This window comes from Mesorhizobium sp. URHB0026 (assembly GCF_054059755.1).
Window position 1 is genome coordinate 278259 of the sequence record NZ_JBSSCN010000001.1, and the last position, 228431, is coordinate 506689.

Consider the following 228431-nt stretch of genomic DNA (forward strand, 5'->3'; position numbering starts at 1 on the left):
TTGCTCCGCCATGGCAGGAGACGAAACGCTGCTCACGGCGCGCAGGCGGATTGTGGCATTGGCTCCAGCCGATAGACCTTGTCGTCGGACGTCGTCTTGCCGTCGGCGGCCTTCGAGCACAGGTCGAAGATCGCCAGGCTGCTGTTGGGGTTCGCAAGCGTGATGGCGCCGTTGGCACCACGCTTGAGGAAGATCTCCTTTTGCGCGATGTCGCAGGAATAATTGCTCGTCTTTGAACTCGCGGCACAACGCCACTGGTCGGCCTCGCCCTGGCACGAATAAGTCTGCGTGACCTTGGCCCCCTTCTGCCGCGTCGTGACCGAGACCGCGATGTCGGCGCCGTCGGGCCAGTTCGCGTCGTCGCCTGCCGAGGCGAAGGACGCCAGTTCCACCGGTCCTCGAAACACCCGGATCGACTGCGTCAGTTGGTCGGGATGCGAACTCATATGCGCTGCGTCATAGTCGCGCCCGTAGCAGAAGGCCTGGTCAGGCTTCAGCCGCTCGCGCAGCGGCGGCCCGAGCGCCGGGTCGATCGGATCGATGTGCGCGAATTCCGCCTCGCAGGTCGCCGCCGGCATCGGATCGAGGCGGAAATTGTCGTCTTCCTTGCCAAGCGCCTGCCTGTCGTATTCAGCCGCGCCGAGTTCTTCTTCCGAACCGGCGTCGAGGTAGATATCGGACGACAGGTCCGACAGGATCAACCGGCCCTTGCCGTCGACCTTCAGCGACGCCAGGGTACGGTCGCAGTCCATGCCGCAACGGATCGGGCCCGATTTGCCATCCTCGGACTCGTGATTGCACCAGCCTCCGGCCCATTCCGGCGCCTTGGCGCCACGCACCGTGGTGGTGAGGAATCCATTGTAGGAAGTATCGGAATTCGCGTTCGGTTCCTCATTCGGGCGGCTGACCGGATCATGGCCGTAGTAGAAGAAAATCCGCGTCACCTTCTGCTTCGGATGTGCCTTGAGGTGCGCCGCGTCATAGACCCGGCCGAAACAGGCGTCCGCCCCGTTAGGGCTGAGTTCGGTGAGTTTGAGCATATTGTCGGCAAAAGCAGAACCCATAAGTCCGACAATCAGTGCGGCGCCGAATCCGGCGCTGGCAAACGTCTTCCATTCCCTGGACGCCATGTGCCCCCCTCCGCATCGACAAGACGTAACGTCAATTTATGCTAGTATTGCGGTCGCGGCCACGCAAATCGCGCTGAGCCGGCAAGCCAGGGAGGCACGCCATGCGCCGACGTGACATGTTCCACGCGGCTCTCGCCGGAGCCGGGACGCTTCTCGGCCTGCGGGCGGTGCAGGCGGCAACCGCCGAGCCTGCCAGGCTGAAGGTCGCCTATCACCTCAGCGACCTCGACAAGGCCAATTTCGTGCTCGGCAACATCAAGAACCACTATGAGGGCACCGGCGGCAACGTCGATATCGCGCTGGTCGTGCATGGTCCGGCACTTGCCGGCTTCAAGTCGAAGGGCATATCGGCGGCGATTTCGGGGCGCTTTGCCGGTCTTGTCCAGCAAGGGCTCGAACCGCACGCCTGCGGCAACACCATGCACGGCATGGATATCACGCTCGCCGATTTGCTCGGCGGCTTCCATGCCGCCGACAGGGGCGGCGTCGTCAAGCTCGCCGAACTGCAAAGCCAGGGCCATGTCTATCTCAGGCCTTGAAGCGGCACTGACTTGAATGCAAGGGTGGCAACACCCGCCAAGAATCTCGGAAATTCCCCGGAGGAACAGCAGTGTCAGAGACAGCCCTTGGTCTTGTCATCCCCGATCTCGCCGGCAAGGCGGTGCTGGTCACCGGCGCCTCGACCGGCATCGGCGCGGCGCTCGCGCTCGCTTATGCCGAGCAGAAATGCAAGGTGGCGCTGCACTATAATTCCAGCCGCGACGCCGCCGAGAAACTCGGCCAGACCATTCGCGGCGGCGGCGGCGAGGTCTTCCTCGTCCAAGGCGACTTTTCTCTCCCCGCCGATGTCGAACGCGTCGTCGAGGACAGCGCGCGGCAGTTCGGCCGGCTCGACGGGCTGGTCAACAATGCCGGCGGCATGCTTGGCCGCGTGCCCTATGCCGAGCAGACCGAGGCGCACTACGACGCGGTGATGGACCTCAACGCACGCTCGGTGCTGACCGCCTCGCGCAAGGCGATCCCGTGGCTGAAGAAACAGGGCGGCTTCATCGTCAACACCTCGTCGATCGCCGCGCGCAACGGGGCGGGCGGCGGCGCCGGCCTTTACGGCTCGGCCAAGGCCTTCGTCTCCAACGTGACGCGCGGCATGGCCAAGGAACTGATCGGCTTCGGCATCCGTGTCAACGCCGTGGCGCCGGGCACCATCCTCACACCATTCCACGAACGCTATTCGACCGACGAGCAGATGAAGGGCATGGTCGCCACCATTCCGCAGGGCCGCGCCGGCACGGCGCAAGATTGCGTTGGTGCCTATCTGTTCCTCTCATCGGATCTGTTGAGCGGCTACGTCACCGGCCAGGTGATCGAGGTCAATGGCGGCCAGTTGATGCCTTGACCGGCGACCGGCATACTGGACACACTCCTTTCGCGCCAACCAAGGGGGAGACGAGGACATGTATGGACTGATCGGCAAGATGCGGGCGGCGCGTGGCCAACGCGACGCTGTCATGACCGTGCTGCGTGAGAGCACTGGCGCCCTGCCCGGCTGCCTGAGCTATATCATCGCCACCGACCCGGCCGACGCCGACGCGATCTGGGTGACCGAGGTGTGGACCGATCAGGCAAGCCACAAGGCCTCGCTGCAGCTTCCCGAAGTCCAGGCGGCGATCGCCAAGGCACGCCCCTTCATCGGCGGCTTCGAATTCCAGGTGGAAACGCATCCGGTGGGCGGCTTCGGCTTGGCTGAAGCCAAAACGGGCTAAGGCAGGCGCCCGAGGCGGAAACATGCTTTTCAGGCGCACTTGCGTTCGCGTTTTTCGCGTCTGGGGTTAAGACCAGAACATGGATTCCGAGGCCGAGCAGCCATCTTCCGACCACCCCGCCATCGAGCGCATGAAGCGGCTGAGCAAGCCTTGGCAGTGGCTCTTCCTGCTGGTCATCTCCGCGCTCTTCGCCGGCGCGCTGGAACTCGCCGCTTTGCCGGCGGCGCTGCTGATCGGACCGATGCTAGCGGCCATCGTCGCGGGCACCAACGGCGCCACGGTGCGTGTGCCGCGGCTTCTGTTCGGCGCCGCCCAGGCTGTCGTCGGCTGCCTCGTCGCGGCTTCGATCTCGGCCGATATCTTTCCGGTCTTCTACAAGGAATGGCCGCTGTTCCTCGGCGTGGTGATCGCCACCGTCGCGGCCTCAAGCCTGCTTGGCTGGCTGATCAGCCGCTGGCGCATCCTGCCGGGCACCACCGCCGTTTGGGGCTCTTCGCCGGGGGCCGCCACCGCCATGGTGCTGATGGCCGGCGCCTTCGGCGCCGATCAGCGCCTTGTCGCCTTCATGCAGTATCTGCGCGTCATCCTCGTCTCGATGACGGCAGCCCTCGTCGCCAAGATGTGGGTCGACACCTCGGGCATCGAGGTCCCGCCCGTCGTCTGGTTCCCAGAGATCGATCCGCAACCCTTCGCCGCCACCATCGGCATGGCGCTCGTCGGCGGCCTCGCGGGCAGGCTTTGCCGGCTGCCTTCGCCCTTCTTCCTCGGCAGCTTCATCTTCGGCACAGTCATCCATCTCGGCCTCGGGGTGCCGATGCAATTGCCGCAATGGCTGCTGGCGGCCAGTTACGCGATGGTCGGCTGGGCGATCGGCCTGAACTTCACCAGGCCGATCTTGCGCCACGCGGCACGCGCTTTGCCGCAGATCATCGCTTCGATCGTCGCGCTGATCGCGTTTTGCGGCGGCCTTGCCTTCCTCATCAGCCGGCTCGCCGGCGTCGACCCGCTGACCGCCTACCTGGCGACCAGCCCTGGCGGCATGGACAGCGTCGCCATCATCGCCGCCGCCGCGCGGAACGTAGACATCTCCTTTGTCATGGCACTGCAGTCGGCGCGCTTCCTGATCGTGCTGCTTGTCGGCCCGAGCATTGCCCGGCTGGTAGCCAGAAGCATCAGGGAATGATGAGGGCTGCCACCAGGGCACCGCTATCGCTCGGCTGCAAGGCGTTAGGGAAGAAAGTCGACGAAGACGCGCACCTTTGGCGACAGATGGCGATTGGAGGGCCATAGCATCCGGAACTGGCCGCGGCCGTCGACATGATCGTCAAGCACGGTGCGCAACCGGTCCTCGCGCAGCGCATCCCGCACCAGGAAATCGGGCATGCAGGCGATGCCGAGTCCGGCGATCGTGGCGCCTTTCAAAGCTTCCATGTTGTTGCAGGTCAGCATCGAACGGATCAGCGGTTGGGCGCTCCCGGTAATGAACGGCCAGTCCAGCAGCCTGCCGCTGTTGAGATAGCGGAAGTTTATGCCGAAATGCCTGATGAGATCCGCCGGCACGCTGGGAGTGCCATGGCGCTCGATATAGGAGGGTGCCGCGCACAGCAGCATGCGGAAGGGCGCAATAGGTCTTGACACCAATCGTGAATCGGGCAGCTCGCCGCTGCGGATGGCGACATCGATGCCTTCCTCGATGACGTCGACGATCCGGTCGTTGAAATCGATATCGAGCTCGATCTCGGGATAGCGGGCCATGAACTCCGACAGCACCGGCAGCAAAAGATGGTAGGTGACGATCGGGGTCGAGACGCGCAACCGTCCACGCGGCGTCTCCCTTGTCCGCGACAGCATCGCCTCGGCATCGTCGATGTCGTCGAGGATGCGCCGCACGCGCTCGTTGAACAGCTTGCCCTCCTCCGTCAGTCCGATCCGCCGCGTGGAGCGCTGCAGCAGCCGAACGCCGAGTTCCTGTTCGAGCCGCGCGACGCTTTTGCCGACGGCCGAAGCAGAGATGCCGAGCGCCCGGCCGGCGGCGACGAAGCTGCCGAACTCGGCGGTGCGGGCGAAAGCCAGAAGGCCGCTGAGGCCATCCACCATGCTGCTCCATTCGAGCGTTTCAGTCCGTTATATCAGGATATTTAATAGGATTATTCCTGATCTGTCTCTGACCTATCTTGGTCCGCATGATCGGCGCCGCGGTTTCGCGCATGCCGGCGCGGACCGCTCAGATGGGAAAACCCATGACCTTGAAGACCATAACCGGCCCGGCCGATAGATGGCTCGTGCTCTTGTCGGTATGCCTTGCCGCTATGACGATGCCTCTGACCTTCACCGGCCCGGCCGTCGCGCTCTCCCGGATCGCGGCCGATCTCGGCGGCAGCCCGATCGCGCTCAACTGGGTGACCAACGCCTTTATGCTGACCTTCGCCGCCAGCCTGATGGCAGCCGGAGCGCTCGCCGATAATCATGGCCGCAAGCGAATCTTCCTCGTCGGTCTCGCCCTCTACATTCTCGCCTCGCTCGGCGCGATGCTGGCGTCCGACATCGCCTGGTTCGACATCTTCAGGGCCGCGCAAGGGCTCGGCAGTGCCTTGGCCTTCGCCGGCGGCGCCTCCGCGCTTGCCCAGGAATTCGAGGGACCATCGCGGCTGCGCGCCTTCTCCTTTCTCGGCACCAGTTTCGGCATCGGGCTGGCCTTCGGCCCGATCGCCTCCGGCCTGCTCATCTCCGCCTTCGGCTGGCGGTCGATCTTTGTTCTGGTCATGGCACTTGCGGCTGCCTCGGCAACCCTCGGCCTGCGCACCATCAGGGAATCGCGTGATCCGGATGCGACCGGCCTCGACTGGGCGGGCGCCGCCACGTTCACCTTCGCGCTGGCCTCGCTGACCTATGGCGTGCTCCAGGCGCCCCAGAGCCGCTGGGCCGATCCGCTGGTGGCAACGCTTCTCGTCGTCGCCGTCCTTTGCTTTGTGCTGTTTGTCGTCGCCGAGAGGCGCGCGCGCCGGCCGATGCTCGATCTCACCCTGTTTCGCTTTCCTCGCTTTGTCGGCGTCCAGTTTCTTGCGGCCGCGCCCGCCTATGGCTTCGTCGTCCTGCTCGTACTTTTACCAATCCGCTTCATCGGCATCGAGGGGATGAGCGAGATCAAGGCCGGGCAATTGATGATCTGCCTCTCCGGGCCGTTGCTGTTCCTGCCCTTGCTCGCCGGCCAGCTGGCGCGCTGGATCGCTCCGGCCACGATCTGCGGCGTCGGCTTGCTCGTCGCGGCGGCCGGCCTTGTCTGGCTGAGCCTGACGCCACCGGTTGACGTTGCGCTGGTCGCGCCGCTGACCCTGATCGGCGTCGGCATCGCCTTGCCTTGGGGGTTGATGGACGGGCTCGCCGTCAGCGTCGTGCCGACGGAGCGGGCCGGGATGGCGGTCGGCATCTTCAACACCACCCGTGTCGCTTGCGAAGGTGTGGCGCTGGCCATCGTCATGGCGACGCTGTCAGGCTTCACCGCCGCGCAACTCACCGGTCGAGGCGCTGCGTCTTCCAGCGACGCGGGCGGCGCGGCGCAATTGCTGGTGACCGGCAATGTCGGTGGAGCCGCGCACCATTTGCCGGCGGCCGGCTCCGTCGTGCTGGTCGAGGCCTACGAAACCGCGTTCGACAGGCTGCTGGTCGTGCTGGCGGCAATCACCATCGTCACCGCCCTCGTCGTCTTTCTCGGCCTGCGCCGCGGATCGGCGGCGGAGCACGACACCGAACCGCTGCCGGCCTGCCAGGAAGGGTAGGCGTCAGCCATTCTCAGGCCAGCTGAATATCAATGCACCTTAGTCCAGCCTGTGCATCAGATCGTCATCCAGCCAGCGGCCGAAGAAATAAGCCAGCTGCTTGTGCCACCACGGCCAGTCATGGCTGACGTCGCCGCCCCAATAGTCGACCCAGGCCGGAATGGATTTGTCGCGCAGGATCTGTTCCAGCTGGCGCGTCTCGACCAGCATGCGCTCCTCCCATGCGCCCTGCCCGCAGCAGAAGATCAGCCTGAGCGCCTTCAGCCGTGCCAGCAGTTTCGGGTCGACGATCCCTGGCAGATAATCCAGCGGCGAGTTGTAGAAGATGTCCCCGTCGAGCGCCTTGCCGAAAAAATCGCGGGCCGAATAGACCCCCGACAGCGAGATGACGCCGCTGGCGAGCTCGGGAAAACGGAAGACGAAGTTCGAGGAATGGTAGCCGCCCATCGAACAGCCCGAGAAGAGCGGTTTCAGCCGCCGTCCGCCATTGGCTTGCGCGGCGGTTTCCAGAAATTCCGGCAGCGCCTCCTCGCGCAGATAGCGGAAATAGGCCTCGTGCCGGTCGATGCGATGCACGGCATCGACATCCCTGGCGAAGAAGGATTCTGTATCGATGCCGTCGACGGTGAACAGCTGGATGCGGCCGGTATCGACGAACTCGGCGAGCGCCCCCACTCCGCCGGAATCCTCGAACTGGTAGAAGCGGCCCTGAGAGGTCGGGAACACCACGACCGGCCGGCCGGCATGCCCGTAGCGCTTGTACTCCATGTCGCGGCCGAGATTACGGGCGAAAACCTTGTGATAGGAAATGTCCATGCCTCAAGCCTTTTCGGCGTGGATATAGGCCACCGCTTCGCGCAGATCAGCCTGATCCTTCGAGCGCATCTGGTAGGCGTAATTTCCCATGGCCCGGCTGAAAACCTCTTCTATCGGCTGATGATGGACGATCTTGTCGCGGTGGGCGGCTAGCACGTCCCCATGGCTGTGCAAATAGTCGATGTGGCGCTTGCGGCTGGCATAGGCGGTGAAATACTTGCCCTCATAAGGGCCGCCGGCAGCATCCTTGACCACCATGTCTGCCCATGCCGCGTAGACATCGATGTCGAAGGTGTAGTTGATCGCGTCGGTCATCCAGGCGCCGGGCGGCCGCATGTTGACCTCCAGCGCGATGATGCGGTCGTCCCTGGTCTCGAACAGTTCGATATGGAAAAAGCGTTCGCGCACGTCGAACGCCTTCAGGATCTTGCGGCCCGCCTCCTCGACGACGGGCCTGATCCGGGGAAAGCAGGTGTAGCTCATGTGGCGGTCCTTGTTGACCACGTCCATGACACTCTGGTCGTAGCGATGGCTGGCCGCCAGTACCACTTCGCCGTCGCGGTTGATCAACCCGTCATAGGTCACCACCAGCCCTTCGATGAACTGCTCCATGACGAAGGTCACGTCCTCCGGCTTGTCCCGGAAGAACTGGTCGAGCTCCTTCGCATTGGAGATCTTGAACGTGTTCGACGCGCCGGAGCCCGAATCCGGCTTCACCACCACGGGGTAGCCGACGCGGCGGATGAAGGTCATGGCGCCGGCCCGGTCGGAGCATTTGCGCTGCGCGATCGTCTCGACCCCGCTCTTGCGGAAGAAGGCGCGCATGCGGCTCTTGCGCTTCAGATTCTTCACGAAATCGAGCTTGGTGCCGTAGATGTTGAAGTCGGTGCGGATGTTGGCTTCCAGTTCCAGCCAGTGCTCGTTGAGCGATTCGAACCGATCGATGCGGCCCCATTTTTGGATGAAATGGCCTATCGCCCGGAACACCGGCTCGTAATCCTCCATGTCGGCAACGCGGTAGTATTCCGAAAGCGCCTGCTTCAGCTTGCCGTCGAGCGCATCATAGGGCGCATCGCCAATGCCGAGCACGGTCGCGCCGGCCTTCTTCAGCCGGTCGCAGAAATCGGCGCCATTGGCGGGAAAATGCGGCGAGAAGAACACGAAATTCATGAACGCCCCCTGCCGACGACACCCGCCGGTTCGCAAGTCTGGCCCATTTGCGGCGCGCGGGGAAGAGCATCCGCGCCAGGGATGATGTTCGACAGGGTCGGCACCGCTTGCCTCCCAAGGGCCGCTCCTGTATGAGAGCGGCCATGAACATGCGCGCCACCACCGCTTCCCGTCAGACCGGCTTTGCCGGCGAGACCGTGCGCGCGCTTGCCTCGACCCTGCTTCTTCTCGGCCTTATCGGCGATCGCCGGGTTCGCTGAAGGAGCGCCCGGCGGTCGAACCGCCGCGCAAGCGCATGCTCCTTGGCAGATCATATCAAGCGAACGAAATTCTGGTAAAGGCGCCGCTTGGCTCCACATCCGCCTGAAAGGTGGACCCGCCAGCCGCCGGGAGAAACGACGATGAACGCACGAGAAGACATCCGCGCCAGCGAGGCCGCGACCGGCAAGCAAATTGGCCGGGGCATGCCGGACGCAGCCCGAAAATATCAGCCCTACCCGACCGTCGGCCTCACCGACCGGACCTGGCCCTCGAAGGTGATCGACAAGGCGCCGATCTGGTGCTCGGTGGATTTGCGCGACGGCAACCAGGCGCTGATCGATCCTATGGGCCACGAGCGCAAGGCGCGCATGTTCGGCCTGCTGCTCGACATGGGCTTCAAGGAAATCGAGATCGGCTTCCCGTCCGCCTCGCAGACCGATTTCGACTTCGCGCGCTGGTGCATCGAGCAAGGCAATGTGCCGGCCGATGTGTCGTTGCAGGTGCTGGTGCAGTGCCGGCCCGAACTGATCAGCCGCACCTTCGAGGCGCTGAAGGGCGCCACCAACCCGATCGTGCATTTCTACAACTCGACCAGCGAGTTGCAGCGTCGCGTCGTCTTCGAGAAAGATGTCGGCGGCATCAAGCGCATCGCGACCGACGCGGCCAAGATGATCACCGACATGGCTGCCAGGGCTGGCGGCGGCTATCGCTTCGAATATTCGCCGGAGAGCTTCACCGGCACCGAACTCGAGGTCGCTCTGGAGATCTGCAACGCCGTCACCGAAATCGTCAGGCCGACGCCCGACAACAAGCTGATCATCAACCTGCCGTCGACGGTCGAGATGTCGACGCCCAACATCTATGCCGACCGCATCGAGTGGATGTGCCGCAATCTCGACAACCGCGAAAACCTGATCATCTCGCTGCATCCGCACAATGATCGTGGCACCGGCATCGCCACCACCGAACTCGGCCTGATGGCTGGTGCCGACCGGGTCGAGGGCACTCTGTTCGGCAATGGCGAGCGCACCGGCAATGTCGACATCGTCACCTTGGCGCTCAACATGTACACGCAAGGCGTCGATCCGGGCATCGACTGCTCCGACATCAACCGGATGAAGGATGTCTACGAGTATTCGAACCAGCTGAAGATTCCCGAGCGTCACCCCTACGTCGGCGAACTCGTCTACACTGCTTTTTCCGGCTCGCACCAGGACGCCATCAACAAGGGCATGAAGGCCTTGAAGAAGGCCAACACGCCGCACTGGGAAGTGCCATACCTGCCAATCGATCCGGCCGATGTCGGCCGCAGCTATGAGGCCATCATCCGCATCAACTCGCAGTCGGGCAAGGGCGGTATTGCCTATGTGTTGCAGGCCGATTACGGCCTCAATTTGCCGCGCAACCTGCAGATCGAATTCAGCCAGGCTATCCAGGCGATCACCGACGCCGAAGGCAAGGAAGTGCCGGCAAAGCGTATTCATGACCGCTTCCTCGAAACCTATGTCGACCAGCCTGGCGCCCGCCTGAAATTCCTCGATCATCACACTTATCCGGCCACCGAGGTGAAGGGCCGGCGCGTGGTCGAGGCGGTCATCCTCGACCACGGCAAGGAAGTGACGATATCAGGCACCGGCACCGGCCCGATCGACGGCTTCGTCGATGCGCTGTCACGCCATGTCGGCGTCGAGATGTCGGTGCTCGATTATTCCGAGCATTCGATGCAGCGGGGCTCGAATGCGTCGGCCATCTCCTATGTCGAGATGGAATATCCCGGCGGCAAGCTGTTCGGCGCCGGCATCAACACCAACATCGTCGCCGCCTCTCTGGAAGCGGTAACGTCAGCGGCCAATCGTATCGTCGGCCGCAACGCGCGATAGTTCGCCGTCGGCGCGAGAGCCGGGATTGCTCTCGCGCCGCCATTCTTCGGCCTGAACAAGGTCTTGGCATCCATGGGATTCGATAAGGACTGCTCCGGCTTCCTGGCCATCCTGTCGCGCGCTGCTCATTAACCACCGGCAAAATATCCGGTGGGGTAGGCGATCGCATAATGGGTGTATACTTGTATGGCGGTGCGGGCATTATATGATCAGCGCCTTAACCTGTGCCGACTTCGAGAGGATCGACACTTGCAGCATGCCACGCCTGCCGCCCCCGCAGTGCGCGAAACATTGGAGCGACTGCTTGCCAGCGAAACGTTCGGAAGATCCGAGCGGGCACGCAAGCTGTTGCGCTATCTTGTCGAGCGCGAACAGGCGGGCGAAGCCGACAGGCTCAAGGGCTTTTCCATCGCCATGGATGTCTTCGGCAAGGACGGCGATTTCGATCCTTCGACTGATGCGGTGGTGCGGGTTCAGGCCGGCCGGCTGCGTGACTTGCTGCAGCAATATTTCGCCAATGAAGGTGTTGCGGAGCCTGTCCGCATAGCCATTCCGCGCGGCGGCTACGTCCCGGCCTACGAGCTCAACGCGATCCGCTTGCCGGAGACGGCCGAACTCGCCACCCAGACGGGAGCGGCGGCGGCTCCATCGGCGCAACGCGGCACTGCCGAGAGCACCACTCCGGCCCCTGCCTTATTGGCGCCGATTGTCGCGCCCGCGCCGTCGGTGGCACGTCACCTCCGATTCTTCTGGATGGCGATCGCTGTCGTCATCGCCATGCTTGGTGTTTTGATCCTGCGTCAGGGCGGCGGTGCGCTGCTGGCAGGCGGCGACTTTGCGGCCACGCTCGAGACCGCGGGCCTGGCCAGCGGCGTCGCGCCGTCTCCCGCCAGCGAGGCCTTGCCAATCGTCTACATCGCCGACAAGGCCAGTGGCACGGATGCCAGCCGTGTCGCCGCATCGCTGCGCGCCGGCCTGAGCGGTTTCGATACGATCGATTTCATCGGTCGCGACGCGGTCGCCACAACCGATCCGGCCACCAATGCCACGAGCTTCATCTTCGATATTCTGCCTGGGCCGGATACGGGCGAAATCACGATTGAACTGCAGAGCGTGGCGACCGGACGGGTGCTTTTGTCGCGCAACCTGACCGCCGCCGACAGCGCACCGGCCGCCGTCGAGAACCGTATAGCCGGCATCTTGACGTCCACTCTTCCCGCTTCCGGCACAATCTACAGCTATCTCGAACAGAGCGGCATTCAGACCGTCCTCACGCAATGCCTGACGCTCAACGACAAATATTATCTCGACCAGAACGCCAGGACCCACGAAGCCGCCTATCGCTGCCTCGAAACCCTCGCCGAACGCGGCGCCAAGTCACCACTGGTCTATTCGGAACTCGCCTCGCTGCACCTGGAGGCCGTGAACGACCACTACGCCTATCCGCCGGATGCCACGATCGAGAAGGCGATGACATTTGCCCATCGCGCCGTACAAATGGGACCGACCAGTCCTTATGCGCATCGCTCCTACGGCTACATCAATTCGCGTCTTGGCAACGCTGACGAGGCCCTGCGCTGGATGCGCAAGGCCTATGACCTCAATCCCTACGATCTCGCCATGGCCGCCGCTTACGGCTATGGGCTGATTTTCGCCGGCCGGTATGCCGAGGGGACGCCGATCCTGGCCCAGGCGGTGGACGCCTCCAGCGGTCATCCGACATGGTGGGATTTCGGACTTTTCGCCGGCGAACTCATGCTTGGCGACACGAACAAGGCCGCCATCGCCAGTTCCTCTTTGAGAACAACCGCAACCAAGTCGCACTATCTTGCCGCCCGGCTGATCGGCGCCAAGATCGCCGGCCGGGACAATCTGGCGCGCAAGCTGCTCGACGAGCTGACCGCCAAATTTCCGAAATTCGCCGCCGATCCGCGCGCGACCTTCGTCGAACGAAAATATCCGCCCGATCTGACCGAGCGGCTGGTTGGGGCCCTGCGCGCGGCGGGCCTCGGCAACGCGAGCTGACGTCCCACCAACGGGTTGTTTGGACCAACCGAATTGTTGGCCGCCGAAAGCAGGTGGCAAACCCCGATTCGACTGATTTGCCGCCTTTGTCAGACGACTTCGCGAGGTCGAGAGCTCGCAACCGCCAGCCGTCGCGAAAATTTTACTGGCCATCGTGCTGGACAAGGAGCAATCCAGCCGCATTCCCATCTTGCCGTCCCGTCATAAGCTTTCACATTTCATGATCGCATCGCTTCACGCCACCGAACAGGGTACTGGCTCGAAGGCCATCGCCTTGCTGCATGGTTTTGGCGGCTGCCATGGTGTCTGGCACGAAGTGATCCCGTCGCTGTCGCCTGCGGTGCGCACACTCGCTTATGATTTGCCGGGGCACGGGCTGTCGCTCGATCTGCCCGGCGCCGGCCCGGCCAAGGGGGCGGCAAGGGCCGTCCTGGCCGATCTCACCGCGCGATCGGTGAAGCGCGTTCATCTGGTGGGCCACTCGATGGGCGGCGCGGTGGCGACGCTGATGGCACTGGCGGAACCCGAGAGGGTGGCCTCGCTAACACTTCTGGCGCCGGGCGGCTTCGGCCCCGAGATCAACGGCCCGGTTGCGCCGCTTTGCCGCCGCAAGGGATTCCTCCGACATCCGGGCGTGCCTAAGCGCGATGTCGGGACCGCTGACGCGCCCTGTCGATGACACCGTGGACGCCCTCCGCGACATGCGCGGGCGACCCGGCCAGGTGGAGAAACTGATCGAGATTGCTGCCGCCATGACCAGCGACGACCGGCAGGGCGTCATCCCGCGCGACCGGTTGGACACACTGACCATGCCGGTGACGGTGGTATGGGGGAGCGATGACCCGATGCTACCCGTTACCCAAATGGATAGTCTGCCCGCGCGATTTCACGTGCACCACGTGCTGGAGGCTGGCCATATGCTGATCGAGGAGGCGCCCGATCTGGTCGCCATGATCATACAGCGGAACATGAACCGCCGCGCCAGGCCCTTGCGCCCGAAACTCGCCGCCACCGGGTGAGACGTCCCGCGCGGCACCGAGCGGGCGCCCTGCCATTTTGATCTCGCCAGTGCATTTTGGCTTCGGCTGTGTTAACTGCCTGTTAACCAAACCCGTGAGGCCACGCCGATGAAGGACGCAGGCGAGAAGATCGATCCGTCAAAGAAACTGTCCGATGCCATCCGTGATGTGAAGAATGCCTTCGCTGACCGCGACGATGTCGTTGTCGACATGCGCGAGGCGCACCGCATGCGCCTGGACCTGCTGGCCGCGGACCTCGCGCCCATCTTTGCCGACGTTCCAGCCGACATGGACAATTTCGACTTTGTCGTCTCCTCGGGGCTGCAGCCGCGCCTGTGGATCGATGCCGTCAGCCATGTCGCGATGGGACGCGACCGTCGCACCTACCGTTTCCTCAAGGATACACGCATTGGCCGGGTCGTGCTTGCCGAGTCGACCGAGATGAAGCCGGTCGCCGATTCCGTGACGCGTTATGTGGCCGAGCGCATCGTCGAGCGCCAGAGGATGATGGAAGGTGGCGTCGAGCCGGCGGTCGCCGGTTTGAAACGCGCCGAGGTCGCGGAAGCCGAGCCACCGCTGCGAGCATCGACGCAAGGCAAGGGCTGGTGGGCCTTCCTGTCCGGGCTTGGGCTGGTCGCCGCCGGCGCGCTGGTTGGTCTGGCGTTGTCGGCCGCGCTGCTGTGGGACCGCATCTCGGCCATGGTTCTCAACTGGCGACCATAGCCTCGCCGGGCTCGACCCCGAGTTCCAGGCTCTGCAGATCGGAAGGCGGTATCGACGGTCCGGTCAGACCGCGTCGCGTCAGGTGGATACGCCAGTTACCCTTTTCGCCGTCGATGTCGAACAGATTGTACTGTGCTGCCGGGTGATTGCCGCCCGGCGCCTGGCCGGCGGCGGCGACCCCGACGACCGGGATCTTTGCACCGCGAAGCCCAATCTGGAACAACGACGGCAGATGCGAATGGCCGTGCAACACAAGCTCCGCGCCATGGCGACGGACGATTTTGTGGAAGCGGGCGATGCCGAACAGCCGCTTGTGCTGGGAGACGGCGCCCCGTAATGGCGGATGATGGATCATGATCGCGCGGAAAAGCCCTTGCTTCGCCGTGCTCTCGAGGATCTTGCCGAGCCGAGCCGCCTGTCCCTCCATGAAGAAACCATTGGCCATGAAGGGCGCCGTGGCGCGCGCCGTCGAGACCCCGATCAGCGCGATGTTGCCGCGCACGCGCAGATATGGGAAGGCATTGCGGTCGACCGGCGTGTTGACACCGTCGCCGCTCATCCACGCCGCCCACGACCGGCAGACCTTGTCGAAGGCGCCGGGCACATAGGCATCATGGTTTCCCGGCACGACCGAAACGTCATGCGGTGGCCCCAGCGTCTCGAGCCAGTGTTTGGCCATCTCGATCTCACCGTCGAGGGCGAGGTTGACGAGGTCGCCGGTGATGGCGAGATGGTCGGGGTTTTGCGCCTTGATATCGGCGACGATGGCGTCGATGACGGCATCGTGCATGTGGCGGCGGCGGTTGCGCTGCCAGTTGACGTAGCCGAGCACGCGCTTGGAGGCGAGATCGCGATAGGATACATCGGGCAGCGGCCCCAGATGGACATCGGAAATATGCGCGAGCCTGAACATCCCTCCTTCATAGGCGACGTGCGCGCCCCTTTCCACCCACGGTTTCGCTACTGATGGCGAGCGACGAGGAGGCTCCTTTCCGCCAGACCGGCTGGGCGGGTTTGAGGGCCTGGCTGTTCCATCTCTATTTCGTGCTGCGGCGGCCGATGACGCTCGGTGTGCGCGGCCTGATCCACGATGCCGGCACCAATTCCGTCTTCCTCATCCGCCATACCTATGTGCCCGGTTGGCAGCTTCCCGGCGGCGGCGTCGAGGTTGGCGAGACGATGGCCGAGGCGCTGGCGCGCGAACTTTACGAGGAAGGCAACATCCAGATCACGGACGCGCCGGTTCTCAAATCGATGCATTTCAACCGCCGTGCCAGCCGGCGCGACCATGTCGGCTTCTATCTCGTCGAACAGTTCAGCCAGACCGCACCGAAACTGCCCGACCATGAAATCGCCGAGGCCGGCTTTTTCCCGCTCGATCGCCTGCCGGAGGGCACGACGCCGGCAACGCTGCGGCGGATCGCCGAAATTTTCGCAAACGTGCCGGCATCGCCCTATTGGTAGTCAGGCGGCAGCCCTTCCAAAACGCGCCCGATCATGCGGCGCGCCATAGTCGAGCGCCGGCCCGACCGGCACGATCCGGGTCGGGTTGATGGTCTCGTGGCTGCCGTAATAATGCGCCTTGATGTGGCGCAGGTTCACGGTCCCGGCGACGCCAGGCACGCTATAGAGGTCGCGCAGATAGTTCGAGAGGTTCGGATGATCGGCGATGCGGCGCAGGTTGCACTTGAAGTGACCGACATAGACCGGATCGAAGCGCACCAGGGTGGTGAACAGCCGCCAGTCGGCCTCGGTGATGCGATCACCCACCAGGTAGCGTTGCCTGGAAAGGCGATGTTCCAGAGTATCGAGCGCCGAAAACAGCGCGCCGAACGCCTCCTCATAGGCCGCTTGCGTGGTGGCAAAACCGGCACGATAGACGCCATTGTTGACGGCGGGATAGACCAGCGCGTTGATCGCGTCGATCTCGCCGCGCAGGGCCTCGGGGTAGAAGTCGAAGCTGGCGTTGCCCCATTCGTCGAAGGCCGAATTGAGCATCCGGATGATCTCGGAGGATTCGTTGGAGACGATCGTCTGTTCCTTCTTGTCCCACAGCACCGGCACCGTCACCCGGCCTGAATAGGCAGGATCGGCCTCGGTGTAAATCTGGTGCAGAAAGTCGAGACCATAGAGCGTGTCGCCGGTGGCGCCGTCCTCGGCGAGAAACGTCCAACCGTTCGCACCCATGAAATGGTGAACCACCGAGACGGAAATGATGCCTTCCAGCCTCTTCAGTGCGCGAAAAATTAGCGTCCGGTGCGCCCAGGGACAGGCGAGTGAGACGTAAAGGTGATAGCGGCCGGGCTCCGCCTTGAAGCCGCGGCTGCGGCCTTCGGCGGGTTTGCCGTCGTGCGTGATCCAGTCGCGCCATTGCGACTGCGCCCGCACGAACTTGCCGCCACTGTTCTTCGTGTCGTACCAGCGGTCCTGCCATTTGCCATCGACGAGCAATCCCATGAATTGTCCTTTCGCGTTTCCCGTCATGTAGGGCGCGCTACGGTAAGGCGGAAATCATCCAGGGCTGAACAGATCGTCAATCGGTAGTGCCGGCGAACGGGTCGATTGCGGCGGCGCAAAATTGATGCTAGCGGACACTCCGCATGTTCGACTTTGCCTTGATCCGGTTTGACCGACGACGAAAGGGCGCCCGCGCTTGATGAAGCGCTGACTGGCGAATGCTGCCGTTTGCAGCAATCTTTCCTCCTCTACCGGAACGCAAAGACCATGAGCCTTGCCGACGTGAAATACCTGCCGGAAACCCCGGCGCATGACCCTCAAATCGAAGCCATTAACGACGAGGCCTTCGGCCCCGGCCGTTTCGTGCTGGCCGCCTACAAGATCCGCGAGGCCGGCGGCCACGAGCGCGCCCTGTCCTTTGTCGCGGTCGACGGCGACCTCGTCGTCGCCTCTGTGCGCATGACGCGCATAGCGGCCGGGGCCGGCCGGGCGCTGATGCTTGGGCCACTCGCGGTACGGCCCGCCTTCAAGAACCTCGGCATCGGCCGCCGGCTGGTAGCGATCGCGCTGGAGGCGGCCGGCAAGGCTGGCGCGCCGGCCGTCATCCTGGTTGGCGACGAACCTTACTACGGGCCGCTCGGCTTCAAGCGCATCCCCCGTGGTCAGATTTCGATGCCAAGGCCTGTCGACCTCGACCGCCTTTTGTCGCACGAGATCACGCCGGGCGCGGTTGCCAGGCTTTCCGGCGAGGTTGGTCACGCCAGCCAGGCCAGGGCCGCCGAGCACATCTAGGCGATGGCTTGACCTGGCCCGTCGATCCGGGCCTGATCCGTCCTATTTGATAGCAAGCCCATTCTCGCGGGAAGGATGACGCCATGAACCCCAGCGGCCAGATAGCAATCGTGACCGGCGGCGGCTCCGGCCTTGGCGAGGCAACTGCTCGTGCGCTCGCCGCCAAGGGAGCCCGCGTCGCCATCTTCGACATTGGCATCGAGCGCGCGGCTAAGGTCGCGGCCGAGAGCGGCGGCATCGCCGTCCAGTGCGACGTCGCGAGTGCCGACAGTGGCGTCGCCGCCCTGGCCGAGGTTGCCGCCAAGCTGGGCGAGCCGCGCATCCTGGTCAATTGCGCCGGCATCGCCATCGGCGTGAAGACCATCGGCAAGGATGGACCGCATCCGCTCGACCAGTACCGCAGGGTGATCGAGGTCAATCTGATCGGCACGTTCAACATGATCCGCCTAGTCGCCGACCGCGCCGCGAAACTCGAGCCGCTGCGGGGCGGCGAGCGCGGCGTCATCGTCAACACCGCTTCGGTCGCCGCCTATGACGGCCAGATCGGCCAGGCGGCCTATTCGGCTTCGAAGGGCGGCGTCGTCGGCATGACGCTGCCGGTGGCGCGCGATCTCGCCCGTTCCGGCATTCGGGTCTGCACCATCGCGCCCGGCATCTTCAAGACGCCGATGATGGCCGGCATGCCGCAGGACGTGCAGGATTCGCTGGGCGCCGCCGTGCCTTTCCCGTCACGGCTCGGCGAACCATCCGAATATGCCGCGCTTGCTTTGCACATCATCGAGAACCAGATGCTGAACGGCGAGACCATCCGCCTCGACGGCGCCATCCGCATGGCGCCGAGGTAAGGCGTGTCGCCCCAAGCTGCGAAGCGGTTTGCGCGGGTGCCTCCCCTTGCCAAGTCCGGCATCATCGGCTGACAAGCGGAATAGGAAATCAACTTGGCAGGGCGAGAACTTGGACGATGGAAAGAAGGATGTCATCCGCGAGACCGACGCCGAGGCGGTCCGCTTGGCGAAAACGCTTCTGCGCAGTGCCCGTTTCGGCGCCCTGGCGGTGCTGGAACCGGGGACCGGGGCGCCGCTGGTGAGCCGGGTCGGCGCCGCCACCGACATTGACGGCGCACCGCTCATCCTGGTGTCGATGCTCGCGGCGCACACGCCAGCCCTGCTTGCCGATCGGCGCTGTTCCCTTCTGCTCGGGGAGCCCGGCAAAGGCGATCCGCTGGCGCATCCGCGGCTGACGCTGGTCTGCCAGGCATCGCGGCTGGAGCGCGGCTCGCAGGCGCATGCCCGCGCCGAGCGCCGCTATCTCAACCGCAATCCCGAGGCGAGCCTCTATGCCGGGCTCGGCGACTTTTCGATCTTCCGCCTCGACCCGCAGCGCGCCAGCCTCAACGGCGGCTTCGGCAGGGCTTATCTGCTCGACCGGTCCGATCTGGTCACCGCCGGGCCGATTGTCGAAGAGCTCGCGGCGAGCGAACAGTCGGCTGTCGAGCACATGAATGCGGACCATCTCGACGCGATCGCCAACTACGCCCATCACTTTGCCAAGGCGCCAGGTGATGGCTGGACCATCGCCGGGTTGGATGCCGATGGCATGGACCTGGTGTCTGGGAACGATGTTTGCCGAGTGTTCTTCCCGCAACCACTGGTGGACGCGAATGAATTGCGTCCCGCTCTGGTTGAAATGGCGATGGCCGCCAGGGCGGCATCCTAGGCGCAAAGGGAGATTTAAATTGCATTTGATCAAAAGCAACGCTTGAGATTTGAAAGAAATGTTCTAGGCTTTAGGTGTGGTGCTGACTCGTTAGCATCTTCACAGTGAATTTATGGATTCAGGCACCATCGCCCCCATGGCGCCTCGATGAGCAAAAAGCATGGGGCATCAATGGTCTCGACAAAGCTAATCGCCAAAGCCGAATCAGCTGCCCGAATTTCTGATGCTGATGGGCAACGAAAAACGGTTGTTGATCATGAGCTATCTGATCGACGGCGAAATGTCGGTCGGCGCCATCGCCGAAAAGGTGATGCTCAGCCAATCCGCCCTCTCGCAGCACTTGGCCAAGTTGCGGGCGCTCGACCTCGTGGATACCCGCCGCGATCGCCAGATGATCTACTATTCCTGCAAATCCGATGCTGTACGCGAACTGCTTGCCATGCTGGAAGGCATTTTCGGTGGCGGTAAGGAGGATCTGTCCCAAATGGCGCAGAGGTTGCGCCGCGCCGGGACCTGACCGGGGGCTGCCGCGGCCATTTACCTCGCTGACGATTTCCGGAGCGTGGTTGGTGTGTCTTTCCCGGCGCACCAACCACGCTTTCGATTGTTGAGCGGGACATGGACCCAATTCGCATCGACGATCCACGCGATCCGCGTGTCGCAGCCTATCTCGATATCCGCGAGCGCGATCTGGCGGGCCGGCAAGGCCGCTTCGTCGCCGAAGGCAAAGTGGTGCTCGACCTGCTTTTGTCGTCGAGCCGCTTCAGCGCGGAATCCGTCCTGATCTTGGAAAACAGGCTTGGCGGCCTGGAAGTGGTTCTGCGCAAGGCACAAGCGGACCTACCGGTCTACGTCGTCGCCAGTGGGGTGATGGACGCGATTGCCGGATTCCACATGCATCGCGGCGTCCTGGCCATCGGCCGCAAGGAGACGCCGCATCCGGCCGGGTCATTGCTGGATGCCTTGCCCGCTCAAGCCCTGATCGTCGTGCCTGTCGGCATCGCCAACCACGACAATATGGGTTCGATCTTCCGCAACGCCGCCGCTTTCGGGGCCGATGCGGTGCTGATGGACGGGACATGCTGCGATCCGCTGTACCGCAAGGCGATCCGAGTTTCGGTCGGCGCCGCGCTCAAGATCCCTTTTGCGTCCTTCACGGACACCGCGGGCTTCACCGCGGAGCTCGACCGCCGGGGTTATCACCAGTTCGCATTGTCACCGCGCGGCCGGATCGACATACGCGATGCACGGCGCGGCGAGCGGCTGGCACTCTATCTCGGCGCCGAAGGCGAAGGCCTGCCCGAAAGCCTGCTTGCCCGCTTGCAAACGGTGCGGATCACCATGTCGAAAGGCTTCGACAGCTTGAACGTCGCTGCTGCCTCAGCCATTGCCCTGCATCATTTCTCGCGCTGACGATCATGTGAGCCAGGCCATGGCGAACGCGTCAGCCTGCACCGCGTCAGTTGACTTCTGCTTTCTGCAAGGCGCGCACGCGATCGGCGAGGCTGCGGTCGTGGCCGGTGGAGCGGTTGTCCTGAGGTGCGGCGAGCACCTTGGCGATTGGTGAATCGGGCCCCTCGAGCTTGGCCGTCAGGTGGACCACCTCCGCCGCCAGCTCATTCATCTGCTCACGGAGCGCGGCACCATTGCCGTTCGTCAAACCCGACGATGCCGCGGCGCCGAGATCCGCCTTGAGGCGCTTGTTCTCGCGCGCCAGTGCCGTCAGCCTGGCCTCCAGCCGTTCGCGGTCGCCGTCAAGCTTGGCAATCGCCCGGTCCACGGCGTCGCGCCTGCCGGCCTCCTCGTGCCGGCCCGGCTCATCGGGCTTGCCGACCAGCCGCAGGGCCGGTGCGCCGTCCTCGGTTTTCGATTTTTCCCGCAACCGCGCCAATTCCTTTTCTCGCCGATCAAGCTTGTCCTCACGGTCAGCGAGCGCTGCCAGCAGCCGCTCGACCTTCTTGTCGCGTTCGGCGGCCCTTTTCTTCTCGGCCTTCAAGGCATCGCGCGCGGCCTTGCTTTCGGCCGCGATCTCCTGGCTGCGCCGATCCGCTTCCTTACGCTGGCCGCGCAGCAGCGAGATGTCGCTGGCAAGCTTCTGCAATTCGGATTCGCGGGCCACGAGTTCGATCTGGCGGCTGCTAGAGGCAAAACTGGCGTCGTCATACATGTGCTCCAGCTTCTCGAGATCGAGCGCCCGCCTTTCCAGCTTTCGTTCGGTTTCCTTGAGCCGCTCCGAAAGCTCATGCAGTTCCTCTTCGCGCTGTCGAAGAGCTTCGTTCTTGGCGCCGAGTTCGGCGAGCGCGTGGTTCTTGTCCGTGCGCTCCACCGCCAGCGCCTTCAGCGCCTCGCGGCCGCGATTGATCTCGACGAGTTGTTCGGCCGCCTTCTCGCGCAAAGTCTTGACGTTGATTTCGAGGCGCCGGGTCGTCATGGCGTATTCGGCCCGGATCCGGTCCTTGTCGGCCTGAATCTCGGCTTGCGTCAGTGGAATGGAGGCTTCGATGCGCCTGCGGGTCAGGGCGACAGCACGCCGCCAGACGGCGGGAGCCACCATCAGCGCCAGAAAGCCGGCACAGAGAAAGCCGAGGGCAAAGAACAGGACCGACTGAACCAAAGGACTACCCGTTATCGACGACAACTTGGAAGGCTGGACCGTGCCATCTTGGCATGGCGGAAATCCGGCACCGCGGCAAGGGCTTGCCGCGGCCGATTCGGGTCGTAGGTTGAGGAATCCGATCGAACCGTCCGTGGCTCGCTCATGTCGGCCGGATCAGAACGGGTTCCAGGTCGCCCGCTCGGTCAGTTTCAGGTAGCCCAGATTGACGCCGAGCCGGGCGCCGACGCCGGTACGGATCGGCACCAGCAGCACATTGTTGTTCTTCAGCACGTTGAAGCCGACGCCCGCCACCACATAGGCCGATCCGGCGACGCCGCCATAGCGATTATAAAGGTTACCGACATCGTCGAGATTGTAGACCAGCATCATCACGCGTGACCCCTCGCCGCCGAAATCCCAGCCCAGCGACGGGCCTTGCCAGAACACTTTGTGATCGCCGGCATTCTTGGTGTAGAGCGTACCTTCCCCATAGGTCAGGCCGCCGATCAGCGCACCGGATCCCTCCTCCCCAAGCAGGTAGCCATTGGGCAGACCGTAGGAGGCGAAAATCTTCTCCACGACGGTGGCCAACCCGCCCGACGTCGCGCCGAAGAACTTGTGGCCGGAATCGACAATCTCCTGAGCGGTGTACTCCTGCGCCCGCAGGGGCGATGTCGAGAAGACGAGAACGCCCATGAGCGCGATCGCCATTGAGAGGACACGGAAAAAACTCCGGTCATAGATTCGGGAAAACATGCTTCCAATCTCCGTCATGAAGCACTTTCGCCGACGCCTCGCATCCGTGCGGCTCTTTTTAGGCGGCCGTTAAGGATGACTGTTAGGGGCAAATTATGCCGTAATCCTTTTTCAACCATTAAATTCCCACATGAAGATGGCGGTTCGAAGGCTCCTGGCCGCTCGAGGGACACGCAGCCTGCGTGAACGCGCCATATGCCATGACGACAATTTTGGATTTGTTGCTGCACGCGCGGGCGCTGTGTATTCAGAAAGCCTTGGGTTGAAGCGTGATTCGTGTGGGCAGGCGCGAAGATCGACCGCTCGGCCGTCAACTTGAAGATTTTGCAGGGATTTCGCCGATGGCCGATCTGTTCACCCTTACCGCTCCCGACCTGGCGGCGCTTTTGTGCAGTCGGGTCTGCCACGACATCATCTCGCCGGTCGGCGCGATCAACAACGGGCTTGAACTGCTCGACGAGGGCGGTGCCGACGAAGACGCCATGCGGCTCATCCGTCAGAGTGCAAAAAACGCTTCGGCCCGTTTGCAATTTGCCCGAATCGCCTTCGGTGCGGCCGGCTCTGCGGGCATGATGATCGACACCGGAGATGCCGAGGCCGTCGCCATTGCCTTCCTCAAGAACGAAAAGCCGGAATTGGTCTGGAAGGGAACCCGCGCGCTGCTGCCCAAGAACAAGGTCAAGCTGCTGCTCAACCTGCTGCTGGTCGCCAATGCCGCCATTCCGCGCGGCGGCAAACTGGTCGTGACGCTTGAGAATCTCGAAACCGAGCCGCGTTTTTCGCTTTCCGCAAGCGGTCCGATGCTGCGTGTTCCGCCGAAATTCCTCGAACTGCATTCCGGCCACAAGCCGGAAGAGCCGATCGACGCGCATTCGGTGCAACCTTATTACACGCTGCTGTTGGCCCGCGAGGCCAACATGACGATTTCGATCCACGCTACGCCTGAAGAAATCGTCCTCTCAGTGGCCTGAAAATCGGAGCCGGCAGCGCGACCGAATAAAGTATTTCAGTCTGAAATACTCATTGACGACGCAATCGCGGCGCGGTGACCTTTGCCCGCTCGTCAACACCGAAACATCCGCAAGGAAAAACCCGCCGAACGGCATCTTTGCAAAAATTTTACCTAACGGCTTTTCGGCTTCTTTACCAGATCGGTCTAGGCTGCGCCGTAGATGCCCCGCACGACCGGATCGCCCAACGGCAAAGAGGACGCGGAAATGAAGCGCTGCATGTTTGTCGACGATTCAAGCGTCATCAGGAAGGTTGCAAAACGCATCCTGGGCGGTTCCGACATGACTGTCATCGAGGCGGCCAGCGGGCTTGACGCACTGGAGATGTGCGCCGCCGACATGCCCGACATCATCGTCATCGACGGCGCCTTGCCGGACGTGCAGGCGGTCGACCTCATCCGGCGCGTGCGCGCCATGGAGAGCCCGATCAGGCCACAGATCCTGATCTCGCTGGTCGAACTCGATATCGCGTCGATCATGCGAGCCAAGCGCGCCGGCGCCCAGGGCTATCTGTTGAAGCCCTTCAATCGCCCGCAGCTGCTCGAACGTTTTCGCGCCTTGAAAATCGCTGCCTGAACGGAAGCCGTTCCAGGCAAACCGCGCGGAGGTCTGTCGTCGGCACGCAAGAACAAATAATGGTCCGCCTACAAAAAACCCGGCCAAGCCGGGTTTTTTAGAAGTGCGCTGCCGACTGCGCTCAGGCGCTGACGCGGATATCTTCCGGTTCGCGCAGCACATAGCCGCGACCCCAGACAGTCTCGATGTAGTTCTGGCCCCCGGACGCGGCGTCGAGCTTCTTGCGCAGCTTGCAGATGAAAACGTCGATGATCTTCAATTCCGGCTCATCCATGCCGCCATAGAGGTGGTTGAGGAACATCTCCTTGGTGAGCGTGGTGCCCTTGCGCAGCGAGAGCAGCTCCAGCATCTGGTATTCCTTGCCGGTGAGGTGCACGCGCTGGCCGCCGACTTCGACGGTCTTGGCATCGAGGTTGACCACCAGGTCGCCCGTGGTGATCACCGACTGGGCGTGTCCCTTCGAGCGGCGCACGATGGCGTGGATGCGCGCGACCAGCTCGTCCTTGTGGAACGGCTTGGTCATGTAGTCGTCAGCGCCGAAGCCTAGGCCGCGTACCTTGTCCTCGATGCCGGCCATGCCGGAGAGGATGAGGATGGGCGTCTTTACCTTGGAGAGGCGAAGCGTTCTCAGGACCTCGTAGCCGGACATGTCGGGCAGGTTGAGATCGAGAAGGATGATGTCGTAGTCGTACAGCTTGCCTAGATCGACACCCTCTTCGCCGAGGTCTGTCGTATAGACGTTGAAACTTTCCGATTTCAGCATCAGCTCGATGCTTTGTGCGGTTGCACTGTCATCTTCTATCAGCAGAACACGCATTTAATTCCCCTTTTCTGCCGCCGGACCATTTCACGACCCGTCCTGTCCCGGAGCAGTGGTTGCCTTGTGCAGAGGCTGCCATCGAATGGTTAACAAAACCTAATTTCCCGTCCAATACGGTATCAGATTTTTTAACCCCTTTCTACACCCTCTTGAATCCAATAACGAATCACAGACCAAATTCCTAATGCAGCACATTAATTACCTGGACTAAGTGACTCCAGGGACTCATCGACGCGGCTTCGCTTCGGCGGCCGGAATTTTTACCCGGCCTTAAGCCCTGACCCGTATGATTAACAATGCCCGTAAACGAATGGTTACCGTCGGCAAAAAACTTTAGGGTTTTGTTTCCCATAGTGCGGGGAAAGCCGGTGGATACGGGCAGCGCTTGGACCTTTCCAGGTGGTTTGGACGATATGTGCGGATGTGCGTTTCCGGGAGTACCGAATCATGAAGTCACGTGAAAACCTCGTTCGGCTGAAGCAATTTCAGGTGAATGAGAAGCGGCGCCAGCTGTTGCAGCTCGACATGATGATCGCCGAGTTCGAGCGCATGGCCGTCGAATTGGAGCTTCAGATCACCGCCGAGGAAAAGAAAGCCGGCATCACGGATATCAATCATTTCGCCTATCCGACCTTCGCCAAGGCGGCGCGCCTGCGCCGCGACAATCTCAGGAACTCGCAAGGCGACCTCGCCCAGCAGCGAAGCGCCGCCGAATCATTACTCGGCGAAGCTGAAGCGGAGCTTTCCAAGGCTGAGATGCTGGAATCACGCGATACCAAGGTCCGCGAGGCCGAAACAGGCGGCCGCAGCGCCATGATCGGCTGAGTCGGCCGACATCGGCGCTATCTGGCGCACAAGCGAGCCCTGTCGGGCGACAGCCTGAACCGGCAACAGCAAGCCGCCGCGAAAGCGTTGCTGGCACGCAAGACCTAGGCCGCCCAATCCTCCTCATTTCTGGCGCTCGCCCTTGCCCGGGCATCCCTGATACCAGGCGCATGCTGCTCCGCCCATGATCTGATCTGGGTAAGCAGTCCGGCCAGGTTATGGCCGAGTTCGGTCAGTTCATATTGGACGCGTGGCGGAATGACCGGATAGATTTCGCGCCGCCACGCGCGCCGAGGCCAGCTCGCGTAATATCAGGGTCGAACGCATGTGGGCGGTGCCCGACCGCGAGGGCCTGCTGGCGCTCGCCCGTTTGATCGAGGCGCAAAAGCTTGTCGTCCATGTGGCCAGGACCTTTCCGCTCGACCAGGCGGGAGCCGCCCACGCCTTTCTCGCCACCAAGCCGATCGGCAAGGTAGCGCTGACGGTCTGAGCGGCGACACTGACAGCAAAGGGCGCGGCATGCCGCGCCCTTTGCTTGTGGTGAGACCGGGCTAGTGCCGGTATTGCTGGATACGCGTCGTGCGCAGCCCGGCAAGGCCATATTCGTCGATCGACGCCTGCCAGGACAGGAATTCCTCCGTGGTCAGCTTGTAGCGCTGGCATGCCTCTTCAAGGCTCAAAAGCCCGCCGCGCACCGCTGCAACCACCTCCGCCTTGCGCCGGATAACCCAGCGACGCGTGTTCGTCGGCGGCAGATCGGCAATCGTGAGAGGGCTGCCGTCAGGCCCGATAACATATTTGACTCTAGGTCTAACCAGATCGGTCATCGTACTCTCTACAAAAAACTCAAAGACCCAATCCCCGCCACGTTACCGCCACAGCTTTAAAAATTGCCTAAGCAGACCCTAATGACTAGGTAAGGATCGTGAACGCCGCGTTAGTCTTTTAGCGGGCATTTGAAATATACGGCCGGAAGCCCTGTTTTAGCCGGGAGAAATGTGTCCCTCACAGCGTCCGCCACGCCGGTGTCGTCCTGCAAGCTGGCGCCGCATGAAAGCTTGACCTATATTCTCGACATTGGCATTTGAGCTGCCGCGAAATGAAAGCACCATGAACAGTCTCGACCTTCCCAGACGTCCCGAAGAGACCCGCGTCGTCGTCGCCATGTCGGGCGGCGTCGATTCATCGGTGGTCGCCGGCTTGTTGAAGCGCGAGGGCTACGATGTCGTCGGCGTCACCTTGCAGCTCTACGACCATGGTGCGGCAACGCATCGGGCCGGCTCATGCTGCGCCGGCCAGGACATCGACGATGCCCGCCGCGTTTCCGAGACGCTGGGTATTCCCCATTATGTGCTCGATTACGAGGAGCGGTTCCGCAAGGCGGTCATCGATCCCTTCGCCGAGAGCTATGTCGCCGGCGAAACCCCCATTCCTTGCGTTTCCTGCAACCAGACGGTCAAGTTCGCCGATCTCCTGGCCACAGCCAAGGATCTCGGCGCCGACGCGCTGGCCACTGGCCACTACACCCGCTCCGGCGCCAATGGCGCCCACCGGGCGCTTTACCGGCCGGTCGATGCCGACCGCGACCAGAGCTACTTCCTGTTCGCCACCACGCAGGCGCAGATCGACTATCTGCGCTTTCCGCTCGGCGGCTTGTCGAAGCCCCAGGTTCGCGCCATCGCCGAGGAGATGGGGCTGACGGTCGCCGCCAAGCAGGACAGCCAGGACATCTGCTTCGTGCCGCAGGGCAAATATTCCGACATCATCGCCAGGCTGAAACCGGCCGCAGCTAACCCGGGCGACATCGTTCATATCGACGGCCGCGTGCTCGGTCGCCACGAGGGCATTTTGCGCTACACGATCGGCCAGCGCCGTGGCATCGGCATCGCGTCCGGCGAACCGCTCTATGTCGTCCATCTCGACGCCGAGCGCGCCCGTGTCGTGGTCGGCCCGCGCGAAGCGCTGGAGACGCACAAGATCTATCTGCGCAACATGAACTGGCTGGGAGACGGAGGCCTCGCCGATGTGCCCGCCAGCGGTATCGAGCTGTTCGCCAAGGTGCGCTCGACCAGGCCGCCACGGCCGGCCGTGCTGCGTCACGAGGCAGGTGTGGCCTCGGTCGAATTGGCCGACGGTGAATCCGGCATCGCGCCTGGACAGGCCTGCGTGCTCTATTCGGACGACGGCAACGAGGCCCGTGTCTTCGGCGGCGGCTTCATCGTGCGCTCCGAGCGCGGCGCCGAAGCCGAAGCGATGCTGAGCCGGCTGGCCGCGAAGCCGGCGCAAGTTCCCGCCGAGTAGCTCTCCCCGGCCCGCCGTGCCAGGAGTGCGACGTACCAGGAGTACGACCTAGCCTTCCCTCAGGCCGTGGATTTGGTGTGGGTGACGGTGCCGGCCGTCAGGATGCGCAGCACCCTGATCGCTTCCTCGCCGCTGGTGCGCGGTTCGGCACGCGTTTCGATACAGTGGATGAAGTGCTCCAGCTCGCGCGTCAGCGGCATGCCCTGGGCAACCGCGACATAGGACGGCTCATTGGTGGTGAATGCCCACTGGCCGCTGTCCTGCCACACGGCGTGGCGGTAGACCGCAAGCTTGCGCTCCCATGGCTCGACATCGTCGAACACCGCCATCGCCTTGGTGCCGACCACGGTCAGCCGCCGCTCGCGATAGGGGTTGAGCCGCGACGTGAAAAGATGGCTGCGCAGTCCGTTGGGAAAGCGCATGTGCAGATGCGCGAAATCGCTGAGATTGTCGAGGAGTGCCGCTCCCTCGCCGCGCACCTCGATCGGCTCGGTGCCAGTGATGGCCAGGATCATCGACAGATCGTGCGGCGCCAGGTCCCATAGCGCATCGTTCTCGGTATGGAACTTGCCGAGCCCCAGCCGGTGCGAATGGATGTAGCGGACCTCGCCGAGCTCGCCCTTGTCGATCAGCCCTTTCAACGTCTCGAAGGCAGGATGGAAACGCAGGACATGGCCGACCATGAACACGCGCCTATTGTCCTTGGCCGCCTGAACCGAACGCTCGGCATCGGCCACCGTCAGCGCGATCGGCTTTTCCACCAGCACGTCCTTGCCGTTCTCGACGGCGCGCACGGCAAGATCGGCATGGAACTGCGGCGGCAAGGCCATGATGATGGCGTCGATGTCATCGCGAACGAACAGTTGGTCCGGCTCGATCGCCAGGCAGTCCTGTTCGCTGGCGAAGCCTTCGGCGCGAGCCCGATTGGTGTCGGAAACCGCGAGCAATGCGCCGAGCGCCTTGAGGGTGCGGATGTGGTTGGAGCCCCAGTATCCGCAACCGAGGACTGCAATGCGCGGCTTCATCTGTTTCAAACTCTAAAAACTCGTGGCCGAGACATAGCGACGTGCCCCGTCGAACTCAACCCCGGCGGCGCCAACCAGCTGTTCGTGCGGCAAAGCTTTTCCCCATCGAGAATAGCCCCGATGTCGAATGCATCGAAGCTTGACAGGCTCGCCCTCCCAACCTTATATCCGCGCGACCTTGGCGAACGCCTCGAAATGCCTTTCGATTTAAGGCGGATTTTCGGGTCTGTCGCCGCCCTGGCGGGGTAGCTCAGTTGGTTAGAGCACGGGAATCATAATCCTGGGGTCGGGGGTTCAAGTCCCTCTCCCGCTACCAGTCCTCAACACGAACAATTCTCTGTCGCGAATACCGCCTCGCTGGAGCCCAGCGTTGGCGCGGGTTGCAGCTGAAAGCTAGGGATTGCCGCTCCCTGACGAAGTGCGAATTGTTCTCCGAATTGGCCAACAATCTCCAAAGCTGGGGAGTCTTCCGTTGTAACCCCAGCTTGCGATGTCAGCAATTTCAACAACATGGCACCGTGCGGATGGCGGGCAGTTTGTGTGTCGCTTGGTAAGTGAGTTGCGAGCGCAATAATTCCGTGCTTGCGGATTTTGGACGGCGGCAATGGCGCCGAGAACAGACTGTCGGCTTTCGGGAAGCTGGGTCGAGAAGCGGACCAAACCGTCCAGCCTCGCGCCTGCCGATCATCGCATCCATCGCTCAGGCATCACCAGCCTGCGCGGCCTGGCCATTAGACCCAACAATCTAGGCGTTCGAAAGACCTGAGGCGGACAGGTGGGAGGTTTCGAATGTGGGGAATTTCGTGCGCCGCCGGGCCCGTGGCTCGCGACTTCGACTCGCGCACACCTGGAACCCTATGGCTCCGCTGCGCCAAATGTATTAGACTGATCTCATACAAGTCCATCCGCGGGCGGGCGCGCCCAGAGGGTTAGACGATGACGGTCTACAGGCGATTGTTGCTGCCGAGGGCCTTCCCGATCCGGGTCAGGCTTTTCGAAACCGGTTGGCTTCTGCTTGTCAGTGGGGCTCTGGTCGTTGCTTTCATTTCTTGGTTTGCCGTCGGTGCAGTGACGGCCGGGCCGCTCAACGACGCTGCTCGGGAGGGCGACGCCGCAAAGGTTGCCGAGCTCCTGGCACAAGGCGCCAATGTGAACGATCGCGACGAGAGCCGTCAGACCCCGCTGATCGATGCGGCGCTTGCCGGCAAGACCGAGGTCGCCATTTCGTTGATCGGGGCCAAGGCGGACATCGAAGCCCGCAACGATCGCGGCTTTACCGCGCTACATGCGGCAGCCTACTCAGGAAGCCTGGACATCGCAAAATTGCTGCTCGACCACGGGGCCGAGGTCGACGCGTTGAGCACGCACAAGATCACGCCGCTGCATGTGGCAGCAGAGGAGAACCAGACGGCCATTGCGGAACTGTTGCTCGCGCACGGCGCACAGCTAGAGGCAATCCAGGAATACGGGTACACGCCTCTCAGCCGCGCGACATTTTTTCAGAGCGCCGACGTGATGGTCTTGCTCAAGAAGCACGGCGCAAAATGCCAACCTAGGGAGACGATGGGGTCGTCGTATAAGGTGTGCATCGCGCTCGGCAACTGACATCGAGAAGAGTTTACGGGAGAAGAACATGACAGAGAACCGTTCCAAGACGTTCGACAGCATGCTTTGCGCGGGACTGGCCGCCGCGTCCCTCCTGATCTTCGGCACTGGCGTATCCTACGCTGGCGACGAAGTGAACACCGGATACTTCGGCAACGTCGCCATACTTGGCTACGATCCGGTGGCATATTTCACAGATGGTCGCGCGACGATGGGTTCGCCCAAGATCTCGAAGAAGTGGCTCGGAGCGACCTGGTATTTCGCCAGCGCCCAACATCGTGATGCCTTCATTTCCGAGCCGGTGCGCTACGCTCCTCAGTTCGGCGGCTTCTGCACGGGCGGAATGTCCGCGAAGGAGGCATCTGCGAACCTTGACCCAGAAGCCTTCCGCATCGTCGATGGCAAGCTCTTCCTTTTCTCTGGGAAGGAGGGCCTGGAGGAGGATTTCGATGCCAACCCGGCCACTGTCATTGCGAAGGCGGAAGCCGAATGGCCGGCGGTGGAGGCGAATGAATTCAAGGCCCGAGAGGCAGCCAACTAGCTCAGGCGCGAGGTTGCGAGCCCGCGAGTTGTATGGAGCCCGTCACCGAGACGAGAAATACCAGACGGAAACGGAGTCCGGCCAAACATACTCGTCCTGCGTCTCGCTGCTCCCTTGGGGATTGCGATAGACCGGGGCGCAGAACTTGCGGCCGAGCAAGGTTGCGGTGGATTGCGTGCAGAAAAGGTTGCCATCCACGCTGACCGCGCCGCTGATGATGCTGCTTTGCGAGCTCAGGGCGAAATCTCCATCTGCACTCAGCTCCATGACGAACGTCGCACCATTGTGTTGACGTCCGACCCATGTCCGATCACCTGTTAGGGCTCGTATCGCGGAGGCATCCAGACGGTCCTCCGCCCGCCCGCGAAAATCGAAACTTCGCTCGGGAATCCCGGCGGCGCGAAGGGCGTCCAGCCGATGATCGAGATCCTCTTCGCGCCGATGGTGGGCGTAAACGACACGATAAGCAGCGAGGTTCTGCTCGGGTACCTTGTTCAGGATTGCTGCTGCCGCATCGTGCGCCTCGGCCATGCGTCCAAGCCGTGCATTTGCCATGGCAAGCGTCTCGAGGCCGATATCGCTACGCTCCTCCGACGGAACTTCGCTCAGCGCCTGCAGTGCCTTCTCGTATTGATGGTTCATGTAGAGCACGAAGCCGTAATAGTCGAAGACCTGGGCGCGTGGCTTTGGGTCGAGCTGCAACACACGTCCCATCGCCGCCAGCGCCTCGGGGTTCTGTCCCGCGTAGGTCAGCACGATCGCCAGGTTGAGCTCCGCCTGCGCTCCGTTCGGGTCGAGCCCGACGGCTTTCTTGACGGACGCGAGCGCCTGGTCGATTTCGCCATCCAGCATCTGCAGGATGCCGAGAACTGCATAGGCGCGCGAGGACTGCGGATTGAGCTCCAGTGCCCGCCCCGCTGCTTCATAGGCGCGCTGGCGGGCGACGGCGCTGAGCATGACCGTCTGAAAATCGAAGCCGAGCACGTCCACGGTGGCCCGAGCATAGCCAGAATAGGCGTCCGCGAACACAGGATCGAGCTTGATGGCCTTTTTATAGAGGGACAGAGCCTCACCGAGAGACGTGAAGTCGACCGCGTATGCTTTCTGCTCGGCGCGGGTGTAGAAATCATACGCTTCGAGATTTCGCGTCGGCAGGCGGTTGATCTGGTCCTTTTCGCCTTCCGTCAGGCGCACCGAGAGAGCTTCGACGATGCGCCCGATCACTTCGTCCTGAAGGGCAAATATCTTGGAGTAATCGCGGTCATAGCGCTCGGCCCAGATGTTGCTCCCCGTTTTGGCATCGATGAGCTGAACATTGATCCGGACTGCGTCGCCCTCCCGGCGGACACTGCCCTCGACCACGTAGCGGACGTTCAACTGTTCCGCGATCTTGCCGATATCGAGGGATCGATCGTTGAAGGAGAACGCGGAGTTGCGTGCGATGACGAGGAGCCCCGAGATCTTCGAGAGATCGGTGATGAGATCGTCTGCGAGCCCTTCCGCAAAATAATCCTGGCCTGCCTTCTCGCTAAGATCGGTAAACGGTAGCACGGCGATGGAGGGCTTGCCGAGCGACGAACCGACCGGGGGGGAACCGTGACCGGGCAGCAGGGCAATCGCTTGCGGCCAGAGCATCACCGCAATCCCCGCTATCAGAGTCAGAACGAGCACCGTGGCGCCGATCACAGGCCATCGCCGAGAGCGCGATTTATTGGCTCCTGCGGTCTGTTCCAGCAGAACCCGATAGGCGCGGACCCGCTCTGGAATGTTCTTGAGACGCCGTTCGCCGAGCGACTTGAAGGTCAGGCCGAGCTTGTTGTGAGCCTGATCGTAGGCCGTTCCCGAGATGATGATGCCGCCAGGATCGCTCAGTCCTTCCAGCCGGGCCGCGATGTTGACGCCGTCGCCGTAGAAATCGTCCTTGTCGATGATGACGTCACCAAGGTTGATCCCGATACGGAACACTAGCTGAATATCTTCGGGAAGGCCGAGGTTCTGCTGCGCGGTAACCCGTTGGATTTCGACGGCGCAGGCTACCGCATCGACGACGCTCTCGAACGCGACCAGAGCACCGTCGCCCATCAGCTTTACGATGCGGCCATGGTACCCTTCGATCGACGGTTCGATGAGTTCGCGCCGGAGCGCCTTGAGCCGCGAGAGGGTGCCCGTCTCGTCCAGCCCCATCAGCCGGCTGTACCCCACCACGTCGGCGGCGAGGATAGCGACTAGCTTCCGTTCAAGATGTTGGGCCTGCTCCACAGCGCATGACTATAGGGAAAGCTCCATTGCAAGACCATATGCGCGGTCAAGGAGCCGGAACCTGGCATGCGGCACGTCGAGCATTAAGGATCGAAACGTCGAGTCATGCACGATCAATGAGGCGCTTCGCCTACTTTCGGCGTCCTCTTCTGGCCGGAACCCGTCGGTCCGCTATCGGGGCGAGCTCGGCGGATAGCCGCCATTCGGCAGACGACCTCTGAGCGGACGGTGAGGCGGGTTGCATGCATACGGATGACCCGGGGCTGCAGGGCAGAGATGCCCTGCACGAAGTCCTTGTCGAACCGTGGCAGTGCAGGTCCGCGATCTCGAGCATCCGCTAGGCCAGATGCTGCTCCAGTGCCCCATGCGGGTAAGCTCTGCCTCGCTACTGAGCCCCAGAGTGACGGCCGGATTCGCGCGCGCAATGGACGCGTGCGAGACGCTGTTCGATGCTGGCTCTTATGGCGCTGAGTAGGCTGCAACGTGGCGAGCGGATGCTTGCCACTTATTGCGATGCGCTCCGGCAGGCACATGATGCCATGATCGGCACCTCTGCATGCGCCAGAGCCTGATTCAACTGCTGTCGGACCTCGATGATTTCTACCGCGTCACCACGTCGGCTAAGGCATTCAAGCAGGCCGTGTAGGCTCCAGACGTTGCGTGGGTGTTGGCAAGGACGCGGCAACGTCGCATCAAGCCCAAGGTCGGCGCGATAGACAGCCTCAGCTTCGCCATATAGTCCGGCATCCATCAGCAATGCGCCAAGCGCGTGTCTCGTCGGCTGCATCCAACCCCATGGCTCATCATAGAGCAAATTGTCGTCGAGATCGACCGCACGCCGCAGGAAGTCCAGGCCTTCATGGACGCGACCGGACTTGTAGTGCAACTCCCCCAGCATCATCGCTTCGGCAACCTCGAGGATATCGGCGCATGGGTTGTTGAACAGCATGCGCTCGGGTTGCACTGCATCGCGCGCGGCCGCGAAAAGGCTAGCGCTTTCCTCTGCCTGGGGGATTTTACCGAGATTGGCCAGAGCTACGGTGCGGGCATAATGCAACAGGACGGTGCTGAACGAGTAGAGCTCAGCATCGTCAGGGAAGGCCTCTTCCAGGATGCAGGACCAGCGGCCAAAGCGGATAAGTACGTGCAACTTCATCGGCGCGAAGGCTTCAAACATCTCTGGCATGTAACGCACCACCGGCTCCGGCAGGTTTTCCGCCAGTGCCCTCGCGGCCTCGAAGGCATCCGAAGGGCGACCAAGAAACATGGCCCCGTAGATTTGAAAGTGAAGGTTGTGGATGCGGTAGACAGTGTAAAAGTTCTCACCGCCTGCATGAGCGAAATATGAACGATCCACCTGAGCCGCCTGCCGATTGCGCACCACGACTTTGTGGTAGTCGCCGCAAAGCACGTCAATATGCGTCGCCATATGCACAAGATGCCCAGAGTCTGGCACTAGGCGCACCAGCCGATCTGCATGCGGCAAGGCTTTTTCCGGCGTCGACGACATCTCCATCAGATGAATGTAGAAATGCAACAACCCCGGATGTCCCCAGGCTGCTGACTGGGTCGTGAAGGCGCGGTCCAAGGCCGCGCGCGCTTCCACCGTCGAGGTGCCAGCCGCAGGCTGCCCGGTCCGAGTATCCCACAGCGCCCAAGGCGTGCGGTTGATCAGTGCCTCGACAAAGATCGCGGTCACATCCAGATCGTCAGGGAACCTCTCGTACACTGTGCGCATTGCTGCAGCGAAATCGTCATTCCAAGGGCCATAATCCGCAATCTCTGGATCAGTAGGGAACCGCGACGTCAGCGCATCAAGCAATGCGCGCTCGACTTCGATTGCAGACAGATCGCACGCCTCCGTCAGCAATACATGCGCCCGCGTCAAAGCGACAATACGCTCTTCAGGCCCGAAGGAGGTCCATAGCTTGTTGTAGTTTGGACCCAGACAGTGGGCAATTCCCCACCGCGCCATGACGTTCGAAGGCGTCACTTCGAGCACTCGCTCGTAACAGGCAATGGCCTCTTCGTGGTTAAACCCGTATTGCCAGACCAGCCCCCGGTCGAACCACATCTGCGCCTCGGAAGGCGTGTTGTCCAGCCGGCGGGAGAAGGTGCCTAGATCGAAGTACGTCATCGTATCCAACTCCATGGCTGTCGGCGACCAGCCGCCCAAACTACATCAAACCCCCGAAGGAAGGGAGTTCGACTTCAGGATGCCGCCCGATGTCACCGTGCGATCTTCATTAAGAGCCGCGATATCGTGCGCCTATCCCAGCCCCGACGCCGTTTTCGGACCGGACCGACAACGATTTCCCCTCAACGAGGAGCGATGTGGATGGACATCTCTGCATTGGCTTTGGGCGATAAGGCGGACTGAGACAGTTTACCCGATCAGCCTCAAGGGCTGACGCTTATCAATAGACGATGTGAAACACCCTTGGGCGAGCCTTTCAGCGACGGCGCGCGAGACGAGGATTGTGGCCCCCCGCTCGCTCGTCATCGACTCGATCCGGCTCGCAGTGTTCACGTCGTCGCCGATAACCGTTAACCTGCGGAGCGTTGGATGGCCGACATCGGTCGCTCTCGGTCACCGCGACCAAGATGACCCGGCTGCGCGGAAAGCGGAACGACATCGAGCTTCTAGCCGTCGACGGCTTCGCCGACCCCAGCCCGCTCACACTGGCGCAACGCTCGGTCGGCCGGCTCCTCGATGACCATTCTACGTTTACCGCGCAATTCTACGCGAACATGTTCGCCATGCGACCCGAGCTGGAGGGGCTCTTCGTCAATGGTACTGGTGCTCAGGGAGCGATGCTTTCCCACATGTTGCGTAGCGTGGTGTCGGGCCTCGAGACGCGCAAGCATGTGACCATCGGTCTGCAGACAATGGGTCGGAAGCACGTCGGATACGGTGTCGAGCTGGATCACTACCGCACATTCGGGGCCGCGATGCTAAAGACGATCAGCGACGTCATGGGGGCGGGCCTGACGCGCGAGATCGAAGAGTCCTGGTCGGTGACCCTCGATGTCATCCTGGGTCTGATGAAAGAAGGTGCCGGCGCAGAGTTCCGTCGAAATTGAACCGAGGTAAGCAAGGCACTTTGCATAGCACACCCGCCGCGATCGGCGTTGTTCTATCGCGAAGCCGCCGAGGTGATCAATGCGGCGGCCGACGGTTCGGCGCCATCTCATGCCGAGCGGTGGGGGCCACAAGCGGCTCCTTGTCCGTGGTGAGACGAGGCGTTGCGTAAGTTTCAGAATAACTGGCTATCTTGCCTCGTCCCGAAGAGTTTGTGCGGCCCCATCCGCACTGGTTCTGCAACTGTCGGCGCCGGCACTGCACGCTCGCATTCGAGGTGGGACTAGAATACGCTCGCCGCCGGGAGCTTCGACCTACAGAAGAGGCAGGACACAAGCATGGAGCGACGCCTCGCCGCAATTCTTGCTGCCGACGTCGTCGGCTACAGCCGCCTCATGGGAGCCGACGAGGTTGGCACGCTGGCGCATCTGAAGAGGCTTCGCGACGAAGTGATCGAGCCCAAGATCACAGAGTCGCACGGACGCATCGTCGGTTCCGCTGGCGACAGTCTTCTTGTCGAATTCGCCAGCGCGTTCCACGCGGTGCAGTGTGCGGTCGAAGCCCAGGAGGGATTAGGCGCTCACAACGCAAGTTTGCCCGAAAACAAGCGCATGACTTTCCGCATGGGCGTGAATTTGGGCGACGTGATTGCACAGGACGATACGATCTACGGTGATGGCGTGAACATCGCCGCCCGGCTTGAGAAGCTTGCAGAACCTGGCGGCGTCTGCGTCGCGAGCAACGTTTACGAGCAGGTCAAAGGCAAATTAGACTATGCCTACACCGACCTCGGTAGCCATCAGGTTCACAACATCGTGGAGGCGGTGCGCGCCTATCGGGTCAGTCGAGCAAAACCCACTTCGGTATTGTCCACAAGGGATACGCTGGCACTTCCCGAAAAACCGTCCATCGCGGTCTTGCCATTCGACAACATGAGTGGCGACCCAGAGCAGGGTTACTTCGCTGACGGCATGGTTGAGGAGATCATCACCGCGTTGTCCCGGACGCGCTGGCTGTTCGTCATCGCGCGCAACTCGAGCTTTACCTATAAGGGCCGGGCAGTGGACATTAAGCAGGTCGGACGCGAGCTTGGTGTACGCTACGTGCTTGAAGGGAGCGTGCGCAAGGCGGCGAGCAGGGTGCGCATCACCGGGCAGCTCATCGACGCGGCAACGGGTGCACATCTATGGGCCGACCGTTTCGACGGCGGGCTGGAGGAGGTTTTTGAGCTGCAGGAGCAGGTGACCCGGAGCGTCGTCGGAGCGATCGCTCCGAAGCTGGAACAGGCAGAGATCGAGCGGGCCAAGCGCAAGCCGACCGAGCACCTAGACGCTTACGACTACTATCTGCGCGGGGTAGCAAGCCTCCATCAGTTGACTAGGGAATCCAACGCAAACGCCCTCCAGTTTTTTTACAAAGCGATCGAACTCGATCCTGAATTTGCCTCGGCATACGGCATGGCCGCCTGGTGTGCCGTCATGCGCAAGGCGAACGGTTGGATGACGGATCGCAAGCAAGAAACCGCCGAGACGGAACGCCTGGCTCTGAAGGCAGTGGATTTGGGCAGGGACGACGCGATCGCGCTTTCTCGCGGCGGGAACGCGCTCGCCTTCGTCGTGGGCGACAACAATAGCGGGGCAGCGTTCATTGATCGCGCGCTTGCGCTCAATCCGAACTTGGCTACCGCGTGGCTATTCAGCGGTTGGGTCAGAGCCGACCTCGGCGATACGGAAACCTCACTCCGGCACCTGGCGACTGCGATACGCATGAGCCCAGTCGACCCGCTCATGTTCGATATGCAGAATGCGGTTGCAGTGGCCCATCTCTTTGCTGGTCGATTTGAGGAGGCATCATCTTGGGCTGAAAGGTCGTTGCGTGAAAAGCCGGACTATTTGGGGTCGTTGCGCTATGCGGCTGCAAGCTATGCCTACGTTGGCCGAACCGAGGATGCGCAAAAGGTGGTGAGCCGAATGCTCGCCCTCGATCCCGGCCAACGAATTTCCAATCTCGCCGATGTCATGCCAACCAGCCGTCCGGCCGATATGGCTCTGCTTGCAGCAGGTTTGCGAAAGGCGGGGCTGCCAGAATAGCACTGCCGGGCTGGCGCATCGATCGCGAGTTGGGAACGCACCGCGATCGCAAAGACCGCACCGTGAGTGGCGTCGGCCCGGCACAAATCGCCGTAGAGAGCCCTACAAGCGATCCCGCGTCATGTCAGAGGTGGGTCACTGATCCCAACTCGTCGCGGGGTGCTCCGATTGGGGCGCCTGTGGCAAAGCACCTGCTCGATCTCGAGCCGGGTCCGCGATCCGTAGGACGTAGGCAATGGCTGCTACAGCGAGGCAACGGCTGATGCCAAGAGCAGCTGTTCCGTTCACGACCGATAATGTTGAAAAAGTCTGAAGTGCTGATTCAGTCTCCTTGGGGCGAGGAGGCCGCCTCGACCTCAATCGCTACACCTTGGGCGAGCTGATCCACGACTATCAACCCGGACTTCTTCAACACTATCTACCCAGGGCCGAAAGCGAATTGGCCACCTCCGCCTGTGGCGGGAATTGTGGATCGACATTCATGCCGACTTCAGTCACCAGCTTCCGGCGCAGGGCCATAGCGTAGTCGTTTGGCCCCTTGGGCGTTATGACGAATGCTTGCGAGCCGCCAATGACTGATTTGGCAAAATAGGATGCCAATGGCTGATCTGGATTCTCACCTTCGGGTGGAATGGCGATCGCATTGATGGTGTATCCCTTGGCAATGGCGTTCTGCCTGCTCGGCTGAACGGGAAGCCCGTCGTTATTCTCGCCGTTGCCAGAGATGTCGATCACTTTCCTGGCCGCCTCTCCGGGAAACTGGTCGAGCAGAAGACTTCCGACGTCAATGGCTGAGGAAACGGATGTTCCCCCTCGACCTCTGCGGATATTGCCGGTATCGCCGCTCTTGCGGATCGCCGACGCAGCCGCCTTGGCATCTTCGAGCCCGCAGATGCTTGTCCACGGCAGGACATTACGTACGTGTCCGGGACTCGACCACTCGAAATAGGCCACGCTGATGCAGCCGAGATAATTCCGGGAGATGGCCGCAATGATCTCGGGCGAAGTGAGTGCCGCGGCATGCCCTTCGCGCTGCATGTCGGCAATCTTCGGATCGATCGAGGACGAGAAATCGACGGCGAATACGACCGCAACATCGACATTGGCCGCATGTGCCGCACCCCCGTAAAACAGTGAAGCGGCAAGGACCCTCGCCAGTGTCGGAATTGAGCTTAGTCGCCTTGCCGGCCGCGCGGCTTGCCGGCCCCTCGGCACGAGAAGCCTGTCTCCTTGTATCGTCCGCACCTTCCCGCGACAGCAGGCCGCCTCGGCAAACAGGACGCCCACTCTCGCCGGGCTGGAAAGATGCGCTGGCCCGACAGGCAGTCGCCTTTCGGTCAAGACAAAGGGCAGTACAAGCAACCCGCCGATCAGGCATGGCAGGCCGACCGCACTGAGGGCATCGAGGTGGGCCAGCACTGTCTTTTGCGCGACATTGCCGAAGCCCCACAAGGCGGCGGCAATCAGCAGCAGCAAATTGGCCTTGAGCATCGACATCCGCCGCATCCCCCAAGCCACTGCATTCGCAGGCGTGCACTGGCTCTAACCGCATCGGGGAGGCTGCAGCGGTGGATCCGCCACAGTCGGCATATCTATCAGCCGCCCCTTATTAAGCATATCCTAACTGGCATGCCGTCACGACAGCGCTTGAGGGCTTAGCTCCACTGTTTGCCAAGCGTTAGTTTTGAGTTAGGATTTCGTCAGGCGGGAATAAGCAAATGCGAGGTGAGGAAAACGTCGCTGCGAGTAAGATCTTACTCTTCGGCGGTTTCCGGATTGAAAAGGAGACTGTCGGCCGCATCTGGCTGACCGGAAAGCGAGGTCCCGCAATCATTGCCTATTTGACCCGGTGTCCAGGTATGGCGGTGACAAGGGAAAGGTTGGCCGACCTTCTGTGGGGCGAAAGCGATAGCGAGCACTCGCGCAACAGCCTGCGGCAAACCCTCAGCGTCCTGCGTCGGGATTTGTCACGAGCTGGTGTCGATCTCATCCATTCCGGCAGGGAGTCGATCGGCCTCAGGGCGGACGCGATCCGGGTTGACGTCGAGGAGTTTGAATCCGGGCTCTCCGCCCGCTCCGCACAGGATCTCGAAACGGCTCTGGCGCACTACACGGCGCCGTTTCTCGATGGGTTTTATCTCGGCAGCGACGCCTTTGATGAGTGGGCGGTGTCGGAGCGCGACAGGCTGCTGGGCCGCGCCCTCGAGTCCTTCGAAAAACTCGCTCGGCTCGTTGACGGGGAAGCCGGCCTTGCCCTTGCCGATCGGTTTCTGGCCATGGAACCGACGCGGGAGGCATCCTATCGCCTGAAGATGGAGTTGCTCATTGCCGGTGGCCAGCGAGACCAGGCCGTGCGGACATACGAGACTTGCAGGAGCGTGCTGAAGAAGGAGTTTGGTGTCGACGTCAGCCAGGAGACGCGGGCATTTTGGAAATCCCTGCTGTCGGGTGCCGATATGGCGTCAAATCTGCAGTCGACAAATCGCGTTTCGGCCAGCCAGCTCTCCGGGCGTCCATCCATCAGCGTCGCCGACTTCGTCAATCTGACGGGAGAGCGGGGCGATGATTTTTTCGCCAGGGGGCTCGTCCAGGATATCACCACGGCCTTTTCCGAGGTGTCCGACTATGTCGTGCTGTCCGGGCTGCAGCCGCTCGAGAAGAATGGTGATGAGCCCAGAACGCCAGGGAAGGTGCGAGCCCGTTACACGCTCAGCGGCAGCGTGCAGAGATCGGGCAACGAACTCAGGGTAAACATCCAGCTTGTCGATGCAGCTGCCGGTGGTCACAATGTCTGGGCCCAGAAGTTCGACGGCCACTCCGAGAACGCACTCGAATTCCAGGACAGGATCGCACAGGCGGTTGTGCTGGCCGTGCTCCTCGAACGGCAACTGACGAACTGGAAAGTTCGCGACAAGAGCCCACCGGGCACGCCTGAAGTGCGCAGGTTGGTGAACGAAGCTCTGATGAAGTATTTTGAGATGACCCGAGGCTCACTGTTGGTCGGGATAGAACTTGCTGCGCAGGCCCTTTCGCTGAGCCCCGACAACGCCCGTGCCAAGCGGACGCTCTCAATAGTAATTTCCATGGGAGTAGCTTTTGGCGCGCTGCCTCGGGAGCAGGGGCAGATCGAGCATGCGTTGGCGCTTGCGGAAGACGCAGTAAGGGCGGTGCCGGACGACGAAATTGCCCGGTGCATCTTGTCATTCGCTCTCGAAAGTTCCGGCCGTATCGACGAGGCAATCGTCGAATGCCGCCACGCGATCAGCCTCAACCCAAGCTATCCCAGCGGCCATGGCGATATTGCGATGCTCTTCGCCCTGCGCGGACAGGTCAGCGAGGCGGTGCGCGAGGCCAACGAGGCGATCCGGCTCGGAACGCATGATGTCATCGACTTCTGGCGTCATCATAGCATGGTTGTGGCACTGTTCGCTGGCGGAGACGATCAACGGGCGCTCGAACACGCCCGCAAGGTGGTCAGGACAAAGCCGGGCTTCGTTCGGGGCGCTCTGTATTGGGCTGCTGCGGCTTCGGCGACAGGCAACAAGGAAGAGGCGTCCCGGGCCATTCATCACTGCCTGTCGCAACTTCCGCATCTCAATCTGGGCAATGTCTGCCCCGGCTTTGTGCCACGCTATGTGAAGGACGACCATCACGCGCGATTCCTTGAAATGCTGGCGAGAGCCGGACTTCCGAATTCCTAGCCTCGGGCTCAAGGCGACGTCGCTTAAGCCGAACGTCAATATCGGCTGGAGCGTGAAGGACTGGCTCGACGGCAGCGACTGGGTGGAATTAATCCGTCACGGTCGGGCAATCCTGCCGACCGAGAGCAGCATTGCGGTTATCGACCGCAACGGCCAGAGCGCGGACAGGAGCGCCAATGCCAAGGTCCTCAGGCTGATGGCATCAGCAAACCGGTGACCTCCAGGCCTGGTATGAGGAACTGCGAAAGCGGTTCTTCGCCGAGCAGGAGGGCGTCGTCACCATATCCATTGCTTCGCCGTCCTCACTGATCTGAGAACAGAGGCGCGGTGAGTATTACCTGGGGATTGCTGCGGTTGCATCGCCTGCTGCGGACTTTGTGTCACCCGCAAGGTCCGCTTTCAAGACGCGGAAAAGCCGACCTTAACGGCCGATATTGGGCGCAAAGCGGACATCCGGACACGCGGCCGTCGGAAGACGGACTTAGGTCACTTGCAGGCATTGCGCCGTTGGCGCTCCCACTCAGCGGGAAACCCTCGCACCAGCGGCTGCAATTGCATTGTCGGGGGCTGGCGCCCGTTGAGGATTGCCTCAACCAGTTCCGGCGCCAAGAGCGTCAGTCGAAGCAGGTGGGAGACGAACGACCGGTCAAGTTTCAAAGCCGCTGCGAGTTCGCTGATCGTCGCGTACTCCCCCGATTCCAGCTTCTGCTGCCAGCTGAATGCCTGAACAACGGCTCGCAATAGCGTATTGTCGATCCGCATTCGCGACGGTGCCCAAGGCTCTGAACCGCCTGGCGAGACGACAACCTTGCGGCCACCGCGCTTGCGGATTGCCATCGGAATGCAGACGGTCAGCAACTTACCGTCGCGGCTGATCTCGTGGTTGTTCTTCATGCTGCCCTGTCCAGGCTCGGTCGTTCCCGAAGCTCGGCGATGACGCTGGCTATGCCCTCGGTACGAAGCCGTATGCTGATGCCGTCGACATTGACGTCGATACGCTCGACCAGCAACTGGATGATGCGCGCCTGCTCGGCAGGAAAAAGCTCCTCCCAAAGAGCATCGAACTGAATGAGGGCCTGGCGCACCTCGGTCTCGCTGATCTCGTCTCCGCCGTTTCGAGCAGCCGACCAGGTCTTCACGATCATCTCTGGCGATCGCAGCAGGACACGAACCTGATCGATCACAGCGGCTTCGATTTCGCCGGCAGGCAGGCGCCGTACCGGGCAGGTTTCTGGCCCGAGCTTCTGCACGCTGGTGGTGACGTAGTATCTGTATAGCCGGCCCTTCTTGCGCGTGTGGGCCGTGTCATGGCATAGCCGTTCGGGGCGAAGATCAGGCCCTTGAGCAATGCCGGCGTTTGCCGGCGGCTCTGCCCTGCCCGCTTGCTCGGGCTCTCCGCAATGATCGAGCGGACCTTGTCCCAGAGTTCGCGGCTGATGATCGCCTGGTGCTCGCCGGGGAAGCTGGTCCCCTTGTGGACGGCCTCGCCAACGTACACCCGGTTGCTCAGCAACTTGTAGAGCAGGCCCTTATCGAAGGCCTTCCCCTTCTTGCGGCTAAACCCTTCAGCGTTGAGAGTCCGCGCCAGAATGGTCGCCGAACCGATCTGCAGGAACCGCTCGAAGATCATGCGGACCGTGGCAGCCTCTTCATCATGAACGAGAAGCTTCCGGTTCTCGACCCGGTAGCCGAAAGGCACGTTGCCACCCATCCACATGCCCTTGCGCCTTGAGGCCGCGAACTTGTCCCTGATGCGCTCGCCAATCACCTCGCGCTCGAACTGCGCGAAGGAAAGCAGGATGTTCAACGTCAGTCTGCCCATGGAGGTCGTTGTGCTGAACGACTGGGTGATCGAGACGAAGGTCACATCGTTGGCATCGAACACATCGACCAGCTTGGAAAAATCCATAAGCGAGCGGGACAACCGGTCGATCTTGTAGACCACCACCACGTCGACCAGTCCCAACTCCACGTCGCGCAGCAGCCGCTTCAAGCCGGGCCTCTCCAGCGTGGCGCCGGAGATCCCGCCGTCGTCGTAGTGGTCTGGCACCAGAACCCAGCCTTCCGCCCGCTGGCTTACAACATAGGCCTCACAGGACTCGCGCTGGGCATCCAGTGAGTTGAACTCCATGTCGAGACCCTCTTCCGAGGATTTGCGCGTATAGACGGCGCATCGCAGCTTTCGCACGATCGGCTTCGAGGCAAGTGCCGCGGCTTTCATCAGCGTGCTCCCTTCTGACTGCGCAGTCCGAAAAACAGCCAGCCGTTCCAGCGTGTGCCGGTGATCGCCCGGGCAATTGCCGAAAGCGATTTATAGGGCCTGCCATCATATTCGTAGCTGTCGGCCAGCACCGTGGCGCAATGCTCAACACCCTGCCATTCGCGCATCAGCCGCGTGCCGGCGACCGGCATGCTTGACTGCCTAACGCGTGGTCCCCGTGGCTCCAGGTCCTCAGCCAGTGCAGCGAGACGTTTCAGCGTTTCAGGCTTCAGTCCACCATAGGCGAGTTCCTGGATACGATAGGCCAGCCTGCTCTCCAGAAACTTGCGGTTGTAGGGCGGGGGCTCGGCGGCAAAGAGGTCGCGCCACATCCCCTTTAGCGCAAATATGTCCATGGTCTTAATCGCTGCCAGCCTGCCGATCACCTGCTCAGTCATGCCACATCCCCTTCCACTTTGAATTCGGCTGCATGACCGCTCTGGTGGGCAATGAAGTCCACGGAACTATTCTCCCGCTCACCAGATAGTCTGCTTGACTGTCGCGCCCGCAGACGCGTCACGCCTGCGGCGAGGATGGTGGCGAGTCCGCCAAGGCGCTCGGCGGCGCTCATCAGATCAGGATGTAGGGGGTTGGGTCCTGGCATTGTTCCGATTCCAGCGGCTCTTGGTAAGGAGCTTCAACCGCCAAAACCTTTATGGCTACTACCAAGCGAAACGGCTCGGAGCGAAGCGAAAGCAAACTGCCGGGTACGTAGGAACGCGAAAACTAGACAGTTTTCCGCAGTCGGCAATTAACCAGTCGAACAGACTCGGCTTCCGCCAATTTCCTAGATGCGCGCTAATGCCAACAGAAGGTATCAGGCATGGGTCACATTCGGCTTGGCGTACTACCGGCCACACGCAGGTGGCAGGATGTCGTGGCACTTCTGGACGAGAGCAAGTTTCGCATCGCCGACATCGCGAACGCCATAGTACGGGCATCGGACAGGTCTTTGGCGCGTGCAGTGGACGACCCCGCCTTTGTCGAGGCACTTTGGCTCCTGCTCAAGATTCCTATCGCGGCCAAGCAGGCTGACTTCCGAGCAGAACTGGCAGCACTGGGAATACTCGTGCCTCCAGATCCGATGCTGGTCGACATCCTGGGCGCCTTTGTCGACGTCATCGATCGCGCCCGTTACCGGGCTGCCCTAGCGGTGACGGACTTCAGCTTGATAGCCCGAAACGCTGCCATGGCCGCACTAGAAAGCCTTACGCTGGACAGATCGCCTTCACTTTGGAAACCATCCGCGATCGACGAACGCACAACAATCGCCAGCTTCGCCGCAACCGAGCAGTTCGGTGAGCTGGCGCAGCGCTTCTTCACCAATTTGGTTGAGGGGCACCTTCAGTATTTCCTTGACCGCGAGATACCCCGCCACATCGGGAATGGCGGCATGATCAGGTCGGTCGGAGACACGACTTACTTTGAAAGTGCCGTCCACCGTCACTGTCGCGAGGCTACAGTAATAATGCGGGCGTTCGCGCGAGATTGGCTAGGCAAGCACCGGTTTCATTTAGGCAAAGACCTGACCCGGCTGGACGCGGTCCGTTTTGCCGCAGTCGCCTTCACGAAGGTTCGAAAGGAACTTTCTAGCCGTAGCGGTATCCAGAATGCGGCAGTTTGAATTCATCTGCGGGGGCGTCGAGGCCCCGGCGGCTCAGCCGGATGTCACTCGCGTCGAAATGGACGTCCAAGGAAACCGCACTGTCAATCTGCGCATTGCCGACATCAGCCGCGTGATGGTTAGGAACATCCCCGATCACCTACTCGATGTCCTTGAGGTAGCGGCATACATCTACTGCGGAGACCAACGTGCCAGCCGCGGAAGCGTGATGCTTGCCAAAGCTGGCAGTGATTGGCGTCGGGGAATGCGGTTCGTTATTCCGGTTAGATGTCCGGGGCTATGGACCGGCGCGAAGCTCGGCGAAGAACTGCAACAGACGCTCGGCTTTCTCTCCGACGACACCTACGAATTCGAATTCAGACCGGCCACAACGCCCGCTTTTGAAAGGGCCATGTACTTCGACGACATGTCGGACAGCATGTTCATTCCCGATGAGGTGGCGCTATTTTCAGGCGGTCTGGACAGCTTGGCCGGCGCTCTCGACAGCATTGTCGGGGAACGGCGCAAAACCGTGCTTGTGGGTCATCACTCCGCTCCGAAAGTGTTTGCAGTTCAGAAGGAGCTTGTCAGCGCGTTGAAGAGAACTGGGCATCGCGATCGACTGTTCTACGTACCGGTCAGCGTAACCAACACGAATGTCGATCCTGTTGAGCCGACACAGCGCTCGCGCTCATTTCTTTTTGCAAGCATGGCCTTCGTCATAGCTCAAATGTTTAACGTCGATCAGTTCACATTCTACGAAAATGGGGTCGTCAGCCTGAATTTACCTATCGCCGGTGACGTGCTTGGGTCCCGCGCTACAAAGACGACCCACCCAAAAGTGATGCGCGGTTTCGAGCGCATATTTGCGCTTCTCGTCAGCAAATCGGTCACGATTCTGACTCCCTTTCTCTGGCGGACCAAAAAGGAAATCGTTGAGCAGATTGTCAATCACGGGTTCGGCCATCTTCTCTCACGCACAGTGAGTTGCGTCCATCCCATCCTTTGGACGATCGATGTGAGGCACTGCGGTCATTGCTCGCAATGCATTGACCGCCGGTTTGCTGTCCTATCGGCGGGGGCGGAAGACTTTGATCCGGCCGAAAGCTATGGGACAGATTTGCTTACAGGGCCGAGAGATCCTGACAAGGAGATCCAGCTGGCCGTGAGTTACGTAAGATTCAGCCAGAAGATCGTGAACTCCACACGTCAGCGGTTCCCGGTCGAGAACCCGGACATCTATGCGGCTGTTCCTCACGTTCCAGGCCTCTCGTCCGCTCAGGCCCTTGATGAGGCTTGGGCTATGCACCTGCGCCATGCAGAGGCGGTCACGTCGGTGATCAAGGCCGCTGTCGGCACACATGCCTCGTCGCTTGTTGATCACACGTTGCCGCGAGGAGCGCTGCTCGCACTGTGCTTTAGTCGAGACAGGATAGAGGCGCCGCCGCTGGCGGACGAGTTGGATCGCATGTCAGACTTCATTGACCGACTGCAGCAGCCGGTCTGCGAATTCGCCGTCGATGTCACGAACAAACGTATTGTGTTTCGAGGTGGTCTCGTTCTCGACGGTGCGAATTTCAATTTGTTCCACGCATTGCTCGCCTGCTTTCGGGAAGCGAAGTCGACCAAGCGCGACGTCCCCTACATTGTCTCGTGGAAACTTGCCGACGTACTTGGAGTGTCGGAGCAATCGGTTCGCAAGCAGGTTGTGCGGGTACGAGAAGAAACCACCGAGCGGCTCGCTGTCGAGCAGGGCGTTGTCCTGTTTGACGACGGCATAATCGAAAACCTGCGTTCGGAAGGATACCGAATCGCACCTGCCCTTCGCGAGGTGTTTTTGGCGGATTTGGACGTCTCGGAAAGTGCGTGTCACAAACCCTAGCTTGGATTGTCACAAAGCCGCCGCCGCGCAAATACCTTCTTTGTGGGTCTCTCTGCTATCCACCAAAAGGCGGCAGCACCGGCCCAGTGGTATTCCACTGGATGAACTCGACTTCCTTCCCCGTCACTTCCCGCACAGACTTCAACAGCGCCTCATGCAGGGTTCGCGTGGCGCGGTAATGGTCGGAATGCGGCGAGATGAACGGCTTGATGATGCTCTTGTGCAGAGCCTCTGCGGCCGTCAGGAAGCGCTCGATTTCAGCCTGCGAGAGCTGCTTTGATGGTTTGGACCTGGCCATTGGCGGATCTCCGTTTGAGAAGTTCGCCGCAACGAGAGGATTATATTCCTCGTTTCTACCCGGTAGGCAAGGCCTCTTCGTATTAAACCGTACGCGTAAGGGTTGACGCGGAACAAACGTTGAACCCTCGCGTTCGCCGTCGATGGCGCTCTACTATTTCGACCTAACCGACAACGGAACCGCATACCCGGACACTGAAGGAACTGACCTTCCAAGCTTGGAATCGGCTGAAGACGAGGCGGCAAAAGCACTCCTAGAAATTGCTAAAGACAAGATGCCGGATGGCACTTTCCGAGAGGTCGCCTTGCATGTGCATGACGGTTCGAGGGAAGCCATATTTGTGGTGAAGGTTACGTTCGAACTAATCCGCAACGGACCTGATTAAGATGGGACCGTGGGAACTGGACCACCTTGTTCATGAGCAAGCCCGCCTATACCAGAGACGGGCGGAGGCACAGGTCGCCGATCTTCGCTCGACTATCGACGAGACGCGCCGCGTAATCCAGAAATCCCGCAAGCTGCTAGATCGGCTTGCCGCCAAGCCAGGCGCTATAGTGCCGTAGGAGGTGGCGGTTAGCCAGATCACTGGAGAGCCGGACGACACCCAGCCTTAAGGCGTTCTGCCGTCCTTCGTACGGATTCGGACCAGGGTTTTTATTGAAAACGGAGCCGGAGCGGTTTTAGAAAAACAGACGTTTCCCATTGCTACTGTAGGAGAGCAGCTCTGGTTTACGTCCAAAAAGAAGATGCCCGCCACAAGGCGGTTAAGGTCTTAGAAGGCTGTCGTGAATGGATTGTCGTGGTGGTGGAAGACGGCCAAGAAACGTCCCAATCATTTACGAGAGAACCCTACGCGCTGTCGTTTGCAGAAGGCCAGCGGATACGTCTAGGGCTGGATAGCTACATGCGGCTGTAGGCGCTACTCAGCCGTAGGGGCCTCATCACTGTCATCGGGGCCGAATTTTGCATGGAGAAAACGAAAGCGTCGATTCAATAAGCTTTAGCCAAAATGGTTCCGGAAATTTTACTGTGGCGCCGGGTTCGATGCCCCATGAAGAACGATCCCCACGGCAGAGCCGCCCTGCAAATGATCAGGGAGACGATCGAGGACCATTGCCCGCCGGGCGTGCTCATCAGCGAGGAAGCAGTGAACTGCATCTATGGCCCAACGCTTTATGGCGAGGCGGAGGCGATTTCCGCCGTAGTTGTCGCAACGGTCGAGAGATTGCAGTTGCGGTCGACCGTGAAGCCGCCGGCGCCGAGCATCAAGGCATAGCCCCAAAACGCAAAAAGCCCGCCGGTGTGAGCCAGCGGGCTTTTAAGCATTTCCCCAGAGTCAGGCCGGCGGCGGCGGCGGTAGTGATGTACCGGGGCCGGGCAATCACCATCTCGGAGGCGAGCGAGAGCCGGTCTGCAACAAAAAAGGAGCGGCTACTGCAACCAATGGCGGCCTGAAAAGTTGCAGGGCCTATCACCGTCGAGGAGGGTCTGACCTTGAGCGCTTTCCTGCCTGTGAAGATTAGATTTATGAACCTCCAAACGACGACGGCCATCTCGTCGGTGGCCGAAGCCAGAGCGGCAATGGATGCGGCATGGAAGAACAAGGGCTTGCAATCCTATCGACAGGCGCTGCGTTTGCTGGAGGAGGCTCAGGCAGGAACTTGCCGGCAGTCCATCGCATTCGCGGCCTTTGTCAAAGCCGCAAGAGACCAGGACATGGTTGTTTCAGATCAGCCGAGCGAGGGCCTCAAGCGCCTAGACGCGCTGGCAAGCTCGATCTATGAGCAGGCTCGCCAGATACCGCGCTCGGTTTGAGCAACAAGTTCACCGCGCTTCCAGCCGCGACCTGGAAGCCCGCGCCCCTCGGCAGAAAAGCGCGGGCCGACCAAGTTTGCCCTTGGCCAGCAGCGCGAAGGGACGTCGGAGTGCGCTGCGTTCGCCCGAACTTGCATTCGATCGGCCTGTTCCAAGGGCGCATCGCGAAAAAGCCCGCCACCTCTCGGCAGCGGGCAGGGTCACTTGGGAAGACCGCAGGGGAAGCGTGCGGCCAGTTCCCGAACCCTGGCCGCTGAAGTATGTTCCGCAGGACACAAAAAGCCCCCACCTTTCGGCGACGGGCAATGACAGGAAATGCTGGGATCAACCAGCATGGGTCAACGGGCGATGGCGGTGGTGGTTGCCGTCTTTCGCCTTGGCGCTCCCTATGGGAAGCCGGCTTGCGCCGGTGGGCCGGTTGCGCGATGCTGTATTGGGGAAGTGCAGGGCAATTTCAATGAGACCGACTGATAAATTGATGGCGGAAGCCTTGTGGCGTCCGGCATCGTGACGGGCATCCTCTGGTATTTCATTCCAGGCTTGCCATGGTGGGCCTATGCGATCGTGTTAGTGCTCCTCGCCGGGGGGGGTCTATCAGGAGCGGATCAAAACCGTCTCGCGGGAAAAGATCATCGATCGCGGCGACTGGCCGAACAAGGGCGAAAGATGAAGGGGAAGGACCATGTGGATCTATGTCTATTATCCTTGGTGGCTTGTCCTTCTCCATTGCGCGTTCCTGCTTGCTTGGTGGCTTACTAGGACGCCAACCCTCATTATGACGGGGGTGCTGCTGTTCAGCCTTCCGATTGCGCTCTACTTCGAGATCGATCTGCTGGTCGCCGTTGGGATTACAGTGGCGTCCATAGGTGTTCTTTTGCTGACGGCTATTGGGTGTGGCCAGCGTAGCTCCCGCCTTTTTTTGGGCAAGTATACCGCCGAGGAGGAGCATGAGCGCGAAGAGGCTACAGCCCGTGTCCGCAAACATTTTGGCATGCCCTGAAACCAAGGCTTGGCTTGCCGCACGCCTCGTTTCAAAGAGATAGAATCGGCAATCGGCAGGGGCGAAGCCGGCATCATTTGATTCAGGCACGGGGGTAAAAACCTTGACTAAAAGAAGACGAGACACCGGTGGTTTAGACACCGTGGTTGAGGTTGATCCTACCAGCGGCAAATTCAATCTTCGCCTTCCCGGCAAGCTTGCTGCCATGACTGGTCGCAACCTTGCGAGGGCGGTTGAGATGGCTTTTGCTGGTTTCGCTCCCGCGCAATACAGACGTGCGGTAAATGGAACGCTGCAGTCACGGCTAGATTCGACCATGGTCGACCAAATGTGCCGAGCAATCGAGAATCCGGATGATCGTGTGCTTGCAGCGGCGCTGCTCCGCAGAAACTGGATATCTGAGGCACAAAAGGCGGAGTCTCGCGCCGAAATCTTAGACCTGACCGCTGATCTTTTGGCGATCGAGGCCCCCCGGCCACTCGGCGTGCAAAGGAAGACATATCACCTGATTTTCTTCAACATTTTTGGGATACGGCGGATCGACTGTCACGATCAGAACTGCGAGAAATATTCGCTCGAATTCTAGCTCGTGAAATCGTCAGTCCGGACAACTTCTCTGCGTCGACCTTGAATCTCCTTGCGACGCTTCACCCGCGCAACGCTCAAAAATTTGAGGAGCTGTGTCGGATGACTTTCAATATTCCCGACCTGTCGTTTGTTATCGTTTCTCTGCCTAAGCACGAGAAAGGTCCTCTGAATCAACTTGGGACGAAACCGTCAGGTAGGATAGGTGAATATATCGATGAATTCGGGATAACTAGAGAGGATTTGCTTGATCTCCAGTCGATCGGATTGACCAGGAGTTCTGGCGAACAGGAGTACCCTCAACTACACAAATTATATAGATCGCACTTGCACGTCGAATTTGCCGGGAGGACAGCCCACCTTGATGGACAAATCCTGTCCCGGCGGGGTTTATGATGGGGTTGGCGTCATCTCGCTTACCCCCATAGGCCGAGAACTCCGGTCCGTTTTGATGCTAGAGCCTCACAAGGATTATACGTATGCTTTGATGAACGCCTACTCTAGGATTGGTGTCACGATGACCCTCGACGCCATTCAGCCTGCAAAGGCTTGATGGGAATATCAGCCGCCACCCAAGTCCGACCTTGGCTTTGGCCCAGTCTTTTAGCAGAGCAAATCCGATATCCCCATCCGGGAACCAGGCCCCAGCGCGCCGATACGAAGCCGGCCATGCTGGTCGACAGCTCTTCGCGGATGATGATCGGATAGGTCAGGCTGGGCGCGCCGTTCCAGAGAGGAAAGCTGTTGCCCAGCCGTTCGACCTCGCCTGGGTGGACGAATTCGAACCGACGAACCATGTCGGGGATGTAGTCTTTACGAAAACACGTCCGCACATGCACGAGAGATAAGGACCCGGAAAGCAAGAGTCTACTTTGGGACGGCTATTCGATCGCGCCACCCTCCTGATTGCTGACAGCCTCCGCCATGCAAAGACGCGTCGGCTGCAATCGGTTCGCTTCGCAATCGGCCTATATCGCCTAGGGCACGCTGAGCGGGCTGATCCGCATTAGCGCTCACTCGGTGATAGCATGTGTGAAACCGCTCATCGCCGAAAACTCGTACCAGCTTTCCATCAGCTCTTTGCCAATAACAATCATTTGATTGCACGACACATGGCGTTTCGCCATGGCGCCTCTAAAAACATCCGGGAGATCTACTTCAAGGAAGGGGCAACAAAAATGGTTCACCGCGTTACTGCTGTCGTGATCGCGTTTGTTTTTGTGGGACTTAGCGCAGGCCAGGCTGCCGCATGGGGGAACTCGAAAACCCTTAAAAGGACAGCGCTTTCGGGAAAGGAAATCAGCGTTTACGACGGGGCTAGCGTTAACCCCGACTGCTCGAACGCGGGCCCGGTCGATCTGAAGGCGGTTTCCGGACCGAGCCACGGGAGAATTTCGATCGTCAATGCGAAGACGTTTCCCCACTTCACCAAAAGCAACATTCGATGGAAATGCGATTTCCGGAAGGTGGACGGCATAAAGGTGCTATACCGGTCGCAGCCAGGGTTCAAAGGCCAGGACCAGATCGACCTGTCGGTACACACATATGATGGCGTATCCTACAGCGTTACGATCAACTTGAAGGTCGAGTAACGCAATTCGCTTTCCTCTTGGAGTGGCACTACGGTTTGCCCTACCGGCCTGAGATTGGCACAACCGTGAGACCCTTTGCCGACTTCGAACGGTTGGCATCTTCGATCCTGCGCAACGCTTCTTCCGGTGTAATCCCACACTTGCGGGCATAGTAAGCGGCTTCTGTTTGCACCTCGTCATCCAACTGCGGCGCGATGATCGCCTGCCTTGCTTTGTGCTTCGCCTTCTTGCCCATGTCACGAATCATACCACAATTGTGCATGGCCATCGCGCGGATCGTGTTGCCGGTGCCTCGCCCCTCGAGATTTCTACAAAGATGTGGACTACGCCGTACCCTGGGTAAGCGTGACTATTGCCTATCCCGGAAATCGAGCAGCTTGGCGTGACGCAGCTTCTCCTCGCCCTTCAGGAACCGCACGCGGCCGACCAGACCAGGCTTTAGCCATTCTGCCTTTGCCTTGGCCAAGCCTATCGGAACAGGTCCGCCGACTTTCCCCTGCACGCGGTCCCATAGCGCTTGCCGTTTGTGAGCCTTAAACGTGACGAAGGCGCCACCGGCATAGCGGCCCTTGTCGGCCATCAGGACCATCGCGGGTTTCCCGGCCTCACGCTGCACGCCAATGATGTCCATTTCCTTTTCGGCATAGCACTTGATCTTGCGCCAGTTCATGGTCGGCCCGCTGCGATAGGTACTGCCCTTGCGCTTTGAAACCATGCCCTCAAGGCCGGCTTTGTCGACAAGGTGATAAACGGCGTCGCCGGTTCCCGGCATTGCTTCGCTGAACTGGATGCGGCCACCAGTCGGGATCAATGCCTGGAGAATGTCGCGGCGGTCTTCCACCGGCATGTCGCGTAAATCGTGGCCGTTGAGGTGCAGGAGATCGAACGCCACCAGATACAGGTCGCGCGACGGATTGCGGCTGGTAACGGCTGTTTGCAGGGCGTGGAAGTCCGACAGGCCGGCTTCGTTGATGCTGATCGCCTCGCCGTCGATGATGAAGTCTTTGGCTTCGATCGCCTCTGCTTCGCCGGCAAGCTGGATATAGCGGCCGGTCCAGTCGTAGCCGTTCTTGGTGATCAACCGAATCCCGTCGTCATCCTTGATGACCTGGGTCCTGTACCCATCGAACTTGATCTCGTGGATCCACTCATCGCCTTGGGGCGGGGTGTCGACCAGTTCGGGCTCCATCGGCTTAATGAACTTCAGACGCATCAACTCACTCGCGAAACTGTCCATTCAATTAGTTTTAGCTAAAATAGTTCCGAAACCGCAAATCGCGGGCGCGATGCAACAAAGCCCGGGGAACCACGTTGCCATCCATCGGGTGGAGGCACGATCATGACTGACGACAAGAACAAGCTCGGAATACCAAGATCGAAGCCGCGTGAGCGGCGATGAGGAACACGAAGTAGGCTATGTCGCGAGCAAATTCGGCCTGTCGATCCCGCAGGTCCGGGAGTTGATCGCGAAGTACGGCAACGACCGCGACACCCTGGAACGTGAGGCGAAGAACCTCAGGGGTCGCTGAGCACCCAAATGGCGAAGTATCAGGTGGAAGAGATCTACGGCGACACGGTCGTGTCATTGGGCATCGTGGTGGAGAACGATCCCATGAAGGCCGCCGAAGCGACGCCAGAGCCAAAGGGTCTCGCCGAGGGCACTGCAGGACCATTGGTTCCGGGTGATCGATGAAGAGCAAGCCGCCGTATACGAGTACAGCTTGGCCGGACCCGATCAGCGCCTAGACCTCTTGGAACGGAATGAGCTCACCGACCTTGGCCCGCCACTCCCCGGCAAACTGCACGGCGCCCGGTGCGGGATGAGAGAGGCCATTTCTATGCTTGCCCGAGTTGCGGTCAAAAGGTCGACATGCGCGATCTGCGGCAAGTTATCTGGCATGAAGAGCCGGGGCACGAGCCGATGGAGCCGCAGCCTGAGGCGAAGGTGATCGAATTCCCAAAGCGGAAATCCGGCGAGGACGGAAATCCATGATAGCCGCGAGTCAGTCGTCCAAGCTGCCATCGCGGTGCTGCATCGCCTTCGCGATCACTTCGAAGACGCTGCCGACTTCCTCATAAATCTCGCTCACCGCAATACCCTCTCGGTCTGCAGCTTCCATCGCCTGGTCCGCTAGATCGTTTATCGCGGCCGGGTCGTCGGTCGCCGCATTTGGCAGATGCTCTGCCATCCACCGGTCGAGGAAATCGGCACCGCGTGTGCTCATGCCGCCCTCATACGACAAACGTAAGCGAAGGTTCGCTTGCCGCCCCTGATTTGGGTGACACGAACCCAGTTTGCTTCCTGATGCCTCAATGTGACCGGCCGGCCAACGTGTGCTTCTGCCGCTTTGAATGGCGCCTGGGCCATGACCACCTGTGAGGACACAACCGAGCCGCCGGCCATTGTCTCCACTTGATACTCGAACATTTACGCCCCCGCGATTGCTACCCAACCGCGATTCAATTAGTTCGAGCTAAAATAGTTCCGGAGCTTCCCACAGGGCTCGATGTTGCAGCCGCATAGAGCGACTATCTGCCCCAGTGAAACAAATAAAAAAGATCGGATGATTGGGGCTCCGGCGACCTCCCTGCATGGGAGTAGCGGGAGGTCGGTCTTCCGGGCAAGCTCCAACGGTTCAACCGGTCAGGAGGTCTGCCATGGAACTGTTCGTGGGTCTTGATGTTTCCGTTCGCACCACCAGCGCGTGTGTGATGGACACTGGTGGTAAACTTATTCGAGAGAGCAAGGTGGAGACCGAGCCGGAGGCGATCAGCGCCCTACTTCATGCGATTGGCGGTCCCTACAAGCGCGTCGGCCTTGAAGCCGGTCCGCTTTCGCAATGGCTCTACAGTGGCCTGTCGGCCGCAGGCTATCCGGTGATCTGCGTCGAGACGCGGCACATGAAGGCCGCGCTCTCGGCTCAGATCAACAAAACCGATCGCAACGATGCCCGCGGCATCGCGCAGATGATGCGCGTCGGCCTCTACAAGCCGGTTCATGTCAAGACCGTCCGGAGCCAGGAGATCCGGATGCTGCTCACTGCGCGGAAGTTCGTGCAGACGAAGATTCTCGATGCGGAGAACAACCTGCGAGGCCTGCTGCGCAACTTTGGCCTGAAGGTCGGAGCCGTAACCCGGCTGCAGTTCGAGCGACGTATTATCGAGTTGCTCGAACAATCCCCGCATCTGCAGTTGGTGATCGACCCCCTCCTGGAAGTCCGCCGTGTTTTGAGAGAGCAGTTCCAGCGCCTACACACGGCAATGGAACGTCTGGCCGAGAGCGACGACACCTGCAAACTGCTCATGACTGCCCCCGGTGTCGGACCGATGGTTGCCCTGAGTTTCCGAGCCGGCGTCGACGAACCGGCGCGGTTCAGCCGATCGCGCTCCGTTCCAGCCCACTTCGGATTGACGCCCTCGCGTTACCAATCCGGCGAGATCGACCAGGATAAGGGCATTTCGAAGTGCGGCGATGCCGGGATTCGATGGGCATTGGTTGAAGCCGCCGGCATTCTACTACGTATCTCGAAGCGGAGTTCGCCACTGAAGGCGTGGGGTCTCTCCGTCGCTCGCCGGCGAGGTATGGCGAAGGCTACCGTGGCGGTGGCACGGCGTCTGGCGATCATCCTGCATCGGATGTGGGTCGACAACATACCCTATCGCTGGGAGGCCAACGCCGCCTGAGAGATCGAATTAAAGGGTTCCACGTCGCCGCGTGGATAGAGGTCCCGTTCAGGGACGAGTGGGTAGGCAATCTCGAGGCGGGCTTGGACGTCAGCTCGGACTGATAGTTCGCAAAAAAGATTGAGATGCCTCTCCATCCGACCCGATCATGAAGCGGTCACGCGCCGACTTCGAAGAGAAGCCAGACCCCTGGCGGGCACTCATCACCTCCGGCGCATCGAAACCGTTTACGCATCAGCCGTCAACAAGACCAACGCCGAGCATGGTATGCACGGTGAGGACCCTCTTTGCTTGACAAACCCAGCCCCAAAAGAGAAGCCCGCCAGCGTGAGCCAGCGGACAACGATCATTCAACGCCAGGAGGAAGACCCCTTGCCCGATCGTTTCCCGATCGGAAGCTCGCCGCGGTCCGCGAGGTCGCTGAGGAAGCTGACGACCATCTTCGCCTGCTCCGACGTACAGGAATAGAACCGCCGCTTGCCTTGGGTGCGGGATTTGACAATACCGAGTTTGGCCATTCCGCTCAAATGCTGTGAAAGGGTGGTCCGTGACCCACGAATTAGAGAGACCAGCTCCGACACCGATCTCTCACCATCCATCAGATGCAGAAGGATCAGCAATCGCTTGCTGAAGCCCATAGCCGCGAATAGCTGCGAGGCAGCGGAGACCCGGCTCGGCGAAAGCCGACCCTTAGGGCGCCTGCAAAGGTCGGGATCAGCTTTGATTTCAGCGAGCCTCTGTCTCACGTAGGTAGTCAAGTCCACCTCGCCGCGCTAACACACCAAAGCCCGCCACTGAGGGAACGGTGGCGGGCTTTGTTTGAAAGCTGTCCGAACAACTCTCGGGCGCGCCTCTGTCCGGGGGGCGTCGAGGGGCGCTGGGGAGTGAACTTGGGCAGATAGAATCGGTTCCCGGCCGGAAGCAAGAGAATAGGTTGCAAATTCGGTGCCATTGAAGCGAAATTGCGCCGCGATGAAGCAGCATCGAGAAGGCCCGCCGCGCGCGCTCCGGCGACGGGCCTCCTTATGGAGTGGCTACATCCCGGAGGGAATCGACCACCGTATGGTTAACCTCCCCTACGGGACAATGTTCCCGCACGTGAAAAAGCCCGCTGACCAGAGCCAGCGGGCTTGATTGATGCATCGATCGAGTCAGACCGTGCTCGGGCCGGATACAGGGACGATCTGAGCAGCGATTGACGCAAGCTTCTCTCGCTTGATCAGCGCTGGCTTCTGGTAGGTTTTCTTCATACCGCCGGTGCTCACCCCTTGCTAATGATGATCACCTGGGCTGCGATGCTGCCCAAGCGCTCCCGCTTCTGCAATTCTGGCTTTTCGTATGGCTTTTTCATAATGGTGCTCCCCGCGTTTTGCGGCCTTGCGTCTGTGCTGTCCGTCAACCGCCAGCGAACCAGCAGTTACTCCAGTTCCAGTGCGTCTAGGAAATGTTCGGCATCCATCGCCGTCAAAATGGCGAGGCGTTCGCGGATCAGATCATCGCTCCAGTTCCACCATTGCGATGACTGCAACCGCTCGATGATATCTGGCGTGAATCGATATCGGATGACGCGAGCGGGATTGCCGACCGCGACGGCGTAAGGTGGAATGTCCCTGCTGATGATGCTGCCGGCACCCAGTACCGCTCCGTTGCCGATCGTGACGCCGCCGAGGATGATGCAGCGAGCGCCAAACCATACGTCATGGCCGACTGTGGTAGGTCCTTTGCTGAATGCTTCAGCGCCATTGCGGATCTTTCCGTCAACGATTCGAAGCGGATAGCTGGTCACCGTGTCGACGCGATGCTCGGCCGCGCCGAGAAAGAGTACACCCGGGCCAACCGAGCAGAACGAACCTATTCGTATTGGTGATTTCTCGTGCGAACCCCAAAAGGAGTTTTTCACGAGCCCGTAGGTATGACGACCGATCTCGACACCGGGCAGTGGCGGCAAAGGATTTTTCTTCAGCCCCAGTTTTATGCGAAGCCCTCTTAGTAGTCCCACCGGCTTCCTCCCCAGAAAATTGCCAAGCGATACAGGGCGAGAATGCGGGTTGCAGTGGATCGCCACCGTCTACTGCGATTATCACTTCGCAATTTCCGCAAAAAACCAGCCGCTCACCGCATTCATAGCCACCATGATTGGACTGAGCGACTTACGGATTGGTAAGCATCGAGGCTCCGGCGACCACGCTACTCACAGCCGAAGAGGACGCCAAGGTTTCGGTATTATAAGCAAACTCACCAAATATGATGATGTTTACCATCGATGTTTGCAGGTTGGCAATTTCTACGGCTATATAGACCGCGCGATTGGCAACTTCGATGACGCAGTAGCCGACCTGTCGCTGTTTCTCGGCGTCAACACGATGGGCGATGGCTTCCAAGGTGTAGCCCTCGATCGCGGCGGCGAGCGCCTTGACTGGCGATGTCGACCTTCCAGCGCTCGCTTTATTGCGCTGTCATGTAGCTTCCGAGCTTGAACCCTCTCCAGGCACCGGGCTGGTATATCGGCCAGGTAGCCTTGCGTATACCCTGTCCGTGACCGCCACCCACGGCTTCGCCTCGCACGGCCGCTTGTGTAGCCGTAGATCCAGAAGGAATGTTTGCGTCAGGAGGGCCGAGAAGGCGCCTACTTGGAGCAGCACCGCAGCAAAGGCGATCTTCTTGACCATATTAGTGAACGCTTGTTGATGGCGCTGGTTCAGGACTAAGGGGGAGGCCCAATTTCAAAATCCGGCAGCGGCCTCCTGGCCTTTGGGTTGCTCGGGCTCGACCGGGCCGCGCTGCTAGTGTGAACAAGGTAGAATTTGCGTTGACCTCTCACGAGGAAGATGCGCGGGTGGTAACGACCGAAAACGGTGGCGAAACTACATGGGTTCAATATTCATACAGTTGGGAGTGATCGCGGCGGTCTACGGTGTGGCGATCTTTTGGACGCGCCTAGCAGAAGCCATTGCCGGGAGCGATCAGGATATCGGACGCGATGAATGCCTCAACGGGCTGAGAGGCACGGCCGCCGTCGCGGTGGTTGCTTGTCACATAAATCAGTATATGTGCGCCTTTATTGGCGTTTCCAATCCCTTCGTAGGTGATCATCTCGGAATCCTAGCCGTTCAACTTTTCTTCTGTCTTACGGCCTATCTTTTTACGGACAAGGCTTTGAAAGGGTCAATCGATCCAGCCCACTTTTTTGCAAACCGCGTGCGCCGAATACTACCATTATACATTTTTGCGGTTGTCGCGGCCTTGGCGATCGCGCTCTGCTATTCGTGGCCCGCCGTCATGCCAATCCGCCAAACATTGAACGAGTCCTTGGATGTGGTGACTTTCGGACTATGGAAAACCGACCAGTTGTGGTTCCGCGGCATAAACATGCTCTCGTTAATCGGAGTAGCCTGGACGCTCAGCTACGAGTGGGCCTTTTATGTGTTGCTCGTGCCAGGAAACTTCCTCTGGCGCTGTGGCATTGTGGTGCGGGTTTGCATAGCTGCCATCGTGGGCGCCATTTTTATCCGTGACTTTTACCTCTCCAGCGAGCAGGTGATCTGGCCCTTCTTTCTGCCCGGAGTGGCTGCCGCCTTTTCCAAGTATCTGCTGCCAGAACGGCTCGGGCGCGTTTATCTTTCGCTCGCCCTACCGTCGGTGTTTCTCGTCATTTGGCTTCCGGGGTTCTGGACACCAGTGAAACTCGCGTTGGTGACGCCCGTTTTCTTTGCTGTGACGTTCGGTAAACCCAGGTGGTTAGGCTGGCCACCGCTCCAGACCCTTGGTGTCATAAGCTATAGCATTTACCTGATTCAGTATCTGGTCCTGTATCCTAGCGTTCAGATGATTTACACATCTCCTGCGCTGGCCAGTGTAGGCTCTCGTCTCTGGATGGGTGTCCTGATTGCTTCGATGACAATCGTCCTAGCCTCCCTTACTTACAGGTTTGTTGAACGTCCATGGGTCGCAAGGTCGGCTCTGGCGCGCGTAGCGTCCGCCAGCGCTTACTCCCCCAGTTCTTCGTCTGCTTAACCCATATTCGAGGATGGGTCGTCGGTCACCCAAGCGCGCCGAGTGCTGAACGGATCGGCTTGCCACTTGGTTCATCTCCAGCTAATATTCCCTAGGGTGTGGGAAATGATCTGGCTCATTCTAGGCGTTGTGGTTGCCGTTGGGGGATTGGCAGTTAGCCTTGCAGGCTTAAGCCAAATAGGGGATGAACCGGGCGCTCATCGGTTTACCAAGCACCGGCGTAACGTTGAATAGCCATCTTTCCGACGGCAAACTCACGGGTTCTGTTTGGCCCGCGTTGGGGCGGATGTAGGCAGAATTGCCAAGACCGTAGCGTCCACATCGAACCTGTCCCGAACTCGCTTGGCGAAGAAGAAAACCTGCAAAACGTTGCACGTTGCTACCGCGGCAGCTAGCCAGGGAGGGCCTCCCATCACGATACCGGCGCAGCACAAAAGGACCGTAGCGACACCTGTGGCAAGCGTAATGCGAAACGCCGCTTTTTCATCTCCTAACACCATCAGCAAGATACCCGACGAACCACCGAGTACATGCCCAAGTTGGCCGGCTCCTAAGATCAGCGCCAACCAAAAAGAGTTTTCGTAACGAGGGTTCCAGAGATGGACCAGCGTATACCCTAGAGTCGCAAGACCGACATACATCAAGAACGTGAGCACAGTAGCGATCGAAACCAAAGTCCGAAGCGCCTTCTGAAGTCCCGCTCGGTCGGCAAGCGTCCAGAGGTGTACCGCTGATGGAGCGAACGCAGAATTTGCGATACTCAGCGGCATTATCAGTACGGTGGCAACGCGCAAAGCGATGCCGTACTGCGCAATTTCCTGCAAACTGCTGAAAAGCGTCAACAGAATCATGTCCACCTGAGAAAGGCCAAACAAGACTAATGTTGTTGCTAGGTTGGGTAGAGTTCGGCGAATGATTGCTCGAGGGCCGATAGGTTCCTTTGTCGATTCACTCCAGCGTCGGCAAGACGAGGAGAGAATGATGGCCCCAACCACCGCAGCGATCGCATACCCAGCAAAACTGCAGAACAGCACCTGATGCAAATTTGCTTGAATTCGAGTGGTCAGGGCGAAAGTCAAAAAGAGAGCGACTACTGTGCTCGGAAATGCCATCAAAAACGCCGAACTCCTGACGGAATGAATTGCTCTGAGCAACTCTACTTGAACGGCCGCCAGGGCGGCGCAGGGGATTTGCAGGGCGACTATAGCTAGCACGCCGCTCCACGCTGTGGCACTGTCCCCAATTTCGATCCACCGATCTGCGAGCCAAAACACGCAGCCGACAATGAAGCCAAAACCGCCCACAATGGCTTGTATCCTCATGATGACGTCGCGTGCACGTCCGAAATCACCTTGTGCTACAGCGGCGGAAACGAGCGCAGGCGATGTGAATGTAAGACCCATCATCGCAAGGATGGCGAACCCAGACGTAAGGATCTGAGCGATGAAGTAGATGCCCACCCGGTCTTGGAGCAGGGCCAGTGGGAGAAGAAGCGAGCTGCCGAGCCCTGCTGCTAGTATGGCGATGCGACCAGCAGCAGCGGCTCCGCTGGCTTTTCCTAGAGAAGGGAGCGTTGCTCTCCTCAGCGCGCTAGAAATCGATTTGCTCATCGGCGGACGATCATACAGCCAACTGGCCGGTGCCGGATCGCATGAAGGCTTGCGAAAGTACAAGCTGAGCCACGATCGAGAACCGAGGCTCGGATGCTAAGCATTTAGTACCTGACACCGTGGGAACCCGAGTTTGAAAAGCGATCATTCAATAAAATGCCTTGCCCATTCTGTATCGGCAAAACGCTCCTTCAGGTCGAAATAATTTTCAATGATCTCGGATTGAGTGCCGGACCGCTGTCTCTTGAACGGACTGTGGAGGGGAATTGAGGGTAATTCAAGGAACTCCAGCGAGCGAGACACACCTGGTCCGCCGACCAATTCCTCATAGGTAACATGCAGGTTTGGGAGAGTCTCTGTCATGGCCGAGAGCTCCGCGTCCCACCTCGTCCAATTTCTGAATGCGTCCTCGACATCCCTAGGCTCCGCGCTGAAGCGGGTCACCGTCGTCGAACCGCGATCCGATCTCCACGCATCGTTAAGTGTTGCAAGTCTGAAAGAAATGAACTGATCCAAGAGATTGTCGCGCGAAAGGCGAATAATCCTATATCGAAAGGTCTTGAATGCATCGATAGCGTCGGGGTGTTCAACCAACGAGAGATAAGGCATCTTGAAGCCCACCGCTTTGCTGTTTTTCTTGTGCAGTTTTTTTAGGAGGTAACTGCCGACAGTGCTGTGCCGAGAGTTTCTGAACGATATCGTCCTCCTCCTGATCACGTCTGCGAGCAAGCGAGCTGTTGGCGAGAACAACTCACCTTCACAAGTTGCGTCTGGATGAGAGTTCAACAAGCCTTGGAGGTAGCTGGACCCCTGCCTGCCTACGAAAACTATCGCAAAAAATGTTCGGTTGCCCATTGACGTGTGACTGCGCGACCTGTGCGGCTGGAGTAACAACCTCTATCAATCCTTTCTGGGATTTGACAGGCCTAGCGGCAGCCATACCCAACCTTGGCTCTTTGCTAACGGCTCCAAGCTTTAGGGGACCGGGTGGAAAGAGTGGCTCGACAAAACGTTGCGAGCCTAGCAGTCTGGTCCATTGTCATAGCTAGACGGATCACGGTCCCATGGAGCCGGATCCGGGGTGGAAGCGTCTAAAATCACGAGTGCATTTTAAGGAGGCACAAAATTCCGGTTACAGGGGCAGCAGCCGCAAGGCAAAAAGAGGATTTAAGGCGAACTATTGAGCAAGAAGCGGCTCTGGTTTTCACCGGCTTCGACGAACAGTCTGCGTTCGAGATCGGCTGCGCCATCCGTTCTAGTGCTCTTATTCGGGCGCACAGCCTCGTGATCGACATCCGTCTGTGGGACCGGCAGCTATTTCACGCTGCTCTCGCAGGCGCAACGGCGGCCACTGCGGAATCGGCACGGCGTAAGCTCAACTCCGTCAGGATGTTTCAGAAAAGCAGCTATAGACTCGCTCTTGAGCAGCAACGTGAGGATAGGACCTTCCCGCCGGGATATGGGCTCAACCCAGCAGACTACGTCTTGGCTGGGGGAGCGTTTCCCATTCGGGTCCAGGGAGTGGGCGTGATCGGTGCGGTTAGCATTTCGGGCCTGAGCCAACGCTCCGATCACCACTGCGCGGTCACAGCGCTTTGCGAATACCTCGGTAAAGGCCGCGAACGGCTGTTCCTCGATCCGGACTAAAAAGTTATCGTGGCCCAGGCATAGTGAATATGCCTTTGGCTATAAGGACGGTGTGTTTTAGCGCTTTGAGTGAGGTCAACGTGGGCAGATGCAAGGCGGCTGCGGTGAGCCGGCGCATCGCGACAACGGTTCGGCCGGAACGTCCGTGAATCGCAGCCGAAAGTAGGCTGGCATTTGCCCGAGTTTCGCGCTCCCACTTACGAATGTCATCCGGCAGATCCTGCCGCGCAAAGAACATTTCAACCATTCGCTGCGGCTCCTCGCCTCGTTCGTATGGCACAGCCCTGTAGGTCGTGGATCCGCTGTGCATCCGAAACTCTGCCAGCACCTCCGGAAGATGGTAGAAATTCCCCTCCAACCCCATCCGAAGAAAGAAATCGAGATCAGGAATTTGCCGCAGATCCGAACACCAGCTGCCAGCCCTTTCGTATGCGCAGCGCCGAAAGAGTGCGCCAGGTCCTGGCAAACAATGAAGATTGGCGTAGAGAGCGCGGCGGGAATAGTCCGGCGGTCGAAGCGTCGACCGGAGGACCGAGTGCTCATCTATGATGTTGAAGTCGGGATAAACTAGGACGACTTCTGGACGGGCCATTAGCTCCTCGACGCATCGCCGGATAGCGGTAGGACGGAGACGGTCGTCGGCGCTGATATAACCGAGCACCGCCCCTGTGCTCATTGCCCAACCGGCCGTCATAGCCGCACTCTGACCAGCGTTGGCTTGCCGGTGCAGTCTGACTTTACCGCCGAAGTTGGCAGCAATCTCGCTGGTTCCATCGGTGGATCCATCATCCACAACGGTGATCTCCAAATCTTGATAGTCCTGAGCCAGCAGGCTTCCGATCGTCTCCCCAATATATTCGGCCGCGTTGAAGGCGGGCACCACCAAAGAAACCCGCGGCAGGCCAGCCAATTTCTTTCCTAAGGTGTTCATTGTCAGATGCTGCATCTTCGATGCTTCTCCCGGGAGGCTCGCCTATCGGGAAGGTTCCCTAGTCCGCTGAGTCGCCACCATGCTGTTGAAGTGTGAAACTAAGCCATCCACGATCGAGGGCCATGTAAACTTTCCGCGAACGTAGGTCTGAAGAGCTTTCCCCTTGGCAGCCAGCGATTGCCGTTCTGCAAGCAGCGTCCTGAGGCCACTGCGTAGCCCCTCCACGGTCGCGGGAACAACAAGTCCGCCGCCGATCCTTTCAACATCGTCGAACCCGCACTGATCAGTCAGCAACACTGGCGTTCCGGCAAGGCCAGCTTCCAAGGCGACAAGCGACATAGCCTCGGCTCGTGATGGGACGGCAAGAAACAGAGCTTGCTCATACGCGCTGCTCCGCTCTCTTTCCCCCAAATGACCCGTAAAGACCACGCGATGACCGAGTTGCCTTTCTGTGACGAACTTTTCCAAACTGGAGCGCATTCCGAAGTCAGGTCCTGCGACGACCAACTGCAGATCCGGGTATTCGCCGGCAACGTCAGCGAATGCTTCCACGAGTAGGTCGGGGCCTTTGACCTCAGCAAGGCGTCCCACGAACAGGACGTAAGGCACATCCGATTCAATGTGATCAGAGATGATCTCGACGTGTTCCTCCACCCCATTGGGGACGACTACGACACGCCCTGCCGCAAGCTGAAACCGCTCGAGGATTTGACGTTGTTCAAGTGGAGTAACCCCGATCAGCAAGCTTGCATTGCGAATGACACGTTTGCCGAGAAGAAAATGGAAAAGACGCGCGCTCGGCCGCGGGCGATTGAGCCCCACGAACTCGCCAGCGGCGCTGAATGCGTAAGGTTTGCCCAGCCAAACCGCGAGCAACGCTGTGGCGACCGAAAGAAGATTCCAGTAGCCCAAGATGTGGATCACGTCAGCCCTGCGCACGCTTTGGGCAAGTCGGAACGGATTGATAAACGGCACCGTAAAGCGGAGCCGAAAGAAGCCCGTTGCGTACACATGCACTCCGCACTGGCGTAGTTTCTGAGCCAGTTCGCCGTCCTCTATCGTCGCGATTTCACATTGATGGCCTTTCGACGCCAGATGAGCCGCAAGGCGCCGTGTTCGTTCGGCAGTACCACCCCCCTTTTGGGCATCGAGAGATACAGTGGTCAGGAGGGTGTTCATTCACCGTACCTCCCGATCGTCTCGGCCAGCTGTACGGCGTATTTCTCAAGCCGATCGGGAAAGGCCTCAGAAGGTAGCCCTAGTTCAACGGCCCTTTCGTGAGAGAAACGCCGGTCGATGCTCTGGCTCGGCAATCCTCTTGAACGAAGCAAGAATTTTAGCAGCGACTTAGGTGCCGTGCCGCCAAGACCCTGTATGCTCCGACCGAACGCGGCAGCAAGGCGGTCCTGAACAAAGGCGAAATTGTTATTCGGGTCGTGGTCATCCGTCACAAGCACCAGTTGGGAGCCGAGAGGATTGCGATGGAGCGCTAGGTGGACGAGTGACCCTGCAGCAGTCTCAACGCTGACAAGATGCATTCGCCTAGCTCCGTACAGCGAACGACGGAGTGCGATCTTCCACGATGGCGCGTGCCTCATCTCCTCCGCCAAGCTGACGAGATTGCGTCCACCTGGCCCGAACACAGCGCCGAATCGCAACACGATCGTTTCGGGAAACGAATCTCTTATCAGCGATTCCACGGCAAGATGTTCGCGCTCGTAAGCTGCGAGTGGCTGCGGGCGCGTATCCTCGCGAACGTGCCGTTCTTCAACGCCGGAATAGACGTCAATGCTACTAGCGTGGATGCAGCGAGTGATTCCGGATTCCTGAAAACTAGGCCGAAGATTTTCCACTACGCTCCGGTACCAACCGCTGCCGTCTGGTCGCAGCAAATTGATTAAGACGTCATGCCCGCGGAGAGCATCCAGCACTTGAGCTGCATCATTGATATCGACGTGCTGGATCTCTGTCTCGCCTGAATTGAGCCATCGTGGACGCGACCTATGCAGGAGATAACGGCTCGGCCGAGCCGAGGCATTCGCCCAACCCCTGGCAAAGGCTTGGCCGACGAAACCAGTCCCTCCGAGCACGACAATGCGTGGCTCTCGGAAATGCTCGTCTGGCATCAATGGCTTCTTTGGTTTAGCAGCGAGTGGCACTATGATGGGAAGATCAGCGAACCAAGACGATTCGTGATCAATTCGCTATAACACGAGGCTCATCCCTCGCGCAACGAGAGAGCCGGCAGGGTAAGTTCTGCTGGGGAATGTATAAGTCTCTCTTGGTAACTCACCTTTTTTTGGCGTATAGGCGCGCTATGACTGAGATGATCTCCACAGATTCCGACGCCCGGTCGAAGGGTTTTTTAGACCTCGCGCTATTTGTGGGGGGTGTGTTGGCCTTGCCGACCGGCGCAGCACTCCTGGTTGCCTACCCTGGCGCTTCGCCTTTGGCTCTCCTGTGTTTTTACGCTTCCGGCTGCATTGCCGTAGCACTCTCGCTTGTATATCCGTCCTCCTTCTTCGTTTTCTTTTTATCCTCCTTCCTTTTCGTGGGGTTTATCGCCAAGGCGGTCGCTAACCTCGTGTTTGACGTGAAGCTGATCGAGCCGATCAGCGGATTCACATCGGAATGGGACCAAGCGCTACTGTTCGCGGCAAGCGGTCTGTTCGGTGTGTGTTTGGCAAATTTCGTTGCTGGTTTTTACCCCTCCTTCCGCAACACTCGGAGGGCATCTGGCCCCCCACGTCTCGCCCACTCCGCTCTCGGGGCGCTTGCGCTTCTGACAATTGTCTCAGTCGCGCTGTATTGGGGCAATTACTCGTTTCATATCATTCGAATCGGGTTTCCACTTGGAATTCCGATGGATGGCCGCATCTATGCAGTCGCGGCTTTTGTAATCTCATGGGGTGCCCTCTTGGGCGGGCTAACGGCGATGCTCTGGCTGATAGAGCTTCGGGGATGGCCATACGCAGCGCTTATTTACATGGCTACGTTCCTAGGTGCGCTGGCTTCTCTTTCAATGGGAAGCCGTATCCAACTCCTTCTCTATGTCTTGGCAGCGTGCGCAGTTGTTATGCTGCGGCACAGGCAAGTGCAGAGCTGGATTGCTGTTGCGATCGCGATGGGTCTAGCCGCCCTGGTTTTCGCGGGGTCGCTGGCAGTCGTCAGTTTCGAACGGACATTCGACTTCTCATTAAATGCGCCTCCAGTCGCCACGCCTCCGGTACAACACACCCCCCAGACCGCTTCCGATCCAATGCAACTGCCGGCCCCCGCTGCTCCTCCATCATCGACCATCACGCCGCCTGCCCCCAAAGCAACATCTTTAGCCGACAAGGTTGAAACAGTGACACATGACCGTTTTGCTCTTGAAGGTCTGTTCCGCCAACTCCGAAACCTGGCAATCATGCGATGGGTCGGGATGGAGGGCGTCATGACAGCGGCCGCCAACTCCAACCAGCTCAGCACCGATCTCTTTTTCAAGGTGCTGTCGGAAGATCCTGCAGAAGGCTCTCACGCGATCTACCAGAAAATGTCTGGTGATCGCTATGGCAACGTGGAGTACTACACCTTCCTAACTCTGCCAGGCCCCGTCGGCATAGCCAGCCTTTCCGGTTCCCTGCCGGTTGTAGCTGCCTTCATGTTTGCCGTGACTTTGGTGGGCCATTCAATAGAGTGGGTGGCATCGCGCGCAACCCAGAACCTCGCCACCGCTGCGGTGGCGGGGGTCTCGTTAGCTTATCTCACAGTTCAAATGGGATTCCCGTGGACTTTGCTGATTTACGCGATCGAGCTGGTCCTTTCAGTCCTCTTCCTCGGCGCGATTTGGTGGTTAACGAAACGGCTGACGGCAAGAGGCGAGCGGGCTGCGTAGGCGGAAGCCGCCTTTATCGCGCCGCTTCCTACTGCTTCCGCCAGGTCCGCCTATTCACGAAATCGGTATAGCTTAGGACAATTCGCACCACCTTCTCGGACACGTTGACCGGGCGATAGTCGCTTGGCAGATGAAGCAATCTGTCCACGCCGTGCGGTTGGCCTTCAAGGATTTTAAGCCCATCAAGCACGCGTTCAAGTTCTAGCCCCACCATCATCACCGAAGCTTCTTCGAACCCTTCGGGACGTTCATGGGTCTCGCGTAAATTTAGAGCAGGAAAGTTGAGGATTGCGCTCTCTTCCGTGATTGTCCCGCTGTCAGACAGCACCGCTCGGGCGGAACTCTGAAGTTTCACATAGTCGAGAAAGCCGAAAGGCTTCTCGAAGTGCACATTCGGGTTGCTTTGGGCCGCGAGAGCGTCCAAGCGCTTTCGGGTCCGGGGGTGGGTCGATACAATCACGGGCACGTCGTACCTTTCAGCGATCCCGTTGATGATACCGAGTAATTTTTTCAATCGGTCAGGCGCATCAACATTCTCTTCACGGTGTGCGCTGACGACAAAGAATTTCCCCTTGGAAAGCCCAAGGAGCTTCAGCACATCCGAGGCATCGATTGCGCCGCGATAGTACTCGAGCACCTCGCGCATCGGGCTACCCGTCACTATTATCTGATCGGGTGGCAAGCCTTCCCGGAGCAGGTAGTCGCGAGCAATCTGGCTGTAAGTGAGGTTGATGTCGGACGTATGATCGACGATCCGGCGGTTTATCTCCTCGGGCACACGGAAATCGAAGCAGCGATTCCCAGCTTCCATGTGAAAGATGGGTATCTTACGTCTCTTTGCCGGGATGGCCGCCAGGCAGCTATTCGTGTCTCCCAGAATCAACACCGCATCTGGGCGATGTGTTTCGAAAGCTCCGTCGGACGATATGATCACCTGCCCAATTGTTTCGGCCGCAGATTTTCCCGCAGCATCGAGGAAAACGTCAGGCGAACGGATCCCAAGTTCGGAGAAGAAAATCTCGTTTAGCTCATAGTCAAAATTTTGCCCCGTGTGCACCAGGGTGTGCTCAAAGTGTTCATCGAACTTGGCGATGACCCGGGACAGCCGTATGATCTCAGGTCGTGTGCCGACGATTGTCATCACCTTAAGCACGGGCGGCCTCTTTGATCAGGTTGAGGCGCATCAGGAGCTCTTTGACTTCCGGGATGCCGAGTCGAACCGTGTTGTGAGACGTGTAGTCTTCGAGTTCTGAAACCTCCCGCTCCCCCTCTACAAAATACTTGTCATAGTTTAGATCCCTAGAGTCGGCCGGAATTCGATAGTAATTTCCGAGGTCCTCTGCACGAACCATTTCCTCGCGAGAGACCAACGATTCAAACAGCTTTTCGCCGTGCCGGGTACCAATGATTTTTATTGGGTTGTGACGGCCGAGCAGCTCACGCATCGCTTCTGCCAGAACTCCAACCGTCGACGCCGGCGCCTTTTGAACGAAAATATCGCCCGGTTGCGCGTGCTCGAATGCATACAGGACCAAATCCACGGATTCATCTAGGGACATGAGGAACCGCGTCATGTTGGGGTCAGTCACCGTCAACGGCTGGCCATGCAAAAGCTGATCGAGAAAGAGCGGGATCACCGAGCCCCGGGAAGCCATGACGTTGCCATAACGAGTCGCGCAGACCACCGTCTTCACGGAATCGCTTAGGCGTGATTTGGCGATCATCACCTTTTCCATAAGTGCTTTGGACATGCCCATCGCGTTTACTGGGTACACCGCCTTGTCCGTGCTAAGAACCACGCACCGCTGAACACCGTGGCTGATCGCTGCACGCAGCACATTTTCCGCCCCAAGCACATTAGTCTTGATCGCTTCCATGGGATAAAATTCGCAAGACGGGACCTGCTTTAGCGCTGCGGCGTGGAAGATGTAGTGCGATCCCCGAACGGCATCATCAACTGCGCTATAATCCCGAACGTCGCCAATATAGAACTTTAGGCGGTCATCCCGCAAAAGAAGGCGCATATCCTCTTGCTTTTTCTCGTCACGACTGAAAATCCTGATCTCTGCAAAATTGCTCTGCAATAGCCTGGCGAGAACAGCATTCCCGAACGACCCAGTGCCTCCCGTTATGAGAAGCGTCTTATTAGAAAACATTGGTTTGACTCTTTAATTAGCCGAAATCACGCATTGCACGAACGAGATCAGGCCACTTCGGGGGGTCGTAGCCGGTAGCTTGGCGAAAGCGCGACGAATCCAGTGATCGATCGATAGTCAGTTCGTTGTCGGGCTCAATCCTGATCTCTTTCCTGTAGCTTTCCGCGACCATCGTGAGGAGATCGAATTTGCTGATTGGGTCGGCCGACACGTGATAGAGCCCCTTGAGGGAAGGGTTTGGAAGTACGAAGTCGCGAATGATCCCGGCTAGCTCGACCGTAGGCAAACCGGAAAAGATTGCCCGCGTGAAGCCCTTGACACTCCCGTTTTGACGCAAAAACCAGTCGATTAAGCTATGGGAGCTGTTCAACTCGCGACCGATGATCGAAGTGCGCAAGGTGATCGCGTTCTCGTAGTCAACCTCGCCAAGCAACTTGCTCCTTCCGTAGAGATCATGTGCATTGGGGCGAGCGATCTCACTGTAATTGCCCTCCACGCCATCGAAGACGCAATCGGTGCTTATGTGAATGAGCCGGGCGTTCGCGATGCGGCAGAGACGTGCTAGTCTATGCGGCAATATCGAGTTGATGGGGATTGCGGCAAGGGGATCGTTTGCTGACGAAAGTTGTTTGACGACGCCTATGCAATTTATGACGATATCGGGCGCCACCTCAGCAAAAAGTTTGGCGAGTGCGTCGGCGTTCTCCGCGTCGGTTAGACTGAACAAATTTCCGCGCACTTGCTCCGAAAATAGCTGGTGATGTGATGACGAGCGGGTTGAGCCGAAAGTGAGGTATTGAGGGCTGCCCGAGAACACTCTGAAAACCGCATTGCCCAGCATGCCGGTGGCGCCGAGCACTAGCAGGTTGTTCCGAGTGTGACTTTTCATTGTTCAATCTTCCTACGTCACCGGCGGGTACGCCCGTGCCTGGCGAGGGCGTTTCGAAAATGGTTGATAAGTTCCCGTGCCAAGGGCGCGGGCGCGAAATGCGAATTGAAGTACTCTCGCCCCGCCTTCCCCATGCGATCCCTCGACTCTTGAGACATGTTCTTTAGGCTCGTTATGGCGTCGGCCAGACGCACTGGATCTTCTGCGGGAGTCGTTATCCCAACGCTAGCGTCTCGAATAATATCTGCAGCTTCGCCATCTAGACAGGCGACGATCGGGCGCCCCGCCGCAAGATAACTAGGAATTTTGCTAGGTATGGTTAGGCTGAGGGCCGACGACCGTTTCAGGGTCACGAGGAGTGCCGATGATTGTTCGAAGATTTTCGGCATCGCCTCAGGTGGAAATCGCCCGGCCAACATCACATTGGTCAAACGCCGGCGCTCGATTTGTTGTCGAAGCCACTCGGATCGGCTGCCGCTGCCGACAAGGATAATTCGTATCTCGGAATCGTGGATACGGCTTGCTGCGTCTAAAACGGTTTCCAAGGCTTGAGCTGTTCCCAAGTTCCCGGCGAACACGACGTTGAAGCCCGCAGGGAGTTTTAGTGACGAACTCTCGTGGGAAACGTTTTCGCCGAGCAACATGTCACCCGGGTTTGGATGATAGGCGATCGGCACACTGTCACCAACGACTAGTCTAATTTTTTCGATAAAGCCGCGAGACTGCGTCAACAGAAGGTCGGCTCGCCTGTAAATGAAAAGTGTCAGCCGTCCGACCGCTGCCAGCGCCCATCCGTTCTTGATGAATCCCGTCTCCTCGAGACTCTCTGGCCACAAATCTTGCACCCAAATGACATGAGCGGCACCTTTGATGTGCCGGAAAACGGCGCCCACCAGGCCCTGCAGTATGGGTGAGATCGCGTACACGAAAACGACATCATATCGCTTCGACCGTGTTAGGTATGGGCCAAGTATTCCTCCCAGGATTACGAAGGAAAAGTAATTGAAGATTCGCCGGATTCCTCCGCCGCCACCACGCGGCACCACCGGCACCCGATGAATCGCATACCCTGAAGGATGCCATTCGGTTCCAAAGTTGAAAGCGCTGTATCCGCCGAAAACCTTGCCGACCGGGTAGTTTGGCTGACCAGATAGGACCTCGACATCGCAACCTTCTAGCCGCAGCGACTCAACAACCTCGTTAATTCTGAAGCTCTCGGGCCAAAAGTGCTGACTGATTACGAGCACCCGCAATCTCTCACCGGCTAAGTCGCCGCCTTCCAGGCTGTCCTCCGGTGCCGGGCTAATGAGATTCATTGCTGTAGAGCGCGCGCTCTGCCCATAGTCGTGAGAATATCGGCCCCCAGCATAAACTCAGGCACCGTCGACTGGAGAAGCCTTAGCGCGCCTTCGACATCCTGCGCATTAATCATGCGCTGCATCTCATCAAAGATGCGCACGATTACCGAGCGCTCAATTGATCGTGCTGACGCGGCCAGCACCCCCGGCGATGTGGTGCCGGTCAGCGGCTCGTTCAGATCGAACAGCTCCTCGTAGAGCTTCTCTCCGGGACGCAGCCCAGTGTACACGATCTGAATGTCCTTATCAGGCCGTCGGCCTGAGAGCCGGATAAGATTGCGCGCGAGGTCGACGATCTTAACGGGGGAACCCATGTCCAGAACAAAAATTCGGCCCCGCTCTTTGACCTCGTCCGTATCATGAGCCGCTGCCTGCAGGACCAAAAGGCACGCTTCAGGGATGGTCATGAAGAAGCGAACTATGTCCGGATGAGTTACCGTCACGGGACCTCCGGTCTTTATCTGCTGCTCGAAAAGAGGAACTACTGAGCCGGCCGATCCCAAGACGTTTCCAAACCGGACCGTCATAAATCGCGTGGTGCACGTAGTCTGGTCGATGTCCATCGCCTGGCAATACATCTCCGCCATGCGTTTCGTGGCTCCCATAACGTTTGCCGGGTTAACGGCTTTGTCGGTCGACACCATGATCATCTTCGAGACCCTAGAGCGGAGCGCCGCGTCGGCTACATTCCGGGTGCCAATCACATTGGTGAAAATGCCTTCAATTGGTTGAGCCTCAACCATAGGAACGTGCTTCAGAGCAGCTGCGTGGAAGATAAGATTCGGCGCATAAGTTTCCACCACGTTGCTAATCGCGTCCCTCTCACGGACGTTGCAAAGCACGGCATCGATGGATGCGCCTGGGCGCATCTGGGTCATCTCGGACTTGATGCAGTAGAGCGCGTATTCGTTGGCGTCCACCAGAACGAGGTTCATCGGGTTCAATTCGGCAACCTGCCTCGCCAACTCTGACCCTATTGAACCGCCGGCTCCAGTGATCATCACATTTCTGCCGACAACCATCGAGGCAATTCTGCCCATGTCTAATCTCACGGGCGCACGCTGGAGAAGATCCTCCAGCTTTATGGGTCTAAGTTCGATCTTCGCATCAATGCCTTTCATATCGAGAAGGTTTGGGATCGTCGCCAACTCAACCTTGTGCTGCGCCGCCACGTCCACCAGTTCTTCCAGACTAGCGTATCGTTGGTACTCCTCACGTGACCGAGTCAGGATTATCGCGTCGGCTCGGCGCCCCCGCGCCTCGAACCGGTCCAATATTTGAGGGAGTTTGTCTAGCGGACCTATTACCGGAACGCCCCGGATGGCTCTTCCTGTTCGACGGCCGCGCTCGTCAACAACTGCAAGCACCTCGACAGCTGCGCCTTCTCTCTCTTTGGTCGTCCTTATGAATGCCTCCGCATTGTCGGTCGCTCCGATTAAGAGGACTTTTTTGCCACTGCCTTGGGCTGCCTTGCCTCTGCTAACATCATGTCTATTTCGATATGCCCGATATGCGGCGCGAGGCCCGGCCAAAAGCACGATGGTGAAAGCCCATGCGATGATGATCGAGGAACGCGGAATTGAGTTCAGCCGTGCAACCAGGAATTCGGCAACCGTAAAAACCGCGAGAGATGCGGTCGCTACGCCCGCAATCGCTAAAAAATCAGATAACGACGCATAGCGCCAGATGCCGCGATTTAGTCCAAGGAAGAAGCCCGTAATGCTCACGATGAATCCGAAGAGCGTTGAAGCAGCGAGGTACATCCACAAGTTCTGTGAAAGGCCTCCCATGTCCAACCGCAATGCGAACGACAGGAGCAGTGCGATTGCCCCCATTAAGCCATCGTGGACGAGAGCCAAGCCTCGCAATGTTATCACGCGAGAAATGACTTGGGCAGTGTTACGGCGGATGCCGGTACGAGGGACTGCGGGATGTTCTGGTTCGATGGATGGCACTTAAACCTCGAACGTTTGACGATTCTGCTCCTCGGGAAGTGAGGCTGGCGCGGTTGATCTCTTCTCCCGCAAGCCGGGCGGTAGCATTGGCTCTCGCGTGTACCTCACGGTCGGGAGCGCCAGCAGCCTGCAGATCAGTTCCATTTCGAACCAAATTGTCCTGATGATCTTACTAGGTCATAGCCGCTGCTGCCGAACAGCACACCGAAGTCTGTAGCGCAGATGCCCGCATTGTCCAATACTTCTTTCCGTGAGCGCACTGAAACACTGATCCGAGTGGTGAGCAGCCATTTTGACCATAAAGTTGAGCGGATTTGGAGCATCTTGATTGCCAAGCTCACCGTAGGTTTGGCGAAGGGTTTTGATCTGTAGCACGAGCCGTTGTCGGGTCATGACTTGTGCGGCAGAGATACCGGGGCTGGCGATGGAAGCGCCTCCGGCCGCGACTAGGCCGTAGACTCATAAGCACGCAGCCACAGGCGCGTTGAGGCGAGCTGGACCATAGCGAGGAAGTTGGCGGCGAGCTTGTCGTAGCGGGTGGCGATGCGGCGGAAGTGTTTCAGCTTGAAGAAGAAGCGCTCGATCAGATTAGCTCGCGGTAGAGCCGTTTGCTGAAGCACGCGCCGATTGCTTTTAGGTGGGATGTTGGTTGCACCTTGCTCCTCGATCAAGGAGCGGATGCGATCCGCATCGTAGGCCTTGTCGCCCAGCACGATGGTGCGGGGGCTGAGGTGGTTGAGCAGTTGATCTGCGATCTGACTGGTCATGCGCCTGTCCGGCGGTCAGGCCGAGCCGGATGGGAAGCCCTTGCGCATCGACAACGACGTGGATTTTCGTCGTGAGCCCGCCGCGCGATCGACCGAGACAGTGATCTGGCCCCCCTTTTTGCCGTCGCGGCCTGCTGGTGGGCGCGAACGGAGGTGCTGTCGATCATCTGGATGTCACCGTCAAGCGCGGAGGTGATGGCGCCCATCAGCCGGTCCCACACGCCCGCCTTCCGCCATCGCACGAAGCAGTTGTAGCAGGTGGTTCGTGGGCCGTAGCGCTCGGGCAGATCGCGCCACGGCGCACCGGAGCGCAGAACCCAGAAGATGCCATTCATTACACGTCGGTCGTCTACACGCGACACACAACGCGGTTTGTTGGGGAGAAGCGGCTTGATCACGCGCCGTTCGAAGTCGCTAAGGTCATATCGGCTCATGATGATTCTGAATCAGAACCTGGGGTGATATGAAAGCGTCAAGTGAAAGAATGATCCATTGCCGAGGAAGGCATAGCTATAAGGCCGGTAGATGAATTCCGTTAGAGCCGACGAGTGGGACGCCGTTCACACTGTTCATGACTTCTACGATCGACCCTTGAAGGGGACCGCCGACTATAAAGGGTTCCCGCATGCCTATATGCGCGAATGGGATATAGATCAGGATGACTGGGCGGATACGCTCCTATTAAGCCCCATCAGTGACGAACAAATGTCTGCCGTCAAAGAGCAATGGCATCTCTGGTTGCGGTGGCGATCGGCGCAGGACGATGGCACTCTGCAGCCAGAAGACCATCACCCGACTCTCGCAAAGGACAGGAAGCGCTACGAAGAGCTAGCCACAGTCGTCGAGGCCGCCCTGAAGGTTGACGACGCGAAATCGATCAGGGTGAAGGCGGACTTCCGTGGCGACATCCTGTCTATGGGGAAAACCGCCGTTCGATGGACTGAGCCCGACGATGGCGGCACTCCACCCATCTCGGCCATTCCGCATTTATGAGTTCACGACCTAATTCTCGACGACATATCCCTCTTCGTCGAGGTAGACGTATAACTCTACCGCGTCTGCGAAGCGCTCCCGGTCAAGCGATACTGCGACGAAGCCGTTACCTGTCAGGTGCATGGTCAACTGCCCGTCCGCGATTGTTGCGCTTTCAATCTGCTTCGTAGATTCTTCGGGCAGGCGCGCTGTCACTTCGGTGTTGACGTTGAACGAAGCGTTGCCGCTTAGGATTATTCCAGTCCCATAGCCAGGCTCTGAATTTTCGATGCGCTCGATACGGCGTCCAATCAATTTATCAACCAAGTGCCTAGCCATATTATCTCTTCTTGTAAGGTCCGCGAGCGGTTGGCTGCTCTGCCTCCTTCGCTTCGATCAGCGCTACGATGTCGCCAATCTCCCAAAGCCTGCCAGTCACACCAGCGGCCATCGCAGGCGTCATGCGCAGCGTGGCATGGATGCGAACAAAATTGTAGTACATGAAGTGAAGCGCCACAGCGTTGGCGTGAGCCACTACCTTCTTGGAAAACCTACCTACCCTTGAGCCCGATCGAGCGAAGTGGCCGGGCGCCACGTGCCTAAGCGCCCTTGCTGCGAGTAATGCCGAGACTCTGGAACTGCCTTCCGAACTTGGAGAAGGTTAGCTGGGAGTTCCCTTTCCTCTACCATTACTTTCTGCAACGAACCCAACGATTTGACAGAGCGCTGGTCTTCTTAGCTGGCCGCTTTCATGTGGCGTCATGTTGCAATCGGTTACCGGTGATTTCCAAGGGTTTCCTACGACTCTCGGCAAGTCGACGCGACACGAAACGCGACACATGGCGAGGAACAATGTGAAACGCAATCGACCGGCGTCGAGGAGTTGATTGCGCGAATGGCCTGATCGGCTGAAAGGCCGGTCCCTCCGTCGCTCGCACCAGTGCATCAGGATCATCCAGACATCTGCGCTGGATCCGCTCCAACGTCAGCTACACTCGCAGCCGATGAGGCCTTGAAGGCGCAAAGGCCGGCAGCAGACCCGGTTGGGCCGAGCGGTTAAGGCACCGGTCTTGAAATTCGCTTGTGGCCGTCCCGCTTTGTACCATCGCCTGCCCTACAAGCCCGGCCTTTCCGGCGTTTGGGCCGGTTTGCTGCCGTTCTGTCCCGCCTTGATTTAAGCATACCGTAGCGTTGCCTTGCTAAAAGCGTAGCAAGGTGTTTTGACATGTTCTCCCCTGACGGTTTCCGATAAAGCCCGGTGCCCCGCCAAGTCAGACACACGCAAGCGCCGCGGTCGACCATGTAGCGGAACGCGTCTTCCTTGGTCTCGAAGGTATCCACGATGGTGCTGCCGTCGACCACCTACCAGCCGCGTTGATATGCGAGACGAACCTTCAGGCGCTCGCTCATCCCCGGAACCTTTCGGTGTACCAGGTGATCTTGCCATCTACCTTCATCGGCTTGTGGATCATCAGCCTCTTGGGAAGGTGCTCGGGATGGACCTCGAGGAGCGTGATCTTGATCGATGGCTTGCACCGGTTGCAGTCGAATTTCAGCTTCATGGGATCGATGCCGCCGCCATAGACCATCATGAGATCGGCTGATCCGCAGTAGCGGACATTGCCGCAGCTGCATTCCACTTTCACAAGCATATTGTGCCGGGCCGCCTTACCCAGCGTGTCGATCGGATCGTGCGCCATGAGAACAGAAAGGGAACAAATTCCTTGTTCGTCAAGCCGTCCTGTGGAGTCTATCCGCGGATGAGTGACGAACCGATAAAGCTTGCCGAAGGCACAACGGCGGCACCGCGCGAGCGCCAGGGTACTCGGTCATGGCTGCGAGCATGATGGATGCGGCAGGCATGCCGGCTTTGGCTTTGCCCGGCCGCGTCAAGAACAGCACTGGTTCTGTTTCGAGCACAAGGCAGACGTTGAGCGGTACCTGTGAGGAGGATAGCGGCAGACCTAGCGGGGGTTGCGATTGGCGCAGTTGCAAGTTGTAGAGTGTTGCGCAGCTGCAACGCGCCGGACTGTTTGCCGAACGCTACCAGAATCCGGGTTGGCTACGCCTCTGAAGGAAGGTACTAGGCTGCTAACTGCATTCGATCGAAGGGGCTTTTCTATGAAAACCATTCTGCTTGCGACCACCATTCTGGCCGTAGTGTCCGGCAGCGCTTATGCGGCCGATGCCATAGTCTCGGAGCCTGTACCGGTTGCTGCCTCTTTTGACTGGACTGGCGCTTACATCGGCGTGAACGCAGGCGGCGGTTTTGGCACGTTTAATCTTGCTCCTTCTGGCGGCGCCCCTGGCTCGATCGACATTGATGCGAGCGGCTTCCTGGGCGGCGTTCAGGCCGGTTACAACTGGCAGGTTGGCCAATTCGTCTACGGCGTCGAAGCCGACTTCCAGGGTTCCGACATTAAGGCCGACCTATCTTTCGGCGGCCCCGGTGGTCTCGAAACAAAGGTTGACTGGTTCGGCACGGTGCGTGCTCGCCTTGGCTACACGCCCGTCGATCGTTTCATGGTCTATGGCACTGGCGGCTTGGCCTACGGTCACGAAAAGATTTCTGCCCCTGGGCTCGACTTGTCCAAGACCAGGGTCGGCTGGACCGTTGGCGCGGGCGCTGAATACGCCATCACCAACAATTGGTCGTTCAAGTCTGAGTATCTTTACACGGACCTGGGTAAAGAGACGTTCAACCCCGGCGGTTTGGGTGGTGTTGACGTCAAAGTCCCCTTCCACACCGTTCGCGTCGGTCTGAACTACAAGTTCTAGTACGTCGGCAAGCACGATAGATGGCCCCGGCACACCGCCGGGGCTTTTTCTTTTTGTGATCCCTTGCGTGAGTGTTCGTCGCGATATGGCGCATGCTTGCCCGCCTGTGCGCAGGCGCGATACTCCTTACCGACCGCCATCCTCTTCCTCTCGAAAATCCTGCATTGACGCATGGCGTAGGTCCTCCTCGCCGCGCAAGTGCTTCACACGGCCGATAAGGCCCGGCTTCACCCATTGCGTCGGGGGTCGCTTCATCCCTTTCGGAGGCGGCCCGGCACGCTCCTGCACACGCTTCCACAGCCGTTCTCGGATGGATCGCGAAGTACGGCAACGACCGCGACACCCTGGAACGTGAGGCGAAGAACCTCAGGGGTCGCTGAGCACCCAAATGGCGAAGTATCAGGTGGAAGAGATCTACGGCGACACGGTCGTGTCATTGGGCATCGTGGTGGAGAACGATCCCATGAAGGCCGCCGAAGCGACGCCAGAGCCAAAGGGTCTCGCCGAGGGCACTGCAGGACCATTGGTTCCGGGTGATCGATGAAGAGCAAGCCGCCGTATACGAGTACAGCTTGGCCGGACCCGATCAGCGCCTAGACCTCTTGGAACGGAATGAGCTCACCGACCTTGGCCCGCCACTCCCCGGCAAACTGCACGGCGCCCGGTGCGGGATGAGCGAGGCCATTTCTATGCTTGCCCGAGTTGCGGTCAAAAGGTCGACATGCGCGATCTGCGGCAAGTTATCTGGCATGAAGAGCCGGGGCACGAGCCGCTGGAGCCGCAGCCTGAGGCGAAGGTGATCGAATTCCCAAAGCGGAAATAACAAAGTACGGGAGGTTAGTCCCCAGTGTCGCGCGGACCGGCACCCAACCTGAAAATCTCAAGTTCTTCTCCGTGTCAATGCGAGGTTGGACGCCGAGCAATGAGATTGACGACGTGACCTTCGCGGCAAATTGCCCGCCGCCCCATTCACGGCAGCGGCGGGCGTCCCTAGGGATGAATCAAGGGACTGCCCGGGCATTGGTGACCCGGGCCGAGGATAGGATGCAATTCGGTGCACTCGAAACTGTGCCGCGATGAAACTGCGTCACCAGTTCGGCGGCAAGCGAGTCGCCGCAGCCTGAAACTCGGAACGAACCGGTATGCAGTGAGTTAACACCTAATGATGAACAGCACGAAACCCGACAAAGTCGACACATTGGCGTTGGAACAGCGCATTAGCCGGACTGAGCTCGCAATCGAACGCTCTGAAAAAATGCTGGCCGACAATATCGCCCTGCGCAACAGGATGCGAACCGTAGTCGAGGCCGCGGGCCGCTCCGTAAGGAAGACTTACAGCAATCGCGCGGGTTGACCCTCCAGCCCGTTCTCTCGTTTGTCGCGCCCGTTCGGGAAGCGCCTATGCCCTGTTCCAGCACCGCTGCCAGCGGCGTGCGCCTAGCGCCGCTCGCCTAGAACAGCAGCACCACGATTTCGAATAGAATGGTTGGCCTACGAGACCCGTCCGAAAAAGCCCGCTGGCTCGGCCAGCGGGCAGGTGACTTGGGAAGGCCGCTGGAGAGGGACGGCCCGCTCCCGAACCTTGGTCTCTGATATATGTTCCGCAGCTAAATTAGCTATCCATGAATCCGGGTTGCGTGCGCCGCGATGAAACAGCATTAAGAAAGCCCGCCGCGCGCGCTCCGGCGAAGGGCCTCCTTATGGAGTGGCTACATCCCGGAGGGAATCGACCACCGTATGGTTTAACCTTCCCTACGGGACAATGTTCCCGCACGTGAAAAAGCCCGCTGACCGGAGCTAGCGGGCTTAATTGATGCATTATCGATCGGGTCAGACCGTGCTCGGGCCGGATAGGATGACCAGGGCTGCTGCGATGCTGCCCAAGCGCTCCCGCTTCTTCAGTTCTGGCTTTCGTATTGCCTTTTCAAATGGTGCTCCCCGCGTTTTCCTCGGGAGAGAAAATGCCTTGCGTCTGCGCTGTCTGTCAACCGCCAGCGATCAGGAGTTCAACCGCCACCAAAAGCCGCTCGCCATAAAGAGCAGCACCGCTATTGCGAACAGAACGATCCGCATGACATGCGTTCCTGGTTACCACGCCCGAAACAAAAAGCCCGCCACCTTTCGGCAGCGGGCTCTTCGCAAGGCTTTGGAGAGTGCTGATAAGGCCCTGCGTGTGGTGTGCCTATCGGCGAGCGATCAACAGACAGAGCTGGCGCAGGTCGCGGTCATAGGTGCTTTCGCTGCTGAGTACGTCAGCGCAGCGCTTTTTCATACGAGCAACCTTGCTATCCGACATTTGAGCCACGACGGCTGTCAGGTGCGTGGTTGGGGTGGAAGGGTTGCTCGGGTTCGACGGATTGGACGGATTGCTTGGAGTGGTGACCCCACCGACCCCCAGGCCTATGCCGGTGCCGATGCCGCTGGTTCCGCCGACATCTGCGCCGAGCCCGGCAGTCACGCCACCAGCACCGCCAACGTTGGCACCCGCGCCGGCACTGACACCACTATTGCCACCGACCGATGCTCCAAGACCGGCTCTGACGCCACTCGCGCCGCCAACCGACGCACCTGCACCAGCCCTCAGGGTGGTGGGACCTCCCACTGTTGCGCCAAGTCGGGCCTTTAAGACCTTTGGGCCGCCCACCGTCGCGCCAGCGCCAGCAGCAATGCCATTGCTGCCGCCCACCGATGCTCCAACGCCAGCGTTGACGCCACTCGCCCCGCCGACTGAAGCACCCAAACCAGCGTTGACGCCGCCCGAGCCACCAACCGATGCTCCGACACCCGCATTCACACCGCCGCTACCACCCACGGAAGCACCTGCACCGACGCTTAGGCCGCCGGCGGTCACTGGAAGCGACAAGGAAATAATGAAAGCACTGCTAGCCAGAGTTCTGGCGAAGGTCTTCATGAAAGGCTTCATGATACTCTCCTGTTGCGTTGCCTCGACAGTCGGAATGTTGACTGTGCATTAGCAACGATGCAGAGAGCAATTCGGGTGCAACACAGCCGTGTTTACTGGGAACACAGCTTATCAGCAGTGAAGGCGACCGCTAAACTCTTAATGAGATTCACAGCGAAGGCGGCGGCAAATCGCCTTGCGAGAGCCAGTCCTGTCAACTGTGGGCAATCACCATCTCGGAGGCGAGCGACAGCCGGTCTGCAACAAAAAAGAGCGGCTACTGCAACCAATCTCGGCCTGAAAAGTTTGCAGGGCCTATCGCCGTCAAGGAGGATTGACATTGAGCGCTTTCCTGCCTGTGCGGATTGCATTTATGAACCTCCAAACGACGACGGCCATCTCGTCGGTGGCCGAAGCCAGAGCGGCAATGAATGGCGAATGGAAGAACAAGAACTTGCATTCTTATCGACAGGCATTGCGTTTGCTGGAGGAGGCTCAGGCCGGAACCTGCCGGCAATCCGTCGCGTTTGCAGCCTTTGTCAAAGCCGCGAGAGATCAGGACATGGTTGTTTCAGATCAGCCGAGTGAGGCGCTCAAGCGCCTAGACGTGCTGGCCATCCATGCCCAGGATTGCCAGTTGCCGCGCTCGGTTTGAGCGCGCGCCCTGCGACCCGGGAAGCCCCGCCCCCTCGGCAGAAAAGCGCGGGCCGACCAAGGTCATGCCGAACGTTGGCCAGCAGCCGGCCGCTGAAGAACCGGCCGCCTCTCCCGCCACCAATTTCTACAATGTTCTCAAATATCTAATGAGCTTGGGCGGAAGGTTTGCCATCCACGCAGCCATACCCGTTTGAGCGCCTAACGATCGAGTTCGCGGCCATTTTCCGCGCCGCCGCGTCAGCATCGGCGTGCTCAGGCTCTTGCCCTGCGGATCCCGCGCCAGCGACCGCATCACCTCGCCACCCAGCGGCAGATATCCGAACAGTTCGGCATGTCGCCGCGCGGCGTGCGCGCTAACAAAGGCTACAGGCTGTCCAGCGACGTAGCCGATGGCGCGGCCGACACCGCGTATGGTTTGCCGGACTCGAACTCGATCCTGACGGAGTGATGGCCCCTGGCGTGCTCCTACTTGGCAAGGCGCGCGGCGTGCCATTTCAAATGGTCGTCCATGAAGGTCGAGATGAAATTATAGGAGTGATCGTAGCCTTCCTGCATGCGCAAGGTGAGCGCGATGCCGGACTTCTTGCAGACGACTTCGAGAAGCCATGGCCGCAGGCCGTCCTTGAGGAAGCCATCGGCGGTGCCCTGATCGACCAGGAATTCGCCGAAGCGGTGCCCGTCTTCGATCAGCGCTGTTGCGTCGTAGGCGCGCCAGGATTTCTCGTCCTTGCCGAGATATTTTTCCAGAGCCGGTCGCGACCAGTCTGCCGTCATCGGCTGAACGATCGGCGCGAACGCCGAGCAACTTCTGAAGTGCTCGGAGTTCTTCAGCGCGATGGTCAGCGCGCCATGCCCGCCCATGGAGTGGCCAAAAATCGACTGGCGCTCCATGTCGGCGGGGAACTGGCTGGCGATCAGGGCCGGCAGCTCGTCGACGATATAGGAGTACATCCGGTAGTTCCCGGCGAATGGCTGCTGCGTCGCGTCGACATAGAAGCCGGCGCCCGAGCCGAACTGCCAATTATCCTTTTCGTCGGCCACGCCCTCGCCGCGTGGGCTTGTGTCCGGGCAGACCACGATCAGTCCGAGCTCGGCCGCCATGCCCCGGTATTCGCCCTTGTCCATGACATTGGCATGAGTGCAGGTTAGGCCCGACAGATACCAAAGCACCGGCAGCGGCCCATCCTTGGCCTGCGGCGGCACGAAGACGGCAAAGGTCATGTCGCAGGCGCAGGCTTCGGAAGCGTGCGAATAAACACCTTGCACGCCGCCATGCGACTTGGACGTGGAAACAACTTTCATCAGCTCTGCCTTCTCGTCAAGAAATCCCGGCCCGGCATAGCGGCCGGATGCATCGCTCGCAACCGCGCGCCGCTAATCAGTCCCGGCGGCGTTATCGAGGTGCACCCTGATAACGCCGCCGGTAGACGCAAGGCTTTGGGACACGCTGACCTAGCCGGGAGGCTGGGGGCCAACGAAAAGCCAGACGTTTCGATGGCCGGCCATTCTAGGCCGGCAGGGCGCCGACTTCTTGGCCGTCCAGGTGGCGATGTAGTCCATCAGGCCCGGATTGAGGCAGTCATAAGGCTCCAGCCCGATCGTCCTCAGCCTGCCGCGTGAGCTTGTCGCCTCTCTCGGTGTCGGTGACATCGCCGGTGCCGGCGACCGCCGTCACCGAGAATACAGCACCTTCGGCTTCCAGCATTTTGGTGCAGCCGCAGGCGTGGTTGTGGGCGCTCAGGCGGTAGCAGCGAAGCCGGAACGGACGGTTCGATGAGGGTGGGAAGGGCGGTAACGCGATCTCGCTACCGAAACATCGCTAAATCTGACGATTGCCCTTAGTGCCTGATCATCCCGGCGTCGACATTCAACGTCTGGCCGGTGATCCAGCGGGCGTCCTCGCTGGCCAGGAACGACACGACATCGGCGATATGTTCGGGCTGGCCCTTGCCCTTCATCGCCTGCAGCATCTCGACGAAGCCGAACGCCTCGTTGTGCGGGCTCGCCTTGACGCCATCGCTCTCGATCAGGCCGGGTGTCACCGCATTGGCCGTGATGTTGTACTTGCCAAGCTCGGTGGCCAGCGCCCGGGTGAAGCCGATGACGCCGCCCTTGGCCGCGACATAGGCCGCCATGTTCGGCGTGCCGGCGAAGAAGGTGTTGGAGGCGATGCTGATCACGCGTCCGGCCTTTCCCGCCGCCCGCATCTGGTCGGTCGCCGCGCGGGTGACGATGAAGGTTCCCGTCAGGTTGACGTCGATGATCTTGCGCCAATGGTCGAGGTCGACATCGTCCCAGGCGACGAACGGCACGATGCTGGCATTGTTGACCACGATGTCGACGCCGCCGGTGAGCGACTGTATCTCGCCAAACAGCGCTTTCACCGAGGCCGGATCGGCGATATCGGCTGCAATCGCCTTCGCCTTGCCGCCGATTTCGGCGGCCGCGGCCTTGGCGCCCTCGGCATTGATGTCGCTGACGATGACGGTCGCGCCGTCGGCCGCCAGCCGCGCCGCGATCGCCTTGCCGATGCCCTGTGCCGCCCCCGTCACCAGCGCCGTCTTTCCCGCAAGCCGTTCAGTCATGAAATTTCTCCCTCGATGCGTAGTCTGTTGATGTCTGTTCAGGCGTCGGCGTCGATCACCGCCAGCGCCGCGTCTATGCCCTTGCCGACCGCAAGCTTCTGGCCAGCCGCGTTCATGGCGCCGCCAAGCGCCGTCAGCGCCGCGATCGCATAGATCGGCTGTGCCGTCGGGCCCATATGGCCGATGCGTGTAAGCTTCCCCAAAGTTTCGCCGCGACCCGACGAAAACACCACGCCGTAGCGGGCGCGCGCTGCCTGGCGAAGTGCTTTCTCGTCGACACCATCGGGTGTGCGAACGGCCGTGGTGCTCGGCGAGGCGATTGCATCGCTGGCGGCCCAGATCGACAGACCCATGGCGACGACGCCGGCCCGCATGGCCTTGGCCGTCAGTGCATGGCGCGCCCAAACCGCTTCCGGCCCCTCGTTGAGATAAAGATCGAGCGCCACATCGAGGCCGTTCACTTCGGCCACCGAGGGCGTGAAGGGGAATGGCTTGTCACGCGACCAGGCGTTCTCCCAGTCGACGATGCTCAGCATCGAGGCCCGGGGCGCCGCCTTGTTGGCCTTCATCTTGGCCCAGGCGCGGTCGCTGACGCCCATGATCGTAAGCGCCGGCGGCGCGCCAAGACATTTGCCCGGGCCGGTCACATAGATATCCGCCTTGCAGTCCTCCGGATGCGTCTTCATGCCACCGAAAGACGAGACGGCATCGACGATCAGGTAGCCGCCATGCGCCGACACCAGCGCGCCGATGGCATCGATCGGGTTGATCGTGCCCGACGGGGTGTCATGATGGCAGACGGAGACGACAGTGATTTCCGGATGCGCCTTCAGCATGGCGGCAACCGCCTGTGGGTCGATCGCCTCATTGTAGGGCACTTCGATTTCGAGGAGATGCGGTGAATAGCGCTTCGCCCAATAGCCGAACCCCTTGCCGTAGACGCCCGAGGCAAGGTTGAGCACGACGTCGTCCGATGTGATCAGCGACGCCGCCGCCGCCTCGAGACCCAGCACCGGCTCTCCGTGCAGGATGACCGGCTTGTTGGAAAGCCGCATCGCTTTTTGAGCCTTGTCGACGACCCTCTCGTAGAAGAGCTGGAAGGCCGGGTCATAGTCGTAGAGCACCGTGCGGCCGAGGCCCCGCAGCACCTCGGCATAGGCATTGACTGGCCCCGCCGTCAGCGTGAGGACCGGATCCGCGTGATCGGGATAGCGCATGGTCTTGGTCTCCGGGATTGGCGGCGATCAGCCGTAGAACTGTGTGCCGGTTTTGTAGGTCTTGAAGTTGTCCATGTCGTGCGAGTACATCAGCTCGGCGCCGTGATCCTCGGCAAGTTTCTTCACCCTGCGCATCGAATTGACGCCCGCGACCGGGTCGATATGGAAGGCCGCCTGGCAAAGCGTTTCCAGGCTCTTCTGCGTGTAGGCGGCGTCGATCGTGAACATGATCGGCTTGCGCTTGGGAAACTCGACCAGAAGGCTGTAATGGCCGATCGAGTGGCCGGGGGTCGAGATCAGCCTGACCCCTTTGGCAAGCTCGACGTCGCCGTCTATCCCCTCGAAAGTTGAGTTGGCGCGTGTCGTGCCTTCCAGCAGCTGGGCGGTCGCGCCGCGCGCTTCGGCGGCCTCGGCCGAGAAGCTGAGGTCCGAATAGCCGAGATGTTCGAAGGGCTGCGGATTGCAGGCCTGCGGCACCTCCGAACGGTGGCAGATCTTCTTGGCATGCGGAAAATACTTGTTGCCGCCGCAATGGTCGAAATGGAAGTGCGAGTTGACGACGACGTCAATGTCCTTCGGCTCCAGCCCGAGCAGCGCCAGCGCGCCGGGAATGGTCTGGTGCTTTTCCTGGATCGGCTTCTCGAAGGGCAGCACCTTCATGACGTGGTCGTAGTCATAGCCGGTATCGATGAGGAAGCGGCCCTCGGCATGCTCGATCAGGATCGAATAGACAGGGAAGCGCACTTCGCCGCCTGGGCCGCGGTTCCAGAACACATGATAGCCGTCGAGGACAAGCGAGCCGCCGTCGAGCAGGTAGACCTTGGTATCCGACATTGTTGCCTCCTTTTTCCGGCGCGGGTTCATCCGCGCGTCTGGTTTTTCTCAGCGCGCGCCGCGCTCGTATGGAATGCCCAGTGCCGCAGGCAGGCTGGCTCGCCGCCCGAACAGCACCAGCATGATCATCACCGCCAGGAAGGGCAGCATCTGGATGACATCGGTCGGTATGTTGATGCCGGCCACCTGCATGGCCGTCGTCAGCGACAGACACACGCCGAACAGAAGAGCGCCGAACAGCACCCAGATCGGCCGTCCCCGCGCCAGCATGGCCAGCACGATGCCGAGGAAGCCGGCGCCGTTGGTGATGAACGGAATGAACAGGCCAGCTCCGACATTGGCGAGATAGGCGCCGCCAAGCCCAGCCAGCGCGCCGGTCGTCAGCACGGCGGCGGTGCGTGTCCTGATGACGTCGATGCCGGCGACATCGAGGGCGGCCGGCTTGTCGCCCGCTGCCTGCAGATTGAGACCGAGCTGCGTGCGGCGGTAAAGGTAGCTCATGGCGAACACCAGGGCGACCGCCAGGTAGACGATCAGGTGATGCCTGAACAAGGCCGGGCCGATCACCGGAATGTCGGACAGCAGCGGAATGACGGTTGCGTCCGCCGCCGGCAGGCGGGGATAGCTGCGCGAGAACTGGAAATGATGGAGCAGCGCCGTCAGGCCTTCGAGACCAAGCGTCAGCGCGATGCCGATGACGATCTGGTTCAGCCCGATGCGCACGCAAAGCAGCGCCATGATCAGCGCTACCGCGATGCCACCCGCAGCGCCAGTGAGGAAGCCCAGCCACAGCGATCCCGAATAGAACGCGCCGACGAAGCCGAGATAGGCGCCGGCCAGCATCATGCCCTCGATGCCGATGTTGAGCACGCCAGCCTTTTCCGACATCTGCTCGCCAAGCCCGGCAAGCAGCAGCGGGATAGCGGCCGTGACGGCGCCAAACAGCAATGCGCTGAGAAAAACTTCGCTGAAGAGCCCGGTCATGCCCTACGCCTTTCTCGACTGATGATAGCGGTGATCGACATATTCGGCCAAGGCGAGCACGATCAGCACGATGGAGACCAGCACCAGCGTGAAGTGATTGGGCACGCCAAGCCGCCGCGCTGCGCTCTCGCCGCCGATCGACAGCACGGAAAGCAGAAACACGAAGCCAATCGCGGCAAAGCCGTTCATGCGGGCGAGAAACACGGCCGGAATGACCGCCAGCCCATAGGCTGGATTCCAGTCGGCGCGAACATTGCCTTGCACGCCGATGATGTCGACGGCGCCGGCAAGGCCGGCGAGCCCGGCGGAAATGGCAAAGACGGCAATCGTCAGGCCGGGCACGCCCAGCCCCGCATGAACCGCGGCGCGCGGATTGGCGCCGACGATCCGCAATTTCAGCCCAAATGCCGTTCGCGTCATCACCAGGTGCACGATGATGATTGCCGCCAGGCCGAGCAGCAGGCCACTGGTAATGGTGGTTTCGAACAGGCGCGGAAGCCGGTCTTCCACCGGCAGCGTGCGGGTCTGCGGCACGGTCGTGCCGGGATCGCGAAACACCAGCTTGACCAGCACGTTGGCGAGCGACGTGCCGAGGAACGTCATCATCAGCGTGGTGATGATCTCGTTGACACCCTGATAGGCGCGCAGCAGCGCCGGCACCAGCGACCAGATCATGGCGACCACCATTGCGATCAGGAACGCGCAGAACAACGCCAGCCAGGCTGGCATGACCTGCACCAGCACCGGAGCACTGGCCGCCGCCGTGACCGCGCCGAGCAGGAACTGGCCGTCCCCGCCGAGATTCCACATGCCCGCACGGAAGGCCACGATCAGGCCGGCGGCGAGAAACAGCAGTGGCGCCATGCGCGTCAGCGTCTGCTGGATGCCGAGCGGCGAGAACAGGCCTTTTTCCAGCACGTAGCCATAGTAAGCGAGCGGGTCGACACCGACGGCGAGCAGGATGCAGCCGGCGATGACGAGAGCGGCAAGGATCGGCCCAAGCGTCATCAGCAGCCGGCGCACTATGTCTCGCCGCGTGGCGGCGGCGCTTGTGGCATCGAGTGCGGTGGCGCCGCCGGTGGGTGCTGTGTCGATGCTCATGCGGCAAGTCCGATCATCAGGCGGCCGACCCTGGTACGGACGTCGTCGGCATTCGCCACGGTGCCGACCAGCGCGCCATTGGCGATGACGGCGATACGGTCGCACATGCTGAGCAGTTCCTCGAGGTCGGTGGAGATCAAGAGTACGGCGAGGCCCCGCGCCGCCGTGTCGCGGATGCGCTGGCGCGAAGCCAGTGTGTTGGCAAGATCGAGCCCATAGGTCGGCTTGTTGAAGATCACCACCTTCGCGCCTTCAGCCAGTTCCCGCGCCAGCAGCACCTTCTGGATATTGCCGCCGGAGAGCCGCGCAACGGGCGTCTTCAAGCTTGGCGTGCGCACATCGTATTCGCGCACGAGCTCGGCGGCACGCCTGTCGATCTCGGCGCGCTGCTCGACGCCGCTGTGCCAGAAGGGCGCCGCCCCGACCTGCTTCAGGAAGAAGTTGATGGAGACCGGGAACGTGCCGACGGTGCCCTCGCCCAGCCGGTCGTCGGTCAGGTAGCGAAGGCCGCGCTGGCGGCGTTCGCCGACACTCAGCGCTTCGATGGCGATGCCCTCCAGCCGGACCGAGCCGCTGGTCGCCGCCCGTTGACCGGCCAAGGCTTCCGCCAGTTGTTTCTGGCCGTTGCCATCAATTCCCGCGATGCCGAGTATCTCGCCCGGGCGAATGTCGAAGGAGATCGACGACAGGCCGGGTGCATTGTCGGTCGCCGCGACCGTAAGATCCGCGACCTGAAGCAGAGGCGCGGCACTGGCATCGACCGCGCGGGGCGGACGTTCGACCGCTTCGGGATCGTCCTCCTGCTTGCCGAACATCAACTCCACGATCTCGGAAATGATCTCCTGCTCGTCGTGTGCGCGAAACCGCTCGGGCGGGATCTCGCCCACCTTGCGGCCGAGCTTGAGAACCGAGATGCGGTCGCCGAAAGCGGCCGCCTCCTTGAGCTTATGGGTGATGAAGACGATAGCCAAACCCTGTTCGACGAGGCGGCGCATCAGCGCGCCAAGTTCCTCGATCCCCTTCGGCGTCAGCATCGAGGTGGACTCGTCGAGGATCAGCAGTCGGCTGTTGCGCACCATGGCGCGCAGGATTTCGACCTGCTGCTGCTCACCCAGCGAAAGTTCCGAAACCTTGGCATGCAGTTTTACCGTGATGCCGAGGCTGCTGGTGATCTCGGCGACGCGGGCCGCAAGCTCTTCGGTCCTGGGACGCTGCCACCAGGGCCCGCCAAGAAGCAGGTTCTCGGCGACCGTCAGGGTGGGCACCAGCATCATGTGCTGGAACACCGTTCCGATGCCAAGCGCCAGCGCATGGCGCGGCGACGTGATCGGCGTCGGTTTGCTGTCGACAAGGATGCGCCCCTCGTCCGGCTGCTGCAGGCCAGACAGCATGCCGATCAAGGTGGATTTCCCCGCGCCGTTCTCACCGAGCAGCACATGCACCTCGCCAGGGCGGATCGATAGGTCGATGCTGTCGTTGGCGATAATGCCGGGAAAGCGTTTGGTCACGCCTTCAAGCGCGACGATGTCGCGGCTGTCGAGGGACGATGAAGAATGACTGCTCATGAAAGCCCAGCACTGGAAACGGGAATGGTCCGGAGGGGCGGACCGATCGCCCCTCCGGCAGCCGACTTCTGATCGCCCTACTGGGCGACGCTTGTCATCAGCGCCCTGACGGCGGCCGCGTCAAAGACTGGCTCGACCTTGATCTTGCCGGAGATGACGTCCTCGCGCAGCGCCTGGATTTCGCTCCAGACCTTGTCGGGGATGGCGGCGGTCTTCAGGAGCTGCACGGAATCGTCCTTGAGGCCGATCGAATAATGCTTGGTACCGAACGTGTCGGCCTTCAGGTCGGCGATCATCGCCGCGTAGACCGGTTCGATGTTCCACACCACCGACGACAGCAGGAAGCCCTTGTCGATTGGCGACTTGTCGCCGATGACGTCGATGAAATAGACCTTGCCGCCATCCGCTGCCTTGGTCGTCTCCACCGCCTGCAGCATGCCGAAGCTGGAGCCGTTGCCCTGGCCGAAAATGATGTCGGCGCCCGAGGCGATAACGCTTTCGGTGACGCGCTTGCCGCCGGCAGCGTCGCTGTAGGCGGCCGGCCCGATCACCGCATAGGTGATCTTGACGTCCGGGTTCTCCGCCTTCACCCCTTGCGCGAAAGCCGCTGACTGCGAGTTCCACGATGGCGGTTCGCCGGAGACGACGATGCCGACCGACTTCGAGCGCGACATCTTGGCGGCGAGACGGCCGGCCAGATAGGCACCCTGGTGACCGCTCAGCGTGTAGTCGGCGACGAGGCCTTTCTCCAACCCGTTCGGCGTGTCGACGATCGCTACCGGAACCTTCAGTTCCTTGGCGATCTCGGGCGCCGAGGTGTTGTAGCCGCTGGCATGCGCGATCAGCAGGCTGGCGCCGTCGGATGCGAGTTCGCGCAGCGTCGGACGGACATCGCCATAGCCGAGGCCCTGGGCCACGACCACCTCGACGCCGGCTGCCTTGCCGGCTGCTTTTGCAGCATCGATGCCTTGCTGGTTCCAGCCATAGTCGGTGCCTTCTTCGGGCGTGAGGATGGCGATCGACTTGACTTCACCGGCAAGCGCGGCGCCCATCAAGATACCAGACAGTATTAATGCACTTACGCTGCTCTTCAGGATCTTTAACATGTTACCCTCTCTGTTTGCCTTTCCAATCAATATTTTTATTGTTATTGCGCACGAGCGAGATAGACTGCCTGAGAAAACTACCCATGGAGCTCAGGCAAAGTGAAAATCCGTTACGTTCTCCCCGTGATGTTGGCCTTCACATCGCTTGCCAACGCGGTTGAGTTGCACCAGGTGATCGTCCGCAAGGGCACCGATGGGCTCGACATGGTGCCGTTGACGATTTCGAATGCCGGCAAGGAAGGCGTGTCCTGCAACGCCGATTTTGCCCACTGGTATTCAGAAGGGATCGCCACGATAGAGCCGGGCATGAGCGCTCGCCTCGAACTCTGGTTCGATCCCAAGACCGGCACCTTCACCATTCTCAACGACAAGCGCGAAAACCTGCCGGTCGAGCGCCTGTGGTGTGGCCTGGCGGGTCGCGCATATGCCACGCGCGTGCAGATCGCGCTCGACCGAACAGACGCCGCCAAAGGCGAGCGCGAGGTGTCCTGCGGCATGGAGCAGGACAGCCTGGCATGCCGGTAGGGGCTCATCGATCGGTCGGTCCGCGCCATCGTGCCCTATTCCTTCGCCAGGAACTTGTCGGTGAAGACACCGTCGGCCGACAGCGCCGCTTTGAGCACGCCCTGGGCCGTGAGCGTCTTCAGCGTTTCCTCCCACTGCGTCTTCGTCATCCAGCCGAGGCCATGGTCCTTGGTGTCGGGGCTGGTGAAGGTGGAGGCGATATCGGCGTTGATCTGCGCCAGCAGCACATCTTTCTTGTCGGCATAGCCTGGAGCAGCCTTTGCCGTGATCTCGGCGGCTTCTTCCGGATGGGCGACGACATAGTCGAAGGCTTCCCTATAAGCCTTGACGAAACGCGCAACGACGTCCGGCTTGTCCTTGATCATTGTCTCCGAGGTGAACAGGCCGGAGCCATAAGCCTTCCAGCCATGGTCGGCGCCCATCATGATGCTGAGCGAACCGGGACCACCCGCCTTGGCCTCCAGTTCGGGAACCTCGGCGTCGACATAGCCGACCACCGTCTGGACCCGGCCGAGAAGCAGATAGCTTTCATAGGGCGGCGAGACACTGTTCAGCGTCATGTCCTTTTCGGTCAGGCCGTTGGCCGCCAGGAAACCCTTGAAGAAGATGTAGGTCGAGCCAGCTGGATGAATGCCGATGGTCAGGCCCTTGAGATCGGCCGGCTTGGTGAGCTTCACCGTCTTGGCGAGCGACATGATTGCCAGCGGCGAGTGCTGGTTGACGGCGGCCACGGCCACCACCGGAACGCTCTGCGAGCGGGCGACGGCGAGCGTGGGAAGATCGCCGAAACCGAAATCCGCGTTCCCGTTGCCCACCAACCGCATGGCATCCGGCGAACCCGAACCCTTGCGGATTTCGGCGACGTCGATGTCGTTCTTGGCGAAGAAGCCTTTTTCCTTGCCGACGAAGAACATGGCGTGGTTGCCGCGCACGACCCAATCGAGCTGGACGGTGACCTTGTCAGCCGCCAGCGCCGCGTTCGAGAAGCCAAGCGCGCCGGCAAAGGCCGCGAGCGTTGCTACCTTGATAAGTGAGCGTCTCAGCATTTTTGTTCCCTTTTATTGACGGTGGTTGATCGGCCTAAGCCTGGCTGAATTTCGGTGCCCATGGCACCACGATGCGTTCGAGGATTTCGGCGGCGTAGTAGAAGGCGATGCCGAGCACGGAGACGAGCAGCAGCGCCGCGAAGACCAGCGCGGTGTCGAGCTGGGTCGAGGCGAACTGGATGACGTAGCCCAAGCCGTCCGAGGCGCCGGCGAATTCGCCGACAATGGCGCCGATCACGCTCAGCGTGGCCGCGATCTTGGTTCCCGCCATCAGGTTGGGCAGCGAATGCGGGACGCGGATCCTGAACAGGATCTGCGTCGGGCTGGCGCCGACCGAATTCATCAGCGACAGCAGCGAACGGTCAACCGACTGCATGCCCGCCAGCATCGACAATGTCACCGGGAAGAAGGCGATGACCAGGATCAGCCCGATCTTGGGCGCGAGCCCATAGCCGAACCAGAGAATGAAGATCGGCGCGAGCGCCACCTTCGGCACGTTTTGGAACAGCACCACCAGCGGATAAAGCGCTCGCCCCAGCCAGTCGAAGCGCACGATGACCAGCGCAATGGCGACGCCGACCACGACGGAGACAAGGAACCCGAACAGGATCTCGCCGGCCGTCACCAGTGTCGCCTGCATCAGCGTAGCCCATTGCGCGACCAGCGATTGCGCGATCTCTGACGGGGCGGGAATGATGAAGGCGGAGATAGCGAAAATCCGCACCACGGCCTCCCATACGACGATCGTCGCCAGCAAAAGTATGACCGCCGGCAGCCAGCTCCCGGTCGCGGCCACCCAGCCGGGGGCGCGCCGCGAGTCGGAGGGGTGGGTGAGGGGTTGATCGCTCATGACGCGCCTCCAGGTTGGTGGCTGGCGCGCAGCATCGTGCGCAGTTGAAGCACCAGCCTGACGAACTCCGGATCTTCCGTCACCGACAGATCGCGCGGATAGGGCAGTCCAATGTCGAGGCTTTCGGTGATCCGGCCTGGCTTGATCCCCAGCACATGAACATGGCGAGACAGGTGAATGGCCTCGTCGATGGAGTGGGTGACAAGAACGATGGTCTTGCCGGTGCGCTGCCAGATCTCCAGCAGCGACTGACCCATCTGGTCGCGGGTGATGGCGTCGAGCGCGCCGAACGGTTCGTCCATCAGCAGCACCGCCGGATCGAGCGCCAGCGCCCGCGCGATCGCGACGCGCTGGCGCATGCCGCCCGACAATTCGTTTGGTCGCTTGTGGGCGCTGTCTCCCAGGCCCACCAGCTCAAGCATCTCCTGGCCGCGCGCCCGTAGTTGCGCGCGCGAAAGCGACTTGTCGGCGATTCCGAGCAGCATGGAAGCGTTGTCGACGGCGTTCTTCCACGGCAAAAGGTTGGCGTCCTGGAAGACGAGGCCGATCATGCGCTTGCGCGCCGCCTCGACCGGCGCAAGCCCGGCGATCGAAACGCTGCCGCTTGTCGGAGTTACAAGTCCGGCCAGCACCTTGAGCAAGGTGCTCTTGCCACAACCGGAAGGCCCAATGAGAGAAACAAACGAGCCCTTCGGTACCGAAAGATCGATGTTCTGCAGCACCAATTGCCTGGCCATGACAACCGAAACGCCTTTGGCGGAGATCAGGTCGTCGTGACGTATATGGGCCGGCCGGCCGCCGGCTGCCCGAATGGTTTCAACACGCATGGCTTGGCCCTCCATGCGGCGCCCCAGCCCGACCGGCCTTGTGAGCACGATGTGCCATGGCTACTCCCGGCCCTCCAGGATGCGCCGCACCGCGACGAGCTTGCGCGCCCGTTCGCCTTGCAGCGCCTTTGTCTGCTCGGGCGTGTAGGAGAACATGCCCTCCCCCGACTTGATGCCGAGCTTCGACGCGTTCGTCTTTTCCAACACCATCGGCGCGACATCGTCGCGATTGGAGAGATCGGCGTTGAGGAAGGACGAGACGGACTTGTAGATATCGAGGCCCGCCATATCGAGCAGCGCCATCGGCCCGATCACGGCGATCTTGTAGCCGATGCCCCAGGACACGCAGGTGTCGAGATCTTCCGGCTCGATGACACCGCGCTCGACAAGGTCGACCGCCTCGCGCAGCAGCGCATAGAGCACGCGGTTTTCGACGAAGCCCGGAACATCCTTCTTCACCACCACCGGCAAGAGGCCGATCGAGCGGATCAGGTCGCGTATCGTCGTCACGATATGCGGCGCGGTCTTTTCACCGGCGATCACCTCGATCATCGGGATGATATGCGGCGGGTTCGACCAGTGCATGCCCACCATCCGCTCGGGATGGGAGATGTGCGCCTGCAGCTTGGTGATCGGGATGCCCGACGTGTCGGACGCCACGATCGTGTCCGATGCGATCAGGCTGTCGATCGTGCGATAGACATCGGCCTTGATCGAAATGTTTTCAGGAACGTTCTCGATGACGAGGTCGGCGCCCGATACCGCGTCTGCAATGTCATCCGTGAAGCGGACCGTTCCGGCGCCGGCCGGAGGCACCGCGATACCCAGGGCGTCGAGAACGCCCTCGGCCACGCCCAGCATGGACCCCGCGCGCTCGATCGCGCCCGGGGCAACATCGTAGGCGACGACCTGCAGGCCGCCCCTGGCGAGCCGAGCGGCCATGCCAGGCCCCATCGTACCCAGACCGATGATGGCGATACGCTGGATCATTATGCTGCCCTGCTTTGCGTTGCTGCTTTTGATGCCGCGATGAGATCGGCCGCTTTCTCGGCGATCATGATCACCGCCGCATTGATGTTTCCGCAGACCAGGTCGGGCATGACGGACGCGTCCACCACCCTCAGGCCCTCGACGCCGCGAAGCCGCAATTGCGGATCGACGACCGAGGCCGCGTCGGCGCCCATCCGGCAGGTTCCCGCCGGGTGATGCACGGTGATGGAGGTCTTGCGGATATGCTCATCGATCTCGTCGTCGCTCTGGCACTTCGGGCCAGGGAAAAACTCCGCCTCGATGAAGGGCTGCATGGAGGGCTGCGACGCGAGGTCCCTCGCCACTCGGAAGCCGGCCCGAAGCGACTCCCAATCCTTCGGCGAGGCGAGGAAATTCTGGTGGATCAACGGCGCCGCGAGAGGATCGGCCGAGGCCAATTTCACCGCGCCCCGGCTTTCAGGCTGTGTCGCCACGATCCGTGTGGCGAACCCGTCCGGAAATGGCGCCTTGAACGGCTCGAAATACGGCCACGCGGCGAGCGGGGCGGCCGTGAACAGCAGTTGCACATCCGGCAACGGACGCTCCGGGCCGCTTTTCAGGAACGCGACCACCCCGCCTGGCACATCTCCCGAGAACCCTCGTCCCGTGAAGTAGGTCTTGGCGAAATCGAACCCGATCCGATCGGCACGCATGTTGCGAAGGAAAGGGCCGACCGGCCCGCGGCGCCGGTACATGAGGATGACCGAGACGTGATCCTGCAGGTTCTTGCCGACAGCCGGCAGGTTAACCCGCGTCTGGATACCGTGCGCCGCGAGTTCCTCTGGCGCCCCTATGCCGGACAGCATCAGAAGTTGCGGCGTGTTGACGACGCCGCCCGAGAGCAGGACTTCCTTGCGGGCGACGACCGACCGTTGGCCGCCGCCATGGTTCACAACCACCCCGGCGGCGCGCGTGCCCTCCAGCGTGATCTTTGTCGCCATCGCTCCGGTCAGGACAGTCAAATTGGGCCGCTTCAGCGCCGGCCGCAGATAAGCGGACGCGGTCGAGCTGCGCCGACCGTTCGAGATCGTCATCTGGAGGCGGCCGAAACCTTCCTGTCGCTCACCATTGTAGTCGTCCGTCTGTGGATATCCTGCCTGCACGCTCGCTTGCGCAAAGGCGTCGATCAGCGGGTCCTTGTAACGGCAGAACTGGGTGCTGACCGGGCCAGTGCCGCCGCGAAAGTGGTTCGCGCCTCCTTCCCAGCTTTCCTGCTTGCGGAAATAGGGCAGCACCATGTCGTATGACCAATCACGGAGCCCGCTGGCCGCCCAACGGTCGTAATCGCCGCGATTTCCCCGCACATAGGCCATGGCGTTGGTCGATGAAGACCCGCCGATCACCTTGCCGCGGGCGCACTCGACCCTGCGTCCGCCGACATTGTCTTCCGGTTCGCAGAAATACATCCAGTCGTGGCGGCGCTCGGTCAGGATCTTGCCCCAGCCAAGCGGTATGTGGATCATGGGGTCGCGATCCCAGCCGCCGGCCTCGAGCAGCAGCACCGAACATCCGGGGTCGGCGCTCAGCCGGTTGGCGAGCACGCAACCGGCCGATCCGGCGCCAATGATGATGTAGTCGTAACTTTCCGTGTGCGGCATGGTGCGTTTCATTGCCTTGGTCCGGCGCTCCTGCGCCCGGGAACTATTGAAGCCGAGCCTGGACCATCCCGGCCACGGCCGGATGGACTAGGTATTCCTCAAGGCGGCCGGCACTAGGCCAGGCCGGCCTCTCTCAGACGCTGCGACCAGTGATTCCATCCTCGATCGATCTGGGCGCCGACGAGTTTTCCTGCCGTCTTTATCTCGCCCGGCGATAGATATTTGACATTGCCGATCCGCAGGCCGGCCGTGAGCGCTGCCGCTTCCTGCTCGAGATAGAACGCCCGGAAGACGACCTCACGCACGGAGTTGCCGACATTGACCACGCCATGCCGAGCCATGAGCACCACTGTCTGGTTGCCGAGACTTTCGGCGATATCCGCGCAAATCCCAGGGCTGCCGCCGAAGAGATCCGTCTCGTCGCCATTCTTGTCGCGAATCTCGTAGACCGGGACTTTCTCGCCGATGAAAGCTCCCATGTGGGTGACCGGCCGAAGCGGCGTATCGACGAAGCAGTACGGCAGGACAGCCGGAGAATGGGTGTGGAGCACACACTGAACGTCGGGCCGCGCCTTGTAGATCTCGCTGTGAATGTAGCGCTCAAGATAGGACGGGCGATTGTCCGACGTCTCGCCGTCGAGATTGAAACACTGGATGTCGTCGACCGTTATCAGGCTCGGAGCAAGCTTCTGCGCCAGGAAGAAGCTTTGGGGATCCTGGGGGGCACGGGCACTGATATGCCCGAACGTATCCATGATGCCTTCGTTCAGAAGGATCTTCGTCGCCGTGACCAGCTCTTCGAAGACCGTCTGGTGCGCTGGGCTGTTGTCTTTCATATCCAAATTCTCCCATTGCGCGGCGCTGGCGACCATTTTTATTCTTGTTATCGGTCGCCGATGCCGCGGACTTCACTTGTTTTCGTAGAGGCCGACGATCCGATTTTGCTCGATGATGTTTCCGGCATATTTCTGCAGGAACTCCTCCCTGGTAGGCGTCCCTTCGACCTTGGTGTCTAGGGCATAGACCCAGAAGTAATAGTGATGTTCTCCATGGCCTGCAGGCGGCTGGGGCCCGTAATACTGCTTGCCGCCGGCGCCGTTTGGCCCGACGCGAAATTTCTCCTGCGCGTCCGAAAGATCGGTCGTCGACGGATCGATGCCGTAGACGACCCAATGCGTGAAGCCGTTGGGCAAGGGAGCGTCGGGATCATGGCAGATGACCGCGAGTTCCTTCGTGCCTGCGGGGACGCCGCTGACCGTAAGCCTGGGCAACACATTACCTTTGTCGCCGGCATGCTCGTCGCGCAACTTCCCGAGCGGCTTGAAATCCGCCGACGTAATCTTGAGGTCCTTGATGTTCAGGGGCATGGAATTCGTCCTTCGCCAATTTCGATCGAACTAGACACCGGCCTTGAGGTCGGCGACGGATTTGCCCCCTACGCGCTGATGAACGCGCGGACCCGATGCGACGGCCACGCAGATCAAAAGCTCATCGGGGCGCGGGCCATCCGGCACGGAAAATGTGACAGCATCATAGTGGGAACGGATGTAGAGCTCGTCCTTATGGGCAAGCGGGATATCGATGGATGTGCCGGCTGCGGCGACCTTGCTGACCGACGAGATCCAGGCCTTGCCGCCGCCCACTTGCTGGCGAAGCGGATCTCCGAACACCGTGGTGATGCAGGCCACGACATGTTCCTGCTCGCCGGATGTGCCAGCAATACCACCCTTGCCATAGCTTTCGACCGGCCTGTTGCCGAGCAGCGCCACGGCCCGCTCGCCGAGCGCATGACCGATGGCTGAACTGGGATTGGTAAGGTCGGACAGTTCGGCGACGAACTTTCCGGCGAACGGATTGCGGATGACCACGCCAGTCGCGACTTTGACGAGAGTCTCGCCAGGCTCGCCGCCATCATGCCGGCTTTCCTGGACCGAGGCGTACCAACCCCTGACATCGTAATCCCGTTCGACTTCACTGGAATAGTTCATCTTGGTCTCCTGAAGGGAGCGCAGCTTGCGCGCGCGCCGATTAATTCGTTGAGCGGCTCGTCCGATGCTACTGCGGCCATGAGAAGACGCCGCGCAGCGGGTCGTAGCGGGCTGCTTCCAATGCCGCCGGCGTGAACATGTTTCCCTTCGAGAGCGAGCGGTTCGCCGCATAGTCGCCGGACAGGGCCTGGCAGCGATCGGTGATCGGGCGAATGCGCTTTTCCCACGCGACGAGCGCGTCCTCGACCGAAGAGCCAGTCTCCAAATCTTGCGACAGGCTGAAGGCATTGACCATCGCGCAACCGGCGCCCTGGGCAAGAGCCGGACACATCGCATGGGCGGCATCTCCCACCAGGGCGACCTTGCCTCTTGTCCAGCTGTCAAGCTTGGTCGTTTCGTACTTGTCGTACCTGGCGGTTTTCAGCTTCGCCGCCTCGATCAGGCACGGCTCCAGGAAAGGGAACATCTCGACCCAGACCTCAAGGTCGATCGGCACCTGCGATCCCCGCGGATCGGCGGCTGGCGCCATGAGGCCGAGATAAAGTTCATTCTCGTTGCAGGGCGAGTAGAGTATCCGCTGAACGCGCGGCCAGAAGTTCCACATGTCTATTGTGTTGTCCCACTCGCCGTGACCGAGTTCCTTCTTCTTGCGAGGCACGATCAGCCGGATGAGGCCGTCCTTGGAAACCCATCGGTCCTGCTTGAAACCTATGGAGTCCCTGACCTTGGAGCCAACGCCGTCGGCACCGACGATCAGGTCGGCTTCGAGGACCTCTCCGCTCTGAAGCGTCATGCGGCCTTCCGGATCGGCGGCGACCGCTTCCGAGTTGACCGATATGTCGACGCCCAGCGCGCGGGCGCGGTTGACCAGGGCATCATGCAGGTGGCTCCGGGTCATGATGCGCCAAGGGAGACCGTTGAACGTCTCCTTGGAAACCGACTTGTTATGCATCCAGGTCTCGTAGGTCGGGGGCGTGTGCGAACCTTGGAGAACATCATCCAGGGCGCCCAGTCCTTCGAGCACGCGAAGACCATTGTGCCAGAGATAGATGCCCGCCCCGAATGCCCGCAGCTCCGAGCTCTTTTCGTGCAGCCTGACATCCCAACCCTTCTGCCTCAGAGCGATGGCGGCCGTCAGGCCGGCAAAGCCGCCGCCAGCGACCTCGGCACGGCGCGCCTTACCCTGGGTTTTATTTACATTGGCCATTTTCTATCCTGATGCTGCGTACAAGAAGACGGCATGCTGCGCCGTCAGGCGTCGATGAAATTCGTGATCGCTTTCAGCGTGATCTCGGGAGATACCTCATTGACGTAATGGTCGGCGCCCGGAACGACGACCACGGGCAGATCGGGCCGCAGCCGGCTTGTTTTCGCCAGCGCCGCCGCCGAAACCAATTTGCTCGCCTCGCCTCGAACGATGAGGACGGGCTTCGCCACATCCCGATAGGCGGGCACTAGGTCTGATCGCAGGCCCTTGGCCGTCTGGGCCATGGCCGCGGGTGACGCCAATGGCCGCAGCCCGCCGTCGACCCGATGATAGCCGCTCTCGGCTCGGATCCTGATGGCGTCGCCGGGAATGTTCGGATAACGGCCGGCAAGATAGGCTTCTACGGCCTCGGTATCCTCGAAAAGCTGGCTTCCCGCGTTGACCCGGGCTTCCAATGCATCCAACGCTTCGGTCTCGATGTAGGGCGTGAAGTCGATTGCGATGACCGACCGCACCAGATCTGGATGTCGCACGGCGGCCGTGACGGAGTTTCTCGCGCCAAGCGAATGTCCGACGAGGATTGCAGGACCCCGGTCGAGGGTACGGATCAAGCCGGCAATGTCGTCGGCGTAGTCATTCGCCTCGTAACCGCCTTCCGGCTTGTCGCTGAGGCCGTGCCCCCTCTGGTCGACGGCCACGGTCGTGAAGCGATCCAAAAGCCGAGCCATCAACGGCGTGAAGACCGCGGAATTGGAGGTAATGCCATGGAAAAACAGCATCAACGGGCCGTTGCCCGCCTCGCGCACATTCAGGGCAATACGGCCGGTGTCGATGCGTCGCGAACCGTATTCGTCGCAAGCTATCTCCGCCGCAATGTGCATGATCCTCACCGTCACTGCCCGTCTCGGTCAAAAGGACCATACAGCCAGAAGGACGTCAAGCGGATTGTCTGACATTCTTGCAATCTTCAGATTTGACAATCTGGCTATTTCCCACGGCGTGACGTATGCTGCTTGGGAGATTGCGACTCAAACCGATGAGACGTTAGAGATGCCTTCAGATTTGAATTTGCGAATTTCCCCACGAACAGTTCAACGAGAGACCGTCGACAAGTTACGGCTCGCCATCTTCTCCGGTTTGTTCCAGCCGGGAAGCCGCCTCATCGAAAGTCAGCTGTGCACGCAACTCGGAATCAGTCGCCCTTCGTTGCGTGAGGCCTTGCGCAGTCTCGAGGCCGAGCGCCTGATCGAAATCGTCCCCAACCGCGGGCCGTCGATACCGTCGCTTACGTGGGAGGTGGCAACCGCCATCTACGAGGTTCGAGAGCTGCTGGAAGTCGAGGCCGCGGGACGATGCGCGTCGAGAATTTCCCCGGAGCAGTTGCGCGAACTCGAGAAATCTCTTTCCGCATTCGAAGCGGCCGCGTCCAGCAATGACAGCCTGGCGCAGGTCATGACCGCCGCGGACTTCTATTCGATCATACTGGCCAATTGCGGCAACCCGATCCTGGAGGAGGTCCATCGGGGCCTGGTGGCCAGGATCAGCTTCTTTCGCGGACGATCGATGTCATTGGATGGCAGGGCACAGAGCAGCCTGGCGGAGATGAAGGAGATATACGAATCCATCGCTGCCGGCGACGAGAAGGCCGCCCGCAAAGCCTCCAAAAATCACCTGTTGAAGGCCAAAGCGGCAGCGAAGATGTCCATGGACAGCGCGACTTGAGTTTTGCGAAAGACAGTTGCTCCGCCTGAGACCCGAAGCCTTTGACGAGGTCGCGGAACGACTGTCCGCGAACAGCTCGATACGGGGGCCCACCTCGTGTCAGGCGCCACCCTTGCCGACCATCCAAATACGCAAGCGTCAGTTGGAGTGATGATGACCTGGGCGAGTTTTGAGCGCGAACGGGATGCCGATATCGTCATCGTCGGCGGCGGGTCGGCGGGCGCATTGCTTGCAGCGCGACTGAGCGAAAAGCCGGACAGCCGCGTTCTGCTGATCGAGGCAGGCGAAGAAGCGGCGGATCCCGATATCTGGAACCCCGCCGCATGGCCGGCACTTCAGGGTCGCGGCTACGATTGGGACTATCGCACGGAGCCGCAGGCTGGGACCGCGGGCCGGGTGCATCGCTGGGCGCGCGGGCGGGTGATCGGCGGTTCGAGTTGCCTGCACGCGATGGGCTACATGCGCGGTCATCCCCGGGACTTCCAGGCATGGGTCGACGCGACTGGCGATAACAGATGGAGCTGGGATGAATTGCTGCCTGTGTTTCGGGCTATCGAGGATCACCCGCTCGGCGGTAACGGCCTTTACGGCAAGGGCGGACCAATGCCCGTCCATTTGCCGACCGACGAGGTGAGTCCGGTCGCGCGCGCGTTCATCGAAGCCGGCGCTTCGCTCGGCCTGCCGCGTCTTGAAGGTCACAACAGCGGAGAGATGATCGGCGTCACCCCGAACTCCCTGAACATTCGGGATGGGCGGCGGGTTACGGTGGCGGACGCCTGGCTCACGCCGGCTGTTAGAGGCCGCAAGAACCTCACCATCCTCACGGCAACGCGAGTGCGGCGGCTTAAGCTGGCGAGCAATCGGGTCCGCGGTCTCGAAGTCGTGGGGCGACAGGGTCCCGTCGAAATCCTCGCGGATCAAATTGTGCTTTGCGCCGGCGCGCTGGAAAGTCCCGCTTTGCTGATGCGCTCGGGCATCGGTCCGCACGACATGCTCGATGCCGCCGGCGTTGGCTGCCTGATCGATATGCCGCAAGTCGGTCGAAACCTTCAGGATCACCTGCTTGGCGCCGGCAACCTTTATGCGGCCCGCAGGCCCGTTCCTCCATCGCGGCTCCAGCACTCGGAATCGATGGCCTATATGCGCGCCGACGGGTTCACCGGTACCGGTCAGCCCGAAATTGTCGTTGGTTGCGGCGTCGCGCCGATCGTCTCCGAAAGCTTTCAGGCGCCTGCCGCCGGTACGGCATATACGCTGCTGTTCGGGATCACCCATCCAGCGAGCCGCGGCAGCGTGCGCATAAGCGGACCGGAGCTCGATGATCGGTTGATCATCAACCCCGCATATTTGCAAAGCGGCCGGGACCGCGTCTTGTTTCGCCAGGCGCTCGAGGCAGCCCGGACGATCGGACATCGGGATGAACTCGCCGGCTGGCGCGAGCGCGAACTCCTGCCAGGCAGCCTGAACAGTGCGGCTGACATGGACGACTTCATCGCGCAGTCGGCCATCACGCACCATCATCCCTGTGGCACTTGCAGGACGGGCAAGGACCCGGACGCCGTCGTCGATGCGGATCTGCGGCTCAAGGCGCTCGACAATCTTTTTGTCGTCGACGCTTCGATCATGCCCAGTCTCACCGCCGGACCTATACACGCCGCGGTTCTCGCGATCGCCGAGACCTTCGCGCGATCCCGCGCCTGAGAAATATCATATGGCCGGCAAAGCAAGAACCACCTGGCGACACGGCACAACGGCATTTCAGCGATTGCTAACGGAACCGAATGGCGATCGTTGAATTTTGCTTCATGCGGATTACGGAAGGGACCTCGTTTCTGGAGCACCTGCATGAGCAACATAAGCGCCGAAGTCTCTGGGAAACAGAGCAACCTTCGGGCAAAGGGGCCGTTCCAGCGATTGTTGCGCACAATCGGGCCCGGTTTCATCACTGGCGCTTCGGACGACGATCCTTCGGGCATCGGCACCTACAGTCAGGCGGGCGCCCAGCTGGGCTTCAATGTCGGCTGGACCATGGTCTTCACATTTCCGCTCATGGTCGCGATCCAGGAGATAGCAGCGCGAATAGGCCGGACGACAGGTCGAGGTATTTCCGGCAACCTCGCCCGGCACTACCCGTCTCCGCTGATGTATTTTGTAGCCTTGCTTTTGTTCGCCGCCAACGTGATCAACATCGGGGCGGACCTGAGCGCGATGGCTGACGCACTGCGATTGCTGGTGGGCGGCCCAAGCTCGCTCTATGTCGTTGCGTTTGGCGTGGCATGCGTTTTGGCCATCGTCTTTCTCGACTACAGCCGCTACGTGACGGTCCTGAAATGGACAACGCTGAGCCTCTTTGCCTACGTGGTGGCCGCGTTTCTGGCTGATATTCCATGGGCCGAGGCGTTCAAGGGAATCTTTGTTCCTCACGTGGAATGGAGCCGGGCGTTCTTCACGACGCTTCTGGCCATACTCGGCACCACGATTTCTCCCTACCTGTTCTTCTGGCAAGCATCGCAAGAGGTCGAAGAGGAGAAGATCGACCCAAAGGCCAAGCCGCTGAAATGGGCGCCGTGGCAGGCGCCGCGCGCGTTCCAGCGCATTCGCGCCGACACCCTGGTGGGCATGGCCTTTTCGAACCTGATCGCCCTTGCGATCATCGTCACGACGGCCGCCACCCTGCATAAGGCGGGGGTGACCGATATCGCTTCCTCCACCGACGCAGCCAAGGCCCTGGAGCCGGTCGCGGGCAAATTCGCCTTTGTGATTTTTGCGATGGGGATTATCGGCACTGGCCTTCTTGCCGTGCCGGTTCTCGCCGGCTCGGCCGCCTTCGCCGTCGGCGAGGCGCGCCGCTGGCCAGTGGGACTGGAGCGCAAGCCGAAGCAAGCGATGGCATTCTATGCCACCTTGGCCGCCGCCGTAGCGCTGGGAATGGGGATCATGCTGACGCCGATCGATCCCATCAAGGCGCTATACTGGAGCGCCGTCATCAACGGCATATGCGCGGTCCCCGTAATGGTCGTCATGATGCTGATGACCGGGCGTTCCGACATCATGGGCGAATTCCCCGTTGAGGGCTGGCTGCGCTTGCTCGGCTGGCTCGCGACAACAGCAATGGGACTGTCCGTTATCGGCCTCGCGCTGCAATGGATCTTTTGAAATGACGCGATCGGATCAGGCTCCGGTATGATGCTGAGCGCCTGCGGGGAACCAGGACCTTGGGTATCGGCCGGCAGTAGCGTACCGGCACCATCGTCGGTGACGGGCCGCTGAGCATCTTCTCGTCAACGTGCGCTCAGCGCGACCATGCGATCGAGGGCGGCGCCAAGGCCTTTCAGCGACACCGGAAAACTCAGCTTGGTGTCGGCCGCGGTGGTGACGTCGAGTTTCAGCTCGCTGCCCGCCTTGAGCTTCTGCATCAGCGCCCGGTCGATCGGAAACAGCGCCACGCAGCCGTTCGGCAGGCAGGTCCTGAACTTCAACGGCCCGAGGGGCGGCTGGTCGTCGATCTGGGGCGTCACGCCGGGCTCGAATAGGATGCCGAAGGGCAGCAGCAAGGTTCCGATCAGCCCGCCCTTCTGCCCCACGCGGAGTTCCACGGCCAGAAGCCTCTGGCCGTTTTTCTGCGTCTGGTCCTGCGTGACCGTGCAGACCCGGGCATTGTCCTGCATGCCGCAGGCCAGCTGCCAGTCCTGATAGGTTTCCTGGAGCGACGATGCGCCATTTGGAAGCGACGCCTGCTGCTGTTGCGCGAAAACGGCCGGCACCCAAGCTGAGAAGGCAGCCGCGCAGATCACGGCTGCCTTCAGGAAAAGCTGTCTACGAACCAATAAATGCTGCCTTCTCTTGGGTGCCGGGCAAGTGCAGTGCCCCGAAGTTGCGGCTTCCAGGGCCGTGTTTACCGTCACGTACAGACCCATTCGCGGATCTTGCATTGGGTCCCCCCTGCCTCGCAGGCTTGCAGGGCGAGATCCTCCGCTTCCCGGCGGGTTTCGGCTGAGTTGACGCCCCAGGGGGTGAACCGATTCTCCACCTTTTCGGCCACGGCGAGCGCGCCGCAATGCTTGTAGGGGAATCCGGTCCTGTCATCGTCCTTCCAGTGGCGGTGATTGCGGAACACCGTAACGACGTTGCAGGCCTTTCCACCAGCATTCTCGCAATATTTCTGCGCTATGTCCTTCGCTTCCTGCCGTTTGTCGGCGCCCCAGAAGAAGCCGTGTTTGGTATCGGTTTGGGAGTAGGCGATTGCCGCCCAGATGCCTTTCTCCTCCTGCGGTGGCTCGGACGGCTCCGCCAGATCGGCCGAGACGACCTGTCCGCTCCACAGCAAGGCCATGCACAAGACTGTCAACCGTCGCGATTTCATGGTCCGCAATCCTTTCCAGGGCGCCTCGCCCATTCGCCTGACATTCTCACTTGGCCGCCGATGCGATGGAAATCACCACGCATGTGTTGCCCGTCGGCAGCAGAAGGGCTTCGCCCGTGTTGCCACCAAGCTCGTACACTTCGACCTGTCCGAGATGATCCGTGATCTTGCTGCCCTGCGGAAGAACCGACGGAATGTCCGCGCACGGGCTGGCGAATGGCGCCACCCGCACCATCGCCCCCTCGCAGCCCGAAGCGGTTGGCGAAGCGAAGACCACGCCGGCGGCCGGCCCGCTGTAACGATCCGTGGCATAGTCCATGCCGACAAAAGCCTGGACAGCGTGCTTGTCGGCGGCCTGGTCGTTCCACAGGGATTTGACGCTATACTTCGTGCCGGTCGTCAAAAGCTGCCCGAGCACCGGAAAGACGGTCGAGCAGGCCTGCACGCCAGCCTGCTTCACGTGCTGGAGGAAGGGCGAGTCCGGCAGCGCGGGAGCGGCGGCAACCTCGGCCTGTGCGGCCGTCGGACTGCCGACCAGACCGGCGATCGCGGCATAGTTCGCGCCGGCAAAACCGATGCCGATCATGATCAGCCCCAACAGCGACAATCCGACGATGCGCGGCCAACGCCGCGGCGGACTCGACGGTCCTCTTGCGGTCCGGTTCGACGGTCGGGTTGCTGCGCGTAGCGGAGATGAACGGGTCTTGCTGGCTCACGGTGCTGCCTCGGTTATTTGACTGGCGCAAGGGCCTCGGACAGCCCCTTGAGCGTTGCGGTTACGGTAATGGTCTGGCCATCGACGGTCGGATAGGAAATCGCCGGGGTCGCCTTCTGCGCTATCTCCTGGCGCATCAGGGGTCCCACCGGCAGCATGCCGACACAGACCATTTCGTTGCAGCCGTTCAAATGCACGTCGATGGATTCGGCGCGCCCCTCGAACTTCAGCGATACCAGCCCATCGCTCCTGGCGTTTGGGGCGGTGCGCAGGATCATGTAGGGTTTGCCGTCCTGGGTGGCGGCGAGCGACCAGCTGAACGCCATCTTGCCCGCCCCGTCCTCGATCACCTGCGAGACGTTGCAGACCTTCTTGCGCGCCTTGAGGTTCTCGTCGCAGATCAGCGTCCAGTTCTCGAAGGGACGGATGGTGCGCTGGTATTGTCCGAGCTTCACGCCCGGCGGCACCACCACGTCGGACGGCTTGACCCTATAGGGCGAAGCCGCCTGCGCGGCAGCCGGCGCCAGCCCGCCGGCAAGCGCCAAGCAGGTCAGGAATGCCATGGCTAGTCCGGGAAAACCAAACGGGTTTCCCGGATTCGCGCCTGGCCTGTCATGGCCGGTTCGCCTGTTCATTCCCGCCCCGGGTCCCCCCTCAATTCAAGGTGAAGCTCAGCCCGGCGCCGACACCGACATTTCCACCCGCCGCCGTGCCGGACACATTGCCACGGATGCGGCCGTCCTCGCTGGTGTAGCCGGCGCCGAAGGCAAAGGCGCTCGAGTCCCGCCAGAAGCCACCGCCGGCCGCCACGCTCAGCTTGCCCGGACGGTCGTCATAGCGCAGCGAGGCCGCCGCCAGTCCGATTGCCGCCGCCTGCCGTGCTTCGTCCCTGATGCCGCTTATGTCGGAATTGAGCTGGCTGAATTTCTGGTCGGTATAAGTGTTGGCCTGTTGCAACGTCGTGACAGCCACCTGGTCGGTATAGGTCTTGCTCTGAGCCAGGTTCAGGTTCAGCTGGTTGACATTAACCGCGTCGGTGCCGGCAACACCGGGGCCGACATTAGAGATGACGACAGGCGCATTCGGATCGCCGCCCTGCAGCGTGATCTTGTTGGTCTTGGTCGTCGATCCGTCCGGATTGGTGACGGTGTCGTATTGCACGGTGTTTTGGACGGTGCCGCCGATGCCGCCGATCGTTTTGGTCAGGTCTTCGATCGCCGTGTTGGTGGCGTAGAGCTGCGAACCGTTGATGGCGTCGGTGCTGCCGGAGGAAATGCTTCCGGCGGCGACATTGGTGATCGTCCTCTCCGCGCCGGCATCGCCGACGCTGACGGTGCCGACCGGGGCCGTGCCGGCAAAGGCGTAGGTCTTGCCGTTGATTGTGGTGCTGGGAGTGCCGACGGCGGTCTGCGACACCGAGCCGGAGCCGAGCGCCACATCTTTGGTGTTGTTGGCCTTGGCGCCTTGGCCTAGCGCGACCGCGCCCTGCCCGGTAGCCGTCGAGCCATGCCCAGCGGCCAGGCTGTCGGTGCCGCTCGCCACGCTCTCCGGCCCGATCGCCACGGCGTCGGTGCCGCCGGCGATGCTGTCGGCCAGCGTCGAATTGGCGTGGAAGTATTTGATGCCGCCGCCATTGTTGATGGTGGTCAGCGCATTGTTGACGGCGGTGAAGCCGTCATAGACGGTCGAGTAGTTGTTGCCCTGGATATTGTAGGTCGGGCCGGTGATCGAGCCGTCGGGATTGATCGCGGTGCCGCCGCCGAACAGGTTGGTCACGTTCTGCGACACGCCGCGCAGCTGCGAGACGTTGACGCCGTCGGTATCGGCCGAGCCGGCCGCGACATTGGTGAGCTTGCGTTCGGCCCCGGCGGCGCCGAACGACACCTCGCCGGCCGAGGTCTGCGCGGCGGTCAGGGCAAAGGCCGTATAGCCGGCCTGCGCGCCAACCGTCGTGATGGACGAGGCGCCCAGCGCCACGCTGTTGGCGAAGGTGCTTTGCGCGCCAGCGCCGAGTGCCACCGATTGGACGCCCGCCGCGAGAGAATCGGTGCCGAGCGCGATACCGTCGGCCAGCATGACATGGGCGTTCTGGCCGATGGCCGTTCCGCCGGGCGCCGTCTGATCGACGATAGCGCCATTGCCGATCCCAACGCCATTGTCGCCGTTGACGACGGTGGTCGGGCCGACCGCGACCGACTCCGCGCCCACCGCAAGCGAATCGCCCGCCGTCGAATTTGCATGGAAGTATTTGGTCGAGGTGGCCGACACGGCAGCGATGGCGCCGGCGAGCTGGCGCACCGTCACCGCATCCTGATCCTGCGTGCCGTCGGCGACATTGGTGATCTGGCGGTACGAAGTGCTGGTGCCGACCGACACGGCGCCGAGCAGCGTCTTGTCGGTGGTGTTGTACTGGATGAAGTTCGATGGGCCGGCCGCGATCTGCCCGGAAGCGGGAGCGATCGCGCGATCCGAGACCGAACCGGAACCGAGCGCCACGCTGTCGTCGATGCTGGCCAGGGTGCCGCGGCCAAGCGACAGCGCGCTGTCCCCGGTTGCGGTCGCCGCGTAGCCGACGGCGGAGGAGCCGACGCCTTGTGCGAAGGAGTCCGTCTGCGCCAGCCCGGCCTCGTTGGTGCGGGCGTAGCGGATGCCGATGCCATTGGCATCGGTGTAGGCGGTCGAAGTGTCGCCGGCGATGTTGTCGATGATGTTGCCGAGATTGGTCACGCCACTGCCGATATTGGCGATGTCGGTGGTGTTCTGCGTCACCTGCTGGTTGGTGGCGAAGAGCTGCGAGCCGTTGACGGCATCGGTTGAACCGCCGTTCAACTGCCCAGCCGCGACATTCTGGATCTGGCGTTCGGCGCCGGTCGAGCCGACCGAGAAGGCGCCGGCCGGCGAGCCGCCGGCGAAGGCATAGTTGACGCCGCCGATGGTCGCGCCGCCGGTCGCGGTGGTAGCGCCAGACGTCGAATTCAGGCCGATCGCCACATCGCCGGCATTGTTGGCCACCGCATTGGGGCCAACCGCGACGGAATCGGTGCCCAGCGCCTGGGAGTCCGCCAGGGTCGAGTTGGCATGGAAATATTTGATGCCGCCGCCGACATTGATGTTGGTGATGGCGGCACCGATGGCGTCGACGGCCTGGTTGGTTGCGGCGAGCTGCGAGCCGTTGATCGCATCGGTCGAGAGCGCGCTGATCCGCCCCGCGGCGACGTTGGTGAGCGTGCGTTCGGCGCCGGGTGCGCCGACGCTGACCGTCGAAGTTGGGGTGGTGCCCTGGAAGACGTAGGTCGTGCCGTTGATGACCGCATTAGGCGTGCCGACCGCCACCGCGGTCACCGAGCCGGAGCCAAGCGCCACGTCGCCGGAGCTTGCCGCCGCCGTCGCGCCATTGCCTAGCGCGACATTGCCGGCGAGACCGGCGGCGCCCGCCGTCGAGCCGTTGCCAAGCGCCACCGAACCTTGCCCAATGGCCTTGTTGTTGTTGCCGACGGCAACCGCGCCAGCGGCCATGTTGGCGGCGGTGGCGCTCGCCGTGCCGTCGCTGTTGGCGATGTTGTTCGCGCCGCCGGTGAAGGCGCCCGTGCCGCTGGCGTAGCTGGGATCACCGATGGCGACCGCACCGTCACCATAGGCTTCGTTGCCGGCACCGATGGCGACCGCCTTGCCGCCGTCGGCCACCGCGCCCGTGCCGATGGCGACGGAATCGGCGGTGATCGCGCTGGCGGCGGTGCCCATGGCGACCGCGTTTACGTCTTGTGCCACCGCGCCCGCTCCAACTGCCGTCGAGGCTGCCCCTGAAGAGACGGAAGTCGTGCCGATGGCGATGGAATCGTCGCCTGCGGCCGTGACCGAACGGCCGCCCGCGAAGGCACGGGCACCGGTGGCCTTGGCTGCGGAACCCGTGGCGACCGAATAATCGCCGCTGGAGTTGGCACCGGCGCCGGTAGCAACCGAACTGACGCCGCTGGAATTTGCGTTGTTGCCAACGGCGACGCCCGAGGTCGCGGTGCTGGCAACGATTGCGCCCGAGCCTACCGCAACACCACCACCGGCAGCGAGCGCCTGTGCCTGGTTGCCCAAGGCGACGCCGAAGGCTCCCGACGCAACGGTGCTGGAGCCGACGGCGACAGAGTTAATCGCCGATGCAGCGGCTGACTTGCCGAGGGCAGTGGCACTGTCCGCACTGGCGACGGAGGACCAACCTCCTGCAAAGCCATAGGTACCGGTGGCTTGGGCCGCTGTTCCGATCGCAACTGCGTTGTCGGCTCCCCCGTTCGCGTTGATGCCCAGAGAGACCGCTTGAAGCCCGCTGGAGACCGACCCACCGCCAATTGCTGTGCTGTTCACACCTTTGGCAGTGGAGGCCTCACCCAAAGCCAGACCGTTTACCTGGTTCGCGACCGCGCCCTGGCCCAAGGCGATTGCATTAACGGCGCTGGCTTTGGCGAGGTACCCCATGGATACGGCCCCCGTCGCCGAGGCGGCCGCTCCGTTGCCAATCGCTGTGGACTGATTGGCCGACGCCGTGGCAGATGTGCCGAAGGCGCTGGCTCCGGTCGCCGTTGCAGACGCGCTCGAACCTACGGCGGCGGACCATGCCCCCGTCGAGGCTGCGGCTGTGCCGAGCGCAACGGCCTCGAACGTGAAGCCGACAGGAGCGGTGCCGCTCGCATTTGCATTCGTGCCAATGGCAACGGGAGAACCGCCGCCAGTTCCGGCGTTTGCCTTGGCGCCGACCCCCATGGCTATGGCCGCACCATTTGAAGATGAAGCGTTGGACGACAACCCAATCGCCACCGAGGCCCCACCCGAAGCGCTGGCCGTTGAACCGAGAGCGACGGCGTTCGCGCCGTTTGCGGTGCTGTTGACACCAAAGGCTGACGCTCCGTCCACCAGCGCGCGGGCGTTCCCGCCCACCGCGAGCGCGTTGACACCGGTCGCGTTCGCGAAGACACCGATGCCTATGGCGTTGAGGCCATTGACACCCATCGAATAGCCGATCGCGATCGAAGCATCGCCGGTAGCGGTGATAGCGGTGCCCAACGCCACGCCGTTGTTGCCATTCACGTGGGCGTTAGAACCTATGGCGGTTGAGGCGGCGCCGGGAGCGGTGCTAGCGCAACCGATAGCAATGCTTTGCCCCCCTCCGGAGGGAGTCGTGCAGTTCGCGACGTTGGTCACAACACCGTTGCCAATGGCGACCTGCGCGAAAGCTGATTGCGGGATCATGATCCCCACCACGGCAATCTGCACCCCGAGCATCCCGCCGACGCCCAGCGTTCCCAGCCCCAGGCGCTTGCGCCGCATGCCGAGCACGCAATGGGCCATCCGCAGCACCGCCATCAGGCGGCGGCGAGCCGAGCGAGAGCGGGGATCGGCGTTCGCGATCCACTGACTGGCGAAGTGCGCCGCGCGATGCCGAACAGGAAGCGAGCCGCTCGAAATGCGATTGTCGGTCATGGGTCCCTCCGCTGGCCGGCACGAAAATCAATTCCAATGCCATCAGAAAGACATGATTCCTCTCAGCCGTATTTCACGAAATTGCTGCCTTGTCAGCAAAGAGCCGAGCAACCCGGGGGAGGTTAACGGCTAGTTACTTTAGCTGATGCTTTAAAACAAAGTAATCAAGAAGAGATGTGAGCCACGCCTCATCTAATGTTGGCGTTAAGCTTCCGCACCCGCGCCTGCAATGGGGTCACCTGCCGGTATTTCTTCATCACGGTGGTAAAATGGCTCTGGCTTGAAAATCCGCTGGAGTGAGCGATGTCGGCGATCGTCATACGGCTGTCGGCAAGCAGCCTTTCGGCGAGGTCCAGCCGCAGGTCGAGAATGTATTGATGCGGCGGCACACCGAAGGTCCTGGCAAACGCCCGCACGAAATGAGAGGGCGAAAGCCCGCACACCGAAGCCATCTCGGCAAGCGCCAGCTTGCGGGTGAAGTTCTCGTGCAGGAAATCCTGCACCTTGCGTGCGGCCCGGGGAGAAAGCCCGCCTTTTGCAGTGAGCGCCGGCTGCCGTGCCGCATTGATTCGGGTAACCGACCCGGGGAAACCATCATCGCCCGGCATTCTTCGGCCTCCTGATAAGTCCCAGACAAAGTTCAACCCGAGGCCTCCCTGCCCGTTCCCCCCAAAAACAATTCGTGATTGCCCGATGCGGGCCTGCGTCTTCGTTGGGCCCGTTTCTGTGATCGGTCCGTCCGGACGGCGAACGATGCGCAGGCTGCATGGGCGCAAGCACGATTCCTACCGAGTATTCCTTGGCAAGGAATGTCTGGGAGCCGAGCCCGCGAACGGAACAAATCACGTTTTCTTGCGCTGTGGCCCTGAGCGGACCTGCACTTTCAGGAATGATGTTTAGGACGTATCGAGTTGTCCGCTCTCGATCGATGCCTCGGAAAACGCCGCTTTCCCGTGCCTCGTCCGCATTTTTCATTCGCACTGCCTCAGCCGTCTCGACGACGCCTCAAATCCTCTTTCCCGGCCCGGAGACAGCGTAACGCAGCCACCTTCGCTTGGGAAGAAGTTCCACGCGCAAAGAAAAACCTTTATTCGAGACAAGAAAGAAAGAATGGCGATGAATGGGAGTTGACGAGCGTTTCATTTTCGCTCGGCGCAAGGTTTTCGCCATCCAGGAGTTCGCCAATCGGGTGCTGACACGCCCGGTCGAGCGCGATTCTGTATTCTCGTCAACCAGTGATGGCAAGTGCCTGGCGCAGCCTGCGATGATCCATAGCTTGCCGGCGAAGTCGAGCATGGGAGCCGCCGCTCGGAGCCGGTGATGGCAGCCATGGCTACAGATCACCGCGCGGGTTCTCGTACAGATCCCAGGCGAGTTCCACGAAAGCCAGAAGAACATCGTCCCGGTTCCAGCCGGCCGCCACCGCAGCCTGGACAATCTCATTGACGAGAGGCAGCAACTGGTCCTGGCAATCGGCCGGCGCATCGCCGTCGCCCACTGGTGGACCCTCGAAGTTGAACGTCATCATTCGGCGCCCCCCTCGCCAGCAATCGAAGTGTTACATCGCTAATTTCATTCCCTCTGATATACAATGGATGCGGCACCAAAGTACAGGAAGCCCTCGAGGACCAAAGCAGCACGGGACGACGCCGGATCGCACCGGCTCTATGCTTTCCCGCGCGGTCGGGCTGGGCTCTCTCAGGTGGGATTTATCGCGGATTGATCGAGCCAACGGCTCAATCCTGAAACGAACGTTCCCACCAGCGGAAGAGCCACGCTTGGCGGCTCTCGCGATCAGCGGCGGCCTGCCCTGCGCCGCCTCGTGACGGTTGGTTACGGTCCGGTGCCGTCGCCGATGCTTTTCGATCAACCGCCAAACCGCGGTTCGGCGATGCCCTCGATGTCAAGACCGGTGATCGCGAACAGGCTGCCGCGCAGGACGCCGTCGCCCGGAAAGCGCGGCATCGCGCAGCTTGGCCGGCACCTGGCGGCCACTCGAACAGGCCAACGCGGCGGGAGACGTCAAATCCCACCCGCGCGCCAACTACGCCTTTCATTTCTCCATCTATCGGGCGGCGGGCTCCGAGAACATCTCAAATAGCCGTGCGCCGGCCGTTCTCGCGCTTGCAGAGACGTGGATTTGGCCGGCTGCATTGCCTTCCGCGGGCGCTCGCTGGATAGTCCCGGCAATGTTCGAGACCCTGGCGATTCACTGGCCCCAAATACTGGCGATCATCTCGGTGGTGATGGCGACCATCGGCATTGCCCATGCTGTCATGACCAAGGAGGACGTCCGCGCCGCCACCGGCTGGGTCGGCATCATGGTGCTGTCGCCGATCGTCGGCGTGCTGATCTATGCCGTGGCCGGCATCAATCGCATCCGCCGCGCCACGATCAGCGCCCAGCGCCCGCTCGCCGATGGGCTGGTGTCGGCCAAGCATGAGCGCGACGTCGCCCTTGAAGAGGCGTTGATCATCGAGCGCTATGGACAGCGGTTCACCGGCCTTAGGACGCTGGGCGACAGGGTGGCGCGGCGGACGCTCAACCCGGGAAATGCAATCGAGGTGCTGGAAAGCGGCGGCGAGGCCTATCCGGCGATGTGCGCGGCGATCGATGGGGCCGAGCGCAGCGTTCTGCTCGAGACCTATATTTTCGACAACGACGCCGTCGGCCTGCTTTTCGTCGAAGCGCTGGCCGGCGCTGTCCAGCGCGGCGTCACAGTCCGTGTGCTGATCGACGCCGTTGGCGCCCGCTACTCCGTCCCCAGCATCCTGGGCCACCTTCGCCGCGCCAACATCACGGCGGACGTCTTCAACGGCAACATCGTCATGGGCCTGCGCTTGCCCTATGCCAACCTGCGGACCCACCGCAAGATCCTGGTGGTCGACGGCACCGTTGCCTTTACCGGCGGCATGAACATCCGCAAGGGTTTTTCGGCGGAGTTCGCCGGGTCGAAAAGCGCCAGGGATACGCATTTCCAGGTCACCGGCCCCGTTGTCGCCGATCTCTTCTCGGTAGCCGCTGAAGACTGGCGCTTTGCCACCAAAGAGGCGCTGAAGGGCGATACCTGGCGGATCACACCGGTTTCGCCACCCGCCGGCCAGCCGATGCTGGTGCGTGCGGTCGCGTCCGGACCGGATGCAAGCAACGAAACCAACCACAAACTGCTGATCGGCGCCTTCTCGGTCGCGCGCAAGTCGATACGGCTGATGTCGCCCTATTTCCTGCCGGACCGGGAACTGATCAGTGCCTTGATCACCGCGGCTAGGCGCGGCGTCGAGATCGATGTCGTGGTGCCGGCGGTGAACAACCTCTTCCTTGTCGACCGCGCCATGACCGCGCAATTCGACCAGATCCTGAAGAATTATTGCCGCATATGGCGCACGGAAGGGCCCTTCGACCATTCCAAGCTGCTTGCGATCGACGGCGTGTGGGCCTTTGTGGGGTCCTCCAACCTCGACGCCCGCTCGCTGCGGCTCAACTTCGAGATCGATCTTGAGGTCCTCGACGCCGGTTTTGCCACCGAGATCGAGACCCGGATCGGATCGGCGATCGAAACGGCGGTCCCAGTCACGCTGGCCTCCTTGCGGGCGCGTCCCTTCATCATCCGGCTTTTCGATCGCATGCTCTGGCTGGGATCGCCCTATCTCTAGGAAAACCATTTCTGGGAAAAAATCTGTCTTTAAGAAAACGACGTGTTTACCGGATAGCGTGTCGCCAACCATGGAACATCGGCCGAAAGACTCTATTTCTAGGTGCATGGTGAGAACAGCAAGGACGATCGGCGCGCGATGCGAATGAACGGGCGCAGCCTGCCGGCCAACATGCTCCTGTCCATTCGCGACCGGCGGATGCGCAGGGCCAACGCCTTCTCGGCGAAGAAGGACGGCGTCACCGGGACGCTAGTCGCCTCCTACAACGTCCACAAATGCATCGGCGTCGACCGCAAGTTCGATCCCGACCGCACCAGCCGCGTCATCCGCGAGATCGCCCCCGACGTCATCGCCCTGCAGGAGGCCGACAATCGTTTCGGCGACCGTGACGGGCTTCTCGACCTGCACCGTCTCGAACTCGAAACCGGCCTCGTGCCGGTGCCCATTTCCGCAACGGGCAAAGGCCATGGCTGGCACGGCAATGTCCTGCTGTTCAAAAGGGGCGTCGTTCGCGACGTGCATCAGATCAGGCTCCCGGGTCTCGAACCGCGCGGCGCGGTGGTCGCGGAAATCGATCTCGACGGAAATCAGTCCTTGCGCATCATCGCGGCCCATCTGGGCCTGCTGCGCCGCTCCCGCTCGCAGCAGGCCCAGGTCGTGCTGGATATCATGAACAGTCCCGACGAGAAGCCGACGCTCCTGCTCGGCGACCTGAACGAATGGCGGCTCGGCAACCGCTCCGCGCTGAATACGCTGCACGCGAGCTTCGGCCCGCAGCCACCTGCGGTCCCTACCTTTCCCTCCAATTTGCCGCTGCTGGCGCTCGACCGGATCATGGCCAACCGGCACGGCATGATCGCGACCGTCGAGGCGCATGACACACCGCTGTCGCGCGTGGCCTCCGACCATCTGCCGCTGACCGCCTTCGTCCACTTGTAGTATGTGACCGATAACGGCTTGATGTCGCCAGCGTCGCAAAGCGTGTGGATGTGAGCGGAACACCCGGTTCTTCCGCGAGTTTATGTGTGTTGAACAACCAGGAGGATGGAATGAAAAAGTTGATTTTGGCTTCGGTGCTGGCGTTTGCCGCGACCGCCGCGGCGATTGCGCCCACGCAGGCCGCCAGTGTGACTATCCAGTCCGACGACGGCAACCAATATTCCTCGGACGACGATTCGGGAATTATCGTGCGCCGTCATCACGAGCGCCGCTATGACAACGAGTATGATGGCGACCAGAGCGTTCAGTATGACGGTGAATACCGGCGTCACCACCGCTATCACCGCTATCACCGCTGCCACATCGAGACGGTCGTGCATTGGCGCCACCACCACAGGGTGGTGGAAGACGTTCGCGTCTGCGGCTGATCGGCGTCTCCTGCCAGGCTATACTTTTCGCCGCTAGGCATTCTGGCATAGCCCCCGACCTTCTAAGGTCGGTGGCTATGCTGCATTGCACAAATTTGCGGCCTTGCTCATAATGCGGGCATGGTCCGAACTTCCCTCGCCGTCCTGGTGATCGACGAAAACCGCATCCGCGCTTCGATAATCGAAGCCGGATTGCGCGAGGCCGGCCATGAGCGGGTCACCGTCATCCATGACGTCTCGGGCATTGCGCGCCGCATTGCCGAGATCGAACCCGACGTCATCGTCATCGACCTTGGAAATCCCAACCGCGACATGCTGGAAAACATGTTCCAGCTGTCGCGGGCCGTAAAGCGCCCGATCGCCATGTTCGTCGACCGCTCGGACCAGGCCTCGATCGAGGCCGCGGTCGATGCCGGCGTTTCGGCCTATGTCGTCGACGGGTTGAGGCAGGAGCGCGTCAAGCCGATCCTCGACATGGCGGTGAGCCGCTTCAACGCTTTCTCGCGAATGGCACGTGAACTGGAAGAGGCGCGCAGCGAACTCGAGAGCCGCAAGGTGATCGACCGCGCCAAGGGCATCTTGATGAAGTCGCGCGGCCTGACCGAAGAGGCCGCCTACACGCTGCTGCGCAAGACCGCGATGAACCAGAATCGCAAGATCGGCGACATTGCCCAAAGCCTGGTGACTGCCGCCGGGCTTCTCGGACCGGCGGAGGACGAATGAGCATGGGCGCCGAGCACCAGATCACCGCCGGCTTCATGCCGCTTTTCGATAGCGCCGTGCTGGTCGCGGCCGGCGAACTGGGCTTTGCCGCGCGCGAAGGCATCGATCTCACCCTGCACCGCGAGACCTCCTGGGCCAACATCCGCGACCGCATCGCCATCGGCCATTTCGACCTCGCTCACATGCTCGGACCGATGCCGCTCGCCTGTAATCTGGGCCTCACCCCCCTCGCCTCCGAGACCATCGTGCCCTTTTCGCTGGGGCTCGGCGGCAACTGCGTGACCGTCTCCAAGGCCGTCTGGACCGGCATGGCGGCGCACGGTGCCGTACCCGATCTCGATCCGGCCCGTGCCGGCGCGGCACTTGGCGCCTTCATCCGCGAGCGGGCCGACGCGGGCCGCGACCCACTGCGTTTTGCCGTCGTGCATCCGCATTCCGGGCACAATTACGAACTGCGCTACTGGCTTGCTGCCTGCGGCGTCGATCCATCGCGCGAGATCGACATCGTCATCGTGCCGCCGCCGTTCATGGCCGACGCGCTGGCCGCCGGCCGGATCGACGGCTATTGCGTCGGCGAGCCCTGGAACAGCGCCGCGGTGGCGGCCGGCACCGGCCATATCGTCACCGTCAAGGCGCAGATATGGCGAAATAGTCCGGAGAAGGTGATTGGCGTGCGCAAGGCTTGGGCCGAGCAGGTCCCCGAGGCGCTGGCGGCCCTCTTGCGCGCATTGCATCACTCGGCGCGCTGGTGCCAGGATCCGGCGAACCGCGACGAATTGGCCGCGGTGATGGCGCAGCGTGGCTTCCTTGGGCTGCCACCGGCCGTGCAGATGCCGATCCTGACCGGCCATCTTCGGCTGGGCGGCGGGGCGGAGCTGGACATCGACGATTTCTTCGTGCCGTTCGATAAGGCCGCGAACTTTCCCTGGAAAAGCCATTCGCTATGGTTCTACACGCAGATGGTCCGCTGGGGCCACGTCGCGCACACGCCCGACAATCTCGCCATTGCACGCGACTGCTACCGGCCGGATCTCTACCGCTCGGCACTGAAGCCACTCGGGGTGGCGCTGCCCGGCGCCAATGCCAAGGTCGAGGGCGCACTCAAGGCCGCGACCGCGGTAGGCGCGACAGGAGCCGGCCTCATGCTCGGACCGGACGGCTTCTTCGATGGCCAGATCTTCGATCCAGACGAGATCGACGCCTATATCGAGGGGCAAAAATCAGCTCTCGGGGAAGCCTGATCATTTCAGCGCCATGCTTGTGCATTGCACAAAAATTATGCGCCCGGAAGGTGAGCTGACCAATGTTTGACCTCAATCGCCACGGATGGGGTCGCCGCATAATGCTCCGATCATCTTGAATCCGTTTGGAATTTTCTTCCAGAGGTAAACTGGCACATTTCCTGCTTTGAAATAAACAAAGCCCTTCACGGGCAACTGAACAGGCGTCCAATGGCGGGCGCTACAGGCAAAGCTGCCGCTCAGGTCACTGCGCAATCCCAGGGATGCGCGAAGGCCTGGACGGCGGCTTTTTTGTTTTTGGCCGAACACGCAATCGACGGCGCTTCCAAGGCGCCCAACCGGAGACGACGATGACGAAACGGATCGGAACTGGCACGTCCCTCAAGGATTTCACCCGCCGCGATTTTCTGGCCAGCAGCGCGCTGACGGCGGGACTGTTCCTCGCCGCGAAGACATTGTTTCCCGCTGGCGCTCATGCCGAAGGGAAGGGCCCCGAAGTAACCGGCGCCAAGCTCGGCTTCATTGCGCTGACCGATGCCGCGCCCCTGATCATCGCCAAGGAGAAAGGCCTGTTCGCGAAATTCGGCATGCCTGATGTCGAGGTCCTCAAACAGGCCTCGTGGGGCGCGACGCGGGACAATCTGATGCTCGGCGGCGAAGCCAACGGCATCGACGGCGCCCACATCCTGACGCCGATGCCTTACCTCATGCACACCGGCAAGGTGACGCAGAACAACCAGCCGCTTCCGATGGCGATCGTCGCCCGTCTCAACTACGACTGCCAGGGCATTTCGGTCGCCCAGGAATATGCCGCCACCGGCGTCGGCCTCGATGCCGCCAAGCTGAAGGACGCCTTTGCCGCCAAGAAGGCCGAAGGCAAGGAGGTCAAGGCCGCCATGACCTTCCCGGGCGGCACCCATGATCTGTGGCTGCGCTACTGGCTGGCGGCCGGCGGCATCAACCCGGACAAGGACGTCTCGACCATCGTCGTGCCGCCGCCGCAGATGGTGGCCAACATGAAGGTGGGCAATATGGACGTGTTCTGCGTCGGCGAGCCGTGGAACGAACAGCTTGTCCATCAGGGCGTCGGCTTCACCGCCGCCACGACCGGCGAACTCTGGAAGGGCCATCCGGAAAAGGCGCTCGGCCTGCGCGCCGCCTTCATCGAAAAATACCCCAACGCCACCAAGGCGATCGTCATGGCGGTGATGGCGGCACAGCAATGGTGCGACACCAAGGAAAACAAGGACGAGATGGCCACCATCATCGGCAAGCGTCAATGGATGAATGTGCCCGTCGCCGACATCATCGGCCGTCTCAAGGGTGACATCAACTACGGCAATGGCCGGGTCGCCACCGCCACCGACCTCTACATGAAATTCTGGAAGGGCGGCGCCTCCTACCCGTTCAAGAGCCACGACAGCTGGTTCCTCGCCGAAAACATCCGCTGGGGCAAGTTCGCGCCGACTACCGACATCAAGGCGCTGGTCGACCAGGTCAACCGCGAGGATATCTGGCGCGAGGCGGCCAAGGAGCTCGGTGTCGCCGCGAGCGACATCCCAGCCTCGTCCTCGCGCGGCGTCGAGACCTTCTTCGATGGCAAGACTTTCGATCCGGCCAACCCCTCGGCCTATCTCGACAGCCTGACCATCAAGGCATCGGCTTAGTCAGGCCGTTTGTACCCAACGCAAACGGCGCCAGCGCCGTTCGTCGCTCAGTACCGCACCAGCACGCCACGGAGTATCCTAAGGACATGTCCATCCAAGCCGTCGAGGACACCAAGGTGAAAGCATTCCCGGCCAAGCCAGCCGAGGTGGTCGCCTTCACCGCCAAAGCGCGGCGCCGTATCGATCCGGTGGGGGTCGCCACCAAGGTGGCCAGCGCTCTCGTCCCGCCCGCCATCGTCATGGCCCTTCTGCTTGTCGTCTGGCAGGTCGCCTGCTCGTCGCCGACGGCAAGCCTGCCGCCGCCGAGCCAGGTGTGGAACGAGGCCTATGACCTGATCGCGCATCCATTCTTCGACAACGGCCCGCAGGATATCGGTCTTGCCTGGCGCGTGCTGATCTCGCTGCAGCGCGTCGCTATCGGCTTCGGCATGGCGGCGGTCGTCGGTGTGGCGCTCGGCGCGCTGGTCGGCCAGTCGATCTGGGCGATGCGCGGCCTCGATCCAGTCTTCCAGATCCTGCGAACCGTGCCGCCGCTCGCCTGGCTGCCGCTGTCGCTCGCCGCCTTCCGCGACTCCAACCCGTCGGCTCTGTTCGTGATCTTCATCACTTCGATCTGGCCGGTCATCATCAACACCGCCGTCGGCGTGCGCAACATCCCGCAGGACTATCGCAATGTCGCCCGTATCCTGCGGCTGAACCAGCTCGAATTCTTCATCAAGATCATGGTGCCGGCCGCTGCGCCTTACATCTTCACCGGCCTGCGCATCGGCATCGGCCTGTCCTGGCTCGCCATCGTCGCGGCCGAGATGCTGACCGGCGGCGTCGGCATCGGCTTCTTCATCTGGGACGCGTGGAATTCGTCACGGCTGCCCGACATCATCGTCGCGCTCGCCTATATCGGCGTCACCGGTTTCTGCCTCGACCGCCTGGTCGCGGCTGTCGGCGCCTTTGTCACCCGCGGCACGACGGCAAAGTGAGGAGAGCGCCATGACCGCCTATCTCAAGCTCGACCATATCGACAAATACTTCGCTCGTGGCAGCCAGGTCAGCGATGTGCTGAGGGACATCCGACTGACCATCGACAAGGGCGAATTCGTCTCCATCATCGGCCATTCCGGTTGCGGCAAGTCGACCTTGCTCAACCTGATCGCCGGCCTGACCAAGGTTTCCGCCGGCGCGGTGTTGCTGGAGGACAAGGAGGTCGACAGCCCCGGCCCCGAGCGCGCCGTGGTGTTCCAGAACCACTCGCTGCTGCCGTGGCTGACCGTCTACGAGAACATCAATTTGGCGGTGTCGAAAGTCTTCGGCCGCTCGAAGAGCAAGGCCGAGCGGCATGACTGGATCATGCGCAATCTCGACCTCGTGCAGATGGCGCATGCGAGCGACAAGCGGCCGGCGGAAATCTCCGGCGGCATGAAACAGCGCGTCGGTATTGCTCGCGCGCTCGCCATGGAACCCAAGATCCTGCTGCTCGACGAGCCGTTCGGCGCGCTCGACGCCTTGACCCGCGCCCATCTGCAGGATGCGGTGATGGACATCCATTCCAGGCTGGGTTCGACGACGATCATGATCACCCATGACGTCGACGAGGCGGTACTGCTGTCCGACCGCATCGTCATGATGACCAACGGCCCGGCGGCGACCATCGGCGAGGTGCTGCCGGTGCCTCTGGCGCGGCCGCGCCGACGCATCGAACTTGCCTCCGACCGGACTTTCCTGCGTTGCCGCGAGGCGGTGCTGAAGTTCCTCTACGAACGCCACCGCTTCGTCGAAGCCGCGGAGTAACCCCATGACCGAAAAACTCGTCATCATCGGCAATGGCATGGCGCCCGGGCGCATGCTGGAGCATCTGCTGGAACAGGCGCCGGGCCGCTACGCCGTCACCATCTTCAACGCCGAGCCCAGGGTCAATTACGACCGCATCATGCTGTCGCCAGTGCTCTCCGGCGAGAAGGCCTATGAGGAGATCATCATCCACGGCGACGGCTGGTACATCGCCAACGACATCACCCTCTACAAGGGCCACAAGATCATAGCCATCGACCGGCAGGCGAAGACCGTCACCTCCGACCACGGCGTCACCGAGCCTTACGACAAGCTTGTCATCGCCACCGGCTCGGTGCCGTTCATCATCCCGGTGCCCGGCCACAATCTGCCGGGCGTGCTGACCTATCGCGATCTGGACGACGTTCAGGCGATGATGCTCGCCGCTCAGTCGCGCGCCAAGGCCGTCGTCATCGGCGGCGGCCTGCTCGGATTGGAGGCGGCGGCCGGCCTTAACGCGCAAGGCATGGATGTCACCGTGCTGCACGTCATGCCGACGCTGATGGAGCGCCAGCTCGATCCGGCCGCCGGCTACCTCCTGCAGCGCGCGGTGGAGCAGCGCGGCATCAAGGTCATCACCAAGGCCAACACGCAGGCAATCGCCGGCAATGGCAAGGTCGAGCAGGTGGAACTCGCCGACGGCACAATCATCCCGGCGACGCTGGTCGTCATGGCGGTGGGCATCAGGCCGAACGCCGCTCTTGCCAAGGATGCAGGCATTGCCGTCAACAGAGGCATCGTCGTCGATGCCGGCATGCGCAGCAACGACCCGGATATCTACGCACTCGGCGAATGCGCCGAGGTGGGCGGCATGGTCTACGGGCTGGTGGCACCGCTCTATGAGATGGCGCGTGTCGCCGCTCATCAGCTTGCCGGCGACGAAACCGCCGCCTTCGTCCACATGGACACGCCGACCAAGCTGAAAGTCACCGGCATCGACCTCTTCTCGCTCGGCGACTTCGCCGATGGCGACGACCGCCAGGAGATCGTGCTGCGCGACGCCTCGGCCGGCGTCTACAAGCGGCTGGTGCTCAGGGATGACCGCATCATCGGCACCGTGCTCTATGGCGAGACATCGGACGGCGCCTGGTTCAACGACCTGAAGAAGAAACAGACCGACATATCGCGGATGCGCGATACGTTGATCTTCGGCCAGTCCTACCAGGGGGGTGCCCCGCTGGACCCTATGGCGGCCGTTGCAGCCTTGCCGGATGATGCGGAAATCTGCGGCTGCAACGGCGTCTGCAAGGGGAAGATCACCGGCGCGATCACGGCCAAGGGCCTGACTTCGCTGGACGACGTGCGCGCCCACACCAAGGCGTCGGCGTCTTGCGGCTCCTGCACCGGGCTGGTCGAAAAGCTGATGGTGCTGACCCTCGGCGACACCTACAACCCGGCCGCCGTGCAGCCCATGTGCTCCTGCACCATTTTCGGCCATGACGACGTGCGCAGGCTGATCAAGGCCAAGGGGCTGAAGACCATTCCGGCGGTCATGCAGGAGCTGGAGTGGAAGACTTCCTGCGGCTGCGCCAAATGCCGGCCGGCACTTAACTACTACCTCGTCTGCGATTGGCCGGACGAGTATGCCGACGATTACCAGTCGCGCTTCATCAACGAGCGCGTTCACGCCAACATCCAGAAGGACGGCACCTATTCGGTGGTGCCGCGCATGTGGGGCGGCGTCACCAATGCGGCCGAACTGCGAGCCATCGCCGACGTCGTCGACAAATTCGAGATTCCGATGGTCAAGGTCACCGGCGGTCAGCGTATCGACATGCTGGGCATCCGCAAGGAGGACCTGCCGGCGGTGTGGGCCGACCTCGGCCAGGCCGGCTTCGTTTCCGGCCATGCCTATGCCAAGGGGCTGCGCACGGTGAAAACCTGCGTCGGTTCGGACTGGTGCCGCTTCGGCACGCAGGATTCGACGGGCCTCGGCATCCGCATCGAGAAGTTCATGTGGGGCTCGTGGACGCCGGCTAAGGTCAAGATGGCGGTGTCGGGCTGCCCGAGGAATTGCGCCGAGGCAACCTGCAAGGATGTCGGCGTCATCTGCGTCGATAGCGGCTACGAGATCCACTTCGCCGGTGCCGCCGGTCTCGACATCAAGGGCACGGAAGTGCTCGGCCTGGTCAGGACCGAGGACGAGGCGTTGGAGCATATCGTAGCGCTGACGCAGATGTACCGCGAGCAGGGCCGCTATCTCGAACGCATCTACAAATGGGCCAAGCGCATCGGCATCGCCGAAATAAAGCGTCAGATCATGGACGATGGTGAGAAGCGCAAGGCCTATTACGACCGCTTCATCTTTTCGCAGAAGTTCGCCCAGGTCGATCCATGGTCCGAGCGCGTGTCCGGCAAGGACAAGCACGAGTTTCGGCCGATGGCCTCGGTCGGATTTGCGCAGGCGGCGGAATGATGGAGATGTCGGTGCGAGGCACCCCCTGGGCGCGTTCCTATCAAGCAAAGGCAGCGCTATGAACTGGATATCTATCGGCACCGTCTCCGATATTCCCCGGCGCGGCGCGCGCTGTGTGGTCACTCCGCAAGGCAAGATCGCCGTCTTCCGCACAGCGGACGACGATATCTTCGCCATTGAGGACCACTGCCCGCACAGAGGCGGGCCGCTGAGCCAGGGCATCGTTCATGGCGCGGCCGTGACATGCCCCTTGCACAATTGGGTCATCTCGCTTGAGACGGGCAAGGCGCTTGGCGCCGACGAAGGCGCCGTGCGCACGATTCCCGTGAAGCGGGAGGGCGAGCACCTGTTCCTAGCGCTGGAAGCGCTGGCCAGCCGCGCGGCCTGAAAACATGGAGATTGATGCAGCGCGCGAGGTGAGGACCACCTGCCCTTATTGCGGGGTCGGCTGCGGCGTGCTGGCGAAGATCGCCGCGGACGGGCAGGTATCCGTCCGTGGCGATCCCGATCATCCCGCGAATTTCGGCCGGCTCTGTTCCAAGGGCTCCGCACTGGCCGAGACCATCGACCTGGACGGCCGGCTGCTCCATCCACAAATCCACGACCGGCCCGCCGGCTGGAACGAGGCGCTCGACCTCGTCGCCTCGACCTTCCAGCACACCATCGCCGAACATGGCCCCGACGCGGTCGCCTTCTACGTCTCCGGCCAGTTGCTGACCGAGGATTACTATCTCGCCAACAAGCTGATGAAGGGATTCATCGGCTCGGCCAACATCGACACCAATTCGCGGCTCTGCATGGCTTCGTCGGTTGCCGGCCATCGCCGCGCGTTTGGTTCGGACACCGTGCCGGGAACCTACGAGGATCTGGAACTGGCCGACCTGATCGTGCTGGTCGGGTCCAATCTCGCCTGGTGCCATCCCGTGCTCTATCAGCGCATCGCGGCTGCCCGGGAAAAGCGACCCGAGATGAAGATCGTGCTCGTTGATCCGCGCCGCACCATGACATCTGACATCGCAGACGTGCATCTGGCGATCGCGCCGGATGGCGACGTCGCCCTGTTCACCGGCCTGCTCGCCTGGCTCGGCCAGTACAATGCGCTCGATCGTGCCTATATCACGGCGCATACGGCCGGATTCGGACAAGCCCTGTTCGCCGCTTCGACGCTCGATCTTGCCGGCGTCGCTGCCGCCACGGGCCTCAGCGAAGACGAACTTAGCCGTTTCTACAGCCTGTTCGCCAGGACCGAAAAGACCGTCACCGTCTACAGCCAGGGCGCCAACCAGTCGTCCCAGGGTACCGACAAGGTCAATGCCATCATCAACTGCCATCTCGCCACCGGTCGCATAGGAAAACCGGGCGCCGGCCCGTTCTCGGTCACCGGCCAGCCCAACGCCATGGGCGGCCGCGAGGTCGGCGGCATGGCCAACATGCTCGCCGCCCACATGGAGATCGAAAACCCCGGGCACCGTGAACGCGTGCAGCGCTTCTGGAAGGCACCGGCGATTGCCGGAAAGCCCGGCCTCAAGGCGGTCGAGATGTTCAAGGCGGTGGCCGATGGGCGCATCAAGGCGATGTGGATCATGGCCACCAACCCGGTCGATTCCATGCCGGATGCAGGTGCAGTCGAGGCGGCGATCAAGGCCTGCCCCTTCGTCGTGGTGTCGGACGTTCTTGCCAAGACCGACACAATCCGCCACGCCCATGTCCGGCTGCCGGCCACTGCCTGGGGCGAGAAGGACGGCACGGTCACCAATTCCGAGCGCCGCATCTCGCGCCAGCGCGCGTTCTTGCCGGCCCCCGGCGAGGCGCGGCCCGACTGGTGGATCATTGCGGAAGTGGCAAGGCGGATGGGCTTTGGCGAGGCGTTTGCGCGTGAGAGCGCGGCGGGGATCTTTGCCGAGCACGCCGCGCTGTCGGGGTTCGAGAACGACGGCGAGCGGGATTTCGACATTGGCGCTTATGCTGCGATCGATGTTGAGGATTACGAAGGATTGGCTCCGTTCCATTGGCCAGCGCCGAGCCCGGGCACCCCCCTCCGGCCTGCCGAGAGGGGTGGTCACGCTCGACGTCAGTCAGAGAATGACGTTCAAGCTGACCCTCAACCGCGGAAGAATACTCAATCTGGGCACGCCCCAATCACCACCCGCTTCTTCGCCGACGGCAACTTCTACACGCCCGACCGCAAGGCCCGCTTCATCGCTCTGCGCCCAACCGTCGAAACCCGCATCACCGCCGCCTTCCCGCTCGTCCTCAACACCGGCCGTATCCGCGACCACTGGCACACCATGACGCGTACCGGCAAAAGCCCGCGCCTGTCCCAGCACATCGCCGAGCCCTTCGTCGAAATCCATCCCGAGGATGCACAGCGTTACGGCATTGGCGACGCCGACATCGCGCGCGTTTGGACTCCACGCGGCGAGGTGCTGGTCCGCGTGCTGGTGACCACGCGCCAGCGCCCGGGCAGCCTGTTCGCGCCGATGCACTGGACCGACCAGTTCGCCGCCAGGGGCCGCCTCGACACGTTGACGGCATCGCTTGCCGATCCCGTGTCGGGGCAGCCGGCGCTAAAGCATGTCGCTGCCCGCATCGAGAAATTCACCGCTGGGGCCTTCGGCTTTGCCGTGACACGCAAAAGGCCCGTGACGATGGCCGCCGACTACTGGGCGATCGCCAGGTGCCGGGGCGGCTGGCGGGTCGAGTTGGCCTTTGCCAATGACGATGCCGACTGGCCAGCCTTCGCCGGCTCGCTCTTCGATGCCGCGGATGCCGAAATGCTCGCCTACCACGACCGCGACGCCGGCCAGCACCGCATCGCCGCTTTCCAAGGCGAGCAGCTGGCGGGCGCCTTGTTCGTCGCCCCCGGTCCAGTCGCGGTGTCGCGCGGCTGGGCCGCCGAGCAGCTCGGCGAGGTTCACGCCAGCCAGCGCGAACGCTTCAGAATCGTCGCTGGCCGCGCCGGTGCCGATAGACCCGATGCCGGCGCGACCGTTTGCTCGTGCTTCAGCGTCGGGGCCAACCAGATCGTGGCCGCAGTGGCGGCCGGCTGCGCCAGCGTCGAAGCCATCGGCGCCGCGCTGAAGGCAGGCACCAATTGCGGTTCCTGCCGGTCGGAAATACGCGCGATCATAAAAACCGGTCGGGTGCAGGCGGCTGAGTGAAGGCGTCCGTCCCACCTGGCAAGTGGCACGGCCTACGAAATCGGCGAAACCCGCAAGGGCTCCAACCTGTCCAACAGCTAATTCGACCTGGCCGGGGTTCCTCATATTGGTTCATGGGAGTGAAAGATGGCGCCATGGACCAGAAACTGGAGACGCCCTTGACGACCGTTGCGCCACGCTGCGGCTGGATCTCGCCGTTCGGCTAACAATTCGGGAAGGGCTTCTCAAGCCATAGCAAACGAGACGCATAACCGTTGCCGTGGATCTGTGTCTCTGCTGGCCCTGTTCTTCGTAGTTGATCCGTCTGGACATAGATGTTGAAGACTGGAAAATGGGGAACGCAATCTCGCCATGCGAGTTGATCCAAGGCATCGGGAGATCAGTGCTGAATCTGCAAGACATAGCCGGCCATCCAGCCTTGCACCGCTACGTTCAGGAACAGTCGCAGTCCCTGATCCGCATCTATGAGGAAAGCCCGCGACTGGCTTCCATCTTTGCCACGCAGCAACGCTGGCTGTTGGGCCATGTCGGCCTTGCCATGCACTTCAGGCGCGCCCCCAACGACCGCCGCAAGGACCTGACGGTATCGCGTTTCATCGAGGTCGTGCACAAGAACGCGGTGGCCAGCCGCAACACGGCGGACGCCTTCATCAAGGAGATGCTGCACTACAACATCGCCGAGTATGTGGCTGGTGGGGACGGCCGCACGCATCCCCTGCAACCGACGGCGGCGACGATTGAGCGATTCACCGGCTGGGTTACAGCCCATCTGCGCACGCTCGACCATATCGATGGCGGCAACCGGCTGGCCAGGTTTCTTGAGCGGCCCGACATGCTTGCCACGCTGCAGCCCCTGGTGGCTGACGGCTTGCTAGCCTCAAAGCCGGTGCGCGAACCCAACCAGACCTTTTCCCTGTTCATCTGGCTCAACAATGGCGGCATCGTCATGGACTGGCTGATGTCAGGCATCAACCCTGACCATGCCGGGCTAGAGCGAATTCCGACCGGCGTGGTTTCGATCGGCGACTTCGCCAAATGGCTCAAGCTGTCGCGGACCCATCTCGGCCGTAAACTGCGCACGGCGGAGGAACTCGGCAGCATTGGCTGGCTTGGTCAGCGCGGCAATTCGGTGATGTGGGTGTCGCACGGATTCTATGACGAATACATGATCGTCCAGGCCGCCAAGCTGGCCGTCGTCGACAGCGCCTTCGCAGCGTGTTTTTCCACCGACCGCCGAGTCCCGCCACCTCCCAACTTGTGAAGGTGATACAGGCTTATTTAAAGCGTCGAATCGCGCGGGCGCGGCGCTGGTCAGACTGGTTGCGCCTCTTCGGCGCATCTCGGCACCATGTGAAAGATGTTCGGGTGCGCAAAGACACCCGAACCGGGCCGGCGTTCTCAATCGATGTCGAACGAGACGCCCTGTGCAAGCGGCAGCGCCTTGGAATAATTCACGGTGTTGGTGGCGCGCCGCATATAGGCTTTCCACGCATCGGAGCCGCTCTCGCGGCCGCCACCGGTTTCCTTTTCCCCACCGAAAGCGCCCCCGATCTCGGCGCCGGAAGTACCGATATTGACGTTGGCAATGCCGCAATCCGAACCGTCGACACCGAGGAAGCGCTCGGATTCCTGCAGGTCGCGGGTGAAGATCGACGACGACAGGCCGGCGCCGACCGCATTGTGCTCGTCGAGCACAGCGTCGAAATCGGAATACTTCATCACATAGAGGATCGGCGCGAAGGTCTCTTCCGTCACCGGTGCAACCTGCTTCGGCATTTCGACTAGTGCCGGGTGCACATAATAGGCATCGGGATGACCGTTCTCGACTCGGCTGCCGCCAGTCACCTTGCCCCCATGCGCGGCCGCTTCCGTCAGCGCCTTCTGCATGGCATCGAAGGCGGCCTTGTCGATCAGCGGACCGACCAGTGACGAGGTCTCCAGCGGATTGCCGACCGAGACACTCTGATAAGCCTTCTTCAGCCGCGGCACCAAGGCATCATAGACGCTGTCATGGACGAACAGGCGGCGCAGCGTCGTGCAGCGCTGGCCCGCGGTGCCCATGGCGCCGAAAGCGATGGCGCGCAGCGCCATGTCGAGATCGGCCGTCGGGCAGACGATGCCGGCATTGTTGCCGCCCAGTTCCAGCACGGCGCGGGCGAAACGCTTGGCCAGGCGCGGACCGACATCCCGGCCCATACGCGTCGAACCGGTGGCCGAAACCAGCGGCACCCTGGGATGGTCAACCAGGATTTCGCCGACCGCACGGTCGCCGATCAGAACCGGTGCCAGGCCTTGCGGTGCGTCGGTACCGAAGCGCTTGACCGCACGCTTGAAGATCGCCTCGCAGGCAAGCGCGGTCAGCGGCGTCTTCTCCGACGGCTTCCATACCACTGCATCGCCGCAAACCAGCGCAAGTGCTGCGTTCCACGACCACACCGCGACCGGGAAGTTGAATGCGGAGATGACACCGACGACGCCAAGCGGATGCCAGGTTTCCATCATGCGGTGGCCCGGGCGCTCGGTGGCGATGGTCAGGCCGTACAATTGCCGGGACAGACCAACGGCGAAATCGCAGATGTCGATCATCTCCTGCACTTCGCCGAGCCCTTCGGACGGGATCTTGCCGACCTCGATCGACACCAGCCGGCCAAGCTCGGTCTTGTGCTTGCGCAGTTCCTCGCCCAGCAGCCGCACCAGTTCGCCGCGCTTGGGACCCGGCACCAGCCGCCAGGACTGGAACGCCTTGTGGGCTGCATCGATGGTCTTTGCCGCGTCGGCCGGCGAGATCGTCTTCAGCGCCGCGATCGGCTCACCCGTCACCGGACTGCGCACGACCAGGTCGCCGCCGTCAAGCGCCTCCTTGGCCACGCCCAGTTTCGCCAGAAGCTCGGCCGTTTCCTTCGCTATCGTCATTTCTGTCCCTTTCAGAATCCCGCCGCTCGTAGGGCGCGGCTCAACGCCTTGCCATGCCTTCCGGCGCCGTCACGGCTGGAAGGGGCTGTCATGGCGTGCCATTACCTGTTTCAGGGGGAAATCGCCACCCCGGCATGGTCCAAGCCCGGGCTGCACGATTGAGCCAGGCGGACGCTTGAGCAGAACGGGCGTAGGGGCTCAGTTTGCCTTTTTCGCCGGCGTGCGTACGGCGCCGTCCTTGATCAGACGGTCGATATGCATACGGATATGGGCTGCTTCCGCCGCCGTGTTGGCGAGCGCGATGGCGCGGTCGAAGGCAATGCGTGCCTCCTCGCCCCGGTCGAGTTGCATCAACAGCCCGCCTTTGAGGCCGAAGAAATGGAAATAGCCCGAAAGCCTCTGCTCGAGCGGCTCGATCATCGCCAGGGCCGCTTCCGGTCCGCGCACCTTGGCGACCGCGACCGCACGGTTGAGCGTGATGACCGGCGACGGCTGCATCTGCTCGAGCAGGCCGTAGAGCAGGTCGATCTCCACCCAGTCGGTGTCCTCGGCTTTCTCGGCCCGCGCGTGGAGCGCTGCGATCGCCGCCTGGACTTGATAGGGACCTGGCTTGCGATGGCGCAGCGCCTTGTCGACGAGCGCCAGCCCTTCGTCGATCATCTTGCGGCTCCACAGGCTTCGATCCTGGTCCTCGAGCAGCACGATCTCGCCGTCATTGTCAAAACGTGCCGGTGCGCGTGCGTGCTGCAGCAGAAGCAGCGCCGTCAGCCCCATGATCTCCGGCTCGGTCTGGAACAGCCGCAGCAGCAGCCGGGCAAGCCGGATCGCTTCCTCGCACAATGGCGCGCGAGCCGGCGCCTCGCCGCTGTTGGTCGAATAGCCCTCGTTGAAGATCAGGTAGACCATGGACGCGACCGCCGCGAGCCGCTCGGAGCGCTCGATCGCGCCCGGCGTCTCGAACGGGACGCCGGCGTCCGCGATGCGCGCCTTGGCGCGGGTGATGCGCTGCTCCATCGCGCTCTCGCCGACCAGGAAGGCGCGCGCGATCTGCTTGACGGTGAGGCCGGAGACGACGCGCAGCGCCACCGCGACCTGCTGCGTTGCGGGCAAATCAGGGTGACAGCAGATGAACAGCAGCCGCAATATGTCGTCGCGATAATGCGCTCCGTCCAGCCTCTCGGCGATGTCGCTTTCGGCGTCCTCCAGATCGGAAACTTGGTCCTCTTCCGGCATCGGCGCCTGCTTGGCACGCTTGCGCACCGCGTCGATGCCGCTGTTGCGGCCGACGAATATCAACCAGGCCGCCGGATCGCGAGGCGGCCCGTTCTGCGGCCAGTTCTTCAGCGCCTTGAGGCAGGCATCCTGGAAAGCTTCCTCCGCCGTGTCGAGATCGCGGAAATAGCGCAGCAGCGCGCCCATCGCCTGTGGGCGGGCAGCGCTGATCGCGGAGCTTATCCAGGCGAGTTCGGTCATGCCGGAACCCTGGTCGGATTGAACACCGATACCGGGCGGATTTCGTAGGAACCGCCGCTTGGGTTGACCTCGGAGAGTTCGCGGGCGAATTCGACGGCCTCGTCGAGGTCGGCGCAATCGAGCGTGTAGAAACCGAGGAACTGTTCCTTGGTCTCGGCGAACGGCCCGTCGATGACCAGCGATTCACCTTTCACTTTCCGCAGCGTCGTTGCCGCCGTCGTCGGCAAAAGCCGCGCCACGGGCCCAAGCCGGCCGGCGTTGGCATACTTCTCCTGAACGCCGAGCAGGTCGGCCATGACCTTGTCGTCCTGTTCCTTGCTCCAGGAACAGACGACGTCTTCGCAGGCGTAGCAGAGGATGGCATAGAGCATGGGCGGTCCTTTCTGTAGCAAAGGACGAAACAGTAGGGCCGATCCCGACATGGCGTCGATAAAAAAATCGAGACGTCTCGGATTCAGCGGCCGCTGATTGCCGCCGATCGGTCCTCCTGCGTTTTCAACCATCTCAACACGAGCGCTTCCTCGTCATCAAGGCCTTCGATGGACCGCTTGCGCTTGTTGGCTTCCGCCATTTCGGCAAGCAGTCGTCCTTCGCCCCATGCCTCGAAGACCCGCGGATGGATATAGCATTTGCGGCAGACCGCGCGCGTATTGCCCAGCCGTTCGGCCACCTTGTCGATGAGGTTGTTCATCACCCGTTTTTGCTGTGCCTGGCTCTCAGGCAGTTCCGTCTGCGCAAACAGGGACGCGGCGTGGATGGTGCCGCCCCATGTGCGGAAGTGCTTCGAACTGAACGCGTCGCCGACCGCTTGGCGGATATAGTGGTTCACGTCATCGGAGCGGACAGGGCGTCTGTTGCCGTCCTCGTCGAGATACTGGAACAGTTTTTGGCCCGGCAGGTCCTGCGCGCTCCGAACAATCCCCGCGATCCGGCGGTCAACCAGCTTCAATCTCCATTCCTTGCCGGACTTGCCCTTGAAGGCGAAGCGCAGGCTCGATCCCTTGATATCGACATGCCGGTCCCGCAATGTCGTCAGGCCGAAGCTCTTGTTGTCGCGAGCATAGGCTGCATTGCCGACGCGGATCATCGTGTTGTCGAGCAGCCAGACCACCGCGGCGGCGACGCGTTCGAGCGGCAGGCCGTGACGGCGCAGGTCGCTGTCGATCCTGCGCCGAAGGTCCGGCAGGCTTTCGGCGAAAGCCACCAAGCTCGAATATTTGGCGCCGTCGCGCTCCTCGGCCCATTGCGGATGATAGCGATACTGCTTGCGCCCCCGCTGATCCCTTCCGGTCGCCTGGATATGCCCGTTCGGATCGGGCGAAATCCAGACATCGGTCCAGGCCGGCGGAATGACGATCGCCGCGATGCGCGCTCTGTCGGCACCGGAGACCGCTTTCCCGTCCGCTAGCTTGTAAGCGAATCCCTTGCCTGCCTTCAGCCGACGGATGCCGGGCTCGGCATCGCTGACATAGGTCAGCGCGGCACCCCTGGCGGAAATCTGTGCTCCATTCTTGGCTACGCTATCAGCATCGGCCAATCGGCTGCGCGACGATCCGGTTCTCTGCAGCATGTAAGCTCCACACGAAATATGCGTAGATAAGCTGCGGGTTGACCGCCGGTTCCACACCCGTCTGGAAAGAAGGCAATCCCCGTGGCGGCGGTCAGGCCTACAATGCGCGCTGCATCTGTGTCGGCGGAAGGGATAGCCGGCGGCGCGCCGCGAGCTTGAATTTGTAGCGCAGGCATCGCCAAGCTTCCGAGCGCCGCTTCGGCGCCGCCGAGGCTATTGCGAGAAAGCGCGCGGCCATGTCCAGGTCGCCCCGCGCATAATGGACACGGGCGATCTTGAGCGCGACGAGGCCCTCCCTGGCTTTCAGTGCCGAAATCGGGATGCCGCAATCGGTGAGCGTACGCAGCTCCCGGCGCCAGTCCAGGAAGCGCCGCACCGGGTCGACCGTGAAGCGATCGTCCGAGCGCTCCGCTGAAACTTCGTAGATCATGACGGGGCGGTGAACCATGACCAGCGACGCCTTGCTCATCAGCCGCGCCCAGAACAGCGTGTCCTCATCGAAGGCGAGCCCGACGGGGAACCGGGTCTCGCCGATGAGACGCCGGGAAGCCAGCACGCTGCCCACCGCCACCGAGCGTATATCCCCTTTCACGTAGGCCGAGGCGTTGGTGAGGCAGGCCGCGGTATAGCCGTTTGGCACCTTGATCTGCCGGTCCTGGCCGTTCACCCTGCGCCGGAAGGCGCCGACGATCATGTCGGCCTTGGGCTGGGTTTCCGCCTGCGACAGCAAGGAGCTTAAGCCGCCCTGCAGGTGCAGGTCGTCGGCGTCGATCAGGTAGACCCACGGATGGGCTGCCTCGTCGAGCGCCAGGTTGCGGGCGCCGCCGGCGTCGCGGCAACTGGCGGGCAGCACGCGCAAAGGCAGGGATGATTGCGCCGCGGCCTGCCGCGCCGCATCGGCCGTGCCATCGGTCGATTGGTCGTCGACCAGCAGGACCTCGCCGATAAACCCGGCCTCTCCGCCAAGCGACGCCAGCGTTTTAGCGATCGTTGCCGCCGCATTGTAGGCGGGTATGACGACGCTGACGGTTTTCAATGACAAACCTCATGCCTGTGCGGCAGCCTAGACTATTCTCCGTTAAGACGAATACAGACTAAGGACTTACAGGAAAAGTGTGAAACGGCTTTTCCCGCCGGAATTGCGCGCAATCAAAGACTTGGATCGGCTCGCCTTTTCCGTGAACCGGTGAACTGCTCTACTGGCCGTATCGATCTTTGAGAAGTCTGCCCCATCCTTGTGGGAACTCGCAGCGCCGGGCAAGTTAATGCGCCCCGTTTCACGCTTTTTCGAGCACGACCGGGATGACGTCGACAGCCTGGTCGCCGACCTGTCCGCCAGTCGTCTTCAGCACGCCGACGATGGGCGCCACATCCGAATAGTCGCGCCCGCAACCAACGGTGATATGGTCGTTGGAGGCCCGCATGCCATTGGTCGGATCGAACTCCTGCCAGCCGGCATCACGCCCGCACCAGACCTTGACCCAGGCATGCATGGCATCCGCGCCTTCGAGCCGGGGCTTGCCTTTGGGCGGAATGGTGCGCAGGAAGCCGCTGACATAGCCGGCCGGAATGCCGAGCCCGCGTAAGCCGGCGATCATGATGTGGGAGAAATCCTGACAGACGCCCCGCTTCAGCTGGAAGGCGTCGCTGGCCCGGGTCCGCACCGTGGTCGCCTCGTCATCGTATGTGAAATCGCGATGGATGCGATTGCACAGGTTCATCGCCGTCCCCGCGGCCGAGATTCCGATGCTGTCTTGCGCGAATGCGGTGATCGCCGCATCGATGCCCGCATGGCTGCTGGCGGCCAGGAAATGGTGCGGCGAGGCAGGCGCAAGCGACCGCACGGCGGCCAGATCCTGTCGAAGGCGGCCGAGATCCGGCGACACGTCGAGCCCCGGCTCGGGCCGCGCCACCGACACACGCGCGCTCATCCTGATGTCGAGCGTGTCATGGGCGTCGCGAAAAGCGATCGAAGTGACATTGTTGCCGAAGAAATCGGAAAAATCCGACCTTTCGTTGGGTGCGGGTGAAAAAGAAAGCGAAGCGGCGATGACACGCTGCACACCGTCAATGGTCGACGGCAGCACGCGCACCTGATGCCGTCCGCCACCAGCCGCGGCAGCATAGTCGTAGTGGAGCAGAAGCCTGATGTCGTACAGCATGGCCATCTCTTTCTAGCCGAAATAGGCTTTGGCGAGGCTGCTGTAGAGCCCGCCTATTTCGCCCGCGAGATCGTTCAACGCCTTCACCGTCATGTCTGCCGGCTCCTTGATGGCGATGGACGTGTTGAGCTGCAGGATTTCCTTGGCTGCCGCCGACATGTGCCCCTCGCCGCCGGTTGCCGGCAATAGCCCTATCTCGGCTTTCAGCCGTTCCAATTGGAACAGGATGGAGCGTGGATTGAGTGGATCGAGCGCCAGGAGGTCGATCACCGTGCGCCGGCCGGCCTGCACCGGATATTGCCGTCGATGGGTCATCACGCTGTCGCCGATCTCCAGCATCATGTCCAGCGCCCCGTCCGGCGCCTTGCTGCTGGTCAGTCGGGCCAGCGTGCTGGCGATCTGGATGCCGCGCTCCAGCCGCCGGCCGATCTCGAGGAACCGCCAGCCAGCGAAGCGGTACATGTTCTCATGCAAAAGGCCTGAGAATCCGGCCAGCTTGCGCAGGATCACGGTCATCGCCCGCGTCGCATCGTCGCCGGGCGCCACGGTGGTGGCGAACTGATGGATCGTTTTTGACAAATCCTTGAGCGCCAGCCAGCCATCCGGCGAGAAACGATCGCGGATCTGGCCGGCGCTGTAGACCGCGCTGTCGAGCGTGCCGATCAGCCCTGGCGGGATTGCCGTTTCGACATCGATGCCGAACGGTTCGAGATAATCCCTGATATCGGCCAGCAGCGGCATGTCCGGATCGGACGTTTCGGCGAGCCGCACGTGATAGGCGCGCAGGATACGCACCGTGTCTTCCGAGCGTTCGATGTAGCGGCCGAGCCAGGTCAGGTTTTCCGCCGCGCGGCTGGGCAGGCTGCCGGGCATGGTACGGTTGAAGCTGTCGCTCTCCTGCGGCAGCAGCGTCTCGCGCTCCACGGGTCTGTCGCTGACCACCCAGACATCAGCCGCCTGGCCGCCGCGCTGCATGGCGATCGCCGTTGGGTCGAGCGACAGGCCAACGCGCGCAAACCCGCCCGGCATCACCGTCCAGCCCTCGGGCGTACGCGCCAGGTAGACGCGTAGGCTCGCCGGCCGCGGTTCCAGCCAGCCGCCGACATAGACCGGCGTCGTCGAAAGCGTCACCGCCTCCTGGCCGACGAAGGCCTTGCCGTCGCGTTCGATGCGCGCCACCAGTTCCGCCCGCTCACCGACCGAGAGAGCCGAGCCGAGCTTCGTCTGTCCGTCATCTTCGAAGGCAAGTCTTGTCGACAGCGCCGGGCCGACCACCATGCGGTCGATATTGGCGAGCACGTGGGCGCGCTCCGTCTCCTGTCCGCACCACCATGTCGCCACACTGGGCAAAAGCAGCTCCTCGCCCCACAATTCGCGCGCGATCTTGGGCAGAAAGGCGAGCAGCGCGCGCGTCTCCATCAGGCCCGAGCCCAGCGCATTGACGGTGGACACCGTGCCTTGGCGGATCGCCTCGACCAGGCCCGGCGTACCGATCTGCGAATCCGGGCGCAGCTCGAGCGGATCGGCGAACGCGGCATCGAGCCGCCGCCACAGCACGCTGATCGGCATCAGACCGGACACCGTCCGCACCATCAGCTTGCCGCCGGAAACGGTCAGGTCCTCGCCTTCGAGCAGCATGATGCCGAGGTAGCGGGCGATATAGGCGTGTTCGTAATAGGTCTCGTTGAGTGGCCCCGGGGTCAGGATGGCGACGCGCCCGTCGCTCTCCTTTGCCATGCCGATCAGCGCATCGCGAAAGCGTCGGAAGAAGCCGGCGAGCCGGTGCACATGCATCTCGCCATAGATGTCGGACAAAGCGCGCGTGGTGGCGACCCGGTTTTCCAGCGCGAAGCCGGCGCCCGAAGGCGCCTGGGTGCGGTCGCCCAGCACCCACCAGCGGCCGTCCGGACCGCGGCCGAGTTCGAAGGCGCAGAAGTGCAGGAAATGCCCTCCGGCCGGCCTGGTGCCGACCAGGGGCCGCAAATATTCAGGGCTCGCCGCGATCAGTCCTGCTGGCAGGATGCCTTTTTCGACCAGCCGGTTCGGCCCGTGGATATCGGCAACAATTTCCTCGAACAGTTCGGCGCGCTGCACCAAGCCGGCGCTGACCGCCTGCCACTCGCTGTCCTCGATGAGCACGGGGATATGCGCCAGCGGCCATTCCCGCTCGTTGGCGCCCGCCTTGTCGTAGACGCGGTAGTAGACACCCGCATCGCGCAGATACTGGTCGGCGCGGGCGAAGCGCTGGCCGAGCTTCTCGGCCCCGAGTTCGTCCAGCGCTTCGACAAAATGCTTCCAGACCGGACGGGGATTACCTGACGCGTCGACCATCTCGTCGACGACGCCGTCGATCGGCTGGTAGTGCTCCAGCAGGCTACGGGCCTGCGGCTTGCCGCGCACCCTTTTGTGATTCCCCTTTGCCATGTCAGATCACAGTCTTGGTGGACGCCTGAGGTCAAGGGTCATCGGGAAATCTTCCGCCGGCTGTTCCTCGCGCAACACATAGCCGGAAGGTGTGTGGCCGCGCGGTTCGAAGCGGGCGAGCCGCCGTGCCTCCGCCTCGTTGCCGTTGACCGGGAAAGTGTCGTAGCTGCGCCCGCCGGGATGCGCGACATGGTAGACGCAGCCGCCGACCGCCCGGCCGGACCAGCGGTCATACATATCGAACACCAGCGGCGTGTTGACCGGAAGGGCCGGATGCAGGCCCGAGGCCGGCTGCCAGGCCTTGAAGCGCACGCCAGCCACCGCGACCTCTCTGTTGTCGGTAACCCTCATCGGCACGATACGACCGTTGCAGACGATCGCATGGCGCTCCGGATTGAGGCCTTCGGTCCTGACCTGCAGCCGTTCGACCGAGGAATCGACGAAGCGCACGGTGCCGCCGATCGCGCCCTGCTCGCCCATCACGTGCCACGGTTCCAGTGCCTGCCGCAGTTCCAGTTTGATGCCGGCATGCTGCACCTCGCCGCAGAAGGGAAAGCGGAACTCGAGCTGGGCATCGAACCATTCGGGCCGGAATTCGAACCCATTGAGCTTGAGGTCGTCGAGCACGTCGAGAAAGTCCGCCCAGACATAATGCGGCAGCATGAAGCGGTCATGGAGCGAGGTGCCCCAACGCGCGAAGCGCCCGTCGAGCGGAGTTTTCCACGCGCGGGCAATGATGGCCCGCACCAGCAATTGCTGCGCCAGGGACATGCGCGCATTGGGCGGCATCTCGAATCCGCGGAATTCGACAAGGCCAAGCCGGCCGGTTGGACCATCCGGGGAAAACAGCTTGTCGATGCAGATTTCCGAGCGATGCGTATTGCCGGTGACATCGGTCAACAGGTTGCGGAACAACCGGTCGACCAGCCACGGCAAGGGTGCGGCACCTTGTTCGGGATGCGGCACCTGCGCCATCGCGATTTCGAGCTCGTAGAGCGAATCGTGCCGCGCCTCGTCGAAGCGCGGCGCCTGGCTGGTCGGGCCGATGAACAGGCCGGAGAACAGATAGGACAGCGAGGGATGCCGCTGCCATTGCAGCACCAGGCTCTTCAGCAGGTCGGGCCGGCGCAGGAACGGGCTGTCATTGGGCGTCGCGCCGCCGACGACGACATGGTTGCCGCCTCCGGTACCGGTGTGGCGGCCGTCGATCATGAACTTGTCGGCGCCAAGCCGCGTCTGCCGCGCTTCCTCGTAGATTGCCGTTGTGGTGGCCACGCAATCTCGCCAGTTGGAAGCTGGGTGGATGTTGACCTCGATGACGCCGGGATCGGGTGCCACGCGGATGACGTTGAGGCGCGGGTCATGCGGCGGACCGTAGCCCTCGATGTGCACGGGAACGCCAATCGCCTTTGCCGCGTTCTCGGCGGCGGCGACGAGTTCGAGATAATCCTCGAGCGCCTCGACCGGCGGCATGAACACGCACAGCCGCCCGTCGCGCGGTTCGACCGAAAGTGCCGTGCGCACCGCGCCACCAATCTCGGTGATCTCCTGCTCGACGCGATCCTGCTGGCCGCTCGTCGCCGTGAACGAAGCTGCGTGCTGGCGGCGGGCCATTTCGTCGGCGCCTTCGAGTTCCGCCGGAGCGGCCGCTGGCAAGATCGCTTCGCGCACGGGCAGCGGGTCACGCGGCAGTGACGGATCGACGGGCACGATGTAGGGGAACTGCGCCGGCGGCACATAGGGCAGCGTGCCCAGCGGCAGGCGATAGCCGACCGGTGAATCGCCGGGCACTAGGAACAGACGGCCGCGCCGCGTCGTCCATTTTTCCGAACGCCAGCGCGGATCCGACGCCTGGCTGTTCCAGCGCTGCACCGGCAGCACATAGCCGGACGGCTTGGTCAGCCCGCGCTCGAACACTCTCGCCATGCGGCTGCGTTCCTCCGGATCTTCGAGCTTCGAATTGGCCGGGTCGACATTCTCGGGCAGCTTGCCTTCCTTGAGCAGCCATTCGGCTGGATCCTCATAGGCTTCGCTGACCATGGACGTGTCGATGCCGAGTTCGCCGGCGATCGCCGTCAGCAGGCTTTCGGCTTGTTTCGGCCCGATATCAGCCGAACTATCTTCCCGCGCGATCAGCGACGGGTCGCTCCACACCGGCTCTCCGTCGGCGCGCCAAAAGAGCGAAAACGTCCAGCGCGGCAGGCTTTCACCGGGATACCATTTGCCTTGGCCGTAGTGGAGGAAACCACCTGGCGCGAAACGTTCGCGCAGTTTTCTGATCAGCGCGTCGGCCTTTTCGCGCTTGGTTGGCCCAACGGCGGCGGTGTTCCATTCGGCGGCCTCGAAATCGTCTATCGAGACGAAGGTCGGCTCGCCCCCCATGGTCAGCCGCACATCCCCGGCCGCGAGCGCGGCATCGACCTTGTTGCCGAGCGCGTCGAGCGCCTGCCAGCTCTCGTCGGAGAAAGGCTTGGTGATGCGCGGATGCTCGGCGATGCGGTCGACCCGCATCTCGAAGCCGAACTCGACATTGGCGAAGCTCCCCATGCCGGAAATAGGTGCGGCATTGCGGAAATGCGGTGTGGCGGCCAGCGGCACATGGCTTTCGCCGGTGAGCAGGCCCGAGGTCGGGTCGAAGCCGATCCAGCCGGCACCAGGAAGATAGACCTCGCACCAGGCATGCAGGTCGGTGAAATCGACCGCTGTGCCGGCCGGCCCATCCAGCGCGACAAGGTCGGGCCTGAGCTGGATCAGATAGCCCGAGACGAAGCGCGCGGCGATGCCGAGATTGCGCAGGATCTGCACCAAGAGCCAGCTCGAATCGCGGCACGAGCCCTTGGCGGCCGCCAGCGTTTCCTCCGGCGAGAACACGCCGGTCTCCATGCGCACGATATAGGCGATCTCGCGCTGCAAGCGCGCATTGAGATCGACGAGGAAATTGACCGTGTTGGGCGCGCTGCGGTCGACGGTTTTCAGAAACGCCTGGAGCAGCGGCCCGGCCGGCTCCGGCGTCCGGTAGATAGTGAGATCGTCGCGGATCTCCTCGGGATAGTCGAACGGGAACGCCTCGGCCGACGGTTCGACAAAGAAGTCGAACGGATTGTAGACGGTCATGTCGGCGACGAGGTCGACCTCGATCTTCAGCTCCGTCACCGGCTCGGGAAAGACGAAACGGGCGAGGAAGTTGCCGTAAGGATCCTGCTGCAAATTGACGAAGTGGTTCGCCGGCTCCACCTTCAGCGAATGGCTCAACACCTTGGTGCGGGAATGCGGTGCAGGCTGCAGCCTGATGATTTGGGGGCCGAGAACCACCGGCCGGTCGTATTTATAGTGGGTCAGGTGGTAGACGGCTGCCAGAATTGCCATGGGGCCCCGGAGATCGGCGTTTCATCAGCCGAACCCTGACACATCTGGCCGCCATTCTCCAAGCGGATGTTGCGGTGCACCTAAATTAAAGAACCCTTTGCCGCCTTAAAGTCACTCAAAAGAACGCCTGTATTCCGGTCTGCGCCCGCCCCAGGATCAGCGCGTGCACGTCATGCGTGCCTTCGTAGGTGTTGACGGTCTCCAGATTCTGCGCGTGGCGCATGACGTGATAGCCGATCTGGATGCCGTTGCCGCCATGCATGTCGCGGGCCTGGCGGGCGATGTCGAGCGCCTTGCCGCAATTGTTGCGCTTGACGATCGAGATCATTTCCGGCGCCATCTTGCCTTCATCGAGCAGGCGCCCGACGCGCAACGAAGCTTGGAGCCCCAGAGCGATCTCGGTCTGCATGTCGGCGAGCTTCTTCTGGTAGAGCTGGGTGCCGGCCAGCGGCTTGCCGAACTGCTTGCGGTCAAGGCCATACTGGCGAGCGCGATGCCAGCAGTCTTCCGCCGCTCCCATGGAACCCCAGGAGATGCCATAGCGGGCTCGGTTGAGGCAACCGAACGGTCCGCCAAGGCCCTTGGCGTTGGGCAACAGCGCGTCCTCGCCGACCTCGACGCCTTCCATCACCACCTCGCCGGTGATCGACGCCCGCAGCGACAGCTTGCCGCCGATCTTCGGCGCCGACAGCCCTCTCATGCCTTTCTCCAGCACGAAACCGCGGATCTCGTCCTTGCCGTTCTCGCCCTTCAACTTCGCCCATACGACGAACACGTCGGCGACCGGCGAATTGGAAATCCACATCTTGGAGCCGGAGAGCTTGTAGCCGCCGGCGGTCTTTTCGGCGCGGGTCTTCATGCCGCCGGGGTCGGAGCCGGCATTCGGCTCGGTCAGCCCGAAGCAGCCGATCCACTCGCCGCTGGCGAGCTTGGGCAGATACTTCCTGCGCTGTTCGTCCGAGCCATAGGCGCAGATCGGGTACATCACCAGCGACGACTGCACCGACATCATCGAGCGATAGCCGGAATCGACGCGTTCGACTTCCCGCGCCACCAGCCCGTAGGTGACATAGCTGGCGGCGAGGCCACCGAACTCCTCCGGAATGTTGATCCCGAGCAGGCCGGCCTCGCCCATCTCGCGGAAGATCGCCGTGTCGAAGGTCTCGTTGAGATAGGCTTCCTCGATACGCGGCGCGAGCTTGTCGGCGGCAAAGGCGGCAGCGCCATCGCGCACCATGCGCTCGTCCTCCGAAAGCTGGTCCTCGATCAGGAACGGGTCTTCCCACACGAATGCATTCTTGTCGGCCATGGCTTCTCGATCCTTGAGACAGGTGAAGCCGGCTTATCGGCTCGTGGCCTGAAAAAATCAAACGAAATTGCTTCACCCATCAATGAGCGTTAGGAATGGATCATGAGTGTCCAGCGCCGCCTTTTGCCCAACATCAGCGCCCTTGCCGCCTTCGAGGCCGTGGCGCGACTTGGCTCCTTCACCGCCGCCGCCCGGGAATTGGACCTGACCCAAGGTGCGGTCAGCCGCCAGATCAGGCTTTTGGAAGATCAGTTCGGCCGGCCGCTGTTCGAACGCGACAGTCGCAATGTAAGGCTCTCCACGGCAGGTGAAATCTACGCCGAAGCGGTACGCTCGGCGCTTGGCCAGTTGCGTGACGCAGCTCTTGGATTGATGAGCAACCGGCATAGTGGCATCCTGAATCTTGCCATTCTGCCGACTTTCGGCACACGTTGGCTGATGCCGATGATCCCCGATTTCGTCGAGAACAATCCCGACATCACCATCAATTTCGTCACCCGCGTCGGGCGCTTCGACTTCGCCCGCGAACGGTTGGATGCCGCCATCCACTACGGCCTGCCGGACTGGCCGGACGCCGACTCGACACTTCTGGTGCACGAGACGGTGGCGCCGGTGGTGTCACCCGACTTCCTCGCCGGCCGCGCCATCGCCACGCCGGCCGATATCGGCCGTTTGCCGCTGCTGCACATGACGACGCGCCCAGGCGCCTGGAGCGAATGGTTCGAGCATCAAGGCCTGAGCGCGCCGACCGGGCCTGGCATGCAGTTCGAGCATTTCGGCACCGCCGCCCAGGCTTGCATGACCGGGCTCGGCGTGGCGCTCTTGCCGCAGATCCTCATCGAGGGCGAACTGCAGCGCGGCCAGCTTGTGCTCGCGCCCGGCCAGCCGATGCAGAGCCGCAGCGCCTATTACCTCGTCATTCCCCACGACAAGCGCGGCTATCCGCCGGTTGCCAGTTTCCGGGACTGGCTGCTAGGCCAGCGTGAGAAGGAGCCAGCTGTTCTGGCTTGGTAGCTACTTTCGCTTCAGCGCGTCCGCCAGCGCTGCGCCGAACGCACCTTGCTGTGCCGGCCGCTCCGGCTGGCGTTGCGGCGTAGGCCCGCGTGGCGCCGGCCTACCGCCGCCATTGTCGCGCGGCCCGCCCTTCGATGCGCCGCCTTCGCCACCGTCCCTGCGCATGGAGAGCGCGATGCGCTTGCGCTTGATGTCGACATCGACGACGCGCACCTTGACCACGTCGCCGGCCTTGACCACCTCATGCGCGTCCTTGATGAAGCGGTCGGCGAGCTGTGAGACATGCACCAGCCCGTCCTGGTGCACGCCTATATCGACGAAGGCGCCGAAAGCGGCGACATTGGTGACGGTGCCTTCCAGCAGCATGCCTGGCTTCAAATCCTTGATCTCGTCGATGCCATCGGCGAAGGTCGCCGTCTTGAAGCCGGGACGCGGATCGCGGCCGGGCTTCTCCAGCTCCGCCAGAATGTCGCGCACCGTCGGCAAGCCGAAACGCTCGTCGACGAAGACGCGCGGGTCGAGCGCCTTGAGCGCGGCACTGTCGCCCAAAAGCGAACGCACGTCGCGGCCGCAGGCGGCGACGATCTTCTTGGCCACGCCATAGGCCTCCGGATGCACCGACGAGGCATCGAGCGGCTCGCTGCCATTGGCGATGCGCAGGAAACCGGCGGACTGCTCGAACGCGCGCGGTCCAAGCCGTGCCACCTTCAGCAGGTCCTTGCGGCTGGCGAACGGGCCGGTCGAATCGCGATGGGCGACGATGGCGTCGGCGAGCGACGCGCCGAGGCCTGAAACCCGCGCCAGCAGCGGCGCCGAGGCGGTGTTGAGGTCGACGCCGACCGCGTTGACGGCGTCCTCCACGACAGCCTCCAGTGAGCGACCAAGCCGATACTGATCGACATCGTGCTGATATTGTCCGACGCCAATGGATTTCGGTTCGATCTTGACCAGTTCGGCCAGCGGATCCTGCAGCCGTCGCGCGATGGACACCGCGCCGCGCAGCGACACGTCGAGGCCGGGAAACTCGGCGGCAGCCGTCGCCGAGGCCGAATAGACCGACGCTCCCGCCTCGCTGACGATCACCTTGAGCGGCTTCGGGCCGCCGTCCGAAGGCATGTCGGACAGCATGTCGGCGACCAGCTTCTCCGTCTCGCGGCTCCCGGTGCCGTTGCCGATCGAGATCAGCTCGACCTTGTGCTGGCGAATAAGCGCCGCAAGTTCGGCCTGCGTGCCACGCACATCGTTCCTCGGCGGAAACGGATAGACCGTCGTCGTCGCCAGCAGCTTGCCGGTGCCATCGACCACCGCCACCTTGACGCCGGTGCGGATGCCGGGATCGAGCCCCATCGTCGGCCGCGAGCCGGCGGGAGCCGCCAGCAGCAAATCCTTGAGGTTACGGGCAAAGACATGGATCGCTTCTTCCTCGGCCCGCTCGCGCAGGTCGCGCATCAGGTCGAGCGTCAGGTGCAGCGACAGTTTGATGCGCCAGGTCCAGCCTGCCACTTCCATCAGCCAGCGGTCACCGGGCAGGCTGGCAGCGATGGCGTAGGCGTTGGCGATCATCCGCTCGACCGGCTTCACCGACGATGTGTCGTCGGCATCCACCTCGATGTCGAGCGACAGCACCTCCTCGTTGCGGCCGCGCAGCATGGCGAGCGCCCGGTGGCTCGGCACGGTCGCCCAACGTTCGACATGGTCGAAATAGTCGGAGAATTTCGCGCCGGCTTCCTGCTTGCCCTCGACCACCCTGGCGCGCAGGAAGGCGCGCTCCTTCATGTAGCTGCGCAGCTTGCCGACCAGGTCGGCGTTCTCGGCGAATTGCTCCGACAGGATGTCGCGCGCGCCCTCGAGCGCCGCCTTCGCATCGCCTACCTCTGCGGTAACATAGGCGAGCGCGACGTCCGCGGGCACCAGCGAACGGTTGTTGAGAATGGCTTCGGCCAGTGGCCCCAATCCACGCTCGCGGGCGATCTCGGCCTTTGTACGGCGCTTCGGCTTGTAGGGCAGGTATATGTCCTCGAGTTCCGCCTTGGTCGCGGCGCCCGCGATCTTGGTTTCAAGCTCTTCGGTCAGCTTGCCCTGCTCGCGGATCGAGCCCAGGATGGTGTCGCGGCGCGCGTCGAGTTCGCGCAGATACACAAGACGCTCGGCAAGGTCGCGCAATTGCGTATCATCCAGCCCGCCGGTCACTTCCTTGCGGTAGCGTGCCACGAACGGCACCGTCGCACCCTCATCGAGCAGTCCGATCGCCGCGGCCGCCTGTTCCGGCCGCGCCTTGATTTCGGCCGCGATAATGGTTGCGATGCGCTTGATGTCGGATGCCATGTCGTTCCCACTCTCGTCGAAAAGAGCGGCGACCATAAGCGCAGACATCAGGTCCGCCAACCGCCGCGTTTTCAACGGCGGCGGAGGTCCACAGGAAAGCGCCTCGATTTGAGCGCTCAGGCACGGCGCAAGGTGTGTTGAGATTCAGGTCATGCCAAGCTGAGAACGATGGCTTTCGGTGTCGCTCTCTTGCGACGAGCGCAGCGGACATTCCGTCCTTGAGCGCCGGAAGCGCGGAAAGTCGCCGTTCGCAGGCCGGCATCACCTGAATATCAGCACGCCTTAGACCATCCGGCTCAGCGCCTCGAGGAACGCAACGATCTCGATATCCAGCGGATCGTCGACCGGTTCCGGCTGCGACGACATCTTGGCGATCACCACTTCGGTGCTAGGATCGACATAAAGCCACTGGCCATGGATGCCGATGCCGCAATAGGCGCCGTTCTCGTGTCCTGTCTGGTACCATTTGTTGCGGTAGCGCCCGTTGGGAAACAGCGAAACCATCGTGCCCCGCCGCCAGGCCTCATTACTGCCGCCGGTGCTGGTGGTGTCGCGCACCCAGGCCTCGGGCACGATGCGGTGGCCATTGGCCGTGCCGCCCTGCCGCAGCATCTCGCCGATGCGAGCCAGGTCACGCGGCGTCACCGAAATGCCGCCGGCGGCGCGCGCCGTACCTTCCATGTCGACCCCGACAGAGGCCTCGCTGACGGCGCCAAGCGGCAACCATAGCTTCTCGCGCATGAGGTCGGTGAAGCGCTGGCCCGAGGCGCGCTCGAGCAGCAGCCCGAGCAGGTCGGAATTGGGCGAGCGGTAGCGGAAGGTCTGGCCATGGGGCTCGGCAAGCCGCTGCAGGGTCAGGATGAATTCACGCAGGCTTTCGGTGCCGCCGCCGGGATTCCAAAGCGTCGCGCGGCGATAGCGGGCGAAGGCGCTTTCCGGATCGAGATAGGCCTCCTCGAAGTCGAGGCTGACGCTCATGTCGAGCACATGCCGAACGCTTGCATCGCCATAGGCCGAGCCGGCTGCTTCAGGGATATAGTCCGTCACCGGCGCTTCCGGATCGAACACCCCCTCGCCTTCCAGTATGCCGGCGATGATCGCGGTCACCGATTTGCTGATCGAGAAGATGATGTGGCGCGCGCCAAACTCCATATGCGGCGCGAACCAGTCGCCAGTGATCTTGCCGCCCTTCATCACCGTCACTGCGTCGGTGCTGGAACGCAGGAGGAATTCAGCCACCGTCTCCGGTGCGGTCGCGACCGTGACCTTTTCCCCGAGCAAGCCGTCCATGTCCCGCTGACGGGCTTCCACGGCGCCGGGCGCTGCCGCCACACGGGCGGTCGGCACCAGTTCGCCGAGATTCTGGAACGACCACCGATTGAACGGGCTCACACGCCAATTGCTAAGCAGCACCTCGTTGCGGCGGAATCCGTATCGGGTCTCGAACGCGGTCTTGCCGGTCATGGCGTTTCCTCCCAGTCCATTGGTCTTGAAGCTCAGGCAAGCGCCGCGGCGATGGCGTGCACGGCCTTCAGCGTTGCCCTGGAATAGGCCATGTTGCTGAAATCCGGCCAGGTCGACAGCTTCACCACGACCATTCCTGTGTTCCAGTCGATGTGGATCAACTGTCCGAACACGCCACGGCACATCAGTGCCCGCGAGCTGGGATTCTCGATCCAGAACTGGTTGCGATAGCTGCCCTCGGGCAGGCTTGCGGAGAAATCCGGACCATGCTTGCCGGTACGCGTCGCCTCGATCCAGTCCGCCGGCACGATGCCGCCGCCATTGTCGAGGATCAGCTGGCCAAAGCGGGCGTAGTCGCGCAGCGTCGCGTTGAGGCCGCCATCGGCTAGCGCATAGCCGGCGCTGTCGACGGTGAAGCAGGCGCTTTCGTCGGCCCCGAGCTTTTGCCAGAGTTCCTCCGAAACCAGCTGCGCCAGCCGCTTGCCCGTCACCCGTTCCATGATGAAGGCGAGCACGTCCGTCTCTATCGATCGATATTCGAACGCGGCTCCATGCGGGCGAACCGTTTCCTTCAAGCCCAGGATCAGTTCGAACATGTGGGATGGCCAGCGGAAATCCGGATCGCTGCCCGGTGGCACCGGCTTCCAGCCGGTGGCGACATCGACCTGGCCGATGTCGGAATAGCGGTCGGTGTATTCCTCCGAGAACCGCACGCCGGTGGTCATATCAAGCACATGCTGGACGCTGGCGCCGGCCCAGCCGGTCGCGCTCAGTTCCGGCAGGTAGTCCGTCACCGGCTTCACCGGATCAATCAGGCCGCGCCCGGCCAATATGCCGAACACCGAGCCGGTGACCGACTTGGCCATCGACTGCGACAGATGCAGCGTGCGCTCGTCCATGCCGTTGAAATAGTGCTCATAGACTATCCTGCCGTCCTTGAGCACCAGGAAGCCGTCCGTATAGGTCTCGTCGAGCAGACCGGCGAGTGTCGAAGGCCTGCCCTCGCTGTCCTCGACCGCCAGCCCGTCGAGATCGACCTCGGCGCGTTCGAGACGGTGGCGATGGCCAGCGCCGCGCCAGACTTCGGCGGTCGGCAGAATTTCCCGTATGTGCTGGAAAGCCCAGCGGTTCCAAGGCGGCCTGTCCCAGTCGAGCCTCGGCGGCAGCATGGCGGGCGGCGAGCCTTGCATGATCGGCGGCCGCGGATCGCTGTTGCGATAGGACGTCATAAAGCCATTTCCAAAACAATAGGCCCGGCAGCATTTGCCGCCGGGCCTTTCACGCTGCGATCACTTCTGCAGTTCGGTCCAGATCTTCGTGTAGAGTTCCTGCGTTTCCGGCGGGCACATCTTCTGGAATTCGCCTTTCGGCTTGGCGTCGGCCGGAATGATGACTTCCGGCGCGTCCTTCATGTCAGCCGGCATATACTTGTCCGAGCCGTTAATGGCGTTGGCATAGCGGTGGAAGGCCGAGAGTCCGGCCGCGTTTTCCGGATCCATGATGAAGTTCTGGAACAGCTTGGCATTCTCGACGTTCTTGGCTTCCTTAAGGACGACGACGTTGTCGCTCCATAGGCCGAAGCCTTCTTTCGGATAATTGTAGTGGATTGCCGGGTTGGCCAGCCGCTGGCGCAGCGCCGAGCCGTTCCAGTCGCTGGTTGCCTTGAAGTCGCCGGCGCCCATCTTCTCGATGGTGTTGTATTCCATGGCGATCCAGTTCGGCTTGGCCGCCACCAGGAGGTCGCGCACCTTCTTCAGCACCGCTTTGTCGTCGGTGCACTGCTGACCCCCGACATACTTGATCGCTGCGAAGATGACGTCGCCCATCTCCGGGACGACATTGACCTTGCCCTTCAACTCGTCCGGCGTGTTGAAGACGATGCCCCACGTATCGGCCGGGCCCTTGTAAGCATCGGTGTTGACGACGACGCCGATCGTCCCCCAGGCCCACGGCACGGAATATTTGCGGCCAGGGTCGAATTCAGGATTGGCCCATTCCGGCGCCACGTTCTTGAAGTTCTCCATCTTGCCCGGATCCGTCTCTAGCACGAGACCTTCCTTGATCCAGATCGGTACGTAGGTCTGCGACGGAACCGCAATGTCGAAACCGGTGCCACCCTGGCGAACCTTGGCCAGAGCGGTGTCGTTGGAATCGTAATCGGTGATGGTCACCTTGACCTTGTATTTGCCCTCGAACTTCTTGATCACGTCGGGGCTGGTGTAGTTGCCCCAATTGTAGATGTTGAGCACGCCCTCGGCGCGGGCAAGCCCCGTCGATGCGAGCAACGCCAACCCCATGGCGGTCGCTGTTGTCTTCCAGTTCATCTTTCTAACTCCCATTTCAGGTTTCAGTCTCGTTTCCTGCTGACGAAGAAAAACAACGTGACGATCGCGACCGAAAGCAGCAGGAAAGCGGTCGATATCGCGTTGATCTCGGGTGTTATGCCGCGGCGTATCTGGCCGAGCATGTAGGTGGGCAACGTGTCCTGGCCGCCCGATTTGACGAACTCGGTGATAACCACATCATCGAGCGAGATGACGAAGGCCAGCATCAGTCCGGCCAGGATGCCGGGCCACAAGAGCGGCAGCGTGATGCGGCGGAAGGTCTTCCATGGCGTCGCGTAGAGGTCGGCCGCGGCGCGTTCCAGCGTCAGGTCCATATTCTCCAGCCGCGCCCGGATCGGCAGATAGGCGAACGGAATGCAGAACGCCGTATGCGCCGCCACCAGGTAGCCGATGCCGGAATAGCCGGTGACGATCTTGATGCGCGAGAAGAAGATCAGCAGCGCCACGCCGGTGACGATCTCGGGCACCATCAGCGGCTGGTTGATCGCCGCGTATTTGAAGGTAAGGCCCGGATACGACGCCGTGCGCGTGGTGGCGAGTGCCGCCATGGTGGCAAAGACGGTCGACAGCACCGCCGCGATGGAGCCGATCTGGAAGGAGCGCAGCGTCGCGTCGATGACCTGCGTGTTCTGGTATGCCGACTGGAACCATTTCAGCGAAAAGCCCCCCCATTCGGATGTCGAGCTCGCCGCGTTGAAGGCGTAGATGACCAGCACGATGATGGGCAGATAGAGGACAACGAAACAAGTCGCCGCGATCGCGGTGAAACCCGGCTGGTGCTTGATGGAAAAATTGCTAACCATGCCGCACCCCCGACCTCCCGGCATTGCGCACATAGCCAAGCAGCGCCGCCATGACGATGATCATCACCGTGATCGACAGTGCCGAGCCAAGCGGCCAGTTGCGGCCCTGTCCGAACTGCAGTTCGATCAAATTGGACAGCATCATGTTCTTGCCGCCGCCGAGCACGCTCGGCGTCACATAGGCACCGAGCGCGGGAATGAAGACCAGGATCGAGCCGGCGATGACGCCGGGTTTGACCAGCGGGAAAATGATCTTCCGCAGCACTTTGAAACGCGTCGCGTAAAGATCGTAACCCGCCTCGACCAGTCGGAAATCGAGCTTCTCCATGCTGGCGTAGATCGGCAGAACCATCAAAGGCAGGTAGACATAGGCCATACCGATCAGGATCGCCGTGTCGGTGTAGAGGATCTGGACCGGCGCCGAGACGATGCCGAGCTTGAGCAGGATCGTGTTGACGATGCCTTCGTTGCGGATGATCTGCAGCACGGCGAAAGTGCGGATCAACAGGTTGGTCCAGAACGGGATGGTGATCAGGAACAGCCAGAGATCCCTGGTTTTTTCACTGCGCGTCGCCATGAAGTAGGCCGTCGGGAAACCGAGCACCAGCGTGGCGAGCGTCGTTACCACCGCAAGCTTGATGGAGCGCCAGAAGATGGTGACATGCGCCGCCGCCAGCGACAGCGTGTCGTCGAAAATATCGCGCTCCAGGAAGACCGATGTCCAGGCGTCGGATGAGAACTGCCATTTCACATCGCCATAGGCGCCGGGGGTCAGGAGCGAATAGACCAGCACGATCAGCAGCGGGCCGGTCGCTGCGAACAAGATGACCAGCAGCGCTGGCGCTGACAGAAGCCAGCGGTCACGGACATCGCGCCGTTCCGCTGCCTTGGCGACTTCTTCCGCGGTCGCCATTATTAGTCCCTCAGCACTTGCGCGGCGTCGTTGCCGATCATGATGCCGACCTTGTCGCCACGCTCGAAACCGCAGCCGGCGCTGCGCGTGTTCTGCTGGCGCACGGTGAAGGCTTCGCCGCTGTCGAGATGGACGTGGATATGCGTGTCGGTGCCGAAATAGACGATGTTCTCGACCGTGCCCGACACGTCGCCCTTGTCCTTCGTCAGCTTGGCGTGCTCGGGCCTTACCACCACGGTCGCGTTGTCCTTCGGCTGAAAACCTTCGGCAACGGTCGCCTCGACGGTCGCGCCGGATTTGAGCGTTGCGCGCGCCTTGCCGCCGCCGATGCCCGATATGGCGGCGGTCAGAAAGTTGGTCTCGCCGATAAAGTCGGCGACGAAACGTTCCGCCGGCTTGTCGTAGATGTCCCAGGGCGAACCCACCTGCAGGATCTTGCCCGAAGACATCACGGCGATGCGGTCCGACATGGTCAGCGCTTCTTCCTGGTCATGGGTGACGAAGATGAAGGTGATGCCGGTCTCGTGCTGCAGCCGTTTCAGTTCGATCTGCATCTCCTTGCGCAGCTTGTAGTCGAGCGCCGATAGCGGTTCGTCGAGAAGCAGCACCTTGGGTTGCGGCGCCAGCGCCCTGGCCAGCGCCACGCGCTGCTGCTGGCCACCGGAAATCTGGGCTGTGCGGCGGCCGGCCAGCTCTTCCATCTTGACCAGCTTCAGCATCTCGGCGACGCGCGCCTTGATCTCGGCCTTGGGTTTGCCCAGCATCTCCAGGCCGAAGCCGATATTGTCGGCCACCGTCATATGCGGGAACAGCGCGTACGACTGGAAGACTGTGTTGACCGGGCGCTTGAACGGCGGCAAGGGCGCGATGTCCTGGCTGTAGAGCAGGATTTCCCCGGCGGTTGGAAAGTCGAAGCCGGCGATCAGCCGCAAAAGAGTGGTCTTGCCGCAGCCGGACGGCCCAAGCAGCGTGAAGAACTCGTTTTCGCGGATGGACACCGAGACCTTGTCGAGGGCAGCGACCTGCCCCTCACCCGATCCGAAAATTTTGCTGACGTTTACTACTTCAATCGCATTCCGATCCGGTTTGTCCGGCACGATTACGCCTCACTGTTGACCCCGCTCTTGCTGGCGGAGTTTGTCCCCTGTTGGATGTGACCACATGGCCGGTAGGTTGGCAAGCCCGGCATTGAATCACAGTTCAGTCCGTCTTTAGTCAGCAAGCCTCATGCCATTATCAGGCCTGATAGGTGACCTTGCCGCCGCAGATCGTCGTCACCGGCCGTACCTTGTGCAGATCGGCCGGCGCCGTCTTCTCGATATCGGCCGACAGCATCACCAGATCCGCCATGTAGCCGGATTTCAACATGCCCTTGCGATGCTCGGCGAATTCCGCATAGGCGCCGTCGACCGTGTAGGCGGCGATCGATTCATGCAGCGAGAAGCTCTGGTCGGGATCGCTTTCTGCCCATGGCTTGCGCAGCACTGCCGCCTGAATGCCCAGGATCGGGTCGATCGGCGACACTGGCCAGTCCGAGGCGAACACGACATGGGCGCCGGCGTCCTTCAAGGTGCGCCAGGCATAGCTCAGCGGCCAGCGGGCCCGCCCAATGCGCGACACGGTCGGCTCCAACGGGAAATCCATGGCGCCGGGCGGATGCGGCGGCTGCATCGAGGCGATGACGCCGAGTTCGGCGAAGCGCGGCACATCCGATGTGGTGGTGACCTCGATATGTTCGACGCGATGCCGACTGTCACGCTTGCCATTGGCCTTTTGCGCCGCCTCGTAGCCATCGAGCACGGCACGCACCGCCCCGTCGCCGATCGAATGTACCGCGATCTGCAGCCCGCGCCTGTCGATGGCGACCGCCAGATCGATGAACTGCCGTGGCGTGAATAATGGCTCGCCGACCCAATCCGGACGGTCGGCATAAGGCTCGATCATGACAGCCGTCCACGAGTCCAGCACGCCGTCGTAAAACACCTTGACCATGCCCGACGACAACCATTCGCTGTTGTAGCGTTCGGCCATTACAGACGCCTTGTCGAGCATGTCGAGCGTCATGAAATTCTTGTAGTGGAAGGGGATCTGGACGCGGCAGGGCAGGCCTTCCTCGGCTTCGATCTCGGCCAGCAGTTCGAGCTGGTAGAGATTGCCATCCATGTTCTGGATCGAGGTAATGCCGTGGCGCGCGCACCAAGCAAGCCCGCGCCGCATGATGTCGCGGTCGGCGGCGCGTTCGGTGGCTGACGGCATCGGGTCCGGCTCACCGCCGGTCGCCAGGCCCAGCCGCACGCGGCCTTCGCCGGCAAGGTCGAGCACCGGGCCGAAGGCCTCGCCCTCGCGCAGCTCGCCGGCTGCCACGCCATCGTCACCCATGACGATCTCATTGCCCGGACCAAGCGCGCGCCCATGCAGGATGCCGGCCATCTCCAGCGCCCTGGTGTTGGCCCACATCGTGTGATGATCGGGTGCCGCCATGCAGAACGGGCGATCGGGCAGGATGGTATCGAGATGGTGACGCGTCACCCGCTCGCCTCCGAGCACGGTGTAGTCGACGCCCTGCCCGACCAGCATCGCGGCATTGGGCCGTGTCGATGAATAGTCGCGGATCGCCTTTTGCAGCGCCTCGAAGCCATGCACGCCAGCCAGATGCAGATTGTCGAGTTCAGCCGCGCCGCCGAACAGATGCATATGGGCTTCGATGAATCCGGGCAGGACCGAACCGCCCTCGGCGTCGATGACCTTTGTACCCGGTCCCTTGAGCTCTTCGATTGCAGCACGGCTGCCAATGGCGATGATGGCGCCGTCCTTGACGGCAACGGCCTCGGCGGCGGGATTGTCGCCGTCCATGGTCAACACACGACCATTGATGACAATCAGGTCCGCATCATCCCCCGCATCCGTGACCGACATCGCAACTCCGCGCTTTTGACGACTGAAATGAGACTGGGCAAAACTCCGCGTCCAACGACCCGCCGCTACGGAGCGGCGCTATCGGACAATGAATGGCGCCAAGTACGCTGTCTTCGAAATTTCCCTTGTTATCCCTTGGGACAGCGGGGATAAAGAATGCGACTGATTATTCGCGTTTGTCAACATGCCGGATTTAGAATGTATTGTGGACAGCACGCCCCGCTTTGTGTTGGGACCAGGCGGGGAACGAGGACATCAAGCAGTGAAGCGCAGTCTCGATCGCAAAACCAAAATAGCGCTCGAACCGCGCAAGCAGCCGCGGCAGCAGCGGTCGAGCAAGGTCGTCGACCGCATTCTCGACGCGGCGCTGACCTTGACGCGCGAGCAAGGAACCAAGGCGCCGACGACGCTCGCCATAGCGCAGCGCGCCGGCCTGTCCGTCGGTTCGGTCTACCAGTACTTCCCCAACAAGGAAGCCATTCTTCTGGATCTCGCCCGGCGCTGGCTGTCATCCTTTCCCGAGGTGATCGCGAGGCGCATCAAGGTCGCGCCGCCTACCAACCGCGAAGAGTTTCGGCGGGAAGTGCGCAAGCTCTTCATCGACACGTCCAGGATCTATCTCGACAACGCCACCCTGATGCCGGTGATCGAGGCGATATCCGGCAATGCCGATCTCAGGCCTATCCAGGACGCATATGACGAGGAGATCGTCGCCCTCTATGCCGCATGGCTGCGGCATGTGAACCCGGCCCTCGAAGACAAGATCGCCAAGCGGCTTGGCCTGGTGATGATGGAAGTCGGGCACGCCTGCCGGCTTGTCGGGATGAAAAGAGATCGCAGGACGTACGACCTCATCGAGGACGATGTCGAAACCATGTGGCTCGCTTTGGTGAGCCCCTACCTCAACCTTGACTGACCAGTTTCAATGAGATTCCGGACGGAAACCGCTTTCTGGAATTGCCTTAGCTTCGCACTTCGAGAGGAATTTCATGAAGACTGTCTATTCGCCCCTTCATGCCGGTCATGCCGGACAGATGGAACTGGTCACCTCGGCCATCGTGCCCGGTTTTGAAAAGCCCTCGCGGGCGGAGTTCATCAAGGCGCGGGTCGAAAGCGAGAAGCTCGGGCCGATCCTCGGGCCGGTCGAGCATGACCTTGCCGCCGCCAAGCGTGTTCACAGGGCCGACTTCATCGACTTCCTGCCGACCGTCTGGCCGCAATGGATCGCCGAGGGTCATGCGGGCACGGCGATGCCCTTCACCTGGCCGACGCGCGGCCTGCGCGGCGACGTGCCGCCCAAGCGCATCGACGCCCTGCTCGGCTATTATTCCTTCGACGGCGGCGCCACCTTCGTCGAGGGCACCTGGGCCGCGATCAAATCGTCCTTTGACGTCGCGCTGACCGCCGCCGGCCTCGTCAAGGACGGCGAGAGGTCGGCCTTCGCGCTCTGCCGTCCGCCCGGCCACCATGCCGGGGCCGGCTTCATGGGCGGCTATTGCTACGTCAACAACGCGGCGGTCGCCGCGCAATGGTTCCGCGACCAGGGCGCCAAACGTGTCTCGATCCTCGACGTCGACTATCACCACGGCAACGGCACGCAGGAGATCTTCTATGACCGCGCCGACGTACAGGTTCTCAACTTGCACGGCGATCCGATGGTCGAGTACCCGTTCTTCCTCGGCCATGCCGATGAGCGTGGCGCGGGGGCCGGCGAAGGCTTCAACATCAACTATCCCATGCCCTTCGGCACCGGTTGGGATGCCTGGAATGTGTCGCTGGAGGACGCCTGCGCCAGGGTCGCCGCCTACGCTCCCGACATCGTTGTCGTCTCGCTCGGCGTCGACACTTTCGAAAAGGACCCGATCAGCCGGTTCAAGCTGAAAAGCCCGGATTATCCGAAGATCGGCCAGCGCATCGCCAAGCTCGGCCTGCCGACGCTGTTCGTCCAGGAAGGCGGCTATGCCGTCGAGGAGATCGGTATCAATGCCGTCGGCGTGCTGACCGGGTTCGAGGATCGGTAGAGCGGTCGTCCTGAGCACGCAGCGTCTGCGGGGAGGACGGACAAAGCAAGGGGGGCGGCAGCCGCCCTTTTTTTGCATCCAGAGGCGCCGGGTAAGTCCATCGCAAGAATTATGACCGGCCTGCGCGGCTCGATTTCCGGGCCCCGGAAATGCAAGGAAATTGGCCGCTGAGTCGCAGTCCGAGTCCACCGGATTCGATTTTGTCAAATCGCGTTTGATGTCGGATTCATCTGCGGGTAGATTAGACCCGAATCAGCCGGTCCTCGGGGGCACGGCGACCACCCAAAGTCTCACGTTCCGGAATTTTTCCGGCGCCAGACGCGGATGTCTCGCGTTCCCTGAATGGATTCCGTCTGGTTGGGCGCGGCCCCGCGCCTCGTGTGTGTCTCGTAAAAGTAACGCGTTTTCGGGTTCGGCGGCTGGCACTCCAGCAGCCGGGCATCAGAATTGATTCCGACCAAAAGCAGCAGATGAGCAGTCCCGCCGCGCCTCTTCAATCCGACACATTGGGCTCGCGCCTGACGTCGCGCGGTGATCTCACCTCCTTCTTCATGGAGCTAACCGCCGAGATCGGCGCCGACAGCTACATGCTGGTCGCCATCGTCCATGACCAGGACCGCAACGATGCGCGTATCGTCTCTTCGAACTGGATCTTCGACGCCATCGAGTTGATCGGCAAGCGGCTGATCGCCGGCCTTGCCCAGGGCCCGCTCACCGCCGCACCCGGTATCCGTCCGACGCCGCTGGTGGCGGCCCAGGCGCCGAATTCCGGTGGACTGGTCTCGGGCGAAGAGGCTCGGCTCCTCGACGTGCTCGGCCATGCCGAGGTCTATTCACTGCGGCTGAATGTCGGCCGTCAGCGCCTCTTCGCCTTGTTCTCGGCGGCGGCCACCGGCCGGATCGACCAGCCGGCGCTGATGAAGGCGCAGCTGAAATGCTGCTACGCGCTTTCGCACATCCCGCAGTTGATCGCCGCCGCGGCGATGCAGGATCCGCTGTCGGACCGCGAGCGCGAATGCCTGTTCTGGGTCTCGGAAGGCAAGACCACCGACGAGGTGGCGGTGATCCTTGGCGTCTCGTCCAACACGGTCAACAGCTACATCACCCACGCCATCCAGAAGTTCGCGGCCTCGAACCGTGCGATGGCCATCGCCACGGCGATCAGGAGTGGCATCATTTGAAACACGCCGACATCAAGGACGCCGCGGAGGCCCTTTTCAACGAGCAGCGCAGCCCGTTCGGTGCCTTCTCGCTGGGATCCGAAACACATCACGCCGTCACCATTCCCGATGCGGTGCGCCGCTGCCGCTGGATCTCAGTCGACATCAATGCCTCCGCCTTCGGCCTGTTCTTCGTCAGCCCGTCGCCGGAGCGAGCGCGGCTGGTCCCGTGCTTTGATTCAGATTATCCCGGCGTCGCGGTGGCGACCAAGTTCATTTCAGGCGCCAATGGCGAGGACATCGTTCGCCATAGCCGGATTTCGACCGAGCCGCGCTGGTGGACGGATGACGGCGTGGCGGCCATGGCCGACATGTTCGGCAGTCTCGCCTGGACCGGACAGATGGCGCCGCTGACACCCGGGTCGAGCGGCATTGCCTTCCCCGTCCATGCCGATCGCGGTCAGTGCGGTCTTGTCGTCTTCCTGGGATCGGAGATCGCGCTGCCGCAGGATGCGCTCTACGAAATTCACGCCCGCTGCTTCTCGCTGTTCGCCGCCGTCGCGCGGATGCGTCCGGGCGACGTCGGCAGAATGCGCTCGATCTCCAAGCGCGAGCTCGAATGCCTGAAGCTGACCGCCAACGGCAACACCAGCGAGGAGATCGCGCGGCTCCTGAAACTGTCGGTGCACACCGCCAACCAGTACCTCACCCAGTCGACCCAAAAGCTCAATGCGGTCAACCGCAACCAAGCGGTCGCCAAGGCGTTGCGGCTGGGGCTTATTGAGTAGCCGGTCTCGGCTGAAGGAAGCGCTTTAGGACGCCAGCGGTTCGACCTTGCGGATGCGGGCCTGTTCGATCACCGCCTCCAGCAGCGCCGTATTGTGCCCGGGGTCTTCGCCCGGCTTTTCGAACGACACGTAATTGACCAGGACCGTGCTGCCGGTCTCGCTCAGCGTCAGCTGGAAATAGACGGTCACGCCGGGCGGCCTGAGTTCCAGATCGAGCACGATGCGCGGGCTGCCGCTCCAGTCGACATGCGCCTCGCCGCCATGACCGAGCCTAAGCGTACCCGGCATGAAGAACAGCTCCGCCGCTGAATCGACCAGATCCGACAGGCAGGCGAAATGCTCCAGCCGGATGAAGGCGATATAGTCGGCGACGTCGATCAGTTTGAGCTCCACCACCACCTGTTCGATGGCGCTGGCGACGATGATCTCGCGGGATTTTGCGTGCGGTTGCCGGTTCATGAAATCTGTCTGCGCTCAGCCTTTTTCGAGTAGACGATCCGCACCAGTTCGGCGACGGCCTGGTAGAATTGTGACGGGATCACATTATCGACCGAAACTTGCTTGTACATGGAGCGGGCGAGCGCCACGTCCTCGAAGATCGGGATGTTATGCTCCTTGGCGATTTCGCGGATTTTCAGTGCCACCAGATCCTGCCCCTTCGCTACGACCAGCGGCGCCGAATCTTCGTCGCGCACATATTTCAGCGCGATCGAGAAATGGGTCGGGTTGGCGATAACAAGCGTCGCGCGCGGCACCGCCGTCATCATCCGCTTGCGCGCGCGGTCGCGCGCCAACGAACGCAGCCGCGACTTGACGATTGGGTCGCCCTCCGACTGCTTGAACTCGTCCTTGACCTCCTGCTTGCTCATGCGCAGGTCCTGCTTCCAGTGAAAGCGCGACCAGACGATGTCTATCGCCGCGATCAGTCCCATGACGAAGACGATCGCCACCAGTATGTCGACGGCGATGCCGCGGATGACGAGGCCAAACGTGACGGGATTGGTGATCATCCCGGCAAGCAGCTTGCGGTGGTCCTCCGACAGCGTGAAGATGAGCACGGTGGTGGCAAAACCGACTTTTGCCAGCGACTTCAAAAACTCGACCCAGCCCTGGGCGCCGAACATCCGGTTCCAGCCCTTGACGATCGAGATGCGTGACATTTGCGGCCTGATCCGCTCGCCGACGAATTGCGGCATGTTCTGCAGCACCGAGGCGCCGATGCCGGCAACCGTCAGCAGCACCAGCAGGCTGAGTAAGGCGCGGCCCACCTCCAGCATGACAAGTTTGTAGAGGGCGATGACATCGGTCTCGGTGTCCATCGGCCATGCCTCGGGTTTCTCGAGGAACATCGACAGGAACATGCCGAGCTCGACAATCGCGTCCTTGGCATAGAAGACCGTGAACACCAGTATGGCGACGAAGGAGGCGAGGATCGCGGTTTCCCTCGAATGGGGCAGCTTGCCCTGTTCGATGGTGTCGCGGATTTTCTTTTCGGTCGCCTCTTCGGTTTTCGAATCCTTGTCGACGGCGTCGGACATGCCTTAGGCGGCGTTCTGCGTCGAGGGAAGTTCGAAAGCCCCTTCGCGCGACAGGCGGATGGTGGTCGTCACGATCGTCTTGCGCGCGGCCATGATGTCGGCGGCCGGGACACCCTCCGAGCCTTGCCCGAGTTCGGCCTCGATCATGCGCCGCGAGCGCGCGCCGATCGCCGACAGCACCGCCTCGGCCAGTGCCGCCGACGTGCCGCGCAGCGCCAGCGTGACAAGCTCGGTCGACAGCCCGTCGAACAAAAGCACGCGCGCCTTCTGGGTGAGCAGCGGCAGGTCGTCGAAAGCGAACAGCCTGGCACGGACACCGTCGAGGTCGGGCGTGCCGGCGGCTTCGAGATCCTGCATGACCTCCTCAAGCAGGGGCTTTTCCAGCTCGTTGAGCACGCTGGCGACGCGCGCCTGCCCGGCCGAAGTGTCCTTGGTCGAGGTATCCGACAGCACGCTGGCGCGCAGCCGGTTCTCGACGATCCTGGTGGCGGCGGCCGGAACATTGGCCATCGTCACCATGCGCTTGATGATCTCGCCGCGCATCGGCTTGGTCAGCGTCAAAAGCACACTCGCCGCCGCCTGCGGCGCCAGTTTCGACAGCACCATGGCCGCCGTCTGCGGGTGTTCGCCCGCCAGGAAGGCGCCCAGCCGCGAGGGTTCCAGCTTTTCGAGATCGGGCCAGATCGGCGGCAGCCCTTCAGGCGCGACTTCGACTTTCTTGTCGCCCATGATGGCGCTCATCTCTTCGGGCGAGAGAGACTCGTTGAGAATGGTGTCCATCCTGTCGGCGGAATCGAGCAGGCCCGCGCCCTCGGTGAACTCGGCCTCGAATTCGGCGACGATGCGCTCGAGATCGCTCTGCGGTATGGTCCTGAGCAGCCGCGCGCCCTCGATGAGCGCCTTCAGCTCTTCCTGCTTGAAGAATTTCAACAGGCGGCTGGCGGACGGTTTGCCCATCGCCACCAATATGGCTGCCGCCTTCTGCGCCCGCGTCAGGGTCGTCAGCGGCGTCGTCATGCCTTTCGCCTCCGCTGCCACCGGCGAGCTCCGCGATCCATGTCTAGGCGCCTTTCGTGCCGGCGATGATTTCGGTCAGCCTGATGCCAAAGCGCGAAGGGTCGCTTTCGAGCACCGTGATCTCGCCGCGCGCGATTTTGCGGCCGTTCACCACGACATCGACCGGCTCGCCGATGCGGCGATTGAGCGCGACCGTCGACCCCTTTTGCAGCGCCATCAGATCGGCAACCGCCATCTCGGTGCTGCCGAGGATGATCTGGACATCGACGGGGATGTTCATGATGACGCTCGAATTGGCTCCCGCGGCGGCCCGGAACGCGGCATCGGGGCGCTGCTCTTCTTCGTGCAGGACCCCGCGCAATTCCTCGATGGCGCGATCGAGCTGCTCGTCGGGCTGGTCGAGCTCTGCTTCTACCTTGGTCTTGGCCATGCGTCGTCTCCAAAAGCTCAGGCGCGCCCGGCACCAGCCGGCATGAGCCCATCGATGAAATCCTGCCCGGCATCGAAGGGATGCCTGATTCGGACGGTGTAATTCTGCCCCAGTTTGCCGAACTCGCATACGAACAGCGTCTGGCCGCGTGCGCCGAGGCGAGCCCGCGATTGTGCCGTCTCTTCGAAGTCGATGACCTGGCCCACTTCGAGGTGGGCGAGGTCGCCCAGCGTCAGCCGCGCCAGCGGCATGGTGGCTTCGAGCGCTACGGTCGAGCGCATCACCTCTTCCGAAAAACGTGCCCGCCAACTGGTTCCATGATCGTCCTCGCTGATGCTGGCCGTGGCATCGCGGCCTGCCAGCACGATGCGCTGCGGCATCGTCACGGTGATCGAACCGCTGTCGACCGGCGTCGAGATGCCAAGGACGATGCGGATCGCGGCACCGTCGCGCAACACGTGCCGCCTGGCCTCGATCCCCGACATGGCGCGCGGTGCGGGCAGCCGCAGTTCGAGCGAGCGCCGCCCCGATCCATTCAGCGCCTGCGCCACTTCCTGGAGCACCATGGTCGAGACGTCGGCCTCGATCGACGACAGTTCGCGCTCGATCGGCGACACCGGCATATCCGGGTCGCCGCCGAACAGGGTGGAGACCATGATCGCGATTGCGGGAGCATCCATGACGAGTGTCATCGCGTCCGAGGACGCCGGCGAGCCAACGACGGTCATCGCGAAATTGTCACCGGCGCGCGAGCGCGCCTCCGGGACGCGGCTGACCTCGACGGCCTTGAGGTCGACAATCACGGGAATGCCGAGCTCGCCCGAGAGCCCCTTCTGCAGCAGCGGCACGGCGCGTTCGGCCATGGCACGGCCGGCGGCGACGACCTGATCGGTCTCACCGCTGTCGCCGACCAGACGCTCGATGATCAACGAACGCGCCTGCGAGGGGCTGCCCGGACTCGTCATGACAGTTTTGGCACCGATCTGTCGCGCATCGCTCAGGCGGCCTTCTTCTCGGCGCTGCCGGTGTTCATGGTGCTCTGTTCGACGGCGTCGATGGTCGGCCGTTCATAGGAGGAGATGGTCTTACGGCCGAACTCGATCGCCACCTGCGGCAGCGCGCCGTTCATGTAGGCGAGCAGCGTCTGCTTGACGATGATGTAGAGGCGGTTCTTCTTCTCGCGCACCGTCTTGATCTTGGTGGCGACAGGTCCGACCACCGCATAGGACAGGAAGATGCCGAGAAAGGTGCCGACCAGCGCTGCGCCGATCAGGCCGCCGAGAATTTCCGGCGACTGGTCAAGCGCGCCCATCGCCTTGACCACACCGAGCACGGCAGCGACGATGCCGAGTGCCGGCAGGCCGTCGCCGACCGCGACCAGCGCGTGATAGGCCTTCATCTTGTCGGATTTGATGGTCTGGATTTCCTCGTCCATCAGCGCCTCGATCTCGTGTGAGCGGGCATTGCCGATGATGATGATGCGGCAGTAGTCGCAGATGAAATTCATCAAATCGTGATTCTTGAGCACGGTCGGAAAGGCCTGGAAGATCGCCGACTCCTCCGGATTGTCGATATGCGCCTCGACCTCGCTGCGCGACTTGGAGCGCAACTCGCGCATCAGGCTGTGCAGCACGCCGAGCGTTTCCAGATAGTCCTGCTCCTTCGGAACCGCCTGTTTGAAGGCCTCCAGAATGCCCTTGCCGGTATCCTTGACCGTCTTCATCGGATTGGCGACCAGGAAGGTGCCGAGTGCGGCGCCGCAGATGACCACGGCTTCCCATGGCTGCACCAGCACGTGCAGATGCCCGCCCATGGCCATGAAGCCGCCTAGGACGCAGCCAAGCGTCACCACAAGTCCAATCAGAATGCCCACGACCGGTCCTTCCGCATTTCACGTCCGACAAGGGATAGTCCCCGTGCCTTGTGTGAGGCTTGAATTCGAGCCGCCATGGAACGAAAGTTGGCGATTCAGTTTCGCGCAAGGAAGTGAGCTTATTGTGCTGGCATAGCTTCGGCCGGAGGCGCGTCCTTGCTCAGTACCTATACCAGCTACCAGTTGATCACCAAAGACATAAACAAGTCGATCGACCGCATCGAGCAACAGCCGACGGTCGACCGCGATACCCGATATTATCTCGCCAACATCACCAAGGTGAAATCGATCGACGATTTCGTCAAAAATGATCGGCTGTTCAAATACGCCATGAAGGCCTACGGCCTGGAGAACATGGACTACGCCAAGGCGTTCATGGTGAAGGCGCTCAAGGAAGGCGTCTCAGATCCCGACAGTTTTGCCAACAAACTGACCGACAAGCGCTACGCCGCGTTCGTCAGCGCCTTCAATTTCGCCGCCAACGGCCCCAATGCGACGATCTACAACAAGGCGCAGCAGTTGGTGACCAAGAACTATGCCACGCAGGCGCAGATCGCCGGCCTCGACCCGAATTCGGACTATGTGAAGGGCGAGACGACATATTATCTCGCCAACATTTCCAAGGTGAAATCCGTTGACGACCTGATCTCGAACAGCCGGCTCTACACCTACGCGCTGGCAGCGTTCGGTCTCGATTCGGCGACGGAGAACAAGGATCTCATCAAGCAGGTCTTGCAAGGTGGCGTGCGCGACCCCAACAGCGTCGCCAACAAGCAGACGGATCCGGCTTACGCGGCACTGGCCTCAGCCTTTAACTTCGAGCAGTACGGCGAGAACGCCACCACCATCAATCCGGCGCAGCAGCCGACCGTCGACAAATACATGCGCCAGACGCTGGAAGAGGATGCCGGCCAGACCAATGAGGGCGTGCGGCTGGCGCTCTACTTCCAGCGCAAGGCGCCCGACATCACCAGTTGGTACGACGTACTCGCCGACACGGCGCTTGCCAGCGTGGTGCGTACCGCGCTTGGGCTCCCCGATTCCTTCGCCACCGCCGACATCGACAAGCAGGCGCAGTTGTTTGGGCAGAAGCTCGACATCTCGGATTTCAGGGACCCGGTCAAACTGAACAAGTTCCTGACCCGCTTCACCAGCATGTACGAGATCAACAACCCGACATCGACGGCCGTGACATCGGTCAGTGTGCTGTTCGCGCAACCCGTCACATCGGGCATCTCCACCGACCTGATGATGGCCATGCAGAGACTGAAGTTCTGATCATGCGAGACAGTCTCTACGTCGCCCTCTCCGCGCAGATAGCCCTCGAGCGCCGGCTCGACACGATCGCCGACAACGTCGCTAACGCCAGCACCGTCGGCTTTCGCGCCACCGGCGTGAAGTTCGAGGACGTGGTGTCTGGCGCAGGGCAGAAGTCGGTTTCGTTCGCCTCCTCCGGCAAGACCTTTCTGTCGGGGGCTCACGGCGCCATGACGGAGACCGGCAACCCGTTCGATTTCGCCATCCAGGGCGACGCCTGGTTCGCCATCGACACGCCAGTGGGCACCGTCATGACCCGCGACGGCCGTTTCTCGATGAACGAGAATGGCGAGCTGATGTCGGTCGAGGGCCATCCCGTTCTCGACGCCGGCGGGGCGCCGATCCAGCTCGATCCCCGCAACGGTCCGCCCAAGGCCGGTGCCGACGGCTCGCTGCGCCAGAACGAACAGCTCGTCGGCTCGATCGGCCTCTACAATTTCGACCCGGGCGAGAATTTCGTGCGCTACGGCAATTCCGGCATTGTGCCCGCACGCACGCCCGAACCGGTCACCGACCGCTCCGACATCGGCGTCGCCCAGGGTTTCCTCGAGGAATCCAACGTCAATCCCGTGCTGGAAATGACCCGGCTGATCATGGTCCAGCGCGCCTTCGAGAACACTGCCGCGCTGATGCGGCAGACCGATTCCTCCGCCGAGGAGGCGATAAAGACGCTCGGCTCGAAGTCGTAGCATGTCGTCAGAGCAGCCAGCCCTCCGCGCACCCGAAAGACAGCTCCAGCCGGCGCCGCTGGATCGGCTTGCCGCTTTGGAACGAATTATAAGGCGCTTTGGCGACAGCGACGGCCTGGTCAAGCGCGGCGGGCTCGTCACCGAAGTCACTTCAACGCATTACAAGGTGCGCGGCCTTTCCGATTTCACCAGGCTGGGTGACATCGTCGAGCAGCGCGGCCAGTCCGGCTCGCGCTGCGGCGAGATCGTCAAGATCAGCCGTGACGAGGTTGTGATCGCCCCCTTCGAACGCAGCGCCGACGCCGGCATCGGCGATGCCGTGTTCCGGAGGGGTCCGCTCGCGGTGGCGCCGCATGCCTCATGGCGCGGCCGCGCCATCGACGCGCTCACCCGGGCAATCGACGGTGGCCCGCCCTTGGTGAGGGGTGACGACATGTCGGCTATCGCCGCGACACCCGGCGCCATGGCGCGGCAGCGCGTCGGAACCGCCTTCATGACCGGCGTCAAGGTCATCGACATCTTCACGCCGCTCTGCTTCGGCCAGCGCATGGGGGTCTTCGCCGGATCGGGCGTCGGCAAGTCGACACTGCTTGCCATGCTCGCCGGCGCCGACGCGTTCGACACCGTCGTCGTGTCGCTGATCGGCGAACGCGGCCGCGAGGTCCGCGAATTCCTCGAGGATACGATCGGCGACAGCATGGCCAAGACAGTGGCCGTCGTCGCCACCAGCGACGAGAGCGCCATGATGCGCCGGCGCGCGCCCGACACCGCCATGCGCGTCGCCGAGCATTTTCGCGACCAGGGCCACCGTGTGCTGCTGGTGCTTGATTCGATCACCCGCTTCGCTCACGCCCTGCGCGAGGTGGCGACGGGAACAGGGGAGCCGCCGGTTGCCCGCGGCTATCCCGCCTCGGTCTTCACCGAACTGCCCAAGTTGCTCGAGCGCGCCGGGCCTGGAACCGAAGGCCCAGGATTGGAAGGCAAGGGATCGATCACGGCCATCATTTCCGTGCTGGTCGACGGCGATGATCACAACGATCCGGTCGCCGATTCGGTGCGCGGCATCCTCGACGGCCATGTCGTGCTCGACCGCGCGATCGCCGAACAGGGCCGCTATCCGCCTGTCAATCCGCTGTCGTCCATCTCGCGACTGGCCGGCAAGGCCTGGAGCGTCGAGCAGCGAGCCCTAGTGACGCGGCTGAAGTCGATGATATCCCGCTTCGAGGACACGCGCGACATCCGGCTGCTCGGCGCCTATCAGGGCGGCGTCGACGCTGAGCTCGACATGGCCGTGCGCCAGGTGCCCGTCATCTATGAGGCGCTGACGCAATCGCCCAGGGACCGTCCGTCCGCCGATCCGTTCTCCGATCTTGCCCGCCATCTCAAGGGAAAGCAGAATGCCGAACCAGGAGACTGAACGCGAATACACCGAGCGCCTCCTGAACGAGATGATCGCCGAAGCGAACGCCGCGGAGCAGGCTCGAGCGGAGGAGGCCAGGGTCGCCAGGGCAAACGCCGCCGGCGCCATGGCTGCCCGGACCGCGCTTGTTCTGGCCAGGGCCGTGAAGCCGGCTCTCCCCAGATCCGAGCCTTTTCCGGCCCGGACCGCCAAGCCCCGTATGAATTCCCTTCCCCGCGAGGCTGCCGATTTGGCGCAAGCCAGTCGTGATTCGCTGATCGACGGCCTGTTTGCCGCCGTCGAATGGCCGCAGCCGCCAAAGCCGCAATTCCCCAGACTGGGCAAGAAGAAGGCGGACCCTCGCAGCGACATCGTCATCGCCGCGCTCGGCATCACGCTCGGCCTGACCTGCGCCCTGTTTCCCTGGTACATCTTCTTTAACCAGGACCAGTTCGGCGTGCAGGCGATCAAGTTCGGCGGCACCGGCACCAATTCGGGACGTGCGGGGGGTGGCGTGGTCGCCGAGCGCAGCGCGCCGCTAACCGCCAGGGACGTTCCCAATACCGATGTTGATCTGCTTGCCACCGGCACGGTGCAAGACGATTCCAAAACGCAGCCGCCCGGCGAGCAGCCCTTCCCCGCCGATATCGGGAAGTTCCGCATGGTCCATGTCGCCAATGGTCGCGCCATGATCGAGGACGACACCGGCCTGTGGATGGTCCAGCGCGGTTCGACGCTGCCGGATTCCAGCAAGGTATCGGCGATCGAGCAGCGCAACGGCAAATGGGTCATGCTCACCAGCGCCAACCAGGTGATCGAGCTGTCCAGATAAGCCGCCACGACCGATCGCAAGGTCCGCGCAAGACTGGCGTCCTAGTCTTTGGGCACATGCCCGGAGATTCCCATGGAGCCTGTTTCCCTTTTCGATCTTGCCGCCAAGCAAGCGCAGTGGCTGTCCGTGCGTCAGTCGGCGGTCGCCGGCAACATCGCCAATGCCAACACGCCGGGCTACACGGCAAACGATGTCGAGCCGTTCGAGAAGGTGCTCGACCGCACCGCGGTGTCGCTCCAGATCACCGAACCCGGCCATCTTGGCACCGCGGCGACCAATGCCGGCTTCTCCATCAAGCCGCAGGAAGACGACGGGGTGGTCATGCCCTCCAAGAACACGGTCGTGCTTGAAGACCAGCTTCTCAAGGCCGGCGAGGTGCGCCGCTCCTTCGAACTCAACACGGCCATCGTCAAGGCATTCCACTCAATGATGATGATGGCGGTGAAGAGCTGACCATGGACGCACTGACCGCAGCCCTCAAAGTCGCAGCATCAGGCCTTGGCGCTCAGTCCGAGCGCCTGCGCGTGGTTTCGGAAAACCTCGCCAACGCCCAGTCGACAGGCACGACGCCGGGCGCCGACCCGTATCGCCGCAAGACCATCAGCTTCGTCTCCGAACTCGACCGGGCCTCCGGCAGCTCGACGGTGGAGGTGAATTCGATCGACCGCGACCCGAGCAATTTTCCCGTCGAATTCCAGCCGGGCAACGAGGCCGCCGACGACAAGGGCTACGTCAAGATGCCCAATGTGAACGTGCTGATCGAGATGGCCGACATGACCGAAGCCAACCGCTCCTACGAGGCCAACCTGCAAGTCGTGAAGCAGGCGCGTGATCTCATTTCAATGACCATCGACCTGATGAGGAATCAATGATCGTCAACGGCATAGGCGCGCTTAACCTGAAGCCTGGGCTGGGCGATACAGCCACCGATCTGCTGCAGGGTGGCGTTGCGCCGGCGGCATCGGGCAACCTTGGCACCTCCTTCGCCGAAGCGGTGAGCCAGGCTGCCTCCAAGACCGTCAGCACCATGCAGAATGCCGAGCAGGTGTCGATGCAGGCGCTCAAGGGCGACGCCGACACCCGCCAGGTGGTCGATGCCGTGATGAGCGCCCAGCAGGCGCTGCAGACCGCCGTCGCCATCCGCGACAAGGTGGTCTCGGCCTATCTCGAAGTCAGTCGCATGGGCATCTGAGGAGCAGGCCATGAAAGCACTCGCCATCGCCGCCACCGGCATGAATGCCCAGCAGACCAATCTGGAGGTCATCGCCAACAACATCGCCAACATCAACACCACCGGCTACAAGCGCGCGCGCGCCGAATTCTCCGACCTGCTCTACCAGGTCGACCGTACGCAAGGCGTTCCCAACCGCTCCAACGCCTCGCTGGTGCCGGAAGGCGTGTCGATCGGTCTCGGTGTCAAGACGACCGCCGTGCGCAACGTCCACACCCAGGGCGAACTGACCAGCACCGGCAACAGTTTCGACATGGCGCTGACCGGCAGGGGCTGGTTCCAGATCGAGGGCGCCGATGGCGGCACGCTCTACAGCCGCGCCGGCGCCTTCAACACCAACGCCACCGGCCAGTTGGTGACGGTGGACGGCGCCAGTGTCATTCCGGCCATCACCGTACCGACCAATGCGGTCGAGGTGATCGTCAACAAGACCGGCCAGGTCTTTGCCCGCATCGACGGCCAGACCAACCTGCAGACTCTCGGCCAGCTTCAGATCGCCAACTTCGCCAACGAGGCAGGCCTGGCACCGCTCGGCGACAATTTGTTCCAGGAAACGACAGCCTCCGGCCCTGCAAATGTCGGCGTGCCCGGCGATCCCGGCTTCGCCACCATCCAGCAAGGCTATCTCGAGGCTTCCAACGTCGATCCGGTCAAGGAGATCACCGAGCTGATCTCGGCGCAGCGCGCCTATGAGATGAATTCCAAGGTGATCCAGGCCGCCGACGACATGGCCTCCGTCGTCTCCAAGAACATCAGGTAACGGATGATGGCCATGCCGATCTCCTGCTCCGCATTCCGCCGCACCGCGCTGTTCCTTGCGCTGGTGGCCGGCGGCATGCCGGCTTTCGCCCAGGACTCGGCCAACCAGATCGCCAGCAACCAACCTGCTGGCGAGGTCGTGCTGATCCCCAACCGGGTCATCTATCCCGGCGAGACTATCGAACTCGCCGCCCTGAAGCAGGTCACTCTGATCCCCGGCAAGCACAAGCCCGATGCTGTTGCGACCCGTTCCGAGGAACTGCAGGGCAAGATCGCCAAGCGCACGCTGCTTCCCGGCCGCTACATTCCTTCAGCCGCGGTTCGTGAGGCCTGGCTGGTCGAGCAGGGTGCCGCCGTGCAGGTCTACTTCGTCGCCGGCGGGCTGACGATCACGGCCACCGCCGTGACCTTGCAGCCGGGCTCGGCGGGCGATTTCATCAAGGTCCGCAACAGCGACAGCGGCAAGATACTCTCCGGCACGGTGATGGCCGACGGCACCATCCAGGTCGGCGCTTCATGATGCGCCCTTTTGCCCTCCTGCTCGCGGCGGCCCTTGGCCTGCAGCCGGCGCTGGCCGATGGCTTGACGCCCAAGGCCAAGCGCGAACTCGCCGCCAGGAATGGCGGTGTCTACGACGATCCGGAATATGATCCCGCCACCACCACGCGGATGTTCCGCGTATCGCCCGGGCCGAGTTCACTGCCGCCAGGCCAGGTCGCCTCGCGCATCAAGGACATCGCGCAGCTGCAGAGCTCGCGCGACAACCAGCTCGTCGGCTACGGCCTCGTCATCGGGCTGGCCGGATCCGGCGACAGCCTGCGCAATTCGCCATTCACCGAACAGTCGATCCGCGCCATGCTCGAAAATCTCGGCATCGCCACCGAAGGCGGCAGCGCACGCGCCAGGAACGTCGCCGCCGTCATCGTCACCGCCAATATGCCGCCCTATGTGCAGTCCGGCGCCCGCATCGACATCGACGTCTCCTCGATGGGCGACGCCACCTCGCTTGCCGGCGGCACGCTGATCATGACGCCGCTGAAGGCGGCGGACGGCGAGATTTACGCGGTCGGCCAGGGCGCGGTGATCGTCTCCGGCTTCACTGCCCAGGGCCAGGCCCAGCAATTGACGCAAGGCGTACCGACCGCCGGCCGGGTGCCGAACGGGGCCATAGTCGAGCGGCAGGTGAAGGCTGAGTTCGATGACCAGTCGACGCTGACGCTGCAATTGCGCAATCCCGATTTTTCGACCGCCATCCGCATCGCAGACGCGATCAACGACTACACCGCCCAGCGCTTTGGCATTCGCGTGGCCGCAGAGCGCGATTCCCGCACCGTGCAGATCAGGCGGCCGAAGAGCGTTTCGGCGGCCCGCTTCTATGCCGAGATCGAGAATCTGGTGGTCGAGTCCGACACGCCGGCCCGCGTCGTCATCGACGAGCGCACCGGTACCATCGTCATCGGCAACGACGTCAAGATCTCACGTGTCGCCATCAGCCACGGCACACTGACGGTGCGCATTACGGAAGCGCCGCGCGTCGTGCAGCCCGAACCCTTCTCGAAGGGCGAAACCGCCGTCGAACCGTTCACAGCCATCGATGCCAGCCGGCCCAACGCCCGCGTCGCCGTGCTCGACGGGCCCGACCTGCAAACTCTCGTTTCCGGCCTCAACCGTCTCGGCGTCAAGCCGGACGGCATCATTGCCATCCTGCAAGGCATCAAGTCGGCCGGCGCCTTGCAAGCCGATCTGGTTCTCCAATAGCGATGCCGATGATCATCTCCATCTCATCCCATCAAGGACGCTCTCCCCGCGCAATCGTGTTCGCCGCCGCGGTCATCGCGGCCATGTCCGTTTCGAGCAGCGGCGCACGCGGCGAGGATGTCGTTCGTCAGATCCTGCCCGGAGCGCAGCCCGGGATCGCACCGCAGCAACTGACACGAGAAAAGGCGCCGGACCAGAGCGAGATCGAGCGCTTCTGTTCCAACATCGCCGATGCCGCGCGCGACCGCCGCTACGCCTTGCAGGCGGAGGAGTTGAAGCAGCTGCAGGCAGGCATCGACGAGCGCATGAAGGCGCTGGACGCAAAAAAAGCCGAATACGAAACCTGGTTGAAGCGGCGCGAGGTGTTTCTGGCCCGGGCCGAGGACGGCGTCGTCAAGATCTATGCCGGCATGAAGCCCGATGCGGCGGCCGAACGCCTGGCGATCGTCAATGCGGACCTCGCCGCGGCTATCCTGATGAAGCTCGATTCACGCAAGGCGGGTGTCATCCTTAACGAAATGGACCAGAAGGCGGCGGCGACGCTCACCGGCATCATGGCCAGCGCAGCCCGAAGGGTAGATCCGTCATGATCCGCAGAATGCTCATCCTGTGCGCGGCCGCGGCCTTGTCCGGCTGCGCAACCAACTTCAAGGAAATCGGTAGGGAACCATCGCTGTCGCCGGTCGGTTCGGGCATCGCCGGCGACGGGGCAGCACCCTACAGCTATCCCCAGCCGCCCGCCGCTCCGGTCAAGAAGTTCTCTTTGTGGGACGACCGCCAGAGCCGGCTTTTCACCGATCCCAGGGCGCTGCGCGAAGGCGACATCCTGACCGTCAGGATCAAGCTCAACGACAAGGCCAACTTCAAGAACCAGAACGACCGGAGCCGCACCGCCGCACGCAAGCTGGGCTATGACGTCACGCTCGGATGGGAAGGCAACAGCACCAGCGGCAAGGGCGACGCCGGCTTGAGTTCCAGCACCGAAACCAACGCCGACGGCGAAGTCAAGCGCTCCGAAAACCTGGAGCTCAACGTCGCCGCCGTCGTTACCGAGGTCCTGCCCAACGGAAATCTGATGATCAGGGGGTCCCAGGAGGTGCGCGTCAACTACGAGCTCAGGGTGCTCACCATCGCCGGCATGGTGCGCCCGTCGGACATCGGCGCGGAAAACACCATCTCCTATGAACGCATCGCCGAGGCGCGCATCTCTTATGGCGGCCGTGGCCGCGTCAGCGAGGTCCAGCAGCCGGCCTATGGCCAGCAGGTTCTCGACCAGGTTCTTCCGTTCTAGGCGTTGGAGAGCGTAGCGCCATGGCCAATGTCGATCAGGTTCAGCCTCGCAAGGCTCCTTCTGTTGCCGTGCAGGGCGCCATGCTGCTCGTGGTGACGGCCGCCGCCATCGGCATGGGCTGGATGTCGGGCGGCTATCTCAAGGGCGTCGGCGCGCCATCGTCGGTGCCAGTCGCGCCTGAGAACGAGGGCAAGCCACCCCAGCCCGAAGCCGCGCAACAAGCAGGCGCGGGGCCGACGGTCGTCGCGCTGGCGCCGATCACCACCAACATCGCCTCACCCGCGGACACTTGGATCAGGATGGAAGTCTCCGTGGTCTACGACGCTCCGCAGCCGCCGGCGATGGCGGAGGACGTCCAGCAGGATCTTCTGGCCTTCGTGCGTACCCTCAAGATGCACCAGATCGAGGGCGCCAGCGGCTACCAGCACCTGAAGGCCGATCTCGACGAACGCGCCTCGATCCGCAGTCAGGGACACGTCAAACAGGTTCTCGTCAGGACATTGCTGCTCGAATGAGAAAACTCCTTCTTGCCGCGGCACTGATCGGTGCCGCCACCTCCGTCGCGGCGGCCCAGCAACTGGACCTTGGCGGTATCGGCAAGGCCGATGGCGCCACCGTCGGCTACATCATCCAGATGTTCGGCCTGCTTACCGTGCTGTCGGTGGCGCCGGGGCTGCTGATCATGGTGACCAGCTTCACCCGCTTCGTCATCGCCTTCTCGATCCTGCGTGCCGGCATCGGCCTGCAATCGACGCCGGCGAACCTCATCCTCATTTCGCTGTCGCTGTTCATGACCTTCTATGTCATGGCGCCGACCTTCGATCAGGCGTGGAACACCGGCGTCAAGCCGTTGATGGACAATCAGATCAGCCAGACAGAGGCCTTCGAGAAGATTTCCGATCCGTTCCGCACCTTCATGCTGCACAATGTGCGCGACAAGGATTTCGACCTTTTCGCCGACCTCGCCCGCGAACGCGGCCAGACCGTTGCAAAAGAGACGGTCGACCTGCGCATCCTGGTGCCTGCCTTCATGATCTCCGAAATCCGGCGCGGCTTTGAGATCGGCTTCCTGATCGTGCTGCCATTCCTGGTCATAGACCTGATCGTGGCCACCATCACCATGGCGATGGGCATGATGATGCTGCCGCCCACGGTTGTGTCGTTGCCGTTCAAGATCCTGTTCTTTGTCCTGATCGACGGCTGGAACCTGCTCGTCGGCAGCCTGGTGCGCTCTTTCACCTGACCTTCCCGCGTCGCCCGCGCCCGTTCTATTTTTCTCGGAATATTTTCGATTAACCGTGCGGTTTAGTCGTTTGGTAGGGACTTGCCGCCATAGTCCTCGCAGATGGCGGGTGATTGGAAATAACGATCATTGGCATGATGCCGCTCCGTCATACCGGGAAAGCCGGTATGCAAAAAAACACCGTGTAAAAACAAGGTACGAGTAGCCATGTCCAGTATCATGACGAACACTGCCGCGTTGACGGCGCTGCAGAGCCTTAACGCCACCCAGAACAACCTCGCAACCACCCAGGCCCGCATCTCGACGGGCTATCGCGTTTCCCAGGCTTCGGACAACGCTGCTTACTGGTCGATCGCGACCACCATGCGCTCCGACAACCAGGCCATGTCCACCGTTTCGGACTCGCTCGGTCTCGGCGCCTCGAAGGTCGACACCGCCTACACCGGCATGAGCAGCGCGATCACAACCATCAACACGATCCAGCAGAAGCTGACCGCGTCCTATGGTCAGACCGACGCCTCCAAGGAAAAGACACAGGTCGAAATCAAGGCCCTGCAGGATCAGTTGAAGGCCTACGCCGATGGCGCCACTTTCTCCGGCACCAACATGCTTTCGGTGTCCACCGCTTCGGGCACGGCGGCCGACGTGAAGGTCGTTTCGGCCTTCAACCGCAGCGCCACAGGCGCGGTTTCGATCTCGACGATCGACGTCAACGTGGAAAGCATCAAGCTCTATGACGCCGGCGCAGCGCCGACAGCCAAGGGCATCCTCGACACAGCCCGTCTTGGCACCACTGGCGCTGCAACCACCACAGCACAGGCCCCGACCATTGGCGGCGCTATCGTTGCCGGCGATACCTATTCGGTCGCCAGCCTGGCCATCTTCTCGGGCACTACGGCCGCCAGCGACGCTCAAATCTCGCAGATGATGACGGTTGTCGACGCCGCGCTCAAGGACATGACGACCGCCGCCACCAAGCTCGGCGCCGCCAAGAGCTCGATCGACCTGCAGAAGACCTTCACCTCGAGCCTGATGGACTCCATCGATCGCGGCGTCGGCCAGCTCGTCGATGCCGACATGAACAAGGAATCGACCCGCCTCCAGGCGCTGCAGGTCCAGCAGCAGCTCGGCGTCCAGGCGCTGTCGATCGCCAACGGCTCGTCGCAGTCGATCCTGTCGCTCTTCCGCGGCTGATCCCTTTCGACCGATCAAACTAGGCAAACGGGCCGCGCCAAAAGCGCGGCCCGTTTTGCGTTTGCTCCAGCTCCGCGCAACCCCCGTTTCTTAACCCTCGAAGGCCGGCTTTTAACAGGCCGTTAACCATAACGCGCTAGTCATGGTTAACCAATGACTTACAACGGATTGCCGAATCGGCCCCATCGGGTGACGGTAATCCACGAGCGGGTCGAGCGGCTCGCGAGGGCAACGCCGGTTTGAGAAAGACCGGTCTGGAAAAGGAGCGAGTTTCTTGGCGAGCATCATGACGAACGCCGCGGCGTTGACCGCACTTCAGAGCCTCAACGCAACCAACAAGTCGCTCGAGCAAACGCAGGCCCGAATCTCGACGGGCTACAGGGTCTCCGAGGCTTCCGACAACGCCGCCTATTGGTCGATCGCCACGACGATGCGCTCCGACAACCAGGCGCTGTCGACAGTCCAGGACGCGCTCGGCCTCGGCGCCTCGAAAGTCGACACTGCGTATACCGGCATGAACAATGCGCTGGATACGATCGGCAAGATCAAGACCAAGTTGCTTTCGACCATTGGCCAGACGGGTGCCGCCAAGGCAAAGACGCAGACTGAAATCACCGCGCTCCAGGCGCAGATGAAGTCCTTTGCCGATGCCGCCACCTTTTCGGGCTCGAATTATCTGTCGGTGACATCTACGCAGGTCGCCGCCCCCAATGATGGCGTCCAGGCAGACGCCAAGATCGTGTCGTCCTTCAATCGCTCATCGTCGGGCGCCATCTCGCTCGGGACGATCGACATTGATGTCGAGAGCACCAAGCTGTTCGATTCCGGTCTCTCCACCGCCGTCAAGAACCAGGGCACGCTTGACCGCCAGACCTCGGTCTATTCCACGGCGGCGGCCCAGGACCTGTATGATACCGCTTATGCAGCCGCAATCGCCGGCGGCGGCACGGACATTGCCGCCAACACCGCCGGCCAGACCGCGGCCGGGGCGGTGGTTCCCAGGATCGACAATGTTTCCGCCTACAATCTCGATATCACCGCGGCCGGCGTGACCGACGACATCATCACCCAGATGGTCGGCAAGATCGACAAGGTCATGAGCCAGTTGACCGACTCCGCCACCATCCTCGGCGCGGCCAAGAGCTCCATCGACCTGCAGAAGACCTTCACGCAGAGCCTGATGGACTCAATCGATCGCGGCGTCGGCCAGCTGGTCGATGCCGACATGAACAAGGAATCGACCCGCCTCCAGGCGCTGCAGGTTCAGCAGCAGCTCGGCATCCAGTCGCTGTCGATCGCCAACAGCTCCTCGCAGTCGATCCTGTCGCTGTTCAAGAACGGCTAACCTCGGCTAGCTGACGCATACTCCGAAATTCACGGGCCGCGCCGCAAGCGCGGCCCGATTTCATTTTCGCACAAGCTTCGGGGGCTAGTGTTCCGGCGGACAGTCATGCTGGGAGTCGCTCAATCGTGCCGGAACAGATCCAGAGCATCATCTCGAATCTCCGCGGCTTTGGCGTCAGGCGCCTGGCCATGCTGGCGGGCATCGCCGTCCTGGTGATGGGCGTCATCGGCATCGCCTCGGTCTACCTCAACCGCCCGGCCTACGACACGCTCTATGTCGGGCTCGATCGCTCCGACGTGAACCAGATCGGCCTGGTGCTGGGCGAGGCCGGCATCGGCTTCGACGTCGGCGCCGACGGAACCTCCGTGCTGGTTCCGGCCGGCACCACGGCGCAGGCGCGCATGCTGCTTGCCGAAAAGGGCCTGCCGACCAGCGCCAATGCCGGCTACGAACTGTTCGACAATGTCGGCGCGATGGGCCTCACCTCCTTCATGCAGCAGATCACCCGGGTGCGCGCGCTCGAAGGCGAGATCGCCCGCACCATCCAGTCAATATCGGGTATCAAGGCGGCGCGGGTCCACATCGTCATGTCCGAGCGCGCCAATTTTCGTCGCGACGAACAGCAGCCCTCGGCCTCGGTCGTCATCCGCTACGCCGGCATCGACGCGGAGAAGAGCGCCATGTCGATCCGCCATCTCGTCGCCGCCGCCGTCCCTGGCCTGTCGGCCGACAAGGTGACGGTGCTCGATTCCAACGGCAATCTGCTGGCCGCGGGCGATGACCCATCCAACACCAGTGCCGCTCGCACGCTCGGCGTCGAGCAGACCGTGGAAGCGCAGATCGGCGACAACATCCGCCGCGCGCTTACGCCCTATCTCGGTCCCGACAATTTCCGCGCCAGCGTCAAAGCCGATGTCAACACCGACACCCGCCAGACCGAAGAGACGATCTTCGATCCGGAGTCCCGCGTCGAGCGCTCGGTGCAGTCGGTGCGCGCCAACGAGAACAGCAACCAGAAACAGGCCTCGACCCCGGCCAGCGTCGAGCAGAACCTGCCGGAGACCCAAGCGACCAGCACCGAGGGTCCGCAGACCTCCTCGGCCAACGACCGCAAGGAGGAGATCACCAACTACGAGATCAACTCCAAGAAGATCGCCACCGTCTCCAATGGCTACAGCGTCACCAAGATGTCGATCGCCGTCGTCGTCAACCAGGATCGGCTGAAGACGATCCTGGGCAAGGATGCGACACCGGACCAGATCGCCAAGCGCGTCGCCGAAATCCAGAAGATGGTCAGCTCCGCCACCGGCTTCGACGACAAGCGCGGCGACGTCATCGACGTCTCGGCCGTCGAGTTCATCGACGGGCTGGACGGCGAGGCGGTGCCACAGGCGGGAATGCTCGATTCCATCGGCCAGCATGCCGGCACGCTGATCAATGCCGGCGCCTTCATCGTGGTGGTGTTCCTGGTCGCCTTCTTCGGCTTGCGGCCGATGGCGGCCGCGCTGACGGCAAAGGCGACGCTCGCTATAGCAGGCCCCAATTTCGATGAAGTCCAGCGCTCCCTGCCCACCCCGGAGGCGGCCGCTTCCGCCGATGCGGGTGCCGCCATTGGCGCTCTGCCCGGCACGCGTGCCGGCGCCACCCCGCTCGACGATCTGCGCCAGAAGATCAGGCCGGCTCCGCAGGAGCGGCTTGCCCGCATGGTCGACATCAACGAGGAACGCACCGCGCAGATCCTGCGCAAATGGGCGGCCCAGGAAGTCGCGGCGTAGACCATGCCCTCCGCAGCCCTCTTTGATCTTCTCCCGGATTTCGGCACGCGCGCGCAACGCGCCAGTCAGCCGCAGGCCACCGCCGAGCACAAGCCCGAGGCGGCAGCATCGACGGCCGATATCGGCACGCTGATCGCCGAAGCCGTTGCCCAGGCGGAGGCGGCGCTCGGCGAACGGCTTGCCGCGGCCCATGAAGCGGCGCTGCAAGCGGAACGCCAGGCAAATGCCGACGAAGCGAAGGCCTTTCTCGACAGCTTCGGCGGCGATGTCGGCAAGGCGGTCTCGTCGCGCATCGACGCCATGGAGGCGCGCGTGACGGATCTTGTCGGCGCCACTGTCGCCCGCATCATCGGCGGCGTTGTCAGCGACGATCTGCGGGAGCGCTCGCTCGAAGCGCTCGCCGGCGCGATCCGCGAAGCCGTTGGCGATGGCGAAGCGGTGCGCATTGCCGTTCGCGGGCCGCTCTCGCTGTTCGAAACGCTGAAGGCGTCGCTTGGCTCCCGCGCCGCAAATCTCGACTTCATCGAGGCGCCCGGCTTCGACCTGATGGTCACCATCGACGAGGCCGTGTTCGAAACGCGCATGGCCGAGTGGTCGGTAACCCTGTCCGAGGTCCTGTCATGAGCGTCGCCGAAGCCGATCATGGCAGGCACGAGATCATCATCGTGCGGCGCGGCCATGACGACCACGACGAAGGTCATCATGGGGGCGTCTGGAAGATCGCCTTCGCCGACTTCATGACCGCGATGATGTGCTTCTTCCTGGTCATGTGGCTGATCAATGCCGCCAACGAACAGACCAAGACGGCCGTCGCCAGCTATTTCAATCCCGTCAAGCTGGTCGACCGCGAGTCTAGCCGCAAGGGCCTTAAGGATCTCGGCAATGGACCGCGCGCGGCCGGGCCGACGGCCGACGACCCTCAGGAAGCGACCACCAAGGCTGGACAGGACGGCACCGGCGCCGCGGGCTCGTCCAATCGCAAACAGGACAAGCAGGAGCCACAGCAGTCGCAACAGTCCGACGAGCATCTTTTCGCCGACCCCTATGCGGTGCTTTCGGAGATCGCCACGGATACCGGCGTCATGCAGAATGTCAGCCAGAAGGGCGATGGCGGCGCGCAGAATTCCGGCCCCGCGACGGGCGCCTCGGGCGGCGCGTCCTACCGCGATCCTTTCGAGCCGGACTTCTGGTCGCAGCAGGTCGCCGCGCCCGGCGCCGAGGCGAGTGCCCAGCGCCCCAGGGTCGAGGGCGATCCGCTCAAGCCCGGCGACAAGGCTGCCGAGACACAGATCGCCAAGGTCAAGGCCGTGCCGCCGGCGCCGCCGATCAAGGATGCACCACTGGAGCCCCTGGCCGGGGATGGCAATGACACCGCGCCGAAAATGGTCACGACTGGTGATGCCAAGATCGGTGATGCCAAGGCGGGCAGCGCTAAAGCTACGGACAACAAGGCGGATGTGGCTAAGGCGGACACGGCCGCAGCGAAGCAGGAGGCCGCAAAATCCGAGGTGGACAAGGCTCCGACCGCCGCCGCGCTGAAGGCCGCCGCGGACGTTAAGCAGCTGCTGGCCGACGCCTTCAAGCCCGGCGACAAGCTGCATGACGGCGTCTCGGTGGAAGCCACCGACAAGGGTGTCGTCATCTCCATCACCGATCAGCTCGACTTCGGCATGTTCGAGGTCGGCTCTGCGGTGCCGAGCCGCGAACTGGTGCTGGCGATGGAAAAGATCGGCCGCATCGTCAACAGCCAGAAAGGCACCATCAGCATCAACGGTCACACCGATGCGCGTCCCTTCCGCGGTGCCAGCTACGACAATTGGCGGCTGTCGACGGCGCGCGCGCACTCGGCCTACTACATGCTCGTGCGTGGCGGCGTCGATGAACGCCGCATCACCGAGGTTGCCGGCTTCGCCGATCGCCAGCCCAAGGATTCCGCTGATCCAATGTCGGCGGCCAACCGCCGCATCGAAATCCTGATGGCGACCGGCGGATGAAACGGGCGGCGCTCACCGGCCGCATGATGGCGCTGCTGCTGCTGCTAGCCACGGCTAGTCCGTCCGCGGGCCTCGCCCAGGATGCGCTGCAGCCTTATCAGCTGGTCCGCTCGTTGCAGCTCGTTCAGGACCGCATCGCCGCCGGCGATCACGCCGCGATGCCGATGCAGGCCAAGCTGCTCGAAATGACCGATGCGCGGTTACGCGCGGCGGACGCCGAGGATTTCAAGGATGCCAAGAATTTTCGCGCGCTGCTGGTCTACGGCATGAGCGGCGGCAATCCGGTGACCGTCGAGGCGGCCGTATCGCGTGCCGCCTCCGATCCGCAGAACCTTGCCATAGCCAAAGGGGTAATCGACTATCTGAACGGCCGGCCAGGCGAAGCGATCGAAGCTCTGAGGCCGATCGACCCGATGACCCTGCCAGGCGATCTCGGCGCATTCCTCGCTTTGGTCAAAGGGTCACTGCTTGCCACGGATCAGCCGGCGGCCGCACTCACGCTGCTCGATGAGGCCAAGCTGCTCAGCCCCGGCACTCTGGTCGAGGAAGCGGCTTTGCGGCGATCGGTCGGCATTGCCGTGACGCAGGGCGACGCGGCGCGGTTCGCGCTTGCCTCCACCCAATATGTCGAGCGCTACCTCTATTCGCCTTACGCCAGCCAGTTCGCCGACTCCTTCGTCTCCGGCGTCATCGCACTGCATATGTCGATCAGCCAGGACAAGCTGGCCGACATCACCTCGATGATGGACCCCGAGCGCGAGAAGGTGATCTATCTGCGTATCGCGCGCCGCGCCGCGATTGACGGCATGAGTGACTTGTCGGCCTTCGCCTCGGCGCGGGCCGAACAGGGTCGCGACGGCAACACCAACCAGGGCGATCCGCGCGCCCTGCTTTATTCCAGCCTGTCCACGGTGACCTCCGATACCATCGAGGACGTGCGCACCAAACTTGGCAAGATCGACCGCAGCAAATTATCGGACGGCGACCGGGCCTTGCTCGATGCGGCCCAGGCCATCGCCGGCGAAGTGGTGGCGCCGCCTGCTTCCCTTCCGGTCGCCAATCCGGCGCCCGCGTCGGTCGTACCATCGCCAGAACCCGAAATTGCGGCCGCATCGACCACGGATGCCGCCGGATTGCCACCCGTCGAGGGTGCCGTGTCCGAGAAGCCGGCCATGGCGCCCCAGGCGGCGGCGCCCGCTGCGCCGAACGTATCCGCGCCGGCAACCGACGCGGCAACCGTCCTGCCGGCATCGGCCCCGGCGGTCGCGGCCAGCGCCGACACGACAGACCCGACCGACGCCGCCATGACGAAAACCCGTCGACAGCTAGACCTGATCGACCAGATGCTTGGAGCCGCCCCGAAATGACCCCCAGCCTCGGCCCGGCCCTGCCAGGATTTACCACCGCGCGTACGGCCGAGCAGCCGGCCGCGTCCGGAAAGAAGGACGACACCGGGTTCGGAGAGATGGTACACGGCGGCGCAAGCCCTGCCCATTCGGAGAAGCAGCCACCGGCCGAGCCAGGCTCCCGCGATCCGCGGTGGAGCAAGCTTGCCGCGGAGCTTGCGGCAAAGGCAGGCGAGGACGGGCCCAGGCCGGCCAGCAAGGCAAGGACCACGCCGAGCGGATCGTCTGCCGCGAAATCCATGAAGGACGGCAAGGACGCCGGGACGGACAAGGATGCCTATGCCGACGCGCCGGCTGCCGAACCGGGCGCGACGCCGCTCGACGAGCATCTAGCGCTGCTGATGGCGTTTCATGACCTGCGCCATTTCTCGACATCGGCCAAAACGGCCGACCAGAGCGCGGCCGGAACGGGACAGGACGCCACGGTCGTTGGACAGCTTCCGCCGAAGGCTTATCGGCAGAAATCCGCCGCCGGGCGTGACGGTCTCGAGCCCATGGCCAAGCCCGAGCGGGTATCACTGGTCGACGTACCGCTGACGAAACTCGACGGCCGGCTCATTCGCGATGCCGCCGGCACGCCGAAACATGACAGTACGATCGCGGCCGGCCCCTTGCCCGAGGTGCCTGCGGAAGTGCCGGGCGTGGAGACGAAACAGGCGGCGCCGCAGCTGAAATCGATCGCCGATCTCCAGTCGTCGTTGCGGTCCGAGCCGGGAAAACAGCAGTCGGCGGCGGCACGCATCGACGTTGTTTCCGAACGCAGCTTCCCCGCGCCGCCGCAGGCACCGATAAGCCAGGCAGCCCTCAACGTGATCGGCGCCATTTCAGCCGATGGCGGTCCGAACCAGGCGCTTTCCACCGCTTCCGCGACAGCTCAGCTGACGGGCTCTGTTGCCGTTGCGACACATGTGTTGAAGATCGAACTTCACCCGGCCGAACTGGGCATGGTCACTGCCCACCTTCGGCTCTCCGGAGAACAACTGTCGATTGAGTTGAAGCCCGAAACACACGATGCCTATCGCCGGCTTTCCAGTGACGGCGAGGCGATCCTTAAGTCGCTGCGCGGGCTGGGCTTCGAGGTCGACAAGGTCACCATCCTGCAACCTTCGGTCGCAATACCCTCCACAATCCGCACGGATGCAACCGCCTCGGTGAGCGCTGCACCCGGCCGCGATCCGTCATCCTTCCAGCCCGGAAATTCCAGCGGCGGCAACAGTGGAGCCGGCGGCCAGCAGCCAGGTCAGCAATCCGCAAGGGGTAATCATGATGAAGCGCAAGCACACGGCCGCGCCGCTTCGCCTTCTCGCGAGCGCGCTGGCGGCGATGTTTTTATCTAGCCTAGCGAGCAGCGCAGGCGCCGCCACCAATCCTTGCGAACCCGAGATCCTGCGTGCCGCCGACCGCTATGGCGTGCCTGCCGGCATCCTCTATGCGGTCGGGTTGACGGAAACCGGAAACAAAGGCAGCCTTCAACCCAACGCATTGAATATAGGAGGAAAAGCAGTCTTCCCGAGAAGCCGGGACGAAGCTCTTGCAGCCTTCGCGGACGCCCAGCGCGAGGGCAAGACGCTGATCGATCTCGGCTGCATGCAGATCAACCATCACTATCATGCCTCGCATTTCCGAAGCGTCAAGGACATGCTCGACCCGCGCCAGAACGTGGACTACGCGGCACGCTTCCTGGCCAGCCTCCATGCCCGCCATGAGACCTGGTCCATGGCCGTCGCCCGCTATCATGCCGGACCCGACAACGACCCGGCGCAGAAGGTCTATGTCTGCAGGGTGATCGCCAACATGGTGGCCACCGGCTTTGGCAAATGGACGACGAACGCTCGCGCCTTCTGCAACCCGTAAGCGCATTCTCCACTTCTAATACATCAGTCCCGCGGCTGCGGAGCGGTCGATTCGACTTGGCCGGGACTTGGACCGCAAGCATATCTGGCTGCACGCTAATGCAACCGACACGTTCCAGACTCCCAAGAAACTAGTTACAAGAAATGACGGTTGTTCAGGATTCCCGCCAGCGGATACGCCTTTCTCCACGGGGCAAATGTGCTGATTCGGAGGCGGGGCCGATGATCGTTATCGTTGACGAGCGAGAGCTCGTGACAGAGGGCTACAATTCACTTTTCGACCGCGAGGGGATCGCCTGCGCCGGTTTCGCGCCGGGCGAGTTCGGCGAGTGGGTCAACTCGGCCGCCGACACCGATCTGCGATCGGTGCGGGCCTTCCTGATCGGCGACTGTCGCGACGGCGCGATCTCGCCGCGCCAGATCCGCGACCGCACCGGAGCTCCGGTCATTGCGCTCAGTGAGCAGCATTCGCTTGAAAACACGCTGCGGTTGTTCGAGAGCGGCGTCGACGACGTCATCCGCAAGCCGGTGCACATCCGCGAAATCCTGGCCCGCATCACCGCCATTCGCCGCCGCGCCAGCGAGGACGTCGCCTATACCGAGATCGGCGCCATGCGCATCTTCATGGACGGCCGCGATCCAGAGATCGACGGTCAGCCGCTGCCCTTGCCGCGCCGCGAGCGCCGTATCCTGGAATATCTAGCGAGCAACCGTGGCCGCCGCGTCACCAAGACCCAGGTGTTCAACGCCATCTACGGCATCTTCGACGAGGAGGTCGAAGAGAACGTGGTGGAAAGCCACATCAGCAAGTTGCGTAAGAAACTGCGCGAGAAGCTGGGCACCGACCCGATCGATTCCAAGCGCTTCCTCGGCTACCGGCTCGTGTTCTGATGCGGCACCGCGCCAGCCTCGCGCAAGACAGGACGCGTAGCCTCGAAGCCAGTGGCATGGATATTGCGGAGACATCTCGATGAGCCTCTACGGAATGATGCGGACCGGCGTTTCGGGCATGAACGCCCAGGCGAACCGCCTGTCGACGACAGCCGACAACATCGCCAACTCCGATACCACCGGCTACAAGCGGTCCTCGGCCGAATTTTCGACATTGATCATGCCGTCGACCGGTGGCGCCTATAATTCCGGCGGCGTCACCACCACGATCCGCCAGGCGGTCAGCGATCCGGGCGTGCTTCAATACACGACCTCGGTCTCCGACCTTGCCGTCAGCGGCGATGGTTTCTTCGTCGTCCAGGATCCAAGCGGCACGCCTTTCCTGACCCGCGCCGGCGCCTTCGTTCCCGACGCACAGGGCCGGTTGGTCAATGCCGCCGGTTTCCAGCTGATGGCCTACAGCTACGCCAATGGCACGCCGGCGGCCACGGTGAACGGCTTTGAAGGTCTCGAGCCGGTTGTCATCGCCGACCAGGGACTGACCGCAACTCCGAGCACCCAAGGCAATTTCAGCGGCAATCTGCCGGCAGGCGCGACACCCGTCGCTGCCGGCAACCTGCCCAGCACGAACTCGGCGGGAGCGCAGTATACTTCGAAATCCTCGATGGTCGCCTATGACAATCTCGGCAACAAGAAGTTGCTCGACGTCTATTTCACCAACACCGGGGCCGGCACCTGGGAGGTGGCGGTCTTCGACCAGTCGAAGGCGACAGCCGGAACTGGCTTCCCCTACGCTGCCGGCGGCGCCTTGGGCACGGCCAACCTAACCTTCGATACCACCACCGGCAAGCTCACCGGCACCCCGACCGGCATTTCATTCACCGTCCCGGGCGGCGCCAGCCTTGCCCTCGACTTGTCGAAGCTGACCCAGCTCGGCACCGGCTTCACCGTCACCGACGCCCAGGTGAACGGCAACGCGCCGAGCACCATCGACAAGGTGCAGATCAGCAAGGACGGCACCATCTACGCCCAGTACAAGGACGGCACCTCCAAGCCGCTCTACAAAATTCCGCTGGCCGACGTGCAGAGCCCCGACCAACTCAAGGCGCTGCCTGGCAATGTCTACGCGCAAGGTACCGACTCCGGTGCGGTCCGTGTCGGCTTTGCCAACGAAGGCAAGGCCGGTTCGATCATCTCGGGCGCGCTCGAGAATTCCAACGTCGATATCGCGGAGGAATTGACCGACATGATCGCGGCCCAGCGCAGCTACACCGCCAATTCCAAAGTCTTCCAGACCGGTTCCGACCTGATGGACGTCCTTGTCAACCTGAAGAGATAAACCGGGCTTCGCCCGTGAAAGACCAGCATGTCGCTTTCCTCCGCACTGAGCATCGCCCAATCGGCGCTTCTGGCCACCTCGCGGCAGACAAGCGTCGTCACGCGCAACGTGGCGGACGCCGACAATCCGAACTATTCGCGCCGCATCGCGCTGGTCACCAGCACGACGCCCGGCGCGCGTTCGGTTGATGTCCAGCGTGCGGCGAACGATCTGCTGTTTCGCCAGAACCTCGGCGCTCTGTCCGCCTACGCCGGCCAGAGCGCGCTTTACAACGGCATGGATCAGCTCGACGTATCGGTGAATGGCGTCGACAATGCCTCCTCGCCTTCGACAGCGATCGGCAATCTGCAGCAGGCGCTGCAGCTATACGCCACCTCGCCGTCCAACCAGAATCTTGGCTCGAGCGTGATCGACGAGGCCAAACAGGTCGTGCGGTCCCTGAATGAAGGCTCCAAGGCCATTCAGGACTTTCGTACCCAAACCGACGGCCAGATCGATACCGCCGTCAAGGATCTCAATTCGCTGCTCAACCAGTTCCAGGATGCCAACATCGCGGTCATGTCCGGAACCCGTTCCGGCACCGACGTTTCCGATGCGCTCGACCAACGCGACGCATTGTTGAAGAAGATCGCCAATTACATTCCGGTGTCGACCTTCACGCGTGGCGACAACGACATGGTCATCACCACGGGTGACGGCACGACATTGTTCGAGACGATCCCACGCACCGTCAGCTTCGCTCCGTCTTCGGGCTATGCCGCGGGTGCGGCCGGCAACACGGTCTATATCGACAACGTACCGGTCTCGGCGGGCAGCGGCGGCAACACCACAGCCAGCGGCACGATTGCCGGCCTGCTGCAATTGCGCGACGGCGTCGCCTCGACCATGCAGAGCCAGCTCGACGAAACCGCGCGTGGCCTGATCACCGCCTTTGCCGAAACGGCGCCGTCGATGCCCAACGCGGCGGGCCTGTTCACCTGGTCGGGCGCACCGGCGGTGCCAGCCGCGGGCACGCTCGTCGACGGCCTTGCTGGAACGATCAAGATCAATGCCGCGATGGATCCCAGCACCGGCGGCAACCCGACATTGCTGCGCGATGGGGGCGCCAACGGCGCCGCCTACGTCGCCAACACCACTGGAGGGGCTTCATACTCCAACCTCCTGGTCGCCTATGGCGACCAGCTCGACAAACCGATGACGTTCGATCCGTCGGCCGGGATTTCGGCAACCTCCAGCGTTGCCGACTATACCGCCAATTCGATCGGCTGGTTGCAGGGCGTTCGTCAGCAGGCTTCGGCCGCCGCCGACGCCAAGGAAGCCCTGGCTCAGCGCAGTGCCGATGCCTTGTCCAACGCAACCGGAGTCAATGTCGATCAGGAAATGTCGTTGATGCTCGATCTCGAGCACACCTATCAGGCATCCGCCCGGATGATGAAGACCATCGACGACATGATGACGGCGCTGTTGAGCGCGGTGGGATAAGCCATGACCTTTGTCTCCTCTGCTGCCCTTACGAATGCAATGCGCTATCAGCAGATGCGCATGCAGGCCGATCTCGTAAAAGCCACGAAAGAGTCCTCGACCGGCAAGGTCGCCGATGTCGGTCTGGCACTTGGTGGGCGTACCGCCCAATCCGTTACCTTTTCGCGCGACCTCGACCGGCTCAACGTCATTGTCGATTCCAACGGACTGGTGGCCGCCCGGCTCTCATCCACCCAGACCTCGCTCGGCCAGCTCTCCAACGTCGCGCAGACTTTCCTGTCCAGCCTGACCACCGCGTCGTCGGGCGACAACTCCGACAGCCTGACCCAATCGACCGGCCAGACAACGATCCAGCAGCTTACGTCGATCCTCAACACCAGCGTCAACGGCGAATATCTGTTCGCTGGCACCAACACCGACGTCAAGCCGATCAACGATTTCACGGCCGCCGGCTCTCCCGCCAAGGCTGCCTTCGACGCCTCCTTCCTCGCCAAATTCGGCTTCACGCCCAATGACCCGGCCGCGGCCAACATCACCGCGGCCCAGATGGACGATTTCATCACCAACGATGTCACGCCGCAGTTCGTCGGTTCGGGCTGGCAGACCAACACGTCGAATGCCACCGACCCGCAGATCGTTAGCCGCATCGCGCTCAACGAAACCACCGAGACCTCGACCGGCGCCAACAGCGACGGCATCAGGAAGCTCGCCATGGCGGCGGCCTTGGTCTCCAGCCTGATGGCCACCGGCATCAGCCAGCCGGCAAAAGACATCATCATCGACCACTCGCAGAAATTGGTCGGCGAGGCGCTGAGCGGCATCGCGCAGGTCCAATCCCAGACCGGCATCGTGCAGAAGCGCGTCTCCGATGCCAGCGACCGCATGAAGACGCAGATCGACCTGTTCGAACGGCACATTCTGGATCTCGAGGCAGTCGATCCGGCGGAAGCGGCGACCCGCGTCGCCAATCTGACGCAGCATATCGAGACCTCTTTCGCCCTGACGGCGCGCCTGCAGCAGCTCAGCCTGTTGAATTACCTGACCTGACACCTCTAGCGGAACGGTAGAGCCACCGATGTACCAATTCTCCTACGCCGACGTTCAGAGCACCTCCGTCACGGACGCCAAGGACCGCGAGCGGGACCTCCTGACCCGCTCGATCGACATGCTGTCGGCCGCTGCCGCGGCCGGCCAGCATTCGATGGAGGCAGTGGAGGCGCTGCATTTCACCAATCGCGTCTGGACCACCTTCGTCGAGGATCTCGGCTCCAGCGAAAATGCGCTCCCCAAGGAATTGCGCGCCAACCTGATCTCCATCGGCCTGTGGCTGCTGCGCGAGGCCGAGGACATCCGCCAGGGCCGCACCGACAATTTCGAGGGGCTGATCGAAGTATCCCAGATCATCCGCGACGGCATTCAATGACCAACACGTTGAAGTTATCGCTGAAGCCCAATGAGAAGATCTACATCAACGGCGCGGTCATCCGCGTCGACCGCAAGGTCACCATCGAGCTGATGAACGACGTGCAGTTCCTGCTCGAGAGTCATGTGATGCAAGCAGACGACGCGTCGACGCCATTGCGGCAGCTTTATTTCATCGTGCAGGTCATGCTGATAAACCCGACTGGTGCCGACGAAGCGCGCGAGATGTTCCGACGCTCGCTGCCACTGCTCATTGCAAGTTTCGAAGACGCCGAGATCGGCAGCGCGCTGAAACAGGTCGACCGCATGGTCGGCGAGGATCACATTTACGAGGCCTTGAAGGCGATCCGTTCGCTTTATCCTCTGGAACGCCGCGCGCTTGGCGGCAATGACGATGTTTCGGGCGCCGCGCGCCCGCTGGCCGTGGGAGCACTATACTGATGACCGTGGACATGACGACGACGGTGCCGGTTGGCGCCAACCAGACCACCACGTCGACCTCGAAGACGGCGGTCGACTATCAGTCCTTCCTGAAGCTTCTGATCGCGGAGATGAAGAACCAGGATCCGACCAAGCCCATGGATTCGACGGCGTATGTCGCCCAGCTCGCCACCTTCTCCCAGGTCGAGCAATCGGTGCAGGCCAACACCAAGCTCGACCAGATCATGCAGTCCTCGGCGCTGTCGCAGGCCGACGCTCTCATAGGCCGCAACATCACCTCGGCCGATGGCAAGACAACGGGCACCGTGGCGTCGGTGACGCTTGGCAGCAACGGACTGATCGCAGTGCTGCAGGATGGCACCACGGTCCCCGTCGGCGCGGGCGTGTCGATCAAGCCGGCGAGCTAGGCCAACCGCCGACATGAACGAGGCCGACGCACTCGACATCGTCCAGTATGCGGTGTGGACGGTGCTGACCGCATCCGCTCCGGTGGTGCTGGTCGCCATGGCGGTCGGCATTGGCATCGCCTTGATCCAGGCGTTGACACAGATCCAGGAAATCACCTTGACCTTCGTGCCCAAGATCGTCGCCATCATGCTGGTGGTGGCACTTACGGGTCCCTTCATCGGTGGCCAGATATCGGCCTTCACCAATGTCATCTTCGAGCGAATCCAGAACGGTTTCTGAGCGATTTCCAGCAAGGGTGCTCGACCCTTCCGTCTATATTGCGCCGGATGGTGCACGGCTTGCGGGCGGCCGGGTTGCAGCTAGAGTGCCGTTCCATGATCCGGCGATTTGTCGGCCTGACATAGCGGTATTGTCTCGATGAGGTCTCGCGCACCCTTGAACCAGCCCGGCACTCCATGTGCGGCATAGCCGGCGTCTGGCGCAAACGCGATCCGATCGGCGGCGGCGACATTGCCGACGTCGCCCGCATGATGCAAGCGCTGGTCCATCGCGGGCCAGACGACCACGCCAGTTGGAACGACGGCCGGCTGGCGCTCGGTCACCGCCGGCTCTCGATCATCGATCTGTCGGCGCAGGCTCGCGAGCCGATGCTCACCGCCTGTGGCCAAGGCGTGCTGGTCTACAATGGCGAGGTCTACAACTATCGCTCGCTGCGGGACACGCTGCGGGCTGAAGGCAGGCGGTTCCGGACAGCCTCTGATACCGAGGTGGTTCTCGAAGCGCTGCACCATTGGGGGCCGGACCAAGCCATCCCGATGTTCGACGGCATGTTCGCCATCGCCTATTTCGACGCCCGTGCCGACGCCCTGTGGCTCGCGCGCGACCGTCTCGGCATCAAGCCGATGTCGGTTGCCGAAATGGGTGAGCGGATCCTGTTCGCCTCCGAGGATAAGGCGATCCTGGCCTGCGATGGCGTCGCCCGAACCATCGATGCGCGCGAAATCACGTTGCGCCTCGCTTGGCAAAGCCGTGATTCCTGTTCCAGCCTGTTTCAGGGCATAGAGCGGCTGCCGCCGGCAGCTCTATGGAAGATCAGCGATGCGGGCGTCGAGAAGCGCTGTTTCTGGCATGTCCTCGACGTGCTCGATGCCGCCCGTATCGTTGGCGATACCGCCACCGACGCGGAGCACATGGCAACGCTGGAAGCGTTGATCGAAGATAGTGTCGGGCTCCATTGCATCGCTGACACCAGCCTCGCCGCTGCCTGCAGCGGCGGCGTCGATTCCGGCCTCGTCACCACGCTGGCCAAACGGTTCAGGCCGGAGATGACGGCCTATGTCGTCGACCCCCGCATTGGCCACAGCGAGGCGGATGACGCGCAGCGTACCGCCAGCCACGCCCATGTACCGCTGAACAGGGTCCCGGTCGACAAGGACCGGTTCCTCGACCTGTGGCCGAAGACCATCTGGCATCTGGAAAGCGACGGCTGGCATGCAAGCCATGTCTGCCTGCTCGCGCTGGCCGAGCAATGCCGGGCCGATGGCTTCAAGGTGCTGCTGACCGGCGAAGGCGCCGACGAACTCTTTGGCGGCTACGACTGGCAGGAAGCCAGCCTGAAATTGTGGCGGCCATGGTCCTGGCCGGGTCGGCTGTTTCGGTCCAGGAACAAGCTCGCCCGCAGATTCGAGCGCCAGCGCCATGCCCCCTTCCGGACCGCGATCGGCTTTGCCCATGGCTGGGACCGCAACGCCGTGCTCAGGGCGCTTTCGCCGGAATTGAATTTCCTTCAGGCAAGGATCTTCGACCGGCTGGAGCCGGTGACGCCGCTTGGCGACCGCGCCTTCCTGGGATGCTGCCTTCACGACATGTATTCGCATCTGCAGGATCTGCTGAACCGGCATGACCGTCTCAGCATGGCGGCCTCGGTGGAACTCAGGGTGCCATTCCTCGAGAACCGGCTGATCGACTTCGCGATCCATCTGCCTCGGCGCCACAAATACCGCCAGAAGCAGGGAAAGTGGCTTTTGAAGAGGGTGGCGGAAAAACACATTCCGGTTCAGAATGTAAAGGCCAGGAAGAACGGCTTCCAAATATCCGCGAACTTTACCACCGGCACCGAGACCCTATTGAATGGTGGCTTTCTGCGCGATGCGATGAAGTGGCCGGCATCTTCGGTCGCGGATCTGGTCGACCTGGCCAGGCGCGACCAGCCGTCGAGGCTTCGGCTGGTGGGAATGGAGCTTTTCCTTCGTCTCCATGCCGGCGGCCAGTCCGCCGGCCAACTGAGCGAAGCGTTGCATGCGGCCGTGGCCGAGGCGCGTTGAAACGGCAGGCTGGATGCCAAAGGCGCGCCGTGGCCCTTCGCTCTCCCCTTGTTGGACCATGGGCTTCTCAGCAACGCATTCGCCCTTTGCGCCGCGATGCCATAGTTTCGGCCAATCATGCGGGGAAACGGATCCCCGCAAGGATCAGCGCGCCGTGGCAGGAACCCATCCATGACTGACGAGAAGCCCGATAGCGAAAGCGTCTCGGCGCTGGCGCCGTTCCGGCATGGCATCTTCCGGGCCGTATGGGGTGCGAGCCTCGTCTCCAATTTCGGCGGCTTGATCCAGGGCGTCGGCGCCGCCTGGATGATGACCACCATAGCCACCTCGCCCTACCAGGTCGCCCTGGTCCAGGCCTCGACCACCTTGCCGATCATGCTGTTCGCGCTTGTCGCCGGCGCCATCGCCGACAGCTTCGACCGCCGCAAGGTGATGCTGGTCGCGCAGACCTTCATGCTGGTCGTTTCGGTGCTTTTGACCGCGTTCACCTATCTGGACCTGATCACGCCGTGGACGCTGCTGGCCTTTACCTTCCTGATCGATAGCGGCACTGCGCTCAACAGTCCGTCATGGCAGGCCTCCGTCGGCGACATCGTTCCGCGCAACAAGGTGCCTGCCGCCGTGGCGCTGAATTCCATGGGCTTCAACCTGACACGTAGCGTCGGCCCGGCAATCGGTGGCATCATCGTCGCGGCCGCCGGCGCGGCCGCGGCCTTCGCGGCGAACGCGGTGAGCTATGTCGGTCTTATCGTCGTGCTGGCACGCTGGAAGCCGGATCTACCGGCCTCGACCTTGCCGCGCGAGTCGTTGGGGGCGGCCATGGGCGCCGGCCTGCGCTACGTCGCCATGTCGCCCAATATCGGCAAGGTGCTGGTCAGGGGCGCCGCTTTTGGCTTCAGCGCCGGCGCGGTGCTGGCGCTGCTGCCGCTGGTGGCGCGCGACGTCGTCAAGGGCGATGCGCTGACCTACGGCATCATGCTGGGCGCCTTCGGCATCGGCGCCGTCGGCGGGGCGCTGATCAGCGTGCGGCTGCGCCAACTGCTCTCCAGCGAGACGATGGTGCGCTGTGCCTTCGCCGGCTTTGCGGCCTGCGCATTCAACGCCGCCGTCAGCCAGCATGCCTGGCAGACCTCGCTCGGCCTGCTGGTCGGCGGTGCCTGCTGGGTGATCGCGCTCTCGCATTTCAATGTCACCGTGCAGATGGCGACACCGCGCTGGGTGGTCGGCAGGGTTCTGTCGGTCTACCAGACCGCAACCTTCGGCGGCATAGCACTGGGCAGCTGGATCTGGGGTGTCGTCGCCGACGCGCATGGCGCCGAGACGTCGCTGATCGCCGCGGCCATCGCCATGCTGGCCGGCGGCGCCATCGGCCTCGTGCTGCCGCTGCCGCAACAGCAGGTGCTCAACCTCGACCCGCTGAATCGCTTCAAGGAGCCGCACCTGGCACTCGACCTGAAGCCGCGCAGCGGTCCGATCGCCATTATGATCGAATACATCATCAGGCATGAGGACGAGGCGGAATTCCTCGCCACAATGGCCGAGCGCGGCCGCATCCGCCGCCGCGACGGCGCCCGCAACTGGACACTGGCTCGCGATCTCGAAAATCCGTCGATCTGGATCGAGCACTACCACACGCCGACCTGGCTCGAATATGTCAGGCATAACGGTCGCATCACCCATGCCGACGCCATGGTCGGAGAACGCTTGCGGGCGCTGCACTCGGGCGACGAGCCGCCGCGCGTGCGCCGCGTCATCGAGCGTCCGACGACCGCCGGCACCGCGTTGGTGATGGCCAAGGGGCCGATTGAGCACTGACGAATTCGAAGGTTCGCGGCGCCTACCCCTCGCCCGACAGGTCCCGGCGCGCCTTCTCGAGCTCTTCCGCATAGCGCCGCATCAAATGGCCCTCGGTCAAAAGCCCGAGCACGATGTGGTCGGCGAAGTCCTCGACCACGGCCAGTTCCTCCGCGCCGGCGCGCTGGAAGGTCTCGGCGGCGGCCTGCACGTTCATGCTGGGCACCAGGACGGCATCCTTGTACTGGGCAAGGTCGCGCACCAGCGCCTCGCCCCCGGAAGGATCGCTGTGCAGTTCGGCCACGATCAGCACGCCGACATATTCATCCCCTGGGTCGACCGCGATCACGCGCTGGGCCGAACCCAACGGGAATTCCTTGCGGAAGGCGGCCAGCGTCGTCGATGCATCGATGGTCCTGATGTCCTCGCGCATCATCGAGCCGACGGTCAGGCTGCGCATCCAGCCGACATCGTGGGCGCTGCGGATCGTCTCGCCGCGCAGGTGGAACCGCCAGGTCGAGAACGAATAGCCGAAGGTCTCGCGCACCAGGATCGCCGCCATGATCGAGGCGGCAAGCACCACGCCGGTGAGCGTCAGGTCGCGGGTCGATTCCAGCGCCAGGAAAGTCATGGTCAGCGGCCCGCCGACGACACCGACGGCAAGCGACGTCATGCCGACGACGGCGGCGACGGAGGGGTCGATACCGGTCGCCGGCGACACGAGCGCCATGACACCGGCGAACGCCTTGCCGAGCAGCGCGCCAAGGAACAGCGAGGCGAAGAACAGTCCGCCGCGAAAGCCCGAACCCAGTGAGATCGCCGACGCCGCCAGCTTAAGCGCGAAGACGCTCGCCACCACCGCCAGCCCGTAATTCATGGCGAATTCGCGATGCAGCGCGCCGTGGCCGCTGGACAGGACCTGCGGCGTGACCAGGCCGAGGAGGCCGACCAGGACACCGCCGACGACGGGACGGAGCGAGGCATCGACCGACAGCCTGTTGAACCCGCGCTCGATCAACGTCACCAGTTGCATGATGGCGATCGAGGCAGCACCGCCAAGCAGGCCGAGCAACAGGAAGGGCACATATTGGCTGGCAGTGAGTTGCGGCAACCCTGAAAGCTCGAGCGGAAAGGGCACGCCGCCGAACACTTCCGCCGTCAGCGACGCCGAAATCGCGGCCGTCATGACGGGCGCGACATTGGCGACGGAGTAGATGCCGATGACCAGCTCGAAGCCGTAGAAGGCGCCCGTCAGCGGCGCATCGAAGGCGGCCGAGATGGCGCCGGCCGCACCGCAGCCGACGAGGATGCGCACATCGTTGCGGCGCAACCGGAAGGCGCGCGCCAGTCGTGAGGCGACGCCTGAACCGACCTGTGTATAGCCCGCCTCCAGGCCGACCGAAGCGCCGAAGCCGCTGGAAATCATCGTCTGGACGACGATGATGAAGGTGTCGGTCAGCGACATGCGCCCGCCATAGAGGGCGTTGGCCTCGATCGGATCGACCGGCGTGCGGAATTTCCGGAGCCTCAGCCAGATCACCGATATTCCGAGCAGGATGCCGCCGATCGCCGGGATCAGCGCCTGTATCGGATTGGCAAGCGAGAACATGCCCGACAGCCGGCCGCCGGGCTGAACGCCGAACAGCAGCCCGTGCAGGTCCTGTACGATCTGGCTCATCGCGGTGACCAGAATGCCAGCCATGACGCCGACAACGCCCGCCAGCACGACGACGGCGATGCCGCGCGCCTCCAGCAGAGGGACTGACCTCAAAAGCACCGCGCGCAGCCGGCGGGCGTAGACTTGGGGTTGGTTTCTGGAAAGCACCGGGACGGCTCGCCGATATCAAGGCAAAGGAAGACCCGCCTGATACGCCGGGCGCCACGTCGTGACAACCACAATGCCCACATCAGTGCGCCATATGGCCGCGAAACCGCCCGATCCGGCCTTTCCCGCCTTGGGCCGACGAGGCTGCCCGCCACTTGCGAACTCACCATGCCCTTTCGGCACAATGCGTACACCGAGCCGGAGCCGGCGAGGACCTAGCCGCCGGCCGCTCAGGTCGGCATGGCTTCGCCGGCCTCGTAGAGCACGAGATTGCGCTCGCCGATACCAAGCCCCGGCCAGCTCGCGCGCCAGTCGGCAAGATGCGGAGAGCGGAAATGCGCATCCAGTGCCGGTCTGGCACGCCACACCTTGGTGATCCTGATCAAGCCGGGATCAAGCACATCCTGCGCATAGGAATATTCAAGGCAGCCGTCCTCGGCGCGGCTGGCGCGAACCATGCGCTCCATCACCGGCCTTGCCTCGTCAAGCCTGTCGGGCGGCAGGCGGATCGTACCGATGATCAGCAGCATGAAGTGTCCTTCGCGAGAGAGTCGATCCCGTCACTCTCCCACCCTCGCGCAAGCTTGGCCAGGTACCCTCGCCGGGCTGTCGCATGCTCGGCAGCCCTGTGGTTCGAGGACGAGAATGGCGATCAGCGAAAGCATCCAGCCCGGCGCGGTGGCCAAGAACGGCCGCGACGTCTTCTTCGCGCTCGGCATCGTCGTCATCCTGGCCGTGCTGTTCCTGCCGATCCCGGCCTTTCTCATCGACATCGGGCTTGCCTTCTCGATTGCGCTTTCGGTGCTGATCCTGATGGTGGCGCTGTGGATCCAGCGGCCGCTCGATTTCTCGTCCTTCCCGACCGTGCTGCTCATTGCCACCATGCTGCGCCTGTCGCTCAACATCGCCACCACGCGCATGATCCTGTCGCACGGCAATGAGGGCACGCACGCCGCCGGCTATGTCATCGCCGGCTTCTCCAAGCTGGTGATGGCCAGCGATTTCGTTATCGGCCTGATCGTTTTCATGATCCTGATCGTGGTGAACTTCATCGTCATCACCAAGGGCGCCACCCGTATCGCCGAGGTCGGCGCACGCTTCACCCTCGATGCCATCCCCGGCAAGCAGATGTCGATCGACGCCGACCTCTCCGCCGGCATGATCGACGACAAGACCGCACAGCTGCGCCGCCGCGAACTGGAAGAGGAATCCTCCTTCTTCGGCTCGATGGACGGCGCCTCGAAATTCGTCCGCGGCGACGCCATCGCCGGCCTCATCATCACCGCCATCAACATCGTTGGCGGCATCGCCATCGGCTACATCAGGCACGGCATGGGTATGGGCGAGGCCGCCGACGTGTTCATCAAGCTGTCGGTCGGCGACGGTCTCGTTACCCAGATCCCGGCGCTCATCGTCTCGCTCGCCGCCGGCCTGCTGGTCTCCAAAGGCGGCACGCGCGGCTCGACCAACCAGGCCGTGTTCGGCCAGCTCGGCGCCCATCCGCGCGCGCTCTACGTGGCGGCCGCGCTACTGGTGCTGCTCGGCCTGATGCCCGGCCTGCCACTGTTCCCGTTCTTCGCACTCGCCGCCGGTATGGCCGGCCTCGGCTATGTCATTCCGATGCGCCATAACCGGGCCATCGTCGAGGCCGAGGCGCTGAAGAGCCAGGAAAAAGCGAGCAAGGCCGAGGAAGAGAAGAACTCGGTCAAGGCCTCGCTCGCCACCGCCGAGATCGAACTGCTTATCGGCAAGCAGCTTTCCACGCGGCTCCTGGTCTCGCATCAGGAACTGGTCTTCCGCATGTCCAAGATGCGCAAGAAATTCGCCCAGCAGTATGGCTTCGTCGTGCCGGAAGTCCGCGTCGCCGACGACTTCGCCATCCCGCCGAAAAGCTATCAGATCAAGGTGCACGGCACCGTGGTCGCCGAATATTCGATGCGCGTCGGCGAGATAATGGTGCTGCTCGGCAACCGCGACATACCCGAAATCCCAGGCGAGGAAATTCGCGAGCCCGCCTTCGGCATGCGCGCCTACTCCGTCATGGAGACCTTCGCGGAAGATCTGAAGCGCGAGAACTTCACCTTCGCCGACAACATGTCGGTGCTGCTCACCCATCTCTCGGAAGTCATCCGCAATAATCTGCCGCAGCTCCTGTCCTACAAGGACATGAAGGCGCTGCTCGAACGTCAAGATCAGGAATACCGCAAGCTCGCCGACGAGATCTGCACCACCCACATCTCCTATCCCGGCCTGCAGGCGGTGCTCAAGCTGCTGCTTGCCGAACGCGTCTCTATCCGCAACCTGCATCTCATCATCGAGGCCATCGCGGAGATCGCGCCGCATGTGCGCCGCACCGAGCAGATCGTCGAGCATGTGCGCATCCGCATGGCCCAGCAGATCTGCGGCGACCTCTCCGAAGGTGGCGTACTCAAGGTGCTGCGCCTCGGCAACCGCTGGGATCTCGCCTTCCACCAGAGCCTCAAGCGCGACGCCAAGGGCGAGGTGCGCGAATTCGACATCGATCCGCGCCAGTTGGAGGAATTCGGCCAGGACGCCACCAAGGCGATCAAGAAACACCTTGAAGCCGGCGAGCGTTTTGTCCTCGTCACCGCGCCCGACGCCCGCCCCTATGTGCGCATGATCATCGAGCGCCTGTTCACCACGCTGCCGGTGCTCTCCCATGTCGAAATCGCCAAGGGCGTCGAGATCAGGGTGCTCGGGACCATATCGTGAGCATTCTCTCGCAGGCCGTCGTCATCGCGGCGTTCCTCGCCTTCTGCCGCATCGGTGCCTGTTTCATGCTGATGCCGGGCCTGTCCAGCGCCCGCGTCCCGGTGCAGGTCAGGCTGTTCGTCGCGGTCGCCGCCACAGGCGGCCTGCTCGCCTTCCTGTGGGACAAGATCTTTCCCTTCGTCGATCCGCGTCCGCAGATCCTGGTGCCGATGATCGTCTCGGAGTTGCTGGTCGGCGGACTGATCGGCGCCATGACCAGGCTCTACATGGAGGCGCTTCGCTTCATGGGCTCGGCCATCGCCATGCTGATCGGCTATGGCGGCTCCGGCGGACCGGCGATCGAGGAACCGGAGCCGCAGGCGGCCCTTGCCGCCATTATTTCATTCTCGGCGCTGCTGATGCTGTTCGTCTTCGACTTCGATCACGAGATCGTCCGCGCCCTGGTGGCGTCCTACACGGTCGCGCCAGTCAACGTCTTCTTCAACCCGCAGGCAGCGCTGGTCGACATCACCGACACCGTGTCGGACACGTTCTTCCTGGTCATCCGCCTCGGCAGCCCGTTCGTCGCCTATGCCATTCTCGTCAATCTGACGATCGGCTTCGTCAACAAGCTGACGCCGCAGATCCCGATCTATTTCATCTCGCAGCCCTTCGTCATCGCCGGCGGCATGCTGATCTTCTATTTCGCCGTCGGCACCATGCTGTCGCTGTTCGTCGACGGCTTCGTCGACCTCACGTTGGCGAGGTGACATGAGCACGCGCAAGGATCGTCTGAGGAAACTGATCAAGGTGCAGGAACAGCTGAAAGCCCTGCACGAGACCCGCCACGCCACCTTCGTCGCCGAGGCAAGCGCCGCCGAGACCGAAGCCCGCGAATTGATCGGCCATTTCGACCAGGACAATTCCCTCTCCAGCCTGTTTCCCGATCTCTATCATCGCCGCATCGCCCAGGCCGTCGTGCGCCAGGAGGAAAGCCTGGAAAGCGCCAGGAAGGAAGCCGGTCTGATCGCCGCGGCAAGCGCGCGCACCAACATGGTCGAGCGCGCCTACAAGGACCTGCGCAACCGTCACGAACGCGAGACATCAGACCGCGAGCGGCTGGACCTGATCGCGCAGAAGCGACATCCCGAAGCAGGTGAATAGGCCTCCCACTCCCCGCAAGCCTGCCACAAGCTTGTTGAGGCATGGTCCTGGCTAAGGAAACCCGGCAAAAGGCGGACCTTCTTGGCGATTTCTCCACCCAGCGACATCGTGATGGATGTCGCCCGAGCTGCCGATCCGATGGATATCGAGGCTGCCCGCGCCGCGCTGACCAAGCGCGCCGGCAGCGTCGCCGGCACGTTTTCGGTCGACACCGCGGCTTCGGTCGATGCCGGCTCGGTCCTGTCGCGCGCGACGACGGACAAGGCCGCCGCGACAGCCGACCCGGCCAAGAAGTTCAAGAAGTTCGAGGCGATGGTCCTGCAGACCTTCATCCAGAACATGCTGCCCAAGGACACCGAGGGCGTCTATGGCACGGGTCTAGCTGGCGACATGTGGAAATCGCAGCTCGCCGAGCGCGTCGCCGACGTCATGGCTGACCGCGGCGGCATCGGCATCGCCAAGTCGCTGCTCGCCGACCATTACATGGACGGCAAGCGCAAGGTTCCGATCGGCCCGGTCTCGAATGGGCCGGAAAAAACCGAGATCGATCAGCAGACCCGTCTGTCCACTTCGCTCGTCCAGGAGTTGCAGCGCAAGGCCGCCAAGTCGATGACCGGCGACGAGACAACCAAAAAAACAGACATCAAGATCTAGGACTGGGAAACACATGGCCGACTCTTCGGAATTCACCGCCAAGCTGCCGGCGCGCACCACCGCGTCGGACGCACCGACTCCTTTCGCGCGGCCCGGAAACCTTGCCGCCATCATCGGCCGCATCGAGGAGGTGGTCGAGGAAGAGACCGCCGGCATCCGCAGCGATACAAGTTATGACCTCAAGGCGTCGAACGCCCGCAAGAGCCGCTATCTCTACGAGCTGACCCGTGCCATGAAGGGCGGCAGCGAAGCCGAATTCCTCGAGCAGCACCGCGAGGGCCTGACCCGGCTGCGCCAGAAGCTGGCGAAGAACGAAGCTGCTATCCTGGCGCATCTGAGCGCCGTCAACGAGGTCGCCAGCCTGCTGCGCAGTGCCATCCAGCGCGCCGAGACCGACGGCACCTACTCCGCCGGCGAGTTCGGCAGGATGAAAGGTTAGAGCGCGGCAATGCCGGGCTCGGGTTCAAAATGATCAAGGTCATCGCCATAGCGGTCTGGATCTGCGCCGCCACGCTCGGCGCGGTGTTCTATTCGTTCCAGGCCGCCGGTGAACAGGGCGTCGGTGAGAAGCCCAAGCCGATGTTGGGCGGGCTGGACTACGTGAAGACCGACATCATTTCGGTGCCGCTGATCCACGACTCCAAGATCGACGGCTATTTCCTGGCCAAGCTCGTCTACACCGTGGAGCCGGAGCAGATAAAGAAGCTGTCGATCCCGGCCGAGGCTCTCATTACCGATCAGGTCTACAGCTATCTCTACGCCAACCCCCAGATCGACTTCACCAAGAAGGCGACGCTCGACCTCGATGCCTTTCGCGCCGCGATCCGCGACACGATCAACACGCGTGTCGGCGCAACCCTGGTCCATGAGGTCCTGATCGACCAAGTCAATTTCCTGAGCAAGGATGAGATCCGCGACAACTGGCTGCGCCGGCGGCAGGATGCCAGCACCCCGGCGACCGAGACTCCCAAGCCGGTCAGCGCGCATTGAGCCATCGGCCCAGTACCGGTGGCCCTAGAACGGTCGGCGTTGGGACCAATCCCTGCAATCCGCGTTGACGTAAACGTCAATTCGAAGCTATATGCGGCAGCGATCATGATCGCCAGGGATGCCGCATGGACTTCGGCTGGACCGAAGTGCGTCGCGTGACAGATGCAACAGACAGGGAGAATAGCGTGAGCGTTCAGGATATAGCCGAGAAGATCAAGTCGCGCGTGGCAAGCAGCGGCTTCGACCGTTCCGTGAAGTTCGACACCGGCAGCGACGGCGTCATCGTCATCGACGGCGCGACCGTCTCGACCACGGACGCTCCCGCCGACTGCACCATCAAGCTGTCGCTCGACGATCTGGATTCGCTGATCGCGGGCGACCTGAACCCGACCATGGCGTTCATGACCGGCAAGATAAAGGTCGAAGGCGACATGACCGTCGCCATGGCGCTGAGCCAGTTGATCGGTTGACAGGCACGGTCGCCAGAAGCGACCTCGAGATAAACGAAACGCCGCCTTTTGAGGCGGCGTTTCGTTTGAAAGGCGGTCGAGCTTAAGCCCTCACGCCGCCAGGGTCGACGCCCGTGCCTTGAGCTTGCGGCCGGACGCCTTCAGCGTGCCCTTGGCGCCGTCGAGCACGCCCTCCACCAGTTCCAAGGCCAGCAGACGGTGCCGTTCGTAAGGCCCCGGCATGGCGAGCGCCCCGGTCCTCGCGGCCGAAAAGCCGAAGCGGCCATAGTAAGGCTCGTCTCCGACCAGCAGGATCACAGTGTGGCCGAGGCGCGCGGCTTCCGCGATGGCATGCCGCATCAGCGCCGAGCCTATGCCGGCATTCTTGGACGACGGGTCGACGGCGAGCGGGCCAAGCAGCAGCGCTGCCGGACCGCCCTCGCCCAGCGTGACGTCCCACAGCCGCACCGTGCCGGCCACGCCGCCCGAGGCATTGCGTGCGACGAAGGCAAGCCCCTCCGAGGGCCGGCGGCCGCGGCGCAGCTTCTCCGATGATTTGGTCTTGCGCTTCGGCCCCATGGCGCGATCGAGCAAGGCTTCGCGCGCCGCCACGTCGGTAGCGGTTTCGGCGACCGTGGCGAAGGCCGGCGCATGAGCTACGAATTCGACTGACATTTCCATTTCCGCAATCCCTGGCGAGCGGAGATCTGTTCCACAGGCGAGCCCAAGCGGGCGACAGGCGCCCACCTGGGGTGATCCGAGCGGTTCTTTCGAACCCTCAGATCACGTAGGATCGGAGAGGCTCGAAGCCGTTGAACGCGACCGCCGAGTAGGTGGTCGTGTAGGCGCCGGTGCCTTCGATCAGCACCTCGTCGCCGATGGTCAGCGACAAGGGCAGCGGATAGGGCGTCTTCTCGTACATCACGTCAGCCGAATCGCAGGTCGGGCCGGCGAGCACGCAAGGCGCGGTCTCGCTGCCGTCATGGCGGGTGACGAGGGGATAGCGGATCGCCTCGTCCATGGTCTCGGCGAGACCGCCGAACTTGCCGATGTCGAGGAACACCCAGCGCACATTGTCGTTGTCGGCCTTCTTCGAGATCAGCACGACTTCCGACTTGATGACGCCGGCATTGCCGACCATGCCGCGGCCCGGCTCGATGATCGTCTCGGGAATGGCGTTGCCGAAATGCTTGCGCAGAGCCGAGAAGATCGCCTGGCCATAGGCCTGCGCCGCCGGCACGTCACGCAAATAGCGCGTCGGGAAGCCGCCGCCCATATTGACCATCTTGAGCACGATGCCTTCTTCCGCGAGCGTCGCGAACACCTTCTTGGCGTCGGCCAGAGCACGGTCCCACGCGGTGAGGTCGGTCTGCTGCGAGCCGACATGAAACGACACGCCATGGGCGTCAAGACCGAGGCCCTTGGCATGGCGCAGCACGTCGACAGCCATGTCGGGCACGCAGCCGAACTTGCGCGACAGCGGCCATTCGGCGCCTTCGCCATCGGTCAGCACGCGACAGAACACGCGGGAGCCTGGCGCGGCGCGCGCGATCTTCTCGACTTCCTCGACGCAATCGACCGCGAACAGCTTGATGCCGAGCTGGTAGGCGCGTGCGATGTCACGCTCCTTCTTGATGGTGTTGCCGAACGAGATGCGGTCCGCCGGCGCACCGGCGTCCATCGCCATCTCGACTTCGGCAACGGAAGCGGTGTCGAAGGACGAGCCCATCGCAGCAAGCAGGCGCAGGATTTCGGGCGCCGGGTTTGCTTTCACCGCATAGTAGATCTTGGAATCGGGCAGAGCCTTCTCGAAGGCGCGGAAATTGTCGCGCACGACGTCAAGGTCGACGACGAGGCAGGGGCCGGACGGACGTCGGGTGGCGAGGAAGTCGAGGATGCGCTGTGTGGCCATCGGGATTCTCCATCGCGCCTTTCGGCGCGCACAAGGGTGCGGGCGCGGGCTGTCGGCCTCGCGAACACGCGGTCAAACAAAGGCGGGACGGAAAATCCATGGAACCAGCCGGTGGAGACCCCGGAACCATGAAACGCCGTCTCGCGGCGATGAACCTTAGCCTTGCCCGGCTTCGGTTCGCTTTGTCTGCCTTGGCTTGGATTGGGAGAACCCCGTTCCGCACTGCCGGCAATGAAGGTGTGCCTCTTCAGTAACCCCGGTCTTTGGACAACCGGCAGAGAACCAGAAAGGCCCGCACCGTCGTTGCTTCAAGGTGTCCTCGGTCTGGCGGTTGGCCGCTAAACCGACTGGAGGGGTTAGCTCCAGTTACCTTACCGATTTCCCTCACCATTCGAGGATCGGCGGACACCCACAGGCACGTGCGACTTTGGGCAAGCGCGATATAAGAGCGAAGCATTTCACAATCAATAAAAATCGTATCGCCGGTTGTAAAATTTCTGGCATCGAACAATGTTGGCGCAAGCGTATACGGATATCGAACGATGACAGGCACGCACGGCCCTTTCAACGCCTTTCTCGACCTTCGCCAGATGCCCGTGGCGCACGCCGAGCTTGGGCCCCTGGCCGGCCTGCGGCTGGCGGTCAAGGACATTTACGATGTTGCCGGCTACCGCACCGGTTGCGGCAATTTGCAGAAATTCGCCAATGGCCACGCCGCTTCGCGCACGGCGCCGGCCGTGCAGGCGATTCTCGACGCCGGTGCGCGCTTCATCGGCAAGACGCAGACCGACGAACTCGCGTTCGCTCTGTTCGGCCAGAACGCGCATTTTCCGTTTCCGGTGAACCCCGCGGCTCCCGATCGCGTCACCGGAGGCTCGTCGTCGGGGTCGGCGGCGGCGGTGGCGGGCAGGCTGGCCGACATTGCCACGGGGTCCGACACCGGCGGTTCGATCCGCGCGCCGGCGAGTTTCTGCGGGTTGATCGGGCTGCGCACCACGCATGGCCGCATTTCCCTCGACGGCACCATGCAACTGGCGCCGAGTTTCGACACGTTCGGCTGGTTCGCCGACGACATCGAAACCTATGAGACTGTCGGCAAGCTGCTGCTTGGCCGGGATCCGCACCAGCATTCCCTGGACCGCCCGATTGCGCTCGGCTGGCTGGACGAGATGGTCGCCCCGCCGGCGGCCGCCGAATATGCCGGAATGAAGGCGCTGGTGGCCACGGTGTTCGGCACGCCGGCGACGCCGACGACGCACTTCAGCTCGTCCCCGGACGAACTCTACTGGTGCTTTCGCCGCCTGCAGGCCAGGGAGGCCTGGGCGGTGCATGGCGAATGGATCACCAGCGGGGAGCGCGAGCTCGGGCCCGGCGTCGAGGAGCGGTTCGGCTTTGGCCGTGCGGTCGACGACCGGACAGCACAGGCCGAGAAGGTGCGCCGGCTGACCTTCCGCGGCGAACTCAGCGCCATGCTCGGCAAGCACGGCTTTCTTGTCCTGCCGACAGTGCCGGGCCCGGCACCCTATGTCGACAGCACACCGGAGCAATTCCAGGCCTACCGCGAACGCGCGCTCCATCTCCTGTGCCTGGGCGGGCTCTCCGGCTTTCCGCAAATCACCTTGCCGATCGGCTCGGTCGCCGGCGCTCCGTTCGGTCTCTCGCTGCTTGGCCCTTCCGGCAGCGACATTGCCCTGATACGGCTCGGCCGAAAACTTCTCGACGCAGCACAAAGAGCCTGAACAATGGATACACTGACCCGCATGCGCGCCTTCATCGACGTCGTGGAGGCCGAGGGATTCTCGGCGGCGGCACGCAAGATCGGCCGCTCCAAGGCGCTGCTGTCGAAATACGTGCGCGAGCTGGAGGACGAGCTCGGCGCGCTGCTGCTGAACCGCACCACGCGCCAGTTCTCGATGACCGAGGCCGGCCACACCTACTACCGCCGCGCCTCGGAGATCGTGCGCGAGGTCGACAGCCTGGCCGACGCCGTGCGCGAATCCTCCGGGGACGTGCGTGGCCGCATCAAGCTGTCGGCGCCGCGCACCTTCGCCGACGCGCCGATCGGCCAGTCGCTGATCGACTTCGCCAAGCAGTATCCCGACATCGTGCTCGACATCCAGCTCGACGACCGCTTCGTCGATCTGGTCGAGGAAGGCTTCGACCTCGCGGTGCGCATCTCGCGGCTGGAGAACTCGTCGCTGATCGCCAGGCGGCTGGCGCCGTTTTCGATCAAGCTCTGCGGCTCTCCCGAGCTGATCGCCAAGCACGGCATGCCGACGCGACCGCAGGATCTCGGCCATATGCCCTGCATCGTCGACACCAATGGCCGCGGACTGAACAACTGGCCGTTCAAGGGCGACAATGGCGATCCGGTGAGCATCGCCGTGTCGGGCCCGATCGAGGTTAACAGCCCAATGGCGGCGCGGGCCGCGGCCCTGTCGGGGTTAGGATTTTGCATCCTGCCGGATTTCATCGCCGCGCCCGACCTCAAGAGCGGCCAATTGGTGGCGGTGCTCGACGACCGCATCCTGTCGGGCGGCGGCATCTTCGCCGTCTATCCGCACCGCCGCTATCTGCCGGCGAAGGTGCGCGTTTTCGTCGACTTCCTGGTGCAGTGGTTCAGGACGCGCGAAAGCGCCTGACCTGCCCCAGCCTGGATACCGCACGTTTTGAGCTCTCGTGCAGACGTGGCGCTATCCCAAAGCCTCGCGCACTTTTGGGTGACATGCGCCCGCAGTCCCAATTTCGCCCCCTTTCTGGTAACCTTCGACCACGCTCACGAAAGCCAGGGGAATCGCGACCGCGAATGCATCTGAAACGGCACGCAATCATGCTGGCTTCGGCCTTGGCCGCGACATTTGCCACCGTTGGGCCGGCCGAGGTGCATCCGCACGTCTTCGCCGAGGCGCGCCTCGACGTGATCCTGTCCCCGGATCACCAAAGTGTGAAAGCGTTGCGCCATCTGTGGCGCTTCGACGATCTGTTTTCGAGTACGGTGATGATGGAGTTCGACAAGAACTCCGACCTGAAGCTTGACGACAAGGAGCTGAAGGATGTCGCCGACACCGTCCACGCCTCCCTGGCCGAGTTCAATTATTTCCAGCTCGTCACGCAAAACGGCAAGGACGTGACGATGGTGCCGCCGCCGCATCTGATGGCCAATTTCGACAACGACCAATTGATCATCCTGTTCGAGTCCGAACCTAAGGTGCCGATCAAGCTGTCCGGCACGATCGACATCGGCGTCTACGATCCGACCTTCTACACGGCCATCGACTTCACCGAGGATTCCAACATTGCCGTCGAGGGCCTGCCGTCGAACTGCACGAGCAAAGTCATCCGGCCGGACCCGGACGAAGCGATCAAGGAAAACCAGAAGACCCTGACGGATGCTTTCTTCAACGATCCGACAGGCACCGACATGAGCAAGATCTTTGCCACCAAACTCGAACTGACCTGTCAGCCAGAAGGATAAATCCGGTGAACCTGATCGGCAACTGTTCGAAACCGTCCCCGCGTTTGGCAGTCGGCCTGTTGGCCCTTACCTTTGCCATGATGCATGTCGCCAGTGCCGCGCACGCCCAGAGTTCGCTCGGCATCGGCGTCAATGACGGCATGGCACCCACCACCGGTCCGTTCGCCCATATCCTGATGTGGATCAATCTCAGGCAGCAGGAATTCTACCGCGCGCTGGCGACAGCCATGAAGGCAATGCGCCAGGACAACAGCAAGATCTGGATACTCATCGGCCTGTCCTTCGCCTATGGCATTTTCCACGCCGCCGGCCCCGGCCACGGCAAGGCGGTGATCTCGTCTTATATGGTGGCCAACGAAGTGGCGCTGAAGCGCGGCATCCTGTTGTCCTTCGTCTCGGCGCTGCTGCAGGGCCTGACGGCGATCCTGGTGATGGCGGTCGCCTATTTCGTCCTGCGCGGCACCGCGATCTCGATGACCGACGCGGCCTGGTTCATGGAGATCATGAGCTTTGTCTTCGTCACCCTCTTTGGCGCCTGGCTTTTATGGCGCAAGCTCGGTCCAGCCGTCCTGCGCCTGTTTGGCAAGGGCCCGGCCTACAGCCTGTCGGCGGCTCACGCCGGTCATTCCCATGCCGGCCATTCGCATGGCGCTCACGACCATGCGGCGCACGCTCATTCCCACGCACTGCACGGGCATGACGATCACAACCAGGGGCATGGCCATTCGCACGATCATCACGGCCACGGCGCGCACGATCATGCGCATCACGGCCACGCCGGCGGCGAGGTCCGCGAAACCTGCGGCCACTCGCATGCGCCCGATCCGGCGCTGCTGTCGGGTGATCGGTTCGACTGGCGAACGGCCTGGACGGCGGTGGCCGCCGTCGGCATCCGCCCCTGCTCCGGCGCGCTGATCGTGCTGAGCTTCGCGCTGCTCAACGGGCTCTGGCTCGGTGGCCTGCTGTCGGTGCTGGCGATGTCGATCGGAACCGCCATCACCGTCTCGGCGCTGGCGACGCTTGCCGTGACCGCCAAGAACTGGGCGGTGTATTTCGCCGGCGACGGCCGCATGGGCAACCGCATCCACTCGATCGTCGAGATCGGCGGCGCGGCCTTCGTCTTTCTGTTCGGACTGCTGCTGCTGTCTGCGAGCCTGACGGGCAGCGTTTAGACCCTACCATTCCGTCGGAATGGGATAGGCAACGTGCGCTACCAACTGGGAATGTTGCCGCCCAGTTCATCCTCGATATGCGCGCGGATGATCTCGTCAAAACTCTTTTCGGCACTGAAGCCAAGTTCCCTTGACCGGCGCGCCTCGAAGCGGGTCGGCCAGCCCTTGACGATCGCCCAGATCGTCTCGTCCGGAACTTCTCGGATGAGGCTTGTCGTCTTCGATCCGGCCACCCGTTCCAGCGCCTCGATCTGTTCGCCGACCGTGACGGCGACACCCGGCATCGTCAGGTTGCGGCGCGGCCCGACGGCATCGCCGTCAATCTCCGCGCCGTGGATCAGGAAATTCACCGCCGAGCGCGGGCTGGCATGGGTATGCACGACCGAGCGCGGCACCGGCAGGATCGCCTCCTGCCCGCTCAACGGCTCGCGGATGATGCCGGAGAAGAAGCCGGAGGCCGCCTTGTTGGGCTTGCCGGGCCGCACGCAGATCGTCGGCAGCCGGATGCCGATGCCGTCGAAGAAGCCGCGCCTGGAATAGTCTGCCAGCAGCGCTTCGCTCATCTGCTTCTGCGTGCCGTAGGAGGTCAGCGGCGTCGGGTGGAATTCGTCCGGTATGACATCCGGGAATGGCGCGCCGAACACCGCGATCGACGAGGTGAAGACGATGCGCGGCGCAAACCCTGCCAGCCGGATGGCGTCGAACAGCGCGCGCGTGCCGTCGAGATTGACGCGGTAACCGAGGTCGAAATTCGCTTCCGCCTCACCCGACACGATGCCGGCGAGGTGGAAGACGACATCGGGGCGCGACACAACCAGGCTTTCCGCGGCGCCTGCTTCGGCAAGGTCACCCGTGTGCAGCGCGACGCTGACGCCGTCCATGGCTGGCGCCTGCGGCGGCACGATGTCGTGCAGGTCGAGCGCGGTGATCTTCTCCCCGCGCAGCGTGCCGTCCTTGGCCAGCCGGGCGATGAGCTTGCGGCCGACCATGCCCGCGGCGCCAGTGATCAGAATGCGCATGTCCGATATCCCTTACTTCCGATTTTTGCGCTGGGTGCGCGCGCGCAACCAGAACACCAGGAAAAACGCCAGCACGAAGACGGTGCCGAAGATACCTGCCAGCACGGTCGAATAACTGCCGAGTGCCAACATCACGGTCGGCAAGTAGAAAGCGGCAATGCCGAACAGAAGCATGATCCAAACCGCCGCAATGGCCGCATTGCGCGTGTCACGGTCCATCATGCCGCACCGGAACGGCGGTCGTTCATCGAGCTGAGTTGCAAAGCTGGAGGACTCCTGAGGCAGGTCCGATCAATGGCCATCGATCGGACCTAGTGATAGTGGCCGTGATGCGCGGCCGCATCGTGCTCATGCTCGTGATGATGGTCGTCGCCATCGTCGGCGCACCGGCCGAATTCCGGTTCCACTGTGGCATGGCTGATGCCGTGCTCGCTGGCAAGCCGCTTCTTGATGGCGCTGACCGCCTGATGGGCATCGACGCCCTCGTTGAGGCAGGCATGCAGCGTCGCCATGCTGCTCGACCCGTCGAGCGACCAGATATGCATATGGTGCACCTCGCGCACGCCTTGGACCGTTGCCTGAATGTCCCCCGCGATCAGGTCGCGATCGAGGCTTGGCGGCACGCCTTCGAGCAGGACGTGGGCGGCGGCGCGCATCAGCGACCATGCGGTGGACAGGATCAGCAGCGAGACCAGCACGGACAGGATCGGGTCGATCGGCGTCCAGCCGGTCGCCAGGATGACCAGTGCCGCGACGATCGCGGCTGCCGAGCCGAGCAGATCGCCGAGCACATGCAGGATGGCGCCGCGCATGTTGAGATTGTCTCGATCGCCGCCATGCAGCACCAGGAAGGAGCCGATATTGACCAGCAGGCCGAGGATCGCCACCACCAGCATCGGTCTGCCCAGGACCGGCGCCGGTGTCAGCAGGCGATCCCACGCCTCGTATACGATCCACAGCGCGATGACGAAAATGGCGATGCCATTGGTGTAGGCCACCAGCGTCTTGACGCGGCCGAAGCCGTAGGTGAGTTGGCCGGTTGCCGGCCGGCCCGCCAGATGGAAGGCATACCAGGCCAAGCCGAGCGCAATGGCGTCGGCGAGCATGTGGCCGGCATCGGCCAGCAGCGCCAGCGACCCGGTGAACAGGCCGCCGAGCGCCTCGGCCACCATGAAGCCGGCGGTCAGGCAGGCCGCGATCAGCACGCGCTTCTTGTCCGTCGAGCCATGCACATGGCCGCCGCTGTGATCGTGCCCGCTGTGATCGTGGATATGCGCCAAATGGCAAACTCCCGTTAGGCGCCGAATTCCGCGCGAAAATCCTCGAGCCGGCGGTTCTGCTGGCCATTGGCGTCGAAGTTGGCCGGATCGAGCCAGGCTTCATAAGCCTTGCGCAGAGCTGGCCATTCCTTGTCGATGATCGAATACCACGCGGTGTCGCGGTTTTCACCCTTGACGATGAGATGCTGGCGGAAAATACCCTCGAACTTGAAGCCGAACCGTTCCGCCGCGCGCTTCGACGGCTCGTTGCGGTTGTTGCACTTCCATTCGTAGCGGCGATAGCCGAGTTCGTCGAAGATGTATTTCATGAACAGGAACTGCGCTTCCGTCGCTGCCGGCTTGCGCGAGATGAGCGGTCCCCAGTAGATGTTGCCGATCTCGATAACGCCATAGGTCGGATCGATGCGCATCAGCGTCTGGCGGCCGGCGACCTTGCCGCTTGGCTTGTCGACAACGGCGAAGAACAGTGGATCCTCGCTCGCCTCCACCTTGTCCAGCCAGGGCTGGAAGGCGGCGCGGGTTTCGGGCGGATAGTCCGGCAGCCAGGCGAAGCGGCCGTCGACGTCGGCCACGGAAGACGCTTCATAGAGGCCGTCGCCATGTGTTGCGGCACTCAATGGCTCGAGCCTGACATAGCGGCCCTCCAGAACCTTGCGCTCCGGGCGCGGGCGCGGCTGCCAGTCTTTCAGATTTTCCGACACCGAAAACTCCAATCCGTTTGACTTTTGCGGGCGGACGCTCACAAAAACGCTCGCCAACAGTAAGAACCACAGGGACGGGAAAAATGCTCCACACGATTTCGGCCTTCGACCGGCTCGGCGAGGAAAACGCTTTTGCCGTGCTGGCCCGGGCGACGGCGCTGGCGAGCCAGGGCCGTGACATCGTCAACCTCGGCATCGGTCAGCCCGACTTCAAGACGCCGCAACACATCGTCGAGGCGGCGATCAAGGCGCTGCGTGACGGCCACCATGGCTACACGCCGGCCAATGGCTTGCTGGCGACCCGCGAGGCGGTGGTGCGGCGCACGCTGACGACCACCGGCGTCGAGGTCTCGCCGGAGGCGGTGATGATCCTGCCCGGCGGCAAGCCAACCATGTTCGCCGCCATCCTGATGTTCGGCGAGCCCGGCGCCGAGATCCTCTATCCAGACCCCGGCTTTCCCATCTACCGCTCGATGATCGAGTTCACCGGTGCAACCCCCATTCCCGTGCCGATGCGCGAGGAGAACGGCTTCGCCTTCTCGGCCGAAGAGACGCTGGGGCTGATCACGCCGAAGACCAGGCTCTTGATCCTCAACTCGCCGGCCAACCCGACCGGCGGCGTCACCCCGCGCACCGAGATCGAGAAGCTGGTCAAGGGGCTTGATAAGCATCCAGACGTCGCCATTCTCTCCGACGAAATCTACGATGTCATGACTTATGATAGCGAGACGCATTGCTCGCTGCTTGGCTTTCCCGAGATCCGCGACCGGCTGATCGTGCTCAACGGCTGGTCCAAGACCTGGGCGATGACCGGCTGGCGCATGGGCTGGTCGATCTGGCCGAACGGCGACAAGGGCGCCCACCTCTATGACAAGGTTCGCAAGCTGGCGGTCAATTGCTGGTCCTGCGTCAACGCGCCAAGCCAGTTCGCCGGCATCGCGGCGATCGACGGCCCGCAGGACGACGTCGACACCATGATGCGCGCCTTCGACAACCGCCGGAAAATCGTGGTCGAAGGCCTGAACGCCCTGCCAAACATCTCCTGCATCACGCCCAAAGGTGCGTTCTATGCCTTCCCCAATGTCTCGAAGACCGGCTGGAAGGCAAAGAAACTCGCCTCCGCTTTGCTCGACGAGGCCGGCGTGGCGCTGATCGGCGGTCCCGATTTCGGCATCCTTGGCGAAGGCTATGTCAGGCTTTCCTACGCCAATTCCGAGGAAAACATCCTGCGCGCGCTGGAACGGATCGGGGCATTCCTGGCCAGATGAGCTTCAGCGTCCGCCGCGCGAGCCGGATAGCCTGCCACCGCATTCCATGACGGTGTCATGAGCCGTCCGGAGGCGCGTAGCCAGAGGCTGTGCGGGCGTACCGAAAACGGCTACGAACTCCGGTATCAGGACCAATGAGGGATCTCGGATGTTCTATGCAATCCTTGCCTATCACGTGGAAGATGCGATCGAGGCGCTGACGCCGCGGGAAGATGCGGCGCTGATGGCCGAGTTGCTCAAGATCAACACCAGGCTTCATGCGGAAGGCACGCTTGGGCCGTCGGCGCGCCTGGGAACGACACGGGATGCCTGCACCTTGCGCGGCCCGGGCGACGGTGTGATCATCGATGGGCCCTTTGCCGAGACCAAGGAACAGTTGCTCGGCCTCTATGTCGTCGATTGCATCACCAGGGACGACGCCATCGAGATCGCCCGCGACCTTCGTCGTGTTAATCCAACCGCCGTTTACGAGATAAGGCCCATTCTGCTCTTCAAGCCCGGCGTGCCGCTGGCGGAAAAATGAGACACGGGCAAAAGCGCCGCCAGCACCCGCTGCTCACCCGCGCCCCACGAACGGCATCTTGGTCGCCATCACGGTCATGAACAGCACGTTGGCGTCGAGCGGCAGGCTGGCCATATGCACGACCGCGTCGGCGACGCGCTGGACATCCATCACCGCTTCGGCTGATATCGAGCCATTGGCCTGCGGCACGCCGACGGTCATCGGCTGCGCCATGTCGGTCAATGCATTGCCGATGTCGATCTGTCCGCAGGCGATGTCATAGGGGCGGCCATCGAGCGCCAGTGTCTTGGTCAGGCCCGTGATGGCGTGCTTGGTCGCCGTATAGGGCACCGAGCCCGGGCGCGGCGCATAGGCCGACACCGAACCATTGTTGATGATGCGGCCGCCCATCGGCTTCTGCTTGCGCATGGCGCCGAACGCCGCGCGCGCGCACAAGAAAGATCCGGTGAGGTTGACGCTGACGACATCGTTCCAGACCTCGATCGGGATTTCGTCGATCGGCGTCGACTTGTAGCCCATGCCTGCATTGTTGAAGAGCAGATCGACCCGCCCGAAAGCCTCCGCCACGGTCTCGAACAGATCGTCGACTTCACTGGCCTTGCTGATGTCGCAGGCAACCGCCAACGCCCTGGCCTCGGTCGGTCCGGCCTCGGCGATCGCGGCATCCAGCACCGGCTTGCGGCGCCCGCAGAACACCGTGTTCCAGCCGGCCTTGAGCAATGCCGTGGCTACGCTCTTTCCGATCCCGGTGCCGGCGCCAGTGACGATGGCGGTTCTTTGCTCGGTCATGGCTGATGTCCTCCGGCAGCGCAGTGCGTGCTCGCCTGATCTACAAATTTGGTTCGAGTGGAGAAGGCATCGCAAATGATGGCAGCGATGGCAAGCGCGGCCACCGGGACATGCCCTCGAAAAGTGAAGCCATTTGGTTGGAGGGCAGCCTGCATGGGCCGACAAAAAGGGCGGTCATTGGCGACCGCCCTGATCTGGACCGGGCTTGGGAGGAGGAAAAGCCGATCCGACTGTGTAGAATCATGCGCTTCCTGAGTTAACGAAAGACTAACGCCGGAAGGCCCGCCTGTGCCGATTTGACCTTACCAGCGCGGATTGGGTGAAGTTCCTGCCTTGGCCGGCACCTTGGCCGCGAAAACCGTCGCCTCGACATGGTCGACCAGCGCGTCCGGCAGGCCAAGCCGTCCGGCGAGCAGGTCGAGATAGCCGCGCTCGGCGCGCGAGTCGGGGTCGATGGTGAGGCGCGACGCCGTGTAGAGTTCGAGCTTCTGCGCATCGGTATGAGCACCCGCCACCAGCGCGTCGAGGTCGAGTGGGCTCTCTAACTCCGCCATCAGGAATTTTTCCGCATCGGTGCCGATCCCGGCGAGGCTGAGCTTGCCGGCGATCTTCCGGCGTTCTTCGTCGTCGACATGGCCGTCGGCCTTAGCCGCCGAGATCATCGCCCGCACCAGGGTCAGCGTGAACTCGTCCTCGCCTTGCGGCGCCTGCGAGGGGTGGAAGGCGGTGTCCTTGGGCGGCGGCAGCAATTCCGGCTCGCTGGCGGCGGGCGCCTGTTCCGGTGCGTTGCCGGCCTTGTAGTTCTGGTAGGCCTTGTAGGCGAGACCGCCGATGGCGGCCAAGCCGCCGAGCTTCACCGCGGCACCCGTCACCTGCCGGCCGGCGCCGGTCCCAAGCAGCACGGCGGCCAGCGCGCCGGCGGCCAGCGGATTGTCCTTGGCCATCTGCACCGCCTGGCCGGCTTTGTCGCGGACCGTGCCGCTGGCACCGGGAACTTGCGAGCCGAGCAGATCGTCGAGAAGCTTCTTGGGATCGAACATCAACGCCTCCAGGATTTGCCCGGCCGAACGGGCAGGTTTCGAACGCCGAAGAGGTAGGTCCCGAGGGTTGCCATTGCAATGACAGAGCCCCGGTTTGCTGGGCTCCGGTGCCCTCGATCAGGACCCGATGTGCGGTCCCCTACCCCGGGCTTGCGCGAGCTCGACCTGTCGCTGCCGCTCCGCGTAGCGCTTCCGGTCTTTGTCCGAGCGGGCATCGAAGCAGCGCGGGCAGGAAACCCCGACGGCATATTTCGGCGACACCAGGTCGCTCTCCATCAGGGGATGGCGGCATGCGCGGCAGAGTTCCCCGGTGCCCACCGCGAGGCCGTGCGACACCGAAACCCGCTCGTCGAAGACGAAGCACTCGCCTTGCCACAGGCTCTGCTCCGCTGGAACCTCCTCAAGGTATTTGAGGATGCCCCCCTTGAGGTGGAACACGTCCTCGAAGCCGAGCGACTTCACATAGGCGGTCGCCTTTTCGCAGCGAATGCCGCCGGTGCAGAACATCGCAACCTTGCGTCCTTCGAGATCCGCCCGGTGCGCTTCGACCCAGGCCGGGAATTCGCGAAAGCTCGCGGTCGCCGGGTCGACGGCGCCCTTGAAGCTGCCGATAGAGACCTCATAGGCATTGCGCGTATCGATGACGATCGTGTCGGCTTGCGAGATCAGCGCATTCCAGTCGCCCGCCTCCACATAGGTGCCGGCACTTGCGGCCGGGTCGATGGTCTCGACGCCCATGGTGACGATCTCGCGCTTCAGCCGCACCTTCATGCGATGGAATGGCATGGCCGCGGCACTGCTGTACTTGACCTCGAGACCTGACAGGCCGTCGATCGCTTCGATCTGTTCGATCAGCGCGGCGATCGCCTCGTCGCTGCCGGCGACGGTGCCGTTGATGCCCTCATGCGACAGGAGCAGCGTGCCCTTGATGCCGCGCCCGCAGCAGAAGGCAGCAAGCGGCGCGCGCAACGCCTCGAAAGCATCGAGCCGGGCAAAACGGTAGAGTGCGGCGACGCGGACTGGCTGGGACGGCGCGGACAGTGTTGTCATTGCCAGAGCAACTAGACGCTAGTAGAAGCCGATTCAAGTGAAACGGGTTCGATCCGTCTGTCATGGCCATGTCGAGAACCTTTAAGCTGAGCGGCAACGCGTGACATCGCGCCGCGACCGGTTCCGTGGACATGGCAATACCGGTCTGCTAATCGGTTGAAATCCCATCGATACGCCGCCGACAAGGAGAGACCGAATGTCCAGCAAGACCGAGAACCTCCTGTCGCTCCTCAATGGCCAGCCGGTCATCCCGGTGTTGAAGATCGCCAACGTTGCCGATGCGGTGCCGCTGGCCCGTGCCCTGGCGCGCGGCGGTTTGCCGGCGATCGAGATCACGCTTAGGACCGCGGATGCGCTCGAAGCGATCCGTCGCGTGGCGGGCGAAGTCGGCGAAGCCATTGTCGGCGCCGGCACTATTCTGGATGCCAGCCAGTTCGACGAAGCGGCCGCGGCCGGTTCGCGCTTCATCGTCAGCCCCGGCATCACCCGCGAGCTTCTGGCTGCCGCCTCCGACAGCGAAGTTCCGCTGCTGCCCGGCGCCATCACGCCCGGCGAGATCATGGCCGCGCGCGAAGCCGGCCTGCGCTTCCTGAAATTCTTCCCGGCCGAACAGTCCGGCGGCATCGCTTCGCTCAAGGCTTTTGCCTCGCCGCTGGCGGACGTCAAATTTTGCCCGACCGGCGGCATCACCAGCAAGAACGCGGCCGATTATCTCAGCCTGTCCAATGTCATCTGCGTCGGCGGCTCGTGGGTGGCGCCCGACGACATGGTCAAGGCCGGCAAGTGGGACGAGATCGAAGCGCTCGCACGCGCTGCCAGCGAGCTCGGGAAATAGCGTCTTTCCGGACGGCATGAAAAAACCCGGCCGACCAGCGTCGACCGGGTTTTCTTGACTGGCTAATCCAGATTGCGATCAGTTGCAGACCTTCACCGTCTCCTTGCGATGGTGCCGCCAGTGCGTCACCACCTCAGCGCGGCAATGCTTCTTCATCATGTGCATATGATTGTCGGTCATGACGACAACGGTCTCCGCCTGTGACGGAGCGATCGCGGCCGATGCTGCCGCCACGCCACAACTGCTGCCAGTAGAATCTTTTTCATGAGTATCGTCGGGTTGGAGCGTACCCGCACCAAACCGGAAATGAGTGAGCCGTTCCCGCTTCACGAGAAGTTCAGCCGCGCGTGATCCTCAGGGATCGGAAACCGCCTGTATCGCACTCTGGGTTAGCAAAAGTCCGCGCGGGTCGCCCGGCGCGGCCTCAGCATGTTGCGGCCTGCTCGTTACTTCGTCTGGAAGCGGGCGACGGACAGGAATTTGACGGCGTTGCCGGTAAAGCGATTGGCGTCGGCGACCTGATTGTCCTGCTGGAAGCCGGCCGTATAGACCTCGCTCGGCGGCGTATGCACGATGTTGTAGGCGTAACCCGGCGCGGTCGTCGCACTCGAAACGGTGGCGACGTTCTCGCCGCTGGTCAGTGCCCAGCGGGCGGCCTGCGGCGCCGCGGCAACCACCACGGCCCTGGGGCCGGGCTTCTGATCGCGGGCGGTGGCCCTGGCTTCCTTGCGGGTCGTCTTCACACCGGCGCCGATCGCGGCGGCCGGATCCGAACCGGCCGGCCGGCCGGCAACAGCCTGGCGCGGCGATGCCGCATCGATACCAGACGGATCGTTGAAGGCCGAACGCGGTTCTACGGATAGCGAGGCCAGCTGATATTCGTCGGCGGCGCCGACCTTGGCATTGGCATTGGCCTCGTCGAGCACGGCCTTGACGGCATCCGGCTTGGCCGGCTCGGGACGCGCCGTCGGCACCACGGAGAACGCATCCGTCGCGGTCTTGCCTTGGTCAGCCGTTTCGGCCAGCGCCATCAGCACATCCTTGCTGGGCGGCGGCGCGAGATCCGCCGGCAGCGTGCGTTCGGGACGCCATGTCGGCAAGGGGATGTTGTTGACGGCGACCTGCGCCGGATCGGCGGCCGCGGCCGCTGCTAGCACTGCCGGATCGGCCTTGCCGAAAGGCATGTTCGCCGGCGCCTGCGCGGTCGCCACGGCCTGTTCCGTGGTGGCCGTCGCATCCGCCGTGGCGAAGGGAACGTTTTCAGGCGTCTGTGCGCCGACATCGGCCTTCGGCCGCGGCGCGAAATCGGGCAGCGGGATTTCCTTGGCCGGCAGCGCCGCGATGATTGTCTCCGGCGTGTCCTTCTCCGGTTCCGGAGCCTGCTCGTCGGCAATCCGCGGAATATCGGCGCGCTGGGCATTCTCGGGGGCCACGATGGCGATGCCAGGCAGGTTGCCGCTCTTGGCTGTCACGGCCGGCTTCAGATTTCTAGCCTTGGGCGCAGGTGCCGCCGAAGCGGTCTCGACGTCGGCGCTGTCGTCGGCCTCGTCGCCGCCGCCGCCGCCGAAGAAGGCAGCGAGGAACCCGCCGGATTTCTTGCCGCTGCCGCCGGCGCTGGCCACTTCGATATTCGGTGTGCCCGAACCCTTGCGCGACTTGTAGGAGGCCAGCGCCTGTTCATAGCCGGGCAGCGGCCGACCATCGCTCGGCACATGCAGCGTCTTGCCATTGGGGAACAGGCTGACCAGTTCCTGGCGGCTGATGCCGGGCCAGTGGCGCACATTGCCGACATCCATGTGGACGAATGGCGAACCGGAGGTCGGATAATAGCCGACGCCACCGCCCTGCATCTTGAGGCCGATGTTGCGCAATTTCCTCAGCGGTACGCCGGGAATGTAGAAATCCATCGCCTTGCCAAGCATATGCTGGCTCTTTTCGGCGACACCGCGGCTGCGGCTGCGCAGCATCGAATTGGTCGACGGCGAACGGTAGCCGCAGACGACCTGGATATAATCGGTGGCGCCGCTTTCCCGATACGCCTCCCAGACCAGGTCCAGCAGACGCGGGTCCATCTTGGTCGGCTCGTTGCGACGCCAGTCGCGCAGAATGATGTTGATCTTCCTCAGGCCTTCGGGAACGTAGCGACCATTGCGCTTGTAGACGATCTCCGCCTTCTCATGCGTGTGGAGATGGTAGAGCTTCAGCGAACGAACTTCGGCCTGGGCGCCCGTAGCGGCCGCTGCAACAAGACCAAATGCGACAATCACCGCCGCCAACCATCTCGGCCAGACGCTCAAATGATAGTGCCGCCCGTTTGTGAGTCGTTCGATTCTATTCAAATCAAAAGGCCTTGCAGGCTGCCGTTTGTCCCCGGATTTCCCCAAACGGACGTGTCATTTTCACATCCGAATATCGATCCTAATGGTTAATCATCGCTTATTGAAGCCAAAATGCGGTAAGACCATGGCGATATCCCGTCAAAAATTGTCCGCAAGGTATGTTGGTAAACCGCTGGTTTACATTAAGATTCCGGCTTTGGTCGAACACGATCTGTTACCGCCGGCCTCAATGCGTGAACAATACCCCGTCGAGCGCCGCCATTATCCGGCGACGGCGCTCTGTCAGACCAGATAATGGCGAAGGAAGCTGGCCCCGGCCTTGCGGTTCAGGAAGCGAGCCTGTCTACGCGGCCGGTTTCCGGGTCGATGCCGTATTCCTTGAGCTTGCGGTAGAGCGTCGAGCGACCGATGCCGAGCCGGCGGGCGACCTCGCTCATCTGGCCATTGTAATGGTCAATGGCGAGCTTGATCATTTCAAGTTCGACATCGGCCAGGGCACGCACATTGCCACGCTCGTCGAGCGCCCGCAGCATGCCGAATCGGGACTGGACCCCGGCCGGCAGCACAGCCGCCGGAGCCATCCGGTCGGGCACAACGTCCTCGTCGCGCGGCTCCAGCGACGGCGGCGGCGCAGCGCTGCTTGCTGCCAACGTGTCGTCCCGGTCGAGATTGACGGTGCCTTCCACCTGCGCCCGGATCTGCGGGAAATCATCGGCGGTCAACACATCGCCTTCGCACAGCACCGAGGCGCGGAAGACGGCGTTTTCGAGCTGCCGGATGTTGCCGGGCCAGTCATAAGCCTGCAGACACCGCAAGTGCTGCCGCCGAAATGCCTTTCAGCCGATGGCGCGGGTCGGCCGGCGCCACCTTCTCCATGAAATGCGTGACCAGATGGGGAATGTCGTCGCGGCGGTCGCGCAGCGGCGGCACGAAGATCGGGTAGACGTTCAGCCGGTAGAACAGATCCTCGCGGAATTTGCCGTCCTTGACCTGTTGCAGGAGGTTGCGGTGCGTCGCCGAGATGAGCCGGATGTCGACCTTGACGGTCGAGCGGCCGCCGACCGGATCGACCTCGCCTTCCTGGACTGCGCGCAGCAGCTTGACCTGAACGTCGAGCGGCAGGTCGCCGATCTCGTCGAGGAACAGCGTGCCGGAATGCGCCTCGACGAATTTGCCGGTGTGCTTGTCGGTGGCGCCGGTGAACGAGCCTTTCTCATGGCCGAACAGGATGGATTCCACCAGATTGTCGGGAATGGCGCCGCAATTGACGGTGACGAAGGGTTTCGAGCGGCGGTCGCCGCTGCCCTGGATGGCACGCGCCACCAGTTCCTTGCCGACGCCGGACTCGCCCTCGATCAGGATCGGGATGTGAGAGGCCGCCGCTTTCTGGCCGAGACGTATCACCCGGTCCATGGCCGGACTGTGGGTGATCATGTCCCTGAAGGTCAGCAGCCCGCCGCGTTTGCGCGACGTGCGCTTGACCTCGCCCTCTACCGCCTCGACCTTGAGCGCATTGGAGATCGAGGCCTGTAGCCTGTCGGGCGAAGCCGGCTTGACGACAAAATCGAAAGCGCCGTGGCGCATCGCCGAAACCACGGTTTCGATGCCGCCCTGCGCGGTCTGCACGATGACCGGCGTATTGATGTCGCGCTCGCGCATCGCCTTCAGCACGCCGATGCCGTCGAGACCGGGCATGACAAGGTCGAGGATCACGACCGAGACATCGCGGGCGCCAGGCCCGTCGAGAACTTCGAGGCCGGCGGTACCGCCATCCACAACGATCGCGGTATGGCCGAACCGCGTCACCGCGGCCTCGAGCAGCCGGCGCTGCACGGGATCGTCATCGACTATGAGTATGGAACCTGTCATGACTGTCTTGCTTCGCCCGCGCCCGAAAACCCCATGGATCATCTTGGCACAGGGTTCTAAATAAGGTTTCAAAAAACCCGGTGAACGAATTCCTTAGGATTTGACGGGCTTCTCTATTCCCGTTGAGTCCGGCTCCGTGATTGCGGCCACGTGATTCAACCCAGGCCACTTGATTCAAAGAAGGTATCTCGATGCGCATGATGTTTGATCGGCGGATTGCAGCGCCAGCGTCCGGTCAGGGCGCTGCCGGGCTTGGCGATCTGCCGGAATGGAACCTCGCCGACCTTTATGCCGGCATGGACGCGCCGGAACTGAAGCGTGACATTGCCAAGGCGGCCGCCGACGCCGTCGCATTCGAGGCCCGCTGGAAAGGCACGCTCGCCGCCGAGGCCGGGCGCGGCAGTACCGGCAGGCTGGGGGAGGCACTGGCCGCGTACGAGGCACTTGAGGAACTGATCGGCCGTATCGTCTCGTATGCCGGCCTCGTTTATGCCGGCAACACCGCCGATCCGCAGCGCGCCAAGCTCTATGGCGACATCCAGGAGAAGATGACCGACGCCAGCGCGCATCTGTTGTTCTTCGCGCTTGAGCTGAACCTGATCGACGATGCGGCGATCGAGGGCGCGCTGGCCGCCGATCCCGCCTTCGGGCATTACCGCCCGTGGGTGCTCGATCTCAGGATGGACAAGCCCTATCAGCTCGAGGACCGCGTCGAGCAGCTTTTCCACGAGAAATCGATAACCGGGCGCGGCGCCTGGAACCGCCTCTTCGACGAGACGATGACCGATCTTCGCTTCGATATCGACGGCGAGGAACTGACGCTGGAGCCGGCCCTCAATCGCCTGCAGGATGCCGACGGCGAGGTCCGCCGCCGCGCCTCGGAGGCGTTGGCCACGACCTTCCGCAAGAACCTGCGCACCTTCACGCTGATCACCAACACGCTTGCCAAGGACAAGGAAATTTCGGACCGCTGGCGCGGCTTCAAGGACATTGCCGATTCACGCCACCTCGCCAACCGCGTCGAACGCGGCGTGGTCGATGCGCTCGCCACCGCCGTGCGCGAGGCCTATCCGCGCCTGTCGCACCGCTATTATGCGATGAAGGCGCGCTGGCTCGGCATGGAAGTGATGAACCACTGGGACCGCAACGCGCCTTTGCCGGAGACGCCGCAAGCGGTGATCGGCTGGGATGAGGCCAGGAACACGGTTCTGTCGGCCTATCACCGCTTCTCGCCCGAGATGGCCGAGATCGCGCGCACCTTCTTCGACCGCAACTGGATCGACGCGCCGGTGCGTCCGGGCAAGTCGCCGGGCGCCTTCGCACATCCGACCGTACCCTCGGCTCACCCCTATGTGCTGCTCAACTACATGGGCAAGCCGCGCGACGTGATGACGTTGGCGCATGAACTAGGACACGGCGTGCATCAGGTGCTGGCCGCCGGCCAGGGCGCGCTGATGGCCTCGACGCCGCTGACGCTGGCGGAGACGGCATCCGTCTTCGGCGAGATGCTGACCTTCCGCTCGCTGCTCGAGCAGACCACCGACCGGCGCGAGCGCAAAGCCATGCTCGCCCAGAAGGTCGAGGACATGATCAACACGGTGGTGCGCCAGGTCGCCTTCTATGAATTCGAGCGCAAGGTGCATGCCGAGCGTCGCAACGGCGAATTGACATCAGACAGGCTGGGCGAGTTCTGGCTGGAGGTGCAGGCCGAAAGCCTGGGGCCCGCGATCAAGTTGCGCGAGGGCTACGAGGTGTTCTGGACCTACATTCCGCACTTCATCCACTCGCCCTTCTACGTCTATGCCTATGCGTTCGGCGACTGCCTGGTGAACTCGCTCTACGCCGTCTACCAGAATGCCGAACGCGGCTTTCAGGACAAATATTTCGAGATGCTGCGTGCCGGCGGCACCAAGCATCATTCGCAGCTTCTGGCACCCTTCGGCCTCGACGCCACCGATCCGGCCTTCTGGCAGATCGGGCTCGGCGTGATCGGCGGCCTGATCGACGAGCTGGAAACGCTCGACGACTGAGACGCCTCTCGCCAGCAAGAACAGTTAGCCGGAATGCATGTTTGGGCCGCGCTATTCTTGCCCTAAATATTTGTTCTTGAAGAACTCTACATCGACATTTTCCCATAGCTTTCCGCAAGCTCTATGATAGCTTTCCCTTTAAGCTAAGCCGGAGCGCATGCGGATCGGCGAGGGAATCTCAGCCCGGCCGTGGCGCTCAGGCGAACGCGACAACGGCCGTTGGCCATGGGCAGGCAAAGCCGATCGCCGACAGCTTGACCGAAGCCGGCTGTTCCGCGAACCGCGGAACCATCATCGAGTAGTCCTGCGCCGAAGGCCATGACCCACGGCAGACGGATCTGACTGGAGAGAGACAATGGGCACTTTTTTCTACGTGGTCCTGGCGTTGTTGGTAGGCGTGTTGGTCGGCTGGTTCATCTGGGGACGCCTGCGCGGTGAGCTCGACAGTCTTCGCGGCGACCTCGATCGCACCCGCAGCGAGCGCGACAAGTTGCGCGCCGACAGCGACCGCCTGACCGGCGAACTCGGTGCATGCGGCAAGACCCGCTCCGACCTCGAGCGTCAGCTGCGCGAGGCGCAGGCCTCGTCGGGCGCCGGCGGAGCAAAGGCGTCAAGTCAGCCACCGGCGGCCTTGATGTCGACGCCGGCCGCGGCCAAATCCGCTCCGGCGGCGGCCAAGGCTGCTCCTGCCAAACCAGTTGCAAGGGCCGCGCCGGCGAAAGCCGCCGCCGCCAAACCCGCCGCGAGCAAACCCGCGGCCGCCACTGCTTCGGCGGCCAAGAGTTCGGCAGCCGCCAAGAAGGCCGCACCGCCGGCGGCCAAGCCGGCGTCGGGCAACCCTGATAATCTGCGCCGGCTGATCGGCATCGGCCCAGTCAACGAAAAGCTGCTCAAGGCGCAAGGCGTCACCACATACGCCCAGATCGCCGGCTGGACATCAGCCGACATCAAGCGGATCGAGGACGTGATGAACTTCGACGGCCGCATCGCGCGCGAACGCTGGATCGAGCAGGCCAAGCTGCTCGCCGCTGGCAACGAGGCCGAATTCGCCAAGCAGTTTCCGACGGCCGGAACCGCCAGCAATACCTGAACGACGGATACAGAGGCCATGTGACCGGCGGCGCCAAGGGCGCCGCCGCTTTCTTTTGCCGGCAAGGTTCGATCCGGCAAAGGTCGGCTTTGAGGGACAGGGTGCCGTTCCCTCGATTGCGCGCGCCCGGCCCCCCATATAGAGCGATCGTCGGCTCCATCGATCCCGGTTCCCATGTCCCTGCCCGCCGCAATTTTCCGCAACGACGAAAGCGCGCGCCAGCTCGTTTTCGAGCGGCCCGCCGATGTCATCGTCGCGCATGAGGCCAAGGACTTCCCGGCGGCGCTGCAAGCGGCGCAGGCCGCGCACGATGCCGGCAAATGGCTGGCCGGCTATTTCTCCTACGAGGCCGGTTACCTGCTGGAACCGAAACTCGTTCCCTTGCTGCCGGGCCGGCGCCGGGCCCCGCTGGTCTGCCTCGGGGTCTTCGATGCTCCTGAGGAAGAAGCGGTGCCGCCGCCAAGCACGCCGACCAACGGCCCGATCTTCGACGCAAGGGCGACGTGGTCGTTCGAGGACTACGAGAAGCGGTTCTCGCGGTTGCATCGGCACATCAGGCAAGGCGATTGCTACCAGGGCAACCTGACCTTTCCGGTGCACGCGCAATGGTCCGGCGATCCGCTCGCCGCCTTCGACGCCCTGACCGAGCGTCAGCCGGTGAAATATGGCGCCCTGATCGCGCTGGGCGATCCGATCGTCTTGTCGCGCTCGCCCGAACTGTTCTTCGAGATCGATGCGGCGGGGATGATCGAGACGCATCCGATGAAGGGTACCGCACCGCGCGGCGCAACCAGGGACGAGGACGAGCGGCAGAAGAATTTCCTGCGCAATGACGAGAAGAACCAGGCCGAGAACCGGATGATCGTCGACCTCCTGCGCAACGACATATCGCTGATCAGCGAGGTCGGCACGCTGGAGGTGCCGGAACTGTTCCGCATCGAGACCTACCCGACCGTGCACCAGATGGTGAGCGACGTCAGGGCCAAGCTGCTGCCCGGGCTCTCGATACGACAGGTGTTCGCGGCGCTGTTTCCCTGCGGCTCGATCACCGGCGCGCCGAAGATCCGCGCCATGGAGATCCTGCACGATCTGGAGGCCACGTCGCGCGATGTCTATTGCGGCGCCATTGGCTGGATCGCACCCGGCGGCACGATGCGCTTTTCCGTGGCGATCCGCACCATCTCGCTCTTTGCCAGCGGCGAGGCCGTCTACAATGTCGGCGGCGGCATCGTCTTCGATTCGGTCGCGGAAGAGGAGTACCAGGAATGTCTGCTCAAAGCCCGCTTCGCGACGGGGACACCGCCGGTTTCGAGCTGATCGAGACCATCCGCTGGGAGCCCGCCTCGGGCTTCCTGCGCCTCGATCGCCATCTTGCACGCCTTTATGGCTCGGCGGCGGAACTGGGCTTCAGCTATGATCCGCAAAGGGTTGGCGAGGTCCTGAGCAACGCGGCCGATCGATCGCTCGTCGCCATGCGCACGCGGCTCTCCCTGTCGCGCAATGGCCA

The 228431-nt window shown here is 62.4% G+C and carries 213 protein-coding genes, 1 tRNA gene and 9 pseudogenes (1 of these 223 only partly in view); 118 read left to right on the forward strand and 105 right to left on the reverse strand.

The window, feature by feature from the left end; all coding sequences use genetic code 11:
* Positions 1-32: 32 nt before the first annotated feature.
* The gene (locus ACVWWD_RS01420; RefSeq protein ID WP_352552928.1) at positions 33-1130 is read right to left on the reverse strand and encodes a hypothetical protein; all 1098 of its coding nucleotides are present in this window, start codon (positions 1128-1130) and stop codon (positions 33-35) included.
* A 101-nt stretch (positions 1131-1231) separates the two neighbouring features.
* Here ACVWWD_RS01420 and ACVWWD_RS01425 point away from each other — a divergent pair, with 101 nt between their 5' ends.
* From ACVWWD_RS01425 to ACVWWD_RS01440, 4 genes are all read left to right on the forward strand, one after another.
* A complete protein-coding gene (locus ACVWWD_RS01425) occupies positions 1232-1669 on the forward strand; it encodes a DsrE family protein (RefSeq protein WP_352552926.1) in 438 nt (145 codons plus the stop codon).
* A 71-nt stretch (positions 1670-1740) separates the two neighbouring features.
* Positions 1741-2526, forward strand: coding sequence for an SDR family NAD(P)-dependent oxidoreductase (locus ACVWWD_RS01430; protein WP_023781387.1), 786 nt, complete (start codon positions 1741-1743; stop codon positions 2524-2526).
* A 58-nt stretch (positions 2527-2584) separates the two neighbouring features.
* The gene (locus tag ACVWWD_RS01435; protein ID WP_023770344.1) at positions 2585-2893 is read left to right on the forward strand and encodes a putative quinol monooxygenase; all 309 of its coding nucleotides are present in this window, start codon (positions 2585-2587) and stop codon (positions 2891-2893) included.
* Positions 2894-2972: 79 nt separating this feature from the next.
* A complete protein-coding gene (locus tag ACVWWD_RS01440) occupies positions 2973-4076 on the forward strand; it encodes an AbrB family transcriptional regulator (RefSeq protein WP_352552924.1) in 1104 nt (367 codons plus the stop codon).
* 44 nt (positions 4077-4120) lie between these two features.
* Here the strand turns inward: ACVWWD_RS01440 and ACVWWD_RS01445 are convergent, their stop codons facing one another.
* The gene (locus tag ACVWWD_RS01445) at positions 4121-4987 is read right to left on the reverse strand and encodes a LysR family transcriptional regulator (RefSeq protein ID WP_457103608.1); all 867 of its coding nucleotides are present in this window, start codon (positions 4985-4987) and stop codon (positions 4121-4123) included.
* 146 nt (positions 4988-5133) lie between these two features.
* On the opposite strand from ACVWWD_RS01445, the gene ACVWWD_RS01450 reads away from it, so the two are divergent.
* Entirely contained in the window at positions 5134-6669 is a 1536-nt protein-coding gene (locus tag ACVWWD_RS01450) for an MFS transporter (RefSeq protein WP_352552922.1), read from the forward strand.
* A gap of 39 nt (positions 6670-6708) precedes the next feature.
* On the opposite strand, the gene ACVWWD_RS01455 is transcribed toward ACVWWD_RS01450, so the two are convergent.
* Together ACVWWD_RS01455 and ACVWWD_RS01460 are read right to left on the reverse strand one after the other, a co-directional pair.
* On the reverse strand, positions 6709-7485 hold the full coding sequence (locus ACVWWD_RS01455) for an esterase family protein (protein ID WP_023770348.1): 777 nt from the start codon (positions 7483-7485) through the stop codon (positions 6709-6711).
* A 3-nt stretch (positions 7486-7488) separates the two neighbouring features.
* Complete coding sequence (locus ACVWWD_RS01460; RefSeq protein ID WP_023770349.1) at positions 7489-8655, reverse strand: ATP-grasp domain-containing protein; 1167 nt, start codon at positions 8653-8655, stop codon at positions 7489-7491.
* A 401-nt stretch (positions 8656-9056) separates the two neighbouring features.
* Here ACVWWD_RS01460 and leuA point away from each other — a divergent pair, with 401 nt between their 5' ends.
* From leuA to ACVWWD_RS01480, 4 genes and pseudogenes are all read left to right on the forward strand, one after another.
* The gene (gene leuA / locus ACVWWD_RS01465) at positions 9057-10796 is read left to right on the forward strand and encodes a 2-isopropylmalate synthase (RefSeq protein WP_352552920.1); all 1740 of its coding nucleotides are present in this window, start codon (positions 9057-9059) and stop codon (positions 10794-10796) included.
* Between the two features lie 249 nt (positions 10797-11045).
* A complete protein-coding gene (locus ACVWWD_RS01470) occupies positions 11046-12821 on the forward strand; it encodes a tetratricopeptide repeat protein (RefSeq protein WP_352552005.1) in 1776 nt (591 codons plus the stop codon).
* Between the two features lie 220 nt (positions 12822-13041).
* Positions 13042-13840, forward strand: a pseudogene (locus ACVWWD_RS01475) (alpha/beta fold hydrolase).
* 108 nt (positions 13841-13948) lie between these two features.
* A complete protein-coding gene (locus ACVWWD_RS01480) occupies positions 13949-14563 on the forward strand; it encodes a hypothetical protein (protein ID WP_023770354.1) in 615 nt (204 codons plus the stop codon).
* Here the strand turns inward: ACVWWD_RS01480 and ACVWWD_RS01485 are convergent.
* Positions 14547-15476: a metallophosphoesterase family protein gene (locus ACVWWD_RS01485; protein ID WP_352552001.1), complete on the reverse strand. Its 930-nt coding sequence runs from the start codon at positions 15474-15476 to the stop codon at positions 14547-14549. The two genes, ACVWWD_RS01480 and ACVWWD_RS01485, sit on opposite strands and share 17 nt — an antisense overlap.
* Before the next feature lie 53 nt (positions 15477-15529).
* On the opposite strand from ACVWWD_RS01485, the gene ACVWWD_RS01490 reads away from it, so the two are divergent.
* On the forward strand, positions 15530-16027 hold the full coding sequence (locus ACVWWD_RS01490; RefSeq protein ID WP_023770356.1) for an NUDIX domain-containing protein: 498 nt from the start codon (positions 15530-15532) through the stop codon (positions 16025-16027).
* Here the strand turns inward: ACVWWD_RS01490 and ACVWWD_RS01495 are convergent, their stop codons facing one another.
* The gene (locus ACVWWD_RS01495) at positions 16028-17020 is read right to left on the reverse strand and encodes a glutathione S-transferase family protein (RefSeq protein WP_352551999.1); all 993 of its coding nucleotides are present in this window, start codon (positions 17018-17020) and stop codon (positions 16028-16030) included. It lies immediately after the preceding gene.
* Between the two features lie 267 nt (positions 17021-17287).
* On the opposite strand from ACVWWD_RS01495, the gene ACVWWD_RS01500 reads away from it, so the two are divergent.
* The 5 genes and pseudogenes from ACVWWD_RS01500 (at position 17288) to ACVWWD_RS01520 (ending at position 20941) form a co-directional block, all read left to right on the forward strand.
* Positions 17288-17812: a GNAT family N-acetyltransferase gene (locus tag ACVWWD_RS01500; RefSeq protein WP_352551997.1), complete on the forward strand. Its 525-nt coding sequence runs from the start codon at positions 17288-17290 to the stop codon at positions 17810-17812.
* Between the two features lie 83 nt (positions 17813-17895).
* Positions 17896-18657, forward strand: a complete 762-nt coding sequence (locus tag ACVWWD_RS01505) for a 3-hydroxyacyl-CoA dehydrogenase (protein ID WP_023770358.1) — start codon at positions 17896-17898, stop codon at positions 18655-18657.
* A gap of 109 nt (positions 18658-18766) precedes the next feature.
* Complete coding sequence (locus ACVWWD_RS01510; RefSeq protein ID WP_352551995.1) at positions 18767-19528, forward strand: HugZ family pyridoxamine 5'-phosphate oxidase; 762 nt, start codon at positions 18767-18769, stop codon at positions 19526-19528.
* A gap of 171 nt (positions 19529-19699) precedes the next feature.
* A pseudogene (locus tag ACVWWD_RS01515) lies at positions 19700-20045 on the forward strand (ArsR/SmtB family transcription factor).
* Positions 20046-20146: 101 nt separating this feature from the next.
* On the forward strand, positions 20147-20941 hold the full coding sequence (locus tag ACVWWD_RS01520) for a TrmH family RNA methyltransferase (RefSeq protein ID WP_352551993.1): 795 nt from the start codon (positions 20147-20149) through the stop codon (positions 20939-20941).
* Positions 20942-20987: 46 nt separating this feature from the next.
* Here ACVWWD_RS01520 and ACVWWD_RS01525 read toward each other — a convergent pair whose 3' ends face one another.
* On the reverse strand, positions 20988-22142 hold the full coding sequence (locus ACVWWD_RS01525; RefSeq protein ID WP_352551990.1) for a coiled-coil domain-containing protein: 1155 nt from the start codon (positions 22140-22142) through the stop codon (positions 20988-20990).
* Positions 22143-22298: 156 nt separating this feature from the next.
* On the reverse strand, positions 22299-22835 hold the full coding sequence (locus tag ACVWWD_RS01530) for a DUF1134 domain-containing protein (protein WP_224530344.1): 537 nt from the start codon (positions 22833-22835) through the stop codon (positions 22299-22301).
* A gap of 386 nt (positions 22836-23221) precedes the next feature.
* Here ACVWWD_RS01530 and chpT point away from each other — a divergent pair, with 386 nt between their 5' ends.
* Positions 23222-23851, forward strand: coding sequence for a histidine phosphotransferase ChpT (chpT, locus tag ACVWWD_RS01535; protein WP_023770362.1), 630 nt, complete (start codon positions 23222-23224; stop codon positions 23849-23851).
* Positions 23852-24097: 246 nt separating this feature from the next.
* Complete coding sequence (locus ACVWWD_RS01540; protein ID WP_023770363.1) at positions 24098-24466, forward strand: response regulator; 369 nt, start codon at positions 24098-24100, stop codon at positions 24464-24466.
* A 121-nt stretch (positions 24467-24587) separates the two neighbouring features.
* On the opposite strand, the gene ctrA is transcribed toward ACVWWD_RS01540, so the two are convergent.
* On the reverse strand, positions 24588-25283 hold the full coding sequence (ctrA, locus tag ACVWWD_RS01545) for a response regulator transcription factor CtrA (RefSeq protein ID WP_006203583.1): 696 nt from the start codon (positions 25281-25283) through the stop codon (positions 24588-24590).
* A gap of 450 nt (positions 25284-25733) precedes the next feature.
* Here ctrA and ACVWWD_RS01550 point away from each other — a divergent pair, with 450 nt between their 5' ends.
* Positions 25734-26111 carry a flagellar export protein FliJ gene (locus tag ACVWWD_RS01550; protein WP_023770364.1) on the forward strand — a complete coding sequence of 126 codons (378 nt, stop codon included), beginning with the start codon at positions 25734-25736 and terminating at the stop codon, positions 26109-26111.
* 104 nt (positions 26112-26215) lie between these two features.
* Here the strand turns inward: ACVWWD_RS01550 and ACVWWD_RS01555 are convergent, their stop codons facing one another.
* Complete coding sequence (locus ACVWWD_RS01555) at positions 26216-26383, reverse strand: winged helix-turn-helix transcriptional regulator (RefSeq protein ID WP_352573921.1); 168 nt, start codon at positions 26381-26383, stop codon at positions 26216-26218.
* 23 nt (positions 26384-26406) lie between these two features.
* Between ACVWWD_RS01555 and ACVWWD_RS01560 the strand changes: the two are divergent.
* Positions 26407-26601, forward strand: a pseudogene (locus tag ACVWWD_RS01560) (zinc-binding dehydrogenase); the annotation flags it as partial.
* A gap of 61 nt (positions 26602-26662) precedes the next feature.
* Here ACVWWD_RS01560 and sciP read toward each other — a convergent pair.
* The gene (gene sciP, locus ACVWWD_RS01565; RefSeq protein WP_006203587.1) at positions 26663-26938 is read right to left on the reverse strand and encodes a CtrA inhibitor SciP; all 276 of its coding nucleotides are present in this window, start codon (positions 26936-26938) and stop codon (positions 26663-26665) included.
* A gap of 283 nt (positions 26939-27221) precedes the next feature.
* On the opposite strand from sciP, the gene mnmA reads away from it, so the two are divergent.
* Positions 27222-28412, forward strand: coding sequence for a tRNA 2-thiouridine(34) synthase MnmA (gene mnmA / locus ACVWWD_RS01570; RefSeq protein WP_352551986.1), 1191 nt, complete (start codon positions 27222-27224; stop codon positions 28410-28412).
* Between the two features lie 59 nt (positions 28413-28471).
* Here mnmA and ACVWWD_RS01575 read toward each other — a convergent pair whose 3' ends face one another.
* Positions 28472-29437, reverse strand: a complete 966-nt coding sequence (locus ACVWWD_RS01575; RefSeq protein ID WP_352551984.1) for a Gfo/Idh/MocA family protein — start codon at positions 29435-29437, stop codon at positions 28472-28474.
* Between the two features lie 239 nt (positions 29438-29676).
* Here ACVWWD_RS01575 and ACVWWD_RS01580 point away from each other — a divergent pair.
* The 3 genes from ACVWWD_RS01580 (at position 29677) to ACVWWD_RS01590 (ending at position 31583) form a co-directional block, all read left to right on the forward strand.
* A tRNA-Met gene (locus ACVWWD_RS01580) sits at positions 29677-29753 on the forward strand.
* 620 nt (positions 29754-30373) lie between these two features.
* The gene (locus tag ACVWWD_RS01585; RefSeq protein ID WP_457102873.1) at positions 30374-31042 is read left to right on the forward strand and encodes an ankyrin repeat domain-containing protein; all 669 of its coding nucleotides are present in this window, start codon (positions 30374-30376) and stop codon (positions 31040-31042) included.
* Between the two features lie 28 nt (positions 31043-31070).
* Complete coding sequence (locus tag ACVWWD_RS01590; RefSeq protein WP_352546493.1) at positions 31071-31583, forward strand: YHS domain-containing (seleno)protein; 513 nt, start codon at positions 31071-31073, stop codon at positions 31581-31583.
* A 42-nt stretch (positions 31584-31625) separates the two neighbouring features.
* Here ACVWWD_RS01590 and ACVWWD_RS01595 read toward each other — a convergent pair whose 3' ends face one another.
* Positions 31626-33842 (reverse strand): adenylate/guanylate cyclase domain-containing protein, encoded by a 2217-nt coding sequence (locus ACVWWD_RS01595; RefSeq protein ID WP_457102874.1) that lies wholly within the window; start codon positions 33840-33842, stop codon positions 31626-31628.
* A gap of 505 nt (positions 33843-34347) precedes the next feature.
* The gene (locus ACVWWD_RS01600) at positions 34348-35979 is read right to left on the reverse strand and encodes a hypothetical protein (protein WP_457102875.1); all 1632 of its coding nucleotides are present in this window, start codon (positions 35977-35979) and stop codon (positions 34348-34350) included.
* A 467-nt stretch (positions 35980-36446) separates the two neighbouring features.
* On the opposite strand from ACVWWD_RS01600, the gene ACVWWD_RS01605 reads away from it, so the two are divergent.
* Both ACVWWD_RS01605 and ACVWWD_RS01610 read left to right on the forward strand, forming a co-directional pair.
* Positions 36447-36926: a globin domain-containing protein gene (locus ACVWWD_RS01605; protein WP_457102876.1), complete on the forward strand. Its 480-nt coding sequence runs from the start codon at positions 36447-36449 to the stop codon at positions 36924-36926.
* A gap of 336 nt (positions 36927-37262) precedes the next feature.
* Positions 37263-39014, forward strand: coding sequence for an adenylate/guanylate cyclase domain-containing protein (locus ACVWWD_RS01610; RefSeq protein ID WP_457102877.1), 1752 nt, complete (start codon positions 37263-37265; stop codon positions 39012-39014).
* A 414-nt stretch (positions 39015-39428) separates the two neighbouring features.
* Here the strand turns inward: ACVWWD_RS01610 and ACVWWD_RS01615 are convergent, their stop codons facing one another.
* The gene (locus ACVWWD_RS01615) at positions 39429-40181 is read right to left on the reverse strand and encodes a DUF1194 domain-containing protein (RefSeq protein WP_457103609.1); all 753 of its coding nucleotides are present in this window, start codon (positions 40179-40181) and stop codon (positions 39429-39431) included.
* 126 nt (positions 40182-40307) lie between these two features.
* A pseudogene (locus ACVWWD_RS01620) lies at positions 40308-40520 on the reverse strand (EamA family transporter); the annotation flags it as partial.
* A 212-nt stretch (positions 40521-40732) separates the two neighbouring features.
* On the opposite strand from ACVWWD_RS01620, the gene ACVWWD_RS01625 reads away from it, so the two are divergent.
* A complete protein-coding gene (locus ACVWWD_RS01625) occupies positions 40733-42715 on the forward strand; it encodes a BTAD domain-containing putative transcriptional regulator (RefSeq protein ID WP_457102878.1) in 1983 nt (660 codons plus the stop codon).
* A gap of 52 nt (positions 42716-42767) precedes the next feature.
* The gene (locus tag ACVWWD_RS01630) at positions 42768-42932 is read left to right on the forward strand and encodes a hypothetical protein (protein WP_457102879.1); all 165 of its coding nucleotides are present in this window, start codon (positions 42768-42770) and stop codon (positions 42930-42932) included.
* Between the two features lie 269 nt (positions 42933-43201).
* Here the strand turns inward: ACVWWD_RS01630 and ACVWWD_RS01635 are convergent, their stop codons facing one another.
* The 3 genes and pseudogenes from ACVWWD_RS01635 to ACVWWD_RS01645 all read right to left on the reverse strand — a co-directional run bounded on the left by ACVWWD_RS01635 (position 43202) and on the right by ACVWWD_RS01645 (position 45373).
* Positions 43202-43609 (reverse strand): hypothetical protein, encoded by a 408-nt coding sequence (locus ACVWWD_RS01635; protein ID WP_457102880.1) that lies wholly within the window; start codon positions 43607-43609, stop codon positions 43202-43204.
* A pseudogene (locus ACVWWD_RS01640) lies at positions 43606-44936 on the reverse strand (recombinase family protein). Before ACVWWD_RS01640 ends, ACVWWD_RS01635 begins: the two are co-directional and overlap by 4 nt.
* Complete coding sequence (locus tag ACVWWD_RS01645; RefSeq protein ID WP_457102881.1) at positions 44936-45373, reverse strand: DUF2924 domain-containing protein; 438 nt, start codon at positions 45371-45373, stop codon at positions 44936-44938. Before ACVWWD_RS01645 ends, ACVWWD_RS01640 begins: the two are co-directional and overlap by 1 nt.
* Before the next feature lie 479 nt (positions 45374-45852).
* On the opposite strand from ACVWWD_RS01645, the gene ACVWWD_RS01650 reads away from it, so the two are divergent.
* Both ACVWWD_RS01650 and ACVWWD_RS01655 read left to right on the forward strand, forming a co-directional pair.
* Positions 45853-46599, forward strand: a complete 747-nt coding sequence (locus tag ACVWWD_RS01650; RefSeq protein ID WP_457102882.1) for a hypothetical protein — start codon at positions 45853-45855, stop codon at positions 46597-46599.
* Positions 46586-48460, forward strand: a complete 1875-nt coding sequence (locus ACVWWD_RS01655; protein WP_457102883.1) for a 7-cyano-7-deazaguanine synthase — start codon at positions 46586-46588, stop codon at positions 48458-48460. Before ACVWWD_RS01650 ends, ACVWWD_RS01655 begins: the two co-directional genes overlap by 14 nt.
* Positions 48461-48515: 55 nt before the next feature.
* On the opposite strand, the gene ACVWWD_RS01660 is transcribed toward ACVWWD_RS01655, so the two are convergent.
* Positions 48516-48758 carry a hypothetical protein gene (locus ACVWWD_RS01660; protein ID WP_352551971.1) on the reverse strand — a complete coding sequence of 81 codons (243 nt, stop codon included), beginning with the start codon at positions 48756-48758 and terminating at the stop codon, positions 48516-48518.
* Positions 48759-48900: 142 nt separating this feature from the next.
* On the opposite strand from ACVWWD_RS01660, the gene ACVWWD_RS01665 reads away from it, so the two are divergent.
* From ACVWWD_RS01665 to ACVWWD_RS01690, 6 genes are all read left to right on the forward strand, one after another.
* A complete protein-coding gene (locus ACVWWD_RS01665) occupies positions 48901-49143 on the forward strand; it encodes a DUF6894 family protein (RefSeq protein ID WP_352551969.1) in 243 nt (80 codons plus the stop codon).
* Positions 49144-49809: 666 nt separating this feature from the next.
* Positions 49810-50034, forward strand: a complete 225-nt coding sequence (locus ACVWWD_RS01670) for a hypothetical protein (RefSeq protein WP_352551967.1) — start codon at positions 49810-49812, stop codon at positions 50032-50034.
* Positions 50035-50252: 218 nt separating this feature from the next.
* Positions 50253-50573: a DUF982 domain-containing protein gene (locus ACVWWD_RS01675; RefSeq protein WP_352551965.1), complete on the forward strand. Its 321-nt coding sequence runs from the start codon at positions 50253-50255 to the stop codon at positions 50571-50573.
* A 682-nt stretch (positions 50574-51255) separates the two neighbouring features.
* The gene (locus tag ACVWWD_RS01680) at positions 51256-51573 is read left to right on the forward strand and encodes a hypothetical protein (RefSeq protein WP_352551963.1); all 318 of its coding nucleotides are present in this window, start codon (positions 51256-51258) and stop codon (positions 51571-51573) included.
* 103 nt (positions 51574-51676) lie between these two features.
* Positions 51677-52159: a hypothetical protein gene (locus tag ACVWWD_RS01685; protein ID WP_352551961.1), complete on the forward strand. Its 483-nt coding sequence runs from the start codon at positions 51677-51679 to the stop codon at positions 52157-52159.
* Positions 52117-52554 (forward strand): DUF2806 domain-containing protein, encoded by a 438-nt coding sequence (locus ACVWWD_RS01690; protein WP_457103610.1) that lies wholly within the window; start codon positions 52117-52119, stop codon positions 52552-52554. The genes ACVWWD_RS01685 and ACVWWD_RS01690 overlap by 43 nt, the downstream gene beginning before the upstream one ends.
* Before the next feature lie 116 nt (positions 52555-52670).
* On the opposite strand, the gene ACVWWD_RS01695 is transcribed toward ACVWWD_RS01690, so the two are convergent.
* Positions 52671-52955 (reverse strand): hypothetical protein, encoded by a 285-nt coding sequence (locus ACVWWD_RS01695; RefSeq protein WP_352551959.1) that lies wholly within the window; start codon positions 52953-52955, stop codon positions 52671-52673.
* A 231-nt stretch (positions 52956-53186) separates the two neighbouring features.
* Here ACVWWD_RS01695 and ACVWWD_RS01700 point away from each other — a divergent pair, with 231 nt between their 5' ends.
* On the forward strand, positions 53187-53750 hold the full coding sequence (locus tag ACVWWD_RS01700; protein WP_352551958.1) for a hypothetical protein: 564 nt from the start codon (positions 53187-53189) through the stop codon (positions 53748-53750).
* 40 nt (positions 53751-53790) lie between these two features.
* On the opposite strand, the gene ACVWWD_RS01705 is transcribed toward ACVWWD_RS01700, so the two are convergent.
* Positions 53791-53985 (reverse strand): hypothetical protein, encoded by a 195-nt coding sequence (locus ACVWWD_RS01705; RefSeq protein WP_457102884.1) that lies wholly within the window; start codon positions 53983-53985, stop codon positions 53791-53793.
* A 114-nt stretch (positions 53986-54099) separates the two neighbouring features.
* On the reverse strand, positions 54100-54963 hold the full coding sequence (locus tag ACVWWD_RS01710; protein WP_352551954.1) for an ATP-dependent DNA ligase: 864 nt from the start codon (positions 54961-54963) through the stop codon (positions 54100-54102).
* A gap of 172 nt (positions 54964-55135) precedes the next feature.
* Between ACVWWD_RS01710 and ACVWWD_RS01715 the strand changes: the two genes are divergently transcribed.
* Both ACVWWD_RS01715 and ACVWWD_RS01720 read left to right on the forward strand, forming a co-directional pair.
* Positions 55136-55279, forward strand: coding sequence for a DUF3606 domain-containing protein (locus ACVWWD_RS01715; RefSeq protein ID WP_352551952.1), 144 nt, complete (start codon positions 55136-55138; stop codon positions 55277-55279).
* Between the two features lie 8 nt (positions 55280-55287).
* Positions 55288-55443, forward strand: coding sequence for a hypothetical protein (locus tag ACVWWD_RS01720; RefSeq protein WP_352553996.1), 156 nt, complete (start codon positions 55288-55290; stop codon positions 55441-55443).
* 310 nt (positions 55444-55753) lie between these two features.
* On the opposite strand, the gene ACVWWD_RS01725 is transcribed toward ACVWWD_RS01720, so the two are convergent.
* The gene (locus tag ACVWWD_RS01725; protein ID WP_352674945.1) at positions 55754-55975 is read right to left on the reverse strand and encodes a hypothetical protein; all 222 of its coding nucleotides are present in this window, start codon (positions 55973-55975) and stop codon (positions 55754-55756) included.
* Between the two features lie 433 nt (positions 55976-56408).
* Here ACVWWD_RS01725 and ACVWWD_RS01730 point away from each other — a divergent pair, with 433 nt between their 5' ends.
* Positions 56409-57434, forward strand: a complete 1026-nt coding sequence (locus ACVWWD_RS01730) for an IS110 family RNA-guided transposase (RefSeq protein WP_352553953.1) — start codon at positions 56409-56411, stop codon at positions 57432-57434.
* 350 nt (positions 57435-57784) lie between these two features.
* Here ACVWWD_RS01730 and ACVWWD_RS01735 read toward each other — a convergent pair whose 3' ends face one another.
* Positions 57785-58198, reverse strand: coding sequence for an ArsR/SmtB family transcription factor (locus ACVWWD_RS01735; RefSeq protein ID WP_457102885.1), 414 nt, complete (start codon positions 58196-58198; stop codon positions 57785-57787).
* Positions 58199-58851: 653 nt separating this feature from the next.
* Positions 58852-59433: a CatB-related O-acetyltransferase gene (locus ACVWWD_RS01740; RefSeq protein WP_352552911.1), complete on the reverse strand. Its 582-nt coding sequence runs from the start codon at positions 59431-59433 to the stop codon at positions 58852-58854.
* A 49-nt stretch (positions 59434-59482) separates the two neighbouring features.
* Here ACVWWD_RS01740 and ACVWWD_RS01745 point away from each other — a divergent pair, with 49 nt between their 5' ends.
* Together ACVWWD_RS01745 and ACVWWD_RS01750 are read left to right on the forward strand one after the other, a co-directional pair.
* The gene (locus ACVWWD_RS01745; RefSeq protein ID WP_352552909.1) at positions 59483-59911 is read left to right on the forward strand and encodes a hypothetical protein; all 429 of its coding nucleotides are present in this window, start codon (positions 59483-59485) and stop codon (positions 59909-59911) included.
* A gap of 391 nt (positions 59912-60302) precedes the next feature.
* On the forward strand, positions 60303-61448 hold the full coding sequence (locus ACVWWD_RS01750) for an acyltransferase family protein (RefSeq protein ID WP_352552907.1): 1146 nt from the start codon (positions 60303-60305) through the stop codon (positions 61446-61448).
* Between the two features lie 254 nt (positions 61449-61702).
* Here the strand turns inward: ACVWWD_RS01750 and ACVWWD_RS01755 are convergent, their stop codons facing one another.
* Positions 61703-63058 (reverse strand): lipopolysaccharide biosynthesis protein, encoded by a 1356-nt coding sequence (locus ACVWWD_RS01755; RefSeq protein ID WP_352552905.1) that lies wholly within the window; start codon positions 63056-63058, stop codon positions 61703-61705.
* 144 nt (positions 63059-63202) lie between these two features.
* Positions 63203-63679: a hypothetical protein gene (locus ACVWWD_RS01760; RefSeq protein WP_352552904.1), complete on the reverse strand. Its 477-nt coding sequence runs from the start codon at positions 63677-63679 to the stop codon at positions 63203-63205.
* Positions 63680-64183: 504 nt separating this feature from the next.
* Here ACVWWD_RS01760 and ACVWWD_RS01765 point away from each other — a divergent pair.
* Positions 64184-64705, forward strand: coding sequence for a heme-degrading domain-containing protein (locus tag ACVWWD_RS01765; RefSeq protein WP_352552913.1), 522 nt, complete (start codon positions 64184-64186; stop codon positions 64703-64705).
* A 4-nt stretch (positions 64706-64709) separates the two neighbouring features.
* Here ACVWWD_RS01765 and ACVWWD_RS01770 read toward each other — a convergent pair whose 3' ends face one another.
* From ACVWWD_RS01770 to ACVWWD_RS01780, 3 genes are read right to left on the reverse strand one after another with little or no spacing between them, the layout of a single operon-like run.
* Entirely contained in the window at positions 64710-65651 is a 942-nt protein-coding gene (locus ACVWWD_RS01770; RefSeq protein ID WP_352552902.1) for a glycosyltransferase, read from the reverse strand.
* Between the two features lie 27 nt (positions 65652-65678).
* Positions 65679-66815 carry a glycosyltransferase family 4 protein gene (locus ACVWWD_RS01775; RefSeq protein ID WP_457102886.1) on the reverse strand — a complete coding sequence of 379 codons (1137 nt, stop codon included), beginning with the start codon at positions 66813-66815 and terminating at the stop codon, positions 65679-65681.
* Positions 66812-67762 carry an NAD-dependent epimerase/dehydratase family protein gene (locus ACVWWD_RS01780; protein WP_352552898.1) on the reverse strand — a complete coding sequence of 317 codons (951 nt, stop codon included), beginning with the start codon at positions 67760-67762 and terminating at the stop codon, positions 66812-66814. The genes ACVWWD_RS01775 and ACVWWD_RS01780 overlap by 4 nt, the downstream gene beginning before the upstream one ends.
* A gap of 191 nt (positions 67763-67953) precedes the next feature.
* Between ACVWWD_RS01780 and ACVWWD_RS01785 the strand changes: the two genes are divergently transcribed.
* Complete coding sequence (locus ACVWWD_RS01785; protein ID WP_457102887.1) at positions 67954-69513, forward strand: hypothetical protein; 1560 nt, start codon at positions 67954-67956, stop codon at positions 69511-69513.
* 28 nt (positions 69514-69541) lie between these two features.
* Here ACVWWD_RS01785 and wecB read toward each other — a convergent pair whose 3' ends face one another.
* From wecB to ACVWWD_RS01815, 6 genes and pseudogenes are all read right to left on the reverse strand, one after another.
* Entirely contained in the window at positions 69542-70666 is a 1125-nt protein-coding gene (gene wecB, locus ACVWWD_RS01790; RefSeq protein WP_352552894.1) for a non-hydrolyzing UDP-N-acetylglucosamine 2-epimerase, read from the reverse strand.
* On the reverse strand, positions 70659-71669 hold the full coding sequence (locus ACVWWD_RS01795; protein WP_352552892.1) for a polysaccharide biosynthesis protein: 1011 nt from the start codon (positions 71667-71669) through the stop codon (positions 70659-70661). The genes wecB and ACVWWD_RS01795 overlap by 8 nt, the downstream gene beginning before the upstream one ends.
* Before the next feature lie 16 nt (positions 71670-71685).
* A complete protein-coding gene (locus ACVWWD_RS01800; protein WP_352552890.1) occupies positions 71686-72558 on the reverse strand; it encodes a dTDP-4-dehydrorhamnose reductase family protein in 873 nt (290 codons plus the stop codon).
* A gap of 17 nt (positions 72559-72575) precedes the next feature.
* A complete protein-coding gene (locus tag ACVWWD_RS01805) occupies positions 72576-73874 on the reverse strand; it encodes a glycosyltransferase family 4 protein (protein ID WP_352552888.1) in 1299 nt (432 codons plus the stop codon).
* Positions 73871-75751 carry a polysaccharide biosynthesis protein gene (locus tag ACVWWD_RS01810; RefSeq protein ID WP_352552886.1) on the reverse strand — a complete coding sequence of 627 codons (1881 nt, stop codon included), beginning with the start codon at positions 75749-75751 and terminating at the stop codon, positions 73871-73873. The genes ACVWWD_RS01805 and ACVWWD_RS01810 overlap by 4 nt, the downstream gene beginning before the upstream one ends.
* 566 nt (positions 75752-76317) lie before the next feature.
* A pseudogene (locus tag ACVWWD_RS01815) lies at positions 76318-77072 on the reverse strand (IS5 family transposase).
* A 157-nt stretch (positions 77073-77229) separates the two neighbouring features.
* Here ACVWWD_RS01815 and ACVWWD_RS01820 point away from each other — a divergent pair.
* Positions 77230-77631, forward strand: coding sequence for a hypothetical protein (locus ACVWWD_RS01820; protein ID WP_352552885.1), 402 nt, complete (start codon positions 77230-77232; stop codon positions 77629-77631).
* Positions 77632-77640: 9 nt separating this feature from the next.
* On the opposite strand, the gene ACVWWD_RS01825 is transcribed toward ACVWWD_RS01820, so the two are convergent.
* The 3 genes and pseudogenes from ACVWWD_RS01825 to ACVWWD_RS01835 all read right to left on the reverse strand — a co-directional run bounded on the left by ACVWWD_RS01825 (position 77641) and on the right by ACVWWD_RS01835 (position 79262).
* Positions 77641-77937 carry a hypothetical protein gene (locus ACVWWD_RS01825; protein ID WP_352552883.1) on the reverse strand — a complete coding sequence of 99 codons (297 nt, stop codon included), beginning with the start codon at positions 77935-77937 and terminating at the stop codon, positions 77641-77643.
* Positions 77938-77950: 13 nt separating this feature from the next.
* Positions 77951-78163, reverse strand: a pseudogene (locus ACVWWD_RS01830) (IS1 family transposase); the annotation flags it as partial.
* 853 nt (positions 78164-79016) lie between these two features.
* Positions 79017-79262: a hypothetical protein gene (locus tag ACVWWD_RS01835; protein ID WP_352552881.1), complete on the reverse strand. Its 246-nt coding sequence runs from the start codon at positions 79260-79262 to the stop codon at positions 79017-79019.
* A gap of 469 nt (positions 79263-79731) precedes the next feature.
* Here ACVWWD_RS01835 and ACVWWD_RS01840 point away from each other — a divergent pair, with 469 nt between their 5' ends.
* Together ACVWWD_RS01840 and ACVWWD_RS01845 are read left to right on the forward strand one after the other, a co-directional pair.
* Positions 79732-80388 (forward strand): outer membrane protein, encoded by a 657-nt coding sequence (locus ACVWWD_RS01840; protein ID WP_023770370.1) that lies wholly within the window; start codon positions 79732-79734, stop codon positions 80386-80388.
* A 388-nt stretch (positions 80389-80776) separates the two neighbouring features.
* A complete protein-coding gene (locus ACVWWD_RS01845; RefSeq protein ID WP_352553996.1) occupies positions 80777-80932 on the forward strand; it encodes a hypothetical protein in 156 nt (51 codons plus the stop codon).
* 1638 nt (positions 80933-82570) lie between these two features.
* Here ACVWWD_RS01845 and ACVWWD_RS01850 read toward each other — a convergent pair.
* Positions 82571-83311, reverse strand: coding sequence for a hypothetical protein (locus ACVWWD_RS01850; protein WP_084056166.1), 741 nt, complete (start codon positions 83309-83311; stop codon positions 82571-82573).
* A gap of 319 nt (positions 83312-83630) precedes the next feature.
* On the opposite strand from ACVWWD_RS01850, the gene ACVWWD_RS01855 reads away from it, so the two are divergent.
* A complete protein-coding gene (locus ACVWWD_RS01855) occupies positions 83631-83945 on the forward strand; it encodes a DUF982 domain-containing protein (RefSeq protein WP_352547727.1) in 315 nt (104 codons plus the stop codon).
* A gap of 467 nt (positions 83946-84412) precedes the next feature.
* On the opposite strand, the gene fghA is transcribed toward ACVWWD_RS01855, so the two are convergent.
* The 9 genes and pseudogenes from fghA to ACVWWD_RS01900 all read right to left on the reverse strand — a co-directional run bounded on the left by fghA (position 84413) and on the right by ACVWWD_RS01900 (position 93339).
* Positions 84413-85249 (reverse strand): S-formylglutathione hydrolase, encoded by an 837-nt coding sequence (gene fghA / locus ACVWWD_RS01860; protein WP_352547729.1) that lies wholly within the window; start codon positions 85247-85249, stop codon positions 84413-84415.
* Between the two features lie 150 nt (positions 85250-85399).
* Positions 85400-85721 (reverse strand): annotated as a pseudogene (locus tag ACVWWD_RS01865) (hypothetical protein); the annotation flags it as partial.
* A gap of 64 nt (positions 85722-85785) precedes the next feature.
* Entirely contained in the window at positions 85786-86532 is a 747-nt protein-coding gene (gene pldH, locus ACVWWD_RS01870; protein WP_352547730.1) for a pyridoxal 4-dehydrogenase, SDR-type, read from the reverse strand.
* A gap of 38 nt (positions 86533-86570) precedes the next feature.
* A complete protein-coding gene (ppaT, locus tag ACVWWD_RS01875; RefSeq protein WP_023770376.1) occupies positions 86571-87749 on the reverse strand; it encodes a pyridoxamine--pyruvate transaminase in 1179 nt (392 codons plus the stop codon).
* Between the two features lie 27 nt (positions 87750-87776).
* Entirely contained in the window at positions 87777-88583 is an 807-nt protein-coding gene (gene pldA / locus ACVWWD_RS01880) for a 4-pyridoxolactonase (RefSeq protein ID WP_023770377.1), read from the reverse strand.
* Positions 88584-88631: 48 nt separating this feature from the next.
* Complete coding sequence (locus ACVWWD_RS01885; protein ID WP_352547732.1) at positions 88632-89567, reverse strand: putative B6 ABC transporter permease subunit 1; 936 nt, start codon at positions 89565-89567, stop codon at positions 88632-88634.
* A gap of 3 nt (positions 89568-89570) precedes the next feature.
* Positions 89571-90668 (reverse strand): putative B6 ABC transporter permease subunit 2, encoded by a 1098-nt coding sequence (locus ACVWWD_RS01890; RefSeq protein ID WP_023770379.1) that lies wholly within the window; start codon positions 90666-90668, stop codon positions 89571-89573.
* On the reverse strand, positions 90665-92233 hold the full coding sequence (locus ACVWWD_RS01895) for a putative B6 ABC transporter ATP-binding protein (RefSeq protein ID WP_352547734.1): 1569 nt from the start codon (positions 92231-92233) through the stop codon (positions 90665-90667). Before ACVWWD_RS01895 ends, ACVWWD_RS01890 begins: the two co-directional genes overlap by 4 nt.
* A gap of 77 nt (positions 92234-92310) precedes the next feature.
* A complete protein-coding gene (locus ACVWWD_RS01900; protein WP_031251983.1) occupies positions 92311-93339 on the reverse strand; it encodes a putative B6 ABC transporter substrate-binding protein in 1029 nt (342 codons plus the stop codon).
* A 99-nt stretch (positions 93340-93438) separates the two neighbouring features.
* Between ACVWWD_RS01900 and ACVWWD_RS01905 the strand changes: the two genes are divergently transcribed.
* Complete coding sequence (locus ACVWWD_RS01905) at positions 93439-93864, forward strand: hypothetical protein (protein ID WP_352547736.1); 426 nt, start codon at positions 93439-93441, stop codon at positions 93862-93864.
* Between the two features lie 35 nt (positions 93865-93899).
* On the opposite strand, the gene ACVWWD_RS01910 is transcribed toward ACVWWD_RS01905, so the two are convergent.
* The 10 genes from ACVWWD_RS01910 to ACVWWD_RS01955 all read right to left on the reverse strand — a co-directional run bounded on the left by ACVWWD_RS01910 (position 93900) and on the right by ACVWWD_RS01955 (position 103290).
* Entirely contained in the window at positions 93900-94910 is a 1011-nt protein-coding gene (locus ACVWWD_RS01910; protein ID WP_352547738.1) for an ABC transporter substrate-binding protein, read from the reverse strand.
* Positions 94911-94944: 34 nt separating this feature from the next.
* Entirely contained in the window at positions 94945-95760 is an 816-nt protein-coding gene (locus ACVWWD_RS01915; protein ID WP_023770384.1) for an ABC transporter permease, read from the reverse strand.
* Complete coding sequence (locus tag ACVWWD_RS01920; RefSeq protein ID WP_352547740.1) at positions 95757-96587, reverse strand: ABC transporter ATP-binding protein; 831 nt, start codon at positions 96585-96587, stop codon at positions 95757-95759. Before ACVWWD_RS01920 ends, ACVWWD_RS01915 begins: the two co-directional genes overlap by 4 nt.
* 60 nt (positions 96588-96647) lie before the next feature.
* Positions 96648-97577 (reverse strand): 5-formyl-3-hydroxy-2-methylpyridine 4-carboxylate 5-dehydrogenase, encoded by a 930-nt coding sequence (fhmpcd1, locus tag ACVWWD_RS01925; RefSeq protein WP_023770386.1) that lies wholly within the window; start codon positions 97575-97577, stop codon positions 96648-96650.
* Positions 97577-99214, reverse strand: coding sequence for a GMC family oxidoreductase (locus tag ACVWWD_RS01930; RefSeq protein WP_352547839.1), 1638 nt, complete (start codon positions 99212-99214; stop codon positions 97577-97579). Before ACVWWD_RS01930 ends, fhmpcd1 begins: the two co-directional genes overlap by 1 nt.
* A 113-nt stretch (positions 99215-99327) precedes the next feature.
* Positions 99328-100050 (reverse strand): class II aldolase/adducin family protein, encoded by a 723-nt coding sequence (locus ACVWWD_RS01935; protein WP_352547742.1) that lies wholly within the window; start codon positions 100048-100050, stop codon positions 99328-99330.
* 72 nt (positions 100051-100122) lie between these two features.
* Complete coding sequence (locus ACVWWD_RS01940) at positions 100123-100581, reverse strand: YbhB/YbcL family Raf kinase inhibitor-like protein (RefSeq protein WP_015315976.1); 459 nt, start codon at positions 100579-100581, stop codon at positions 100123-100125.
* 30 nt (positions 100582-100611) lie between these two features.
* Positions 100612-101202 carry an amino acid synthesis family protein gene (locus ACVWWD_RS01945; RefSeq protein WP_023770390.1) on the reverse strand — a complete coding sequence of 197 codons (591 nt, stop codon included), beginning with the start codon at positions 101200-101202 and terminating at the stop codon, positions 100612-100614.
* A gap of 67 nt (positions 101203-101269) precedes the next feature.
* A complete protein-coding gene (locus tag ACVWWD_RS01950) occupies positions 101270-102409 on the reverse strand; it encodes an FAD-dependent oxidoreductase (protein WP_023781358.1) in 1140 nt (379 codons plus the stop codon).
* A gap of 44 nt (positions 102410-102453) precedes the next feature.
* Entirely contained in the window at positions 102454-103290 is an 837-nt protein-coding gene (locus tag ACVWWD_RS01955) for an alpha/beta fold hydrolase (protein ID WP_023781357.1), read from the reverse strand.
* Here ACVWWD_RS01955 and ACVWWD_RS01960 point away from each other — a divergent pair.
* From ACVWWD_RS01960 to ACVWWD_RS01970, 3 genes are all read left to right on the forward strand, one after another.
* Entirely contained in the window at positions 103289-104131 is an 843-nt protein-coding gene (locus tag ACVWWD_RS01960) for a GntR family transcriptional regulator (protein WP_245276031.1), read from the forward strand. The two genes, ACVWWD_RS01955 and ACVWWD_RS01960, sit on opposite strands and share 2 nt — an antisense overlap.
* 153 nt (positions 104132-104284) lie before the next feature.
* Positions 104285-105832, forward strand: coding sequence for a GMC family oxidoreductase (locus ACVWWD_RS01965; protein WP_023781355.1), 1548 nt, complete (start codon positions 104285-104287; stop codon positions 105830-105832).
* A 144-nt stretch (positions 105833-105976) separates the two neighbouring features.
* Entirely contained in the window at positions 105977-107287 is a 1311-nt protein-coding gene (locus ACVWWD_RS01970) for an Nramp family divalent metal transporter (RefSeq protein ID WP_023770395.1), read from the forward strand.
* Positions 107288-107412: 125 nt separating this feature from the next.
* On the opposite strand, the gene ACVWWD_RS01975 is transcribed toward ACVWWD_RS01970, so the two are convergent.
* From ACVWWD_RS01975 to ACVWWD_RS02010, 8 genes are all read right to left on the reverse strand, one after another.
* Positions 107413-107958: an invasion associated locus B family protein gene (locus ACVWWD_RS01975; protein WP_023781353.1), complete on the reverse strand. Its 546-nt coding sequence runs from the start codon at positions 107956-107958 to the stop codon at positions 107413-107415.
* A 74-nt stretch (positions 107959-108032) separates the two neighbouring features.
* Entirely contained in the window at positions 108033-108494 is a 462-nt protein-coding gene (locus ACVWWD_RS01980) for a DUF4189 domain-containing protein (protein ID WP_023781352.1), read from the reverse strand.
* Positions 108495-108540: 46 nt separating this feature from the next.
* On the reverse strand, positions 108541-109080 hold the full coding sequence (locus ACVWWD_RS01985) for a hypothetical protein (RefSeq protein ID WP_457102888.1): 540 nt from the start codon (positions 109078-109080) through the stop codon (positions 108541-108543).
* Between the two features lie 143 nt (positions 109081-109223).
* Complete coding sequence (locus ACVWWD_RS01990; protein ID WP_023770399.1) at positions 109224-109772, reverse strand: invasion associated locus B family protein; 549 nt, start codon at positions 109770-109772, stop codon at positions 109224-109226.
* Between the two features lie 91 nt (positions 109773-109863).
* Positions 109864-114675 (reverse strand): YadA-like family protein, encoded by a 4812-nt coding sequence (locus tag ACVWWD_RS01995; protein WP_352547746.1) that lies wholly within the window; start codon positions 114673-114675, stop codon positions 109864-109866.
* 188 nt (positions 114676-114863) lie between these two features.
* The gene (locus ACVWWD_RS02000) at positions 114864-115283 is read right to left on the reverse strand and encodes a helix-turn-helix transcriptional regulator (RefSeq protein WP_023781349.1); all 420 of its coding nucleotides are present in this window, start codon (positions 115281-115283) and stop codon (positions 114864-114866) included.
* A gap of 397 nt (positions 115284-115680) precedes the next feature.
* On the reverse strand, positions 115681-115971 hold the full coding sequence (locus ACVWWD_RS02005; RefSeq protein WP_156939344.1) for a hypothetical protein: 291 nt from the start codon (positions 115969-115971) through the stop codon (positions 115681-115683).
* A 37-nt stretch (positions 115972-116008) separates the two neighbouring features.
* Positions 116009-116203, reverse strand: coding sequence for a hypothetical protein (locus ACVWWD_RS02010; RefSeq protein WP_023770403.1), 195 nt, complete (start codon positions 116201-116203; stop codon positions 116009-116011).
* A gap of 661 nt (positions 116204-116864) precedes the next feature.
* Between ACVWWD_RS02010 and ACVWWD_RS02015 the strand changes: the two genes are divergently transcribed.
* From ACVWWD_RS02015 to ACVWWD_RS02035, 5 genes are all read left to right on the forward strand, one after another.
* The gene (locus tag ACVWWD_RS02015; protein WP_023770405.1) at positions 116865-118328 is read left to right on the forward strand and encodes a phospholipase D-like domain-containing protein; all 1464 of its coding nucleotides are present in this window, start codon (positions 116865-116867) and stop codon (positions 118326-118328) included.
* 138 nt (positions 118329-118466) lie between these two features.
* Positions 118467-119267 (forward strand): endonuclease/exonuclease/phosphatase family protein, encoded by an 801-nt coding sequence (locus ACVWWD_RS02020; RefSeq protein ID WP_023770406.1) that lies wholly within the window; start codon positions 118467-118469, stop codon positions 119265-119267.
* Positions 119268-119377: 110 nt separating this feature from the next.
* On the forward strand, positions 119378-119695 hold the full coding sequence (locus ACVWWD_RS02025) for a hypothetical protein (protein ID WP_352547749.1): 318 nt from the start codon (positions 119378-119380) through the stop codon (positions 119693-119695).
* 120 nt (positions 119696-119815) lie between these two features.
* Positions 119816-120418, forward strand: coding sequence for an ANTAR domain-containing response regulator (locus ACVWWD_RS02030; RefSeq protein ID WP_023770408.1), 603 nt, complete (start codon positions 119816-119818; stop codon positions 120416-120418).
* Between the two features lie 2 nt (positions 120419-120420).
* Positions 120421-121659: a CmpA/NrtA family ABC transporter substrate-binding protein gene (locus ACVWWD_RS02035; RefSeq protein ID WP_457103611.1), complete on the forward strand. Its 1239-nt coding sequence runs from the start codon at positions 120421-120423 to the stop codon at positions 121657-121659.
* A gap of 72 nt (positions 121660-121731) precedes the next feature.
* Here ACVWWD_RS02035 and ACVWWD_RS02040 read toward each other — a convergent pair whose 3' ends face one another.
* Complete coding sequence (locus tag ACVWWD_RS02040) at positions 121732-121968, reverse strand: hypothetical protein (RefSeq protein ID WP_352547751.1); 237 nt, start codon at positions 121966-121968, stop codon at positions 121732-121734.
* Positions 121969-122009: 41 nt separating this feature from the next.
* On the opposite strand from ACVWWD_RS02040, the gene ACVWWD_RS02045 reads away from it, so the two are divergent.
* The 7 genes from ACVWWD_RS02045 to ACVWWD_RS02075 all read left to right on the forward strand — a co-directional run bounded on the left by ACVWWD_RS02045 (position 122010) and on the right by ACVWWD_RS02075 (position 131988).
* Positions 122010-123326, forward strand: coding sequence for a CmpA/NrtA family ABC transporter substrate-binding protein (locus tag ACVWWD_RS02045; protein ID WP_352547752.1), 1317 nt, complete (start codon positions 122010-122012; stop codon positions 123324-123326).
* Positions 123327-123412: 86 nt separating this feature from the next.
* Positions 123413-124303, forward strand: coding sequence for a nitrate ABC transporter permease (gene ntrB, locus ACVWWD_RS02050; RefSeq protein WP_352547753.1), 891 nt, complete (start codon positions 123413-123415; stop codon positions 124301-124303).
* Between the two features lie 10 nt (positions 124304-124313).
* A complete protein-coding gene (locus tag ACVWWD_RS02055) occupies positions 124314-125111 on the forward strand; it encodes an ABC transporter ATP-binding protein (RefSeq protein ID WP_023770412.1) in 798 nt (265 codons plus the stop codon).
* A gap of 4 nt (positions 125112-125115) precedes the next feature.
* A complete protein-coding gene (gene nirB, locus ACVWWD_RS02060) occupies positions 125116-127566 on the forward strand; it encodes a nitrite reductase large subunit NirB (protein WP_352547755.1) in 2451 nt (816 codons plus the stop codon).
* Between the two features lie 58 nt (positions 127567-127624).
* A complete protein-coding gene (nirD, locus tag ACVWWD_RS02065) occupies positions 127625-127954 on the forward strand; it encodes a nitrite reductase small subunit NirD (RefSeq protein WP_352547757.1) in 330 nt (109 codons plus the stop codon).
* A gap of 4 nt (positions 127955-127958) precedes the next feature.
* Complete coding sequence (locus ACVWWD_RS02070; protein WP_457102889.1) at positions 127959-130727, forward strand: nitrate reductase; 2769 nt, start codon at positions 127959-127961, stop codon at positions 130725-130727.
* A 331-nt stretch (positions 130728-131058) separates the two neighbouring features.
* Positions 131059-131988 carry a hypothetical protein gene (locus ACVWWD_RS02075; protein ID WP_352547761.1) on the forward strand — a complete coding sequence of 310 codons (930 nt, stop codon included), beginning with the start codon at positions 131059-131061 and terminating at the stop codon, positions 131986-131988.
* Between the two features lie 137 nt (positions 131989-132125).
* On the opposite strand, the gene amaB is transcribed toward ACVWWD_RS02075, so the two are convergent.
* The 9 genes from amaB to ACVWWD_RS02120 all read right to left on the reverse strand — a co-directional run bounded on the left by amaB (position 132126) and on the right by ACVWWD_RS02120 (position 145944).
* Positions 132126-133640 (reverse strand): L-piperidine-6-carboxylate dehydrogenase, encoded by a 1515-nt coding sequence (amaB, locus tag ACVWWD_RS02080; RefSeq protein WP_352547763.1) that lies wholly within the window; start codon positions 133638-133640, stop codon positions 132126-132128.
* Positions 133641-133838: 198 nt separating this feature from the next.
* Complete coding sequence (locus ACVWWD_RS02085) at positions 133839-135113, reverse strand: RNA polymerase sigma factor (RefSeq protein ID WP_352547765.1); 1275 nt, start codon at positions 135111-135113, stop codon at positions 133839-133841.
* A complete protein-coding gene (locus tag ACVWWD_RS02090) occupies positions 135110-135484 on the reverse strand; it encodes a YciI family protein (RefSeq protein WP_023770418.1) in 375 nt (124 codons plus the stop codon). The genes ACVWWD_RS02085 and ACVWWD_RS02090 overlap by 4 nt, the downstream gene beginning before the upstream one ends.
* A gap of 83 nt (positions 135485-135567) precedes the next feature.
* Positions 135568-136683, reverse strand: coding sequence for a DNA topoisomerase IB (locus ACVWWD_RS02095; protein WP_352547768.1), 1116 nt, complete (start codon positions 136681-136683; stop codon positions 135568-135570).
* Between the two features lie 97 nt (positions 136684-136780).
* Positions 136781-137719: a glycosyltransferase family 2 protein gene (locus ACVWWD_RS02100; protein WP_023770420.1), complete on the reverse strand. Its 939-nt coding sequence runs from the start codon at positions 137717-137719 to the stop codon at positions 136781-136783.
* 241 nt (positions 137720-137960) lie between these two features.
* The gene (locus ACVWWD_RS02105) at positions 137961-138845 is read right to left on the reverse strand and encodes a transglutaminase family protein (protein ID WP_023770421.1); all 885 of its coding nucleotides are present in this window, start codon (positions 138843-138845) and stop codon (positions 137961-137963) included.
* A 12-nt stretch (positions 138846-138857) separates the two neighbouring features.
* Positions 138858-141269: a circularly permuted type 2 ATP-grasp protein gene (locus ACVWWD_RS02110; RefSeq protein WP_023770422.1), complete on the reverse strand. Its 2412-nt coding sequence runs from the start codon at positions 141267-141269 to the stop codon at positions 138858-138860.
* 6 nt (positions 141270-141275) lie between these two features.
* Positions 141276-144635 (reverse strand): transglutaminase family protein, encoded by a 3360-nt coding sequence (locus tag ACVWWD_RS02115; RefSeq protein ID WP_352547771.1) that lies wholly within the window; start codon positions 144633-144635, stop codon positions 141276-141278.
* A 115-nt stretch (positions 144636-144750) separates the two neighbouring features.
* Positions 144751-145944 carry an acyl-CoA dehydrogenase gene (locus tag ACVWWD_RS02120; RefSeq protein ID WP_352547773.1) on the reverse strand — a complete coding sequence of 398 codons (1194 nt, stop codon included), beginning with the start codon at positions 145942-145944 and terminating at the stop codon, positions 144751-144753.
* A gap of 102 nt (positions 145945-146046) precedes the next feature.
* On the opposite strand from ACVWWD_RS02120, the gene ACVWWD_RS02125 reads away from it, so the two are divergent.
* The gene (locus ACVWWD_RS02125) at positions 146047-146958 is read left to right on the forward strand and encodes a LysR family transcriptional regulator (protein ID WP_023793968.1); all 912 of its coding nucleotides are present in this window, start codon (positions 146047-146049) and stop codon (positions 146956-146958) included.
* Here the strand turns inward: ACVWWD_RS02125 and ACVWWD_RS02130 are convergent, their stop codons facing one another.
* From ACVWWD_RS02130 to ACVWWD_RS02165, 8 genes are all read right to left on the reverse strand, one after another.
* Positions 146959-149283, reverse strand: a complete 2325-nt coding sequence (locus ACVWWD_RS02130) for a Tex family protein (protein WP_352563779.1) — start codon at positions 149281-149283, stop codon at positions 146959-146961.
* A 282-nt stretch (positions 149284-149565) separates the two neighbouring features.
* The gene (locus tag ACVWWD_RS02135; protein ID WP_352547775.1) at positions 149566-150747 is read right to left on the reverse strand and encodes a serine hydrolase domain-containing protein; all 1182 of its coding nucleotides are present in this window, start codon (positions 150745-150747) and stop codon (positions 149566-149568) included.
* 32 nt (positions 150748-150779) lie between these two features.
* The gene (locus tag ACVWWD_RS02140; RefSeq protein ID WP_352574522.1) at positions 150780-151976 is read right to left on the reverse strand and encodes a serine hydrolase domain-containing protein; all 1197 of its coding nucleotides are present in this window, start codon (positions 151974-151976) and stop codon (positions 150780-150782) included.
* 60 nt (positions 151977-152036) lie between these two features.
* Positions 152037-153071: an extracellular solute-binding protein gene (locus ACVWWD_RS02145; protein WP_352547779.1), complete on the reverse strand. Its 1035-nt coding sequence runs from the start codon at positions 153069-153071 to the stop codon at positions 152037-152039.
* A 23-nt stretch (positions 153072-153094) separates the two neighbouring features.
* Positions 153095-153895 (reverse strand): ABC transporter permease, encoded by an 801-nt coding sequence (locus ACVWWD_RS02150; protein WP_352547781.1) that lies wholly within the window; start codon positions 153893-153895, stop codon positions 153095-153097.
* Positions 153888-154808, reverse strand: coding sequence for an ABC transporter permease (locus tag ACVWWD_RS02155; RefSeq protein WP_352547783.1), 921 nt, complete (start codon positions 154806-154808; stop codon positions 153888-153890). The genes ACVWWD_RS02150 and ACVWWD_RS02155 overlap by 8 nt, the downstream gene beginning before the upstream one ends.
* Positions 154809-154810: 2 nt before the next feature.
* Positions 154811-155905 carry an ABC transporter ATP-binding protein gene (locus tag ACVWWD_RS02160; protein WP_352547785.1) on the reverse strand — a complete coding sequence of 365 codons (1095 nt, stop codon included), beginning with the start codon at positions 155903-155905 and terminating at the stop codon, positions 154811-154813.
* A 139-nt stretch (positions 155906-156044) separates the two neighbouring features.
* Entirely contained in the window at positions 156045-157724 is a 1680-nt protein-coding gene (locus tag ACVWWD_RS02165; RefSeq protein ID WP_352547787.1) for an amidohydrolase, read from the reverse strand.
* A 262-nt stretch (positions 157725-157986) separates the two neighbouring features.
* Between ACVWWD_RS02165 and ACVWWD_RS02170 the strand changes: the two genes are divergently transcribed.
* The 4 genes from ACVWWD_RS02170 to ACVWWD_RS02185 all read left to right on the forward strand — a co-directional run bounded on the left by ACVWWD_RS02170 (position 157987) and on the right by ACVWWD_RS02185 (position 161693).
* Positions 157987-158640, forward strand: coding sequence for a TetR/AcrR family transcriptional regulator (locus ACVWWD_RS02170; protein WP_023770433.1), 654 nt, complete (start codon positions 157987-157989; stop codon positions 158638-158640).
* A gap of 73 nt (positions 158641-158713) precedes the next feature.
* Positions 158714-159745: a histone deacetylase family protein gene (locus ACVWWD_RS02175; protein WP_352547790.1), complete on the forward strand. Its 1032-nt coding sequence runs from the start codon at positions 158714-158716 to the stop codon at positions 159743-159745.
* Between the two features lie 470 nt (positions 159746-160215).
* On the forward strand, positions 160216-160926 hold the full coding sequence (locus ACVWWD_RS02180) for a helix-turn-helix transcriptional regulator (RefSeq protein WP_352547792.1): 711 nt from the start codon (positions 160216-160218) through the stop codon (positions 160924-160926).
* Complete coding sequence (locus ACVWWD_RS02185) at positions 160923-161693, forward strand: helix-turn-helix transcriptional regulator (RefSeq protein WP_023770436.1); 771 nt, start codon at positions 160923-160925, stop codon at positions 161691-161693. Before ACVWWD_RS02180 ends, ACVWWD_RS02185 begins: the two co-directional genes overlap by 4 nt.
* Before the next feature lie 24 nt (positions 161694-161717).
* On the opposite strand, the gene ACVWWD_RS02190 is transcribed toward ACVWWD_RS02185, so the two are convergent.
* Genes ACVWWD_RS02190 through motA form a run of 6 tightly spaced genes read right to left on the reverse strand, consistent with a single transcriptional unit; the run spans position 161718 to position 166551 of the window.
* Entirely contained in the window at positions 161718-162152 is a 435-nt protein-coding gene (locus ACVWWD_RS02190; RefSeq protein WP_352547794.1) for a hypothetical protein, read from the reverse strand.
* Positions 162149-163231, reverse strand: coding sequence for a flagellar biosynthesis protein FlhB (flhB, locus tag ACVWWD_RS02195; protein ID WP_023770437.1), 1083 nt, complete (start codon positions 163229-163231; stop codon positions 162149-162151). Before flhB ends, ACVWWD_RS02190 begins: the two co-directional genes overlap by 4 nt.
* A gap of 3 nt (positions 163232-163234) precedes the next feature.
* On the reverse strand, positions 163235-164248 hold the full coding sequence (locus tag ACVWWD_RS02200; protein ID WP_457102890.1) for a flagellar motor switch protein FliG: 1014 nt from the start codon (positions 164246-164248) through the stop codon (positions 163235-163237).
* Between the two features lie 43 nt (positions 164249-164291).
* Positions 164292-164678 (reverse strand): flagellar motor switch protein FliN, encoded by a 387-nt coding sequence (fliN, locus tag ACVWWD_RS02205; RefSeq protein WP_015315922.1) that lies wholly within the window; start codon positions 164676-164678, stop codon positions 164292-164294.
* A 17-nt stretch (positions 164679-164695) separates the two neighbouring features.
* Positions 164696-165643 carry a FliM/FliN family flagellar motor switch protein gene (locus tag ACVWWD_RS02210; protein ID WP_352547798.1) on the reverse strand — a complete coding sequence of 316 codons (948 nt, stop codon included), beginning with the start codon at positions 165641-165643 and terminating at the stop codon, positions 164696-164698.
* A gap of 32 nt (positions 165644-165675) precedes the next feature.
* Positions 165676-166551, reverse strand: coding sequence for a flagellar motor stator protein MotA (gene motA / locus ACVWWD_RS02215; RefSeq protein WP_015315920.1), 876 nt, complete (start codon positions 166549-166551; stop codon positions 165676-165678).
* Between the two features lie 156 nt (positions 166552-166707).
* Here motA and ACVWWD_RS02220 point away from each other — a divergent pair, with 156 nt between their 5' ends.
* The 32 genes from ACVWWD_RS02220 (at position 166708) to ACVWWD_RS02375 (ending at position 196759) form a co-directional block, all read left to right on the forward strand.
* Complete coding sequence (locus tag ACVWWD_RS02220; protein ID WP_352547800.1) at positions 166708-167829, forward strand: DUF1217 domain-containing protein; 1122 nt, start codon at positions 166708-166710, stop codon at positions 167827-167829.
* Positions 167830-167831: 2 nt separating this feature from the next.
* Positions 167832-168557, forward strand: coding sequence for a flagellar basal-body rod protein FlgF (gene flgF, locus ACVWWD_RS02225; RefSeq protein ID WP_015315918.1), 726 nt, complete (start codon positions 167832-167834; stop codon positions 168555-168557).
* Position 168558: 1 nt separating this feature from the next.
* On the forward strand, positions 168559-169974 hold the full coding sequence (gene fliI, locus ACVWWD_RS02230) for a flagellar protein export ATPase FliI (RefSeq protein ID WP_457102891.1): 1416 nt from the start codon (positions 168559-168561) through the stop codon (positions 169972-169974).
* Positions 169955-170788, forward strand: a complete 834-nt coding sequence (locus tag ACVWWD_RS02235) for a hypothetical protein (RefSeq protein WP_457102892.1) — start codon at positions 169955-169957, stop codon at positions 170786-170788. Before fliI ends, ACVWWD_RS02235 begins: the two co-directional genes overlap by 20 nt.
* Before the next feature lie 72 nt (positions 170789-170860).
* Positions 170861-171241 (forward strand): flagellar basal body rod protein FlgB, encoded by a 381-nt coding sequence (flgB, locus tag ACVWWD_RS02240; protein ID WP_015315915.1) that lies wholly within the window; start codon positions 170861-170863, stop codon positions 171239-171241.
* Between the two features lie 2 nt (positions 171242-171243).
* Entirely contained in the window at positions 171244-171660 is a 417-nt protein-coding gene (flgC, locus tag ACVWWD_RS02245; RefSeq protein WP_015315914.1) for a flagellar basal body rod protein FlgC, read from the forward strand.
* Positions 171657-171980, forward strand: coding sequence for a flagellar hook-basal body complex protein FliE (locus ACVWWD_RS02250; RefSeq protein ID WP_181166333.1), 324 nt, complete (start codon positions 171657-171659; stop codon positions 171978-171980). The genes flgC and ACVWWD_RS02250 overlap by 4 nt, the downstream gene beginning before the upstream one ends.
* 10 nt (positions 171981-171990) lie before the next feature.
* Positions 171991-172779: a flagellar basal-body rod protein FlgG gene (gene flgG, locus ACVWWD_RS02255; protein ID WP_023770445.1), complete on the forward strand. Its 789-nt coding sequence runs from the start codon at positions 171991-171993 to the stop codon at positions 172777-172779.
* 6 nt (positions 172780-172785) lie between these two features.
* Positions 172786-173298 carry a flagellar basal body P-ring formation chaperone FlgA gene (gene flgA, locus ACVWWD_RS02260; RefSeq protein ID WP_023781322.1) on the forward strand — a complete coding sequence of 171 codons (513 nt, stop codon included), beginning with the start codon at positions 172786-172788 and terminating at the stop codon, positions 173296-173298.
* Positions 173295-174536, forward strand: a complete 1242-nt coding sequence (locus ACVWWD_RS02265) for a flagellar basal body P-ring protein FlgI (protein ID WP_352547809.1) — start codon at positions 173295-173297, stop codon at positions 174534-174536. Before flgA ends, ACVWWD_RS02265 begins: the two co-directional genes overlap by 4 nt.
* A 2-nt stretch (positions 174537-174538) precedes the next feature.
* Positions 174539-175126, forward strand: a complete 588-nt coding sequence (locus tag ACVWWD_RS02270; RefSeq protein WP_352547811.1) for a MotE family protein — start codon at positions 174539-174541, stop codon at positions 175124-175126.
* Complete coding sequence (gene flgH / locus ACVWWD_RS02275) at positions 175123-175827, forward strand: flagellar basal body L-ring protein FlgH (RefSeq protein ID WP_023781320.1); 705 nt, start codon at positions 175123-175125, stop codon at positions 175825-175827. The genes ACVWWD_RS02270 and flgH overlap by 4 nt, the downstream gene beginning before the upstream one ends.
* Before the next feature lie 20 nt (positions 175828-175847).
* Positions 175848-176342, forward strand: coding sequence for a flagellar basal body-associated FliL family protein (locus tag ACVWWD_RS02280; RefSeq protein WP_352547812.1), 495 nt, complete (start codon positions 175848-175850; stop codon positions 176340-176342).
* Positions 176339-177070, forward strand: coding sequence for a flagellar type III secretion system pore protein FliP (fliP, locus tag ACVWWD_RS02285; RefSeq protein ID WP_023781318.1), 732 nt, complete (start codon positions 176339-176341; stop codon positions 177068-177070). The genes ACVWWD_RS02280 and fliP overlap by 4 nt, the downstream gene beginning before the upstream one ends.
* Before the next feature lie 207 nt (positions 177071-177277).
* Entirely contained in the window at positions 177278-178264 is a 987-nt protein-coding gene (locus ACVWWD_RS02290; RefSeq protein ID WP_023770452.1) for a flagellin N-terminal helical domain-containing protein, read from the forward strand.
* A 274-nt stretch (positions 178265-178538) separates the two neighbouring features.
* Complete coding sequence (locus ACVWWD_RS02295) at positions 178539-179609, forward strand: flagellin N-terminal helical domain-containing protein (RefSeq protein WP_023770453.1); 1071 nt, start codon at positions 178539-178541, stop codon at positions 179607-179609.
* Positions 179610-179734: 125 nt separating this feature from the next.
* Complete coding sequence (gene fliF, locus ACVWWD_RS02300) at positions 179735-181384, forward strand: flagellar basal-body MS-ring/collar protein FliF (protein WP_352547815.1); 1650 nt, start codon at positions 179735-179737, stop codon at positions 181382-181384.
* Positions 181385-181387: 3 nt separating this feature from the next.
* The gene (locus ACVWWD_RS02305; protein WP_352547817.1) at positions 181388-182008 is read left to right on the forward strand and encodes a hypothetical protein; all 621 of its coding nucleotides are present in this window, start codon (positions 181388-181390) and stop codon (positions 182006-182008) included.
* Positions 182005-183378, forward strand: a complete 1374-nt coding sequence (locus ACVWWD_RS02310; protein ID WP_352547819.1) for a MotB family protein — start codon at positions 182005-182007, stop codon at positions 183376-183378. Before ACVWWD_RS02305 ends, ACVWWD_RS02310 begins: the two co-directional genes overlap by 4 nt.
* Positions 183375-184745 carry a chemotaxis protein MotC gene (locus tag ACVWWD_RS02315; protein WP_352547821.1) on the forward strand — a complete coding sequence of 457 codons (1371 nt, stop codon included), beginning with the start codon at positions 183375-183377 and terminating at the stop codon, positions 184743-184745. Before ACVWWD_RS02310 ends, ACVWWD_RS02315 begins: the two co-directional genes overlap by 4 nt.
* Positions 184742-186121: a flagellar hook-length control protein FliK gene (gene fliK, locus ACVWWD_RS02320; RefSeq protein WP_352547823.1), complete on the forward strand. Its 1380-nt coding sequence runs from the start codon at positions 184742-184744 to the stop codon at positions 186119-186121. Before ACVWWD_RS02315 ends, fliK begins: the two co-directional genes overlap by 4 nt.
* On the forward strand, positions 186051-186638 hold the full coding sequence (locus tag ACVWWD_RS02325) for a transglycosylase SLT domain-containing protein (protein ID WP_457103612.1): 588 nt from the start codon (positions 186051-186053) through the stop codon (positions 186636-186638). The genes fliK and ACVWWD_RS02325 overlap by 71 nt, the downstream gene beginning before the upstream one ends.
* Before the next feature lie 221 nt (positions 186639-186859).
* Positions 186860-187528 (forward strand): response regulator transcription factor, encoded by a 669-nt coding sequence (locus tag ACVWWD_RS02330; RefSeq protein WP_015315897.1) that lies wholly within the window; start codon positions 186860-186862, stop codon positions 187526-187528.
* A gap of 79 nt (positions 187529-187607) precedes the next feature.
* A complete protein-coding gene (locus tag ACVWWD_RS02335; RefSeq protein WP_352547827.1) occupies positions 187608-188867 on the forward strand; it encodes a flagellar hook protein FlgE in 1260 nt (419 codons plus the stop codon).
* A 27-nt stretch (positions 188868-188894) separates the two neighbouring features.
* Positions 188895-190349 carry a flagellar hook-associated protein FlgK gene (gene flgK, locus ACVWWD_RS02340; RefSeq protein WP_352547829.1) on the forward strand — a complete coding sequence of 485 codons (1455 nt, stop codon included), beginning with the start codon at positions 188895-188897 and terminating at the stop codon, positions 190347-190349.
* 3 nt (positions 190350-190352) lie between these two features.
* Positions 190353-191396 (forward strand): flagellar hook-associated family protein, encoded by a 1044-nt coding sequence (locus ACVWWD_RS02345; protein WP_352547832.1) that lies wholly within the window; start codon positions 190353-190355, stop codon positions 191394-191396.
* Between the two features lie 28 nt (positions 191397-191424).
* Positions 191425-191772, forward strand: a complete 348-nt coding sequence (flaF, locus tag ACVWWD_RS02350; protein ID WP_023770463.1) for a flagellar biosynthesis regulator FlaF — start codon at positions 191425-191427, stop codon at positions 191770-191772.
* Positions 191769-192212 carry a flagellar biosynthesis repressor FlbT gene (gene flbT / locus ACVWWD_RS02355; protein ID WP_352547834.1) on the forward strand — a complete coding sequence of 148 codons (444 nt, stop codon included), beginning with the start codon at positions 191769-191771 and terminating at the stop codon, positions 192210-192212. The genes flaF and flbT overlap by 4 nt, the downstream gene beginning before the upstream one ends.
* Positions 192212-192619, forward strand: a complete 408-nt coding sequence (gene flgD / locus ACVWWD_RS02360) for a flagellar hook assembly protein FlgD (protein ID WP_023770465.1) — start codon at positions 192212-192214, stop codon at positions 192617-192619. Before flbT ends, flgD begins: the two co-directional genes overlap by 1 nt.
* Positions 192620-192632: 13 nt before the next feature.
* Positions 192633-192899, forward strand: a complete 267-nt coding sequence (fliQ, locus tag ACVWWD_RS02365; RefSeq protein WP_023770466.1) for a flagellar biosynthesis protein FliQ — start codon at positions 192633-192635, stop codon at positions 192897-192899.
* A gap of 176 nt (positions 192900-193075) precedes the next feature.
* Positions 193076-194944, forward strand: coding sequence for an asparagine synthase (glutamine-hydrolyzing) (gene asnB / locus ACVWWD_RS02370; protein ID WP_457102893.1), 1869 nt, complete (start codon positions 193076-193078; stop codon positions 194942-194944).
* A gap of 171 nt (positions 194945-195115) precedes the next feature.
* Positions 195116-196759 (forward strand): MFS transporter, encoded by a 1644-nt coding sequence (locus ACVWWD_RS02375; protein WP_023793928.1) that lies wholly within the window; start codon positions 195116-195118, stop codon positions 196757-196759.
* Positions 196760-196781: 22 nt separating this feature from the next.
* Here ACVWWD_RS02375 and ACVWWD_RS02380 read toward each other — a convergent pair whose 3' ends face one another.
* Positions 196782-198563 carry a chloride channel protein gene (locus ACVWWD_RS02380; RefSeq protein ID WP_023793925.1) on the reverse strand — a complete coding sequence of 594 codons (1782 nt, stop codon included), beginning with the start codon at positions 198561-198563 and terminating at the stop codon, positions 196782-196784.
* A 230-nt stretch (positions 198564-198793) separates the two neighbouring features.
* On the reverse strand, positions 198794-199093 hold the full coding sequence (locus ACVWWD_RS02385; protein ID WP_352552187.1) for a putative quinol monooxygenase: 300 nt from the start codon (positions 199091-199093) through the stop codon (positions 198794-198796).
* A 115-nt stretch (positions 199094-199208) separates the two neighbouring features.
* Here ACVWWD_RS02385 and flhA point away from each other — a divergent pair, with 115 nt between their 5' ends.
* The 7 genes from flhA to ACVWWD_RS02420 all read left to right on the forward strand — a co-directional run bounded on the left by flhA (position 199209) and on the right by ACVWWD_RS02420 (position 204553).
* Complete coding sequence (gene flhA, locus ACVWWD_RS02390; RefSeq protein ID WP_352552184.1) at positions 199209-201296, forward strand: flagellar biosynthesis protein FlhA; 2088 nt, start codon at positions 199209-199211, stop codon at positions 201294-201296.
* Positions 201293-202045: a flagellar biosynthetic protein FliR gene (gene fliR / locus ACVWWD_RS02395; RefSeq protein ID WP_023781305.1), complete on the forward strand. Its 753-nt coding sequence runs from the start codon at positions 201293-201295 to the stop codon at positions 202043-202045. Before flhA ends, fliR begins: the two co-directional genes overlap by 4 nt.
* Position 202046: 1 nt before the next feature.
* Complete coding sequence (locus ACVWWD_RS02400) at positions 202047-202439, forward strand: hypothetical protein (protein WP_023781304.1); 393 nt, start codon at positions 202047-202049, stop codon at positions 202437-202439.
* Positions 202440-202520: 81 nt separating this feature from the next.
* Entirely contained in the window at positions 202521-203093 is a 573-nt protein-coding gene (locus ACVWWD_RS02405) for a rod-binding protein (RefSeq protein ID WP_352552181.1), read from the forward strand.
* A 13-nt stretch (positions 203094-203106) separates the two neighbouring features.
* Positions 203107-203532 (forward strand): hypothetical protein, encoded by a 426-nt coding sequence (locus tag ACVWWD_RS02410; RefSeq protein WP_015315880.1) that lies wholly within the window; start codon positions 203107-203109, stop codon positions 203530-203532.
* Positions 203533-203561: 29 nt separating this feature from the next.
* Positions 203562-204083, forward strand: a complete 522-nt coding sequence (locus ACVWWD_RS02415; protein ID WP_023770474.1) for a hypothetical protein — start codon at positions 203562-203564, stop codon at positions 204081-204083.
* A gap of 185 nt (positions 204084-204268) precedes the next feature.
* The gene (locus ACVWWD_RS02420; RefSeq protein WP_015315878.1) at positions 204269-204553 is read left to right on the forward strand and encodes an SCP2 sterol-binding domain-containing protein; all 285 of its coding nucleotides are present in this window, start codon (positions 204269-204271) and stop codon (positions 204551-204553) included.
* Positions 204554-204643: 90 nt separating this feature from the next.
* On the opposite strand, the gene ACVWWD_RS02425 is transcribed toward ACVWWD_RS02420, so the two are convergent.
* On the reverse strand, positions 204644-205213 hold the full coding sequence (locus ACVWWD_RS02425; protein ID WP_352552178.1) for a GNAT family N-acetyltransferase: 570 nt from the start codon (positions 205211-205213) through the stop codon (positions 204644-204646).
* A 97-nt stretch (positions 205214-205310) separates the two neighbouring features.
* Positions 205311-206444, reverse strand: coding sequence for an ornithine/lysine decarboxylase (gene odc2 / locus ACVWWD_RS02430; protein ID WP_023770475.1), 1134 nt, complete (start codon positions 206442-206444; stop codon positions 205311-205313).
* A gap of 542 nt (positions 206445-206986) precedes the next feature.
* Between odc2 and ACVWWD_RS02435 the strand changes: the two genes are divergently transcribed.
* The 4 genes from ACVWWD_RS02435 to ACVWWD_RS02450 all read left to right on the forward strand — a co-directional run bounded on the left by ACVWWD_RS02435 (position 206987) and on the right by ACVWWD_RS02450 (position 211091).
* The gene (locus tag ACVWWD_RS02435; RefSeq protein WP_352552175.1) at positions 206987-208183 is read left to right on the forward strand and encodes an amidase; all 1197 of its coding nucleotides are present in this window, start codon (positions 206987-206989) and stop codon (positions 208181-208183) included.
* A 3-nt stretch (positions 208184-208186) separates the two neighbouring features.
* Entirely contained in the window at positions 208187-209086 is a 900-nt protein-coding gene (locus tag ACVWWD_RS02440) for a LysR family transcriptional regulator (RefSeq protein WP_015315874.1), read from the forward strand.
* Between the two features lie 164 nt (positions 209087-209250).
* Positions 209251-209919 (forward strand): DUF1007 family protein, encoded by a 669-nt coding sequence (locus ACVWWD_RS02445; protein WP_023770477.1) that lies wholly within the window; start codon positions 209251-209253, stop codon positions 209917-209919.
* A gap of 77 nt (positions 209920-209996) precedes the next feature.
* Positions 209997-211091, forward strand: a complete 1095-nt coding sequence (locus tag ACVWWD_RS02450) for a HoxN/HupN/NixA family nickel/cobalt transporter (RefSeq protein ID WP_435054039.1) — start codon at positions 209997-209999, stop codon at positions 211089-211091.
* 38 nt (positions 211092-211129) lie between these two features.
* Here ACVWWD_RS02450 and denD read toward each other — a convergent pair whose 3' ends face one another.
* The 4 genes from denD to ACVWWD_RS02470 all read right to left on the reverse strand — a co-directional run bounded on the left by denD (position 211130) and on the right by ACVWWD_RS02470 (position 214091).
* Complete coding sequence (gene denD, locus ACVWWD_RS02455; RefSeq protein WP_023770479.1) at positions 211130-212110, reverse strand: D-erythronate dehydrogenase; 981 nt, start codon at positions 212108-212110, stop codon at positions 211130-211132.
* 12 nt (positions 212111-212122) lie between these two features.
* The gene (locus ACVWWD_RS02460; protein ID WP_015315870.1) at positions 212123-212332 is read right to left on the reverse strand and encodes a hypothetical protein; all 210 of its coding nucleotides are present in this window, start codon (positions 212330-212332) and stop codon (positions 212123-212125) included.
* A gap of 89 nt (positions 212333-212421) precedes the next feature.
* Complete coding sequence (locus tag ACVWWD_RS02465) at positions 212422-213390, reverse strand: cation diffusion facilitator family transporter (RefSeq protein WP_023770481.1); 969 nt, start codon at positions 213388-213390, stop codon at positions 212422-212424.
* A 14-nt stretch (positions 213391-213404) separates the two neighbouring features.
* Positions 213405-214091, reverse strand: a complete 687-nt coding sequence (locus ACVWWD_RS02470; RefSeq protein WP_352552172.1) for a GNAT family N-acetyltransferase — start codon at positions 214089-214091, stop codon at positions 213405-213407.
* Positions 214092-214174: 83 nt separating this feature from the next.
* On the opposite strand from ACVWWD_RS02470, the gene ACVWWD_RS02475 reads away from it, so the two are divergent.
* Together ACVWWD_RS02475 and ACVWWD_RS02480 are read left to right on the forward strand one after the other, a co-directional pair.
* On the forward strand, positions 214175-215359 hold the full coding sequence (locus ACVWWD_RS02475; RefSeq protein WP_023770483.1) for a pyridoxal phosphate-dependent aminotransferase: 1185 nt from the start codon (positions 214175-214177) through the stop codon (positions 215357-215359).
* A 148-nt stretch (positions 215360-215507) separates the two neighbouring features.
* On the forward strand, positions 215508-215882 hold the full coding sequence (locus tag ACVWWD_RS02480) for a YciI family protein (RefSeq protein ID WP_023781295.1): 375 nt from the start codon (positions 215508-215510) through the stop codon (positions 215880-215882).
* A 33-nt stretch (positions 215883-215915) separates the two neighbouring features.
* Here the strand turns inward: ACVWWD_RS02480 and ACVWWD_RS02485 are convergent, their stop codons facing one another.
* From ACVWWD_RS02485 to trhO, 3 genes are all read right to left on the reverse strand, one after another.
* Positions 215916-216671: an SDR family oxidoreductase gene (locus ACVWWD_RS02485; RefSeq protein ID WP_023781294.1), complete on the reverse strand. Its 756-nt coding sequence runs from the start codon at positions 216669-216671 to the stop codon at positions 215916-215918.
* Between the two features lie 302 nt (positions 216672-216973).
* Positions 216974-217711: a tellurite resistance TerB family protein gene (locus ACVWWD_RS02490; RefSeq protein ID WP_023781292.1), complete on the reverse strand. Its 738-nt coding sequence runs from the start codon at positions 217709-217711 to the stop codon at positions 216974-216976.
* 117 nt (positions 217712-217828) lie between these two features.
* The gene (gene trhO, locus ACVWWD_RS02495; RefSeq protein ID WP_352552168.1) at positions 217829-218761 is read right to left on the reverse strand and encodes an oxygen-dependent tRNA uridine(34) hydroxylase TrhO; all 933 of its coding nucleotides are present in this window, start codon (positions 218759-218761) and stop codon (positions 217829-217831) included.
* A 196-nt stretch (positions 218762-218957) separates the two neighbouring features.
* Between trhO and ACVWWD_RS02500 the strand changes: the two genes are divergently transcribed.
* The gene (locus ACVWWD_RS02500; protein WP_023781290.1) at positions 218958-219596 is read left to right on the forward strand and encodes a 2-dehydro-3-deoxy-phosphogluconate aldolase; all 639 of its coding nucleotides are present in this window, start codon (positions 218958-218960) and stop codon (positions 219594-219596) included.
* A 446-nt stretch (positions 219597-220042) separates the two neighbouring features.
* On the opposite strand, the gene ACVWWD_RS02505 is transcribed toward ACVWWD_RS02500, so the two are convergent.
* Together ACVWWD_RS02505 and ACVWWD_RS02510 are read right to left on the reverse strand one after the other, a co-directional pair.
* Positions 220043-221893 carry a DUF882 domain-containing protein gene (locus ACVWWD_RS02505; RefSeq protein WP_435054038.1) on the reverse strand — a complete coding sequence of 617 codons (1851 nt, stop codon included), beginning with the start codon at positions 221891-221893 and terminating at the stop codon, positions 220043-220045.
* A 368-nt stretch (positions 221894-222261) separates the two neighbouring features.
* Positions 222262-223804 (reverse strand): annotated as a pseudogene (locus ACVWWD_RS02510) (sigma-54-dependent transcriptional regulator).
* 191 nt (positions 223805-223995) lie between these two features.
* On the opposite strand from ACVWWD_RS02510, the gene ACVWWD_RS02515 reads away from it, so the two are divergent.
* From ACVWWD_RS02515 to ACVWWD_RS02530, 4 genes are all read left to right on the forward strand, one after another.
* Positions 223996-225834 (forward strand): M3 family oligoendopeptidase, encoded by a 1839-nt coding sequence (locus ACVWWD_RS02515; RefSeq protein WP_352552162.1) that lies wholly within the window; start codon positions 223996-223998, stop codon positions 225832-225834.
* Positions 225835-226189: 355 nt separating this feature from the next.
* Complete coding sequence (locus ACVWWD_RS02520; protein WP_457102894.1) at positions 226190-226924, forward strand: proton-conducting membrane transporter; 735 nt, start codon at positions 226190-226192, stop codon at positions 226922-226924.
* A 162-nt stretch (positions 226925-227086) separates the two neighbouring features.
* Entirely contained in the window at positions 227087-228241 is a 1155-nt protein-coding gene (locus ACVWWD_RS02525; protein ID WP_435054045.1) for an aminodeoxychorismate synthase component I, read from the forward strand.
* Positions 228190-228431: the 5' portion of an aminotransferase class IV family protein gene (locus tag ACVWWD_RS02530; RefSeq protein ID WP_352552675.1), read on the forward strand. 421 nt of this gene lie beyond the right edge of the window; the window shows 242 of its 663 coding nt (coding positions 1-242); the start codon lies at positions 228190-228192; its stop codon lies off the right edge, out of view. The genes ACVWWD_RS02525 and ACVWWD_RS02530 overlap by 52 nt, the downstream gene beginning before the upstream one ends.

Bases quoted from the DNA above. Each gene is read 5' to 3' on its own strand.
- ACVWWD_RS01420 (WP_352552928.1), bottom strand. From the start codon at position 1,130: ATGGCGTCCAGGGAATGGAAGACGTTTGCCAGCGCCGGATTCGGCGCC.
- ACVWWD_RS01425 (WP_352552926.1), top strand. From the start codon at position 1,232: ATGCGCCGACGTGACATGTTCCACGCGGCTCTCGCCGGAGCCGGGACG.
- ACVWWD_RS01435 (WP_023770344.1), top strand. From the start codon at position 2,585: ATGTATGGACTGATCGGCAAGATGCGGGCGGCGCGTGGCCAACGCGAC.
- ACVWWD_RS01440 (WP_352552924.1), top strand. From the start codon at position 2,973: ATGGATTCCGAGGCCGAGCAGCCATCTTCCGACCACCCCGCCATCGAG.
- ACVWWD_RS01450 (WP_352552922.1), top strand. From the start codon at position 5,134: ATGACCTTGAAGACCATAACCGGCCCGGCCGATAGATGGCTCGTGCTC.
- ACVWWD_RS01455 (WP_023770348.1), bottom strand. From the start codon at position 7,485: ATGGACATTTCCTATCACAAGGTTTTCGCCCGTAATCTCGGCCGCGAC.
- ACVWWD_RS01460 (WP_023770349.1), bottom strand. From the start codon at position 8,655: ATGAATTTCGTGTTCTTCTCGCCGCATTTTCCCGCCAATGGCGCCGAT.
- leuA (WP_352552920.1), top strand. From the start codon at position 9,057: ATGAACGCACGAGAAGACATCCGCGCCAGCGAGGCCGCGACCGGCAAG.
- ACVWWD_RS01480 (WP_023770354.1), top strand. From the start codon at position 13,949: ATGAAGGACGCAGGCGAGAAGATCGATCCGTCAAAGAAACTGTCCGAT.
- ACVWWD_RS01485 (WP_352552001.1), bottom strand. From the start codon at position 15,476: ATGTTCAGGCTCGCGCATATTTCCGATGTCCATCTGGGGCCGCTGCCC.
- ACVWWD_RS01490 (WP_023770356.1), top strand. From the start codon at position 15,530: ATGGCGAGCGACGAGGAGGCTCCTTTCCGCCAGACCGGCTGGGCGGGT.
- ACVWWD_RS01495 (WP_352551999.1), bottom strand. From the start codon at position 17,020: ATGGGATTGCTCGTCGATGGCAAATGGCAGGACCGCTGGTACGACACG.
- ACVWWD_RS01500 (WP_352551997.1), top strand. From the start codon at position 17,288: ATGAGCCTTGCCGACGTGAAATACCTGCCGGAAACCCCGGCGCATGAC.
- ACVWWD_RS01505 (WP_023770358.1), top strand. From the start codon at position 17,896: ATGAACCCCAGCGGCCAGATAGCAATCGTGACCGGCGGCGGCTCCGGC.
- ACVWWD_RS01520 (WP_352551993.1), top strand. From the start codon at position 20,147: ATGGACCCAATTCGCATCGACGATCCACGCGATCCGCGTGTCGCAGCC.
- ACVWWD_RS01530 (WP_224530344.1), bottom strand. From the start codon at position 22,835: ATGGCGATCGCGCTCATGGGCGTTCTCGTCTTCTCGACATCGCCCCTG.
- chpT (WP_023770362.1), top strand. From the start codon at position 23,222: ATGGCCGATCTGTTCACCCTTACCGCTCCCGACCTGGCGGCGCTTTTG.
- ACVWWD_RS01540 (WP_023770363.1), top strand. From the start codon at position 24,098: ATGAAGCGCTGCATGTTTGTCGACGATTCAAGCGTCATCAGGAAGGTT.
- ctrA (WP_006203583.1), bottom strand. From the start codon at position 25,283: ATGCGTGTTCTGCTGATAGAAGATGACAGTGCAACCGCACAAAGCATC.
- ACVWWD_RS01550 (WP_023770364.1), top strand. From the start codon at position 25,734: ATGAAGTCACGTGAAAACCTCGTTCGGCTGAAGCAATTTCAGGTGAAT.
- sciP (WP_006203587.1), bottom strand. From the start codon at position 26,938: ATGACCGATCTGGTTAGACCTAGAGTCAAATATGTTATCGGGCCTGAC.
- mnmA (WP_352551986.1), top strand. From the start codon at position 27,222: ATGAACAGTCTCGACCTTCCCAGACGTCCCGAAGAGACCCGCGTCGTC.
- ACVWWD_RS01575 (WP_352551984.1), bottom strand. From the start codon at position 29,437: ATGAAGCCGCGCATTGCAGTCCTCGGTTGCGGATACTGGGGCTCCAAC.
- ACVWWD_RS01585 (WP_457102873.1), top strand. From the start codon at position 30,374: ATGACGGTCTACAGGCGATTGTTGCTGCCGAGGGCCTTCCCGATCCGG.
- ACVWWD_RS01590 (WP_352546493.1), top strand. From the start codon at position 31,071: ATGACAGAGAACCGTTCCAAGACGTTCGACAGCATGCTTTGCGCGGGA.
- ACVWWD_RS01600 (WP_457102875.1), bottom strand. From the start codon at position 35,979: ATGACGTACTTCGATCTAGGCACCTTCTCCCGCCGGCTGGACAACACG.
- ACVWWD_RS01605 (WP_457102876.1), top strand. From the start codon at position 36,447: ATGACCCGGCTGCGCGGAAAGCGGAACGACATCGAGCTTCTAGCCGTC.
- ACVWWD_RS01610 (WP_457102877.1), top strand. From the start codon at position 37,263: ATGGAGCGACGCCTCGCCGCAATTCTTGCTGCCGACGTCGTCGGCTAC.
- ACVWWD_RS01625 (WP_457102878.1), top strand. From the start codon at position 40,733: ATGCGAGGTGAGGAAAACGTCGCTGCGAGTAAGATCTTACTCTTCGGC.
- ACVWWD_RS01635 (WP_457102880.1), bottom strand. From the start codon at position 43,609: ATGAAGAACAACCACGAGATCAGCCGCGACGGTAAGTTGCTGACCGTC.
- ACVWWD_RS01645 (WP_457102881.1), bottom strand. From the start codon at position 45,373: ATGACTGAGCAGGTGATCGGCAGGCTGGCAGCGATTAAGACCATGGAC.
- ACVWWD_RS01655 (WP_457102883.1), top strand. From the start codon at position 46,586: ATGCGGCAGTTTGAATTCATCTGCGGGGGCGTCGAGGCCCCGGCGGCT.
- ACVWWD_RS01660 (WP_352551971.1), bottom strand. From the start codon at position 48,758: ATGGCCAGGTCCAAACCATCAAAGCAGCTCTCGCAGGCTGAAATCGAG.
- ACVWWD_RS01665 (WP_352551969.1), top strand. From the start codon at position 48,901: ATGGCGCTCTACTATTTCGACCTAACCGACAACGGAACCGCATACCCG.
- ACVWWD_RS01670 (WP_352551967.1), top strand. From the start codon at position 49,810: ATGAAGAACGATCCCCACGGCAGAGCCGCCCTGCAAATGATCAGGGAG.
- ACVWWD_RS01680 (WP_352551963.1), top strand. From the start codon at position 51,256: ATGTGGATCTATGTCTATTATCCTTGGTGGCTTGTCCTTCTCCATTGC.
- ACVWWD_RS01695 (WP_352551959.1), bottom strand. From the start codon at position 52,955: ATGGTTCGTCGGTTCGAATTCGTCCACCCAGGCGAGGTCGAACGGCTG.
- ACVWWD_RS01700 (WP_352551958.1), top strand. From the start codon at position 53,187: ATGTGTGAAACCGCTCATCGCCGAAAACTCGTACCAGCTTTCCATCAG.
- ACVWWD_RS01705 (WP_457102884.1), bottom strand. From the start codon at position 53,985: ATGGGCAAGAAGGCGAAGCACAAAGCAAGGCAGGCGATCATCGCGCCG.
- ACVWWD_RS01710 (WP_352551954.1), bottom strand. From the start codon at position 54,963: ATGCGTCTGAAGTTCATTAAGCCGATGGAGCCCGAACTGGTCGACACC.
- ACVWWD_RS01720 (WP_352553996.1), top strand. From the start codon at position 55,288: ATGGCGAAGTATCAGGTGGAAGAGATCTACGGCGACACGGTCGTGTCA.
- ACVWWD_RS01725 (WP_352674945.1), bottom strand. From the start codon at position 55,975: ATGAGCACACGCGGTGCCGATTTCCTCGACCGGTGGATGGCAGAGCAT.
- ACVWWD_RS01730 (WP_352553953.1), top strand. From the start codon at position 56,409: ATGGAACTGTTCGTGGGTCTTGATGTTTCCGTTCGCACCACCAGCGCG.
- ACVWWD_RS01750 (WP_352552907.1), top strand. From the start codon at position 60,303: ATGGGTTCAATATTCATACAGTTGGGAGTGATCGCGGCGGTCTACGGT.
- ACVWWD_RS01755 (WP_352552905.1), bottom strand. From the start codon at position 63,058: ATGAGCAAATCGATTTCTAGCGCGCTGAGGAGAGCAACGCTCCCTTCT.
- ACVWWD_RS01770 (WP_352552902.1), bottom strand. From the start codon at position 65,651: ATGCAGCATCTGACAATGAACACCTTAGGAAAGAAATTGGCTGGCCTG.
- ACVWWD_RS01775 (WP_457102886.1), bottom strand. From the start codon at position 66,815: ATGAACACCCTCCTGACCACTGTATCTCTCGATGCCCAAAAGGGGGGT.
- ACVWWD_RS01780 (WP_352552898.1), bottom strand. From the start codon at position 67,762: ATGCCAGACGAGCATTTCCGAGAGCCACGCATTGTCGTGCTCGGAGGG.
- ACVWWD_RS01785 (WP_457102887.1), top strand. From the start codon at position 67,954: ATGACTGAGATGATCTCCACAGATTCCGACGCCCGGTCGAAGGGTTTT.
- ACVWWD_RS01795 (WP_352552892.1), bottom strand. From the start codon at position 71,669: ATGTTTTCTAATAAGACGCTTCTCATAACGGGAGGCACTGGGTCGTTC.
- ACVWWD_RS01800 (WP_352552890.1), bottom strand. From the start codon at position 72,558: ATGAAAAGTCACACTCGGAACAACCTGCTAGTGCTCGGCGCCACCGGC.
- ACVWWD_RS01805 (WP_352552888.1), bottom strand. From the start codon at position 73,874: ATGAATCTCATTAGCCCGGCACCGGAGGACAGCCTGGAAGGCGGCGAC.
- ACVWWD_RS01810 (WP_352552886.1), bottom strand. From the start codon at position 75,751: ATGGGGGCAATCGCACTGCTCCTGTCGTTCGCATTGCGGTTGGACATG.
- ACVWWD_RS01835 (WP_352552881.1), bottom strand. From the start codon at position 79,262: ATGCTTGTGAAAGTGGAATGCAGCTGCGGCAATGTCCGCTACTGCGGA.
- ACVWWD_RS01840 (WP_023770370.1), top strand. From the start codon at position 79,732: ATGAAAACCATTCTGCTTGCGACCACCATTCTGGCCGTAGTGTCCGGC.
- ACVWWD_RS01845 (WP_352553996.1), top strand. From the start codon at position 80,777: ATGGCGAAGTATCAGGTGGAAGAGATCTACGGCGACACGGTCGTGTCA.
- ACVWWD_RS01850 (WP_084056166.1), bottom strand. From the start codon at position 83,311: ATGAAGCCTTTCATGAAGACCTTCGCCAGAACTCTGGCTAGCAGTGCT.
- fghA (WP_352547729.1), bottom strand. From the start codon at position 85,249: ATGAAAGTTGTTTCCACGTCCAAGTCGCATGGCGGCGTGCAAGGTGTT.
- pldH (WP_352547730.1), bottom strand. From the start codon at position 86,532: ATGACTGAACGGCTTGCGGGAAAGACGGCGCTGGTGACGGGGGCGGCA.
- ppaT (WP_023770376.1), bottom strand. From the start codon at position 87,749: ATGCGCTATCCCGATCACGCGGATCCGGTCCTCACGCTGACGGCGGGG.
- pldA (WP_023770377.1), bottom strand. From the start codon at position 88,583: ATGTCGGATACCAAGGTCTACCTGCTCGACGGCGGCTCGCTTGTCCTC.
- ACVWWD_RS01885 (WP_352547732.1), bottom strand. From the start codon at position 89,567: ATGACCGGGCTCTTCAGCGAAGTTTTTCTCAGCGCATTGCTGTTTGGC.
- ACVWWD_RS01890 (WP_023770379.1), bottom strand. From the start codon at position 90,668: ATGAGCATCGACACAGCACCCACCGGCGGCGCCACCGCACTCGATGCC.
- ACVWWD_RS01895 (WP_352547734.1), bottom strand. From the start codon at position 92,233: ATGAGCAGTCATTCTTCATCGTCCCTCGACAGCCGCGACATCGTCGCG.
- ACVWWD_RS01900 (WP_031251983.1), bottom strand. From the start codon at position 93,339: ATGTTAAAGATCCTGAAGAGCAGCGTAAGTGCATTAATACTGTCTGGT.
- ACVWWD_RS01910 (WP_352547738.1), bottom strand. From the start codon at position 94,910: ATGCTGAGACGCTCACTTATCAAGGTAGCAACGCTCGCGGCCTTTGCC.
- ACVWWD_RS01915 (WP_023770384.1), bottom strand. From the start codon at position 95,760: ATGAGCGATCAACCCCTCACCCACCCCTCCGACTCGCGGCGCGCCCCC.
- ACVWWD_RS01920 (WP_352547740.1), bottom strand. From the start codon at position 96,587: ATGCGTGTTGAAACCATTCGGGCAGCCGGCGGCCGGCCGGCCCATATA.
- fhmpcd1 (WP_023770386.1), bottom strand. From the start codon at position 97,577: ATGATCCAGCGTATCGCCATCATCGGTCTGGGTACGATGGGGCCTGGC.
- ACVWWD_RS01930 (WP_352547839.1), bottom strand. From the start codon at position 99,214: ATGCCGCACACGGAAAGTTACGACTACATCATCATTGGCGCCGGATCG.
- ACVWWD_RS01935 (WP_352547742.1), bottom strand. From the start codon at position 100,050: ATGAAAGACAACAGCCCAGCGCACCAGACGGTCTTCGAAGAGCTGGTC.
- ACVWWD_RS01940 (WP_015315976.1), bottom strand. From the start codon at position 100,581: ATGCCCCTGAACATCAAGGACCTCAAGATTACGTCGGCGGATTTCAAG.
- ACVWWD_RS01945 (WP_023770390.1), bottom strand. From the start codon at position 101,202: ATGAACTATTCCAGTGAAGTCGAACGGGATTACGATGTCAGGGGTTGG.
- ACVWWD_RS01950 (WP_023781358.1), bottom strand. From the start codon at position 102,409: ATGGCCAATGTAAATAAAACCCAGGGTAAGGCGCGCCGTGCCGAGGTC.
- ACVWWD_RS01960 (WP_245276031.1), top strand. From the start codon at position 103,289: ATGATCCTCACCGTCACTGCCCGTCTCGGTCAAAAGGACCATACAGCC.
- ACVWWD_RS01955 (WP_023781357.1), bottom strand. From the start codon at position 103,290: ATGCACATTGCGGCGGAGATAGCTTGCGACGAATACGGTTCGCGACGC.
- ACVWWD_RS01965 (WP_023781355.1), top strand. From the start codon at position 104,285: ATGACCTGGGCGAGTTTTGAGCGCGAACGGGATGCCGATATCGTCATC.
- ACVWWD_RS01970 (WP_023770395.1), top strand. From the start codon at position 105,977: ATGAGCAACATAAGCGCCGAAGTCTCTGGGAAACAGAGCAACCTTCGG.
- ACVWWD_RS01980 (WP_023781352.1), bottom strand. From the start codon at position 108,494: ATGAAATCGCGACGGTTGACAGTCTTGTGCATGGCCTTGCTGTGGAGC.
- ACVWWD_RS01985 (WP_457102888.1), bottom strand. From the start codon at position 109,080: ATGATCGGCATCGGTTTTGCCGGCGCGAACTATGCCGCGATCGCCGGT.
- ACVWWD_RS01990 (WP_023770399.1), bottom strand. From the start codon at position 109,772: ATGGCATTCCTGACCTGCTTGGCGCTTGCCGGCGGGCTGGCGCCGGCT.
- ACVWWD_RS01995 (WP_352547746.1), bottom strand. From the start codon at position 114,675: ATGACCGACAATCGCATTTCGAGCGGCTCGCTTCCTGTTCGGCATCGC.
- ACVWWD_RS02000 (WP_023781349.1), bottom strand. From the start codon at position 115,283: ATGCCGGGCGATGATGGTTTCCCCGGGTCGGTTACCCGAATCAATGCG.
- ACVWWD_RS02005 (WP_156939344.1), bottom strand. From the start codon at position 115,971: ATGCTCGACTTCGCCGGCAAGCTATGGATCATCGCAGGCTGCGCCAGG.
- ACVWWD_RS02010 (WP_023770403.1), bottom strand. From the start codon at position 116,203: ATGATGACGTTCAACTTCGAGGGTCCACCAGTGGGCGACGGCGATGCG.
- ACVWWD_RS02015 (WP_023770405.1), top strand. From the start codon at position 116,865: ATGTTCGAGACCCTGGCGATTCACTGGCCCCAAATACTGGCGATCATC.
- ACVWWD_RS02020 (WP_023770406.1), top strand. From the start codon at position 118,467: ATGCGAATGAACGGGCGCAGCCTGCCGGCCAACATGCTCCTGTCCATT.
- ACVWWD_RS02025 (WP_352547749.1), top strand. From the start codon at position 119,378: ATGAAAAAGTTGATTTTGGCTTCGGTGCTGGCGTTTGCCGCGACCGCC.
- ACVWWD_RS02030 (WP_023770408.1), top strand. From the start codon at position 119,816: ATGGTCCGAACTTCCCTCGCCGTCCTGGTGATCGACGAAAACCGCATC.
- ACVWWD_RS02035 (WP_457103611.1), top strand. From the start codon at position 120,421: ATGGGCGCCGAGCACCAGATCACCGCCGGCTTCATGCCGCTTTTCGAT.
- ACVWWD_RS02045 (WP_352547752.1), top strand. From the start codon at position 122,010: ATGACGAAACGGATCGGAACTGGCACGTCCCTCAAGGATTTCACCCGC.
- ntrB (WP_352547753.1), top strand. From the start codon at position 123,413: ATGTCCATCCAAGCCGTCGAGGACACCAAGGTGAAAGCATTCCCGGCC.
- ACVWWD_RS02055 (WP_023770412.1), top strand. From the start codon at position 124,314: ATGACCGCCTATCTCAAGCTCGACCATATCGACAAATACTTCGCTCGT.
- nirB (WP_352547755.1), top strand. From the start codon at position 125,116: ATGACCGAAAAACTCGTCATCATCGGCAATGGCATGGCGCCCGGGCGC.
- nirD (WP_352547757.1), top strand. From the start codon at position 127,625: ATGAACTGGATATCTATCGGCACCGTCTCCGATATTCCCCGGCGCGGC.
- ACVWWD_RS02070 (WP_457102889.1), top strand. From the start codon at position 127,959: ATGGAGATTGATGCAGCGCGCGAGGTGAGGACCACCTGCCCTTATTGC.
- ACVWWD_RS02075 (WP_352547761.1), top strand. From the start codon at position 131,059: ATGGGGAACGCAATCTCGCCATGCGAGTTGATCCAAGGCATCGGGAGA.
- amaB (WP_352547763.1), bottom strand. From the start codon at position 133,640: ATGACGATAGCGAAGGAAACGGCCGAGCTTCTGGCGAAACTGGGCGTG.
- ACVWWD_RS02085 (WP_352547765.1), bottom strand. From the start codon at position 135,113: ATGACCGAACTCGCCTGGATAAGCTCCGCGATCAGCGCTGCCCGCCCA.
- ACVWWD_RS02090 (WP_023770418.1), bottom strand. From the start codon at position 135,484: ATGCTCTATGCCATCCTCTGCTACGCCTGCGAAGACGTCGTCTGTTCC.
- ACVWWD_RS02095 (WP_352547768.1), bottom strand. From the start codon at position 136,683: ATGCTGCAGAGAACCGGATCGTCGCGCAGCCGATTGGCCGATGCTGAT.
- ACVWWD_RS02105 (WP_023770421.1), bottom strand. From the start codon at position 138,845: ATGCTGTACGACATCAGGCTTCTGCTCCACTACGACTATGCTGCCGCG.
- ACVWWD_RS02110 (WP_023770422.1), bottom strand. From the start codon at position 141,269: ATGGCAAAGGGGAATCACAAAAGGGTGCGCGGCAAGCCGCAGGCCCGT.
- ACVWWD_RS02115 (WP_352547771.1), bottom strand. From the start codon at position 144,635: ATGGCAATTCTGGCAGCCGTCTACCACCTGACCCACTATAAATACGAC.
- ACVWWD_RS02120 (WP_352547773.1), bottom strand. From the start codon at position 145,944: ATGGCCGACAAGAATGCATTCGTGTGGGAAGACCCGTTCCTGATCGAG.
- ACVWWD_RS02125 (WP_023793968.1), top strand. From the start codon at position 146,047: ATGAGTGTCCAGCGCCGCCTTTTGCCCAACATCAGCGCCCTTGCCGCC.
- ACVWWD_RS02130 (WP_352563779.1), bottom strand. From the start codon at position 149,283: ATGGCATCCGACATCAAGCGCATCGCAACCATTATCGCGGCCGAAATC.
- ACVWWD_RS02135 (WP_352547775.1), bottom strand. From the start codon at position 150,747: ATGACCGGCAAGACCGCGTTCGAGACCCGATACGGATTCCGCCGCAAC.
- ACVWWD_RS02140 (WP_352574522.1), bottom strand. From the start codon at position 151,976: ATGACGTCCTATCGCAACAGCGATCCGCGGCCGCCGATCATGCAAGGC.
- ACVWWD_RS02145 (WP_352547779.1), bottom strand. From the start codon at position 153,071: ATGAACTGGAAGACAACAGCGACCGCCATGGGGTTGGCGTTGCTCGCA.
- ACVWWD_RS02150 (WP_352547781.1), bottom strand. From the start codon at position 153,895: ATGGTTAGCAATTTTTCCATCAAGCACCAGCCGGGTTTCACCGCGATC.
- ACVWWD_RS02155 (WP_352547783.1), bottom strand. From the start codon at position 154,808: ATGGCGACCGCGGAAGAAGTCGCCAAGGCAGCGGAACGGCGCGATGTC.
- ACVWWD_RS02165 (WP_352547787.1), bottom strand. From the start codon at position 157,724: ATGTCGGTCACGGATGCGGGGGATGATGCGGACCTGATTGTCATCAAT.
- ACVWWD_RS02175 (WP_352547790.1), top strand. From the start codon at position 158,714: ATGAAGACTGTCTATTCGCCCCTTCATGCCGGTCATGCCGGACAGATG.
- ACVWWD_RS02180 (WP_352547792.1), top strand. From the start codon at position 160,216: ATGAGCAGTCCCGCCGCGCCTCTTCAATCCGACACATTGGGCTCGCGC.
- ACVWWD_RS02190 (WP_352547794.1), bottom strand. From the start codon at position 162,152: ATGAACCGGCAACCGCACGCAAAATCCCGCGAGATCATCGTCGCCAGC.
- flhB (WP_023770437.1), bottom strand. From the start codon at position 163,231: ATGTCCGACGCCGTCGACAAGGATTCGAAAACCGAAGAGGCGACCGAA.
- ACVWWD_RS02200 (WP_457102890.1), bottom strand. From the start codon at position 164,248: ATGACGACGCCGCTGACGACCCTGACGCGGGCGCAGAAGGCGGCAGCC.
- fliN (WP_015315922.1), bottom strand. From the start codon at position 164,678: ATGGCCAAGACCAAGGTAGAAGCAGAGCTCGACCAGCCCGACGAGCAG.
- ACVWWD_RS02210 (WP_352547798.1), bottom strand. From the start codon at position 165,643: ATGACGAGTCCGGGCAGCCCCTCGCAGGCGCGTTCGTTGATCATCGAG.
- flgF (WP_015315918.1), top strand. From the start codon at position 167,832: ATGCGAGACAGTCTCTACGTCGCCCTCTCCGCGCAGATAGCCCTCGAG.
- fliI (WP_457102891.1), top strand. From the start codon at position 168,559: ATGTCGTCAGAGCAGCCAGCCCTCCGCGCACCCGAAAGACAGCTCCAG.
- ACVWWD_RS02235 (WP_457102892.1), top strand. From the start codon at position 169,955: ATGCCGAACCAGGAGACTGAACGCGAATACACCGAGCGCCTCCTGAAC.
- flgB (WP_015315915.1), top strand. From the start codon at position 170,861: ATGGAGCCTGTTTCCCTTTTCGATCTTGCCGCCAAGCAAGCGCAGTGG.
- flgC (WP_015315914.1), top strand. From the start codon at position 171,244: ATGGACGCACTGACCGCAGCCCTCAAAGTCGCAGCATCAGGCCTTGGC.
- ACVWWD_RS02250 (WP_181166333.1), top strand. From the start codon at position 171,657: ATGATCGTCAACGGCATAGGCGCGCTTAACCTGAAGCCTGGGCTGGGC.
- flgG (WP_023770445.1), top strand. From the start codon at position 171,991: ATGAAAGCACTCGCCATCGCCGCCACCGGCATGAATGCCCAGCAGACC.
- flgA (WP_023781322.1), top strand. From the start codon at position 172,786: ATGGCCATGCCGATCTCCTGCTCCGCATTCCGCCGCACCGCGCTGTTC.
- ACVWWD_RS02265 (WP_352547809.1), top strand. From the start codon at position 173,295: ATGATGCGCCCTTTTGCCCTCCTGCTCGCGGCGGCCCTTGGCCTGCAG.
- ACVWWD_RS02270 (WP_352547811.1), top strand. From the start codon at position 174,539: ATGCCGATGATCATCTCCATCTCATCCCATCAAGGACGCTCTCCCCGC.
- flgH (WP_023781320.1), top strand. From the start codon at position 175,123: ATGATCCGCAGAATGCTCATCCTGTGCGCGGCCGCGGCCTTGTCCGGC.
- ACVWWD_RS02280 (WP_352547812.1), top strand. From the start codon at position 175,848: ATGGCCAATGTCGATCAGGTTCAGCCTCGCAAGGCTCCTTCTGTTGCC.
- fliP (WP_023781318.1), top strand. From the start codon at position 176,339: ATGAGAAAACTCCTTCTTGCCGCGGCACTGATCGGTGCCGCCACCTCC.
- ACVWWD_RS02290 (WP_023770452.1), top strand. From the start codon at position 177,278: ATGTCCAGTATCATGACGAACACTGCCGCGTTGACGGCGCTGCAGAGC.
- ACVWWD_RS02305 (WP_352547817.1), top strand. From the start codon at position 181,388: ATGCCCTCCGCAGCCCTCTTTGATCTTCTCCCGGATTTCGGCACGCGC.
- ACVWWD_RS02310 (WP_352547819.1), top strand. From the start codon at position 182,005: ATGAGCGTCGCCGAAGCCGATCATGGCAGGCACGAGATCATCATCGTG.
- ACVWWD_RS02315 (WP_352547821.1), top strand. From the start codon at position 183,375: ATGAAACGGGCGGCGCTCACCGGCCGCATGATGGCGCTGCTGCTGCTG.
- fliK (WP_352547823.1), top strand. From the start codon at position 184,742: ATGACCCCCAGCCTCGGCCCGGCCCTGCCAGGATTTACCACCGCGCGT.
- ACVWWD_RS02325 (WP_457103612.1), top strand. From the start codon at position 186,051: ATGAAGCGCAAGCACACGGCCGCGCCGCTTCGCCTTCTCGCGAGCGCG.
- ACVWWD_RS02330 (WP_015315897.1), top strand. From the start codon at position 186,860: ATGATCGTTATCGTTGACGAGCGAGAGCTCGTGACAGAGGGCTACAAT.
- ACVWWD_RS02335 (WP_352547827.1), top strand. From the start codon at position 187,608: ATGAGCCTCTACGGAATGATGCGGACCGGCGTTTCGGGCATGAACGCC.
- flgK (WP_352547829.1), top strand. From the start codon at position 188,895: ATGTCGCTTTCCTCCGCACTGAGCATCGCCCAATCGGCGCTTCTGGCC.
- ACVWWD_RS02345 (WP_352547832.1), top strand. From the start codon at position 190,353: ATGACCTTTGTCTCCTCTGCTGCCCTTACGAATGCAATGCGCTATCAG.
- flaF (WP_023770463.1), top strand. From the start codon at position 191,425: ATGTACCAATTCTCCTACGCCGACGTTCAGAGCACCTCCGTCACGGAC.
- flbT (WP_352547834.1), top strand. From the start codon at position 191,769: ATGACCAACACGTTGAAGTTATCGCTGAAGCCCAATGAGAAGATCTAC.
- flgD (WP_023770465.1), top strand. From the start codon at position 192,212: ATGACCGTGGACATGACGACGACGGTGCCGGTTGGCGCCAACCAGACC.
- fliQ (WP_023770466.1), top strand. From the start codon at position 192,633: ATGAACGAGGCCGACGCACTCGACATCGTCCAGTATGCGGTGTGGACG.
- asnB (WP_457102893.1), top strand. From the start codon at position 193,076: ATGTGCGGCATAGCCGGCGTCTGGCGCAAACGCGATCCGATCGGCGGC.
- ACVWWD_RS02375 (WP_023793928.1), top strand. From the start codon at position 195,116: ATGACTGACGAGAAGCCCGATAGCGAAAGCGTCTCGGCGCTGGCGCCG.
- ACVWWD_RS02385 (WP_352552187.1), bottom strand. From the start codon at position 199,093: ATGCTGCTGATCATCGGTACGATCCGCCTGCCGCCCGACAGGCTTGAC.
- flhA (WP_352552184.1), top strand. From the start codon at position 199,209: ATGGCGATCAGCGAAAGCATCCAGCCCGGCGCGGTGGCCAAGAACGGC.
- ACVWWD_RS02400 (WP_023781304.1), top strand. From the start codon at position 202,047: ATGAGCACGCGCAAGGATCGTCTGAGGAAACTGATCAAGGTGCAGGAA.
- ACVWWD_RS02410 (WP_015315880.1), top strand. From the start codon at position 203,107: ATGGCCGACTCTTCGGAATTCACCGCCAAGCTGCCGGCGCGCACCACC.
- ACVWWD_RS02415 (WP_023770474.1), top strand. From the start codon at position 203,562: ATGATCAAGGTCATCGCCATAGCGGTCTGGATCTGCGCCGCCACGCTC.
- ACVWWD_RS02425 (WP_352552178.1), bottom strand. From the start codon at position 205,213: ATGGAAATGTCAGTCGAATTCGTAGCTCATGCGCCGGCCTTCGCCACG.
- odc2 (WP_023770475.1), bottom strand. From the start codon at position 206,444: ATGGCCACACAGCGCATCCTCGACTTCCTCGCCACCCGACGTCCGTCC.
- ACVWWD_RS02435 (WP_352552175.1), top strand. From the start codon at position 206,987: ATGACAGGCACGCACGGCCCTTTCAACGCCTTTCTCGACCTTCGCCAG.
- ACVWWD_RS02440 (WP_015315874.1), top strand. From the start codon at position 208,187: ATGGATACACTGACCCGCATGCGCGCCTTCATCGACGTCGTGGAGGCC.
- ACVWWD_RS02445 (WP_023770477.1), top strand. From the start codon at position 209,251: ATGCATCTGAAACGGCACGCAATCATGCTGGCTTCGGCCTTGGCCGCG.
- ACVWWD_RS02450 (WP_435054039.1), top strand. From the start codon at position 209,997: ATGATGCATGTCGCCAGTGCCGCGCACGCCCAGAGTTCGCTCGGCATC.
- denD (WP_023770479.1), bottom strand. From the start codon at position 212,110: ATGCGCATTCTGATCACTGGCGCCGCGGGCATGGTCGGCCGCAAGCTC.
- ACVWWD_RS02460 (WP_015315870.1), bottom strand. From the start codon at position 212,332: ATGATGGACCGTGACACGCGCAATGCGGCCATTGCGGCGGTTTGGATC.
- ACVWWD_RS02475 (WP_023770483.1), top strand. From the start codon at position 214,175: ATGCTCCACACGATTTCGGCCTTCGACCGGCTCGGCGAGGAAAACGCT.
- ACVWWD_RS02480 (WP_023781295.1), top strand. From the start codon at position 215,508: ATGTTCTATGCAATCCTTGCCTATCACGTGGAAGATGCGATCGAGGCG.
- ACVWWD_RS02485 (WP_023781294.1), bottom strand. From the start codon at position 216,671: ATGACCGAGCAAAGAACCGCCATCGTCACTGGCGCCGGCACCGGGATC.
- ACVWWD_RS02490 (WP_023781292.1), bottom strand. From the start codon at position 217,711: ATGTTCGATCCCAAGAAGCTTCTCGACGATCTGCTCGGCTCGCAAGTT.
- trhO (WP_352552168.1), bottom strand. From the start codon at position 218,761: ATGACAACACTGTCCGCGCCGTCCCAGCCAGTCCGCGTCGCCGCACTC.
- ACVWWD_RS02500 (WP_023781290.1), top strand. From the start codon at position 218,958: ATGTCCAGCAAGACCGAGAACCTCCTGTCGCTCCTCAATGGCCAGCCG.
- ACVWWD_RS02515 (WP_352552162.1), top strand. From the start codon at position 223,996: ATGCGCATGATGTTTGATCGGCGGATTGCAGCGCCAGCGTCCGGTCAG.
- ACVWWD_RS02520 (WP_457102894.1), top strand. From the start codon at position 226,190: ATGGGCACTTTTTTCTACGTGGTCCTGGCGTTGTTGGTAGGCGTGTTG.